Source organism: Pseudomonas mendocina, assembly GCF_003008615.1.
Taxonomy (GTDB): Bacteria; Pseudomonadota; Gammaproteobacteria; order Pseudomonadales; family Pseudomonadaceae; genus Aquipseudomonas; species Aquipseudomonas mendocina_C.
In genome coordinates this window covers 5,101,741-5,324,068 of record NZ_CP027657.1, presented here as the reverse complement: position 1 = coordinate 5,324,068, position 222,328 = coordinate 5,101,741, and the positions used below count along the sequence as shown (strand labels likewise).

The window sequence follows — 222,328 nt, the reverse complement described above, 5'->3', positions numbered from 1 at the left end:
CCCAGGTGTGCCAACAGGTCGCAGGGCCGGTAGCCATCGGCGGCAAGTCCATGGGCGGACGCATGGCCAGTCTGCTGGCTGACGAGTTGGATGCAGCAGCGCTGATATGTCTCGGTTATCCCTTCTATGCCGCGGGCAAGCCGGAGAAGCCGCGCGTCGCCCATCTGGCCGAGCTGCGAACGCCGACTCTGATCGTTCAGGGTGAGCGCGATGCCCTGGGTAACCGCGAAGCCGTGGCCGGTTACAACCTGTCAGCAGCTATCGAGCTGCACTGGCTGGAGGCAGGTGACCATGACCTCAAGCCATTGAAGGCTTCCGGTTTCAGTCATGAGCAGCATCTCGAGACTGCCACTCGGGTCATCACCGATTTTCTGGGCGTAAGCTGAAGCGGGGCTTTGCATGCTTACACCCTAGGAGCCCGCTCCTGAATTTCATTCGGCTACCTCTCATTCAGACACGTTTTTACGAGCGTGACGGCTGCAAAAGCGGTTGCGCTTGACCGGTCGGTCACGCAATGTGACAGGTACGTGTCCGAGTTCGCGACAGGGTAAGGGGCTACAGACTTTTTGCCTTCACCGCGAACTGCCCATGGCCAGTGGGATGTTGCTGTGCCACGCAATGGGGCGGCGCCACGTGACAGAAACATTGCGCAGCACCATTGTGGTGCGCTTTGTTTGGGTGTTGTTGGTATCTGTTTGAAATTAAAGGATTAATTGTGCTGGCTCGGGCCTTGCAGAGGATGCTGCAAGTCCGGGTGACAAGGAGTACGGCATGGCCCGCACCTTTTATGACGAGATGTACGACGCGAGCGGTGCAGTCCGCCCGCATTATCGGGAGTTCGCCCGCTGGTTGGCCGACACCCCCGACGATCTGCTGGCCCAGCGCCGCCGAGAGGCGGATCTCCTGTTCCACAGAGCTGGTATCACGTTCACCCTCTATGGTGACGATCAAGGCACCGAACGCCTGATTCCTTTCGACATCATTCCTCGCTCCATCCCCGCCAGCGAATGGCGCATCGTCGAACGCGGCTGCATCCAGCGCGTGCAGGCGCTCAACCTGTTCCTCGCCGACCTCTACCATGACCAGCGCATCATCAAGGCGGGGATCATCCCGGCCGAGCAGGTGCTGGCCAACGAGGGCTACCAGATGGCCATGCAGGGCCTCGACCTGCACCGTGACATCTACGCACACATCGCCGGGGTCGACCTGGTGCGTGACGGCGACGGCAGCTACTACGTGCTGGAAGACAACCTGCGCACGCCCAGCGGTGTGAGCTACATGCTCGAAGACCGCAAGATGATGATGCGTCTGTTCCCCGAGCTGTTCGCCGCGCAACGCGTGGCGCCGGTGGATCACTACCCGAATCTGCTGCTCGATGCGCTGAAGAGTTCCAGCCCGCTGGACAACCCCACCGTGGTGGTGCTGACCCCAGGGCGCTTCAACAGTGCCTACTTCGAGCACGCCTTCCTCGCCCGCGAGATGGGTGTGGAACTGGTCGAGGGCGCCGACCTGTTCGTGCGCGACGACAAGGTGTACATGCGCACCACGGCCGGCGCGCGCCAGGTGGATGTGATCTACCGCCGCCTCGATGACGCCTTCCTCGATCCACTGGCTTTCAACCCCGACTCGATGCTCGGTGTGCCCGGGCTGCTCTCGGCCTATCGCTCACGCAACGTGGTGCTGGCCAACGCCATTGGCACTGGCGTGGCCGACGACAAGTCGATCTACCCCTATGTCGGCGACATGATCCGCTTCTACCTGGACGAGGAGCCGATCCTCAAGAACGTACCGACCTGGCAGTGCCGCAAACCGGAAGAACTCTCCCACGTATTGGCCAACCTGCCCGAACTGGTGGTCAAGGAGACCCAGGGCTCCGGTGGCTACGGCATGCTGGTCGGCCCGGCGGCGACCAAGGCCGAGATCGAGAACTTCCGCGCGCGCCTGATCGCCAAGCCGGAGGCCTACATCGCCCAGCCGACGCTGAGCCTGTCGACCTGCCCGACCTTCGTCGAGCGCGGCATCGCACCGCGTCATATCGATCTGCGTCCGTTCGTTCTGACCGGCCGCGAAACCCGCCTGGTGCCCGGTGGACTGACGCGTGTGGCACTGCGCGAAGGCTCGCTGGTGGTCAACTCGTCGCAAGGCGGCGGTACCAAGGACACCTGGGTGGTGGAGGACTGAATATGCTTTCGAGAACTGCCTCCGATCTGTACTGGATGTCGCGCTACCTGGAGCGTGCGGAGAACCTGGCGCGCATGCTCGACGTCAGCTATTCGTTGTCACTGATGCCGCAGGACGGCCGTGGTGATGGCCTCGATGAACTGGCCATGCCGCTGTTGATCACCGGGACTCTGGACGACTACCTGGAGCGCCACGGCCCGCTACACGCCGAGCGTATGCTGCACTTCTTCGCCCTCGATGCGAGCAATCCGGGCAGCATCTACTGCTGCCTGCAGGCTGCGCGCAGCAACGCCCATGCGGTGCGTGGGCGGATCACCGCCGACATGTGGGAGAACATCAACGCCAGCTGGCTGGAGATGCGCGGCATTGCCGAGCAGGGATTGGGGCGCTACGGCATCAGCCGCTTCTGCGAGTGGGTCAAGGAACGTTCGCACCTGTTCCGCGGCGCCACTTTCGGCACCATCATGCGCGGTGAGGCCTACCGCTTCATCCGCCTGGGCACCTTCATCGAGCGTGCCGACAACACCCTGCGCCTGCTCGATGCACGCTACGAGATGCTCGGCGAGGAAATCGACGAGCTGGAAGAGCGTACCGCGCGCAGCTATTACCAATGGAGTGCACTGCTGCGGGCGCTGTCCTCGTTCGAGGCTTTCGCCGAGATCTACCGTGGCTCGCCGCGCACGCGCAAGGTTGCCGAGCTGTTGCTACTGCGCCCCGACGTGCCGCGCTCACTGCGTGCCTGCATGGAAGAACTCAACCTGATGCTCGCGGGTCTACCCGGAGAGAACGGTCGTCCGGCGCAGCGCCTGGCTGCCGAACTGGATGCGCGGTTGCGCTACACCAGCATCGACGAAGTGCTCGACGAAGGCCTGCATGCCTGGCTTACCGACTTCATCCTGCTGGTGCGCCAGCTGGGCAATACCATCCATACGTCCTATCTGGAGGTCGCATGAGACTCTCGATCAGCCATGACACCACCTACCGTTACGATGATCAGGTGCGCGCGAGCATCCAGTACCTGCGCCTGACTCCGCACGACAGCGAGCGCCAGCAGGTGCTCAGTTGGCAGCTCGATCTGCCGCGCCCGGTGCACGCTCAGCTCGACCCCTACGGCAACATCCTCCATGTGCTGACCCTCGACGAGCCGCATGAGTCCATCGTCATCGGCGCCCGCGGCCAGGTTGAGATCGACGAAACCTGCGAGGCCGAGCACGAGCGTCAATCGGCGTTGCCATTCCTGCGTTTCACCCGCTTGACCCAGGCCGACGACGCCATTCGCGAGTTCGCCGCGCAACACGGCAAGGCGCGTGGTGACCGTAATGGCCTGATCGACCTGATGCATGCGCTCAACGCGCATATCGCCTATCAACCTGGCATCACCGAGGTGGACACCAGCGCCGCCGAGGCCTTCGCCGGTCGCCGTGGGGTTTGCCAGGATCACACCCATGCCTTTCTCGCCTGTGCGCGCAGCCTGGGCGTGCCGGCGCGTTACGTCTCGGGCTATCTCTATACCGATGACTCCGAGCATCTGGCCAGTCATGCCTGGGCCGAAGCCTGGGTGGGCGACGCCTGGTACAGCTTCGATGTGACCAACTGCCTGGCACGACCGGAGCGTCACCTCAAGCTGGCAGTCGGCCTGGATTATCTGGATGCCTGCCCGGTACGCGGCATGCGCCGGGGCGGTGGTTGTGAGCAGATGCACGCACAGGTGCAGGTGTCTCCGTTGTTGCAGGTGCGTCAGCAGTGAGGCGCCAATAGGCACTGCGGGCCTTTTGTAGGGTGCGCCGTGCGCACCTGGGTACCCCGTCAAAATCCCGGTGCGCATGGCGCACCCTACCTGAATCTTTTGGCAGGTTACGGGGCACTCTTGTGCTGAGCCATGTGCCCCAGATAAGCGATCAATCGCTCCAGTTCGGTAGGCGGCAGGGTCTGTTCGTTGAAGCCAGGCATGCGCCCCTGCGGCCAGCGCCGCAGGCTCTGCGGGTCGCGGATGTATTGGCGCAGGAAGTCGCCTGTGAAGTATTCGGTTGGGTTGTGCGGGATATTCAGATCCGGGCCGAAGGCGGAGTCCCCCGCACCATTGAGGCGATGGCAGGCCATGCAGTTCTTCTGATAGAGGGCGAACCCTGCCTGCACGTCGCTACTGGCATCTGCTGCCGGTAGCAGGGCGGGGAAACGCTGTTCCACAGGCGCCAGCTGACGAATCCTGGCGACCTGAAACGGCCACTGTTCAGGACCGATCTGGCTGGCCGCAGGGTCTGTCCAGACCAAGTAGAACGGGCCCGCACTGGGCTTGCCTGAGGCCAGCGGCGGCCAGGGTCGCTGCGGGTCTTCGATGGCCAGCCAGGCCTTGGCCCCTTCGCTGGCCAGCAGAATGGCCGCTGGCAACTCGGCGGCAAAACCGTCCAGCGCCACGGCTTGCAGGTGATCGCCTGGCGTTACGCCGTCCAGTAATGCGCTGATCGGCACGGCGCGGTATTTCATGGGGCGCTTGTAGCTGACGTCGTCGGCAATCTCGATCTCACGAGCTTGCGGGTGATTCAGCAATTCGCTGCTACTCCAGACGTGCCGGGTATCGTTGAGTTGCACCTCGAACTCGGCGGCCTGTGCTGTGTAGCTCAGGACGATCAGGGAGAACAGCAGGGACTTCATTCTTTGCTCTCCAGCAGAGGCAGCAAATCGTCGTAGGCTCCGGCATTGATGACCTGACGATAACCGAGGTTCTCCAGGCTTTGCTGGGCCAGCGCCGAGCGCCGGCCGCTGCGGCAGTAGAGCACCAGCGGACGGTTCTTGTCGGGGCTGATGGTGTGGATCTGCGCGGCAATGTCCTCGTGGCCGATGCGCATCGCGCCGGGCAGTGCACCCTCTGCAAATTCTTCGGCGCTGCGTACGTCGATCAGCAGGCTGTCGTCGCGCTGCAAGGCCGTGAGGGCCGCCTGCTGGTCGATTTCGCCCGCGTGGGCATCGAGTAGGACGAGCAGGGCAGTGAGCAGGAGAATCAAACGCATGGTGCACTCCAGAGCGGCTCGATTGGCCGAGCATGATTGCCCGAGTCTTTCATGCAGTCTAGGATGCCTCGCTTGACCTGACGGGAGTAGTAGATGTTAGCCGAGTTGTTTGCCGTTCTGGCACCGGTACTGATAGCGGCAGGCATCGGCTACGGCTGGGTGCGCAGTGGTCAGCAATATCCCACGGATTTCATCGCGCGGCTGGTGCTCAACATTGGCACGCCCTGTCTGGTGCTCTCGACGCTCAGTCGGGCCGAACTGGAGATGAGCGCCTTTTCGCAAATGGCGCTGGCCTGCGTGCTGGTGACTTCGTCCATGGGGCTGGTCGGCTGGCTACTGAGCCGACTGTTCGGGCTGGACTGGAAGGTGCTGGTGCCGGCCTACCTGTTTCCCAACTCCGGCAACATGGGGTTGCCCATGGCGCTGTTCGCCTTCGGCGAGGCGGGCCTGGCATTGGCCGTGGCATTCTTCCTGGTGCTCTCGGTGGGCCATTTCAGCATCGGCATGTTGTTGTCTGGCGCCGAGGGTTCACTCAAGGGGCTGTTGCTCAATCCGATCATGATCAGCCTGGCATTGGTGCTGCCGGTGCTGTTTCTCGATCTGGAATTGCCGCGCTGGCTGGCCAATACCGTCGACCTGTTGGGCGGCATGACCATCCCGCTGATGTTGATCACCCTGGGCGTGTCCCTGGCCAGTATCCGTGTACAGCACCTGGGTAACGGGTTGTTGCTGGGCTTGCTGCGCATCCTCTGCGGCGCGGCGTTGGGCTGGCTCATCGGCTGGGCGATCGGCCTGCAACCACTGGCGCACGCCGTGTTGGTGTTGCAGTCGTCGATGCCGGTGGCGGTGTTCAACTATCTGTTTGCGGTGCGTGCCGGCCGTTCGCCCGAGCAAGTCGCCAGTCTGGTGCTGTGTTCGACGCTGCTGGCCTTTGCACTGATTCCGCTATTGCTCGCCTGGTGGATACCCGCTCTGCGCTGAGCGCGCTACGGCGTCTGCGCAGGTACGGGCACGGTGAGTGATCAACTGACCAGACGGGTCAGGTTGGGAAGGATCAGGATGACCGCTGTGGCGAAAAGGATGACGCCAGCCTGGCGGTATTTCGGCTGTTTGAACATGGCTGTATGCCTTTTGTTGTTATAGGTGTGGCGCCTGCCGCACTACCTGGCGGGTTGCCACGTCACGCCTGGGCGTGACGATGATTCACCGCCCCGGCATGACCCGGCGGCGGCTCCCTGCGCCGATTTCTCCACCGACGCATGAGTAACTCTAGGGTTGCAGTCACACTGTCCTTAGATGACTTGGTTTCTAGCCATAGGCTGTTAGAAGGTTCGAGCTATTTCCATTGGATCGAAAACAACGCAGGCCTTGAGGCAGAGGCCTTGCTTGCATGCTCGGCGATCAATCGAACAAACGACCGTTCGTCTGAGCTCAGTGGTCAATGGTGCTGAGCACTTAGGTCATTGAGTGCTGGCCGCTCGGCGTTAAGGTAGAAGCGCTCAAACAAGAACCAGCGCGGCGGCGCCATCGTCGTCGCAAGCGCTGCATCACCTTTCGAGGATGCCATGACCGAAGCATATATTTTCGACGCGGTGCGCACGCCCCGTGGCAAGGGCAAGAAGGACGGCGCGCTGTACAGCGTCAAACCCGTCCAGCTGGTTGCCGGCCTGCTGAGCGCCCTGCAAGCGCGCAATGACCTGGATACAAGCCAGGTGGACGACATCGTGCTCGGCTGCGTGACGCCGGTGGGTGATCAGGGCGCCGATATCGCCAAGACCGCGGCCATGGTCGCCGACTGGGACGTCAGTGTCGCAGGTGTGCAGCTCAACCGTTTCTGCGCCTCGGGCCTGGAGGCGGTGAACCTGGGCGCGATGAAGGTTCGCTCCGGCTTCGAGGATCTGGTGGTGGTCGGCGGCGTGGAGTCCATGTCGCGCATTCCCATGGGATCCGACGGCGGCGCCTGGGTGATGGATCCGGAAACCAATATCCACACCAACTTCGTACCGCAGGGCATCGGCGCCGATATGATCGCCACTCTCGAAGGATTCAGCCGCAGTGATGTCGATGCCTTCGCCCTGCGTTCGCAGCAGAAGGCCGCACGTGCCAGCGCCAATGGTTCGTTCACCAAATCGCTGATTCCGGTGACCGACCAGAACGGCATCGTGCTGCTCGACCACGACGAATTCATTCGCGGCGATTCGACCCTTGAAGGCCTCGGCAAGCTCAAGCCGAGCTTCGAGATGATGGGGCAGATGGGCTTCGACTCCACCGCGCTACGTGTATACAGCCACGTTGAGCGTATCGAGCACGTGCACACGCCGGGCAACAGCTCGGGCATCGTCGACGGCGCTGCGCTGATGCTCATTGGCTCGGAAGCGAAGGGCAAGGAGCTGGGCCTAAAGCCGCGTGCGCGCATCGTCGCCACGGCGGTGACCAGCACCGACCCGACCATCATGCTCACCGGCCCGGCACCGGCTACGCGCAAGGCGCTGGCCAAGGCTGGGCTATCCATCGACGACATCGACCTGTTCGAGGTCAACGAAGCATTCGCCTCGGTGGTGATGAAGTTCATGAAGGACATGGGCGTGAACGAGGACAAGGTCAACGTCAACGGCGGCTCCATCGCCATGGGCCACCCGCTGGGCGCCACCGGCTGCGCCATCCTCGGTACGCTGCTCGACGAGTTGGAAAAACGTCAGTTGCGCTACGGCCTAGCCACATTGTGCGTCGGCGGTGGCATGGGCATCGCCACTATCATCGAACGAGTCTGACCGGTAGGGCGGGTGAAACCCGCCCTACGCAGCTCTCGCAGCTTTGGGAAGAGAATACAAAAATGACTGACGCCATCCGTTACGAAAAGGGCCAGGACAATATCGTCGTCCTGACCATGGACATGCCCGGCCAGAGCGCCAACACCATGAACGCGGTCTACCGCGAAGCCATGGGCCAGATCGTCGATCGCCTGGAAGCGGAAAAGGATTCGATTGCTGGGGTGATCGTCACCTCGGCGAAAAAGACCTTCTTCGCCGGCGGTGACCTCAACGAGCTGATCAAGGTCACCCAGGCTGAGGCCCAGGGTTTCTACGAGATGATCCTGAAGATCAAGAGCCAGCTACGCCGCCTGGAAACCCTCGGCAAACCGGTGGTCGCTGCCATCAACGGTGCGGCGCTGGGCGGCGGTTGGGAAATCGCCCTGGCCTGTCACCACCGCATCGCCCTGAATGAAAGCCACGTGCAGCTCGGCCTGCCGGAAGTCACCCTCGGCCTGCTGCCGGGCGGTGGCGGGGTGGTGCGTATGGTGCGCATCCTTGGCCTGGAAAAAGCCCTGCCGTACCTGGCTGAAGGTAAGAAAGTGCGCCCGGATGCAGCGCTCAAGGCCGGCCTGATCCACGACCTGGCCAGCGACCGCGACGAGATGCTGGCCAAGGCCCGCGCCTGGATCGCCGCCAACCCGGCCGCGAAGCAGCCGTGGGACGTGCAGGGCTACAAGATCCCCGGTGGCACGCCCAGTTCGCCGAACGTGGCGCAGATGCTGGCCATCGCCCCGAGCGTGCTGCGCGACAAGACCAAGGGTTGCTTCCCGGCGCCGGAGAAGATCATGTGCGCCGCCGTCGAGGGCGCGCAGGTCGACTTCGACACCGCGCAGATCATCGAAGCGCGCTACTTCACCGAGTTGACCACCGGCCAGGTGGCGAAGAACATGATCGGCACCTTCTGGTTCCAGCTCAACGAGATCAATGGCGGCGGCTCGCGCCCGCAGGGCTATCCGAAGTCGGTGACGAAGAAGGTCGGCGTGCTCGGCGCCGGCATGATGGGCGCCGGCATCGCCTACGTCTCGGCGGCGGCCGGTATTGAAGTGGTGCTCAAGGACGTGTCTCTCGAAGCGGCCGAGAAGGGCAAGGCCTACTCGGCCAAGCTGCTCGACAAGAAAGTGAGCAAGGGCCATATGACGGCCGAGCAGCGCGAGGCTTTCCTGGCCTTGATCAAGGCGACCGACAGTGAGGCGGACTTCGCCGGCTGCGACCTGATCATCGAAGCCGTGTTCGAGGATCGTGCGCTCAAGGGCAAGGTCACCGCGGCAGCCGAAGCCGCAGCGCTGAGCGATGCGGTGATCGCTTCCAACACCTCGACGCTGCCGATCACCGGCCTGGCCACTGCCGTGGCCAAACCGGAGAAATTCATCGGTCTGCACTTCTTCAGCCCGGTCGACAAGATGCCGCTGGTGGAGATCATCCGTGGCGAGCAGACCAGCGACGAGACGCTGGCACGCGGCTTCGACTATGTCATGCAGATCAAGAAAACGCCCATCGTGGTCAACGACAGCCGCGGTTTCTTCACCTCGCGGGTGTTCGGCACCTTCACCAATGAAGGCCTGGCCATGCTGGGTGAAGGCGTGAATGCGGCGATGATCGAGAACGAGGCGCGCAAGGCTGGCATGCCGGTCGGCCCGCTGGCGATCAGCGATGAAGTGTCTATGAGCCTGATGAATCACATCCGCCAGCAGACCATCAAGGATCTGGCCGCCGAAGGCAAATCCATTCCAGAGCACCCGGCGTTCGCCGTGATCGACCTGATGCTGGGTGAGTACAAGCGGCCGGGCAAAGCGGCGGGCATGGGCTTCTACGACTATCCGGCCGGTGGCAAGAAGCACCTGTGGCCTGAGCTCAAGGCGCGCTTCGAGAAGGCCGATGCGCAGATCTCGCAGGAAGACGTGCGCGACCGCATCCTGTTCATCCAGGCCATCGAGACGGTGCGATGCGTGGAGGAGGGTGTGCTGAAGTCGGTGGCTGACGCCAACATCGGCTCGATCTTCGGTATCGGCTTCGCGGCCTGGACGGGGGGTGCGCTGCAGTTCATCAACCAGTACGGCGTGAAGGACTTCGTCGCGCGTGCGCAGTACCTGGCCGAGCAGTACGGCGAGCGCTTCCTGCCGCCAGCCCTGTTGCTGGAAAAGGCCGCCAAGGGCGAGACGTTCTGAAGCGCCCTTGTAGAGGGTGCGCCATGCGCACCGCTTAAGCGGAGTGTCTCTGGTGCGCACGGTGTTCAGCCGGGGGACATAGGTAACGGGTGTCGGGAGACATAGGTAACGCATTTAGGCTTACGGTGTTCATCGGATCGGGAGATCGAATGATGCCGTGGCTGGAGCGCAGCACTATGTCGATAAGGCGAGAGTTTGTTCTGCTGGCAGGGCAGCCCCAAAGTAATGTGCGGGAGCTCTGTCGGCGGTATGGCATCAGTCCCAGAACTGGCTACAAATGGCTGGATCGGTACCGTGAGCAAGGCGATGCAGGCTTACAGGATCGATCCCGCCGTCCCCTGAGCAGTCCAGGGCGCAGCGATCCGACGTTGGAACAAACGGTTGTGCAATTGCACCACCGCTATCCCTATTGGGGCGCTCGCAAACTGCGAAGCTTGTTGATGACTGCGGCTGTTGATCCGCCTCACCACAGCACTATCGACGCCATCCTCAAGCGCCACGATTGTCATGTCCTTTACCACAATGAGCAGGCGCAAGCGCCGGCTAACCATCGTTTCGAGCATCCCAATCCGAACGACCTCTGGCAGATCGACTTCAAGGGTAGCGTCCCCCTAAACGATCGCCGTTCGCCTCGTTGTCATCCCTTGACCCTGCTGGACGATCACTCACGCTTTTCGCTCTGCCTGCAAGCCTGTGAGGGGGAGCGGCTGGAGCTGGTCAAACCGCATCTGATCGAGGTTTTCCGTCAGTACGGTTTGCCGCTGCGTATCACCGCCGACAACGGGCCGCCTTGGGGTTCTAATATTGCCGGTGGACTATCAAAATTGGAGGTTTGGCTGATGCGGCTGGGGATCGAGGTCAGCCATAGTCGGCCTCATCATCCACAGACTCAGGGCAAGCTGGAGCGCTTCCACCAGACACTCAAACGCGAAGTGCTGCATCGCGCGTTCAGCGACTTGCAGCATTGTCAGCAAGTGATGAGCCGCTGGCGAGACGAGTACAACCATTACCGTCCGCACGAAGCACTTGATCAACGGCCCCCTATAGAGCGCTATAGGCCCAGTCCACGAAGCTACCCGGAGCAACTGCCAGCCATCGAATATGAACCGGGTGATCACGTGGTGAATGTACGTCAGACCGGGCAGGTGTATTTCAAAGGGCTCAACGTCTTCGTAAGTGGAGGTCTATATGGGGAGAAGGTCGCCATCCGACCAACTGCCGAAGAGGGTGTCTACGATGTGGTATTCATCCGCAAAACGCTGCGTCAGATAGACCTGAGGCAACGGGCAACATGATCATCAACCTGTTACCCATGTCTCCCGACAGGTGTTTACCATGTCCCCCGGCTGAACACACACGGCGCACCCTACGGATGCAGAAACGGCCCGGAGGGGCCGTTTCTCATTGGCTGGATGAGTCAATCGTCCAACTGGTCGCGAATCACTGCACCGCTCTTGCCGTCGATACGGAATTCGTGAAGACGGCCATCCTCTTTCAGGCCTTCGCCTTCCCAGTAACCGTCATTGTCGGCCTCGATCTTGTGCAGTTCGGTGTAGCCGGCTGCGCGGGCTTTGCTCAGGGCGTCCTCGATACTGATCCAGTCACTGCCGGGGCGATCGGCGAAAGCATGGCTGCTCAGCAGCAGGCTGCCAGCGAGCAGGGCGATCAGGTTGCGTGTCTGCGTGGTCTGGTTCCTCTTTCCGTTGAAGAAGGCGCCTGAAAGGCGCCTTGAGGAGTCTAGACCATCGCGATTTCACGCTGCCTGGCACCAGCCCTGCTGGATGCACACGGCTTCGTGGATCGCCAGTATCTCGCTGTGCCGGGTCGGCATGCGCAGGGTCAGCATGCTGCCGTCGTCGAGCTGCAGGGCGGCTTCGGTTTCGAATTGCAGGCCACCGTCTTGCAGATGAACATAGGTGACGCCGTAGGCGTCATGACTGAGTTGGCTGTGCATGGCTGCTCTCCTGCGTAGGCTGTCAGCTTTTACGGATGTCGCGGGCGGCTGGCGCTGCAGGAGCGGGACGAGCCGGAGCCGAGGTCTGGAAGGCGGAAGCAGCGGCGAAGCTGGCGAGTGCGGCATAGATGCTCATGGTGAATTTCCTTCTGTGTGCTGAGGGCGACTGCCCGATGTGGCGATATTCGCCGCGGGGCGGCAATCACAGAAGTGAATGAGGCGCATGGTAACTATCGAGGCGGCTGATAACGCGCCGAACGGCACTTCCGTATAAGGTGATTGTCAATTTTAATTGACGACTGTTTGGGGCCTTGCACAATGATGGCGAAAGGCGAATATGCTGGGAAATCAAGCCCGGCTATTTCTTTGTGCAGGTTCATGTGTTAAGAAAAACGCACAAATAATCCCCCTCCGTGTTCACCACAGGAAACCTCATGTCACTGCGTATCTGCATCCTGGAAACTGACATTCTGCGCCCCGAGCTGGTCGACCAGTACCAAGGGTACGGCCGCATGTTCGAGCAATTGTTCGCCAAGCAACCGCTGGCCGCAGAGTTCAGTGTCTACAACGTAGTGGAGGGTAACTACCCGCCCGATAGCGAGCATTTCGATGCCTATCTGGTGACGGGCAGCAAGGCTGACTCGTTCGGCAGCGACCCCTGGATCCAGACGCTCAAGGCCTATCTGCTCGATCGCTACAAGCGTGGCCACAAATTGCTCGGCATATGCTTCGGCCATCAGTTGCTGGCTCTGCTGCTGGGTGGCAAGACCGAGCGCGCCGAGCAGGGTTGGGGTGTTGGGGTGCACAACTACCGGATTGCCAGCCAGCCGCAGTGGATGGATCCGCCTTTGGATAACCTGCAGTTGCTGATCAGTCACCAGGATCAGGTCACCCGACTGCCAGAGAACGCCACGCTGCTGGCTACCAGTGATTTCTGCCCGAACGCGGCCTATCACATCGAAGATCAGGTGCTGTGCTTCCAGGGGCACCCGGAATTCATCCACGACTATTCGCGGGCGTTGCTCGAGCTGCGCCAGCAGCACCTGGGCGAGCAGGTTTACCAGAGCGGTGTCGAGAGCCTCCAGCATCCGCAGCAGGGCAATGCGGTCGCTGAGTGGATGATGCGTTTCGTCGCTCAGGGTAAAGAAGCCAAGGTGTGAAGCCTGACGCTTGCTGACATGAAAAAGCCCGGTTTTCCGGGCTTTTTCATGCGTGCTGAGTGAGCACGAAGTGGGCGGACAGCGATTCACGTCTGCCGGGCGGCGGACTGTTCAGTTGCCGCTTGAGGCTCTCGGCCAGGTCGAGGTGGTGGGCCAGCTTGTGCGTGCATTCGATATTACGTGCCACGGCGCCGGCCGAGCTCTTGCCGATACCGCAAAGTCCCAGCAGGGTGGTCAGTAGTGCCATGCCGGTCAGCATCAGTAGGCGGGTGCGTTGGGTTCTGATCATGACCGTCCCCTCAACCCCGCGAGGCTGCGCCGAGCAGGGCAGGCAAATGAGTGATCAGGTTCTGCAGCGGACCTGGCTGTTCGAAGGTCGGGGTGCTGGGCTGTAGGGTGGCGTAGCTCAGTACCAGCACGGTGGAGGTGCTGATCAGGTACAGGCCGATGGCGGCCAGGGCGCCATTGCGGGCGGCTTGAGAGAGGCGGGACATGTTCTGTGCTCCAGGTCGGGAGGTGGCGTGGGCACAGAATCGCTTAAGTCATTTCGATTGAATAATGGATGCTCTTCAGAGTAACTATCGATCAAGTTGATGGTTGATGCGGGCTGCGATTTCGTACCGGCAACCCGCATGCCCCCTTCAAGCCGTTGCCAGTTCTGCGTCCATACTGCTGATGCACTCGCTCATGACCTGCTGGCAGCGTTCCATCAGGGCGGGCATGTCGTCGAGGCTGAGGCCTTCGGTGGGTATCGCCGGGAGCGAGCGAATCATGATGCGGCCGCTGCTCCAGCGGTTGAGGCGCATGGACTTGGCGTAGTTGCTGACGCACACCGGGATGATCGGCACACCGGCAGTGATCGCCATCTGAAACGCGCCTTTCTTGAATGGCAGCAGGCCGCGACCGAGGTTGCGGGTGCCTTCGGGGAAGACCCAGATCGAGGTGTCGCGATTGCGCAGGGTTTCGGTGGTGGTCAGCATCGCGCGCTTGGCGGCCACGGCATTGCTGCGGTCGATCAGCACGTTGCCGGCCAGCCAGTATAACTGGCCGAAGAATGGCACCCATTTGAGGCTTTTCTTGCCGATGCTTACGGTGCGCTCCGGCACTACGCGACCGAGCACGTACAGATCGAAGTTGGATTGGTGGTTGGCGATGATCACGCAGGAACGTTGGTGCTCCAGCAGTGGGCGTACATCGGTCTTCAATTTCAGGCGTAGCAGGCACAGGGCGGGGAGCGAATAGAGGCGTGCGCAGAGGCGACTGTTGTCTGGGTTGAATGGGCGACACAGGCCGAGCAAGAGGCCGAGCAGACCGGCCACAACGAAGTGCACGCCCATCAGCAACATGCGCAAAACGAAAAGCATGGGGGAAAACCGTCAGAGGAGGGGCGCGCAGTGTACGGGCGTTCACTTTGTCGGGCAATTGCCCGGAACTGCTGCTTGAGGTGAGCGAACGTCCTGAATTGTCGCAGATCTTGTCTGATTCGAAACGCCAAAACAGAAAGGGCGCCTTGCGGCGCCCTTTGGTTCTTACTCGTTCTCGGCTTTGGCCGGTTTGCCCGGCAGTAGACCGTCCGCCCGGAACATTGCCTTGATGCCGCGCAGCGCCTGGCGGCTACGATCCTGGTTCTCGATCAGGGCGAAGCGCACGTGGTCGTCGCCGTAATCACCGAAACCCAGTCCGGGTGAGACGCAGACCTTGGCTTCTGCCAGCAGCTTCTTGGCGAACTCCAGCGAGCCCAGGTGAGCGTAAGCGTCGGGAATCTTGGCCCAGATGTACATCGAGGCCTTTGGTTTTTCCACCATCCAGCCGATTTCGTGCAGGCCCTTGACCAACAGGTTGCGGCGCTGGCGGTACTGCTCGGCGATATCGCGCACGCATTGCTGATCGCCTTCCAGTGCGGCGATGGCCGCGACCTGCAGCGGCGTGAAGGTGCCGTAGTCGTGATAGCTCTTGATCCGCGCCAAGGCGCTGACCAGTTCCGGGTTGCCGACCATGAAGCCGATACGCCAGCCGGCCATGTTGTAGCTCTTGGACAGGGTGAAGAACTCCACCGCGATGTCCTTGGCGCCCGGTACCTGCATGATCGATGGCGCTTTCCAGCCGTCGTAGACGATATCGGCGTAGGCCAGATCGTGAATCACCAGCACGTCGTACTGCTTGGCCAGGGTCACCACGCGTTCGAAGAAGTCCAGCTCCACGCACTGCGCGGTGGGGTTGGAGGGGAAGCCGAGAATCATCATTTTCGGCTTGGGGATCGATTCGCGAATGGCGCGTTCCAGTTCGGCGAAGAAGTCCACGCCAGGGATCAGCGGTACGGAGCGCACCTGGGCGCCGGCGATCACTGCGCCGTAGATGTGGATCGGGTAACTGGGGTTGGGCACCAGTACGGTGTCGCCATGATCCAGGGTGGCCAGCATCAGGTGCGCCAGGCCTTCCTTGGAGCCGATGGTGACGATGGCTTCGCTTTCCGGATCGATCTCCACGTCATAGCGGTCCTTGTACCAGCGCGAAATGGCGCGGCGCAGGCGGGGAATACCGCGGGAGGTGGAGTATCCGTGGGTGTCTTCACGTTGTGCGACCTGCACGAGTTTCTCGACGATATGCGGCGGAGTCGCACCGTCGGGGTTACCCATGGAGAAGTCGATGATGTCCTCGCCGCGACGGCGTGCAGCCATCTTGAGTTCGGCGGTGATGTTGAAGACATAGGGGGGGAGACGATCGATGCGCGCAAAGCGGCGCTTGGCGTTCTCAGCCATGATTTCCTCGGATACGTGAGCGCCCGGAACCGTCCGAGCGACGTTGGCCACTGCTGCAGCCTGCGGCGAAGATACGCGTGCCGCCGTCTCGCTGTCCAGTACAGTCAGCGAGCGGAGCAGCGCAACAGTCAACCGCCGAGCATGTCGTGCATGGCGATGATCTGCTCGGCCACCTGGATCAGCTTCTGCTGCCGGCTCATCGCCTGGCGGCGCATCAGGGTATAGGCCTCTTCTTCATCGCAACTTTTCATCTTCATCAACAGGCCCTTGGCCAGTTCTACACGCTTGCGTTCGGCCAGTTGCGCATCGCGTGCCTGCAGTTGTGCGCGTAGCGCCTGATCGCTCTCGAAGCGCGCCATGGCGACATCGAGGATGGGTTGCAGACGCTGGGCGTGAATGCCCTCGACGATGTAGGCGCTGACGCCGCTCTGGATTGCCTGGCGCATCACGCCGGGGTCGTGCTCGTCGGTGAACATGACGATGGGCCGTGGTTGGTCGCGGCTGACCAGTACCACCTGTTCCATCACATCGCGACCGGGTGACTCGGTATCGATCAGGATCACATCGGGTCGTACCGCCTCCACGCGTTCGGGCAGGTCGATGGTCAGACCGGACTCGTCGATCACCTCGAAACCTGCTTCGATCAGCGCGCATTTCAGGCGACCGACCTTCTTCGGGGTGTCATTGATCAAAAGGATACGCAGCATCGATGACTCTCCCGGCTGTTACAGGCTGTGAGTCAGGGCATGCAGGCGGAAACTGCGGGCATAGGCGGCGGGCTCGCTACCGTCCCAGCAGGTGCCATCCTGCAGGATGGAGCTGCGCATCTCGCCCGGCACCGACATACCCAGTGCCGATGCGGCCTCGCGGTACAGGGCCAGTTGTTGCACCTGGCGGGCCACGCCGAGGTAGTCGGGGTCGCTGCGCAGTAGACCCCAGCGGCGGAACTGGGTCATGAACCACATGGCGTCGGACAGGTAGGGCTGGTTGACCAGGCCGTCTGCGTGGAAGCGCAGCGGATGCTCATCCTGCCAGGCATTGCCGAGACCGTCCTGATAGTGGCCAAGAAAGCGCGGGGTGATGGCAGAAACCGGTGCATTGACGTAGTCGTTGCCGCTGAGTAGCAGGGCGGTACTGCGTTTGTTTTCCTCGCTCTCATCGATGAAGCGTGCAGCGTCGAGCACGGCCATGATCAGGGCGCGGGCGGTGTTGGGGTTCTGCTCAACGAAGGCACGGGTGCAGCCCAGTACTTTTTCCGGGTGATCAGGCCAGATCGCCTGAATGGTGGTGACGGTACAGCCGAGATGTTCATCGACTGCTTTGGCCGTCCAGGGTTCGCCGACGCAAAAGCCGTCGATGCGCTTGGCCTCCAGATGCTCGACCATTTGTGGTGGTGGTACCACCACGCTGTCGACGTCGTGCAGTGGGTGGATGCCCTGGCTGGCCAGCCAGTAGTAAAGCCACATGGCGTGAGTGCCGGTGGGGAAGGTCTGGGCGAAGGTCAGGCGTGCTTCATGCTGGTGCACGTATTGCCGCAGTGCTTCGCCGCTGGTCACGCCGGCGGCTTGCAGTGTGTGCGACAAGTTGATGCTCTGGCCGTTCTGGTTCAGCCCCATGAGCACGGCCATGTCCGTTGCCGCTGCACCACCGAGGCCCAGTTGCACACCATAGATCAGTCCGTACAGGCTGTGTGCGGCATCCAGCTCGCCGCTGAGTAGTCGGTCGCGCGAGCTCGCCCAGGACGTTTGGCGTTGCAGTCTGAGGCTCAGGCCATATTTCTCGGCAAAGCCCTGAGTGGCAGCGACTATCACCGAGGCCGAATCGCTCAACGCCATGAAGCCGATGTTCAGTACGCTCTTTTCCGGAGCGTCGCTGCCCCAAGCCCAAGTCAGGGCATCGTCTCGTGGGGTGTCGTGTTCGCTCATGCTGCTTCCTTACGTTCACGCAAAAGACTTTGACTCATGGACGCTGTCCATAAAAAAACGTCGTACCAGATCCAGGCGCGAAAGCTCCGGGATTCGATACGACGCCGTTGTCGATCAAGCCATTCCGCCATTGGAAAGGCTGCATGCGAAGTGACGAAGCAAGGCATATGCCAGAAGACCCACGTAATAGGTGGCCGGGAGTCATTTACTGCGTCTTGCAGTGACTGCCTGAAGGGGCGCTGGCAGTACGGCAGGCCATAAAAAAGCCCCGCACTGGGCGGGGCTCTTTTTACGACGCTAGGATCAGGCCTGAACGACCGGGATCTTGGCGTTAGCCGCAGCTTCACGGAAGTCGGCGATCTGGTCGAAGCTCAGGTAGCGGTAGATGTCGCCAGCCATGCTGTCGATGTTCTTCGCGTACTCCATGTACTCCTCGACGGTCGGCAGTTTGCCGATGATCGAAGCGACAGCGGCCAGTTCGGCCGATGCCAGGTACACGTTGGCACCATCGCCCAGACGGTTCGGGAAGTTACGCGTCGAGGTCGATACCACGGTGGAGTTCGCCGCTACACGTGCCTGGTTACCCATGCACAGCGAGCAACCCGGCATTTCCATGCGCGCGCCAGCCTTACCGTAGATGCCGTAGTAGCCTTCTTCGGTCAGCTGGTGAGCGTCCATCTTGGTCGGCGGCGACAGCCACAGACGGGTCGGGATGGAGCCTTTGACCTTGTCGAGCAGCTTGCCGGCAGCGCGGAAGTGACCGATGTTGGTCATGCACGAACCGATGAACACTTCGTCGATCTTCTCGCCCTGAACGGTCGACAGCAGACGCGCGTCGTCCGGGTCGTTCGGCGCGCAGAGCACAGGCTCCTTGACGTCGGCCAGGTCGATTTCGATGATTTCGGCGTACTCGGCATCGGCGTCGGCGGCCAGCAGTTGCGGGTTGGCCAGCCAGGCTTCCATGGCCTGAGCGCGACGCTCCATGGTGCGAGCATCGCCGTAGCCTTCGCTGATCATCCAGCGCAGCAGGGTGATATTCGACTTCAGGTACTCGGCGATGGCTTTTTCCGGCAGCTTGATGGTGCAGCCAGCAGCCGAACGCTCGGCAGAAGCGTCGGACAGTTCGAACGCTTGCTCGACGGTCAGTTCGTCGAGACCTTCGATTTCCAGGATGCGGCCGGAGAAGATGTTCTTCTTGCCCTTCTTCTCGACGGTCAGCAGGCCTTTCTGGATGGCGTAGTAAGGGATGGCATGTACCAGGTCACGCAGGGTGATGCCCGGTTGCAGCTTGCCCTTGAAACGCACCAGAACGGATTCCGGCATGTCCAGCGGCATGACGCCGGTGGCAGCGGCGAAGGCCACCAGGCCGGAACCGGCCGGGAAGGAGATGCCGATCGGGAAGCGGGTGTGCGAGTCACCACCGGTACCGACGGTGTCCGGCAGCAGCATGCGGTTCAGCCAGCTGTGGATGATGCCGTCGCCAGGACGCAGCGACACGCCGCCACGGGTGCGGATGAAATCCGGCAGGGTGTGGTGGGTGGTGACGTCGATCGGCTTCGGATAGGCCGCGGTGTGGCAGAAGGACTGCATGACCAGGTCAGCGGAGAAGCCCAGGCACGCCAGGTCTTTCAGCTCGTCGCGGGTCATCGGGCCAGTGGTGTCCTGGGAGCCGACGGTGGTCATCTTCGGTTCGCAGTAAGTGCCTGGGCGAACGCCTTTGCCTTCCGGCAGGCCGCAGGCCTTGCCGACCATCTTCTGTGCCAGGGTGTAGCCCTTGCCAGTGTCGACAGGTGCTTCAGGCAGCTTGAACAGGTTGGTTGGGCCCAGGCCCAGTTCGGCGCGGGCTTTTTCGGTCAGGCCACGACCGACGATCAGCGGGATGCGGCCGCCAGCGCGGACTTCGTCGAGCAGCACCGGAGTCTTCAGTTCGAAGGTGGTGATGACCTCGTCGGTGCCGTGTTTGCAGACTTTGCCAGCGTGCGGGTAGACGTCGATCACGTCGCCCATGTGGATGTTCGACACGTCGAATTCGATCGGCAGAGCGCCAGCGTCTTCCATGGTGTTGTAGAAGATCGGGGCGATCTTGCTGCCAAAGCAGAAGCCGCCAGCACGCTTGTTCGGAACGTAGGGGATGTCGTCGCCGAAGAACCACAGCACCGAGTTGGTGGCGGACTTACGCGAGGAACCGGTACCGACCACGTCACCGACGTAGGCGACCGGGAAGCCCTTGGCCTTGATCTCTTCGATCTGCTTGAGCGGGCCGATAGCGCCTTGCTGCTCCGGTACGATGCCGTCACGAGCCATTTTCAGCATGGCCAGGGCGTGGAGCGGGATGTCAGGGCGCGACCAGGCGTCCGGGGCAGGGGACAGGTCATCGGTGTTGGTTTCGCCAGGCACCTTGAATACAGCCAGGCTGTATTTCTCGGCAATGGCCGGCTTGTTGGTGAACCATTCGCCATCGGCCCAGGACTGCAGAACGGCTTTGGCGTTGGCATTGCCAGCCTTGGCTTTCTCGGCAACGTCGTGGAAGGCGTCGAACATCAGCAGGGTGTGCTTGAGTTGCTCGGCGGCAACGGCGCCCAGGGCGGCGTCGTCCAGTAGTTCGACCAGGGTGGCGATGTTGTAGCCGCCTTGCATGGTGCCCAGCAGTTCAACGGCGCGTTGTTTGCTGATCAGCGGGGAAGTGGCTTCGCCCTTGGCAACGGCAGAGAGGAAACCGGCCTTGACGTAGGCAGCTTCGTCCACGCCTGGCGGTACGCGGTTGGTGATCAGGTCTACGAGGAATTCTTCTTCGCCAGCCGGCGGGTTTTTCAGCAGCTCGACCAGGCCTGCGGTTTGTTCGGCGTTCAGCGGCTGGGGCACGATACCCTGAGCGGCACGCTCTGCTACGTGTTTGCGATAGGCTTCAAGCACAGTTATTACCCTCATCAGTGGTCCCAAAGGGTTGTCCGGGACGCGATCCAGATACCCATGAACCAGGCGCTTTTCGACTTTATGAGCCGATCAGCCGAGGTTTCACGAGTCTCTTGTAGAAGCTGCTTTCAAAGTTTTACGCCGGCAGGACGGTTTCTGATGAGGGCTGACGCAGACGCTCGGGGGGACTCCAAGTGGCTGCGCCGCCATCGTACCTGCAGGATCGACTGTGCTCGTGACGCTTTGAAAACAGCTTCCAACGGACATTGGCGCCGTAAAAGGCGGGCCGATTCTAATGGAAAGCGCGAATAAAGTTAAGCCGATGTCCCCGTATTGGCGGGGGTGATATGGATTAGACAAAGGGCTAAGATGCCAGACCGTTCAGTAGTCCGTATTGCTTTGTCATGTCCAATCAGCGCATCAAGACGCCTTGTGTGGGGCTCTGCTCGACCGTTTACGGCGATGTGGTATGCCGCGGTTGCAAACGTTTCCATCACGAGGTGATCAACTGGAACAGCTACAACGACGACGAGAAGCGCGCCGTCTGGACGCGCCTGGAAGTGTTGTTGGTACAGGTGATGGCTGCCAAGGTCGAGGTCTTCGACGAGCAGCGTCTACGTGGGCAGTTGGAGCAGCGGCAGATTCGTTTCGTGCCGCAACAGTCGCCCTATTGCTGGGCCTACCAGCTGATCGCGCGTGGCGCGCGGGTGATCAACCAGCTGGAAGCCTACGGCATGGTGCTGTTGCCCGAATTTCGCAACTGGGCGCTGCCTGAGTTGCGTGATGCCATCGACCGTGAATTCTTCCTGCTTTCGGAAGCGCATTACGAGCGCTACATCGCACCGAAGTTTCTGCGTGAAGGCCTGGAGATGCGGGTTTGACCCGGTCGGTCAACTAAAAATGCCGCTCGTTTTCGAGCGGCATTTTCGTTTCAGTCGGTGGCTCAGCGCTGCGCCACCAGTTCCTCGAGGTGGGCGATGATGTCGCTGGGCTTGAGCACCAGCACGTCGCTTTCCAGTGAGTCCAGTACCACTTCGGCGGTATTGCCGATCAACGCGCCGGAGATGCCGGTGCGAGCCACCGTGCCAATCACCGTGACGGCGGCCCCCAGTTGCTGGGCCATGTGCGGGATCACCACATCGGCAGGCCCTTCGACGACATGCAAGCGCTCGTCGCTGATGTCGTATTCGGCCTGGAAGCTGCGACACTGCTCGCGGTAGCGCGCTTCGATGGTCTCCTTGAGCTGGAAGGTCGGGTCGGCTGCTGACAGCATCGGCGTGGGGTGGGCGGTGACCACGTGCAACGTGCCCTTGGCCAGGCCGGCGATGTCGTAGCCATGGCTGACGATACCGGCATGCAGCGTGCGATGTTCTCCGTCGGAATTGCCGACGTCCACGGCCGCAAGGATATTGCCGCCTGTCCAGGAGGTGTCGGTCTTGACCATCAAGACTGGAGCCGGGCAGTAGCGCAGCAGTTTCCAGTCATCGGGCGTAAGGATGGCCTTTTTCAGCGGGTTGTCGGGGACGTGTTGCTTGATCACCAGGCCGCAGCCTTCGGCCTGTTGCACGGCGATGATGGTCTGGTGCGGATTGTCATGCCAGGCCTGCTGCGACGAAATGCTGTAGCCCTCTTCGCTGAGTGCCTTGCCAAGGTCGTTGAGCAAGGCGCTGTGATCGCTTTTACGGTCGCACACCAGCAGGTGCAAGTGGGATTGAGTGACGCCGGCTATCAGCTTGGCCCGCTTTAGTGCAAGGCCCTCCGGGTGTTGTGGTTCCACTACTACCAGAATGCTTCGAATCGCTTGCATGGTCGGCTCCCTGAAAATCAATGGCATTGATTCAACTATAGGCGTGCCATTCACCAAGTCTTGTTGACCTGTATCAACGGCGTGCTGGTCGTCCTGCTTGCCACTCGTATAATGGCCCGCCATTGGCAACCTGGCCAGCACCGAGAGCGTTTCAACTATGATGTCAACTGCCCAGCATATTCCGAGTAACGGCGAGGAACCTGTATCGATCCTGCAGGAAATTCTCGAGTTTCTCGGCGGCGTCTCGACCCCCGATGCCTGGCTGGATGAGGCCTTGCGCCAGCAGGAAATCCTCCTGCTCGACCACCGCAACCTGGAGTACAAGGCAGCGCAGACGGCCCTGAGCCTGATGGGGCGCTACCTGACCAAGACCGAATTGACCGCGAGAATGTCGCGTTTGGCCCGTGAGGAACTGGTGCACTTCGAGCAGGTGAGCAAGATCATCCGCGGGCGTGGCATCGAGGTTCGCCATGTTTCTGCCTCGCGCTACGCTGCTGGCCTGCGCGCACTATTGCGCGGCGGTGAAGTAGAGCGCCTGGTGGATGTGCTGGTGGTGGGCGCTTTCATCGAGGCACGTTCCTGCGAGCGCTTTGCCGCGCTGGTGCCGCGTCTGGATGCGGAGTTGGCCAAGTTCTACGCCGGGCTGCTGGAGAGCGAAGGGCGCCACTACCGGGGCTATCTCAAGCTCGCCTACCTGTATGGCGATGCGGCTGACGTGGATGCGCGTATTGAGGTGGTGCGTGCGGTGGAGCAGGAACTGATCACCACGCCGGACGAGCAGTTCCGTTTCCATAGCGGTGTGCCTGCAGAGAGCGGCCGCGAAGCGGCCATCTGATGACCCTCTCCCATTTATGGGAGACGACTGCATGGATGCAGGAGGTAGGGCGACGCAGGACGCCAAAGCCGAGGGTGCCCGCAGGGCGAGAGAGGGGGCTTCAGCCTACGCCGTTGCCCTCTCCCCCAGCCCCTCTCCCGCAAGCGGGAGAGGGGAGCAAAACCCAGCAGTCGTTGCCCGGATGAAATCCGGGGCGATCTTGAAGGTTGCTTCCCCGGATTTCATCCGGGCTACGGTCAGGCTGGCGTCAGCTCGAACGGCGCCTGGTTGAAACCTTCGTCATCGATCTGCAGCGCCCAGCCTTGGCGATCCCAATCGCCCAGCACGATGCGCCGAGCTGTCTGGCCATTGACCTCAAGCTCATGCACGGCCGGCCGATGGGTATGACCATGGATCAGCGTACGCACACCGTGCGCGGCCATCACCTTGAGCACCTCTTGCGGTGTGACATCGACGATCTCGCTGGCCTTCATCCGCGTCTGTGCGCGGCTTTCGTTACGCAGCTTACGCGCCAGCTTCTGCCGGGCACTCAGCGGCAGGTTGCGCAGAATCAGCAGCGAAAGCGGATTGCGCAGCCAGCGGCGCAGCTTCATATAGCCGACATCGAGGGTGCACAGGCTGTCGCCATGCATCAGCAGTACCGACTCGCCGCCCATCTGCACCTTGTGCGGGTCGCTCAGCAAGGTGCAGCCCGCCTCACGACAGAAGCGCTTGCCGAGCAGAAAGTCGCGATTGCCATGCATCAGGTAGATACGCGTGCCGCTATCGCTCAGCGTTCGCAGGGCTTGGGCGATCTCATGCTGGAAGGGCGTCATGCCGTCGTCGCCGATCCAGACCTCGAAGAAGTCACCGAGGATGTACAGGGCTTCGGCTTGAGGTGCGCGCGTGGCAAGAAAATGCAGAAACGCCCGGGTGATGTCCGGGCGTTTCTCTTCGAGGTGCAGATCGGAGATCAGCAGGATCATCGACTTACTCGGCTACGACTTCAGCCTTTTCGATGATCACGTCGTCGACCGGTACGTCCTGGTGGCCCGATTTCATGGTGGTGGCCACACCCTTGATCTTCTCGACCACGTCCATGCCTTCGACCACTTCACCGAATACGGCGTAGCCCCAGCCCTGAACGGTCGGCGCGCTGTGGTTGAGGAAAGCGTTGTCGGCGACGTTGATGAAGAACTGCGCGCTGGCCGAATGCGGCTCCATGGTGCGGGCCATGGCGATGGTGCCGACCTTGTTGGCGACGCCATTGTTAGCTTCGTTCTTGATCGGTGCGCGGGTCGGCTTCTGCTTCATGCCTGGCTCGAAACCACCACCCTGGATCATGAAGTTGCCGATTACGCGGTGGAAAATGGTGCCGTCGTAATGGCCTTCCTTCACGTATTGCTCGAAGTTGGCCACGGTTTCCGGGGCTTTGTCGGCGAACAGGTTCAGGGTGATGACGCCGTGGTTGGTGTGCAGTTTGATCATGATCGTATCCGTGATGAGGCAGGTTCGAGCCGCTGGCTCGGGGGTGAACAGCGCTTGTCAGGGTGGTATGCACCCTGTCAGGGGCTTGACAGGTTGGTTATGATACGGACTTTGCCCGAAGCGGCCTACCCTGTGCCGCGCCAGTATTGTTAAGGACACCATGAGCAAGCCTACCGTCGAAAAAGCTGCCAACTTCCTGCGCCCCATCGTCCAGGCTGATCTGGACAGCGGCAAGCACACCACTATCGTGACCCGCTTTCCGCCGGAGCCCAACGGCTACCTGCACATCGGCCATGCCAAGAGCATCTGTCTGAACTTCGGCCTGGCCGAGGAATTCGGTGGCCAGTGCAACCTGCGTTTCGACGACACCAACCCGGCCAAGGAAGACCAGGAATACATCGACGCGATCAAGGCCGACGTCGAGTGGCTGGGCTTCAAGTGGGCCGGCGAGGAGCGCTACGCCTCCAATTATTTCGACCAACTGCACGCCTGGGCCATCGAGCTGATCAAGGCGGGCAAGGCCTTCGTCTGCGACCTGAATGCCGAAGAGATGCGCGAGTACCGCGGCAACCTGACCGAACCGGGCAAGAACAGCCCGTTCCGTGAGCGCAGCGTCGAGGAGAACCTCGACCTGTTCGCCCGCATGAAGGCTGGCGAGTTCCCGGATGGTGCCCGTTCGCTGCGCGCCAAGATCGACATGGCCTCGCCGAACATCAACCTGCGCGACCCGATCCTCTATCGCATTCGCCACGCCCATCACCACCAGACCGGTGACAAGTGGTGCATCTACCCGAGCTATGACTTCACTCACGGTCAGTCGGACGCCATCGAGGGCATCACCCACTCCATCTGCACCCTGGAGTTCGAGGATCATCGCCCGCTATACGAATGGTTCCTGGCCAACCTGCCGGTGCCGGCGCAGCCGCGTCAGTATGAATTCGCACGTCTGAACCTGAACTACACCATCACCAGCAAGCGCAAGCTCAAGCAACTGGTGGACGAAGGTCACGTCAACGGTTGGGACGACCCGCGCATGTCGACCCTGTCCGGCTATCGTCGTCGCGGTTACACCCCGGCTTCGATCCGCACTTTCTGCGACATGATTGGCGTCAACCGCGCCGGCGGCCTGGTGGACATCGGCATGCTGGAATTCGCTATTCGTGACGACCTGGACGCCAACGCCTCGCGTGCCATGTGCGTGCTCAAGCCGCTCAAGGTGGTGATCACCAACTACCCGGAAGGCCAGGTCGAGAACCTGGAGTTGGCGCGCCACCCCAAGCAGGACATCGGTACCCGCGTGCTGCCGTTCTCCCGCGAGATCTACATTGACGCCAGCGACTTCGAGGAAACCCCGCCGGATGGCTTCAAGCGCCTGATCCCGGGCGGCGAAGTGCGCCTGCGTGGCAGCTATGTGATCCGCGCCGATGAAGCCATCAAGGACGCCGCCGGCAATATCGTCGAGCTGCGCTGCAGCTATGACGAGAACACCCTGGGCAAGAACCCGGAAGGGCGTAAGGTCAAGGGCGTGATCCACTGGGTACCGGCCGCCGAGAGCGTCGAGTGCGAAGTGCGTCTTTACGATCGCCTGTTCCGCTCGGCCAACCCGGAGAAGAGCGAAGAGGGCGGGAGCTTCCTCGACAACATCAATCCCGAGTCGCTGGTGGTGCTCACCGGTTGCCGCGCGGAGCCGTCGCTGGCCCAGGCCACTGCCGATGATCGCTTCCAGTTCGAGCGCGAAGGTTATTTCTGCCTGGACAAGGACTCGGCTGCCGGTGCGCTGGTGTTCAACCGCACCGTCACCCTGCGTGACTCCTGGGGGCAGTAAATGGCACTGAGCATTTACAACACCCTGAGCAAAACGAAGGACGCGTTCAAACCGCTGGAAGGCAACAGCGTGCGCATGTACGTGTGCGGCATGACCGTCTACGACTTCTGCCATATCGGTCACGCTCGGGTGATGGTCGCTTTCGACGTGATCACCCGCTGGCTGCGCGCGCGCGGCTATGACGTGACCTACGTGCGCAACATCACTGACATCGACGACAAGATCATCCGTCGTGCCAACGAGAACGGCGAGCCGTTCGAGGCGTTGGTCGAGCGCATGATTGCGGCCATGCATGAAGACGAAGCACGCCTGTCCGTGCTGCGCCCTGACATCGAACCGCGTGCCACCGGCCATATAGCCGGCATGCACCAGATGATTCAGACCCTGATCGACAAGGGCTATGCCTACGCGCCGGGCAATGGCGACGTGTACTACCGCGTCACCAAGTTCGAGACCTACGGCAAGCTGTCGCGGCGCAAGATCGATGAGCTGAAGATCGGCGCGCGCATCGAAGTGGATGAAATCAAGGAAGACCCGTTGGACTTCGTGCTGTGGAAAGGCGCCAAGCCGGGCGAACCGAGTTGGGAGTCGCCCTGGGGCAAGGGCCGTCCGGGCTGGCACATCGAGTGCTCGGTGATGTCCACCTGCTGCCTTGGCGAGACCTTCGACATCCACGGCGGAGGCCCGGATCTGGTGTTCCCGCACCACGAGAACGAGATCGCGCAGAGCGAGGCGGCCACTGGCAAGCAGTACGCCAACGCCTGGATGCACGCCGGTGCGGTGCGCGTGGATGGCGAGAAGATGTCCAAGAGCCTGGGCAACTTCTTCACCATTCGTGAGGTGCTGGAGAAGTACCACCCGGAAGTGGTGCGCTACCTGCTGGTATCCAGTCACTACCGCAGCCCGATCAACTATTCGGAAGAGAGCCTCAAGGAAGCCAAGGGCGCCCTGGAGCGTTTCTACAACGGCCTCAAGGGCCTGCCGGAAGCCGCGCCTGCCGGTGGCGAAGCCTTCGTCGAGCGTTTCGGCGCAGCGATGGACGACGATTTCAACTCGCCGGAAGCCTGCGCCGTGCTGTTCGAGATGATTCGCGAGGTCAACCGCCTGCGTGAGTCGGACGTGCAGGCCGCTGCCGGCCTGGCCGCCCAGCTCAAGCAACTGGCCAGCGTGCTCGGCGTGCTGCAACTGGAGCCGGAAGCCTTCCTTCAGGCCGGTGCTGCCGGCAAGGTCGATGCAGCGGAGGTCGATGCGCTGATCGCTGCGCGCCTGCAGGCCCGCGCCGACAAGAACTGGGCGGAAAGTGACCGTATCCGCGACCAGCTCACTGCCATGGGCGTGGTACTGGAGGACGGTAAGGGTGGCACCACCTGGCGCCTTGCCGAGTAATTGCTGCGCTGAACGACAAAGGCCGCTTTCCAGCGGCCTTTGTCATTTCCGGGATAAGTACTCGTGCGGTTTGCGAGCGTCGAAACGCTCAGCCCAGCGGTATTCGCGAAAACGCTCGACGATGAAATCGATGAATACCCGCGTCTTGGCCGGCAGCAGTTTCTGTGCGCTGAAGTACAGGCTTAGGCTGCCGGTATCGACGTACCAGTCGGGTAATACCCGCTGCAGACTGCCGCGTTGCAGATAGTGCAGCGCGTGGACGGTGCTGACCAGGGTGATGCCAAGGCCTTGCAGAGCGGCATGGCAAGCCGCCTCGGGATCGTTCATGGTCATGCGCTGCTTCAGTTCGAGGGTGGCTTGCTGGTCGTCACGGGTACGCAGTGGCCAAGTGCGTACGCGGCCAGTCTGCGGTGAACGGATGAGGATGCCGTCGTGCAGGGGCAGATCCTCCGGTCGTGTGATGGGCGCGTGCCTGGCGAGATAGGCCGGAGCCGCCAGCAGCACCCGGTGGGCAGGCGCCAACTGCCGGGCAATCGCGCCGGGAGGCAATTCGAAGCCGCCGCCGATAGCCGCGTCGAAGCCTTCACCGATGAGATCGACGGCGCGGTTGTCGAAGTGCCAGTCCGGGATGATCGCTGGGTAGCGTGCAAGGAAATCGGCCAGGTGCGGCAGGATGTAGTCGCGCCCGAAAGCCACGCCCATGCTCACCTTGAGAGTGCCTGCCGGCTGGCCCTGGCTGCTTGCCAGGTTGGCCACCGCGCCCTGGATACTCGCCAGCCCGCCCGACACTTCTGCAAGAAAACGCTCGCCGGCTTCGGTCAGGGTCAGGCGTCTGGTGCTACGTAGGAACAGGCGCACACCGAGGCTGGACTCCAGGCGTGCGACGTTCTTGCCAACGGCTGCCGGGGTCAGGCCCAGGCGCCGCGCGGCTTCGGCGAAGCTGCCTGCCTCGGCGGTGCGGACGAAGCACTCGATGCTGCTGAGGGTTTCCATGGCTACTCCATAAACCTTTGGTATCGACTGAATATCGTGATTGCCAGCTTATCGGTTTTGAATCTCGGGTGAATACTGAGGGCGTGTTCCATTCAACCCCTCAGTTTCAGGAGATTCCCCATGAGCACTCAGAAAACCCTCGAAAACAAGGTCGCCTTCATTCAGGGCGGCTCCCGCGGTATCGGTGCCGCCATTGCCCAGCGCCTGGCAAAGGAAGGTGCTGCCGTTGCACTGACCTATGTTTCCTCAGCGGCAGGTGCCCTCGATGTGATGCGTGCAATCGAAGCCGGCGGCGGCCGCGCTATCGCCATCCAGGCCGACAGCCGTGACGAGCAGGCCATTCGCGCCGCCATCCGCCACACGCAGGAGAGTTTCGGGCGCCTCGATATCCTGGTGAACAACGCCGGTGTGCTGGCTGTAGCACCCATCGATGAATTCAGCATCGAGGATCTGGATCGAACCCTGGACGTCAACGTGCGCAGCGTGGTGATCGCCAGCCAGGAGGCCGCTCGGTTGATGGGTGAGGGCGGTCGCATCATCACCATCGGCAGCACCAACGCCGAGCGCATGCCGTTCGCCGGTGGTTCGGTCTATGCGCTGAGCAAGGCGGCGGTGGCCGGTTTCACCAAGGGCCTGGCGCGTGATCTGGGGCCGCGTGGCATCACCGTCAACAATGTGCAGCCGGGCCCGGTGGATACCGACATGAACCCGGATCAGGGGGATTTCGCCGAGTCGCTGAAGCAGACCATGGCCCTGCCGCGCTACGGCAAGGCCGAGGAAATCGCCAGTTTCGTGGCCTATCTGGCAGGCCCGGAGGCGGCTTATATCACCGGTGCCAACCTGACCATCGACGGTGGCTTCTCGGCCTGACAAAGTTGGCAGTGTGGCCGGTAGGGTGCGCTGCGCACACCGATGCTGCCCGCGCTCACGCGCCCTGCGAGGATTAGGTCACGGCTCGATAGCATCGAGTAGTTGCAGTGCCAGGCGTACTCGTTCGGCATTGGGGTAATTGCGGTTGGCGAGTATCACCAGCCCGGTATCGCGCGCCGGTAGCAGCAGGATGTAGGCGCCGAAACCATTGGTCGAACCCGTCTTGTTCAGCAGCTGATCGCCTTCGGCTGGTTTGGGCACGCTGAAGCGTTCCACGGTCTGGGGTTGCAGCGCCATTTCCGCTGAGTTGCCGGCCTGCAGTTTCTCCAGGCTGATGGGGTAGGCGTAGCGCTCCCAGCCCAGTGCCTGGGTCATGTCACCGACCTGGTAATAGCCGCGATGGGTGGAGCTGATGGCTTGATGCAGCGCTGCGGGCAGTTTGTCCGGGCGCAGGTTGGCGTCGATGAAGCGCAGCATATCGGTGGCACTGGATTTCAGACCGTAGGCTTCGGCGTCCAGTGCGCCGGGGTTTACCCGCACAGGTCTGTCATCGCGATAACCCCAGGCATAACGCGCCATCTGCTCGGCGGGTATCTGCACGTAGCTTTCCTGCAGGTCCAGTTGTGGCAGCAGATCCTTCTCCATCAACTGTTGAAACGGCTCGGCCAGGCTGGCAGCTGCCAGGTAACCGAACAGGCCGATGCTGGGGTTGGAGTACAGACGCTGTGTCCCTGGCGGGTAGACCGCCTGCCAGTTGCGGTAGTAATCGAACATCTGCTGTTCATTGCTGACTGCGTCTGGAAACTGCAGCGGTAAGCCGCCCGCTGTGTAGGTGGCCAGATCCAGCAGGCTGATGTGATCGAAGGCGCTGCCACGCAGGGCTGGCAGGTACTGGCTGGCGTTGTCGCTGAGGTTCAGCGTGCCGCGGGCTTCGGCGTAGGCACCGAGGGTGGCAGTGAACAGTTTGCTGATCGAACCCAGCTCGAACAGGGTGTGGCGATCCACGGCCTTGCCGCTTTCGCGCGAGGCAACACCGTACTCGAAGAAATGCGACTGTCCCTTGTGGCTGATGGCAATGGCCATGCCGGGAATGGAGTAGGCCTGCATCATTGGTTTCACGGCAGCATCGACTGCCTGGTTCAGTTCGGCGAAGGCCGCCTGACTGCTGAGGCACAGACCGAGCGTGACAAGCAGGGGGCGAAGGGATGAGCGCATGATCGTTCCTTGTCAGTTCATCGGGGGCAGTCGGCGGGGAACCGAGGTCTTCTTGACGATGGCGGTATTGGTTTCGGCGTAGCCGTTGATGCGGTCGAGCACTTCGTCCAGCTGTTCCATGGAGCGTACGTGCAGGCGAGCGACGAAACAGTCCTCGCCAGTGACCTTGTCGCACTCGGTGAACTCCGGCGTGGCCTGAAGCAATCGCTCCACCTCGTGTAGTTTGCCGGGCAGCGGTCGCACGCGAACGATGGCCTGCAACTGATAGCCAAAATGACGTGGATCGATCTCCACCGTATAGCCCTTGAGCACGCCACGTTCCTCCAGGCGGCGCAAGCGTTCGGCCACGCTGGGGGAGGAAAGGCCACTGATCTGCGCCAGGGCTTTGAGCGAGCGTCGCGAATCTTCCATCAGTGCGGCGATCAGGGTCTGGTCGATTTCATCGGTCATTGCAGGCCTCGTTAGGCAAAAGCCGAAATCTGCCGTTGTAAAAAAGGCGATAGTCGGATTCTGCCTCAGATTCTCCATGGTGAGTGAAGTTGCACCTTCGGATAATTATTGCCTCTCTCGATGAGGCTCGACCCATGGATAACAACCTCAAACGCGGCTCGCTGGAAATGGTCGCCGCCATGTTGATTTCCGGCACTATCGGTTGGTTCGTGCTGGTATCCGGCCAGGCCGTGGTCGATGTAGTGTTCTGGCGCTGCCTGATCGGCGGCGTGCTGCTATTGGTCTGCGCCGCGTTGGGCCTGCTGCGCGCCGAGCTGCTGGGGCGACGAGTATTACTGCTGGCCGTGCTCAGCGGTGTGGCCATTGTCGGCAACTGGCTGCTGTTGTTCGCCTCCTATGCACAGGCCTCCATCGCCGTCAGTACCGTGGTGTACAACGTCCAGCCATTCATGCTGGTGGGCTTGGCGGCGCTGTTTCTTGGCGAGCGGATCACCTTGCACAAGCTTGGTTGGCTGGCACTGGCCTTCATCGGCATGTTGGCGATCGTCAGTGCACATGGTCAGGGCGTGGTGACCGGTGCCAACTACCTGTTGGGTATCGCCCTGGCGCTGGCTGCGGCGCTGCTCTATGCGGCTGCAGCACTGATCGTCAAACGTCTCAGCGGTACGCCGCCGCACCTGATTGCCTTGATCCAGTTGCTAACGGGGGGGCTGATGCTGGCGCCGTTGATGGAGTGGCAGCTACCGCAGGGTGATGTCGCCTGGGCCAGCCTGGCGACGCTGGGCATCGTGCACACCGGATTGATGTACATGCTGCTGTATGGCGCGATCCAGAAGCTGCCGACCGCGCTGACCGGTGCGCTGTCGTTCATCTACCCGGTCGCGGCGATCCTGGTCGACTGGCTGGCCTTCGACCATTGGTTGAGTGCACTGCAGTGGCTCGGTGTAGCGGCCATCCTGTTGGCGGCAGCGGGCATGCAACAGGGCTGGCGACTGGGAATCAGGGCGAGACGCCCTGTCAGGGTCTGACACCTTGTTCGCGCAAACGCTTGTACAGGGTATTGCGGCTTAGACCGAGGTGACGGGCGAGGTAGGAGATATTGCCGCCGCAAGCCTGGTACTGGCTGGCCAGATCATCGGACTCGAGATGCGCTGGCAGGGGCACCTCCGTTGGCAGGTCGAGGAAGAAGTCGTCCGGCAGGTGCTCGGCGCGGATGGGCTGGTCGTCGGCCATGGCCAGCGCCACGCGCAGCACGCTGCTGAGCTGGCGCAGGTTGCCGGGCCAAGGGTGGTGCTGGAACAGCTCCAGCACCTCGCGGCTGATGCCTGCGTGCTGGTGAGGCTCGCGGTGCTGCTCCCAAAGACGCTGGAACAGTGCCTGCCTGTCGCTGCGTTCGCGCAGTGGCGGCAGTTCCAGGTTCAGGCCGCTGATGCGGTAGTACAGGTCGGCGCGGAACTGGCCGCTATCGACGTCCTGGCGCAGCGGGCGATTGGTGGCGGATACCAGGCGTACATCGACCGGGTGCAACTCGCTGCTGCCCAGCGGTTGTACGCAGCGCTCCTGTAGCACACGCAGCAGCCGAGCCTGCACGCGCAGCGGCATGTCGCCGATCTCGTCGAGAAACAGGGTGCCTTTGTGCGCCTTGCGGATCAGTCCGACATGGCCTTTCTGGCTGGCGCCGGTAAAAGCACCTTTTTCGTAACCGAACAGCTCTGACTCCACCAGCTCTGCCGGGATGGCTGCGCAGTTGACCGCGATGAACGGCTGACCAGCGCGCGAGCTGGCCTGGTGCAGGGCTTTGACGAAGACCTCCTTGCCGGCGCCGGTTTCGCCCTGTACCAGGATGGGAATGTCCTTTTCCAGTAGGCGTTCGGCCTGGCGAATGGCCTTGTCCATGCGTGCATCGCCCAGGCTCAGCGCATGCAGTCGTGGCTCCTCAGGCGCGCTGTGCGTGGCGGGCGGGCGGAAATCGCGCGCCCGGATCGGCGCGGGCCGGGCAGGGCGCCGTACCTGTGCGTGAAAACGAAAGTGGCCGCTGGTGCGCAGGTTGAACGGCTGGCCGTCCGGCTGGTTGAGTAACTGCTGCAGCGGTACGTCGAACAGTTGCTCGATGGCGCCGTAGGTCAAAGGCTGGCCGAGCAGATTGTCGGCACGGCGGTTGGCCGACACCACGTGGCCCTGTTCGTCGAACACAACCAGACCGGCCCAGGGGCTGTCGAGGTTGTCCAGGCTGGTGTTGAAGCTGAGCAGGTGGTACTGGTCGGCGAACAGTTTGAGGATCAGCCGGTTTTCCACCGACTGGCTCATCATCTTGACCATGCCCAGGGTATGCGCCGGTGGCAGGTAGCTGTCGCTGGACACATCGAGCACGGCGATCATGCGCCGCTGTTCGTCGAAGATCGGCGAGGCCGAACCGGTCATGAAACGGTTGGCCTTGAGAAAGTGCTCGTCGTGCTGGATATGCACGGCCTGGCCGCAACTGAGTGCGGTGCCGATGGCGTTGGTGCCGGTGTAACGCTCCAGCCAGCTGGCGCCAGCGACGAAGCCGGCGGCCTGGCGTGGCTCGATGAAGCGCTGGTCGCCCCAGGATTGCAGCAGCCGGCCCTGATCGTCGGCAAGCATGATCAGGCAGTTGGAGTTGGAAAGGATGGTGCCGTAGTAGGGCAGCACTTCCTGGTGAGTGGTCTGCACCAGGGCCTGGCGGCTTTCCAGCAGGGCCGAGAGATCGCCGGGCGCCGGCGGGTCGAAGCGTGGCGCGCTCTGGTGAGTCAGGCCGTAGTCACGGCAACGCGACCAGGACTCCTGGATGATGGCGTCGTGCGCTGGGGCGCGGGCAGCGTCGGTCATGGGCGGTCTCTTCTTGTTGGTTCGCGATCTGCGCCGCGATCGATCCAGTTTCGTTCAAGCCTGTTCAAAGTCAACGAACGAATTGTTCAGTTGTTCACATTCAACTGTTCAAAAGTGTTCAGTGGCAAACTGGTCGTGAGCTGCTCGTTGACAGTTTTTTCGATTCTGATCAAAGAGATGTGCTGGTTTTTGGGGCGATGGCATGCTTGTCGCTATCGATGTTCGCAATCGAATGGCACGACAAGAAAAAGGACAGGCCATGTCGCTCACGCTCGAACACGTCACCCGTATCGTCGACGGCCAGGTGCATATCGACGATGCCTGCCTGAGTTTCGAACCGGGCTCCTTCAACGTTCTGCTCGGCCGTACCCTGGCTGGCAAGACCAGCCTGATGCGCCTGATGGCCGGGCTGGATCGGCCCAGCAGCGGCCGGGTGCTGATGAATGGCGCCGATGTCACCGGCGTGCCGGTGCGCCAGCGCAACGTGTCGATGGTCTATCAGCAGTTCATCAACTACCCGACCCTGACGGTGTTCGAGAACATCGCCTCGCCGCTGCGCCAGGCCGGTGTGGCCAAGGAGCAGATCGTCGAGAAGGTCGAGGCCACGGCGCGCATGCTGCGCATCGACAAACTGCTGTCGCGTTATCCGCTGGAACTCTCCGGCGGCCAGCAACAGCGCACGGCCATGGCCCGGGCACTGGTCAAGGATGCTTCGCTGATCCTCTTCGACGAACCACTGGTCAACCTCGACTACAAGCTGCGCGAAGAGCTGCGCCAGGAAATGCGCGAGCTATTCCAGGCGCGCCATACCATCGCCATCTACGCCACCACCGAGCCCAATGAGGCGTTGGCCCTGGGCGGCACCACCACCATCCTGCACGAGGGACGGGTGGTGCAGAGTGGCAAGACCGCCGAGGTCTACCATCGTCCACAACAGGTGCTGGCCGCCGAGCTGTTCTCGGAGCCTGCGATCAACCTGATGCCGGGGCGCATCAGCGGTTCCGAGGTGAGCTTCGCCGACTGCGTACACTTTCCGCTCAACCCGGATCTGCGCGGCATCGCCGAGGGTGACTACCGCTTCGGTGTGCGCCCCAGCCATATCGGCCTGGTGCCGTCCAATGACGATGATCTGGAGTTGGCGGTAACCGTCGAGCTGGCCGAGATCAGCGGCTCGGAAACCTTCCTGCATGTGCGCAACGAGCAGTTCGTGCTGGTGCTGCATTTGCCGGGTGTGCACGAGTACGCGGTGGATACACCGATCCTGATCTACATCCCGACCCACAAGCTGTTCGTCTTCGCTGCCGATGGGCAGTTGGTGCAGGCGCCCAGTCGTCGTCAGGGGAGGGCCGCCTGATGGCCGAGATCCGTTTGCACAACCTCGCGCACAGCTACAGCGGCACGCCGAAAGCGCCGGAAGACTATGCGATTCGCGAGATGAACCATATCTGGCAGCAGGGCGGCGCCTATGCGCTGCTGGGGCCGTCAGGCTGCGGAAAGTCGACCTTGCTCAACATCATCTCTGGGCTGCTCAGCCCGTCGCAGGGCGAGGTGCAGTTCGACGGTAAGGCGGTCAACACGCTGTCGCCGCAGCAGCGCAACATCGCTCAGGTTTTCCAGTTTCCGGTGGTCTACGACACCATGACGGTGTTCGACAACTTGGCCTTCCCGCTGCGTAACCAGGGCATGGACGAGGCGCGGGTGATGAGCAAGGTGCACGAGATCGCCGAGGTGCTGGAGCTGCATCCGCTGCTGCACAAGAAGGCGTGCAACCTCACTGCCGACGAGAAGCAGAAAGTCTCCATGGGCCGTGGCCTGGTGCGTGATGATGTCTCGGCGATCCTCTTCGACGAGCCGCTGACGGTGATCGACCCGCACCTGAAGTGGAAGCTGCGGCGCAAGCTCAAGCAGATCCACGAGCAGTTCAACATCACCATGGTCTACGTCACTCACGACCAGCTTGAGGCTTCCACCTTCGCCGACAAGATCGCGGTGATGTATGGCGGGCAGATCGTCCAGTTCGGCACGCCGCGCGAACTGTTCGAGCGCCCCGGGCACACCTTCGTCGGCTATTTCATCGGCAGCCCGGGGATGAATCTGATCGACGTGCAGCGCTGTGAGGGCGGAGTGCGCTTCGCCGGCACCCAGCTACCACTCTCCGACGCGCTCAATCGGCGTCTGGCCGAACTAGATGGCAAGCGCCTGCAGGTGGGCATCCGCCCCGAGTTCGTGCACATCTGGGATGGCGCCTACGAAGACGCGCTGTGCGGCCAGGTGCTGCATGTCGAGGATCTCGGTACCTACAAGATTCTCACCTTCAACCTCGATGGCCAGGTACTCAAAGCGCGTTTGCAGGAAGACCAGCCAGTGCCGCGCGAGCAGGTGTACCTGAGTTTTCCGGCGCAGTGGCTGATGCTCTATGCCGACGACTACCTGGTGGAGGTGGCGCCATGAAGGTGCAGAACAACAAGGCCTGGTGGCTGGTGCTGCCGGTATTCCTGTTGGTGGCGTTCAGCGCCATCGTGCCGATGATGACGGTGGTCAATTACTCGGTGCAGGACATCTTCGACCCGTCCACGCGCTACTTCGTCGGCGTCGACTGGTATCGCCAGGTGCTGCAGGATCCGCGCTTACATGACTCGCTACTGCGCCAGTTCATCTTCTCCGCGTGCGTGCTGCTGATCCAGATTCCGCTGGGCATCGCCATCGCCCTGTGCATGCCGACGCGCGGGCGCTGGGCCTCGCTGTGCCTGATCCTGATGGCCATTCCACTGCTGATTCCGTGGAACGTGGTCGGCACCATCTGGCAGATCTTCGGGCGCGCCGACATCGGTTTGATGGGCTGGGCGCTGAACAGCCTGGGCATCAGCTACAACTATGCCTCCAACACCATGGACGCCTGGGTGACGGTGCTGATCATGGATGTCTGGCACTGGACGTCTCTGGTGGCGCTGCTGTGCTACTCGGGGCTGCGCGCGATTCCCGATGTCTACTACCAGGCGGCGCGTATCGACCGCGCGTCGAACTGGGCGGTGTTCCGCCATATCCAGCTGCCCAAGCTCAAGAGCGTGCTGCTGATCGCGGTGATGCTGCGCTTCATGGACAGCTTCATGATCTACACCGAGCCCTTCGTGCTCACCGGTGGCGGGCCGGGCAATGCCACCACCTTCCTCAGCCAGACCCTGACGCAAATGGCCATCGGCCAGTTCGACCTGGGCCCGGCCGCGGCATTCTCGCTGGTGTACTTCCTGATCATCCTGCTGGTGTCCTGGCTGTTCTACACCGCCATGACCCACGACGACAAAACCCGCTGAGGCCGACCATGACGCTACGCAAACGCCTGGTGCTGCTGATCTATTTCCTGTTCCTGCTGGTGCCGATCTACTGGCTGCTGAACATGTCGTTCAAGAGCAACACCGAGATCCTCGGCGGCCTCAGCCTATGGCCGCAGAGTTTCACTCTCGATAATTACCGGGTGATCTTCACCGACCGCAGCTGGTACGAGGGCTACCTCAACTCGCTGTACTACGTCAGCCTCAACACCCTGATCTCCCTCAGTGTGGCGCTACCGGCAGCCTATGCCTTCTCGCGCTATCGCTTTCTCGGCGACAAGCACCTGTTCTTCTGGCTGCTGACCAACCGCATGGCGCCACCGGCGGTGTTCCTGCTGCCGTTCTTCCAGCTGTACTCGTCCATTGGCCTGTTCGACACTCATATCGCCGTGGCCCTGGCGCACTGCCTGTTCAACGTGCCGCTGGCGGTGTGGATTCTCGAAGGCTTCATGTCCAGCGTACCCAAGGAAATCGACGAGACGGCCTATATCGACGGTTACAGCTTTCCGAAATTCTTCGTGAAGATCTTCATTCCGTTGATCCGCTCCGGTATCGGCGTCACTGCCTTCTTCTGCTTCATGTTCTCCTGGGTCGAGCTGCTGCTGGCGCGCACCCTGACCTCGGTGGACGCCAAACCCATCGCGGCGGTGATGACCCGTACGGTGTCCGCGTCGGGGATCGACTGGGGCGTGCTGGCTGCTGCCGGGGTGTTGACCATCCTGCCGGGGATGCTGGTGATCTGGTTCGTTCGCAACCATGTGGCTAAGGGCTTCGCCCTCGGTCGCGTGTAAGGGAGGTTCGTCATGAGCTGGATGGCCTGGACTCTACCGACCGCGCTGTTCTTCACCGGCATCGCCGTGCTGCTGGCCGGCATGACGCTGGTCGAGCTGCGCTGGCCGTGCGTCGAACGCAAGGGATTTCTGCCGATCACCACCACCCGTGGGGATCGGCTGTTCATCGGTCTGCTCGGCAGCGCCTACCTGCACCTGCTGGTAATCGGCGTGACCGACTGGAGCGTGTGGATAGCTTCGCTGCTATCGCTGTTGTGGTTGTGCGCAGTAATGCGCTGGGGCTGAGCCGGGCTGCCGCCGGTATGCCTCTCCCCATATCCTGAGATGGAGGTCTCTATGTTCGACAATAACAACAAGACCCGACATAGCATGGCGTTGGCCGCCTTGCTGGCGTTGTCCGGTTTGAGCGGTGCGGCCTGGGCGGATGCCTATGAAGAAGCCGCGAAGAAATGGATCGCTGATGAGTTCAACCCCTCGACCCTGACGCCCGAGCAGCAGCTCGAAGAGCTGAAGTGGTTCATCAAGGCCGCTGAGCCGTTCCGTGGCATGAACATCAGTGTGGTGTCGGAAACCATCACCACTCATGAGTATGAGTCCAAGGTGCTGGCCAAGGCCTTCAGTGAGATCACCGGCATCAAGCTGCGCCACGACCTACTGCAGGAAGGCGATGTGGTCGAGAAGCTGCAGACGCAGATGCAGTCGGACAAGAACATCTACGATGGCTGGGTCAACGACTCCGATCTGATCGGCACTCATGCGCGCTACGGCAAGGCCATGGCCATCAGCGACATGATCGAAGGTGAGGCCAAGGATTTCACCTCTCCGACTCTGGATCTCAAGGATTTCATCGGCATTTCCTTTACCACCGGGCCAGATGGCAAGTTGTACCAACTGCCTGACCAGCAGTTCGCCAATCTCTACTGGTTCCGCGCTGACTGGTTCGAACGCCCGGAACTCAAGGCCAAGTTCAAGGAAATCTACGGCTACGAGTTGGGCGTGCCGGTCAACTGGTCGGCCTACGAGGACATTGCCGAGTTCTTCTCCAAGCACGTCAAGGAGATCGACGGTCAGCGTGTCTACGGCCACATGGACTACGGCAAGAAAGATCCGTCGCTGGGCTGGCGCTTCACCGATGCCTGGTTCTCCATGGCCGGCGGCGGCGACAAGGGTCTGCCCAACGGCCTGCCGGTGGACGAGTGGGGCATTCGCGTCGAGGGCTGCCGGCCAGTGGGCTCCAGTGTTGCCCGTGGCGGCGATACCAACGGCCCGGCGGCCGTATTCGCCACGCAGAAATACGTCGACTGGATGCGCCAGTACGCGCCGCCGGAAGCGCAGGGCATGACCTTCTCCGAGGCCGGTCCAGTGCCGGCGCAGGGCGCCATCGCCCAGCAGATCTTCTGGTACACCGCCTTTACTGCCGACATGACCAAGCCGGGGCTGCCCGTGGTCAACGCGGACGGCACACCGAAATGGCGCATGGCGCCGTCGCCCAAGGGGCCGTACTGGGAGGAGGGGATGAAGCTGGGTTATCAGGACACCGGTTCCTGGACCTTCCTCAAGTCCACCCCGGAGAAGCAGCGCCTGGCCGCTTGGCTCTACGCCCAGTTCGTCACTTCCAAGACCGTCTCGCTGAAGAAGACCCTGGTCGGTCTGACGCCGATCCGCGAGTCGGACATCAATTCGCAGGCGATGACTGACGTGGCGCCCAAGCTCGGTGGCCTGGTGGAGTTCTACCGCAGCCCGGCGCGCGTGCAGTGGACGCCGACCGGCACCAACGTGCCGGACTACCCTCGCCTGGCCCAGCTCTGGTGGCAGTTCATCGCCGAGGCCGCCAGCGGCGACAAGACCCCGCAGCAGGCGCTCGATGGCCTGGCCGCAGCGCAGGACACCATGCTCGGTCGCCTGGAGCGCTCCGGTGTGCTGGGCGAGTGCGGGCCGAAGCTGAACGAGCCGCGTGATCCGCAGTACTGGTTCGACCAGCCGGGTGCACCGAAACCCAAGCTGGCCAACGAGAAGCCCAAGGGCGAGACCATTGCCTACGACGAGTTGCTCAAATCCTGGGAGCAGGCACGCAACTGATCTGCAGGGCGGAAACGACAACGGCACCCTTGGGTGCCGTTGTTCGTTGTGCAGCGTTGCTTATTGGTGCAGGTGTTCGGCCGCGTGCAGGGTATTTTCCAGCAGGCCGGCGCGGGTCATGGGGCCGACGCCGCCCGGTACCGGGGTGATCCAGCCGGCGCGGGGCAGGGCGGTCTCGTACACCACGTCGCCGACCAGCTTGCCATCTTCCTGGCGGTTGATGCCAACATCGATGACGATGGCGCCTGGCTTGATCCACTCACCCTTGACCAGGCCCGGTTTGCCGGCTGCGACCACGACGATATCGGCCTGGCCGACATGGCCGGCCAGATCCTTGGTGAAGCGGTGGGTCACGGTGACAGTACAGCCGGCAAGCAACAGCTCCATGGCCATTGGGCGACCGACGATATTCGAGGCACCGACTACCACTGCATGCATGCCATAAAGGTCGGCGCCGGTGCTTTCCAGCAGGGTCATGATGCCCTTGGGAGTGCAGGGGCGCAGCAGCGGCATGCGCTGGGCCAGGCGGCCGATGTTGTAGGGGTGGAAACCGTCCACATCCTTATCTGGACGGATGCGTTCGAGCAGCAGGGAAGAATCCAGATTCTCCGGCAGCGGCAGCTGAACCAGAATGCCGTCGATGGCCGGATCCTCGTTGAGCTCGTCGATCAAGGCAAGCAGATCAGCCTGACTGGTCTCGGCCGGCAGATCATAGGCACGGGAAAGAAAGCCGACTTCTTCGCAATCCTTGCGTTTATGTGACACATAGACCTGGGAGGCAGGATCGGTGCCCACCAGGATCACAGCCAGGCCTGGCGTACGAAGGCCTTGCTGGCGGCGTTCGGCGACACGTTGGGCAATCTGCTGGCGGAGGCTGGCGGCGATCGCCTTGCCGTCGATCAGTTGTGCGGTCATTGCGCTGGTTAACCATTAATAAGGATGAAAAAAGGACGCGCATTCTCGCATGGGCGCTCACTTGGGCAAAGGCGCCCACCACTGTTTTCGCGTAACTCCTTTAAATCGCTGAATTTTTTTGAAAATTTCTGTTGACGAGGTTGGGAGGCGTCTATAACATTCGCCCCGCTTCTCAGGAACAGCCACTCGCTGGGTGAGGCGGCAAGAGCCAAGCCCTGGTGGTGAGGTTGGAGCCAAAAGCTTTAAGTCTGCGCTAGCGGATGGATAAGTGCCCGTAGCTCAGCTGGATAGAGCATCCGCCTTCTAAGCGGATGGTCGCAGGTTCGAGTCCTGCCGGGTGCGCCATTTGGCGGTCAGGCAAGCTGGGTAAGCAAATGCAATATGGTGGGCGTAGCTCAGTTGGTAGAGCACAGGATTGTGGCTCCTGGTGTCGTGGGTTCGATTCCCATCGTCCACCCCATATTCCAAAGCGCCAGGCCAAAAGCCTGGCGTTTTTGTTTTAAGCTGCAAAGCCACGCGGACGTGGTGGAATTGGTAGACACACCAGATTTAGGTTCTGGCGCCGCAAGGTGTGAGAGTTCGAGTCTCTCCGTCCGCACCATGTACAAGCCAGTATTTCCGGGGGTTGTAGCCGGATCGCTTCTCAGAAGGGAGCGTTTTGGGAACACTCTGGGAATGGTGGAACGAAAAAGGCAGCCTCTGCGGGCTGCCTTTCGTCGTTTCTGGGGCTCTGATTCAGAGCTTTAGGGCTTGCTCCAGCAAGGGGATCATGTCCGGGCCGTCCTTGCTGATGTACTTGCCGTAATGGCGTTCAAGCATGGCAATGGTGGTGTGGCCCATCTGGTCCTTGAGCCATTGCAGCGTCACAGCTCCGGTGGTCAGCAACTGGCTGGCGTAGGTGTGGCGGCAGTTGTTCGGCCCCCGGTACCGCACTTCGGCCGCTTCCAGGTGCGGGCGCCAGAATCCCTTGAGCAGCATGTCCGAGCTGCTGTGCGCTGCGTCGGTGCTGGTGCAGTGGAACACGAACCGCAGCGCCTGGCGCTTCCTGGTCTTGTTGTCACGGTCGAGCACCTCGACTTCCACCGGTTTGAGCTTCTGCGTGTGCATGGCCATCGCGTGCAGCGCCTGGAGCGCTGGCTTGAGCAAGCGCACCTCGCGGTTTGACCGCCTGTTCTTCGTAACCTTGTACACGCCACGCACTTGGCCACGGCGGAACCTCACCGTGCCGGCCTTCAGGTCGACGTCCTCCCAGGCCAGGGCGATGGCCTCCGACACCCTCGGCCCCGTCCACAGCATGAACTGAGCGAGATATAGCTCCTGGAGCTTGTCCGTGGGCGTGCTGAGGATGGCGTCGATTTCCTCACGGTCGAATGGGTCGACCTCGTCCGGGTCGGGCTGGCGGATGGTGATGCCCTCTGTCGGGTCGTGCGCCGAGCGGTTGCGCGCGCGGTACAGGGTGAATATCTGCTTCACCAGGCTGACGATCTCGCGCACGGTGCGGTTATGCAGGGACGGCATCAGCGTCTTGTGCACCCATTCCTGTAAGTGCAGGTGGTCGATGGCGTCGGCCTGTTCGTCGCCCCAGCGCGGGCGGATGTGCGTCTCGACCTTGCTCTTGTAGGTGCGGAAGCCGGATGGGGCCATCTCGTTGCGTTTGATCTCGAGCCACAGATCCATGTAGTGGCCCAGGGTGTTGGTTTTCACCCTGGGCGAGTCGGGGAAGTGGCGGGCATAGCTGAAGGTGCCCGCCTTGATTTCGTACTCGATCATGCCGACCAGGCGCTCAGCCTGGGCGACGTTTTCGGGCGTGGCGTCGCCGTTGAACGGCTCGCGGCACAGCTCGCCCTGATAACGGAAATACACGCGCACGCGGTTGCCGCGTACCTCTACACCCTTTGCCATTGCGTACCCACGCGAAACAACGAAAGGCCCAGTGTATGAGCCATTAAAAAACTCGGCCCATATGCGGGCCGAGAAGATGCAGTGCCCGATTCTTGCCAGGCGGCAGGGCGCGGGGCGGTATACTCGACCCACGCCCGCCGGCCGTGCATCGGGCAAGGATCACGGCCGTGTCGGGTGCTCCATCTATTCTTCTTGCCGCGCTGACTCTCATGGATGGGTGAAGACGACGCGGTCTTTCGGGTCGATCAGGTCGCGTTGTTTCTCCACCAAGCGGGCCGGATCGAGGCCGAGTTTTACGGCCATGGCTTCGGCGGCGTGGCGGGCGCTGATGGTGTTGCTGGCGGTGCGCTTCTCGCCTTTGACGGTGGCCACGTAGGTGCCGGTGGCGTAGCGGCAGCGGATTTCAACGGCCATAGCGGCGGCGCTCCTGTTTGGCGAGGCGTTTGGCGGCCAGTTCGGCCATGAAGGCCGACCACTCGGCCTGCTTGGTTTGCTGGCGGGTGCGGCTGCATTTGGCGTGCTTGCCGGTTGAGCGGGGCTTGCCGCAGATGTCGCAGATGCTGGGCAGGTCGAGTCGGTGACTGGCCAGGGTTGGGCGTGTGCGCCGCCCCGGTGTGGTAGCCTTATCGGCGCTGACTTCTTGGTTTTTCACTTGCATGGTGGTTCTCCTTGGGGTTGGTTGGCCCTGGTGAGTTGCCGCTCACCGGGGCCTTTCTTTATGCCGCCACGTAACCAGAGGCGGTCTTGCTCAGCAGGCCGGCTTCTGTGGCCTGCTGCATCAGTCGGGTGGTTCTTTCGCTGCCCATCCTCAATTCCTTCGCGACCTGCCTGACGGCCAGCTTGGTGCCGCTTTCCGTGCGGGCGATCAGTTGCAGCAGGTCAGCCGGGAACGCTTCATCTGTTGCGGCTTCTGGCTGCGTTTTCGCGTGTTCCTGGGGGCGTTCCTCGGGGCGTTTCTGGCGTTCCGGCGCAGTAGCGCGCGCGGTTTCGGTAACGGGTACGGGGCGCAGTGCGCTGAGGATCAGTGCTGGCACCACCTCCAGCGCCAGGGCGAAGCCGAGGCAGAGTAGGGTGGCCAGTTCCAGCGGCAGGCCTGCCGCCTTGGCCGGTTGGCTGCGCAGGGCGGTGAGTTCCTGCGATGCGGTGTCGCGGCGTACCTGGGCGGCGGTGCGTTGGGTGTCGATGCGAGTGAGGGCGGCGCTTTCCAGCTCCAGGGCGCGGCTGACCATGCCGCGCTCGCGCAGGGCGTTGGCCTGGTGATGCACGGCGGCCGCTTCGGCGTCGAGCTGCTCGATGCGGGCGGCGTCGGCCTGGCGCAGCTCCAGTAGGTCGGCCTGGCGTTGTTCGTGTTGCGCCTGGTGTTCGGCCTGGCTGGTGATGATCGAGGACATAAGCCGGTCGTAGGTGGCCCAGCCAGAAACGGTGCCCAAGGCCAGGGCACTGGCCATCATCAGCAGCGCGGCCAGGATGCGGCGGGCTGCCAGCAGCATCAGGGCGAGCGGCCACGCGGCGTACTTGAATAGATCCAGCACCACGGCGGCCGAGGCGAACAGGGTGGCCAACACGGTGTTGTCGATCAGCGCGGAAATGGCCATCGCCACCGACGTGGCCGTGACGCCGGCGAGGGCGGCGACCATGGCCAGCAGCGGCCAGCGGTGGTGGGGTTGTAGGTGCATGGTGGTTCTCCTTGGGGTAGCCCCGCCGAGTTGCCGCTCGACGGGGCTGGAGTGGGTCAGCTACTGAGTGGGTCGAAGGCGAACTCGCCAGATTCGGCGAAGGCCTGCAGGTGTGGCAGTAGTTGGCGCACCTGTTCCTGGCTGATGTGCATTCGGCTGCTGACTACGGCGCCCACTGGCAGCTTCACGGGCTGCCAGCCCTTGCCAGATTCCATGACCTGGATGGTGGGGCTGGTGACGCCGAACCAGCAGAACACTTGGTCGCCCATCAGGCTGCTGATCTGAAGTGAGCATCTTTCGCCGTACTCATCCTCGAAGAGGATGATCGGGAAACCACGGTCGGTGACTTTGCAGGCGAGGTCTTTGCTCATGATTGCGCTCCCTTGAACGCCTCGACAGCCGCTGCGTACTCGGAGGGGAGAATCTCGACCGCGCCCTCGATCCAGCCGGAGGTGGGTTTGCCGGCGGCGACTTTGGCCAGGTGGTCGGCCTCGTCGATCGAGAAACCCAGGAGGAAGTAAGCCGTGCCCTGGTGCTCGAACGTAACGCCACCACACAGGAGCAGGTTGCCGGTGTTGACGCCGAGGCGATCCCAGTAGCTGTGTACGTCGATGCGAGGCGGGTAGTTTTCGCGCCAGAGGGTGAGCAGGCGCTCATGCTCGACGCGTATATCGGCGCGCTCTTTCTTTTCGGTGCCCTTGGGGATGACGGGCTTGGTGCGCAGTTCGCGGTAGCCCCATTCGTCAGGGCGGCGCCAGTGCACATCGAGCGCCTTGTCTGCGCTGAGTTTCACGCCGCCGGCGTAGTTGCAGGTGATGGTGCCAAACAATGCGCCAAGCGCGGCGGATTTCGCGCGTAGCTCGGCCTTGGCCTGGTACAGCTCTTGAACGATGGCCACTGTGGCCGGTGCGGTGGATTTGTAGTGGTGCTGCATGGTGGTTCTCCTTCGGATGGTGCCCAGGCGTTGCCGCGCCTGTGCGGTTGGGTCAGTGAGCGACGGCCAGCAGGGCGTCAGGCGCTGCGCTGCACGCGGCGAACAGGACGAACATGGCCAGGCCGCTGAAAATCAGCGTCCAGACCGTGCTGGTGGGGGTGTCGTTGCTGGGTTGCATGGTGGTTCTCCTTCGGGGTTATGCCGGCGTTGCCGCGCCGGCTTTGGGGTGCTGCTGGAAGATCCAGCACTTCACGGTGGGGGACTTGAAGACGGTGAGGTTGTTGCGCTTGGCCTGGTGCTTGCGCACGGCGCTGGCCACTGCGACGTTGGCGTCGACGAACTTGCGGGAGCGGCTTTCCTTGAGCAGGTCGCGCAGCACGTTGATGTCCGGCAACTTCTGCTTGTGCTCCTGGGCGCGTTCGTAGAAGTCGTTGAGGTTGATGGCGATTTCGCCCTTTTCCGCGTTGTTGCTGTGGTTGACCACCGGGCCTTCGCCGTCCAGGCCTTCGAGGAAGTCGAACACTTCCCAAAATTCGGCCACGTGCTGGTGGTCGGCGCTGATCGATGCTTGGCGCTCCAGGGCCATGGTGATGATCTGCCGTTGCGTGGCGCTGACCTGGGCGTCGCTGATGGGCGCAACCTGGCGCAGGCAGTGCAGCAGGGCCAGCAGCATCGCGTGGTTCTTGCTGATGCGCTCGACGCGGATGTAGCCGCGCAGGGTGTTGCCGCAGTTCGGGCAGGCGTGGCTTTCGTTGGCGGTGGCGTAGGGCGTCTCGCACTGCCAGCAGTGGGTGTGCAGGCGGCGCAGGCGCGATTCATAGCCGGGGAAGTACTCGGCGAAGGCGTCCAGCACGCCGGCTTCTGCCTTGATGGCCAGCAGCAGGAAGTGGCTGAGCATGTCGCCGTCCAGGGCGTTGAGTTTGTCCGCCGCTGCACGGCTCTCCGGCGTTACCTGGGGGCGCACGAAATGCAGCTTGCAGATGCGCGTCATGATCGCTTCGTGTGCCACTACGGCCGCGTTCTGGCTGATGGCGATGGTGCCGCGAAAGGGCGGCTCGTAGGTTTCGTTGCCCGCTGTTTTCACGCCCTTGGTGGCCAGGGTGCCGCCGCCGAAGAAGTCTTTCAGCTCGTCCCATTCAAAGGTTTTGGCGTGGGGTTTGTCGTCGCTGTGGCGGTCGGCCTCCAGATACACCACGGGCATGCCGGCCACCTGACCCATGAGGCGCGAGCGACCTGCTTTGGTGGATTTCATCGGGTCGAAGCCCTCGTAACCGGGGCGGCCGAGCAACTTCCACAGCAGGTTGAGCAGGGTGGTTTTGCCGGCGCCGGCCTCTCCGGTCGCCTCCAGGAAGGGGAAGGACTGCCAGCGGGCGCGAATCTGTTCGCAGAACAGCGAGCCAAAGAACCACACCAGGGCCACCGCACCCTGGGCGCCGAAGCACGTCCAGAGCAGCTCGAACCATTCGCTGCTGTAGGCCTTCGCGTCGCGGCTGGGTCGGATGGTGACGCCTTTTTGCAGGGTCTTGATGCGCAGCTTGCCGAACTCGAAATAGTCCTCGGCGTTGGCCTCGTAGACCTGGCCGTCCTTGACGGCGATATCGCCATACACGTAGCAACCGTGGTCGCGGCTGTAGCCCACAAAGTCGATGGTTTCGACGGTTTTGATGCCGTAGGTCTGCAGCTTCATGATCTTTTCGAGCTGCTGGCCGGTACCGGTAAACATGGCGCCGGCGGCCATGCCAAGCAGGCGCTTTTTGAACTCGCTGGCGGCGGCGATGTGGGTGGCGGTGAAGGTGTTCTTGACGCTGGGCGCGCCGTGGGGGAAGTCGACGCGCAGGTAGTACCAGGATTCGTCGGTGATCTCGTTGCGCTGGAAGTACAGGGCTTCGAAGTAGCAGTTGGCGATTTCGTTGACGCTGCCGGACAGGCGCAAGGCGCGTTCACGGATTTGCGCGTTGCTCAGCTCGCGGTGTTCGCCCTTGTCGTCGCCCTCGATCGCCTGAACGGCCTTGTTGTATTTGTCCAGGTCGAGCGACCACCAATACAGGCGGTTGTCGAAGCCGAAGTGGAACTCGCGCCACTCGTTGCGCTGGTACATGAGCAGGCCTTTTTCCGAGGCGCTGTCGGCGATCAGCAGGGCGCCCTGGTAGCGGGCTTCGTCCAGATCGGCCGCTACGCGCTCTGCACGCTGTTCGGCGTCGTCTATGAAGGCCCAGCGCTGGTGCAGGTCGTTCCAGTCCACTTTTTTGCCGCGCTGGGGGATTAGCGCGGCCTCGCAGGTGAAACCGAGTGCACGGGCCTGGGCGACCCATTTGCGGGTGTAGCTGCGGGCTACGGGCTCGTTGTCCAGCGCCCAGACCAGGGTGGGCAGGCAACGGTCAGCGTCGATGCAGGCCTGTTTCAGCTCGCGGAGCGATTGCTCGGGGAAGGCGTTGCAGCTCATGGCCGAGACGGCCGGCACGTCGTGGTGCAGCAGGGCGATGGCGTCGAAGATGCCCTCGACGATATGCAGCTCGTCCAGCGTGGTGAGGTCGAGCGACGGCGGGCACCACCAGACACCCTTGTAGCTGGCACCGGGCGCGAAGCGGGCCTTCTGCTTGCCGAAGCGCTCGGGGCGGTCGATCAGGCGTTCCCAGTAGCCACCTTTGGCCAGCGGGAAGCGCACGGTGGCGCTGCCGAAGCCGAGCTCGCGTGACCAGAAGTTCTCTTGGGTGAACCAGCCTTCGATCAGCTCCATGCGGAAGCCGCGGGCGAATTCCAGGTAGGCGCGGGCGGTGGCGTTGGGTTGCTGGTCGGTGGCCGGTGCGCGCTCGCTCCAGTCGTTGAACAGGTCGTCGTAGAGGTCTTTGACGTGGTACTGCGCGCCGCATTTGCCTCGGCCGCAGATCAGCAGCCAGGGCGAGTCGGTGAATGTGTACAGCTCGGGCTTGCCGCAGGCCGGACACTTGCCCTTGCGCATGTACTGGGTGCCACGGATGGGCTTGAGGCCGGGGTAGTCGCGCTGGATACGGGTGACGATCTCGTCGCGCAGTTTGGTTTGCATCTGGCTCATGCTGCTGGGCCTTGTTGGGAGACGTTGAGCGCGGCTTGCAGCGCGCCGATGGTGCGTTTGTGGCCGGCTAGGGCCGGGTAGTCGGTGAGGATGCGTTGGCTACGAAGGCCTGCCGGCACCTCGCGGTAGCGGTCGGCGTACCAGTGCAACTGCATGCCCTGGCGCAGCTCTTCGCGCAGGCTGGTGAGCAGTGCCTGGGCCTCTGGCTTGGGCATGTGCAACTGGATGTCGACGGCGTCTGGCATGGCGCAAACCTCGAATGCTGGGTGCAGCTCCCCCTTACCCACGCAAGGCGGGCAGGGGCTGGGTGGTGCGTTTATGGGTGGAAAGCGGGCGGCGGTAGCTCACTGATGGCCAGGGCCACCAGGCGTGGGGCCATGAACAGTGGTACGTCCAGTTGATGCACCAGGTGGCTGGTGGTGCGCTCGATCAACTGGGCGTCATCGCCTAGGTGTTCGGCCTGGTGCTGTTGCAGGTAGCTGAGCGCCTGGGCCTGCATCTGGCTGCGGTAGTCGTGCGGCAGGGGCTGGACGGCATTCATGCGGTGGCCTCCATGGCATCGAGCAGGTCGAGCTGGTCGGTATTCGGCTGGCTGTCGCGCAGCGCCTGCATGCGTTGCACCGAGGGGGCGATGGGCAGGCTGATACGTGGCTTGTCCAACCCGCTGGGGCTGAGCGCGTAATCCCAGGTGAGCGAGCCGGTATAAGTGGCGCCACAGGCCAGGTTGCAGCACTGCGCGTACATGGTCTTGAAGGTGGGCGTTTGCGTTTCGCTGTTGCGGATGCGCATACGGCTGCCGCAGGCCGGGCAGAGGCATTTGTAACCGCCGCTGTTGGTGGTCATGGCTGGGGCTTCCTGTGCAGGGCGAGGATGGCGCCGACTTCAGCGTGGCGCGCGGCGATGTGCTGGCGGTGGGCGGTGATGATGCTGGCCAGCTCGGCTTCGTCGATTTGCCCGTCTTCCAGGGCTTTGAGGATCATCGCGTCGACCTTGCCGCGCTTGACCGCGGTGCCCATGGCGCGGGCCAGCAGGTCGATGTTGTCTGTGTCTGCCGGCTCGGGCATGGCGACGTACACACCGTTGTAGAGGCCGGTGAGGTAGTCGGGCAGATAGGTGGTGCCGGCGACCTTCTCCAGTTGCAGCACCTGTTCGTCCGTCAGCGGGCGGTGGCCGGGGTTCTCGTACAGCTTGTTATCGAACTGCTTGAGATCCAGCCCTAGGCAGGTGGCGGCGCATTCGCGGCCACCTGGGAAGGCGGCCACCACGGCCAGCACCGCACGACGACGGCTATCAAGAATCGGGCGCTTCATCTTCTCGTTTCCCCCATTGGCCAGGCCCACTACTGTGCGACCGTGCCTTCCTTGATGCCGAGCAGTACGGCAGCGCGGTGGGCTTTGCCGCGCAGGCACTTTTTCTGCCCGTTGAGCACGGCGTAGACGGTGGACTCGTCGAGCTGGTTTTTCTCGGCCCATTCCCGGATGGAAATACCGATAGCGGCAAGGCGGGCGCGGGCGGCCTGGCGTGCTTGCTCTGTGGGGTAGGCGTTCGGCATAGTTCTGTTTCGTGTGATTTCGTGTGATTAAGGCGGAGTATTTCCCATGAATGTGGGAATGTCAAATGCCGTTGGAGACATTTGTGGGAATAGGCGAGCGCCTGAAGGAAGAACGCGAGCGTATCGGGCTGAACCAAACGGAGTTCGCAGCTAAGGCCGGAGCTTCGAAAAACAGCCAGTACAACTACGAAAAGGGCGAGCGCAGCCCTGATGCTGCTTATCTGGCTGCCGCTGACGAAATGGGCGTTGACGTGCTCTATGTCGTGACCGGGCGGCGCACGCCTGAGGCCTCCAGTAGTTTCAATGGAGACGAGGTAGACCTCGTCGAGCACTACCGCCAGTTGCCCGAAGGCGACCGGCACCACACCCACAAAATGGTTACTGCCTTGGCCGAAATGGCCAGACGGTATGACGTGAAGAAGTAAGCACAAGTAGGGGAAAACACATGGATGCGTTGGTAATGCTGGTGGCGCTAGGTGCGCTTGTTGGGGTTTGGTTCTGGCTAGCCAGAACGATGCGCAACAAGGGCAGCGGGTGGTTCATCAGGCACTTGGCAGGGAGCTTTGCCGGCTCGTTTGCGTTCATGTTGCTGGTCATGGTTGCGGTAGGCACTGGGCTGATTACCGCTGAGCCGAAAGAGGAACTTGCGGCCACAGGCACTGACAAGACCTCGACCGTTAAGGCCGAGTCGCTCAAGCCGATGAAGTTTGCCTCGGTCACGCAGATGATCGATGACAAGGCCGATTTCTCTGAGGAGAACGGCACCTTCAAGGTGATAACCAGCGAGCCGCTGCACATCCAAATGGCCACTCAGGTTGTCGCGAACGATCTGGACGAAGTGAAGCTCGCGGAGGTGCGCCGTGTCGCGCTCTATGGCGTTTACCGCACGCTGATTCACACCGATGCGCCCAGCGTCCACGTCAGTGCGTTGCCGATGGAGGTGACGCTCAATCCGTACTCAGCTCGCTACCTTGACGCTCCTAAAGTCGAGATCACTGTGACTCGCGATGAGGCTTTACAAGCTGTCGCCGGGTTGATTGACGTTTCTTCGCTGGACGATCTGGTGACGCCGAACGCTGATCTGGGCATCCAGTTTGATAAGTGGTCGAAGCCTTTCGAGGCACTGTATTTCAAGCCGGAAGGGCAAAAAGCGCTCGTTGCTGCGCTGCAGAGTCAATAGCGAAATGCGGGAAAATAGTAGCAGTGAGGGCTGTAACCTGTGGCTGTAATTGGCTAAGGCAAAACTAAGGTTGATTTTTCTTAGATGAAAACATTTCTAATTGCAGTTCCGATAGCAGCCTTACTTGTCTCCTATTTTATTGCTGATGCTGATCTGACTTCGTTTCAATTAAAGTATTTATCAATTTTTGGCACCGTAGGGACCCTGCTGGGGTTGTGCTATACCATTGTTCAGGTTTCATTGGTTAAGAAAGAGTCGGTGATTATTGCTGGTGCCGCAGAAGAGACAAAAAAACAAGTATTGCTTCTGGCATGTGTGGCTGACTGGGCGAGGGGCGTGAAGGTCGCACAGGAAATTCAGATACATTGCAGGAATGGCAAGCGTGAGATAGCTATTCCGCGCCTTCAAGAGTTAAAGCAGATTTTATATGATATTGCTCATTCTTCAGACTCAAGCCTAAAAAGTCATGGTGACGACGCTGGGAGGCAGATTGTTCGTTTGAATCTGGTTATTAATGGCTTTGAAAAAGATCCCGCAACTGGGATGAGTAGTCACGAAATTGCGAATGTTAATGAAATTCTGGAAAAGACAATAGATCTACTTTCCCAGATTCAAAGTATCACGAAGAATAAAGGGTGATTTGTGGACGAAAAAATTAAACATCTCGTATTGAAGTTGACTGAAAAGACACTTTCTTCTCTTTTGAATTGGGATAAAACATCTAGAGATAAGGAGTTTATCTGTTCGGTGGGTGAGAACTCGTTGACTGTGGATAGATATTGGTCGCGAAATGAGTGGGGTGAGGAGAATGAGCTCGTTATCGACATATGTATTCTAAATAAGGATGGTCAGCAGGTTGATCGATATTACTGCACGGATGATGAAATTAATGAATTCCGCATTTTAGAGTCGCTCCACAGTGCCGCTCATAGAAGGTATTACAAGATTGATGAGATTATTGATGACCTTATTGTGAATTTGGATCGAATCGGGGAGTAGAAATATTGCTCTTCCTAGAGCCCCGTCGCATAGCTAGTGAGTGCTGTAGCGTTAAGCATTACAGCATTCTCCAATAATCGACTACGCTTCAGGTTGCCAGGACGGCACCACCCTCGAAAAGGAGTTCGACCATGCCCATTCTTCGCTATCTCGCAGTTGCCCTCGCATCCGCGCTGATGGCCGCTTATGCGGCCATCTGGTTTGTCGGCCCCGCCCCGCTGGAACGCACCACCATTCCCCCCTTGCGCATTGCCCTGGGCGACAGCCTTGTCGTTTGGGGCGGCTGGCATACCGTTGAGGGCTACGACCACGGCGTGGCCAATGGCGTGCAGATCATCTGCAACCGTGAGCGCCAAACCTGTCTGGAGGCCTATGCCTCGTTGCTGAACCATACGCAAGGACGGGATCTGGAGGCGCAGGCGTTCGACTATGAGGTGACCACCTGGGACGAACAGCGCCTGGTAGCCATCAACAAGGACGGCATGGGCGAATGCCTTGATCGCATTCTGCATGTTGACCTGGTGGGCGAGGGCGCCACGCTACAGTGGCGCCCAGGCGCTGATGACTGCCAAGTCGATACCGGCAAGGCCGTGTTGGTGGGCGACCCGCTATGAGTGACCTCCCATCGGTTGGCGTTGCTAGGTTGGGTACTCGATAATACTGTATAGCTATACAGTATTCTTGAGAGCCATCATGCCCTTGACGCTTCTCGGCCGCCTGGCGCTGCCCAGCCGGCCTTTGCCGTTGTTCCTGTGCCGGGTTTCTGCCGGCTTCCCTTCGCCTGCTGAAGACCATGTAGACGCCAACCTGAGCCTGGATGACCTGTGCGTGCAGCACCCCGCGGCCACGTTCTTTCTGCGCGTGCGGGGCGACAGCATGCGCGACCTCGGGGTATTCGACGGCGATATCGTGGTGGTGGATCGCTCGATCGCTCCGCGTGTCGGCATGGTGGTGGTGGCGCTGGTGAATGGCGCCTTTACCTGCAAGCAGTTGGGCGGCCAGGGCGGGCGCCCGGTGCTGCATGCGGCGAACCCGGCCTACCCGGATATTCACCTGAGCGAGGGTGAAGAGCTGGAGATATTCGGCGTGGTGACCAACTGCATCCATAAGCTGCCAGGTGTGTGATGCCGACCTTTGCCCTGGTGGACTGCAATAACTTTTACGTGAGTTGCGAGCGGCTGTTCCGGCCGGACTTGCGCAGCGTGCCGATGGTGGTGCTGAGCAACAACGATGGCTGCGTTGTGAGCCGCAGCAACGAGGCCAAGGCGCTGGGCATCGGCATGGGGGAACCGTACTTCAAGATACGCGACCTGGTGCGGGAGCACGGGGTGCAGGCATTCAGCAGCAACTACGCGCTGTATGGCGATATCTCGGCGCGCGTGCAAACGGTGCTGCGTGAGATGGCGCCGCGCATTGATGTTTACTCGATCGACGAATGCTTCCTTGACCTGGCCGGGCTCGGCCTACCGCTGGCCGCCTATGGCCGGCATGTGCGGGCCGAGGTGTTACGCCTGGCGGGTATGCCTGTCGGTGTGGGCATCAGCACCACGAAAACCTTGGCCAAGCTGGCCAACTGGGCGGCGAAGCGGCGTAGCCAGAGCGGGGTGGTGGTGGCGACTCGGCCTGAACAGCAGGCGGCGCTGTTGAAGGACGCACCCTTGGGCGAGGTGTGGGGGGTAGGCCGCAAGCTACAGGGCCACCTGGGGGCGATGGGCATAAACACGGCGTGGGATCTAGCGCAGCAGGACGCCAAGACGATGCGTAAGCAGTTCTCGGTGGTGCTGGAAAAGACGATTCGCGAGCTGCGCGGCGAGCCGTGCTTCGCCCTGGACGAGGGGCCGGAGCCGAAACAGATGATCACCTGCAGCCGCTCGTTTTCGAGCCGGGTGACGGCCTTGGCGCCGCTGCGCGAAGCGGTGGCCACCTACGCCTGCCGCGCCGGCGAGAAGCTGCGAGCGCAAGGCGATGTGTGCCAGTTGCTGCAGGTGTATATCCGCACCGGGGTGTTTAACCCGGACGAGCCGCGCTATGCGCGCACGGCAAGCGTGCCGCTGCATGCGCCGAGCAATGACTCGCGTGACCTGGTGCAGGCGGCGCTGGCCGGCCTGGAGAGCATTTACCGCGACGGCTACCGGTACCAGAAAGCCGGGGTGATGCTGATGAACCTGGCCAGCCCGGGGCAGGTACAGGCCGATCTGTTCGCGCCGGCGCCACGGCCGCGCAGCGCTGAGCTGATGGCGACGCTGGACAAGATCAACCACACCATGGGGCGCGGCACGGTGCGCCTGGCGCGTGTGCCGGCGTTGGGCGGGTGGTCGATGAAGCAGGAGCTGCGTTCGCCGCGCTATACAAGCCGCTGGGGGGATTTGCCCGAGGTGCGCTGAGAGCCCCGGTTTATGCGGGGTTGCATATTTCAGAAGGGCGGTAAGGTTTTCGGACAACTGCCAATGACGGAGTATGCAGATGAGTAGTGATGTTCGAGAGGCTGCGGCCGGTCAACCCGAGGATCAGGGTGTGCAGCCCTTGCAGGAGTGGGTAACGCCAGAGGAACGGCTATTGCTGCGGTTCTACCGCCAGCTCGACCAGGGCGAACAGGCGTTTATGCGTCGTGCGATCGAAGCGCTGGCGACGCGAGATTCGCCCAGGTGAAAGAAGAAGCCCCGCTGAGTGCGGGGCTTGCTACATTGTTACGGCTGAGAAACGACCGGCGCGCCGTAAGTAGTATTTAACTTGTCAGCGGTAGCCCATGTTTGAGTGCAAAGTACTCGATCGAAGATATAGCTCTTCTCCTTGTCAGGAATTGCAATGAGTGCTTTCCCATACTCCAGGTATGCGATTTTGGCGCCTTTTATATTCTCGACTCCGCAAGTCTTTGCTTGTATATGGAAACTCGCGCTGACCAGCTGTTCTCTAACTTTTTGATCTGCCCAGTTAGAGCTAAGTATAAAGCTGGCGATACTTAAAGGTGCGATTGCCAGCATTGAAAATCCAAGCGCTACTGCATAGCCGCTAGTAAAATCTGCAAGGTGATCTATTTTTGTGGGCGTGCTTAGAGGAGAGCAGGGGGAGCTTGTGCTGGCTTTACGGCTCCTGTTGGATGGTAGGAAAAGCGTAATAATGTAGAACACAAGCGACCAGATTGTGATTGCGAATACACAAGCTACCGGTGTCATGATTAGTGTGAGTCTTGTTAAAGCCGTTGGAAGCTCGCTTGCTCTGACACCCGTCAGGTCATTGATGATGCCCTCTGCAAAGCTAGTTGCCATTGAATAGTTTATTGCAGCCGAAATGCTAATGATGGCAGTGAAGAATAGTGCGTACTTCTTATAGATTTTTCTGATGGTTTCGGAGAAAAATATAAATATCACCGATATTGTTGGTAGTGCTGCTAAGGCTGATGTTGCAATGGCTTTTGCTATTGTGCTGTCGTTGTTGATATATTTTGCGTATGCGGCGGCGGGGGCGGAAAATAAAATGACTAGAACTAAAAGGCCAAAGTATCTGTTTTCAGTGCTGGCATACTTGAGTCGGTTGAAAAGAAATCCCAAAGGACTGAGATGGGCGAAGCCTTGCCTTTTTGCATAAAGGCTTATTGCGGCTAGTAGTAGTGGGAAATATACATAAAAAGTTAGAATGGAAAATCCTGCTTCCATGTGCATGCCTATCCGAAAAGTAGTGATGCTGATGCGCAATACTGTGTGACTGTGCTGTTCTGGTGCTGTCCGCTAGATAGCTGTCTAGCTGGACTTCTTGATGGCGCTCAATAGATCTACGATTCCTGGCATCGTAGGCCCAGATTCATTCACTAACAATCCTGTCTCGGCCCGGCTAAACAGGGACTGAAGAATGATCACGCGAGCATCATCTTCGAGAGATGTTTCTTTACTGAGCGAAAGATAAAGGTGGGTCAGCTGTAGTCTTTCTTCTGCGTCACGCTGCAGATGGAACTCACTAAATGCCACACGGGAGAGAACTCGGGATAGGAATGCCAGCGTAGAAATCATGGCGACGAATATTAACAGACCTTCGATATGGCTCAGTGAGACAGGTGTTCGCTCTCCTGCCAGCCAAATGGAAAAGAAAATTCCAAAGCCCACTATCGAAGAAATTAGCAGTGCGAATAGCAAGACGAAAAAAATAGTGCCGCGCACCCAGTGAGTCCGGGACTTTTCCTCCCAGTAGTTGGCAGGTCCTTTGAGCCGGAGATGCTCTTGATAGGTCGCCTCCAGATGGCTCAGGCTTTCTTTCCAAAGGGTGTTTTGTCTGTGAAGTTGGTTGTCTAGTTGGGTGCGCTGTTTTTCGGCTGATTTGAATATCCGTTCCTTGAGGCTGTTGACCTCGTCAATTGAATTACTCAGCTCTTGAATGTGCTCTCTTGTTAGGTTAAGGGTTGTTTCAATACTTTCAGGAAGGATTTTTCTTATTGTGAGCTCATTGGCTGCGAAGACACCTGGTGTAGATGATTTCTCTATGGATGTGTAGTAGAAGTCATCGCCATATGTTTGTTCTGTTTCATATAGTTTAAGCCATTTTCTGGCGAACTCAGAGCTGCTTAATAGCCAGCGCGATCTGATGCCCTCTTTTAGGTTCAAAAGCTCAGGGGTGTTTTCGTATGCTCTTTTGCCGGCCAGCTTTTGAAACAAAATCTCAATTTGCTTAGCGGACTGTAAAATTTCTGTGAGACTTTGTCCGCAATGTTTTCCGCCGTATCCTCGGTAGTCATTACGAGGGGGATATTTTTCCTGAATATCTTGCCAGAACTTAACTTCTTTTCGCGCGAACATCTTGAACGACTTCTGAGACGCAAATTTCTTCACTTCCCCTCGTGCGTCAATCAACTCAATGAACATAGATGTATCCCTACAGTCGTGGTGGCGTAACGCTACCTTTCGTGGGGCCGACTGTCTATGTGTCGTTCAACCGCGCTACCTCGCGCTTAACCGCCCGCTGGGCGCTGGCCTTGCTCTCGTAGAGGTGGGTGAGGCGGCGGGGGTTGGTCTGGTCGCCTTCGGTGAGCTGGTGTTGCTTGCCGGTTTTGGCGTCGCGGTACCAGGCGACGATGCCGGTATAGGTGTCGCTCTGCTCGGCGAGGCCGGCGATGTCTTCGCCGTGCGGCAATTGTGATTCCAGCTCCAAGGACGTGGTGTAGCTGTCGGGCGTGAAGCTGTGGCGGATGTTGCCGCCGAGCCAGATGATTTCGGCAATCTCGGTCTTGATGCCGGTGAGGCTGTAGGTCTGATCGGGGATGAGCTCCGGCCGGCCCTTGGCCAGGGTGTAGCTGAGCGTGGCGGTGCCGCGTTGCAAGCGGTTGAACTCGGCGCGGGCGGCCTGCAGGGCGCTGGCCTGGTCGGTGTAGCTGTGGCGCAGTTCCTTGAGGTTGTCACCGGCGCCGGCGATGGCCTCTTTCTTGTCCGCGCTGTTCACGTCGTAGTAGTAGGCCTTTACGCCGGTGTAGGCGTCGCGGTCGGCTTGTAGAAAGCGGTGTTGGTCGCCGTCTGCCCTGGTCAGGGTGACGTGTGGCAGGGCCAGGCCGCTGGCGGTGGTGGCCTTGCCGGTGGGCATGAACAGCAGCCGGCCGGCCTTTACGGTGGCGATGGCGTCATGCTCGCGGCCGAGGCGGCTGAGCAGGTTGGCGTCTGACTCGTTGGCCTGGTCGAGGTGGGCAATGTTGATGGCGGCCAGGCCGGCGCCAACCAGTGGGGTGAGGCCGTAGGCGGTGGCGATGGCGCTGATGATGAAGGCCAGCGGCGTGCCGTCCCATGAGCGTTCGCGTTTGACCTTGAGGCCGCCGCGCATGTCGGCGCTGCGGGCGCGAATGCTGAGGGTGTCCGGCGCGCCGCTGTGCTCGGTTTCGTCAACGGTGTAGGTGCCTTTGTCGACCAGGCCGGTATCACTCCAGCCAAGCCACAACTCAAGGGTGGCGCCGCGTGGCGGGATGGCGAGCAGGCCGTCGTGGTCGCTGAGGCTTATGTCGAGCTGGTCAGCCTCCAGCCCGCGATTGTCCGTCAGCTCGATGCTGATAAGGCGGGCCTCGATCGCGTTGGTTATGTCGGTGCCGTTGACCACCAGGCGGCAGATGGGGCGCGGGTAGGCCGTGAGGTCGCGGTAGCCGTTGGCGGCGCGCTCGAGCATCTGCTCGGCTTGGCTGAACAGGCTCACAGCAGCCCACCGAGTACGCCGCGCAGGGCGCCGCCGAGGATGCCGGTGAGGCTGCCGAGCATGTCGGTGCGGCCGTCGTCGATGCGCTTGAGGTTGATGGTGAATTCGTAGCGGCGTGGGGTGCCGTCTTCGAAGAATATTTGCTGCGTTTCGCTGATGCTGGTGATAACCCATGCGCCGTAGATGCGGCCGGTACCGCCGACCAGGGGCCAGGCTTTACCGGTGTCAGCCATCATGCGCAGGGTGTCGAGGCTGAGCGGCGAGCCGACTAGGCCGGGCAGCAGGGTGCCGGGCAGTGTGATGGTGTCCTCCCCCCTGCCCAGGTACTGGCTGGCGGGGTTGGTGCCGATGCGGCTGGTGGAGCCGTGGCGCCACTCGGTGGAGCGCTGCAGCTCCTGGTACGCAATGGTTGGCAGGCCAAAGGTGAACATGCCGAGGGCCATCATCATGGCGGGTGCTCCTGGTTAATCAATCCTGGTCTGACAGTGCGCTGCGGCTGCGGGCCTGTTGGGCGCGCTGGATCTTGGCCACTTCGGCGGCCACCTGGCGGGCGAGCTGCTGCTCGTCCATGCCTGGCGCTGCATGCACGTTGATGACGATGGGGGCTGCCTGTTGCACCTGGGCGCCACCGACCGGGCCGCCGGCGCCGAGCGGCGGGCGGTTGTCCATGGCGATGGCGCTGCCGGCCGCGCCGAAGGTGATGGCACCAGCGGCAGCCAGTTGCTTGCCCAGGCCGAGTACGGCGTCGAGCGGGCCGCCCTGGCCACCGACAAGGCCTTTTTCCAGCCCTTGCATGGTGAAGCCGCCCAGCTCGGCGAAGACGCGCGACGGGGAGTGGATGCCGAGCAAGCCCTTGAACTTGGTGACGACGCCCTCTGCCACGCCGCCAATGGCCGATGCGAGCTTGGGAAACATGCTGGTGAAGCCGTTGATCAGCCCCTGGATGATGTTGCCGCCGAGCTCGCTGAACTTGGTGGGCAGCTCTACGCCGAAGTAGCTCATGACTGTGGCGAAGGCGCGATAGAACAGGCCCAACGGGGAGAAGTTGAGAATGAGCGCGGTGATGCCGCTGAAGCCGCCGGCAAACCCGGCCTTGATCTCTGCCCACAGGTTGGCGATGCCCTCGGTGACGCGCGGCCACAGGCTTTGGAAAAAGGGGACGATTCGATCCCAGTTTTCGTAGATCAGCGCGGCGGCCGCCAGGGCGGTGATGGCCAGGCCGATGGGGTTGAGCATGAGGGCGCGGCCGAGCCACACCAGCACTCCACCGACCGCCTTGAGACCTGCCACAGCGCCAAGGCTTTTAATGCCGAGCAGCATCATGGCGTAGCGCACCATGGCGAAGGGGCCGAGGATCGAGGCGAGCATCAGCGTCAGGCCGCCCATGGTGGCCATGATCAGCCCCAGGCCGGCGACCATCTTGAGTATCTGTGCGGTGAGCTTGGGGTTTTCCTTCACCCAGACGCCAAGGCGGCCGACCATTTCGGTGAGGCCCTGGACGAACTCGCGCAGCGCGCCGTTTTGCTGGTCAAACAGCTCGATGCGTACCTCGTCGAGGCCGGAGAAGAGTTCGTCCAAGTCGCCGGTGAGGTTGTCGGCCATGATCTTGGCGGTTTTGGCGGCGGCCCCGGCGTTGTTCTCGACTACTTCCAGGTACTTGAGGATGCCACCGGCGCCGGCCTGGTGAATCAGTTCGGCCATACCGGCGGCGGGCTCTTCGCCGAAGATGGCCTTGAAGTATTCCAGCCGATCACCGTCTCCGAGTTTCTCGGTGGCCTTGGCGACTTCGCCCAGGACAGTGGTGATACCGCGGATATTGCCCTCGGAGTCCTTGGCGCTGATGCCGAGTTCCTTCATGGCTTTTTGGGCCGGGCCTACGGGGGCTGCCAGGCGCAGCAGCATGGCGCGCAAGGTGGTACCGGACTTGGTCGCCTGAATGCCGACGTTGCCGAGCAGGCCGGCCATGGCGGCGGCCTCTTCAAGGCTCATGCCTGCCGTGGCCGCTACAGGGCCGACGTATGACATGGTGTCGCCGAGCATCTCCAGGTTCATGTTGGAGGTGGTGAACGCCTTGGTGAGTACGTCCGCGACGCGGCCCATTTCGCTGGGGTCAATGCGGAATCCGCCGAGGATGTTGGAGGCAATGTCAGCGGTGCGGCCGAGCTCCATATCGCCGGCCTTGGCCATATCGAGCAGGCCGGGCATGGCGGCCATGATGTTCTTCGGCGTGAAGCCTGCCATGGCCAGGAACGCCTGGCCTTGCGCTGCGTCTGTGGCGCTGAACATGGTTTCGGCGCCCAGCTTGCGGGCCTGGGCGCGGATGGCTGCGAGCTGCTCGTCGGCTTTGTCTAGGCCTGTGAGGGCCTGCACCTTGCTCATGGTGGTGTCGAACTCAAGGCCCGGCGCCAGTACGGTACGCAGGCCGTAGAGGATGCCGCTACCGGACGCCAGGCCAGCCGCGCCGGAGCCGGCCATGCTGCCGGCGAGCTGCTGGGTTTTGTCGTACTGTGCGCGGGCCTGGGCCAGGCGTTTGGTCTGCTGGCTGAGCGCCTGCATGCGCTTGGTCTGGTCGGCAATGCTCTTGTTGGTGTGCTCGATGCGACCCCGGAGCTCGCGCTCGTGCGTGCTCAGGTTGCGGGTGCTGATGCCGGCGGCGTTAAGTTTGTTACGCAGGCCCTGGAGCTGGGTCTGTTGCTCCTGGTGCTCGCGCTTGAGCTTGGTAGCCTCGCGGATGGCGCCCTGCAGGTCGCGTTGCATCTGGCGCGTGGGCACGCCGTTGGCAGCCATCTGGCGGCCGAGTTCCTTGACTCGGTCGCGGGCTTGCTGGAGTGATTGCTCGGTTTGCCCGGCGGCGGTGCGCAGGGTGCGCCAACTGCTGATGTCGCGCTGTTGGGCCTGCATGGCCTTGAGCTGGTCGCGGGATTCCTTGAGTGCGCGACCCAGCCCAACGCTGCCCTGGGTGATGGCGCGAATGGGGCGGGTGGCACGGTCAATCGCCTGGAGGATGACCTCCATTTTCAAATCATTGGCCATGCTGCCGCTCCCAACGCTTTCTGGCTTCTTCGCGCCAGTCGATCAGTTCTGCCAGGCCGAATGCGTCCATGTCGGCCGGCGCCCAGTGAAAGACCATGGCGATGTCCGCCATGGCGTCGTCTACGCGTCGAGGACAGCTTCCCTCGCCGACTTCTTCAGCAAAAAAACCGCCACCTTGCCGGCGCAGTCGACGAGGTCGGCTGGGTCCATGTTGCCGATCTCGTAGTCGGTCAGGCTGGGGGTGGTGATGCGCGGCAGCACTTTACGCAGTGCGAGCACGTCCATTTGCAGCAGGTCGGTGAGGGCGACGCCGCGCAGCTCGCCGGATTTCGGCTTGCGCAGGACGATTTCGTTGATGGTCTGGTTGCCGCGCACGATGGGGGTGTCGAGCGTGACGGTGGCCTCGTTGGGGTTCTTGGCCGGGGCGGCCTCTGCGGCGGCCGAATCCTGCTTTTTCTCGTCGTTGTCCATGGGTGGGCTCCTTCGGGTGTAAGGGCCGGCGCACGCTGCGGGGCAGCGCTGCCGGCATCGGGGGTGGGTTATGCGGGTTACAGGCCGATGTTGCGACGGTGCGCTTCTAGCAGGTCGGTGCCGTCGACGATGAAGACGAAGTTGAGGAGGTCGATTTCGATGATGTCTTCGCCGTCTACGGTGAGCTTGTAGTAGCTGCAGGTGACGGTGATTTCGTGCTCGGTGTCTTCGCCGGGGGAGGCGTCGCCGAAGCTGATTTCCTCATGCCGGCCACGCACGACGACTTCGACGGCGCTGACTTCGCCGGTGTCGTCACGTTGAACGGAGCCCATGAAACGCAGCATGACGCCATCGGCGCGAACAGCGCCGTACTGCCGCAGGGTGATCAGTGCCCAGCCGCCAAGGGTGTAGCTGAGCTGGATGCCGTCATCGCCCATGCCGAGGTCGGCTTTTACCGGGCCGTCCATGCCGGCCCCGCGGAAGGCTTCCAGCTTGCGGGTGAGGTTGGGCAGGGTGACGGTCTTGGCCTCGCCTTGGTGACTATTGCCATCGTTGAAAATGTTCATGTGCTTGAGCTTTTTGGGCAGCGCCATGGTGGTGCTCTCCTACGGCGCGGCCGGGGCCGCGCGGGTGAATGGGTCAGGCCTTCACGCTGTCGGCGAAGTTGATGAGGTAGCGGTCGGTGATGCGCTGGCGGAGGGTGAGGTCTTCGAGCGGCGGCACGGGGGTGTAGTCGTAGTCGAGGAACAGCTTGCCGGCCTTGAGGGTGTCCTTGTCGTTGGCGTCTTCATCGAACCAGCACTGGCCGTCGATGATGTAGCCACCGGTTTTAAGCTCGCGGAACTTGGCGTTGATGCCGTCGATGATGTCTTTGACCAGGCTGCCGTGCATGGGCTTGTCCACGGCCCAGAAGTGGGCCTCGGCCATGGTGTCGGCCAGCACCTGGGCGGTGCGGGTGTAGTTCTCGAAGGCAAACAGCGGGTCGGCGCTGGTGGTGCGGTTGCCCCAGAAGCGGAAGCCGTCGCGGCGAATCAGGGTGGTGACTTCGCTGGCGTTGAGCAGGCCGGCATCGGTGGCGGGGTTCTGCAGGTCCCAGTAGATGTCGCGGGACAGGCCGGTAACGCCGTTGACGGCGACGTTGGACAGGGTTTTGTGCCAGCCGACCTGCTGGTCGATCTTGGCGCGCAGGCCGAGGGCGCGGGCTACGGCTGCGGCCGGGGCGTTGCTGCTGGTGGCGGTGTCCCAGTTGATGAAGTCGGGCCAGATGAGCATGAGCTCGCGCGAGCCGAAGCCCTCACGGTAGGCGATGGCCTCGGATACGTTGTCGGCGCCCCAGGCGCTGGCGTAGGCGAAGGCGCGCATTTGCTCGGCAATGGTGGCCAGCTCGGTGGTGACCGGCAAGTTGTCGAGCCCCGGCACGCCGAGGATGCGCGGGCGCACGCCGAGCTGTGCCTCGGCCGCCATGAGCGCCTTGAGGCCGGTGTACTGGCCGCCAGCGGTGACGCCGCCGATGATCTTGGTGGTTTGGTCGGCCTCTTTGGCGGCGGCGTCTTCGCCTTCGCCATCCGCTACGCGAACCACAACGGTGACGGGCTTGGTCTGGTCGGCGATGGCATCCAGGCTGCGGGCCAGGGTGCCGAGCTCGCCGGCCTTGCCGGAGGCGGTCAGGACGTTGGTGAGCAGTACGGGTTTGTTGAGCGGGAAGACCTCGGGGTCGGCATCGCTGGCAGTGCAGACCATGCCCACCACGGCGGTGGAGATCGTGCGGATGGGGCGAGTGCCTTCGTTGATTTCGAGGACGCGCACGCCATGGTGAAATTCGGTGGACATGGGCTAGCTCCTGGTGGCGTGGTGCCGTTGCAGTGAGCCTTGAGGTTGCCGCGCGCGCGCAAGTGGCGCGAGCGGCGCGGGCTGTAGCGGGGCGCGGTACAGGGCGCGCACAAAAAAGCCCCGCGCTGGGCGGGGCAACAGGTGCAGCAGGCGTGCGGGTCAGGCGTTGTTGCCGATGCCGGCGACGGCGGCTTCGATGGCGGCGATGGTCTGGTCGGTGAGCTGCTGGGCCTGTTCGACCTGGTTGGCGGCCATCAGTACGCGGATTTGCTCCTTGGCCGCCAGGCGGGTGGTGCGCAGCAGCTCCAGGGCGTTGGTGTAGGCCGCTGCCTCGGCGAGGATGCTGTCAGCAGCCTGCTGCGGCGTGCGGCCGTTGATGGCCCAGGCGGCAACCATCGTCGGCACTTCGCCCTGGTAGCCGGCGGCGGCGAACTGTTCAGCGGCGAGACGGGCGCGGTCGTATTCGACGGCGCGCAATGGGTCGCCGGCGACTGCGCGGCGGGCGGCGTCTGCGGCGGTGTCGATGCGGGCGCAGAGGGTTTCATCGGTGATTACGAGGGCTGGCGCTGGTACGAGGAATGGCAAGCCTGAGTCGTTGTGGGACCTAACCATTCCGGGTGCAGGGTTTGCTATGACGTCCTGGAAGGTTTTCTCGTCGATTTCAACGGCATCGCCGGGCACTGCCGAGCCGTGCACGGATGGTAGGTACGTGCAGCCTGTTGAAGCACTGTAGAGGCGCATGGGGATTCCTCAGTTGCCGATGGCAATCCAATAGTCGTTTTCGGTTAGCGGCGATGCGGCGTGTAGATAAGTGAAACCGTTCAGAGATACCGCCGGACTTGTGGCGACGGTAAGCGCGTTGGCTTGGCCGCCGTTTGTTACGCGTTGGGCAATGACCGCCCGCACGCTATTGGGGAACGCCAATGGAAATGTAACGGCCGCGCTAACGGACGCAGAAAGCGTAGCCAGGCCCCATTGAATAACCAGGCCGCCCAACCATGTCGGGAAAACCACGTAGCCGTTCTGGGCGATACTGATAGCGAATCCCAAGCGCAGCTTTTTAGGGGTGACCGCGACGTCATCCAGCGTTCCCGCATTCACCTCAGCCTGAGTACCCACGCGCAGCACGCCGCGCAGTGCTTCGGTGGCCGCTGCCGCCGCCGAACGCATGGCCTGAAACACGCGTAGCGGGGTCATACGTTTGACGTTGTTGAGGCCGGCTTCGGCTTCGGGCTGGGTGGCTACTTCGGTCTTGTACTGCGGGTGTGGGTCGGCGGCCGCCAGGTGGCCGGCCATGATCACGTCCACGTAGCTGCGGGTTGCCAGCACCACGGACGGGTCGATCTTGAGCTGAATATTGGCCGTGCCGTCGGTGATGATGTGCATGCGCACCACCTGGTTGCGGCCGTTGTTCTGTGCCAGCAGCGGCTTGTAGCTTGGGGCGCAGTTGGCCACGGCAGAGAAGACGCCGTCGACGTCCTCCAGGGCCAGCTCACGAATCCACCAACCGCCGACGTTGGGCGGCAACACCAATTCAGCGACCAGGACATTCGGGTCAGCTGGCGACACATACAGCTGGTTGAGCTGCGCCCGGTAGACCTGGTTGATCAGCTGTGTCTGGCCAGGGGCCGGCACGGGGTCTGCGCCGTTGGCGTCGCCAATCCGCATATGGGTGAGCTGCCATGGCTCGCCGAGCGCGTCGCAGTTGGTCTTTTTGGCCGCGCCCTGGGTGGTCAGGAAGCCGCCGAACTGTGTGTTTACGTCGACCATGGGTATACGTCCAATTCGTCATTGATGGTGGTGGTGACGCCAACGCGGGACTGCACGACAACGTCGATGTCTGGGGTCTGCCAGGGGTAAACGTCGAGTTCGTCACCGTCGACGACAGCAACGCCCATGTAGGCGGTGAGGTGGGTTTCGAGGCTGATGTCGAGGCCGCTGAGGTGGCGGCTGAGCGGCTTAGCGTCGTCGATCAGGAAGGTGAGCTCCTGATACATCTCTTCGGTGATGCCGGTGTCGAGTACGCCGATTTCAAGGGCAAAGGTGCCGGGGGTTCCCTCGGGTTGGGCCTGCCACCATTCCGTGACCTTGATCAGGTAACCCAGTGGCTCGACGACACGGCGCAACGCGCCGATGGTGCCTTTGTGGGCGTGGATGAAGTAGGCGGCGCGAATGGCGGCGCGCTTGGCGCTCTCGGGCCAGGCCGGCGACCAGCGATCAACCGAGAAGGCCCAGGCGAGGTATGGCAGCAGCTCGACGGGGCAGGTGTCCGGGTTCCACAGGTCGCGCAGGGGGACGGGTACGCGCTCGATCTGCGCCAGGGCCTGTGCGGCGTTGCGCTCCAGCTCGGTGGCGTTGCCAGGCAGCAGGCGGGCGGCCATTACTCGGCCACCGAGACGTTGAAGGCGGTGCAGTAGGGCGCCTGGGTGAGGGTGGCGACCACGTCTACCCAGCCCAGCAGATCCACACGGCGCACACCTTCGATGTGCAGGGCGGCGTCCAGCGCGGAGCGGTTGACCTCCATACCCAAGCGGCGACGACGGTTGACCAGGGCCAGGCCTCGGGTCAGGGCGGCGGCGCGGATCGGCTCGGCCTCGGGGCCGGCGCTGGTGAGGTGCAGCACGGCGTTGACCTGGTAGGGCAGTACCACGGCGCTTTGCACGGTGAGGCGGTCGGCGACCGGGCGGCGGTCTTCGTCCGACAGGTAAGTGTCGGTGATGGTGAGCAGCTCGGCGTCTGCTGTGCCGTCGCCCAGGGCGCTTTGCACGGTGACGACGACTTCGGCCGGCGCCGGGCTGATGGCTGTGGCGTCGGCTACGCGTCCGTCCGCGCTGCGGGCGTGAAAAATGTAGGCGTTGCGCGGGCCGGCGACGGACAGGCCTTCCATGGCCATCTGGATGCGTTCGCGCAGGCTGTCGTCTTCTTCCATGACCGCCGCCACGGGCGGTACCGCGCTGGGGTTGGCCGGGGTGATGACCAGGCGGGCAACGTTGAAGCGGGCGCCGATCTGCTCCAGGTCGGCACGCTTGGCGAAGGGCAGCAGTACGGCGAGCGCAGCTTCGTTGACGCGCTGCCGCAAGAGGGTTTCGCGGTAGGCGTTCTCCTGTAGCAGCTTGGTGAGCGGCTCGGACTCCAGGGCGAGGGTGGCGGCGACCTCTGCCTGTTGGTCGGCCGGCCAGAGGCTGATGGCGTATGCCTTGCGCTCGGCGAGGATGGCCTCGAAGTCGATGGGCTCGACGACGTTGGGCTCTGGCAGTTGGCTGAGGTCGATGGGGGTAAAGGTGATGGTCATGCGGTGGCCCCCAGGTTGATGGGCACGCGCAGGCTCATGGGCTCGTTGCTGTCGGTGACGGTGCCTTCCACGTCAAGCACGGCTTGGCCGGCAACGTCGCCAGGGGTGAGCAGTACGCGGCTGATGCGGATACGCGGCTCCCAGCGCATGAGGGCGGTGGCTACGGCGGCATACGCCTGCAGGCGGGTGGCGGCGTTGAGCGGCCAGTCCATGAGGTTGGCAAGGTGGCTGCCGTAATCGCGGCGCATGACACGGCTACCGATTGGGGTGCTGACGATGTCAGCGATGGATTGGGCCAGGTGTTGCTGGCTGGTGATTGTGCGGCCGGTGCGGGCGTTCATGCCGATCATGGTGTCGGCTCCTGGGAAACGCCGGGGCCTGGGGTAACGCCCTTGGTGCGGTGGTTGCGCAGGCTGATGTCAGCCGCGATCACGTCCTCGCTGACAGTGACCTTGCCGGTGACGTTCTGGTTGCCCTGCTGGGTGTAGTCGCCGGTGTGGTTGATCGGCCCGACGATGTTGATGCCGCCGGTGCTGGTCAGGTCGGTGATGCCGCCAGCGGGCAGGATGGCGCGCAGGTGGTGGGCGATGCTGTCGTACTCGATCACGGCGCCGTCGCGGTAAGTGCGGCGGTGCAGGCCTTCGCGGTCGCCGTTGGCCGGGTGCTGGTCGCTGCTCAGACCGGTGAGTGCCACGCCCTGTGCGAGGTTGCCGGAGGGGCTGAACAGGATGACTTGCTCGCCGACGGTGGGCGGGTCCCACTCGCGATCCTGCCCGGCGCGCAGGTTGAGCCAGGGGCGCCATGCGGTGGTGATGTGGCCGGTTTTCACACGCACGCGCGGCGGGTTGACCTGCACGGCTTCGACGGTGCCGAAGCGGATCAGGTTTTCGATTAGGCGGGCGAGTTCGGCGAGGCTGTTCATGCCGCAAATGCTGCGGCTCACGCGCACGGGGTGCACGTAACGCCCCGTGTAGCGGGGCGCGTTACAGGTAGCGGTGGGTTAAATGATGCTTCTATCGGTTAAACGCTTTTTGTTTATAAAAAACAGGCCCTGAGAGATGGCTGTCTGCTATTGCCTTTCTCACATAGCCGACAGCTGTGCCATTGGTATATACGGTGCCGCCATTTCTCCAGCCCAAGAACATCGGCCATGACTTCGGCTGAGGATGTACGGACTGAGTGTGAATAATTGATTCTTCATGTTTTTTTGCTGTTTCAGCATCTACAACCACAAAATGCTTATAGCCATCTACTACTTTATCCAAAACAGAGTGTGTTATTACGTGGCGGCATGGGATTCGTCGGCTGACAACATGCTTGAAGCCTGTCGCAATGCTTTCTAAGTTATCGGGTGACTTGATGAATATATTGGCGCGGCAATTTAAATACTGATGCTGGTTTAAGCTGTCGATGTCGCTATCGTTTTTGGTTGCAATCCAGCCCTTTTTCAATGACAAGCTATATACGTCAGCATCGTATGCAACGAAGTAGACCTCTGGGCTAAGTGGCAATAAAGCTAATGTTCCGGATCGCTCAAGCCCAAACGAGAGGCCAGCTCTCTGTGGGTTGAGGAAGTGCCATCGATTAGTGAGAATCGCAGGGTCGTCCGATGTTATGAGCGGTGTCTTACTCTTGTTGTGGATCAAGCAAACTTTGAGGTCGTGCACCTTATGCATTGCAGTTGCGAAGATCTTCATTGCAATTCGCACAGCCTCCTTAAGCTCTATTTTGTAGCCTAGGTGGGCTGCTTCTACGCTATCTATCATCGCGCTAGAAGAATCTAGCGAGCGCTTAGCTGCCGCCTCTGTGCGAAGGTACTGAAATAACCAGAACATCCTAAGAATGTCTTTCTGTTCGTCGGTAGGCTCTTGCCCGATATTGGCAAGGACTTCCTTGGATGTTGAGGCGTAGGCTCCCTCCAACGTTTGGATTGCTTGCTCCAGTTGGTCGTCCTGACCGTAAAAATAATCCCTGGAACATTGATTTTTTACAGGGGCGTTGGGGATGAATAGTTCTCTGTCTATGTTGAAGAGATTGATGGCAGTATTTTTGCCATCAACTGTAAATGGGCGCAGGTAGCACCGGGGCACGAAGTGCTGATTTTTATTAGTTGCCATTGAAGAAAGAAGTCCTTGTCACTTGACTGGGTGTTGCGCCATAGCATCTACCGCTCGGCGTATAAACTGCTGCTCAGATTGGCTGAGGCGGCGAAGGCTTTGCAATAGGGCTTGTTCTTCTGGGGTAAGGATCAGGCAGGCAATCAGGTGGCGGATGGTGTTCATGCTCACGCCCTCCGGCTCGGTTTCTGGTCGGTGCTGGCGAGCACCTGGTCGAGCTGTTCGCCGAGCAGCCAAAAGGCGCTGGCGAGGAGTTCCGGTTCCATGGGGCCTTGTTGCTCTGCTTCTGCAAAGAACTGGAGCAGGCGAAGGGTATGGCGGGTTTGGTAGAGGCGGAATTGGTCTTCTTCTGTCAGACCATAGGGGCGTGCGGACATGGGTGTAGCTCCTACGAAATGGTGCCTAAATCCGCTGCCCAAACGCCAATTTGGGTGAGCGGAACCGTGCGGGTTGGCGTACCGGTCGTAGGGCCGGCGTGCCCGAAGGCACCCACACACGGCCCGCCCATAACAGGCTTGCCATGCTGCGGACACAAAAAAACCGCGCTAAGGGCGGTTGTGTCCGCCTACGAAAACCGAGACGCCAATCTCGTGTCGCTGGACTTACAGCGACGGGGCAGAAGATAGCCCCGTCGTGCATTTCATTCAAGCCGTTTCTGATTCTGCTGGCTGCGCGGCAGGCGCCTGCTTGCGTTGGTCACGGATAAACATGGCCGTACCGTCGTAGCGCATGTTGATGTCGAACAACTCGGATGCGCGGATGAGGTCGCCCAGTTTCTGGTAACCGTAGTTGACCACTGAGAAGGAGCTGTTGTTGTGGATGTATTCCCCGACCTTGCTCAGGTGGGACCAGCCATCGTCGCCGGCCGTGCGATCTGCCGCGGTGCGGAGTAGTCGAACCATGGAGGTATCGCCGCGGAGTTCGTTGCGGGTTTTCTTCTTTGATTGCTGTTGTTCAACGGGCAGTTTTTCGTCAACCGGAATCAAATTCTCGACATAGATGAAGGAAGAGCAGGCATCGACGAAGGGCTGCGGCGTTTTCTTTTCACCGAAGCCATAAACAGGGAAGCCGCTTTCCTGCAGGCGTAGTACCAGGGGGGGTGAAGTCGCTGTCGCTGGTCATGAGAGCGAAGGCATCGACGTTCTTGCTGTAGAGCAGATCCATGGCGTCGATGATCATGGCGGAGTCGGTGGCGTTCTTGCCCTTGGTGTAGGCGAACTGCTGCATGGGGCGGATAGCACTGGGGTGGAGTTTTTCTACCCAGCCATTGAGGTGGTCGCTTTTCCAGTCCCCGTGGGCATGGCGGACGTTCACCATTCCATACTTGGCCAGCTCGTCCAGCACGCCAGAAATGGCGTTGTGGCTGACGTTGTCGCAGTCGATCAGTAGCGCGATACGTTTTTGTTGCATGGTCACTTCCTTGTACGGCAGGTAGGTACTTGCACCGTGCCACCATTGGTTGGGATTGCGCAAGGCTGTCAGCGGGCGAGGTGATCGAGTAGGCCGTCGCGGATCATTTCCAGATCGGCGCTGCTGAAACCGAGCAGCTCGCGCTTGGCGTACTGCACTTCGGCCTGGCCACGGGCTGGGCGGTCACGTAGGCCGCGCTGGTGAACCTTGGCGATGCGGGCGATGCGCCCGGTGAAGGCGATGGCGATGGAGTCCGCGGTGCTTTGCAGGCGCAGGTTTTTGGCCTGGCGTAGGCGGGTGAACATCTGGCGTTTGATGCGCCCTCGCTTGCCGCGCAATGCCTTGGCCTTGCGCGGGGCGTAGGGGGTGCCGTCCGGGTTGCGCTGGGTGGCGATGCGCTGCTGTTGGTTGCGGCGCAGGTCGCGGCCGATGCGAGTGGTGAGCTTGCGCCGCTCGGCAGGGCTGAGCTTGGCCAGCAGGACGCCGGCCCAGTCTTCCAGGGCTGCGAGGTTGTCGGTCATAGCCCGAAATCCGGCTCGGGCGGGTGGGTGACTTCGAGGCTATCGTCTGGCAGGCGTTTGACGATGACGCGCTCGGTCAGCGGCAGCGTGATGGAGAGGTCTACCAGGTCGTTAGCGAGGATGTCGGCCTCGAAGGCGATGGCGTCTTTGCCTCTCTCCAAGTTTTCGAGCAGGTCGGGCTGGTTGCGTCGTAGCCATGCCAGCAGCGGGATGGCGATGTTGTCGGGGTGGCCGGCGTAGTCGGTGATGATGATGTTGAGGGTGTAGCGATATTCGAACGAAAGCCCCGGCGCGGCGGTGGAGCGGATGTTGCCCTGGTCGATGAAGACGAGCAGCCGCTCGGGGTTCTGCGCAAGTTTTGGGTAAGCAGCGAGCAGGTGGTCGCGCAGGCTGTTGGGTTTGTTCACGGGTCAGCCCTCGGCTGCTGTTGCTGGTACTGGTAGACGGCGTCGACCTGGGCGGCGCATTCGGCCCAGGCGGCGGCCAGGTAGTCGTTGTCGTCGCTTAGGCCTTCGTTATTCTGTGGCGCCGCTGGCAGCAGGCTGCAGGGCGTTACGACGGGACAGCCAAGCACGGTAAGCGTCTGCTCCGGTAAGGGCGGGGCGCTCATGCAGCCGGCGAGCAGCATCAGGCAGAGGCTGCCGCCCCCAATCACTAAAACTCGGGTCATTGCGGCGTATCTCCTGTTTCTGGATCTGGCTGGCGGCATGCTGTTGGCGCACGTCGGCCTGTGCCGTTTGCATGCCTTGCTGGGCGATGCGCAGGGCGGCCAGCTCGCCGCCGAGGCGGACGATGCTGGCAGCCTGGCGGGCGCTGCGCTGCTTGAGTTGGTCGATAAGCTGGCCGTCGCGCTCTGCGCGTGCCGATGCGGCCTGGCTCTGCTGGTAGGTGCCCCAGAGCAGCAGGCCAAGGGCGCCGAGCAGGGCCAGGCCGTAGAGGGATTGGCGGAGGGTGGTCATGGCGACTCCAGCAGCATCTTGATGCTTGAGATGAACAGGAAAATAGCCACGGCAAGAGTGATTGAATCGTCAACGCACCTGCTTGTGTGCTTGCGTTGATAGCTACTTTGCACACGGAAAACGAGCCGGCCGATGGCCAGAGTGCTCAGAATAAGCAGGATGATAGGGATGGCGATCACGCCGCCACCTTCTGCCCACAACCGCAGTCAGCGTGCCGCTGGTAGGCGCGTTCGAGTTTCACGTCGTAGAGGTTGCGGGCGTAGGCCGGGCCGTTGTAGCGCTCGGCGAAGGCTGCCCATTTCTTGGCCTTGAGGGCTTTGTGCAGGATGGGGTCTTTCTCGATGAAGCGGACGAAGGCCTCGAACTGCTGGTTTTCGTCCTGGCTCATGAGGCGCACGAACTCGGCGACGCTGGCATAGCCGAGTCGCGTGGCGTGGTAGCCCATGATCTGGAAGGCGCCCCAGCTTGCCGACTCGTCAGCGCAGAGGGCGTCGAGCATGCGGGCCTGTGCGATGCGCTGGTGTTCGGCGGTTCCGCCGGCGTAGCCGCCCGGCTTGCGGCTGACGAGGTTGGGGTAGGTGAGGGCCAGTTGATCGGCATGGGCGACCAGGGCGGCTGCGTCGTCGCCTTTGTTGCGCACCAGGGACAGGCGAGCGTGCATGACGTGACGCTCGAACAGGGCCTTGGGCTTGCCGTTGGCCAGGAAGCCAGCGCCGGCGCTCTCGACTTCGTTGACGGCATAGACGGTGGCCAGCTCGACGCCGAGGCGCGCAGCGGCGGCCACTAGGGTGGCGTTGCTGAGCAGCTTGGTGCAGTCGGCGCCGGCCAGGGCGGCGAGGGTCTTCTCGCCGGCGCGGCCGTCGACTACAAGGCCTTTCTTGAGCTGGTAGGCGCGGACGGCTTTCTCGGTTATGTCGCCGAAGTCGCCGTCGACCAGCAGATCGGCACCGTTGGCGTTGAGGGCCTTTTGCAGGGCAATGACGACCTGGCCTTTGGAACCGTGTGCGAGGGTGGTGGGTTTGTTCATAGGGTGTCTACCTTGCGTGCTGCGAGTTTGTTGAGGCCGGCGCGCACGCCGTCGGCGCCGATGAGGCCGACCATGCCGCCGAAGAAGGGCGCGACTTCTGGGGGCATACCGAACAGCGGTAGGCCGTTGCTCAGCGCCAGGGTGATCAGGCCGCAGATAAAGCCCTCGCCGAGGGCGCGGCGAATGCTGCCGCCGTTGTAGATGAGGCGGGCCGCGCCGAGGGTGGCCGACAACATGGCGGCGTAGACCAGGGGGTGATGGTGTTCCAGCCAGGCGAGCAGTAGCGCCCAGGTTTCAGGACGGTCAGGCATGTTTGGCATCCGTGCATTCCTCGGCTAGCGAGTGGGCTAGCTGCACGAACGGCAGCCGGTTGATGCGGTGCACGGTTTCACCGAGCAGCACCGGGCTGTAGCGCTGGCCGATGCCGGTAAAGCCCAGGGCGACTGCGCAGAACTCGCTACAGAACATGCGGCGCTCGCTGTGCAGGCCGCTGCCCAGCAGTTGGCTCAGGAAGATGCCGGCCCAGTCGTAGCCTTTGCCTTCGTGATTCTCGAAGACCGCCTCAATCGTGCGGACGTTGGCCCAGGGCACCGGGAGCAGCTCCCAGTGTTCGGGCTTGTAGTCGATGCGCTTGGCGCGGACGCCGCCGTCCATGGCCGAGGCGGACAGCCAGCGGCCGTCGGGCATGACCAGTTCGCAGTGGCTGTAGATGGAGCCCGTCCATGCGCGGATAAGGGCGTTGAACAGTTGGCCCTTGCCCTTGTACAGGGCGAGGGTGACGATGCCGGGTTTCAGTTCCATAGGTTCACCACTTGCGGCTGTTCGGCTTGCGGGGCAGCTTCGGGCAGGTTCACGGCGGTGCCGTGGGGGATGATCGGGCCGAGGTCGGCCAGGCCTGGGTTGGCGTCGAGCACGGCTTCGGTAACGCCGGCCGTGCGGCCGTAGTAGTCCCAGCAGATGCTGTCGACGGTGTCGCCCTGGGCGGCGATGACGGTGGGCATCAGAGCACCTCCACGGTGCTCTGGCTCTCGCCGAGGATGTTGCGCAGTGCCCAGCGGGCGTCGCGGCGGAGCTGGTCGGGGCTGGTTTCTTCTTCGGTGACTTTCTGCGCGCCGCTGTTGGTGGCGTCGTAGCTGCGGTACCGCTCGATCAGTTCGGCCAGGGCGCGGCAATAGACGATGCGGCGATAGAGGTGCAGCACTTGGCTTTCGCCTTTGATCTTCTCGGCCGGTACGTCGGCCAGGGTGGCGTGGCCTTCGGCCTGGCGGGCGGTGCGGTAGTCGGCCAGTTCGCGGTTGGCCTCGATCATGGCGTTGACGGTGGCCACTTCTAGGCGGTCGTCGGTGACGCTGGAGTCGATACGCATGGCGGCGCGCAGCTTTTGGCCGTCGATGGCGGGCCAGAACTCGGCGTTGCTGATGGGGTACGGGGCGTTTGGGGTGCCGCCCGCTACGAACGCGCTCATGGTCGCCTCGGAATTAGTCGGCGGTGGTCGGGGCGTCACAGCTTGGGAATGAGTTACCAGCTGATCAGCCCCGAGCCGCCGGGTGCGTGGGACGCTCGGTTAGCCGTTGTCGGCGTGTTTCTTGAGGAGGCGGTCGACGCGCTCCATATCCTTTTTGGCGCCGCAGGCGCTGTACAGGCTGATGGCCTTGCTCAGGTATTCCTTGGCGTTGACGAGGTTGCCCAGGTCTTCGCCGCTGGCATCGTCCTTGACCTTGAGCGCGTACAGACGACCGATGGCCAGCATGAGCTTGGCGCGGGCGGCGTCTGGCATGTCGTGGCGGGCGGTGAGTTCGTTGGCCTGCAGGGTTATTTCAATGTCGAAGCCGTTGCCGGCCTTGAGGGCGCGGAGGGCGGCTTCGGCGATCTCTTCGGCAACCACACAACCGGTGGTGCGGTTGAAGCGCTCGGGCATTTTCAGCGCGTGCTGGAGCACATAGGCCGCAGCCTCCAGCCCGCCGATGAAGTCGCCAGCGTCGAAGCGCCAGAGCATGACGGTGACGAAGACTTCGTCTTGCGCGCCCTTGCCGCCGGCGAGCACGCCGGCAACGTAGTCGGCGTATTCGGGCAGCATCTCGGCCTTGAGTAGCGCTTTGTTCTGGTTGGACTGCACCTGTTTCAGGCGCAAGTTATCCTGTTGCAGCTTGGCGAGCATGAGCTCGTAGGTGGTGAGCCCGTCCATGAGCGCCGGTGGTGCGGTGCGTGCCGATTCCGCTTCGGCACGCTTGCGCAGTTGGGTGCGTTGGGCAAGGGATGCCATGGCTTAGACCTTCTCGATGTTCTCGACCAGGGCGACGGCGCCGAAGTCTTCGATGACATAGGCCTCGTTCGAGGATTGGTAGTCGGCGACCTGATCGAAGTCCGGCTCGTCACGGATGTGGCGACGGCGCTTGCCGCTCTGGACGTAGAGGGACAGGTTGCTCAGCGGGGTGATGAGTACGCCGCCGTCGATGAAGAACGGGGCGTCGTGCTCGATGGGCAGGCCGCCCAGGCGACCCTTGGTGACCACTTCGTCGGCGGCGTTTTCTTCGACGTTGGACGCGGCGCCTTTCTCGACTGCCCGCAGCTGCTTTTCGTGCAGTAGTTGCGGGTCAACGATCACGACCAGGTCTTTGCGTTTGCGGTGCCACGGGTCCAGCAACTGGATGGCGTCGAACACCAGGCCGTCGAGGGTTTGGTAGTCGTCGGTGCCAGTCGGATTGGCGGCGCTCTTTACATTCGGGCCGATGCGCACTTTGCCAGCCGTTGCGCCTTCGTTGATAACGCGGTCGGGAGCGCGCAGACGAATTTTTTCCAGCCAGCCGATGTTCACGTCTTCCAGCATCGGGTTGGCGTCGAGGTCGGTGTCATCCGCCACGCTGGTGCCGTTGAAGCCGATCATGATGCGATCCAGGCCCTGCTGCACAGCGATGGAGCTGGACAGCATGGTCTGGAACTCGGGGAACTTGGCCCAGGCGTCGAGCTTTGCGTAGGGGAAGGCGGTGTCGAAGTTGGTTTTCTTACAGGCGTAGGTGTCTTTGCTCAGGGCGCTGACATCGCGCGGCTGACGCTTCTTGCCGGTTGTCGGGTTGGTTTTGGTACGGCTGGCAGTCGGGCCGTTGACGCCGAGCAGGATGGCCTCACCTTCGGGTTCGTCGACCGGGATGATGTTGATTTTGGTCAGGAAACGGTTGGATTCCTGGATCGCTTTTTCCAGCTTCTGCGCCGGGGTCGGGGCGACGGTAAAGGTTTCCGTGGCCGATTCGACCTCGTTGATTTTCGCCTGGGTGGCAAGGTAGCCGTTGAAGGCGATGCGGGTGTTCTTCTGCATGGTGTTACTCCGAACTGGTGGCGTGGTGGCGGCTGTTGATCAGTACTCGGCGACGACTTGGGCGTTGCCGCCGGGGTTGACCGGCCGCTGGGGTTGCTGGCTGTGGTCTTCGGTTTCGCTGAGGCGCTTGACCAGGTCGGCGACCTCGGTAGCCAGCTTGTCGTGGGCTGCCTGGAGCTTGTCGTGGGCGGTCTGCACGCTGGCGAAGGCGTCGGCCTGCTTGGCGCCGTGCTCGGCCAAGCTTTCGATCATTTCGCCCAGTTCGGCGAAGTGAGCGGCGTCCTTGCCTTCCTTTTCCTTGCTCAGTTTCAGCAGTTCGCTGAGGCGGGTTTTCAGGCCGGCGAACATGCTGGGGGTGTCGTCGATTTCCTCGAACTCAAGGGCCGTTTCTTCGGCAGCGGAGAAGAGGTTGTCTTTGTCCTGTTTGCGGTTGGCCAGGGTGCCGTTCTTGGCACTGAACTGGAGCATCTCGGTGCCCAGGCTGGCGGGGCTGTCGGTGATGGCCAGGCCGACCAGGTATGCCTTGCCGGTGTCGGCGAACTTGGGGTTGACCTCAATGGAGGTGTAAACCTTCTGCCCCTTCTTGTTCAGCTCGATCAGGGTGTCGGTGGGCACCATCTGGGCGAACAGGGCCAGTTTCTTCTTGCCGTCAATGTCGACCTCTTCGGCCTTGAGGGCGACAACGTCGCCGTATGCGCCGAAGTCGCTACCCGGCCAGACGCCGCGCAGGTGCTCACAATTCAGGCGAGCGCCGTAGGTATTGGGGCTGTACTGCTGGGCCATCTCCTGAATCCATTGGCGCTCGATGTTGCGGCCATCGGTGGTGGCGCCTTCGACGGCAATGCGGGTCCATTTGGAGACGGTTTTCTTGGTGGCGGCCATGCGGGGTGATCCTCGGTGCGGGTTTCGCGTTGAGGGCATGGTCGGCAGGCTGGGCACAGGCGGCAACGCGCTGAGCCTGTAGCGGGGCGCGGTACAGGGCGTGCTGGTAGGGGCTCGCGCGCGTGAGCGTCAGCATCGGCGCCATGAATGCCATCGTTGATTTGCCCACCGATCACCGCCGCCACGCCAAGCACTTGTACTGGCAGGGCTATCGCGTGTGCGAAATCGCCGAGCTGATCGGCGAGAAAGAAAAGACCCTGCACAGCTGGAAAACCCGCGACGAGTGGGACAGGGCCACGCCGCTGGAGCGTATCCAGGCCGCCACCGAAGCGCGGTTGGTGCAGCTGATCCTGAAAGACCCGAAGTCGGGAGCCGACTACAAGGAAATCGACCTGCTGCACCGCCAGTTGGAGCGGCAGGCGCGGATTGATCGCTTCCAGAAGGGCGGCACCGAGGCCGAGCTAAACCCGGAACTGGACAAGCGCAATGCCGGGCCGAAGCGTAAGCCGAAGCGCAACGACATTACCGAGGAACAGACCGAGAAGCTGGTCGAGGCCTTCCTTGAAGGGTGCTTCGATTACCAGCTCGACTGGCACCGGGCGGGCAACCAGCGCACGCGGGTCATCCTGAAAAGTCGCCAGATCGGCGCCACGTTCTACTTCGCACGCGAGGCGCTGATCGATGCGCTGATCACTGGGCGTAACCAGATTTTCCTGTCTGCGTCGAAGGCGCAGGCGCATATCTTCAAGGCGTATATCCAGGCCTTCGCGCGGGATGTGGTGGGGGTGGATCTGGCTGGCGATCCGATCATCTTGCCGAACGGCGCCGAGCTGCATTTCCTGGGGACGAACGCGCGCACCGCCCAGGGCTACCACGGCAATTTCTACTTCGACGAGTTCTTCTGGACGTTCAAATTCCAGGAGCTGAACAAGGTCGCCAGCGGCATGGCGATGCAGAAGCGCTACCGCCGGACGTACTTCTCGACGCCGAGCAGCATGGCGCATGAGGCGTACACCTTCTGGACGGGCGAGCGGTTCAACAAGGGCAAGCCGTCGGCCGAGCATATCAACCTGGATGTGAGCCACGCGGAGCTACAGCAGGGTCGGCTGTGCGAGGACTCGATCTGGCGCCAGATCGTGACGATTCTGGATGCGGCCGAGGGCGGCTGCGACCTCTTCGACATCGACGAGTTGCGGCGCGAATACGACGCGGCGGCGTTCCAGAACCTGCTGATGTGCCAGTTCGTCGACGACGGGGCGAGCATCTTCCCGCTGAGCATGCTTCAGAGCGGCATGGTGGATAGCTGGGTCGATTGGGATGACTTCAAACCGCTGGAGATGCGCCCGTTTGGCTCGCGCCAAGTGTGGCTTGGCTATGACCCTGCGGAGAGCGGCGACTCGGCCGGCTTGGTGGTGGTGGCGCCGCCGGCGGTACCGGGCGGGAAATTCCGCATCCTGGAGCGCCACCAGTTTAAGGGCATGGACTTCGACAGCCAGGCCAGGACGATTCAGAAGGTTACCCAGCGCTATTGGGTGACCTATATCGGCATCGACACCACCGGTATCGGCAGCGCAGTGGCGCAGCTGGTGCGCCAGTTCTTCCCCGGCCTGACGACGTTCAGCTACAGCCCCGAGGTGAAAACGCGCCTGGTGATGAAGGCGTGGCATGTGATCAGCCAGGGCCGCCTTGAGTTCGACGCTGGCTGGACGGACATGGCGCAGTCGCTGATGGCGATTCGCAAGACGGTTACGCCGGGCGGGCGGCAGTTCACCTACACAGCCGGCCGCAACGACAACACAGGCCACGCCGACTTGGCGTGGGCGCTGTTCCACGCTTTGCACAACGAGCCCCTGGAAGGCCAGACAGCCGCCAACACGGGCGTTATGGAGTTCTATTGATGAGCAACGAGACAATCACTGAGCAGCCGGCCGCCAGCGTGCCCGGTGGCATGGCTTTTACCTTCGGTGAGCCTACTGCGGTGCTCGATGGTCGTGACTTCCTGGATTACCTGGAGTGCTACGCCAACGGACGCTGGTACGAGCCCCCCGTCTCTCTGGACAACCTGGCGAAGGCCTCGAAAGCGGGCATCTACTTGCCGTCTGGCCTGGTGTTCAAGCGCAACGCGCTGTCACGGACTTTCATTCCGCACAAGCTGTTGAGCCGGGCTGCGTTCGAGCAGATCGTCACGGACTGGGGGTGGTCGGGCAATCTGTACCTTGAGAAGCGCAACAACATGCTGCGGCAGGCGCTGGGGCTGTTGCCGTGCATGGCCAAGTACATGCGTCGCGGTGTGGATCTCGATACCTACTACCAGGTGCGGGGCTGGAAAGACGAACACGAGTTCAAGCGCGGCAGCGTGTGTCACCTTCGGGAAGCCGACATCAATCAGGAGATTTACGGGCTGCCGGAGTGGCTGCCGGCCCTGCAAAGCGCGCTGTTGAATGAGGCGGCCACGCTATTCCGGCGTAAGTATTTCGCCAACGGTTCGCATGCTGGGTTCATCCTGTACATGACCGACGCGGCCTTCGACGAAAACTACGTCAAGGACTTGCGCAAGGCGATGCGCGACAGCAAGGGGCCGGGCAACTTCCGCAACCTGTTCATGTACGCACCGAACGGCAAGAAAGACGGCATCCAACTGATCCCAATCAGTGAGGTGGCGGCCAAGGATGACTTCGGCGCAATCAAGAACATCAGCCGCGACGACCTGCTAGGCATGCTGCGCGTTTACCCGCAGTTGATGGGCATTGTTCCGCAGAACTCCGGCGGGTTCGGCTCGCTGCGGGAGGCGTCAGAGATGTGGGCCGTCAACGAACTGGAGCCGGTGCAAGCCAGGCTCGCGCAGATCAACGATTGGCTGGGTGAAGAGGTGGTGAAGTTCAAGCCCTACGAGCCTCCCAGCAGCGCCGCCAGCTAACTACAGCGCAGATGCACGAAAGCCGCCCATGAGGCGGCTTTTTTGTGCCTGCGGATCGGGGAGGGCAGCCAGCGCCCCGCCATGGTGGTCGGGAGCTGCTGCCCAGGTGTTGGCTGCGGGTACTGACCCCGGCGCGCGCCCTCGTCCCCACGCCACGCCTCCGGTCTAAATGTGGTGCTTTTTCTTCACCCCTGCGGACTACTCCAGACGGCCCAGGCCGGGGGCGACATACAGGATTCAGGCTGTGCCCGAACCCTGCGAATCCCTGCGGCGGCGGCCTCATGCAAGGGCGTTTAGGCGCCTTCCTGCTCAAGCTGGCTGAGACGGTATCTGGAATGGGTAATTTTGGTAATGAGGTGGTCTGGCAGCGCTGGAGGCCCCGAAAATACTGCGCTTGCGCGATTACCTTGGCGGGTAATTTGGGGTAATGGTTAAGGTAATTTTTATGCAAGTTGCTGATTTAAAAGGGTTTTAATTTTGAATTTTCTGACCAGTCCAAAGGGTAATCTCCTAACCTTTTGATTACTGATTTATTACCTTTCTGACTTACATATAACCCATTGAAAACACTGTGGTTCAGCTGCTTCAAGCCGTCGAAATTACCAAAATTACCTTTTTCCTTGGCCTCACCATAAAAATGTGTAGAATCCCGCCGCCTGCGGTGCTGAGCACCTGTGCTCGTTTTCATTGGGAACAAGCTGGGAACAGATTCACGCTCACACACGCGCAACCATTCACGTGAATCAAGGCCTCCAGGCTAGTCGCGGGGGTAGTGGTGAGTTCGAGTCTCTCCGTCCGCACCATCTTTATATAGCCCCTCCCGACTGCCGCCTGCTTCTAGGGTGACTTCTGCACATTGACCCTCTAGAATGCTTGGCCTTGATTCGGGGCCGGTTCGAGCCGGCTTATGTCTGTGCAACGAGGAATATCCATGCAAGTTTCTGTTGAAAGCACTTCTGCTCTTGAGCGCCGCATGACCGTCGGCGTACCCGTCGAGCGCATCGAGACCGAAGTCAACAAGCGTCTGCAGCAGACTGCCCGTCGTGCCAAGGTTCCTGGCTTCCGTCCTGGCAAGGTGCCGATGAGCGTGATTCGTCAGCGTTACGAAGACGCTGCCCGTCAGGAAGCACTGGGCGACCTGATCCAGGCTACTTTCTACGAGGCCGTGGTCGAGCAGAAGCTGAACCCGGCCGGCGCTCCGGCTGTAGAGCCTAAGTCCTTCGAGAAGGGCAAAGATCTGGAATACGTCGCTACCTTCGAAGTGTTCCCTGAGTTTCAGGTTTCTGGCTTCGACACCATCGCCATTGAGCGTCTCGACGCCGATGTAGCTGACAGCGACGTCGACAACATGCTCGACATCCTGCGCAAGCAGAACACCCGTTTCGAAACTGTTGAGCGTGCTGCCGAGAATGGCGATCAGCTGAACATCGACTTCGTTGGCAAGATCGACGGCGAGGCCTTCGCTGGCGGTAGCGCCAAGGGCACCCAGCTGGTGCTGGGCTCCGGTCGCATGATTCCGGGCTTCGAAGACGCCCTGGTCGGTGTCAAGGCTGGCGAAGAGCGCGTGATCAACCCGACCTTTCCAGAGGACTACCAGAACCTCGATCTGGCCGGCAAAACCGCCGAGTTCACTGTTACCGTGAACAGCGTCTCCGCTCCGCAACTGCCTGAGCTGAACGACGAGTTCTTCGCTCTGTTCGGTATCAAGGAAGGTGGTCTGGAAGGTTTCCGTGCCGAAGTTCGCAAGAACATGGAGCGCGAGCTGCGTCAGGCCATCAAATCCAAGGTCAAGAACCAGGTAATGGACGGCCTGCTGGCTGCCAATCCGGTCGAAGTGCCGAAAGCGCTGATTGGTAACGAAGTGAATCGTCTGCGCGTGCAGGCCGTTCAGCAATTCGGTGGCAACATCAAGCCTGATCAACTGCCGGCCGAACTGTTCGAAGAGCAAGCCAAGCGCCGTGTCGTGCTGGGCCTGATCGTCGCTGAAGTGGTCAAGCAGTTCGAGCTCAAGCCGGATGAAGCCCGTGTGCGCGAGCTGATCGAAGAGATGGCCTCTGCTTACCAAGAGCCGGAGCAGGTAGTTGCCTGGTACTACAAGAACGACCAGCAAATGAACGAAGTACGTTCGGTTGTACTGGAAGAGCAAGTTGTAGATACTGTTCTGCAGAAGGCCAACGTGACCGATAAAGCGGTTTCCTACGAGGACGCAGTCAAGCCGGCGGAAGCTCCTAAAGCCGACTGATCTCGTAACCCCGTTCGAGTACACCACCATAAGCCAGCCTCCGTGCTGGCTTATGCGTATTTGAGACATGACTATTAGGGAGTGAGCGCAAGACATGTCCCGCAATCCTTTTATGCAAAACATGCCTGAAATCCAGGCCGCTGGCGGCCTGGTGCCGATGGTCATCGAGCAATCCGCTCGTGGCGAGCGTGCCTATGACATCTATTCGCGCCTGCTCAAGGAGCGCGTGATCTTTCTGGTTGGCCAGGTCGAGGACTACATGGCCAACCTGATCTGCGCCCAGTTGCTGTTCCTGGAAGCAGAGAACCCTGACAAGGACATCCATCTGTACATCAACTCGCCGGGCGGTTCTGTGACTGCCGGCATGGCGATCTACGACACCATGCAGTTCATCAAGGCGGATGTCTCCACTACCTGCATCGGTCAGGCCTGCAGCATGGGCGCTTTCCTGCTGGCTGGTGGCGCCAAGGGCAAGCGTTTCTGCCTGCCTAACTCGCGCGTGATGATTCACCAGCCGTTGGGCGGCTTTCAGGGCCAGGCTTCGGATATCGATATCCATGCCCGTGAAATCCTGTTCATTCGCCAGCGTTTGAATGAGTTGTTGGCCCACCACACTGGCCAGGATCTGGAAACCATCGAGCGCGACACCAACCGTGACTACTTCATGAGCGCTCCGCGTGCCGTCGAGTACGGTCTCGTTGATGCCGTTCATGAAAAGCGGCAAATGCCGGTCTAGGTGAGGTTTTGCACGCGGGCATCGATCACGAGCGCGAGCCGCGCCCTTGAAAATGCCCGCATTTGCCTTCATCTTGTGTTTCAAGCCTACCGTATTGGATTGATCGAATGACTGATACCCGTAACGGCGAGGACAACGGCAAACTGCTTTATTGCTCCTTCTGCGGCAAAAGCCAGCATGAAGTGCGCAAATTGATCGCCGGTCCTTCCGTCTTCATCTGCGACGAGTGCGTCGACCTGTGCAATGACATCATCCGCGAGGAGGTGCAGGAAGCCCAGGCCGAGAGCAACGCGCACAAATTGCCAGCTCCCAAGGAGATCAGTGGCATCCTCGATCAGTACGTGATCGGCCAGGAGCGGGCGAAGAAGGTGCTTTCGGTTGCTGTATACAACCACTACAAGCGCCTGAACCAGCGTGATAAGAAAGATGATGTCGAGCTGGGCAAGAGCAACATCCTGCTCATCGGCCCGACTGGCTCGGGCAAGACGCTGCTGGCAGAAACCCTGGCGCGCCTGCTCAATGTGCCGTTCACCATCGCCGATGCCACCACCCTGACCGAAGCTGGTTATGTGGGTGAGGACGTCGAGAACATCATTCAGAAGCTGCTGCAGAAGTGCGATTACGATGTCGAGAAGGCCCAGATGGGTATCGTCTACATCGATGAGATCGACAAAATCTCGCGCAAATCCGACAACCCGTCGATCACCCGTGACGTGTCGGGTGAGGGCGTGCAGCAGGCGCTGCTCAAGCTGATCGAAGGCACCGTGGCTTCGGTTCCGCCGCAAGGCGGGCGCAAGCATCCACAGCAGGAGTTCCTGCAGGTGGATACGCGTAACATCCTGTTCATCTGCGGCGGTGCATTCGCCGGGCTGGAGAAAGTTATTCAGGCTCGCTCCACCAAGGGTGGCATCGGTTTCGGTGCAGAAGTGCGCAGCAAGCAAGAGGGCAAGAAGATCGGCGAGTCTCTACGTGAGGTCGAGCCGGACGATCTAGTTAAGTTCGGCCTGATTCCTGAGTTCGTTGGTCGCCTGCCGGTCATCGCAACGCTGGAAGAATTGGATGAGGCTGCTTTGGTGCAGATTCTCACCGAGCCGAAGAATGCGCTGACCAAGCAGTATGCCAAGCTGTTCGAGATGGAAGGCGTTGATCTGGAGTTCCGTCCAGATGCGCTGAAGTCCGTGGCGCAGAAGGCACTGGAGCGCAAGACCGGTGCTCGTGGTCTGCGTTCGATCCTTGAGGGCATTTTGCTCGACACCATGTACGAGATCCCGTCCCAGCAGGACGTGAGCAAGGTGGTGATCGACGAAAGCGTGATCGAAGGCACCTCCAAGCCGCTGTTGATCTACGAGAACAGCGAGCCGCCCGCAAAGGCCGCGCCAGACGCGTAGCCGAGCTGTTACATGACGCAAAGAAGGGGCCTGATGGGCCCCTTCGCTTTTATGGACTTTGCGCTTGTTTTTTACGGGAGCTACCCCCATCTTAAAAGCCAAGGGTAATCCCGCCTGTTTACGGCCTTATGGCCGCCGCTGAGCCGAAATCATGAAGACAACCATCGAATTGCCTCTCCTGCCATTGCGCGATGTAGTGGTCTATCCGCACATGGTCATCCCGCTTTTCGTCGGGCGTGAGAAATCCATCGAGGCCCTCGAGGCTGCGATGACGGGCGACAAACAGATTCTGCTGGTGGCCCAGAAGAATCCTGCGGTCGATGATCCGGATGATCAGGATCTTTATCGTGTCGGCACCGTTGCCACCGTCCTGCAGCTGCTCAAGCTGCCCGATGGCACCGTCAAGGTGCTGGTCGAGGGTGAGCAACGGGGCGCCATCGAGCGTTTCATCGAAATCGACGATCACTGCCGCGCTGAAGTGCAATTGATCGAAGAGGGTGAAACCGCAGAGCGCGAGTCAGAAGTATTTACTCGCAGCCTGCTCAGTCAGTTCGAGCAATACGTGCAGTTGGGCAAGAAGGTGCCAGCCGAAGTGCTGTCGTCGCTCAACAGCATCGATGAGCCTAGCCGTCTGGTTGACACCATGGCTGCACACATGGCGCTGAAGATCGAGCAGAAGCAGGAAATTCTCGAAATTACCTCGCTGTCCGCCCGCGTCGAGCACGTGCTGTCGCTACTGGATGCCGAAATCGATCTGCTGCAGGTCGAGAAGCGCATCCGTGGCCGAGTGAAGAAGCAGATGGAGCGCAGTCAGCGCGAGTACTACCTGAATGAGCAGATGAAGGCCATTCAGAAGGAGCTGGGCGACATCGATGAGGGCCATAACGAGCTCGATGAACTGCGCAAGCGCATCGACAACGCAGGTCTGTCGAAGGAGGCGCTGACCAAGGCCAATGCTGAGCTGAACAAGCTCAAGCAGATGTCGCCGATGTCCGCCGAAGCCACCGTGGTACGCTCCTACATCGACTGGCTGGTGAATGTGCCGTGGAAGGCAGAGAGCAAGGTGCGCCTGGATCTGGCGCGTGCCGAGAGCATTCTCGATGCCGATCATTACGGGCTTGAAGAGGTCAAGGAGCGCATCCTCGAGTATCTCGCCGTGCAGAAGCGGGTGAAGAAGCTCAAGGGCCCGGTGCTGTGTCTGGTTGGCCCGCCCGGCGTGGGCAAGACCTCGCTGGCCGAGTCCATCGCTACCGCGACCAACCGCAAGTTCGTGCGTATGGCGCTCGGTGGTGTGCGTGACGAAGCCGAGATTCGTGGTCACCGTCGTACCTACATCGGTTCGATGCCGGGTCGTCTGATTCAGAAGATGACCAAGGTTGGTGTGCGCAATCCGTTGTTCCTGCTCGACGAAATCGACAAGATGGGCCAGGACATGCGCGGCGATCCTGCCTCGGCGCTGCTCGAAGTTCTCGACCCCGAACAGAATCACAACTTCAACGATCACTACCTGGAGGTCGATTACGATCTGTCGGATGTGATGTTCCTCTGCACGGCCAACTCGATGAACATCCCTGGTCCGCTGCTGGATCGTATGGAAATCATCCGTCTGCCGGGCTACACCGAGGATGAGAAGGTCAACATTGCCATCAAGTACCTGGCGCCCAAGCAGATACAGGCCAATGGTCTGAAAAAGGGCGAGCTGGAGCTTGAGGAATCGGCGATTCGCGACATCATTCGTTACTACACGCGCGAAGCTGGCGTGCGCAGTCTGGAGCGGCAAATTGCCAAGGTATGCCGCAAAGTGGTCAAGGAGCACGTGCGCGAGAAGCGTTTCCAGGTCACGGTGACTGCTGATTCGCTGGAACACTTCCTGGGCGTGCGCAAGCACCGCTATGGCCTTGCCGAGCAGCAGGATCAGATCGGTCAGGTGACAGGATTGGCCTGGACGCAGGTGGGGGGCGAGCTGCTCACCATCGAGACCGCAGTGGTACCTGGCAAGGGCAATCTGATCAAGACCGGCTCGCTGGGTGATGTCATGGCAGAGTCGATGACGGCCGCCATGACAGTGGTGCGCAGTCGGGCGAAAAGCCTGGGGATCCCAGCAGACTTCAACGAGAAGCGCGACGTTCACATCCATATGCCCGAAGGTGCCACACCCAAGGATGGCCCGAGTGCAGGCATTGGTTTGTGCACGGCACTGGTTTCGGCGTTGACGCAGATTCCGGTTCGGGCCGACGTTGCCATGACCGGCGAGATCACCTTGCGAGGTCAGGTGCTGGCCATTGGCGGGCTCAAGGAAAAATTGTTAGCTGCGCACCGCGGTGGGATCAAGACGGTGATCATTCCGGAAGAAAATGTGCGTGATCTGAAAGAAATTCCGGAAAATATTAAGCAAGACCTGCAGATTAAACCGGTTAAATGGATTGACGAGGTCCTGCAAATTGCGCTGCAATACGCCCCGGAGCCCTTGCCCGATGCGGCTCCCGAGATGGTTGCAACGGATGACAAACGCGAGTCTGATTCCAAGGAGCGAATTAGCACGCATTAGCCGGGGGGCTTCCTTGACACAATTTTTGAGCCCTTGTTATAAAGCGGCTCTTATTGTGTCAGCAGGCCATCCAGCACCCGCTTTGCTTACACTAAAAATCAAGAAACAAACTCAACAGAAATAAGGGGACTTAGAGTGAACAAGTCGGAACTGATCGATGCCATCGCTGCATCTGCTGATATCCCGAAAGCTGTTGCTGGCCGCGCGCTGGATGCAGTGATTGAATCCGTCACTGGCGCTCTGAAGGCTGGTGATTCCGTTGTACTGGTTGGTTTCGGTACTTTCGCTGTCAAAGAGCGCGCTGCCCGCACCGGTCGCAACCCGCAGACTGGCAAGCCGATCAGCATCGCTGCTGCCAAGATCCCGGGCTTCAAAGCTGGCAAGGCTCTGAAAGACGCCGTTAACTAAGCGTCTTCCGGGTTTGCCTCGCCGTCAGGCTGGTTCTGGCGGTTGTTAGGAGGCAGGGCAGGTAGTCGCAGACTCCGCTGCACTGACCGCTTAACACGTTACGAGAAGGCGCATCCAAGGATGCGCCTTTCTTCTATCTGGACATTACCCACACTGCGCGGCTGGTGAGTCTGTACGGTCGTTCTGGGGGAAGCATGCTGCAAAACATCAGGGACAATTCACGCGGTTGGATTGCCAAAATCATTATTGGCCTCATCGTCATGCTGATGGCCTTTACCGGTTTCGAAGCCATCGTCACGGGTACCAGCAATCGCAACAATGCGGCGGACGTGAACGGTGACAACATTACTCTCGACGAGCTGAACCGGGCCGTCGAGATGCAGCGCCGTCAATTGCTGCAACAGCTGGGGCGTGATTTCGATGCCTCGCTGCTCGATGAGAAGCTGCTGCGCGAGGCTTCGCTCAAAGGGCTGATCGATCGCAAGTTGCTGCTGCAGGCAGCCGGCGATGCGGATTTCGCCTTTTCAGAAGGCGCTTTGGATCAGGTCATTTTGCAAACGCCTGAATTCCAGACCGATGGCCGATTCGATGCTGCGCGCTTCGATCAGGTGATCCGTCAGATGGGGTACAGCCGCCTGCAATTCCGTCAGATGCTGAAAGAGGAAATGCTGATTGGCCAACTGCGTGCCGGGCTCGGTGCCAGCAGTTTCGTGACTGAGCAAGAAGCGCGTGCTTTCGCCAATCTGGAGCGTCAGACCCGTGATTTTGCCAGCCGTACGATCAAGGCTGACCCTGCCTCTGTCGAGCTGACCGATAGCGATGTCAACGCTTATTACGACGAGCACGCCAGCGAGTTCATGAGCCCTGAGCAAGTGGTGCTGGAATACGTCGCACTGGAAAAGGACAGTTTCTTCGACCAGGTCGAGGTCACTGACGAAGAGCTGCAGCCGCTGTATCAGAATGAAATCGCCAACCTGGCCGAGCAACGCCAGGCTGCGCATATTCTGATCGAGGGCGATGACGAAGCGGCACAGAAGAAGATCGAAGAGATCAAGGCGCGTGTCGATGCCGGCGAGGATTTCGCTGCGTTGGCCAAGGAGTTCTCCCAGGATCCGGGTTCCGCTGCCGGTGGTGGCGATCTGGGCTACGCCGGGCGCGGTGTCTATGATCCGGCCTTCGAAGAGGCGTTGTACGCGCTGCAGAAAGACCAGGTTTCCGAGCCGGTGCAGAGCGAGTTCGGTTGGCACCTGATCAAGCTGCTCGGCGTCCAGGCTCCGGAAGTGCCAAGCTTCGACAGTCTCAAGGACAAGCTGGCGCGTGACTTCAAGACTCAGCAGGTCGAACTGCGTTTCGTCGAAGCGACCAAACAATTGGAAGATGCTGCGTTCGAGGCGTCCGATCTGGTGCAGCCAGCGCAGGAGCTTGGCTTGACCGTCAAGGTCACCGAACCATTCGGTCGTGAAGGTGGTGCCACCGGCATCACTGCCAACCGCCAGGTTCTGCAGGCGGCATTCAGCCCGGAAGTGCTGGAAGACGGCACCAACAGTTCTGCCATCGAGCTGGATCCAAGCACCGTGGTGGTTGTGCGGGTCAAGGAACACAACAAGCCCGAGCAGTTGCCGCTGGAGCAGGTGGCCGAGAGCATTCGTAACCACCTACTGCAGGAGCGCGCGAGTGCTGCTGCCAAGGCCGAGGGTGAGAAGCTGCTGGCAGCGGTTCAGGCTGGTGAAACCGAGGCCGAAGGCTGGCAGGTACAGGAAGCGGCTACGCGTAGCCAGGATGGCGTCGAGCCCAAGGTGTTGCAGGCGCTGTTCCGTATGCCCAAGCCTGCCAAGGCCGGTGAGCCGACCTTTGCTGGTGTGACTCTGAACAATGGCGACTATGTCGTGTTGCGTCTGGATGGCGTGAATGTGCCTGAAGAGGGGCTGGCCGATGAGGAGCTTGCCATGTACCGCAACTTCCTCGCATCGCGTGCTGGCCAGCAGGACTTCGCTGCTTTGCGCAAGCAGCTGGAAGCCAAGGCTGATATAGAGCGCTTCTAAGGCTCAGGGAGCGCCGCACTGCAGGCGCTCTTTCGAGGCAATAAAAAACCGCACAGTGTGCGGTTTTTTATTGCCTGCCATCCCTGGCGGCTGTCGCTAAACGACGCTAAAAGCGCTCCCGACAAGTTGCCTCGTCGGGAGGGCGATCATCAGTCTTCCATCGCGCCCATGGCGGTGGTGTTGAAGCCGCCGTCGACGTAGGTGATTTCGCCGCTGATGCCCGAGGCCAGGTCGGAGCAGAGGAAGGCGCCGACGTTGCCGACTTCCTCGATGGTCACGTTGCGGCGCAGCGGGGTCTGCTTCTCGTTGGCTGCCAGCATCTTGCGGAAGCTGGCGATGCCGCTGGCGGCCAGGGTGCGAATCGGGCCAGCGGAGATGGCGTTGACGCGAGTGCCTTCCGGGCCGAGGCTGCCAGCCAGGTAGCGTACGCCGGCTTCCAGGCTGGCCTTGGCCATGCCCATGACGTTGTAGTTGGGCATGGTGCGCTCGGCACCCAGGTAGGAGAGGGTGAGCAGGCTGCCGTTACGGCCTTTCATCATCTCGCGGCCAGCCTTGGCCAGGGCCACGAAGCTGTAAGCGCTGATGTCATGAGCGATCTTGAAACCTTCGCGGGTGGTGACGTCGGTGAAGTCGCCATTGAGTTGGTCGCCCGGAGCGAAGCCAACCGAGTGAACGATGCAGTCCAGGCCGTCCCATTTCTTGCTCAGCGCTTCGAATACGGCTGCGATTTCCTCATCGCTGGCGACGTCGCAAGGGAAGCACAGGTCGGCGCTGGAGCCCCAGCCGGCGGCGAAGTCTTCTACGCGGCCCTTGAGCTTCTCGTTCTGGTAGGTGAAAGCCAGCTCGGCACCTTCGCGATGCATGGCGGCAGCGATACCCGAGGCGATGGACAGTTTGCTGGCGACGCCAACGATGAGTACGCGCTTACCGGTTAGAAAACCCATGGTGCTATTCCTCTTCCTGTTTCAAGGATCAGTGAGCCGTTGCCGGGGCCATGAATGCGGCTTCCAGCAATTGCTGCGTATAAGGGTGTTGCGGTGAGTTGAAGATCGATTCGGCAGACCCCTGTTCGACCACCTGACCCTGTTTCACCACCATCAATTGATGGCTCAGCGCCCTGACTACCGCCAGGTCGTGGCTGATGAACAGGTAGGTCAGGTTGTACTTGGCCTGCAAGCCGCGCAGCAACTCCACCACCTGACGCTGCACCGTACGGTCGAGCGCCGAAGTGGGCTCGTCCAGCAGGATCAGCGCCGGTTTCAACACCAGTGCCCGGGCAATGGCAATCCGCTGCCGTTGCCCACCAGAAAACTCGTGGGGGTAGCGGTGCCGCGTCTGCGGATCCAGCCCTACCTCCAAAAGCGCATCGATGATCGCCTGTTCCTGCTCGGCCTCATTGCCCATGCCGTGAATGCGCAGGCCTTCTCCGACGATCTGACCCACCGACATGCGCGGGCTGAGACTGCCGAAAGGATCCTGAAACACCACCTGCATCTGTCGCCGCAGGGGACGAACCTCTTTCTGCGACAAGCCCTGCAACTGCTGGCCCTGGAAGCGGATGTCGCCGCGACTGGCGAGCAGTCGCAGGATGGCCATGCCCAGCGTGGACTTGCCGGAACCACTCTCGCCGACGATGCCCAGGGTCTGGCCCTGAAGCAGGCTGAAGTTGATGCCGTCCACCGCTTTGACATGATCCACGGTCTTGCGCAGCAGGCCCTTCTTGATCGGGAACCAGACACGCAGATCGTCCACTTCCAGCAACGGCTGGCCTACGGGGTTGGCCGCAGGTTCGCCGCTGGGTTCGGCACCGAGCAACTCCTTGGTGTAGGGATGCTCTGGTGCCTGGAACAGTTTTTCACACGATGCCTGTTCGACGATGCGACCGCGCTGCATGACACATACGCGATGTGCAATTCTGCGGACGAGGTTGAGATCATGGCTGATCAGTAGCAGTGACATGCCCAGGCGTGCCTGCAGATCCTTGAGCAACTCGAGGATTTTCAGCTGCACGGTGACGTCCAGCGCAGTGGTTGGTTCGTCGGCAATCAGCAGTTGTGGCTCATTGGCCAGCGCCATGGCGATCATCACCCGCTGCCGTTGGCCGCCGGAAAGCTCGTGCGGGTAGGCCTTGAGGCGTTTCTTCGGTTCGGGGATGCCGACCAGTTCGAGCAACTCCAGCGTGCGTGCACTGGCGGCCTTGCCACGCAGGCCCTTGTGCAGGGCGAGCACCTCGTTGATCTGCTTCTCGATGCTGTGCAGTGGATTAAGCGAGGTCATGGGCTCCTGGAAGACCATGGCGATACGGTTGCCGCGGATGCCGCGCAATCGGCCTTCGCTGAGTTTGAGCAGGTCTTCACCGGCGTACTCGATGCTGCCGTGAGGGTGGCGAGCGAGCGGGTAGGGCAGCAGGCGCAAAATGGAGTGGGCAGTGACCGACTTGCCAGAACCACTCTCACCGACCAGAGCCAGGGTTTCGCCTTGGCGGATGTCGAAGCTGACACCTTCGACCACGCACTGGCGCTGCTCGCCGCTGACGAACTCCACGGCCAGGTCGCGAACTTGCAACAGGGTTTCGTGCTGGCTCATGTCATTTCCTCGGGTCGAAGGCATCGCGGGCGGCTTCGCCGATGAACACCAGCAGGCTCAGCATGATCGCCAGTACGGCGAAGGCACTGATGCCCAGCCAGGGCGCCTGCAGGTTGCTCTTGCCCTGTGCGACCAGTTCACCCAGCGAGGGTGCGCCAGGCGGTAGGCCGAAGCCGAGGAAGTCCAGGGCGGTAAGCGTGCCGATCGCGCCGGTGAGAATGAACGGCATGAAAGTCATGGTGGAGACCATCGCATTGGGCAGGATGTGGCGAAACATGATCGCGCCGTTATCCATACCCAGCGCGCGGGCAGCGCGCACGTACTCTAGATTGCGCCCGCGCAGGAACTCGGCGCGTACCACGTCCACCAGGCTCATCCATGAGAACAGCAGCATGATGCCCAGCAGCCACCAGAAATTGGGCTGGACGAAACTGGCCAGGATGATCAGCAGGTAGAGCACTGGCAGGCCTGACCAGATTTCCAGAAAGCGCTGGCCGAGCAGGTCGACCCAGCCACCGTAAAAGCCCTGCAAGGCGCCGGCAACAACGCCGATCACCGAGCTGGCCAGGGTCAGGATCAGGGCGAACAGCACCGAGATGCGGAAGCCGTAGATCACTCGTGCCAGCACGTCGCGGCCCTGATCATCGGTGCCAAGCCAGTTCTGTGCCGAGGGCGGTGCGGGCGCCGGCACTTCCAGGTCGTAGTTGATGCTCGAATAGCTGAACGGGATTGGCGGCCAGATCATCCGTCCATCTTTCTCTGCGATCAGTTCCTGGATGTAGGGGCTCTTGTAGTTGGCCTGCAGCGGGAATTCACCGCCGAACACGGTTTCCGGGTAGCGCTTGAGCACCGGGAAATACCACTCGCCGTCGTAGCGCACCGCCAGTGGCTTGTCGTTGGCGATCATTTCTGCGCCGAGGCTGAGGCCGAAGAGGATGAGGAACAGCCATAGCGACCACCAGCCGCGCTTGTGGGCCTTGAAGCGTTCGAAGCGGCGTTGATTGAGAGGGGAGAGTTTCATCGATCAACCCTCCCTGCTTTCGAAGTCGATACGCGGATCGACCAGGGTGTAGGTGATGTCACCGATCAGTTTCACGATCAGCCCCAGTAAGGTGAAGATGAACAGGGTGCCGAACACCACCGGGTAGTCGCGGTTGATCGCCGCCTCGAAACTCATCAGGCCCAGGCCGTCGAGTGAGAAGATCACCTCGATCAGCAGGGAGCCAGTGAAGAAGATGCCGATGAAGGCGGCCGGGAAGCCGGCGATGATCAGCAGCATGGCGTTGCGGAAGACATGGCCGTAGAGCACGCGGTTATTGCTCAGACCCTTGGCGCGAGCCGTAGTCACGTACTGTTTGCCGATCTCGTCGAGGAAGCTGTTCTTGGTCAGCAGGGTCAGGGTGGCGAAGTTGCCAATGACCAGAGCGGTGACCGGCAGCACCAGGTGCCAGAGGTAGTCGAGAATCTTGCCGCCGAGACTCAGTTCTTCGAAGTTGTTCGAGGTTAGCCCGCGCAGCGGGAACCAGTCCCAATAGCTGCCGCCGGCGAACAGCACGATCAGCAGGATGGCGAAGAGAAACGCGGGAATGGCGTAACCGATGATGATCGCCGAACTGGTCCAGACGTCGAAGGCGCTGCCGTGGCGCGTGGCTTTTGCAATTCCCAGGGGGATGGAGACCAGATACATGATCAGGGTGCTCCATAAACCAAGGGAGATCGATACCGGCATCTTCTCGATGATCAGGTCGATGACCTGAGCGTCGCGGAAGAAGCTGGAGCCGAAGTCGAGCTGTGCGTAGTTCTTCAACATGATCCAGAAGCGCTCCGGCGCCGACTTGTCGAAGCCGTACATCTTCTCGATTTCAGCGATCAGTTGCGGGTCGAGGCCCTGTGCGCCGCGATAGTTGGAGCCGGCCACCGAAACTTCGGCGCCGCCACCAGCGATGCGGCTGGTGGCGCCATCGAAGCCTTCGAGTTTGGCGATCATCTGTTCCACGGGGCCGCCGGGAGCGGCCTGGATGATGATGAAGTTGATGACCAGAATGCCGAACAGGGTAGGGATGATCAGCAGCAGGCGACGAAAGATATAGGCCAGCATGTTATTGCCCCGCCTCTTCGGTCGCTTGTTGCTGCGCGTCGCTCGGCTGCTCCAGGCCAGGGCGCACCCACCAGGTATGCAGGCCGATATCGTAGAGCGGTGTGACTTTCGGGTGTTCGAAACGGTTCCAGTACGCCACTCGCCAGGTTCTGATGTGCCAGTTGGGGATTACGTAGTAGCCCCACAGCAGCACGCGATCCAGGGCGCGGGTGTGGGCGATCAGGTTTTGCCGTGAGTCGGCATTGATCAGTCCCTCGACGAGCTGGTCGATGGCTGGATCCTTGAGACCAATGAAGTTGCGACTACCGGGGTTGTCGGCGCTGGAGGAGTGCCAGTATTCGCGTTGCTCGTTGCCGGGCGAGTTGGACTGGCCAAAGCCGCCGACGATCATGTCGAAGTCGCGCGAACGCAGGCGATTGAGGTACTGCGAGACATCGACGCGGCGGATCACCAGATCCATGCCGAGATCTGCCAGGTTGCGTTTGAACGGCAGCAGAATGCGTTCGAACTCGGTCTGTGCGAGGAGGAATTCGAAGCTCACGGGCTGACCGTTGGCATCGAGCATGCGGTCACCCTCGATACGCCAGCCAGCCTGCTGCAGCAGCTGATAGGCGCGCCGCTGTTGCTCACGAATGATGCCGCTGCCGTCGGTGACCGGTACACGGAACTCGTCGCTGAATACTTCGGCCGGGATCTTGCCGCGCAGCGGTTCGAGAATGGCCAGCTCGTCTTCGCCCGGTAGGCCCTGCGAGGCTAGCTCGGAGTTGTCGAAGTAGCTGCGAGTACGGAAATAGGCGCCATTGAACAAGCGCTTGTTGGCCCATTCGAAATCGAACAGCAGGCCGAGGGCTTCGCGTACGCGGCGATCCTGAAACTGCGGGCGGCGCGTGTTGAAAATGAAGCCTTGCATGCCCGTTGGGTTGCGGTTCTGGATTTCTTCCTTGAGCAATTGGCCGTTGGCGACCGCTGGCGTGTTGTAGGCCGTGGCCCAGTTTTTCGCGCTGACTTCCAGCCAGTAATCGAATTGGCCGGCCTTGAGCGCTTCAAGCGCCACGGTGTTGTCGCGGTAGTAATCGACCTGCATCTGGTCGAAGTTGTAGAAACCTCGGCTGACCGGTAGATCCTTGGCCCACCAGTCCTCGACCCGGTCGTAGCGGATGCTGCGCCCAGCCTGCACACGGCCGACCTTGTAGGGGCCGCTGCCAAGCGGACGCTCCAGATTGCCGCGAGCGAAGTCGCGCTTGGCCGGCAACAATGGCAACTGGCGCAGGGTTTCGAGCAGAGCGTCATCGGCAGGCTTGCGCAGGCTCAGACGCAGGCTGCGCTGATCCTCTTCGGTGATGTTGTCGATCTGCTTGAGCGGTACCAGAGCCTGGTCTTCGGCGCGACTGGCGGCTTGCAAGTTGAGTTGCAGCACCTCCAGGCTGAGCGCCTGATTGCCGTCCAGACGCGGGTCTTCCTGCAGGCGTACGAGGATCGAACGGCCGTCCGGGTCGGCCTCGATTGCTTCGCTGATGCGCTCGTCACCCAGCACGGGCTGCTGCGCCTTCTTGCTGTCGTCCAGCTCGTTCCACCAGTGCTTGGGCAGTACCGGCAACTGGCCGACGATAAGGGGGAGTTCACGATTACCGGCGTGCTTGAAGATGAAGCGCACGCTGTGTGGCGATTCCACTTCGACCCGCTCGACGTCGGCATAGTAGCCGCGGTACATAGGTGCACCTTTTTTCATCAGGGTCTCGAAGGTGAATTGGACGTCTTCGGCGGTTACCGGCGTGCCATCGTGGAAGCGCGCCTCCTTGCGAAGCAGGAATCGTACCCAGGCGTTGTCCGGCGCCTTTTCGATCTTCTCGGCGATCAATCCATAGCTGCTGAACGGCTCGTCCATGCTTTGCACGGTCAGGGTGTCGTAGATCAGGCTGATATCGTCGGCCGACACGCCCTTGCTGATGAACGGGTTGAGACTGTCGAAACCGCCAAAGCCGGCCTGACGGAAGATGCCGCCTTTCGGTGCATCGGGGTTGACGTAGTCGAAGTGCTTGAAGTTCGCCGGATACTTGGGCGGTTCGTCATAGAGCGTGGTGGCGTGTTGCGGAGCGGCAACGGCGAGGCCGGCAAGACCGAGCAGAATGATGCTGCTACCGTGGAGCAGGAAACTGCGCAGCGGGTGGGTCATCGAGCGTTCTCCGTGGGCTTCAGCCACCAGGTGCGCAGGCCCAGTGTATAGGGCGGCGTGGTGACGAAGGCGAACCGATTGCGGTAAGCCAGGCGGTGATAATTGATGTACCAGTTGGGGATGCTGTAGTGCTGCCAGAGCAGGACGCGATCCAGCGCGCGAGTGGCCGCGACCTGTTCGTCACGGGTCTGCGCCGAGAGCAGCTTGTCGATCATCTCGTCGACCACCGGATCGGCCACACCCGCGTAGTTGCGTCCGCCCCTGATGCCCACCTGGCTGGAATGGAAATACATCGATTGTTCCAGTCCGGGGCTGAGGGTTTGCGGCAGGGTGAGCAGAATCATGTCGTAGTCGAATTGGTCGAGGCGTTGCTTGTACTGGGCGCGATCCACGGTGCGCAGGTTGGCGCGAATGCCGATGCTGGCCAAGCTGGCGGTATAGGGTTGGAGGATGCGTTCGAGGCTGGGGTTGACCAGCATGACCTCGAACTCGAAGCGCTCACCACGGGCGTTGCGCAGTTGCTGGCCGGTGGGTTTCCAGCCGGCGTCGGCCAATAGACCGAGGGCGCGGCGCATGGTTTCCCGTGGCACACCGCGGCCGTCGGTTACCGGTTGTGTCGGCGGCTCGCTGAACAGGCGTTTCGGCAGTTTGTCACGGTGTGGCGAAAGCAGCAGCCATTCGGCGCCTTCGGGTTTGCCGGTGGCGGAGAATTCGCTGTTGGGGTAGTAACTGGCGGCGCGCACATAGGCATTGTTGAACAGCGTGCGATTGGTCCACTCGAAGTCGAACATCAGGCCAAGCGCTTCGCGTACCCTGCGGTCGCTGAACAGCGTGCGACGGGTGTTCATGAACAGCGCCTGGGTCTGGGTCGGTATCTGGTGGGGGATTTCCGCGCGGATCACCTCGCCACGGGTGACGGCCGGAAAGCGATAACCGTTGGCCCAGTTCTTCGCCTGGTTCTCTATATACAGATCGAATTCACCCGCCTTGAATGCTTCGAAGGCGACGTGGTTGTCTCGGTAGAACTCCACCTCGACGCGATCGAAGTTGTACTTGCCACGGTTGACCGGCAGATCCTTGCCCCACCAGTCCTTCACGCGCTCGAAAACCAGGCGCCGGCCCGGTACGACCTGCACGATGCGGTAAGGGCCGCTGCCCAGCGGCGCTTCGAACGTTGTGGCCTTGAAGTCGCGATCTTTCCAGTAGTGCTGAGGCAGCACCGGCAGTTCGCCCAGACGCAGGATCAGCAATGGGTTGCCTGCGCGCTTGAGAACGAAGCGAATGCGGTGACGATTGAGGATGTCGACGCGCTTCACTTCCTGCAGGTTGGTGCGGTACTGCGGATGGCCTTCGTTGCGCAGCAGGCGGTAGGAGAAAGCCACGTCATACGCGGTAATCGGTTTGCCGTCGTGAAAGCGGGCTTCAGGACGCAGGTTGAACACGACCCAACTGCGATCCTCGCTGTATTCCACACTGCGGGCGATCAGGCCATAGCTGGAGGCCGGTTCGTCACCCGAGGGATCGTAGGCTCCCGTGCCAACCATCAGCGGTTCGTTCAGCTCATTGACGCCATATTGCAGGAAGTGCGCCGTGGAGATCGGGCTACTGCCCTTGAAGGTATAAGGGTTGAGCGTATCGAACGTACCGGCGGCCATGATCCGCAGCGTGCCGCTTTTGGGCGCGTCAGGGTTGACCCAGTCGAAGTGACTGAAGCTGGCGGGGTACTTGAGTGTCCCGAACTGGGCGTAGCCGTGGCTCTCGCTAATGGTCGCAGAGGCGGGAAAGCTCAAGGCCAGGCTGAGGAACAGCAGGAGGAGGGGACGCATCGGGCGTGAGATCCGATCCATGGCGGCTTTTGGGCTTCTGGGTCGGTACAGTAACAGCTTGTATCGGCAGGAAAAAGAGCGCGACAGCAGGTGCCTGGTAACGGCGACTTGATAGGTATCTGCCCGGCATGCTTCGAGGACACGCCAATACGGCGATCTCGTTCTGAAAACGTCGCCAGGGCGAGGTTTTTCAGGACGTGTCGGGCGTGGCTGGTCAGGGCAGATAAAGGGTCAACATCTGCCCAGGCCGCAGGGTGCTGCTGCGCGGGTTCCAGGCCTGCAGGTTCTTGAGGTCGATCTTGAAGCGTTTGGCGATGACGTAGAAGGAGTCGCCCTGCTGCACGCGATAGTAAGTGGCTTTATCGCGAGAGTCGGTCTTGCTGCGGGCAGTGCTGGTGACCCGGGCGCCGCTATCGGCGGCCGCCAGATTGAGAACCTGGCCGACTTTCAACTGATTACCTTGCAGCTTGTTCCAGCGCTGTAGGTCATGCACGGCGACCTGGTGGGCGCGGGCGATCTGCCACAGATTGTCGCCGTTCTTCACCTGGTAGGTGCGGCTGGCTGCCACTTGTGCGGTGCTGTGCTGCTGATACAGCGGCTCGCTGGGCGACACGCCAGGTTTGGTGGGAATGGTCAGCACCTGGCCAATGCTCAGGTTGTTGCCACTCAGGCGATTGACGTCCTTGAGCATGTTGACCGACAGGTGGTGACGGTTGGCGATGGCATGCAGGCTGTCGCCGGAGCGTACGGTATAGCTTTGCCAGTCGACCATTTCCTGCGGCTTCATCAGGGCCAGGCTGGCACTGAGCATCTCGGCTTTTTCGGTCGGTACCAGCAGATGCTGCGGCCCGTCGAGGGTTATGCCGCGCTTGTAGGCAGGGTTGAGCTGTCGCAGCTCTTCTTCATCGAGGTCGGCCAGTTGGGCGACCCGGGACAGATCCATGTGCTGCTTGATGGCGATCTGCTCGAAGTAGGGTTCGTTGGCAATCGGCGACAGCGTCACGCCATAGGCTTCGGGCGTCAGGATCACCTGAGACAGGGCGAGCAGCTTGGGTACGTAGTCCTCGGTTTCCTTGGGCAGCGACAGGTTCCAGTAGTCGCTGGGCAGGCCGAGCTTCTCGTTGCGTTCGATGGCGCGGCTGATACGGCCTTCGCCGGCATTGTAGGCCGCCAGGGCGAGCAGCCAGTCACCGTTGAACATTTCATGCAGGCGGCTGAGGTAGTTGAGCGCGGCTTGAGTCGATGCGGTGACGTCGCGGCGGCCGTCGTACCAATTGGTCTGGCGCAGGTTGTAGTGGCGTCCGGTCGAGGGGATGAACTGCCAGAGGCCAACGGCATGGGCGGAAGAATAGGCCTGCGGGTCGTAGGCGCTTTCGATCACCGGCAGCAGTGCCAGCTCCATTGGCATGTCACGCTCGGCCAGGCGCTCGACGATGTAGTGGATATAAGGTGCACTGCGCTCGCTGACGGTATCGACGTGTTTTGGATTGCTGGCGTACCAGAGGCGTACACGTTCGATGCGCGGGTTGATGCCGATTTCATCCTGCAGCTTGAAACCGTCGCGCAGGCGTTCCCAGATATCGTTGTATTCGCGTGGTTTGACGTCGCTGCTCAGCCACTCTGGCTCACGTTCCAGGCCGACGGCGCGGGAGGTGTCGGTCGCTCGATCCGGAGTATCGCTGGGCAGGCTCTGGCAGCCGGCCAGGGTCACGCAACACATCACCGCGAGCGCTCGAGCGCTGCGTGCCAATGCCTTGATATTCAATGGCTTGCGTGATGATAAAGGCATTGGGTGAGGTGTATGTCCCGGCGAAAAGGTCGGGCGATTCTAGGAATCGGGTCAAGGCTGGTCAAGTTTTCACCAGCCTTTTGCGAGCCTGTCGACCTTTTAATCGACGACTAAAATGTGTCCTTCCATGAACGCAAGCTAGCGAATACGGCGCTCGGTTCGCTTGACTGCCGGTCGTCGCGTCGTTTGGTCGCAGCGATGATCGTCGGCTCGGCGGCACGTAGAAACGGATTGGTGGCCAGTTCCAGTTCGATGTTCGATGGCAGGCTGATACGGCCTTCGTCGCGCCAGCGGCTCACTTCGGCCAGACGCTCGTTCAGGCGCACGTTTTCCGGCTCCACGGCGTGGGCAAAGCGCAGATTGCTCAGTGTGTACTCGTGGGTGCAGTACACCAGCGTTTCACCTGGCAGAGCGGCCAGGCGGCTCAGGGATTGATGCATTTGTTGCGGTGTGCCTTCGAACAGGCGACCACAGCCGCCCGCGAACAAGGTGTCGCCACAGAACAGCAGGCTCTGTTCGGCATGGTAGTAGGCGATATGACCAAGGGTGTGGCCGGGTACGGCCATGACCTTGAAGCGCAGGCCGAGCACGTCGATCTCGTCGTTGTCGTTCAGGTCGATATCGCGCGCCGGGATCTTTTCCGCAGCTGGACCGGCGACGCGTGCATGGGTGGCGTTCTTCAGCTTCTCGACGCCGCCGACATGATCGAAGTGATGATGGGTGATCAGGATGTCGCTGAGCTGCCAATCAGGATGGGCCTCCAGCCAGGCCATGACCGGTGCGGCATCGCCGGGGTCGACTACAGCGCAGCGTTTGCTGCGCGGCTCTTGCAGCAGCCAGATATAGTTGTCATTGAAGGCGGGCAGCGCGTCGATCTGAATCATTGCGGGTCGCTAAGCTGGTCATAAAGGTGCATCTTAGACACGACATGCAGAAACTGTCATGCGGAGGCAGCGATGACTGATCAGGCATTCGCCCAGGCCGACCCTGAGTGGCTCAAACTCATTGGCGAGGCGCGCGACTGGCTTGCCGGCCCCCTCGGCCAGCTGTTGCTGGAAGAGGAACGACGCCTGCTGGAAGAGGAGCTGGCGCGTTTTTTCGGGGGTTATCTGGTGAGCTACGGGCCTAGTGCCGAGGGGCCGCCCAAGGCGGGTCAAGTCCAGCATAACGTGCGTCTCGGCGCGCCCATGCCAGGCGTGCAGATCGTCTGCGAGGAACAATCCTGGCCGTTGGGTGAGCATGCGGCGGATCTGGTGGTGTTGCAGCACGGCCTGGACTTCAGCCTGTCGCCCCACGGACTGCTGCGTGAAGCTGCTCGCAGCGTCAGACCTGGTGGGCATCTGCTGATTCTGGGTATCCATCCGTGGAGCGCCTGGGGGGCACGCAGCTTGTTCGCCCGGGATGGCCTTGCCAAGGCTCGTTGTATTGCCCCCAGCCGGGTCGGTGACTGGTTGACGCTGCTGGGCTTTGCGTTGGAGAAACGCCGGTTCGGGTGCTATCGTCCGCCGCTCGCTTCGCTGGCCTGGCAAATGCGCCTGCGACGAATGGAAAGTTGGGGCGATGCCTGGCAGTTGCCGGGAGCTGGTTTCTACCTGTTGGTGGCACGCAAGCTGGTGGTTGGTCTGCGCCCGCTGCGGCAGTCGCGCCGCGAGCCAATGGGCAAGCTGCTGCCGATGCCGGTGGCGAAGATCAGCCGGCGCGATCTCGACAACTGAAGGCCATGCCCCGGCCAATCAATTCTGTACTGAGTTTATGAATGTCTGAAACCGATGATGTCGTGATCTACACCGATGGCGCCTGCAAGGGCAATCCTGGCCCCGGCGGCTGGGGGGCGTTGCTGGTGTACAAAGGGGTGGAAAAGGAGCTGTGGGGCGGTGACCCGAATACCACCAATAACCGCATGGAGTTGATGGCGGCGATTGCCGGCCTGATCGCCCTGACCAGGCCTTGTACGGTCAAGTTGGTGACCGACTCGCAGTACGTGATGAAGGGCATCCAGGAATGGTTGCCGAACTGGAAGAAGCGCGGCTGGAAGACAGCTTCGAAAGAACCGGTGAAAAATGCCGACCTCTGGCAGAAGCTGGACGAGGAAGTGAATCGTCACCAGGTGAGTTGGCAATGGGTGCGTGGTCACACTGGCCACCCCGGCAACGAACGAGCCGACCAGTTGGCCAATCGCGGCGTCGACGAGGTGCGCTTGGCGCGCTGAACGCTGACCAACACCTGAGTTAAGATGCCGCACTGAACGTGCGACAACGTAGATATGAGAGAGGCAAGGCGTGACAACCGATAACACCGTCAAGCGCTACGTGGTGCTGGATACCGAAACCACCGGCATGCCGGTCACCGACGGGCACCGTATCATCGAGATCGGTTGTGTCGAATTGTTGGGGCGCCGGCTGACCGGGCGTCATTTCCATGTCTACCTCAACCCCGATCGCGAGATCGATGAGGGCGCCATCGCGGTTCACGGCATCACCAACGAGTACGTGGCCGACAAGCCACGATTCAAGGAAGTCGCCGATGAGTTCTACGAATTCATCAAGGGTGCCCAGCTGATCATCCACAACGCGGCGTTCGACGTTGGCTTCATCAACAACGAGTTCGCCTTGCTGGGGCAGAGCGAACGCTCCGATGTCAGTGACTACTGCTCGGTGCTCGATACCCTGATGATGGCGCGTGAGCGCCATCCGGGGCAGCGCAACAGCCTGGATGCGCTGTGCAAGCGCTATGGCGTCGACAACTCCAACCGCGAACTGCACGGCGCCTTGCTCGACTCGGAGATTCTCGCCGACGTCTACCTGGCGATGACCGGTGGGCAGACCAACCTATCCCTGGCTGGTGAAGGCTCCGATGGCGATGGCAGCGGGCGCCAGCAGGCCACGCCGATCCGCCGTCTGGATGCTTCGCGCCCTCGCACGCGCGTCATTCGCGCCAGCGAGGATGAGCTCGTAGCGCACATGGCGCGCCTGGCCGTGATCGAGAAGTCCGCTGGCGGGCCGTCGCTGTGGGCGCAGTTGGAAAAAGCGCCGGAATAACCGAACAGCGCAATTGCGACCTTTTGTTATAGCGTGATGCACAGGGGGTTTCGCCGCTGAAGGGGAGCCTCTAACCTGAGGCGATGGGCAGGCCAAGCCTGCCAGCCTTCAGGACGTCACAATGTACAAAGACCTCAAGTTTCCCGTCCTAATCGTGCACCGCGACATCAAGGCCGATACCGTGGCCGGTGATCGCGTGCGCGCCATCGCGCAAGAACTCACCCAGGACGGTTTCAGCATCCTGCCCACCGCCAGTGCGGCAGAGGGGCGTATCGTCGCGTCCACCCACCATGGTCTGGCCTGCATTCTGGTCGCCGCCGAAGGCGCGGGGGAGAACAGTCGTCTGCTGCAGGACATGGTCGAACTGATCCGCGTGGCGCGGGTGCGGGCGCCACAACTGCCGATCTTCGCCCTCGGCGAGCAGGTGACCATCGAGAACGCGCCGGCCGAGGCCATGGCCGATCTCAACCAGTTGCGCGGCATCCTTTATCTTTACGAGGACACCGTGTCCTTCCTGGCCCGGCAGGTGGCGCGCGCGGCGCATAACTATCTGGAAGGCCTGCTACCGCCATTCTTCAAGGCGCTGGTGCAGCACACTGCGCAATCCAACTATTCCTGGCACACACCTGGCCACGGCGGTGGCGTGGCCTACCGCAAGAGCCCGGTAGGCCAGGCCTTTCACCAGTTCTTTGGCGAAAACACCCTGCGTTCCGATCTGTCGGTGTCGGTGCCGGAGCTGGGCTCGCTGCTCGACCACACCGGGCCATTGGCCGAGGCCGAGGCGCGTGCGGCGCGCAACTTCGGCGCCGACCACACCTTCTTCGTGATCAACGGCACCTCGACCGCGAACAAGATCGTCTGGCATTCCATGGTCGGTCGCGATGATCTGGTGCTAGTGGATCGCAACTGCCACAAATCGATCCTGCATTCGATCATCATGACCGGCGCGATTCCCCTGTACCTGTGCCCCGAGCGCAACGAACTGGGCATCATCGGGCCGATTCCGCTGAGTGAATTCAGCAGGGAGTCGATCCAGGCCAAGATCGATGCCAGCCCGCTGGCACGCGGTCGCGCGCCGAAGGTCAAGCTGGCGGTGGTGACCAACTCCACCTATGACGGGCTGTGCTACAACGCCGAGATGGTCAAGCAGGCGCTGGGCGATTCGGTCGAAGTGCTGCACTTCGACGAGGCCTGGTACGCCTACGCCGCGTTCCACGAGTTCTATGCCGGCCGCTATGGCATGGGCACCCAGTGTGAGGCGCATTCGCCGCTGGTGTTCACCACCCATTCCACGCACAAGCTGCTGGCGGCTTTCAGCCAGGCCTCGATGATTCACGTGCAGGATGGCGGGCAACGTCAGCTGGATCGTGACCGTTTCAATGAAGCCTTCATGATGCACATTTCCACCTCGCCTCAGTACGGCATCATCGCCTCGCTGGATGTGGCCTCGGCGATGATGGAAGGGCCGGCAGGGCGTTCGCTGATTCAGGAAACCTTCGACGAGGCGCTGAGCTTTCGCCGCGCGCTGGCCAACGTGCGGCGCAACCTGAATGCCGAGGATTGGTGGTTCAGCATCTGGCAGCCGGGCGCAGCCGATGGCGCCGACAGTTTGTCGACCGCTGACTGGGTGTTGCAGCCGGATGCCGACTGGCATGGTTTCGGCGAGGTGGCCAACGATTACGTGCTGCTCGATCCGATCAAGGTCACCCTGGTGATGCCGGGCCTCAATGCGGCCGGCAAGCTGGAGCAGCAGGGCATTCCCGCTGCGGTGGTCAGCAAGTTCCTCTGGGAACGCGGCCTGGTGGTGGAGAAGACCGGCCTGTATTCCTTCCTGGTGCTGTTCTCCATGGGGATCACCAAGGGCAAGTGGAGCACGCTGCTGACCGAGCTGCTGGAGTTCAAGCGCAGCTACGACGCCAACTTGCCGCTGATCGATGTGCTGCCTTCCATCGCCCAAGCCGGCGCGGGGCGCTATCACGGCATGGGGCTGCGCGATCTGTGCGATGCACTGCATGGCTGCTATCGCGAGAACGCCACGGCCAAGGCGCTGAAGAGCATGTACACGGCGTTGCCCGAGCTGGCGATCAAACCTGCCGATGCCTATGACCGCCTGGTGCGTGGCGAGGTGGAGGCCGTGCCCATCGATCAATTGCAGGGGCGTATCGCTGCGGTGATGCTGGTGCCTTACCCACCGGGCATTCCGCTTATCATGCCGGGCGAGCGCTTCACGGCGGCGACGCGCTCGATTCTCGACTACCTGGCGTTCGCGCGTACCTTCGATCAGGCTTTCCCAGGTTTCGATATCGACGTGCACGGCCTGCAAACCGAAGCAGGCGAGTACTGCGTGGATTGCCTGGTGGAGTGAATGAGCAGCAGATCTGTCGAGGAGCAAGATCCTCGGCAGATCAATCTCTTATCTCTGACATTCAAAGCAATTGATAACGTCCGGGGCGTGCCCTGCGTCACAGTGGCAAGCATCGACTTTTATGGCGTGCTTGTTATAGTTGCTCGGTTATTAATCACAAAATAATTATCGTGCTGCCAAGCCGCTGCTGAGGATGCCTGCCATGTCCGACTACAAAGCCTTCCGCGTCGAGCTGGCGGACAAGATCGCCCACGTGCAGATCAATCGTCCGGAAAAGATCAACGCCATGAACGCCGACTTCTGGCGCGAGATCATCGAGATCTTCCAGTGGGTCGATGACAATGACGCAGTACGCGTCGTGGTGCTCTCTGGTGCAGGCAAACACTTCTCCTCGGGTATCGACCTGATGCTGCTGGCCTCGGTCGGCGCCCAGCTGGGCAAGGACGTCGGCCGCAATGCCACGGCGCTGCGCCGCAAGATTCTCGAGCTGCAAGCCTCCTTCAACGCCGTCGACAATTGCCGCAAGCCGGTGCTGGCTGCGATTCAGGGCTATTGCATCGGCGGTGCCATCGACCTGATCAGCGCTTGCGACATGCGCTATTCCACGGGCGATGCGCAGTTCTCGATCAAGGAAATCGACATGGGCATGGCCGCCGATGTCGGAACCCTGCAGCGCCTGCCGCGCATCATCGGTGACGGCATGATGCGTGAGCTGGCCTTCACCGGGCGCAACATCGACGGCAATGAAGCCGCCCGCATCGGCCTGGTCAACCGCACCTACGAAAGCCATGAAACGTTGCTTGCCGGGGTGATGGAGATTGCCGCACAAATCGCTGCCAAATCGCCGATTGCCGTGCGCGGCACCAAAGAAATGATTCGCTACATGCGCGATCACCGGGTCGACGATGGCCTCGAATACATCGCCACCTGGAACGCTGCCATGCTGCAGTCGGAAGACCTGCGCCTGGCCATGGCAGCGCACATGACCAAGCAAAAACCGGAGTTTGCCGACTGATGCCGTTTTCGCTGATGTTCGCTGCGAGGTCTAGAGCATGGTAAGTGGAGCCACATCCCTGAACCTGGTGCGCGACGAGCTGTTCGTCACCATGGAGGAGGCCGAGCAGAGCCTGGAGCAGTTCATCGCCGAGCGGCACAACGGCAGCCTGCTGCAGCAGGCGGTGGAAAGCCTGCACCAGGTGCGCGGTACGCTCAACCTGATCGAACTGGCCGGCGCCGAGCTGTTGGCTCAGGAAGTCCTGGATCAGGCCACTGACATTCCCGCTGGTGCCGGCGAGGAGCGTGATGTGCAATTGGCAGCGCTCAGTAACGCGTTGCATGTGTTGCGCCGCTACCTGGAAAACGTCGACGCTCACCGCCAGGAGATGCCCGAGCTGCTGCTGCCGGCGATCAACGACCTGCGTCAGGCAGGTGCTCAGCAAGCACTCCCGGAGAGCTTCTTCTTCAGTGTGCGTCTCGATCATGCACGTCCGCATACGGCTAGCCAGCCGCTCGATGGCGCTGCCAAACTGACCGAAGGCAAGCGCCTGCGGCATATGTATCAGATTGGGCTGCTGGGCTTCATTCGTGAGCAGAATCCGCAAGCCAGCCTCAAGCTGATGGTGCGCGCGATGGCGCGGCTGGACAGCCTGTTCGCCAACGAACCGCGTGGGCGCATGTGCTGGATAGGCGCCGCGGCCATCGAAGCGCAGTGCGACGGCCAACTGCTGCCGCGCAAGCCGCGCAAGCAGCTGTTCTCGCGACTGGATCGCGAGCTCAAGCTGATGCTCGGCAACCCGCAATACGAAGCGCCGCGCAGCTTGCTCAAGGAACTGCTGTATCTGGTCGCGCTCGCCGACAGCCATGGCCCGCACGCCACTGCCATGCGTGAAGTGTTCGGCCTCGCGCCGCTGCCGTTCACGGATCACCTGCTGGAAGAGGAATATCAACGTCTTGCTGGGCCGGGCAAGGCGGTGATGCGTTCGCTGTCTACCGCGATTCGTGAAGAACTGGCCAGCGTCAAGGACATGCTCGACCTGCTCGAGCGCGGCACCTTGCAGGGGGAAACCCTGGGGACTTTGCATGCGCTGCTGGGCAAGCTGGCCAAGACCCTCGGCATGGTCGGCCTGAACTCCGCCGGCAATTCACTCAGTGCGCAGCTGCCGCAGGTCGCGGCATGGAGCGAAGATACGCCACCGCAGGCGGAGCAACTGCACAAACTGGCCGATGCCGTTCTCTATGTCGAAGGCATGGTGGCCAGCCTGGAGCGGGGCGAAGGGCGCGATAGCCGGCCGACTGCAGTCGAGCCGGGTAACGAAGCGGACTCCTTTGCCATTCATCAGCTCAACGAAGCACGCATCGTCGTGGTCGACGAGGCCCAGGCGGGGTTGGCTCTGGCCAAGCGGGCGATTACCGCGTATCTGGAATCAGCCGGCGACAAGATGCACCTGGCCAACGTACCGTTCAGTCTGCAGGCCGTGCGTGGCGGCCTCTGGTTCCTCGAGCAGCGTCGCGCCGCGATGCTGGTCGGGGCCTGCGCCGACTACATCCAGACGCGCATGCTCGACACCGGACAGATGCCGTCCGAGCAGATGCTGGAAACCCTCGCTGATGCACTCAGCAGCCTGGAGTATTACCTGGAAGCTGGCGCCGTCATGCGCCCTGAAACCCGCCCGAGTGTGCTCGATCTTGCCGAAGAGAGCGTCAAGGCGCTGGGCATGCCGGTGGCTGCCTGATGGTCTGGCGCAATACGTTCCTCGATCCCGCCCAGCCGGGTGGCTGGGCGCTGCTCTACAGCCAGCAGCACTTTCTTGCCGACAGCAACGGCGTGCTGTTCCCGCGGGACTGGATCAAGCGCCAGGATCTGCCAATTATCGGTGAGCAGGGTATCGGTCATTTCGGTGAGGATGCTGTTTATCTGCTGCAACTCAAGCCTTCGGCCACCCTGGAGGGCTGCACCTGGCAGAGCCTGCGTCAGTTCATGTTGCAGGGCGAGGCGGAAACCTTCCGCATGCTCGCCTACGCCGCGCAGATCGGTACTTGGTACGCCGAGCACCGTTTCTGCGGCAGTTGCGGTGCGCCGACTCGCCAGCTTCCTGGCGAGCGTGCGATGCGCTGTGACAGCTGCGAATCGCAGCATTATCCGCGCCTGGCACCGAGCATGATCGTGCTGGTGACGCGTGGCGATGAAGTCCTGCTGGCGCGCTCGCCGCGCTTTGTGACAGGGGTCTACAGCACCCTGGCGGGCTTCGTCGAACCAGGCGAGTCGGTGGAGCATTGCGTGGCGCGCGAGGTGCGCGAGGAGGTTGGCCTGGAGGTGAAGAACCTGCAGTACATCGGCAGCCAGGGCTGGCCGTTTCCGCATTCGCTGATGCTCGGTTTTCACGCCGAATACGCCGGTGGCGAGATCGTCATGCAGGAAGATGAAATCGAGGACGCGCGCTGGTTCCGTGTCGACGCGCTGCCGCCGCTGCCGGCTTCGCGCTCCATCGCCCGCCACCTGATCGACCTCTACGTCGCGCGCCGCCTCGGTTTGCCCGAGCCGACGCCGCCGACTTAGAACTCCTCATGTAGGAGCGGCTTCAGCCGCGAATTTCACCGACCATTTCGCGGCTGAAGCCGCTCCTACACGATGCTATGTCCTGGCGGAGTTAACCGATCCAGTGTTGCCAGACCAGGCGCGCGGTCAGTGCCAGCACCACGGTGATGAATACCGGGCGGATGAATTTCGAGCCGCCCTTGATCGCCGTGCGTGCACCGAGAAAGGCGCCGACCATCAGCGCCGCGCCCATGCTCAGGCCAAGCACCCAGGCCACCTGACCGAATGCGATAAACACCGCTAACGCCGCGGCATTGCTGACGAAGTTCATGGTGCGTGCCACGCCGCTGGCCCGTACCAGATCGAGTGGGTACATCAGCAAGCTGCTGACCGTCCAGAATGCCCCGGTGCCTGGGCCCGCTACTCCGTCATAGAGGCCCAGGCCCAGCCCTTGTGGCCATTGTCGGCCACGGGCGATCGGCAGGTCATGTTCGGCCGGTGCCTCGGGCATGCGGCCGAACAGCAGGTACAGGCCGCAGGCGAAGACGATCACCGGCAGCATCTGGTTGAGCCAGGCGGCTGGCATCCAGTGGGCGATGACGGCACCAAGCAGGGCGCCGACCAGCGTCGCCAACAGCGCGTTGCGCCATTGCTTGGGGTCGAAGAGCTTGCGCCGGTAGAAGGTCAGTGCAGCGGTACCCGAGCCGAACGTGGCGCACAACTTGTTGGTGCCGAGCACCAGGTGCGGTGGCAAGCCCGCGGTGAGCAGGGCGGGGATGGTCAGCAGGCCGCCGCCACCGGCGATGGCGTCGATGAAGCCAGCGATGAAGGCGACCAGGGCGAGAATGGCCAGTGTGCTGGGGTCGATGGCGAGCTCGAGAGCGAAGGGCATATTAAAGTGTCGACTTGTGGGCGAATGCGCAGCCTGCTGGCTGTTCGTCGTGAGGAGAGCTGCGCATAATGCCGGGATTTCGCCAGAGAAGGAACGCAATCGATGCAATACGACGGGTTGGCCTGGGCCGTGGCGCTATTGGCCGTATTGGCGCTGCTGGTGGCACTGCGCATCCTGCTCAATACAGGCTGGTTCCTCGGCTGGTTGCGTGGCACCTGTGGTCTGGCATTTCTCGCGTTGGCCGGGCTGGTGGGCCTGGTAGCGTACGACCTGTATGCCTACGAACCGTTGCAGCCGGGTAAGCCGTTGGTGACGCTGAGCTTCAAGGCCGATGGCCTGCAACGTTATCAGGTGACGCTGCTCGAAGGTGGGCGCGAGCGCACGGTTACTCTGGAAGGCGACATGTGGCAGCTCGATGGCCGACTGATTCGCTGGAAAGGCCTGGCCGAGTTGATCGGTCTGGAGCCTGGCTACCGACTGGAGCGTTTGTCCGGGCGTTTTCTGGCCATCGAGCAGCAAGCATTGGCGCAGCATGGTCGCGTACAGCTGGCCGAAAGCCCCTATGGCGTCGATCTGTGGCGCTGGCTGCGCATGAATCAGCGTGATTTGCTGCTGTTCGACCCACAGGCGTTGCGTGTGACTTATCTGCCGATTGCCGCCGACGCGGTCTATAGCGTCAGTCTGACTCCGACCGGCCTGCTGGCTGAGCCGATGAATCCTGCAGCCGAAGCCGCGCTGAAGGATTGGTAAGCGGTAACAGGGTGTGGCGGAAGTAGGGTGTGCCGTGCGCTCCGATAGACCGAATCCATCTGCGGTGCGCACGGCGCACCCTACAAAAAAGGCACCTGCAAGGTGCCTTTGTCGTTGATGCCGTCGACCTCAGGAGAGGAAGCCGCCGTCGACATTCAGCGCCACACCGGTGGTGTAGCTGGAGGCTTCACTGGCCAGGTACAGCACCGCACCGGCCATCTCGCTCGGATCAGCCACGCGCTTGAGCGGGATGCGCTGCAGGGCGTGCTTGAGGATGGCGTCGTTCTTGGTCAGCGCCGAGGCGAACTTGGTGTCGGTCAGGCCTGGCAGCAGGGCGTTGCAGCGAATGCCGAACTGCGCGCATTCCTTGGCGAATACCTTGGTCATGCTGATTACCGCAGCCTTGGTCACCGAGTAGATGCCCTGGAATTCGCCCGGCGAGACGCCATTGATCGAGGCGACGTTGATGATCGAGCCACCGCCGTTGCCCTTCATCAACTTGCCGCCTTCGATGGACATGAAGTAGTAGCCGCGAATGTTCACGTCCACGGTCTTCTGGAAGGCGGAGAGGTCGGTGTCCAGCACATTGCAGAACTGCGGGTTGGTCGCGGCGTTGTTGACCAGGATGTCGAGACGGCCGAACTGTTCCTTGATCTGCGCGAAGACGTTGGTGATCTGCTCCATCTCGCCGATGTGGCAGGCGATGGCAGTGGCCTTGCCACCCTCGGCGGTGATGGCGTCAGCCACGGCCTGGCAGCCGTCGATCTTGCGGCTGGAGACGATCACATGGGCGCCTTGCTGGGCCAGCAACTTGGCGATGGCCTCGCCGATGCCGCGGCTGGCGCCGGAGACGAAGGCGATCTTGCCGTCGAGGTCGAACAGTTGGGTCTTGGACATTGTGATTACCCCGGGGTTAGAGAGTGGATTTGCCGATGACCTGCAGGCACATCTGCTCCAGCAGCTTGTTCATGTGAATGAACTGGGCGAAGCGCTTGTCCTGGGTCTGGCCGTGGTAGAAGCGGTAGTAGATCTGCTGGACGATACCGGCCAGGCGAAACAGGCCATAGGTGTAGTAGAAATCGAAGCTGTTGATCTCGATGCCAGCTTTTTCGGCGTAGTAGTCGACGAACTGCTGGCGGGTGAGCATGCCTGGCGCGTTGCTCGGTTGGCGCCGCATCAGTTGCACCGGCGCCGGGTCGCCGGCTTCGATCCAGTAGGCCAGGGTATTGCCCAGATCCATCAGTGGGTCGCCGATGGTGGTCATCTCCCAGTCGAGCACACCGATGATCTGCATCGGGTTGTTCGGGTCGAGGATCACGTTGTCGAAGCGGTAGTCGTTATGCACGATGCCGGGCTTGTGGTGATCGGCCGGCATCTTGTCGTTGAGCCAGGCCTTGACCGGTTCCCAGGTTGGTGCATCCGGGGTCAGGGCCTTCTGGTAACGGTCGCTCCAGCCCTTGATCTGGCGCTCGACATAACCCTCGGGCTTGCCCAGGTCGCCCAGGCCGCAGGCCTTGTAGTCGACGTTGTGCAGCTCCACCAGCTTGTCGATGAAGCTCTTGCACAGCGCGGTGGTCTGCTTGGCGCTGAAATTCAGCTCGGCCGGCATCTCCGAGCGCAGGATGATGCCCTTGACCCGCTCCATGACGTAGAACTCGGCGCCGATCACCGACTCGTCGGTGCAGTGCACGTAGGCCTTGGGGCAGTAGGGGAAGCCGGCGTTGAGCTGATTTAGGATGCGGTACTCGCGGCCCATGTCATGGGCCGACTTGGCCTTGTGGCCGAAGGGCGGGCGGCGCAGGACGAACTCCTGCTGCGGGTACTCGATCAGGTAGGTCAGGTTCGAAGCGCCGCCGGGGAACTGGCTGATCTTGGCTTCACCGCTCAGGCCTGGAATATTGGCTTTCAGATAGGTGTCGATGACTGCAGCATCAAGTTCTTCGCCAGTACGGATACGGGTGGATTGGTCAGTGAGCGCCATGCTTATCCCTTCTACTTATGATGGGTGCCCCAGATAATTGGCTAATCTAATGCTGCACCCTGGCTGTCACAAGCAATACGCGCCGTTATAGGCGGGCGTGTTGCACCTCGATCAAACTGCCTGATCAGTCATTTTCGACCTGAGCTTTCGCTTGTGCGCAGGCAATAAAAAACCGGAGTGCCAGGACTCCGGTTTTCGTGTTTTGCGCTCAGCTCGCCGATCAGACCGGGAACAGTTCGCCCAGCTTCATCGCCAGCATCATGTCGCCTTCGGCGCGCAGCTTGCCAGCCATGAAGGCCTGCATGCCGTCGGTTTCGCCGCTGACGATGCCCTTGAGGGTTTCGCTGTCCATGATCAGGGTCACGTTGGCGTTCGGGTTGTCGCCTTGTTCGAGGGCGCAGGTGCCGTCTTTTACGATCAGCGCGTAGTTTTCGCCATCTTCGATGTTGAATTGGAATACCAGATCCAGGCCTGCAGCGGCGCTGGCGTTGAACTTGGACTGCATGGTTTGGGCGATGTCAGCAACACTCATGGTCTTATCCTTTTTAGGTTGTTTCGCGCAGCCTCGCGGCCGCAGTGGGCTGGAACTCATCGATAGGTGATGAGCTCCGGCGCCTTCAGCAGCTGTAAATGCACATGGCTGTTGAAGGAAGCCAGACTCACCTCGCTGCCACGGAATTTCAGCTGGCTGAGCGAGGTATTGACGATTTGCCAATTCAGTTCGAAGGCCTTTGCCGCCGGTACGCCGGTAATCAGGCGGAGCAGGGCGGTGATGGTGCCACCGGAGGTGAACACGGCGATGTTCTGTTTGCTGTTGGCCTGTTCGAGGATGCGCCGCAGGCCGCTTTCAACCTGTTCGACATAGGCCTGCCAGCTTTGCAGGCCGGGTTTGTCATGTTCGCCGGAAATCCAGCGCTGGATCAGTTTGGCGAACAGGCGCTGGAACTCGGCGCGGTTCTGCGCACCGTTGCGCAGGATATGCAGGGCTTCGGGCTCTTCCGGCAGCAGATCCGGCAGCAGCGTGCGAATCACTGCATCGGCATCGAATTCGTTGAAGGCGTCGTCGATATCCAGCGCCGGTGCGTTGCTCATACGTTGCAGCGCCGCGCTGGCGGTGTGTTGCTGGCGGCGCAGGCTGCCGCTGACGCAGCGATCGAGGCTGATGCCGAGTTGCTCGAGGTGTTCACCCAGCACTTCGGCCTGGCGTACGCCGACGGGAGACAGGACATCGTAGTCGTCTGCACCGAATGAAGCCTGGCCATGTCGAATCAGATAGATGCTGCCCACGTCCGTACTGGTCTCGGCACGTTGAATGTTTCGCGAGGGTATGAGGAAGCTCAGGGGCTGTCAACGAAAAAACATACGCTTGTTTGAATTGCTTGTATGGCAATCGCAGCAGCGCTGCCGAGGTTGGCCGGCAGGCCGCTGCGCCGGTATGCTTGGGCCTTTGTGCGCCCAGGCGCCGCCGCAATGTCCGAGGGGGATCCGTGGAGTTTCTTAGCGAGTACGCCAGCTTTCTGGCGAAAACCCTGACCCTGGTGGTCGCCATCGTCGTGGTACTCGTGACGATCGCCGCCACGCGCGGCAAAGGGCGGCGCGGCAGTGGTCAGCTGCAGGTGCAGAAGCTCAATGACTTCTACAAGGATCTGCGCGAGCGCATGGAGCAGAGCGTGTTGTCCAAGGATCAGCTCAAGGCCACGCGCAAGGCGGAAGCCAAAGCTGCCAAACAGGAGAAGAAAGCGCCGCCCAGCAAGCCGCGGGTGTTCGTGCTGGATTTCGATGGCGATATCAAGGCATCGGCCACCGACAACCTGCGCCATGAAGTGACGGCGTTGTTGTCCATGGCCAAGGCCGAGGACGAAGTGGTGCTACGCCTGGAAAGCGGTGGCGGCATGGTGCACAGCTACGGTCTGGCCTCTTCACAGCTGGTGCGCATCCGCGACGCTGGCATTCCGCTGACCGTGTGCGTTGACAAGGTAGCCGCCAGCGGCGGCTACATGATGGCCTGCATCGGCCAGAAGATTCTCAGTGCGCCTTTCGCCATTCTCGGCTCCATCGGCGTGGTGGCGCAGTTGCCCAATGTGCATCGCTTGCTGAAAAAGCACGAAATCGATTTCGAAGTGCTGACCGCCGGTGAATACAAGCGCACGCTGACCGTCTTTGGCGAAAACACCGAGAAAGGTCGGGAGAAATTCCAGGAAGACCTGGAAACCACCCACGAACTGTTCAAGGGTTTCGTCGCCCGTTACCGCCCGCAACTGGACATCGACGCCATCGCCACCGGCGAAGTCTGGCTGGGCATGGCCGCGCAGGAGCGCCTGCTGGTGGATGAGCTCAAGACCAGCGACCAGTATCTGGCCGAGCGCGCCGCCGAGGCTGAACTGTTCCATCTACATTTCGCTCAGAAAAAGAGCCTGCAGGAGCGTGTCGGGCTGGCTGCCAGCATGGCACTGGATCGCTTCGTCCTGACCTGGTTGAGCCGGCTCAATCAACAACGCTTCTGATAACGCTTCGTTCATGATGGGCTGCACGGCCGACTCGCGTCGCGCAGCAGCAAACCACGACAAGAGGAGAGGGTGATGACCGAGTTCAAGGCCTTGCTGGTCAGCGAAGGCGCCGATGGCGGTTTCCAGCGTGAAGTAGTCCAGCGCAACGTCGAGCAGCTGCCGCAGGGCGAGTTGTTGATCCGCGTGCGCTATTCCTCGCTCAACTACAAGGATGCCCTGTCCGCCAGCGGCAATCGTGGCGTGACCAAGGCCTACCCGCATACGCCTGGTATCGACGCGGCGGGTGTGGTCGAGGCTTCCAGCGTTGCCGAGTTCGCCGTGGGTGACGAGGTGATCGTCACCGGCTACGACCTGGGCATGAATACCGCCGGTGGTTTCGGCCAGTACATCCGCGTGCCGGCGGCCTGGGCGATCAAGCGCCCGCAGGGGCTGCCGCTGCGCGAGGCGATGATCCTCGGCACTGCCGGCCTGACCGCTGCACTGTGCGTGGACAAGCTGGAGCAGGCTGGCGTCACCCCAGAGTCCGGCACCGTGCTGGTCACGGGCGCTACGGGCGGCGTCGGCAGCATCGCGGTCGTGCTGCTCAAACAGCTCGGTTATCGTGTTGCCGCCGCCACCGGCAAGGCCGAACAGGCTGATTTTCTGCGTAACCTGGGTGCTGACGAGATCGTCAGCCGCGAAGAGCTGCAGCAGGGTAGCGAACGTCCGATGCTCAAGGAGCGCTGGGCGGGAGCGGTGGATACGGTGGGTGGTGACATCCTGTTCAATGTGGTCAAGTCGCTGCGCCACAGCGGTAGCGTGGCCTGCTGCGGTCTGACCGCTGGCGTTGGCTTCCAGGCTTCGGTACTGCCGTTCATCCTGCGCGGCGTCAACCTGCTGGGGGTGGACTCGGTAGAGCTGCCGCTGGTGGTCAAGGCGTCGATGTGGGACAAGCTGTCGCTGCAGTGGAAGCTCGATCTTTCCGCGTTGTGCCAGGAAATTGGCCTGACGGAGTTGCCGGGGGCCATCGAACGGATACTGGCCGGCGGCATGGTCGGCCGTATCCTGGTGCGGCTCGACTGAGTACTGAACGAGGCCCGTCGATGACGGGCCTCTGCATTTTCAGGCCTGGCTGACGTACATGGTGATTTCCGCGCGGAACACCGGCTTGTCGCCGACGTAGGCCATCACCGGCACCTTGATGTCGCCGGTCTGGCTCCAATCCACCTGGCTGCCGTCGGCCACCGTACGGATATCGCCATCGGCCTTCGCCAGGTATTCCACCGTCATGCCCTTGGGAATCCAGCGGCAACCGGCAGGAATGGAGGCGTCGGTCATGCTGCCGGCGGCAAGCTCGGCAGCATTGCACAAGGCAATGGCGTGCACCGTACCAATATGGTTGAGCACTTCGCGGCGCTTGGCGAAGCTGACTTCGGCATAGCCGGGACGCAACTCGACCATCTGCGGAGCGATACTGGCGAAGTAGGGGGCGACTTGACCGATCATCGCGCTGAACTGGGCAGCGCCGGCCTGCTGGAACATCTGCAACATCTGACTCATGACTCTCTCCTGCGTGTTTGCGATTGAAGATGAGCGCGCGCCGAGGCAGTATACGAGTGTTAGAAAATTATTCTAGAAAAATATTCTAGTCATAAGGAGCGACATGGCTCGTCCATCGCGTAAAGACGAGATCCTGCAGGCTGCGTTGGCCTGCTTCACCGAGCACGGCGTCGATGTCACCACCATCGAGATGATTCGCGATCGTTCTGGTGCGAGCATCGGCAGTCTGTATCACCACTTCGGCAACAAGGAGCGGATCATTGCCGCGCTCTATCTGGCCGGCACTGCGCAATACGCAGACTTGTTGCAGCGCGGGTTTGCCAAGGCAGTCAGCGCCGAGGCCTGCGTTAAGCTGCTGGTGACCAGTTACATCGACTGGGTGGTGGCCAATCCGGATTGGGCGCGCTTCATCCTGCACAGCCGCAGTCGGGTCGAGGCGGGGGAAATGGGTGGTGCCCTGCGCGAAGCCAATCGCCAGCATTTCGCGCAGATTCTCACGGCGCTCGCCGAATACCGCCTACAGGGACTGTTCAAGGCGCTACCAGATGACTGCTTCGCCTCGGTGGTAATCGGCCCGACGCACGATCTGGCGCGCAACTGGCTGGCCGGCCGCACCCAGAGTGAGCTGGGCGAGTGCCGTGATCTGTTGGCGCAGATCGCCTGGGACAGCGTGAAAAGCAGCGGCTAGTCGAAGCGATAGATATCCATACCCAGCGCGCCATAGGTGAACCCAGTGTGCGCGACGCTGAAGGTGCCGCCGGCGCCGCGGGCGAAGAACAGCGGCAGTAGGTGCTCGTCACTCGGATGGTTGCGCACGGCGTTTGGCGCCAGGTGGCGGTAATCGTGCAGCGCCTGTTCGTCATCGGCTGCGAGTTTTTCCACCATCCAGTCGCGAAATGCCTGGGCCCAGGGCGTGATGACTTTCGGACCTGCGCGCCAGTTCAGCTCGCCCAGATTGTGGGTGATGCTACCGGAGCCGATAAGCAAGATGTCTTGCTCACGCAGGCCGCTCAGTGCGCGGCCCACACGGGTCTGCAGCTCGGGGCCGAGGCGGCTGGGTAGTGAAATCTGCAGTACGGGAATGTCGGCTTGCGGATACATCAGCGACAACGGAACCCAGGCGCCATGATCGAATGGGCGCTGGGCCTCGAGCTCTGTCGGCAGGCCCGCGTCATTCAATTGCTCTGCGATCTCCTTGGCCAGCGCTGGTGCGCCGGGAGCGGGATACTGCACGGCATACAATGGGGCTGGGAAACCGCCGAAGTCGTGCCAGGTCTGCGGTTGCTCGCCTGCCGTCACTAGCAAATGCTGGTTTTCCCAGTGCGCCGACACCACCACGATAGCCTTGGGCCTGGGCAGTTCGGCGGCCAGTTTGGCCAGGGCTGGGCCGCTGGCGCCCGGCTCCAGAGCCAGCATGGGTGAACCGTGGGATATGAACAGTGAGGGCAGCATGGCGATCAGCTCCTGAAGTAGGATGACACCATCTTCGTCGCTGGATCTATCGACTTCCAGTATAAATAGTTGAGCATTCCTATCGAATTTGTGGAGAGTTATCCATGCATGAAGCGTTCTGGCAGGAGCGTTGGGCGCGTAGCCAAATCGGTTTTCATCAGGAGAAGGTCAATGGCTATCTGCGCCGTCATTGGTCAGCGCTCGGGCTACCCAACGATGCCGCGGTGCTGGTGCCGCTGTGTGGCAAGAGCCTCGACCTGGCGTGGCTGGCGGAGCAGGGGCATGCCGTGATCGGGGTGGAGTTGGCCGAGCGGGCGGTACAGGATTTCTTCGCCGAGCGTGATGTGCAGCCGCATGTATCGCAGCAAGGCGCCTTCAAGGTCTATCAGGCAGGCGCGCTGTGGATTCTCTGCGGCGACTTTTTCGCGCTGAGCCGTGAGGACGTTGCCGGTTGCCAGGCCTTTTATGACCGAGCCGCGTTGATCGCGCTGCCGCCGGAAATGCGTGAGCGCTACGCCGCCCACCTGCAGGCGATATTGCCTGAGACCTGCCAGGGGCTGCTGGTGACGCTGGTGTACGACCAGCAACGCATGGATGGCCCGCCGTTCTCGGTAGAGGATGCCGAAGTCGAGCAGCGCTTCACTCCAGGCTGGATGCTGCGGGAAGTGGAGCGTAAGGATGTGCTGAGCGGCAACCCACGCTTTATCGAGAATCAGCTCGAGGCGGTGGAAGAGGTGGTGTTTCACCTGGCGCGCCGTTAAAGCGGCGAGGCAATGAAAAAGGCGACCCTGAGGTCGCCTTTTCTTTTGCGGTTTCGATCAGCCCCGACGGCGCAGCGCCTCGATGCGATCTTCCAGCGGCGGGTGGCTCATCAGCAGGCCAGCCAGGCCGTTCTTCAGGCCGCCGTTGATGCCGAAGGCGGTCAGGCTGTCGGGCATCTGCACCGGCACGCCCTGTTCGGCGCGCAGGCGCTGCAGCGCGGCGATCATCGCGCCGGTACCGGCCAGGCGGGCGCCGGCTTCATCGGCCTTGTATTCACGTTTGCGCGAGAACCACATGACGATGATGCTGGCCAGAATGCCCAGCACAAGCTCGGCGAAGATGGTTGCGACGAAGTAGCCGATACCATGGCCGTCTTCGTTCTTCAGGATCGCCTTGTCGACGAAGTTACCGAAGATGCGTGCGAAGAACATCACGAAGGTGTTCACCACGCCCTGAATCAGTGCCAGGGTGACCATGTCGCCGTTGGCCACGTGGCCGATCTCGTGGGCCAGCACCGCGCGCACTTCATCGGGCGAGAAGCGTTCGAGCAGGCCCTGGCTGACGGCGACCAGCGCGTCGTTCTTGTTCCAGCCGGTGGCGAAGGCGTTGGACTCGTAGGCCGGGAAGATACCGACTTCCGGCATTTTGATGCCGGCTTCACGGGACAGCTCCTCGACGGTCTGCAGCAGCCACTGTTCGTGACGGGTGCGCGGCTGGGTGATGATCTGCGTGCCGGTGCTCATCTTCGCCATCCACTTGGACAGGAACAGCGAGACCAGCGAGCCGGCGAAACCGAACACGGCGCAGAAAATCAGCAGGCTGCCATGGTTCTGGCCGGTGAAGCGGTCGACCCCCAGCAGTTTGAGGGTGATGCTGGCGATAACCAGAACCGCCAGGTTGGTGGCCAGGAACAACATAATGCGCATCATGGTGTGAACGGACTCCTCACGAGGAAAGACGTACGAGTAATGCCGGCTATATAAGGGCGCCCCCATGGGGCTTTCAACCAGCGACTATTTCAAACTATGTCTCTTGGCCGTGTAGCGTGCTCTCGAACAGCAGGCGAGTGAGGCGGGCGGTGCGCTCGCCGTGCTGCTGGGCTAGGGCTTCGCGCAGCTGAAAGGCCAGTGTGGCATGGACGCGGCGCACGCTCGGCGGCAACACTTCACCTTCGCGCAGAGCATGGGGAATCGTGCGCGACAGGCGCAGAAAACCCTTCTCGGTCAGCACCGCCTGATCCAGTGCGTCGTAAGCGATGGTCGACTCGAAACGCAGATAGCCTTCCTCGGCCAGCCATAGCAGCGCACCCAGGCAGGCCTGGTGGCGCTTGCTCGGCAGGCCGAACTCATCCGGCTCCTCACGCCCGATCAGGTCTTCCACGTACAACGCCATCTTGCGCGGGAAGGCCTGATAGAGCATTAGCAGGCCGCTGGCGGCGTCCTTGTAGAAGTCGTCTATCTGCAGATCCATGCCGGCTTACTGGCTGTAGCCTTTGAGGAAGTTGCCGATGCGCCCGATAGCCTGCTCCAGGTCGTCGACGCGGGGCAGGGTGACCACGCGGAAGTGATCCGGCCACGGCCAGTTGAAGGCGGTGCCCTGGACGATCAGCAGTTTTTCCGAGAGCAGCAGGTCAAGGACGAATTTCTCGTCGTTGTGGATCGGGCAAACCTTCGGGTCGATCTTCGGGAAGGCATACAGCGCGCCCATGGGCTTGACGCAGCTGACGCCAGGAATGTCGTTGAGCAGCTCCCAGGTGCGGTTACGCTGCTCCAGCAGACGGCCGTTGGGCAGCACCAGGTCGTTGATGCTCTGGTAGCCGCCGAGCGCGGTCTGGATCGCATGCTGACTTGGCACGTTGGCACACAGGCGCATGTTGGCCAGGATATCCAGGCCTTCGATATAGCTCTGCGCCTTGTGCTTGGGCCCGGAGATGGCGACCCAGCCGGAACGGAAGCCCGCCACGCGGTAGCTCTTGGACAGACCGTTGAAGGTCAGGCAGAGCACGTCCGGTGCCAGCGAGGCAGTGCTGATGTGCACGGCTTCGTCGTAGAGGATCTTGTCGTAGATCTCGTCGGAGAAGATCACCAGGTTATGCTGGCGCGCCAGCTCGACGATGTCCTGCAGCACTTCGCGCGAGTACACCGCGCCGGTGGGGTTGTTAGGGTTGATCAGTACCAGCGCCTTGGTATTCGGGGTGATCTTGGCGCGCATGTCGGCGATGTCGGGGAACCAGCCGGCCTGCTCGTCACACAGGTAGTGCACCGGCTTGCCACCGGAAAGCGCCACCGCGGCGGTCCACAGCGGGTAGTCGGGGGCGGGAATCAGCACCTCGTCACCGTTGTTGAGCAGCGCCTGCATGGCCATCACGATCAGCTCGGACACGCCGTTACCGAGGTAGATGTCCTCGATGCCGACGCCTTCGACCTGCTTCTGCTGGTAGTACTGCATCACGGCTTTACGGGCGCTGAACAGGCCCTTGGAGTCGCTGTAGCCCTGCGCGGTCGGCAGGTTGCGGATGACGTCCTGGAGAATTTCTTCCGGTGCCTCGAAACCGAACGGCGCCGGGTTGCCGATGTTCAGCTTGAGGATGCGATGGCCTTCCTCTTCCAGACGCTTGGCGTGCTTGAGCACTGGCCCGCGAATGTCATAGCAGACGTTGGCGAGCTTGTTCGATTTGCTGACCTGCATGTGAGAAATCCCGATCGATGGAGAACCCGCCAATGTGGCTTGCCAGTATCTCCGGGTGGAGAAACTGGCAGCCTGAAACGCGGGTGACAGACTGGGGTCGAATCATACGTTGCAGCCTGTGTGCGGCAAAGGTGCTGCCCTGGCTTTTTTGTGGTTTGCCGCGCAGAGTGGGTCACCCATTGGGCAGCGCCCTGAGGGCTGGGCGTTAGATTGTTTTGTCAATGCGCACTTGGCCGACGATCACTGCGCTGTGGTTCGTGGCAGAATTCCCGCCAGTGCAATCTCCGGCTGCTTAATCGAGGAGGAAACCGTTCGTGGACAAGCTCGACAAACCCCTGGATGCATGGCGTGACGAATTATCCCAGGAGCAATTCCATGTCTGCCGGCTGGGCGGTACTGAACGCCCGTTCAGCGGCCAGTATCACGATGACAAGACGCCCGGCATTTACCATTGCGCCTGTTGTGGCGAAGCATTGTTCGACTCCGATGCGAAATACGATTCCGGCAGCGGCTGGCCGAGCTATTTTCAGCCGGTGGGTGAGGCGGTCATCCGTGAGCTGGACGACTTCAGCCATGGCATGCACCGCATCGAGGTCAAATGCGCCAAGTGCGACGCGCACCTGGGCCATGTGTTCCCTGATGGGCCGCGTCCCACCGGTTTACGTTACTGCATCAACTCGGTATCACTGAAGCTGATTCCGCGCGAGTGATCGCAGCCTGTCATCCTGCGGCGGGCTCAGCTCTGGCGAGCCTGCTCACGGCTTTCTTCCAACGCATCGCAGGCCTGCTGGATCATGTCTTCGGTGATCGGCACTTCGCGGCCCTGACCATCGATGATAAAACCGCCCACTGGCTCCTGCGTTTGATTGCGGGTGGTGCATTGGGCTGCGGTGTCTTGCATGCTCATGGCCTGTCTCCTCATCGTTAATGCGCGCCACTCTAGAGTGCCCAGATGAAGGCGCGGTGACAGTTCAAAGTCTGCTCCGGGTCGGCATCCGCTCGCGGCTAAGCCCGGTTCTGGTTCGCGATACTTTGAACAGATTTCAAGACGGCGGAACTCCGTCACAAAATACAGTGCGAAAGTCGTATAGCAGGCTGCATGCCAGCCTGCGTGGAACGAGGAACTCATGTCGCGTTTTCATATCGGTCTGATCATCAATCCACTGGCTGGGCTGGGCGGCCCGGCAGGGTTCAAGGGCAGCGACGGCATGGCCGAGCAGGCGCTGGCTCTGGGTTTCGAGCCAAAAGCCGCGCAACGTACACGTACGGCGCTTGAACAGTTGTTGACCCTGCGTGAGCGCATAGAGTTCGTCAGCTATTCGGGCGTCATGGGTGGCGATCTTTTGGCGCAGATGGGCTTCGAGCATCGCCTGCTGGGGCAGGTCGCCCCAGCGCTAACCACAGCAGAAGACACCCGCCGGGCCGTGCAGCAACTGCAGGGCGCAGGCGTGGCGTTGATTCTGTTTGCAGGCGGCGATGGCACAGCTCGCGATGTCTGCGCGGCTGTCAGGGAGGGGCAGCCGGTACTGGGCATTCCGGCCGGGGTAAAAATTCAGTCTGGCGTCTACGCCATCAGCCCACGCGCAGCAGGCGAGCTGACTGCACGACTGGTCGAAGGTGGCCTGGTTCGTCTGGCCAGCGGTGAAGTACGCGATATCGATGAGAATGCCTTGCGTGAGGGGCGCGTGACTGCACGCTGGTATGGCGAGCTGTGCGTGCCGCAGGAAGGTGGTTACGTACAGGCGGTCAAGCAGGGCGGTATGGAGTCCGAAGAACTGGTGCTGGCGGATCTTGCCGCCTGGCTGGAGGCAGAGTGGGAGCCTGGCGCGCGTTACGTGTTGGGCCCCGGTTCGACCTTGCACGGCCTGGCACAGAACCTGGGGCTGGAAACCACGTTGCTGGGCGTCGATGTGATCGAGGATGGTCAGGTCATCGCTCGTGACGTCAACGAAGCCGAGCTGTTCGGCCTGGTCGAGGGCCGTCCGACTTACCTGCTGGTGACCGCCATTGGTGGCCAGGGCCATATCATCGGCCGCGGCAATCAGCAGATCAGCCCGCGCGTGTTGCGTGCCATTGGCCTGGAGCGCCTGCGCGTGGTGGCGACCAAGCGCAAGCTGGCGACCCTGGAAGGAAGGCCGCTGCTGGTCGATAGTGGCGACGTGACGCTGGACGATGCCTTTCCAGATGCGGTGCGGGTCTGGGCTGGCTATAAGGAAGAACTGCTGTATCCCCTGAGTCGATAGGAGATCGATATGCGAATGGTGATCGCGCTGCTGGTCTGGTCGCTGGCTTTTGCCGCGCAGGCCATCGAGGCGGACAAGCTGGTACTCGATGCGCGCAAACAGGTTGGCGTGACCCTGAGCTATGACCCGGCCTACCGGAAACTGAGCTATCCAGGCGGCGACGTGCCCATGGCCACCGGGGTCTGCACCGATGTGGTGATCCGTGCGCTGCGCCAACAGGGGTTGGATCTGCAGGAGTCGGTACATCGCGATATGCGTGGCAACTTCTCGGTCTACCCGAAACACTGGGGGTTGAGCCGCCCCGACAGCAATATCGACCACCGCCGCGTGCCCAACCTGATGACCTGGTTCAAGCGCCAGGGCTGGTCACTGCCGGTCAAACAGGATGCCTCGGCCTACCGGGCCGGCGATATCGTCACCTGGGATCTGGGCCGCGGCCTCACCCACATCGGCATCGTCAGCGACCGTCAGGCTGCAACCGGCACACCGCTGGTGCTGCACAACATTGGCCGGGGTACGCAGGAGGAGGACATTCTGTTCGCCTACCGCATTACTGGCCATTACCGGCCGCTGGCGCAGCAGGCGAGGGCTGGCCAATGACGCAGCAGTCGTTGCCGCCGAATCTTGCTGCAGGCGAGCGTGTCGTTCTGTTCGATGGCGTCTGCAAACTCTGCAACGGCTGGGCGAGATTCCTCATTCGCCATGACCGGCAGCGACAGTTTCGCCTGGCTTCGGTGCAGTCGGCACAGGGCCAGGCATTGCTGGCCTGGTACGGCCTGCCGACCGACCGCTTCGACACGATGGCGCTGATCGACGAGGCCGGGTTGCATGTACGTTCCTCGGCGTTGCTGCGCATCCTCGCCCGCTTGCCCCAGCCCTGGCGTAGCCTCAGCTGGCTGCGTCTGATCCCGCGCTCACTACGCGATTGGAGTTACGACCGCATTGCGCTGAATCGCTACCACCTGTTCGGCCGGCATGAGGTCTGCCTGCTGCCCAGCGCCGACCATGCCGAGCGCTTCCTGCATGACTGAGGTGCGCCTGGCGCAGATTGCCTGGCTCGCTCGATTGGCCCTGGCGCTGGTGTTCATCTGGCATGGGCTGGCACCGAAGATTCTCTGGCTCAGCCCTGACGAGGTGGCGATGATCGGGGCTCACGGCCTGCCTGATTACCCGCTGTTCGCCCCGGAGGTGATCGCCCGTATCGCTGGCGTCGCCGAAATACTTCTGGGCATCGTGCTGCTGACGGTGCGTCGCCAGCGCTGGCCCTTGCTGGTCGCTGGCGCAGTATTGCTGGCGCTGTTGCTTGATGTTGCGTTGTTCAGTCCCCATCTGTTGATCCAGGCGTTCAATCCGCTTTCGACCAACCTGGCCACGCTGGCTTTGTGCGCAGTGGCCTGGCTGGCCGAAGCGCCCTCGGCTGCTGACTCCTGAGACCTGTCATGACATCGATGCTTTCCTCCCGCCAGCGTGGCGCCATACGCCTGGCCTGGCGCTTCATCGCGCCTTATCGCAGCCGAGTAGTGGGCGCGCTGCTGGCGCTGATGTTCACGGCGGCGATCACCCTGTCCATGGGCCAGGGCATCAAGCTGCTGGTGGATCAGGGCCTGGCCACGCAATCGCCGGCAGCGTTGCGGCAGTCGCTGCTGCTGTTCTTCGTGCTGGTACTGGCGCTGGCCTTCGGCACCTATACACGTTTCTATCTGGTGTCGTGGATCGGCGAGCGGGTGGTCGCGGATATCCGCCGGCGTGTCTTCGATCATCTGATCGAACTGCACCCAGGCTTCTACGAGAGCAATCGCAGTTCGGAGATCCAGTCACGGCTGACTGCCGATACCACGCTACTGCAATCGGTGATCGGCTCGTCGCTGTCGATGGCGCTGCGCAACCTGATCATGCTGGTTGGCGGCAGTGTGCTGCTGGTGGTCACCAATCCCAAGCTCAGCGGCATTGTCCTGCTGGCCTTACCGCTGGTGGTGGCGCCAATCCTGCTGTTTGGCCGCCGCGTGCGCGCACTGTCGCGGCAAAGCCAGGATCGCGTGGCGGATGTCGGCAGCTACGTGGGCGAGGCGCTGGGGCAGATCAAGACGGTGCAGGCCTACAACCACCAGGACGAGGACAAGCGTCGTTTCGGTGAGTCCGCCGAGGCGGCGTTCGATGTGGCGCGCAAGCGTATCGCCCAGCGTTCATGGTTGATCACCGTGGTCATCGTGCTGGTGCTCGGTGCGGTGGGGGTGATGCTCTGGGTCGGTGGCATGGATGTGATCGCCGGGCGCATTTCTGGCGGCGAACTGGCCGCTTTCGTGTTCTACAGCCTGATCGTCGGCTCGTCGTTCGGCACCTTGAGCGAGGTGATCGGCGAGTTGCAGCGTGCGGCCGGCGCCGCCGAGCGTATTGGCGAGCTGCTGCGTGCCAGTAACGCCATCGTGGCGCCGCCGCAGCCGCAGCACCTGTCACAGCCGGTGCAGGGGCGTATCGAACTGCAGGGCGTGCGCTTTGCCTATCCGTCACGCTCGGACAGCTATGCCATCGATGGCATCGACCTGCAGGTGGCAGCGGGGGAGACCTTGGCTCTGGTTGGCCCTTCCGGGGCAGGCAAGTCGACGCTGTTTGACCTGCTGCTGCGCTTCTTCGATCCGCAGGCCGGGCGCATCCTCATCGATGGCGTGCCGATCGATCAGCTTGATCCGCGTGAGTTACGTGCCAGTTTCGCCCTGGTTTCGCAGAATCCTGCGCTGTTTTTCGGCTCGGTCGAGGACAACATTCGCTACGGTCGCCTGGATGCCAGCCAGGCCGAGGTGGAAGCTGCTGCACGGGCGGCGCACGCTCATGAGTTCATCCAGCGCCTGCCACAGGGTTATCAGACTCATCTCGGTGAGGCTGGGCTCGGACTTTCCGGTGGCCAGCGTCAGCGTCTGGCGATTGCCCGTGCCTTGCTTGCCGATGCGCGGATCCTGCTGCTGGACGAGGCGACCAGCGCACTGGATGCCGAGAGTGAACATCTGATCCAGCAGGCGCTGCCATCGCTGATGGCCGGACGCACGACGCTGGTGATCGCCCATCGTCTGGCCACGGTGAAACAGGCGGATCGCATCGCGGTGATCGAGCAGGGGCGTCTGGCCGCGATTGGCCGGCATGCCGAGCTGATCGAGAGCAGCCCTTTGTATGCGCGGTTGGCTGAGCTGCAGTTCGGCAGCTAGCTCTTGGGTCTGATGGTGGCAGCGGCGCCGGCCGAGGCGATGATGATCGCGCCGACGGCCAGCCACTGCCCCCAGAGCAGTTTCTCACCGAGAAAGATCAGGCCGCACAGCGCGGCGACAGCCGGCTCCAGGCTCATCAGGACACTGAAGGTGCGTGCCGGCAGGCGCGTCAGGGCGACCATCTCCAGGCTGTAGGGCAGGGCGGAAGACAACAGCGCGACGCCCAGTGCGATTGGCAGCAAATCGACGCTCAGCAGATCGCTACCGGCATGCCAGACCCCGATGGGTAGAACCAGTAGCGCGGCGACCCAGGTACCCAGCGCAACGGTGTGGCGCCCATGCTGGGCGCCGGCTTTCTGGCCGAAGATGATGTACAGCGACCAGCAAACGCCCGCACCGAGCGCCAGGGCGGCGCCAAGCGGGTCGATGGCGCTCTGCGTGGCACCGGTGGGTAGCAGCATCCACAGTCCAGCGATGGCCAGAATGACCCAGACGAAATCCAGCAGACGGCGTGAAGAAAACAGCGCCAGGGCCAGTGGGCCGGTGAATTCCAGGGCCACGGCGATGCCCAGTGGAATGCTCTGCAGCGACATGTAGAAGAGCAGGTTCATGCCGCCCAGGGACAGGCCGTAGGCGACGAGGGCCTGGCACTTGCGCAGATCCAGCCTGGCCCGCCAGGGCTGCATCACCAGCGACAGAATGATCGCACCGAGCACCAGGCGCAGCGCCGTGGTGCCCTCGGCACCGACCAGGGGGAACAGGTTCTTGGCCAGCGATGCACCGCTCTGGATCGAGACCATGGCCACCACGAGCAGGGCGATGGGGGCAAAAAGTGCGGTGCGCGACATGGGGCTGTGTCCTGGTGCTGATCATCAAAGAAAAAACCGGCCGCTGGGGCCGGTTCTTCGTGGCGCCTTGTGGCTTAGCGGTATTCGCAGAGGTAGGCGGTATCCACAGCCACCTTCAGCTGGAACTTGCTGTTGGCTTCGACGGTGAACTTGCTGCCGGCTTCAAAGGTGTTCCAGCTGTCGCTACCCGGCAGTTTGACGGTCAGGGCGCCGGCGACGACATGCATGACTTCCAGTTGGCTGGTGCCGAATTCGTATTCGCCCGGGGCCATCACGCCAATGGTGGCAGGGCCTTCAGCCATGGTGAAGCCGATGGATTTGACGGTGCCGTCGAAGTACTCGTTGACCTTGAACATCTGCGATTCCTCGGAAGGGGTTGGAAAAATTGCTGGGAGCCAGTTTTAACGTCGCCTGGCGACGACCCGAAGGGTGACCGCCATGAATGGCAGGCCATAAAAGGGCGCCAGTATGCCCAAGCGCTTTTTTTTCGTCATCACCCTTTAACGGGGAGAACCAGCGGCAGCAGGCGTGCGGTATTGCGCGCGTCCTCCAGGGCACGGTGCTGTTGCCCCTGAAACTGCATACCGGCCAGTTGCAGGGCGCTGTGAAGGCCGACGGGGCGTGGCAACTGACGCGCCTTGGCGAAGGCTTGTTTGAGGTTCAGGTGCGGAACATCGGCCAACAGGCTATGCAGCTGATGCTGGCGCCATTCCTGTTCCAGTTGGCGGCGGTCGTAGTCCCCCCAACTGCTCCAGCCAGCCAGACGCGGCGCATGTTGTCCCAGCCAGCGTTCGAACTGGGCCCACACCTGAGGCAAGGCGGCGGCGCTATCGATCTCGGCCTGGGTGATGTGGGTGAGTTCGCGGCAGAAGTCGGTCAGGCAGGGCCGGCGTTGCGGTTTGATGATGCGCTGAAAATGGTCGCGCTCATGACCATCTGCTCCGACCAGGCTGGCACCGATCTCGATGATTTCCATTTCTTCCATCGCCCAGCCGCCTTCGTCGGTGGTGGCTTCCAGGTCGATGACTAGCCAATGCCCCATGGGCGCTCCTTAGAACCTGTCTGCGATCTTTTGCACTTCGGCCCTGCTGCATTGAAAAGGTTCCTGGCATCAGATCAGGCTCAAGCCCTCGCTCTGAACGAAACCGCTGGCAGTATGGAAGGCCTTTTCGAGCAGGGCAAACGCCGTGTTAGGCTCTGCCGCCTGTATCTGGAGGAGGTTGGTATGGCAAAGGTCGCGTTTCTCGGTTTGGGCGTCATGGGCTATCCAATGGCCGGGCATCTGGCGCGCAAAGGGCATCAGGTGACGGTCTACAACCGCTCGCCGGGCAAGGCCGAGCAATGGATGGGCGAATACGCCGGCAGCAGTGCGCCTACACCGCGTGAGGCCGTGCAGGGTGCTGAGCTGGTGATGTGCTGCGTGGGTAACGATGATGACCTGCGCAGCGTGGTTCTGGGTGAGCAGGGCGCTTTCGCGGGTATGGCGCCGGGCGCCATCCTGGTCGATCACACCACGGCCTCGGCCGATGTCGCGCGGGAGCTGGCAGCTATCGCCGCTGAGCGCGGCCTGGGTTTTCTCGATGCACCGGTGTCCGGTGGTCAGGCGGGCGCCGTCAACGGCGTGCTGACGGTGATGGTTGGCGGCGAACCGCAAGCCTATGCCGCCGCCGAAGCCGCTATCCAGAGCTATGCGCGAATGATTCGACTGATGGGGCCGGCCGGTAGCGGGCAGTTGACCAAGATGGTCAACCAGATCTGCATCGCCGGCCTGGTTCAGGGGTTGGCCGAGGCGCTGAACTTCGCTCAATGCGCCGGTCTCGATGGCCACGCGGTGGTCGATGTGATCAGCAAGGGCGCTGCGCAATCCTGGCAGATGGAAAATCGCTACAAGACCATGCTGGCCGGTGAGTTCGACTTCGGTTTCGCCGTCGACTGGATGCGCAAGGATCTGTCGATCCTGCTCGAAGAGTCGCGTCGCAATGGCGCGCAACTGCCGGTCACGGCGCTGGTCGACCAGTTCTACGCCGACGTGCAGGGCATGGGCGGTGGCCGCTGGGATACCTCCAGCCTGTTGGCGCGCCTGCAGCGTAACCACTGATCATGAAAGGCCTCGACTGGCGGCGCGCGCCTCATTAGGATCGCCGCCGTTCGTTTCGCGTCGTCGAGGTCTTCTCATGGAATGTCGTGCCGGTTGTGGTGCCTGCTGCATCGCGCCCTCCATCAGTTCGCCGATTCCAGGCATGCCCGAAGGCAAGCCAGCCGGCGTGCGTTGTCTCCATCTTTCCGTTGACTATCTCTGCGCCCTGTTCGGGCGGGCGGAGCGTCCGGCTGTGTGCGCTGCATTCAAGGCTGACGAGCTTGTCTGTGGCGACAGCCGTGAGAGTGCCATTCGAATGCTGGGTTGGCTCGAGCAGGCGACTGCTTGATGATCTGAACCCGCTATGATCATCAGCGGTCGAAACGCAAACAATCCCCAGGGAGCTGGTCTGAAGATGATCCGTATTTCCGCATTGGCCATGATGTTGTGTGCGAGCGCTGCCCATGCCGCCGAGAGGCCGTGGCAGCTGGAACGGGAGGAGGACGGCATTCGTGTCTACCTGGCCGAGGTGCCGGGGTCGAAGTACAAGGCCTACCGTGGCGTGGTCACGGTAAAAAGCGATTTGCCGCATTTGCTGGCCTTGCAGGAGGACGTTTCAGGCTCCTGCGCTTGGATCTTCAGCTGTCAGCAGCAGCGGCTGCTGGAGACCAAGGACGATGTCAGCGAAATCTATACTCGCTTCGAGATGCCCTGGCCGGTGAAGTCGCGTGATTCGGTGATTCAAGTCACCACTCGAACCGAGCCTGACGGCAGCGTCACGCGTCTGCTCAAGGCCGTGCCTGAGCGCCTGCCGGAAGAAAAGGACTTCGTGCGGGTCAGTCGGGTCGATGGTCAGTGGCATATGAAGCCGCTGAGCGATGGTGAGGTGGAAGTGACTTACGAGGTGCATACCGAACCGGGTGGTAGCGTACCGTCCTGGCTGGCCAACAGCTTTGTGGTCGATGCGCCGCTGGAAACGCTGAAAGGGCTGCGTGCGCAGGCCGAGGGACGTTGAGACGCGCTGGATAGCTGGATAAATGAAAAAAGGCTGCCAAGTGGCAGCCTTTTTCGTGATGCAGCGCTATCAGTCGCGGTTGGCAGGCAGGTCGCGCTGCTCGTAGCCGGTGTACAGCTGACGCGGGCGGCCGATCTTGTACGGGCCGGAGAGCATTTCCTTCCAGTGCGAGATCCAGCCGACGGTGCGTGCCAGGGCGAAGATCACGGTGAACATGCTGGTCGGAATGCCGATCGCCTTGAGGATGATCCCCGAATAGAAGTCGACGTTCGGGTACAGGTTGCGTTCCTTGAAGTACGGATCGGTCAGGGCGATCTCTTCCAGGCGCATGGCCAGTTCCAGCTGCGGATCGTTGGTGATGCCCAGCTCGCCGAGGACTTCGTCGCAGGTCTGCTTCATCACGGTAGCGCGCGGGTCGCGGTTCTTGTAGACGCGATGGCCGAAACCCATGAGCTTGAACGGATCGTTCTTGTCCTTGGCCTTGGCGATGAACTTGTCGATGTTCGATACGTCACCGATCTCGTCCAGCATGGCCAGTACGGCTTCGTTGGCGCCACCGTGTGCCGGGCCCCACAGTGCTGCGATGCCGGCTGCGATACAGGCGAACGGGTTGGCGCCTGAGGAGCCTGCCAGGCGCACGGTGGAGGTGGAGGCGTTCTGCTCGTGATCGGCATGGAGGATGAAGATCTTGTCCATGGCCTTGGCCAGCACCGGGCTGATCGGTTTGATCTCGGCCGGGGTGTTGAACATCATGTGCAGGAAGTTTTCCGCGTAGTTCAGGTCGTTACGCGGGTACATCATGGGTTGGCCCATGGAGTACTTGTAGGTCATGGCCGCGATGGTCGGCATCTTGGCGACCAGGCGCATGGCCGAAATCTCGCGATGGCGCGGATTATTGATGTCCAGCGAGTCATGATAGAAGGCAGAGAGGGCGCCCACTACGCCGCACATGATGGCCATTGGGTGGGCATCGCGGCGGAAGCCGTTGAAGAAGGTCTTCAACTGCTCGTGAACCATGGTGTGGTTCTTGATGGTGCTGACGAACTGGGCCTTCTCTTCCTTGCTCGGCAGTTCGCCATTGAGCAGCAGGTAACAGGTTTCCAGGTAGTCGGAGTCTTCGGCGAGTTGCTCGATCGGATAGCCGCGGTGCAGCAGGATGCCCTTGTCACCATCGATATAGGTGATCTTCGACTCGCAAGAGGCGGTCGACATGAAGCCGGGATCAAAAGTGAAGCGACCCGTGGCGGTCAGGCCCCGCACGTCGATTACATCAGGACCAACGGTGCCGGTCAGAACAGGCAGTTCGACGGGGGCTGCGCCCTCGATGATCAACTGCGCTTTTTTGTCAGCCATGTTTGGCCTCCTAATTATGCTTGGAATCATCAACCAGCCCCCCACGCAGGGCCCGCACCACTATAGTGGGATAAATCCGAAAGTCAATTTGCGAAAACCCAGCTGGCAGAAGGGTTTCGGCGTGGTTTTCAACGAAAAAAGGCCGCTATTTACGTCATTTTTTTGCAGTCTGCAATGCGCTTTTTAGGGGGGGAGGTCGCATTGTCATTAGTCTGCTAACTGTCTATACTCTGCGGCCGACCGCCACAGGCTTTAGGGCCGTGTCATGGCGGTTGTCACTCATTGGGTGATGGGTACCTTGCCAGTGCACTTCCCAACAACTTTGCCCTGATAGTTAGGGGCTCTCAGTGTGATAAAAAAGCCGTGAATAGCCAACGACCTGTAAACCTAGACCTTCGGACTATCAAGCTTCCGATCACCGCTTACACGTCCATTCTTCACCGTATCTCCGGTGTCATCCTCTTTGTCGGTATCGCCATCCTGCTGTTCGGCCTCGACAAGTCGCTGACCTCCGAAGAGGGCTTCGCCCAAGTGAAAGAATGCCTGACCAGCCCGCTGGCCAAGTTCGTGATCTGGGGTCTTCTGTCCGCTCTGCTGTACCACCTGGTGGCCGGTGTGCGCCATCTGATCATGGATGTCGGCGTCGGTGAGACGCTTGAAGGCGGCAAGCTGGGCTCGAAAATCGTGCTTGTCATCTCGGTCATCGTGATCGTGCTGCTGGGGGTATGGATATGGTAACCAACGTTACGAACTTCTCGCGTTCGGGCCTCTATGACTGGATGGCGCAACGCGTTTCTGCGGTCGTTCTCGCGGCTTACACGCTGTTTCTGCTGAGCTATGTGATCTGTAATCCAGGAATGGGCTACGCCGAATGGCACGGTCTGTTCTCTCACACTGCGATGCGCATCTTCAGCCTTCTGGCGCTGGTTGCGCTGATCGTGCACGCCTGGGTAGGTATGTGGACCATCACTACCGACTACCTGACGCCCATGGCCATTGGCCGCTGGGCTACCGGCGTGCGTTTCCTGGTCCAGGCGGCATGTGGCGTTCTCCAGTTCGTCCTGTTCGTCTGGGGCGTGCAGATTCTGTGGGGTTTCTGATTCATGGCTAGCATCCGTACTCTTTCCTATGACGCCATCATCGTAGGTGGCGGTGGCGCTGGTATGCGCGCAGCGCTGCAGCTGGCTCAGGGCGGTCACAAGACTGCCGTGGTCACCAAGGTGTTCCCGACTCGCTCGCACACCGTATCTGCTCAAGGTGGCATCACCTGCGCCATCGCTTCGGCCGACCCGAACGATGATTGGCGCTGGCACATGTACGATACCGTCAAAGGTTCCGACTACATCGGTGACCAGGACGCTATCGAATACATGTGTTCCGTCGGCCCGGAGGCCGTGTTCGAACTCGAGCACATGGGCCTGCCGTTCTCCCGTACCGAGCAAGGCCGCATCTATCAGCGTCCGTTCGGCGGTCAGTCCAAGGGACCTGATAATCCGACTCAGGCTGCCCGTACCTGCGCCGCTGCCGACCGTACCGGTCACGCACTGCTGCACACCCTGTATCAGGCCAACCTGAAAGCCGGCACCTCGTTCCTCAACGAGTGGTATGCAGTCGATCTGGTGAAGAACCAGGACGGCGCCATCGTCGGCATCATCGCCATCTGCATCGAGACTGGCGAAACCGTCTACATCCGCTCCAAGGCCGTGGTTCTGGCCACTGGCGGTGCTGGTCGTATCTACGCCTCCACCACCAACGCCCTGATCAACACTGGCGACGGCGTGGGCATGGCTCTGCGTGCTGGTGTACCGGTGCAGGACATCGAGATGTGGCAGTTCCACCCGACCGGTATCGCCGGCGCCGGTGTACTGGTTACCGAAGGCTGCCGTGGTGAGGGTGGTTACCTGATCAACGCCCATGGCGAGCGCTTCATGGAGCGTTACGCTCCGAACGCCAAAGACCTGGCTGGCCGCGATGTCGTTGCCCGCTCCATGGTCAAGGAAGTGATTGCCGGCAACGGCTGTGGCCCGGACAAGGATCACGTGCTGCTCAAACTCGATCACCTGGGCGAAGAAGTACTGCACAGCCGCCTGCCAGGCATTTGCGAACTGTCGAAGACCTTCGCGCATGTCGACCCGGTTGTCGCGCCGGTTCCGGTCATTCCGACCTGCCACTACATGATGGGCGGCGTTGCCACCAACATTCATGGCCAGGCAATGACTCAGGACGCCAACGGCAACGACAAGATCATCGAAGGCCTGTTCGCCGTAGGTGAAGTGGCGTGCGTATCGGTACATGGCGCCAACCGTCTGGGCGGCAACTCGCTGCTCGACCTGGTCGTGTTCGGCCGTGCTGCCGGCCTGCACCTGGAAAAAGCGCTGAAAGAAGGCGTGGAAGTCCGTGGTGCCAGCGAAACCGACATCGAGCAGTCGCTGTCGCGTCTGGCTGGCGTCAACGAGCGCAGCACTGGCGAAGATGTCGCGCCGCTGCGTAAAGAGCTGCAACAGTGCATGCAGAACTACTTCGGTGTATTCCGTACTGGCGAATACATGCAGAAGGGCATCCAACAACTGGCCGACCTGCGTGAGCGCATCGCGAAAGTCAAAATCGCGGACAAGAGCCAGGCGTTCAACACTGCGCGTATCGAAGCGCTGGAACTGCAAAACCTGCTCGAAGTCGCCGAAGCGACCGCGGTCGCAGCCGAGGCTCGTAAAGAGTCCCGTGGCGCCCACGCTCGTGAAGACTTTGAGGAGCGCGATGACCAGAACTGGCTGTGCCACTCCCTGTACTTCCCAGGCGAGAAGCGCGTTGCCAAGCGTGCCGTCAACTTCGCGCCGAAGACCGTTCCGGCATTTGAACCCAAGGTTCGGACTTATTAAGGGTGACTGATATGTTGCAAGTCAGTGTTTATCGCTACAACCCGGAGAAAGACGCTGCTCCGTTTATGCAGGACTTCCAGGTCGATACCGGCGGCAAGGACATCATGGTTCTTGACGTGCTGGCGCTGATCAAGGAACAGGACGAAGGCTTCTCCTACCGTCGCTCCTGCCGTGAAGGTGTATGTGGCTCCGACGGCATGAACATCAATGGCAAGAACGGCCTCGCCTGCATCACGCCGATCTCCGCTGCCGGCCTCAAGGGCGGCAAGCTGGTGATTCGTCCGCTGCCAGGTCTGCCGGTCATTCGTGACTTGGTCGTCGACATGAGCATCTTCTACAAGCAGTACGAGAAGGTGCAGCCGTTCCTGCAGAACGATACGCCGGCTCCGGCCATCGAGCGCCTGCAGTCGCCGGAAGAGCGCGAGAAGCTCGACGGGCTATACGAGTGCATTCTGTGCGCTTGCTGCTCGACCAGCTGCCCGTCGTTCTGGTGGAACCCGGACAAGTTCCTCGGTCCCGCTGCACTGCTGCAGGCCTACCGCTTCCTGGCCGACAGCCGTGACACCAAGACCAGCGAGCGTCTGGCGTCCCTGGACGACCCGTTCAGCGTGTTCCGCTGCCGCGGCATCATGAACTGCGTGAACGTGTGCCCGAAAGGGCTGAACCCGACCAAGGCCATTGGTCACGTTCGCAACATGTTGCTGCAAAGCGGTACCTGATTCGAAAGTTGCTGTACCTGTAACACCTGCAAGTCCGGCTTCGGCCGGCCTTGCAGTAAAAGCCAGAACCGCAGCCCACAAAGCCGCGGTTCATATTCGAAAAATTATGACGACCAGCAGGGGCATCCGGGCTGGTACCCGGACTATCTGCGGGAACCCAAGTGGCTTTATCCGAGTCGCAGCACCATGACTTTGATTTGGGCCATACGGTATTCGCGCCGATGGTGTCCCCTTACCGAGGGTGACCAAGCATGCAAGAAAGCGTGATGCAGCGCATGTGGGACAGTGCCCACCTATCCGGTGGCAACGCTGCCTACGTGGAAGAGCTCTACGAGCTCTACCTGCACGATCCCAACGCTGTGCCAGAAGAGTGGCGCACTTACTTCCAGAAGCTGCCGACCGACGGCAGCGCTGCAGCGGATGTGTCGCACTCGACCATTCGCGATCATTTCGTTCTGCTCGCCAAGAATTCGCGTCGTGCCCAGCCGGTTTCCGCCGGGGCCGTCAGCAGCGAGCACGAGAAGAAGCAGGTAGAAGTGCTGCGTCTGATCCAGGCCTACCGCGTGCGTGGCCACCAAGCCGCTCAGCTCGATCCGCTGGGGCTGTGGGTGCGTACCGCGCCGTCCGATCTGTCGATCAATCACTACGGCCTGACCGACGCTGACCTGGATACCACTTTCCGTACCGGCGAGCTGTACATCGGTAAGGAAGAGGCGACCCTACGTGAAATCCTCGGTGCGTTGCAGCAGACATATTGTCGCACCATCGGTGCCGAGTTCATGCACATCGTCGATTCCGGCCAGCGTCACTGGTTCGCCCAGCGTCTGGAAAGCGTGCGTGGTCGTCCGCAATTTTCCGCTGAAGTGCAGGCGCACGTGCTCGAGCGCGTTACCGCTGCCGAAGGCCTGGAGAAGTACCTGGGCACCAAATACCCAGGCACCAAGCGCTTCGGTCTGGAGGGCGGTGAGAGCCTGATCCCGATGCTGGACGAGATCATCCAGCGTTCCGGCTCCTACGGCACCAAGGAAATCGTCATCGGCATGGCCCACCGCGGCCGTCTGAACGTACTGGTCAACACCTTCGGCAAGAACCCGCGCGATCTGTTCGACGAGTTCGAAGGCAAGAAGACCGAAGGTCTCTCGTCCGGTGACGTGAAGTACCACCAGGGCTTCTCGTCCAACGTCATGACCGCTGGTGGTGAAGTTCACCTGGCGCTGGCGTTCAACCCCTCGCACCTGGAGATCGTTTCTCCGGTGGTCGAAGGTTCGGTACGTGCCCGCCAGGATCGTCGTAATGACGCCAGTGGCGACAAGGTACTGCCGATTTCCCTCCACGGTGATGCGGCGTTCGCCGGTCAGGGCGTGGTGATGGAAACCTTCCAGATGTCGCAGACCCGTGGTTACAAGACGGGCGGCACCATTCACATCGTGATCAACAACCAGGTTGGTTTCACCACCAGCCGCCCGGAAGACTCGCGCTCGACCGAATACGCCACTGACGTGGCGAAGATGATCCAGGCGCCGATCTTCCACGTGAACGGTGATGATCCGGAAGCCGTGCTGTTCGTGACCCAGCTGGCTGTCGATTACCGCATGCAGTACAAGCGTGACGTGGTCATCGACCTGGTCTGCTACCGTCGTCGCGGCCACAACGAGGCCGACGAACCGAACGGTACTCAGCCGCTGATGTACCAGCAGATCGCCAAGCAGCGCACCACCCGTGAGCTGTATGCCGATGCACTGATCGCTGCCGGTGTGCAGACCAGCGAAGACGTACAGGCCAAGATCGACGAGTACCGTACCGCACTGGACAACGGCCAGCACGTGGTCAAGAGCCTGGTCAAGGAACCCAACAAGGAACTGTTCGTCGATTGGCGTCCGTACCTGGGCCACACCTGGACCGCGCGTCACGACACTCGCTTCGACCTGAAGACCCTGCAGGATCTGTCGGCCAAACTGCTGGAGATTCCGGACGGCTTCCTGGTTCAGCGCCAGGTTTCCAAGATCCTCGAAGATCGCCAGAAGATGGGCGCCGGCGGCTTGCCGATCAACTGGGGCTACGCCGAGACCATGGCTTACGCGACCCTGTTGTTCGAAGGCCACCCGATCCGCATGACCGGTCAGGACATCGGCCGTGGCACCTTCTCGCACCGTCACGCGGTGTTGCACAACCAGAAGGACGCCAGCACCTACGTTGCCCTGAAGAACCTGTACGAAGGTCAGCCCAAGTTCGAACTGTACGACTCCTTCCTTTCCGAAGAAGCGGTACTGGCCTTCGAATACGGCTACTCGACCACCGTGCCGAATGCGCTGGTGATCTGGGAAGCTCAGTTCGGCGACTTCGCCAACGGCGCCCAGGTGGTGTTCGACCAGTTCATCTCCAGTGGCGAGCACAAGTGGGGCCGTCTGTGCGGTCTGACCATGCTGCTGCCGCACGGCTATGAAGGGCAGGGGCCTGAGCACAGCTCGGCGCGTCTGGAGCGTTACCTGCAACTGTGCGCCGAGCACAACATGCAGGTCTGCGTGCCGACCACCCCGGCTCAGGTCTACCACATGCTGCGTCGTCAGGTGATCCGTCCGCTGCGCAAGCCGCTGGTGGTGCTGACGCCGAAATCGCTGCTGCGTCACAAGCTGGCAATCTCGACCCTGGAAGATCTGGCCGAAGGCTCGTTCCAGACCGTCATCCCGGAAATCGATGCGATCGATCCGAAGAAGGTCGAGCGCCTGGTGCTGTGCAGCGGCAAGGTCTACTACGACCTGCTGGAAAAACGCCGCGCCGAAGGCCGTGAAGATATCGCCATCGTGCGTATCGAGCAGCTCTATCCGTTCCCGGAAGACGACCTGGCCGAGGTTCTGGCTCCGTACAAGAACCTCAAGCACATCGTCTGGTGTCAGGAAGAGCCGATGAACCAAGGGGCCTGGTACTGCAGCCAGCACCACATGCGTCGCGTCGCCACTGCGCACAAGAAGGCACTGTTCCTCGAGTACGCCGGTCGCGATGCCTCGGCTGCACCAGCTTGCGGTTACGCCTCGATGCACGCCGAGCAGCAGGAAAAACTGCTGCAGGACGCCTTTACTGTTTAACGCCTTCATCCGGCAGGTGGCATTCGCCGCCTGCCGGTACAAAACGAATTTAAGGAACACATACAATGGCTATCGAGATCAAAGCCCCAACCTTCCCGGAATCGGTTGCCGACGGCACCGTCGCCACCTGGCACAAGAAGCCGGGCGAAGCGGTCAAGCGCGATGAGCTGATCGTCGACATCGAAACCGACAAGGTCGTGATCGAAGTCCTGGCCGAGGCCGACGGCGTCCTGGCTGAAATCATCAAGAACGAAGGCGATACCGTTCTCTCCAATGAACTGCTGGGCAAGCTGACCGAAGGTGGCGCTGCCGCCGCCGCACCGGCCGCCGCTGCTGCTGCACCTGCTCAGGCTGCTGCTCCGGCCGCCGCCGCTGGTGACGACGCCATCCTTTCGCCGGCTGCTCGCAAGCTGGCCGAAGAGAACGGCATCGACCCGAACAGCATCGCTGGCACCGGCAAAGGTGGTCGCGTGACCAAGGAAGACGTGGTCGCTGCTGTCGAAGCCAAGAAGAACGCTCCGGCTGCTCCTGCTGCCAAGCCGGCTGCCGCTGCTGCCGCTCCGGTTGTGACCGCCGCTGGCGACCGCACCGAGAAGCGCGTGCCGATGACCCGCCTGCGCGCCAAGATCGCCGAGCGTCTGGTCGAGGCTCAGTCGACCATGGCCATGCTGACCACTTTCAACGAAGTGGACATGACCGAAGTCATGGCCCTGCGTTCGAAGTACAAGGATCTGTTCGAGAAGTCCCACAACGGCGTGCGCCTGGGCTTCATGTCCTTCTTCGTCAAGGCCGCTACTGAAGCGCTGAAGCGTTTCCCGGCAGTCAATGCCTCGATCGACGGCAACGACATCGTTTACCACGGCTACTCCGACATCGGTGTTGCAGTTTCCAGCGACCGCGGCCTGGTGGTTCCGGTACTGCGTAACGCCGAGCTGATGAGCCTGGCCGAGATCGAAAGCGGTATCGCCACCTTCGGCAAGAAAGCCAAAGACGGCAAACTGTCGATCGAGGAAATGACCGGCGGCACCTTCACCATCACCAACGGTGGTACTTTCGGTTCGATGATGTCGACCCCGATCGTCAACCCGCCGCAGGCCGCGATCCTGGGTATGCACAACATCGTTCAACGTCCGATGGCCATTAACGGTCAGGTCGTTATCCGCCCGATGATGTACCTGGCGCTGTCCTACGATCACCGCCTGATCGATGGCAAGGAAGCCGTTAGCTTCCTGGTGACCATCAAGAACCTGCTGGAAGACCCGGCTCGCCTGCTGCTGGAAATCTAAGCCAGTCTTTTCCAAGGCGGCCTCGGTATGAGGCCGCCCGGTTTTTTCGAGAAGGAATCAGTTATGACTCAGAAATTCGACGTGGTAGTCATCGGTGCCGGCCCTGGTGGCTACGTTGCCGCCATCAAAGCAGCGCAACTCGGCCTGAAGACCGCCTGCATCGAGAAGTATCAGGACAAGGAGGGTAAAGTCGCCCTCGGCGGTACTTGCCTGAACGTCGGCTGCATCCCCTCCAAGGCTCTGCTGGACAGCTCCTGGAAATACCACGAAGCCAAAGACGGCTTCGCCGTGCACGGCATTGAGGCCAAAGGCGTCACCATCGACGTTCCGGCCATGGTCGCGCGCAAGAACACCATCATCAAGAACCTCACCGGTGGCGTTGCCGGCCTGTTCAAGGCCAACGGCGTGACCCTGCTGGAAGGTCACGGCAAGCTGTTGGCTGGCAAGCAGGTCGAAGTGACCGACAAGGATGGCAAGACCTCCATCGTCGAAGCCGAGAACGTGATCCTGGCTTCCGGTTCGCGTCCGGTTGATATCCCGCCGGCTCCGGTCGATCAGGACGTCATCGTCGACTCCACCGGCGCTCTGGAATTCCAGAGCGTGCCGAAGAAGCTGGGCGTGATCGGCGCTGGCGTGATCGGCCTGGAGCTGGGTTCGGTCTGGTCGCGCCTGGGCGCGGAAGTCACCGTTCTCGAAGCCCTGGACAAGTTCCTGCCGGCTGCTGACGAGCAGATTGCCAAGGAAGCGATGAAGACCCTGACCAAACAGGGCCTGAGCATCCGCCTGGGCGCTCGCGTGACCGGTTCGGAAGTGAAGAAGAAGCAGGTTACCGTGAGCTTCACCGACGCCGAAGGCGAGCAGAAAATGGTGTTCGACAAGCTGATCGTGGCCGTTGGCCGCCGTCCTGTCACCACCGACCTGCTGGCTGCTGACAGCGGCGTGACCCTCGACGAGCGCGGCTATATCTTCGTCGACGATCATTGCGCGACCAGCGTACCGGGCGTTTACGCCATCGGTGACGTGGTGCGTGGCGCCATGCTGGCCCACAAGGCCTCGGAAGAGGGCGTGATGGTTGCCGAGCGCATCGCTGGCCACAAGGCTCAGATGAACTACGACCTGATCCCGTCGGTTATCTACACCCACCCGGAAATCGCATGGGTCGGCAAGACCGAGCAGCAACTGAAGGCTGAAGGCGTTGCCGTCAACGTCGGTACCTTCCCGTTCGCTGCCAGCGGCCGTGCCATGGCTGCCAACGATACCGGTGGTCTGGTCAAGGTCATCGCCGATGCCAACACCGACCGCGTACTGGGCGTTCACGTGATTGGCCCGAGCGCCGCCGAGCTGGTTCAGCAAGGTGCGATCGGCATGGAATTCGGCACCAGCGCCGAAGATCTGGGCATGATGGTCTTCTCGCACCCGACTCTGTCCGAGGCGCTGCACGAAGCCGCCCTGGCCGTGAACGGTGGCGCGATCCACATCGCCAACCGCAAGAAGCGCTAAGCGTTAGTGGCCGACTCGTTCGGCCATTCGAGTTGTTGTAAGCCGCTGTGGTAGATGGGGCGTCACGTAATCGCCTTGTCGCTATGGCGGTGTTTGCAAGCAGAACCACGTCGGGAGCACCCGCGTCACGTTGCAGAACGTGTCGCGCAAGGCCCGGCGGACTGCTCAGGCAGTCACAGGTGGCGCGGTATCAAAAGTGCAGCGCCGAATGCGCAATACCTAAACGAAGACGGTAGACAAGCATGAATCTTCACGAGTATCAGGGTAAGCAGCTGTTCGCTGAATACGGCCTGCCCGTATCCAAGGGCTTCGCGGTAGACACCCCGGAAGAGGCCGCAGCGGCCTGCGAAAAAATCGGTGGTACCGAGTGGGTCGTCAAGGCTCAGGTACACGCTGGTGGCCGCGGTAAAGCGGGCGGTGTGAAACTGGTCAAGAGCAAGGAAGACGCCAAAGCCTTCGCAGCCAACTGGCTGGGCAAGCGTCTGGTGACCTATCAGACTGATGCCAATGGCCAGCCTGTCACCAAGATCCTGGTCGAGTCCTGCACCGACATCGCCAAAGAGCTGTACCTGGGTGCCGTTGTAGACCGTTCCAGCCGTCGCATCGTGTTCATGGCTTCCACCGAAGGTGGCGTGGACATCGAGAAGATCGCTCACGAAACCCCTGAGAAAATCCTCAAGGCCACCATTGATCCGCTGGTCGGCGCACAGCCGTACCAAGGTCGTGAGCTGGCGTTCCAGCTGGGGCTGGAAGGCAAGCAAGTCGCTCAGTTCGCCAAGATCTTCGTAGGTCTGGCCAAGCTGTTCAAGGATCACGACCTGGCTCTGCTGGAAGTCAACCCGCTGGTCATCAAGGCCGACGGTGACCTGCACTGCCTGGACGCGAAGATCAACATCGACGCCAACGCCATGTACCGTCAGCCGAAGCTGAAGACCTTCCACGATCCGTCGCAAGACGATGCCCGTGAAGCCCACGCTGCCCAGTTCGAACTGAACTACGTAGCACTGGAAGGCAACATCGGCTGCATGGTCAACGGTGCCGGTCTGGCCATGGGTACCATGGACATCGTCAACCTGCACGGCGGCAAGCCAGCCAACTTCCTGGACGTTGGCGGCGGCGCGACCAAAGAGCGCGTGACCGAAGCATTCAAGATCATCCTGTCCGACAGCAACGTCGCTGCCGTTCTGGTGAACATCTTCGGCGGTATCGTTCGTTGCGACATGATTGCCGAAGGCATCATCGGCGCAGTGAAAGAAGTTGGCGTGAAGGTTCCGGTTGTCGTCCGTCTGGAAGGCAACAACGCTGAACTGGGTGCCAAGGTACTGGCCGACAGCGGCCTGAACATCATCGCGGCAACCAGCCTGACCGACGCTGCTCAGCAAGTCGTCAAAGCTGCGGAGGGCAAGTAATGAGCGTCCTGATCAATAAAGACACCAAGGTTATCTGCCAGGGTTTCACTGGTTCGCAAGGTACCTTCCACTCCGAACAAGCCATCGCCTACGGCACCAAGATGGTTGGCGGCGTGACCCCGGGCAAGGGCGGCACCACTCACCTGGGCCTGCCGGTTTTCAACACCGTGAAAGAAGCCGTCGAAGCCACTGGCGCTGACGCTTCGGTCATCTACGTTCCGGCTCCGTTCTGCAAAGACTCGATCCTGGAAGCTGCCAACGGCGGCATCAAGCTGATCGTCTGCATCACCGAAGGTATCCCGACCCTCGACATGCTCGACGCCAAGGTCAAGTGTGACGAGCTGGGCGTGCGCCTGATCGGCCCGAACTGCCCGGGCGTGATCACTCCCGGCGAGTGCAAGATCGGCATCATGCCGGGTCACATCCACCTGCCAGGCAAGGTAGGCATCGTGTCGCGTTCCGGCACCCTGACCTATGAAGCCGTCAAGCAGACCACTGACGCCGGTTTTGGCCAGTCCACCTGCGTGGGCATCGGTGGTGACCCCATCCCGGGCTCCAACTTCATCGACATCCTGAAGCTGTTCCAGGAAGACCCGAAGACCGAAGCGATCGTCATGATCGGCGAGATCGGCGGTTCGGCTGAAGAAGAAGCGGCTGCCTACATCAAGGCCAACGTCACCAAGCCTGTAGTTTCCTACATCGCTGGTGTGACCGCTCCTCCCGGCAAGCGCATGGGCCATGCCGGCGCCATCATTTCCGGCGGCAAAGGCACTGCAGACGAGAAATTCGCTGCACTGCAGGACGCGGGTGTGAAAACCGTGCGTTCCCTGGCTGACATCGGCAAGGCCCTGGCCGAGCTGACCGGTTGGGAAGCCAAGAACGCCTAAGCGTTTTTGACGGAACGAGAGAGGCCACCTTCGGGTGGCCTTTTTCGTTTGCACTGTGCAAAAGCAAGCATTCGTTAGCACTGCAAGTTTCGTCAGCGCGACGCGGAGTTACAGGCTTTCGACACCCAGAACGGCAACTGTCCTGCTCGGGGGAGGTTTTGGGTAGTATCGCCGCCATCGAGCGTCCCGGGTGCCACAAGCCTCCAGGCGACGCCCAAGTGCCCCGGATCACCCGTTCCAGGCGACGTTTCCCAGACCTGAAGGAAACTTTCACGTTCTGATTCTCTGCCAGTGGTATTTCCCTCTATGACTCGTTTGAAAGGCCTGGATCTCCTCGCCCTTGGTTTCATGACGTTTGCCCTTTTCCTCGGCGCAGGCAACATCATCTTCCCGCCCAGTGCCGGCATGTCTGCTGGTGAGAACATGGGTGCCGCAGCTTTCGGCTTCCTGCTTACCGGCGTGGGCCTGCCACTGCTCACCGTGGTGGCTCTGGCCCGAGTTGGTGGTGGCCTGCCGACTCTTACCGCGCCGCTTGGCCGCTTTGCTGGCGTATTGCTGGCGGTTGCCGTGTACCTGGCGATCGGCCCGTTGTTCGCCACCCCGCGCACGGCGGTCGCCTCGTTCGAAATCGGCATGCAGCCTTTTGTCGGTAACAGCCCGTTGGCGTTGTTCGTTTATACCCTGGTGTACTTCGCGGCAGTTCTGTTTCTCTCGCTCAATCCGGGCCGTCTGGTCGACCGTGTCGGCAAGGTCATCACGCCGGTGCTGATCTCGGCGCTGATCGTGCTGGGCGGTGCGGCGCTGTTCGCACCTGCTGGCGTCGTCGGGCAATCCAGTGGCGCCTACAGCAGCGAGCCGCTGGTACAGGGCTTCCTGCAGGGTTACCTGACCATGGATGCGCTGGGTGCGCTGGTATTCGGCATCGTCATCGCCACGGCCATCCGTGATCGTGGCGTCACCGATGCCGGTCTGGTGACCCGCTATTCGGTAATCGCCGGCATCATTGCCGCGGTTGCGCTTTCGCTGGTTTATCTTTCGCTGTTCTATCTTGGCGCGACCAGTCATGAGCTGGCCGCCGGCGCCGAGAATGGCGGGCAGATTCTCACGGCCTATGTTTCGCATACCTTCGGCAGTGGCGGCTCGTTGCTGCTGGCGGTGGTGATCATCCTGGCCTGCCTGACCACCGGTGTTGGTCTGCTGACTGCCTGTGGCGAGTTTTTCAGCGACCTGTTGAAGCTGCCTTATCGTGTTGTGGTCGTGGCGTTGGCGGTGTTCAGTCTGGCGGTTTCCAACCAGGGGCTGACCCAGTTGATCAGCGTGTCCATTCCGGTGCTGGTGGGGCTCTATCCGCTGGCCATCGTGCTGGTCGCACTGAGTCTGGCCAATCGTCTGTGGCGTTCGCAGTCGCTGGTGTTCGTGCCGGTGATGGCCGTGACCCTGGTATTTGGCGTGGTCGATGGCCTGACCGTCGCCGGCAAGGGGGAGTGGGTACCGGGCTTCTTCGCACGTCTACCACTGGCTGAGCAGAGCTTGGGCTGGTTGGTGCCGGTGCTGGTGATGCTGGCGCTGGTCGCCGTGCTCGACCGCATCATTGGTGCGCCGAAGGCCGCGACGGCCTGAGCCCCGGTTACGAATCGAAAGGCCGCTTTACAGCGGCCTTTTTGTTGAACAAGAGAGGAGGCGGGCTGGCTATAATCCGCGGCAGTCATACAAGGAGTTGGCATGCCCATCAGTGATCAGTACCTGCCTCATCTCTTAGCCGTGCTCTGGTTCGTCATTTGCTGGGCCGGCTACACCCGTTACGCGCAGCTCAAGGGCCGTGATACACCTTGCCTGGCCAGCGTTCTGCACCTGTATCGCGAAGACTGGATGCGCCGCATGCTGCTGCGCGACAACCGTATAGCCGATGCCAATGTGATCGGTAACCTCGAGCGCAACGCCTCGTTCTTCGCCTCCAGTACGCTGATCATCCTTGCCGGCATCCTCACGGTACTGGGCGCTTCCGATCGGGCTCTGTCGTTGCTGGCTGATCTGCCGTTCGTGCAATCGGCCAGTCGTGGCCTGTCCGAAGTGAAGCTATTGTGTCTGGGCATCGTGTTCGTCTACGCCTTCTTCACCTTCAGTTGGTGCATGCGTCAGTACAACTTCGCTGCCGTTCTGGTAGGTTCTGCCCCCATGATCGGTGAGCGCCATGTCACCGAGCAGGAGCGCAAGGCCTTCGCCGAGCGCACGGCGCGTGTCATCTCGATGGCCGCCAACCAGTTCAACTTTGGTTTGCGCGCCTATTATTTCGGTATGGCAACGTTGGCGTGGTTCATCAACCCCTGGTTCTTCATGCTGGTGACCGCCGGTGTGGTGGTGGTGCTGTATCGCCGTGAGTTCCATTCGGATGTGCTGGAAGTGATGGTCTATACCCCAACGCCGGCCGCTGAAGTGGCCAAGGAGAAGAGTGAATGAGCATACCGTTCTGGTGCGTGTTCATCAGTGCCTTACTGATCTTCATCGCCAAGGCGCCGGTTGCCAAGGCAATGGCCGCGGAAGGCGGTGGTCGTTACGACAATCATCACCCGCGTGCTCAGCAGGCGCGTCTGACCGGCTTCGGTGCGCGTGCCCTGGCCGCGCACCTGAACAGCATCGAAGCGTTCCCGCTGTTTGCCGTCGGCGTGTTGATGGCCCACGTGACGCAGACCTACGGCTACCTCATCGACATTCTGGCCATCACCTTCGTCATCAGTCGCGTGCTGTATCTGCTGTTCTACTGGTGGGATATGCACTGGCAGCGCAGCCTGGTGTGGATCATCGGCCTGCTGTGTAGCCTGTTGTTGATGCTCAGTCCGGCGCTGTAAGGCGAGTATTGCGCCCATAAAAAATCCCCGCCGAAGGCGGGGATTTTCGTTTGCACGCAGCGATCAGGCGCGGCGTCGGAACAGCGGCTGCGGTTCGTCGGCGGAAGCCTGGTAGGCCTCGCTGTAGTCCTCGAAGGCCTTCAGCGCGTCAAACGGATCCTTGTCGGCGCGTACGGCGAAGGCGTCGAAACCGACGCGCTTGAGGGCGAACAGCTGATCACGCAGCACATCACCGATGGCGCGTACTTCACCTTTGTAGCCGTAACGGGTACGCAGTAGGTAGGCAGTGGAAGAGTGACGGCCATCGGTAAAGGCCGGGAACTCCAGCGCGATCACCTGGAAGTGCGCCAGGTCATCGGCGATTTCTTCGATCTCATCACCCGCTTCCAGCCAAACGCCCAGGCCACCATCGCGAGCCTTGAGCGCGTGGGCGTGTTCGCGCCACAGTGCCAGCGGCACGATGATGTCGTCGCAGTTGGGGATGGCGTCCAGGGTCACATCTTTGGCCAGCAGGTGCCAGGTTTCGTCGACCACCTGGCCGTTCTTAATGATTCGCTGCATAGACGCGCTCCTTGAACGGGTCGATACCGATACGGCGGTAGGTATCGAGGAAGCTTTCTTCTTCGGTACGTTGCTCGACATAGACGTTGATGATCTTCTCGATCACGTCCGGCATGTCGTCCTGGGCGAAGGATGGGCCGAGGATCTGCGCAAGGCTGGCTTCGCGACCGGCGCTGCCGCCGAGGGAAACCTGGTAGAACTCCTGGCCTTTCTTGTCCACGCCAAGTACGCCGATATGGCCGACATGGTGATGCCCGCAGGCATTCATGCAGCCTGAGATGTTCAGATCCAGGTTACCGATATCGAACAGGTAGTCCAGGTTGTCGAAGCGGCGTTGAATGGCTTCTGCCACGGGGATCGACTTGGCGTTGGCCAGCGAGCAGAAATCACCGCCTGGGCAGCAGATGATGTCGGTCAGCAGGCCAACGTTCGGTGTGGCGAAGCCTTGTTCACGCAGCTCACCCCACAGGGTCAGCAACTGACGTTGTTCGACGTCGGCGAGGATGATGTTCTGGTTATGGCTATTGCGCACCTCACCGAAGCTGTAGCGATCAGCCAGGTCGGCGATGGCATCCAGCTGCTTGTCGGTGACATCGCCAGGCGCCACGCCGGTTGGCTTGAGCGACAGGGTCACGGCAACGTAGCCGGACTTCTTGTGGGCGAAGGTGTTGCGCTCGCGCCAGCGGGCGAAGCCAGGGTGTTCGGCGCTCTGTTGGGCGAGCAGGGCGTCTTCGTCCTGCAGTGCCTGATAGGCCGGATCGACGAAGTGAGCGGCAACGCGCGCGACTTCTGCTTCGGTCAGGGTAGTTGGGCCATCTTTCAGGTGCGCCCACTCGGCATTCACACGCTCGGCGAATACCTCGGGAGTCAGCGCCTTGACCAGAATCTTGATACGCGCCTTGTATTTGTTGTCACGACGGCCATAGCGGTTGTACACGCGCAGGATGGCGTCGAGGTAGCTGATCAGGTGTTGCCACGGCAGGAATTCGTTGATGAAGCTGCCGACGATCGGGGTGCGGCCCAGGCCGCCGCCGACGGAAACGCGGAAGCCCAGTTCGCCAGCCGCGTTCTTCACCGCTTCCAGGCCGATGTCGTGGACTTCGATGGCGGCGCGGTCGCTCACGGCGCCGTTGACGGCGATCTTGAACTTGCGCGGCAGGTGGCTGAATTCGGGGTGGAATGTCGACCACTGGCGGATGATCTCGCACCAGGGGCGCGGGTCGATAATCTCGTCCTTGGCCACGCCAGCGAACTGATCGGTGGTGGTGTTGCGGATGCAGTTACCGCTGGTCTGAATGGCGTGCATCTGCACGCTGGCCAGCTCGGCGAGAATCTCCGGTACGTCTTCCAGCTCCGGCCAGTTGAACTGCACGTTTTGCCGGGTGCTGATGTGGGCGTAGCCCTTGTCGTAGTCGCGGGCGATCTTGGCCATCATGCGCACCTGCGCCGAGGACATCAGGCCGTAGGGCACGGCGACCCGCAGCATCGGCGCGAAACGCTGAATATAAAGGCCATTTTGCAGGCGCAGAGGGCGGAATTCCTCGCCGCTCAGTTCCCCGGCGAGATAGCGACGGGTTTGATCGCGGAACTGCTTGACGCGATCCTCGACGATCTTCTGATCGTACTGGTCATATACGTACATGAAGGGTCCTGTTATCAGGCTACTGCCAATCCGCGCGCACGGCCGCGCACTCCGTCTGGACACGGAGCGTGGGCACCATACCAGTTCAGCTTTATGCGTAAAAGTGAAGTTTGAGTATATAAGATGTGATTTTGGTAATAAGTAAGCGTGCAGCACCGTTCGTTCGCTTGAGGACTCCGGTTGGCTGGTCTTAACTGCCTGGTGTCACCTACAAAACAAGAACGAGGGGGGAAGCATGAGCGATCATGGCGATACTGATAATCGTGACAGCGTCGTCGATGCCTGGGCGATTCTGTTTCTGATCCTGATTGCCGTGGGCACTGCGGTTTTCTGGGTCAGTGGTCGTTGAACGTGGTCTGAGCTGCAATTACCGGCCCTGAGAATCGGGGCCGGTCTCCACCCACGTATACCCGTATACTGCGCCGACGATCAGAGGAGATTTGCGTCGGTGATCAAGTGGATACTGGGTTTGTTGGTCGTACTGGGGGCTTCGCCTGCGCTGGCTCAGACGCGGCCAGTTTCAGTCGTCTTTCTCAATCCGGGCTTCAGTGACGAGCAGTTCTGGGTCGACTACATCCGTTACATGCACAACGCGGCCGACGATCTCGGCATGCAGCTGCGTGTCTTCCATGGTGAGCGCGATAGTGCGCGCCTGCTCACCTATGCTCGCCAGGTGCTGGAGAGCGAGACTCGCCCCGACTACCTCGTCTTCACCAACGAACAGTACATCGGGCCGGAAATCCTGCGCTTATACGCCGGAACCGAGGTCAGGTTGTTCGCCTTGCACAGCACGCTGAATCAGGAGCAGCAGAAACTCATCGGTGGCAGTCGTGAGCGCCACGAAAACTGGATTGGCAGCCTGGTACCGAACGACGAAGAGGCGGGATACCTCATGGGGCGGGCGCTTGCCGAGCTGGCTCAGGGCGAGCCTGCCGAGTTGCTGGCATTCAGCGGCATCAAGCAGACACCCTCGGCGACGCTGCGTCTGGACGGCTTGCAGCGTGCACTCGAGGAGACGCCTAACGTACGCCTGGTGCAGGCCTTGTATGGTGAGTGGCTGCAACAACGGGCCTACGAGCAGGCCATGGGTTTGTTACCGCGCTACCCCGATATCCGCCTGATCTGGTCGGCCAATGATGAAATGGCCTTTGGTGTCATGCAGGCTGCCGAAGAGATGGGGCGCTCTTTCAAGTACGCGGCACTGAACAATTCGCAACGCGTATTGAATGCACGGGCGGACGGGAGCATCGATGTGCTCGCCAGTGGTCATTTCCTGCTGGGCGGCTGCGCCATGGTGATGCTTTACGACCATGCCATGGGCCAGGACTTCGCCGAACGCGGCGGCAAGGATCAGATCGCCGGCCTGCTGCGCCTGCTGGATGCTGAACAGGCACGACGTCTGGCCAGGCACTTCGAGCAGGCGCAGCAGGATATGGACTTCACCCGTTTCAGCGCCGTGAACAATCCTGGAATGACTCGTTACAGCTGTGGCATCGATCCGCTGCTGAACTGATCAGCCAGTGGCCAGGTGCAGGATCAGCTTCACCGCGCCGAGCAGAATAACCACGAACAGCGCGGTGAACAGCACGCCAAGCAGGATGAAATGACTGGGTTTGCCGCGGCTGAAGTCACGGCTGCGGTTTTTCCCGCTTTGCACACCGAGCGCGGCAGCGAGCACGCTCTGCAGCATTTCCCGTAGTGTCAGTGGAGCTTGTTGCGGGTCTTTGTTCTGATCAGTCATGGTCGGCAGCCTCTCCGTCAGTGTTGCAAGCATAGCCTCCCGTCGCAGAGTCGGCACGATGAGGCCAGGTGTTGAGGGGCTAGGCTGAGTTTGACGATTCAGGCAATCTGCCAGGGCGCCGATAACCGATACTGATCATGCCTGACGACCTATTCCCCGACGATGCCGCGCAGACCGAGCGCACCCGCGAAATCATCCTGCGCTATCACCTGAGCTGGAAACACCGTGATCTCGAGGCGGTGATGGCGCTGTATCACCCGGATATCGAATACAACGACTTCTTTCAACAGCGCTGCATGCGCCTGGACGAGTTGCGCGAGTATGTCGAGCACAACCTGCCGCGCCGCCCAGGCGAACTGCTGGAGCACGTCGACCGTATTCGTATCGACGGTCACACTGCGTTCATCCAGTACTGCACCAGCCTGCAGGGCGGGGAAGGGCTGGTGTCGTTTCGCACTGGTGAAGCTCTCACGGTGCGGGGGGGGCTGATCTGGCGCATCAATGAATACGCCACCCTGGTTCGTGAAGCGCGGGGGACTGGTGAGGATGTCGGCTCGCGACCGGCCATCAGCCGCCTGGGGCTGTCGACGCGTCAGCTCGGTCAACTGGCGCAGGATCTGCAGGATTATTTTCAGCGCAGCCAGCCGTTTCTCGATCCCGAGCTGGATCTGCAACAGGTGGCGGCCGCTACCGGCTATAGCCGTAACCAGATCTCCCATCTGCTCAATCAGGTGCTTGGCGAGAGCTTTTACCGTTACGTCAACCGCGCACGCCTGCAGTATCTTCTGGACGGCCTGCAGGTCGGCAGCGACCTCAAGCGTGTCGACGAGCTGGCCTTTGCGGCTGGCTTCAATTCGTTGTCGGCCTTCTACAACTGCTTCAAGCGTCACACCGGGCTGTCGCCGAAGGCCTATCTTAGAACTCGCCTAGAATCTAGCGAGCTAGCGCCATGCAATACCGATGGCGGCCCCGCAAAAACAGACTAGGAGCGGTCGGAGTCGCGCTCGACTTTACGGGGCGTAAATGAGCAGTACTCGCTTCGCTCGCCCTTCGGGCCGCGCTGAAGTGCGTCAGCCGCAAGCGGCGTGCCGAGCACGTTTTTAACGCAGCAGAACCGACGCGCAGCAGATTCTAGGCGGGTTCTCAAAGAGATTTCCTCGCGGGCACGCAAGCAAGACAGCGGCCGATAGCTACTACTAGCCTTGTGTCATCGATTGATGACGGAGGCGTGGATGAATCCCTGGCGCAACATCAGTCTGTGGATGGATCAGCTCGACGATCCGCTGCAGGCGCGACCCAGTCTGCAATCCGAGCTGCATGCGGATGTGGCGATCATCGGCGCCGGCTATACCGGCCTGTGGACGGCCTATTACCTCAAACGCCAGGCGCCGTACCTGCGTGTGGTGATCGTGGAGGCCGAGACTGCCGGTTTCGGTGCCTCCGGGCGCAATGGCGGCTGGCTGATGGGCAATCTGCTGGGTGAGGATCGCCTGTTGGCCGGCCTGCCCCCCGCCGAGCGCAAGGCCACCTTCGATCTGCTGCACGGCATTCCCGATGAAGTGGCCGAGGTCGTCGCCCGTGAAGGTATCGACTGCGACCTGCGCAAGGGTGGTGTGCTGTATTGCGCTGCCCGTTACCCGGAGCAGGAGACACGCCTGCGTGACTACCTCAAGGAACTGCGTGCGCTGGGTCTGAGTGAAGAAGACTACCGCTGGCTGGCGCCAAGTGAGCTGGCCGAGCAACTGCGTATGGCCAATGCTTACGGCGCGCTGTACAGCCCGCATTGCGCGACCATTCAGCCAGCCAAACTGGTACGGGGCCTGGCACGTTGCGTCGAAGGGATGGGCGTGGAGCTTTATGAGCGTAGCCCGGTGATCGATTGGCAGCCTGGCCTGATTCGCACTGAGCAGGGACGTGTCACGGCTGACTGGGTGGTGCCAGCCATCGAGGGCTACGCCGCGAGTTTGCCGCCACTGGGCAATCATCAACTACCGGTGCAGAGCCTGATCGTCGCTACCGAGCCGCTGCCAGCGGATGTCTGGGCCGGTATCGGCCTGGATCGCGGCCAGGCCTTCAGCGAATTCAGCCGCCAGGTCACCTACGGCCAGCGCAGCCTCGATGACCGGCTGATCTTCGGTGCGCGCGGGGGGTATCGCTTTGGCGGGCGCCTGCGCAGCGACTTCAACCTTACCGAAGACGAACTGGGTTTGCGCCGCTACCTGATGGGAGAAATCTTCCCGCAGCTGCGCAACGTACGCTTCACCCATTCCTGGGGCGGCAATCTGGGCATGGCGCGGCGCTTCCAGCCGCACATGCTGCGCGATAGTCGCAGTCGCATCGCATTGTCCGGCGGTTACGGTGGTGAAGGTGTCGGCGCCACCAACCTCGGTGGGCGTACCTTGGCCGATCTCATTCTCGGACGTGACAGCGAACTGCTGCGCCAGCCTTGGGTAGTGAGTGATAGCCCGATTTCCAGCCTGAGGCGCTGGGAACCCGAGCCCTGCCGCTGGCTTGGTTACAACGCGATCATCCGCAGTTTCGTCCATGAGGACGAAGTCCTCGCCAACCCGCGCAGTCCGGCCTGGCGTCGACGCCTGGCGCAAGCCGTGGCGGCACGCATGGAAAGCCTGATGGGCTGAGCAGGCAGCAGTGCTCGCCGATCTTTCACCTGGAGTCCACATGAACATCACCCATTTCCGTAACACCCCCAATGCCGCTCTGGAAGAGTCAAATCCGGTCGCCGTACCCCTGAGTGAGCCGGTGGCGGTCACCTCGACCACCAGCGTCGAGCGCAGTGACGGCGTAGAGACCGGCGTCTGGGAATGCACACCGGGGCGCTGGCGCCGGCAGATCGTGCAGCAGGAGTTCTGCCACTTCGTTGCCGGGCGTTGCACCTTCACCCCGGACGACGGCGAGCCCATCGAGATCCGAGCTGGCGACGCGCTGATGATGCCTGCCAATACCGTCGGCATCTGGGACATACAAGAAACGGTTCGCAAGACCTATGTGCTGATCTTCTGATCGAGCACTTTTCAGTGACTGCCTAAAACAACAAGACCATCGACGAGGTATTCCATGCTGAAGAAACTCCTGCCGTGCCTGATCCTGGCCGGCACCGCCCATGCCGCCGACAGCGTGCGCATCTACAACTGGACCGACTACATCGCCCCCGACACGCTCAAGCAGTTCGAGAAGAGCAGCGGCCTGGGTACCCATTACGACGTCTATGACAGTAACGAGACGCTGGACGCCAAACTGATGGCCGGTCGCTCCGGCTACGACGTGGTGTTCCCCTCCAACCACTTCATGGCCCGGCAGATCCAGGGCGGTGCGCTGAAGAAACTCGACCGCAGCAAGTTGCCGAACTGGAACAATCTCAACCCAGTATTGATGAAGGCGCTGGAGGTGAACGACCCAGGCAACGAACATGGCTTCCCTTATCTATGGGGTAGCACTGGCATCGGCTACAACGTCGACAAGGTGCGTGCGGTGCTGGGCGATGACGTGAAGATGGACAGTTGGGACATGCTGTTCGACCCCGCCAAGTTGGCCAAGCTCAATGAGTGCGGCGTCGCGATTCTCGACAACGGCCCGGAAATGCTGCCGATCGCCCTGCATCACCTGGGCCTGCCGCATCACAGCAAGAACCCCGAGGACTACAAGCGCGCCGAGGCGCTGCTGATGGAAATGCGCAAGAACGTGCGCTACTTCCATTCCTCCAAGTACGTCGGCGATCTGGCCAATGGCGAAATCTGCATTGCGGTCGGTTTCTCCGGCGACATCATGCAGGCTGGAGCGCGTGCCGCCGAGGCCGGCAACGGGGTGAAGATCCAGTACGAGATTCCCAAGGAAGGTGCGCCGATCTGGTTCGACATGGTGGCCATGCCGGTCGACGCCAGTAACGAAGGGGGTGGTTATGCCTACATGAACTACCTGCTGCAGCCCGAGGTGATGGCGGCCATCAGCAACCACGTGAAGTACGCCAACGGCAATGCCAAGGCCGATGCCTTGGTCGACCCGGCGCTGAAGGCCGACCCCACCGTGTATCCGCCGGAGTCGGTGATGGACAAGCTGTACACCCTGGAAGCCATGCCGCTGAAGATCGACCGGGTGCGCACGCGTATCTGGAGCAAGGTCAAGAGCGGCGTCTGATCGCCTGCTCGATGAAAAAAGCCCCGGCATGCCGGGGCTTTTCTTGTGCGTCATTCAAACGCTCATCGGTCAGACCTTGAAGCGTCCGAGCAGGCGATCCTGCTGGCCGACCTGTTCCACCATCGAGTTGCATTGACGCACCTGCTGTTCAGCTCCGCCGGCCAGCTCGTGGCTGATGTCGCGGATGTTGGTGGTATTGCGGTTGATCTCCTCGGTGGTGGCGCTCTGCTCCTCGGCCGCGGTGGCGATCTGCAGGTTCATGTCGTTGATGCGGGTGATCGCCTCACGGATGCGCCCAAGCATGTCGTTGGCCGCGCCGGCGTCCTCGGCGGTTTTGCTGGCGGTATCACGGCTTTGCTGCATACGGCTTTCGGCCTGGCGCACGCCGCCTTGCAACTGGTCGATCATCTGGCGGATTTCCTGAGTCGCCTGCTGCGTGCGTGACGCCAGCGAGCGCACTTCGTCGGCCACCACGGCGAAGCCACGACCGGATTCGCCGGCTCGCGCGGCTTCGATGGCAGCGTTCAGTGCCAGCAGGTTGGTCTGTTCGGCGATGCTGGTGATCACCTGCAGAATCGACTCGATGTTGTGGCTGAGCTTGGCCAACTCGTTGATCGCATGGCTGGTGCCATCCATCTCGTCGGCCAGATTGCGGATCGCCGCACTCGATTGCGACACCACGCGCACGCCATTCTCGGTTTCCTGGTTGGCCGCCACCGCGGCCTGTGCTGCGGCCTGGGCATTGCGAGCGACTTCCTCGGCGGTGGACGCCATCTCCTGCATGGCGGTAGCCAGTTGATCGAGTTCCTGCAACTGCTCCTGCAGGCGGCGGGCAGCCTGTTCGGATTCGTGCGAGGTGAGGGCGGTGCTTTCACGCACCTGGTGCGAGCTGCCCATGACGTCGCCGATCAGCGTCTGCAGGGTTTGCAGGAAACGGTTGAATTCCTGCGACAGTTCGCCGATCTCGTCGTTGCTGGTGATCGCCAGGCGACGGGTCAGGTCACCTTCGCCACTGTTGATTTCGCGCAGCGAGGTATTGAGCAGCCCCAGCGGCTTGAGCAGGTTGTTCATCAGCACGCCGAGTACCACGAGGCTGATGGCCACGCCGATCACCGTTCCGATCACTGCCAGCCAGGTCAGGCGATTGGCTTCGGCCATGACCACGCTCTCATCGAGCACCACGCCGATGTACCAGTCCATGCCGCGCAGGTTCGGTAGCGGGGTGAAGGACACCAGCAGGTTTTTGCCATCGGCATCGACCTCGTTCAGCTCCTTGACCAATGCCGGGCTCTGGCCGTTGAACAGCGCGCTGTAGGCCTTGCCGTTGTAGTCGGCATTGGGGTGGGAAATGATGTTGCCCGAGCGGCTGAGGAGGAAGGCGTAGCCGGCACCATTGAAGTCCAGGGTGTTGACGGCATCGGCCACCGACTGCAGGCGAATGTCGCCGCCGAATACGCCGAGGAACTTGCCGGCGTCGCTGATTTTCGCGACGGCCGAAATCAGGATCTCGCCCGTTGTGGAGTCGACGTAGGGTTCGGTCAGGACTGCCCGGTCAGCCCCCTTGCCAAGGGCATACCAGGGGCGCTTGCGGCCGTCATAGTCTGCGGCGGGTTTCCAGTCTGCGCTGTTCTTGAGGGTTTGACCGGTTGCCTCCAGCGCACCGAAGACCAGGATGAATTCATCCTTGAGCAGGGGGAGGTCGAAAGCGCGTTGGGTTTCTTCCGGGCCGTAATGGCTGTCGATGCTCTGTGACAGCGTGTCCATGAGCCGCAGCTTGGCGTTCAGCCAGTTCTCGATCTGCCGTGCCAGGGCATTGCTCGACTCGGAAAGGCTGGATTCGATCTGGTTACGCAGGGTGTCGCGTACCTGGCTGACCTGAGACAGCGACAGCAGGCTGGTGGTGAGAAACAGCACGGTCGCGGCGGCGATGCCGACCTTGTGGGCGATTTTCATGGAAGCTCCTACGGCAAGATACACGCGTCCCTGCTGGGTGGGTCGATCAGACGGGGGCATCTGTCGGCAGTTATGCGTCCGCACCAGGGATATCGGCGCGTATACGCCGGACTTGAGGGCAGCAGGGCCTGTTCAGGGCAGCCCGAGTGAGGTGAAAAAGTCATCGACCCGGGTGGTGTAGCTGGCATCCGTGCCCAGGTCAGCGTTGATTTCGCCGTGCGAGCGCTGCTCGCGCAGCACGTGCACCGTTACCGCCAGTTGCCGGGCTCTGGCCGCGTAGGCATCGGCCTGCGGGCAGGCGTCGCGGCGGTGTGTCGAGCACACGGCGAGCAGCGGTGGTACGCCGCTGCGCAGCACGTGCAGCGGCGATGCGCGCGTCCAGTAACGGCTGTCCTGGCCGAAGGCACGGTCGTAGAGCGGCAGATGGCGCTGCTGCATGATGGCTGAGACATCGAAGGCTGCGCTGTCCAGGGCGACAGTGCCGAGCCAGGGGTGGGACACCGCCGAGGCCAGGTTCGGTTCACTGTTGAGCAGCGTCACCAGGTGCGCGCCGGCCGAATGGCCCATCAGCACAAGGCGCGCCGGATCGCCGCCCCAGCGCTGCGCCTGACGCTGTACGGCGGCCACGGCTTGTGCCACGTCGCCGGCCTGGGTTAGCGGATCGGCGTCCGGCAACAGGCGGTAGTTAGCCGATACCAGGATGTAGCCCTTTTTCAGCCAGTGTCTGGCCTTGTTCTCGACCACGGCATCGCGGGCCTTGTCGCCGGTGTACCAGCCACCGCCGTGCACCATGAACAGGATCGGCGCGTCCTGCGCAGCCGAGGGCAGGTAGACGTCGAAACGTTGCCTGGGATGTGGGCCGTAGGCCTGATCCCGGAGGACGCGACTGCCGTCAGGGAGTGCGTCCAGCAGGCGCTGTTCACTGCGGGCTTCACGGCGCTCCTGGAGTTTCTCGCGCAGTGTTTCGGCCTGTCCGGCAAGAGGCAGGCACAGCAAGACGGCAATCAGCAGCGGTAGAGAGCGGAGCATGAGGCAATCCTCGGAAAGCACCCGGCATCATGCTGGTGCAGGCAGCGTTCAGCGTCCCAGGTTGCGCACTTTGATCAGGTCGGTCGCGCGAGCGCGCAACTGCCCGCAACCGCCATCGACATCCTGGCCGGCGGAATTGCGCACCTTGGTCAGCACGCCTCGGCTGTGCAAGTAGCGCACCATTTCGACGATGCGTTCGCCGTCCGGACGTTGATAGTCGTCGGCTTCCAGGCTGTTGTAGGGAATCAGGTTGAGCACGGCGAACTTGCCTTTGAACAGGCGCAGGATGTTGTCCATCTCTTGCTGGCTGTCGTTGATGCCCTTGAGTAGCGTCCACTGGTACTGGATCGGGTAGTCGGTGGCGCGGGCATAGGCCTCGCCCAGTGCCACCAGCTCTTCCGGATCGATGCGCGGCGCCTTGGGCAGCAGGCGTTGGCGCAGTTCGGCGTCGGTGGTGTGCAGCGAGAGCGCCAGGGCAGGGCGCACACGCTGCTTGGGCAGCCGCTCGAACACGCGCGGGTCGCCGACGGTGGAGAACACCAGGTTGCGATGGCCGATGCCGCCCTCGGTGCCGAGCAGGTCGATGGCCTCCAGCACGTTGTCGAGGTTGTGCGCCGGCTCGCCCATGCCCATGAACACCACTTTCTTCACTGGGCGAAACCGCCGGCCCAGGGCGACCTGGGCGACCATTTCGGCGCTACTGAGCTGGCGCAGCAGGCCGCTCTTGCCGGTCATGCAGAATACGCAGCCCACGGCGCAACCGACCTGACTGGAGATGCACAGGCCATCGCGCGGCAGCAGCACGCTCTCGACCATCTGCTTGTCGGCCAGTTCCACCAGCAGGCGCGCCGAACCATCGGCACCGGGATGCTCGGAGCGCAGCCGGGCCAGACCGTCCAGCTCACTGGCGATGGACGGCAACGCCTCACGCACCGTCAGCGGCAGGAAGTTCTCGGTCTTCTGGTGCTTGGTGCCGGTATCCAGTGCCTTGCCTTGCAGCCAGGCACGGGTGATGCGCCCGATATGCTGGGGTTTGGCGCCGAGGTTGGCGAGGCGTTGGTTGAGTTCGGTGAGCTGCATGGGGCGCGCATGCTACCACCGCCGCGCGCCCATGCGTAGGGCGTCTCAGCGTGCTTCGAGAAACTGGCCGAAACCGAGTTGCTGGCCCAGCTCCGGGGCGATGCGCTCTTCGTCCACGGCCAGTCGCCCATTGATCAGCACGTGGCTGACGCAGCCCGGATTGCGGCAGACCATGCGCTGGATGCCGAAGCCCTGCATCTCGTCCCAGTTCTCCTGTTCCAGGTTCTGCTGCAGGCCGGCGGGGTCGAGCAGCACCAGGTCGGCGCGATCGCCCGGGCGGATGTAACCGGCGTCGATGCCGAGCCAGTCGGCCTGCTCGCCAGTCAGCCGATGCACGGCCTGCTCCAGGCTCATCACCGGCTGGCCTTCGCTGTGGCTGTCCTTGACCAGCTTGAGGAAGCGCAAGGGCAGGTTGTAGAAGGCCATGTTGCGAATGTGTGCGCCGGCGTCGGAGAAGGTGATCAGCGTATGTGGGCTGCGCACCATCTGCCGCAGCGTGTCCAGGCGGTGGTTGCCGATCACGGTGAACCAGCGCAGCTGGCGGCCGTATTGCACCACCATGTCGAGAAATAGGTCGACTACATGCACGCCACGTTCACGCGCCACCTCGGCGAAGTTGCGCCCGACCAGCGCGGCGTCCGGGCAGCCGAGGATCACCGCATCGCCGAAGTCGCGTTGCCAGACGCGGGGCGACAGCTTGTCGGCGTAGTACTTGCGGAAGGTACGGCGGTACTGCTCGTTCTGCAGCAGCATGTTGCGTTCGAGTTGATCTTTTACGTCGAGGGCCATTTCGCCCGCGCCGAATTCCTCGAACAGCACGATATCCATGCCGTCGGCATAGATGGCGAACGGTGTCGGCAGCAACTGCCAGCGGAAGTCGCCGCCGAGGCGATTGGTCAGCCAGGCGGAGAGGCGGGCGAGCAGCGCCAGGCTGCGATTGCCCTTGAGGTCGAGCAGGGAGATCAGGGTGGTCTTCAGCGGCTTGCGCAGCAGGCCGACGGCCTCGCTGATGTACTGGGTGATCTGCAGCGGATTGGCGGCATTGGGTGCGCCCTGGTGCACGCGCCCACGCCGGCGCAGCAGGCGGTTGAGGCGGCGCACCTCGCGCCAGCGCGCGTAGGTGCTGGGCAGGCTCTTCGACCATTCGCGGTCGCCGTCGATCTTGTCCCACTTCAGGCACATGGTGGACAGACCCAGAAAGCCGCAATCCAGGGCCTCCTCGAGCAGGGCCTCCATGCGCTGCAGCTCGGCCTCGCTGGGCACGACCTGGCGGTCGGTGGCGCGGTGCAGGCCCATCACCGCCACACGCAGGTCGCTATGGCCGAGAAAGCTGACCAGGTTTGGTCCCAGCGGATGCTGGTCGACGAAGTCGCGCCACTGCCGAGGACCGTTCCAGCGCTTGCGCTCGCGCAGGATGGGCAGCACCTTCTCGCGCGGCACGGTTTCCACCCGGGTGAAGATGTCCGAGGCATCCTCGGCCTCGCTGCACACCATGCTCAGCGAACAACTGCCTACCAGCACCGTGGTCACGCCATGGCGCACCGACTCGCTGAGGCTGGGGGCGACCATCAGCTCGGCATCGTAGTGGGTATGGGTGTCGAGAAAGCCGGGCGTGATCCACTTGCCCTGGGCATCGATGACCCGCTCGGCCAGGCCGGCATCGAGGGGCTCGGCGCTGACCAGGGCGATGCGTCCGTCCTTGATCGCCAGGCTGCGGATGGCGGAGGGCGCAGGGCTGCCGTCGAAATAGCGGCCACTCTGGATGATCAGGTCGTATTGGGGCATGGCGGTGGCCTCGGCTCTTGTTGTTGTGAGGCCAGAGTAGGAGCGCCTGGCGGGCAACACTTGTCATGACGCGACAGGCTTGGCATCTTTTGTTCACTTTGCCAGGAGGCCGGCGATGTCCATCCGCTATGAAGTGCGCAGCGCGGCCCTGACCGGCCTGGCCGCAGAAGTGGAACGCCTGGACGGTGACCTGCACGGGCTGCTGGCGCGTGCGGAAATGCCCTGTATGGCCCTGGACGACGGCGATGGGCTGATCCAGATCGAGCAGCTGATACGCTTGTTGAATCTGGCCAGCGTGCAGCTGCAATGCCCGGATCTCGGCCTGCGCGTGGCCAGCCACCAGGGGCTGGACATGCTCGGTCTGCTGGGCCGCCTGCTGGTGCGCGAGCCCGACCTGCATGCCGCTTTCACTGCGGCGCAACGCTATCTGGCACTGCACAACAAGGCCGAGCACTGGCAGCTGTTGCCGCTGGAAGGGCGTATTCAGGTGCGGCGCATCGAGCATTTCTTCGCCGTCGAGGGCGCGCAGCAGTACCGCGAGATGGCCATCGCGGCCTACGCACGGCTGGTGCGGGCCATCGGAGGCGACGATCTGCGTCCGCTGCGCGTGGCGTTCAGCCATAGCCCGGTGGCGCCGCGCCCGCGCTACCGCCAGCACCTGGGCTGCGAAGTCTTGTTCGATCAGGAATACGACTGCCTGGTGTACGACGCCCGCGTGCTGCAGCGGCCGGTGCTGGCGATGGCTAGAGATGATGCACAACGCCTCGACGAACAGCTGCGCGAGCGCCTGGAGAGCCTGCAGGACAGCCTGGAACTGCAGGTGCGCAGCCTGATCGTGCAGACCTTGGGCATGCGCCAGCATTCACTGGGGCATATCGCCGAGCTCCTGGGCCAGCACCCGCGCAGCTTGCAGCGACGGTTGCGGAGCGAGGGGCTCAATTTCAAGCAGCTGGTGCATCAGGTGAAGATGGACAGCGCCGGCTGGCAGGTGCAGGCGTCGAGCATGCCGCTGACCCTGCTGGCCGATGTGCTCGGCTATGCCGATCAGGCCGCGTTCTGCAAAGCCTTTCGCAATCACTATGGCCAGTCGCCCTCGCGCTGGCGCAAGGCGCACCGCTAGAAGGGCGGCGCGCTCGCTTCGGGTGCAGATGGCGCGCTGGAGACGACCTCGAAGCGCAGCATGCCGATCATCTGACCGGCCTCGGTGCGTACCTGTACCTGCCAGTCACCAAGCGGATCCTGTGGAAAGCGCAGTTTGTGTGTCCAGGCGCGATAGCCTTCCTTGCGCCCGCCATGGATGTCCAGAGCGATGCGGTCGACTTCGCGGCCATCATGCAGCCATACGTGATAGATACGCTCGTTGAGGCCGCGCGGCGCGTTGATCGAGGTATAGGCATAGAGCCCATCGTCGCGCAGCTGATCCAGCGTGATCAGCTCCAGGCTGTCTCCTGGTGTGCGCTGAGCGCCATCGAAGCGGTCGCTGATCGCCACCTCGGTCAGCCACAGCGTCGCCGGCGGCACCCAGACGCGTGCCATCCAGCCAGCACCGGCCATTGCCAGTGGCAAGATCGCCAGCAGCAGAATGCGTCGCCAACCCGCGAAGCCGATCAGCCCTGGCAGGCTCGGCAGGGCCAGCACCGTGGCGGTGGCCAGGGCGATGCGGTAGCTCTGCGGTGTGGTCAGGTGGAAGATGATCGGCAGCGCAGTGAGCATCACCGCGAACAGCGCCAGGCTATGGAAGATCAGCAGCAACCAGCGCCTGGGTGCCAGCCAGCGGTAGTAGATCGGGTCGGTGATCGAGGCCAGCGCCGCCGCCGCCAGCAGCCCGCTGAACAGCAGCTGTCCGCTGTTCCAGGTGGTGGTGATGAAAAAGAACGGCAGGACGAAGAACAGGCTTTCCTGGTGGATCATTTGCGTGCCGTAGCGCAGTAGCGGCAACGGCAATTCGAAACCGAAGCGCTGGGCAATGCGCTCGCGCAACAGGTTTTCCAGGATCAGCCAGACCCAACTGACCAGCAGCACCACGCCGAGCACCTTGGCCAGGTAGGCCTGCCGGTCGACCAGCAGAAAGCTGGCCACGCCCGAGCAGAAGCCGAACAGGGCAACCAGGCCGGGATAACGGCGCAGCAGGGCGATCAGGGTGGGAATACGATCGAGCAGGGCTTTCATGACAACGACGCGGCACGGTGATGGGCGCGCATCCTAGGCAGCGCAGGGCTGGGGCGCAAGCGAGTCGTCAGCCGCGCTGGCGATGCCGGGCCGCTTGCGGCACTATTGCGCCCCCGTTTCACCACCGAGTCCGAAAACGATGAAATTCATCCATCAACGCGAGCATCTGGAAGAGGGCGATCTGGTGGTCATCCAGTGTTCGCAGCCCTGCAACATCCGCTTGATGAACGATGCCAACTTCCGCGCGTTCAGAAACCGTGGCCGCCACAGTTACCACGGCGGCGCGTTCATCAAGTTCCCGGCGAAGATCCGCGTGCCGTCCAGTGGTTTCTGGAACATCACCCTGGATACCGTGACCCGCCGTGCGGTCAGCGTGACGCGCAAGCCCCAGATGGAATACAGCATCAAGATCGTGCGGCGCCCAGGAGCCTGACGGCGAGGCGAATGCCATGTCAGGCGCGGCGCTGAAGAAAAAGACTAAACGCAGTCATGCCGGCCGGAGTCAGAACTGATGAACCCAGAAAAAGGAGAGTCAGTATGCTGAAGTTTCTCGGAGGCACCGTCGGTATCATTTTCATCGTTGGCCTGATCGTCGTGATTGGTTTGCTGTCACTGATCTTCTAGGCATCAAAGCCCCGCTGCCGGCAGCGGGGCTGGGCGTGCACTAAAGCCGGCGCTGGTTTTCCTCGTGCTGGGCGCAGCTCATGAAGCCTTTGCTGTCGACCCGGCCGTTGACGTCGAAGTCCACGTAGTAGGGTTGTTCCAGCCCGTCGACATTGAGCACGTAGTTGTTGCAGGTACCCCCGGTAACCCGGTTGCGCACTTCCGAAGAGGCCGGCCCGCCAAGGGTTCGCACCTGATCCTGGGTCATGCCATGTTCGACCTGCTTGACCAGGGGTTCGTTGCGGAAGGTCACGTAATCGGTCGGGTTCTCGAAAGTCGAGCAACCGGTCATCACGGCCGCTACGGCCAGTACTGCAAGGCTGTGCTTGTGCATGTCATCGCTCCGTCGAACGAGCCGAAGTGGCTCGGTAAATCTTGGAGCAGCGATCCGCTATGGGAGTTCGTGTTTTTCGACAATCGGCGCGAGTCGCCTCGCGTTCGTCACGGTATGAATGAAAAGAGCCCGCGATTGCGGGCTCTTTTGCATCAGTCGTCGTAACCGAGGTTGGGCATCAGCCAGCGCTCGCTGACCGCGATGTCCTGGCCCTTGCGCTTGCTGTACCGCTCGATCTGATCCTTGTCGACCTTGCCCACGGCGAAGTACTGCGCCTCGGGGTGAGCGAAGTACCAGCCGCTGACCGCTGCTGCCGGGAACATGGCGTAGTGCTCGGTGAGGAACACGCCGCTGCGGCCAGCCTGGTTGTAATCCGCCTCGGGGTCGAGCAACTTGAACAGCGTGCCTTTCTCGGTGTGATCCGGGCAGGCCGGGTAGCCGGGGGCAGGGCGGATGCCCTTGTACTGCTCGCGGATCAACGCTTCGTTATCCAGTTGCTCGTCCCTGGCGTAACCCCAGTACTCCTTGCGCACACGTTCGTGCAGCCACTCGGCGCAGGCCTCGGCCAGGCGGTCGGCCAGGGCCTTGACCATGATCGCGTTGTAGTCATCGCCCTTGGCCTCATAGGCCTTGGCCACTTCCTCGGCACCGATGCCAGCGGTGGTGATGAAGCCACCCACATAGTCGGTGACGCCACTCTCCTTCGGCGCGACGAAGTCGGCCAGCGACAGGTTCGGCTTGCCGTCGGGCTTGATGGTCTGCTGGCGCAGGTGGTGCAGGGTGGCCAGGTGCTTGCCGTCGTCACCGTAAACTTCGATGTCGTCATGGGCGACCTGGTTGGCTGGCCAGAAACCGAATACGGCGCGGGCCCTGATCAGTTTTTCGTCGATCAGCTTCTTCAGCATCGCCTGAGCATCGCTGAACAGGCTGGTGGCCGCTTCGCCGACGATCTCGTCGGTGAGGATGCGCGGGTACTTGCCGGCCAGATCCCAGGAGATGAAGAAGGGCGTCCAGTCGATGTACTCGGCCAGGGTCGCCAGGTCGATGTCATCCAGCACCTGGGCGCCGGTAAAGCTCGGTTTGGGTGCGACGTAGCCCTTCCAGTCGAAGGCCGGCTTGTTGGCGATGGCGTCGGCATAGCCCAGGCGTTCGGTGCGCGAGGCGCGCGCCGAGGTGCGTTCGCGTACCACCACGTATTCGTCGCGGGTCTTCTGCACGAAATCGGCTTTCAGCTCCTTGGACAGCAGCTGAGTGGCCACGCCCACGGCGCGCGAGGCGTCGGTGACGTAGACCACGGCGTCGTTGCTGTATTGCGGATCGATCTTCACCGCGGTGTGCGCCTTGGAAGTGGTCGCGCCGCCGATCATCAACGGCAGCTTGAAGCCCTGGCGCTGCATTTCCTTGGCCACGTGCACCATTTCGTCCAGCGACGGGGTGATCAGGCCGGACAAACCGATGATGTCGCACTTCTCGGCGATGGCGGTCTGCAGGATCTTTTCCGCCGGCACCATCACACCCAGGTCGACGATGTCGTAGCCGTTACAGCCGAGCACCACGCCGACGATGTTCTTGCCGATGTCATGCACGTCGCCTTTCACGGTGGCCATGAGGATCTTGCCCTTGGCTTCCGGCTTGTCGCCTTTCTCGGCTTCGATGAAGGGGATCAGGTGGGCCACGGCCTGTTTCATCACCCGGGCGGATTTCACCACCTGGGGCAGGAACATCTTGCCCGAACCGAACAGGTCGCCGACCACGTTCATGCCGCTCATCAGCGGGCCTTCGATCACCTCGATGGGGCGCGCGCACTGCTGGCGGCACTCCTCGGTGTCTTCGACGATAAAGGCGGTAATACCCTTGACCAGCGCGTGCTCCAGGCGTTTGTCGACCGGCAGCGAGCGCCACTCTTCGTTTTCGACTTCCTTGGCGGCGCCATCACCCTTGAACTTGTCGGCGATGGCGAGCAGGGCGTCGGTGCCGCCCGGCGTGCGGTTGAGCACTACATCCTCGACGCGATCACGCAGCTCCTTGGGAATCTCGTCGTAGATCTCCAGCTGGCCGGCGTTGACGATGCCCATGGTCAGACCGTTCTGGATCGCGTAGTAGAGAAACACCGAGTGAATCGCTTCGCGCACCGGGTTGTTGCCACGGAACGAGAAGGACACGTTGGATACGCCGCCCGAACTCAGCGCATACGGAAGCTGGTCACGGATGTAGGCGCAGGCCTCGATGAAGTCCACGGCGTAGTTGTTGTGCTCCTCGATGCCGGTGGCCACGGCGAAGATGTTCGGGTCGAAGATGATGTCTTCCGGCGGGAAGCCCACTTCGTTGACCAGGATGTCGTAGCTGCGCTGGCAGATTTCCTTCTTGCGCGCGGCGGTGTCGGCCTGACCGACCTCGTCGAAGGCCATCACCACCACGGCGGCGCCGTAGCGTTTGCACAGCTTGGCGTGGTGCTTGAACTGCTCGACGCCTTCCTTCATGGATATGGAGTTGACGATGCCCTTGCCCTGGATGCATTTCAGGCCGGCTTCGATCACTTCCCACTTGGAGGAGTCGATCATGATCGGCACGCGGGAAATGTCCGGCTCGCCGGCGATCAGGTTGAGGAACCTGACCATGGCCGCCTTGGAGTCGAGCATGCCCTCGTCCATGTTGATGTCGATCACCTGGGCGCCGGCCTCCACCTGCTGCAGGGCGACTTCCAGTGCCTCGGTGTAATTCTCTTCACGGATCAGCCGGGCGAACTTGGCCGAACCGGTGATGTTGGTGCGCTCGCCGACGTTCACGAACAGCGACTTGCGGTCGATGGTGAACGGCTCCAGGCCGGACAGGCGGCAGGCCTTGGGGATGTCCGGGATCGGGCGAGGCTGGTATTTGCCGACCGCTTCGGCGATGGCTTTGATGTGCGCCGGCGTAGTGCCGCAGCAGCCGCCAATGATGTTCAGGAAACCGCTGGCGGCGAACTCTTCGACCACCGCTGCCATTTCGGCAGGGGTTTCGTCATATTCACCGAAGGCGTTGGGCAGGCCTGCGTTGGGGTGCGCGGATACGTGGGTGCCGGCCTTGTTCGACAGCTCTTCCAGATAGGGGCGCAGGTCGGCGGCGCCGAGGGCGCAGTTCAGGCCGACGGAAATCGGCTTGGCATGGGCCACCGAGTTCCAGAACGCTTCGGTGGTCTGGCCCGAGAGGGTGCGGCCGGAGGCGTCGGTGATGGTGCCGGAGATCATGATCGGCAGTTCGACACCGTCTTCTTCGAACACCTGCTGCACGGCGAAGATCGCCGCCTTGGCATTGAGGGTGTCGAAGATGGTTTCGATGAGGATCAGGTCGGCGCCGCCCTCGATCAGGCCGCGGGTCGCTTCGGTGTAGTTCTCCACCAGCTCGTCGAAAGTGACATTGCGGTAGCCGGGGTCGTTGACGTCCGGGGATATCGAGCAGGTGCGGCTGGTCGGGCCGAGCACGCCTGCGACGAAACGCGGGCGATCCGGGGTTTCCAGAGTCTTGGCGTCGGCCACTTCACGGGCCACGCGGGCGCCAGCGACGTTCAGTTCGTAGACGATCGACTCCATGTCGTAGTCGGCCTGGGACACCTGAGTGGCGTTGAAGGTGTTGGTTTCCAGGATATCGGCGCCAGCGTCCAGATAGGCCTTCTCGATGGCGGCGATGATCTGCGGCTGAGTCAGCAGCAGCAGGTCGTTGTTGCCCTTCACGTCGCTCGGCCAGTCAGCGAAGCGCTCGCCGCGGTAGTCGGCCTCTTCGAGCTTGTAGCTCTGGATCATGGTGCCCATGCCGCCATCGAGGATCAGAATGCGCTCCTTCAGGGCTTGCTGGAGGGCTTGGAGGCGGGCGCTGCGATCGGACATGAGTACTACCTGAGCAAAGCGGAAACAAAGGTGCGCGATGATAGCAAAGCTGCAGGGTTCTGGAGCGTCTCAGGGATTTTCATGAATTTCATTCATGTTGCTAGGGGCGCCGTCTCGCTAGAATTGCCAGCATCGAAATCAAGGACGTGGTCATGCTCAAGCCTGCTGCTCTGTTTCTTCTTTCTTTCGCAGCTGGCCTGGCCCGTGCGGAAGCGATTTCCTATGTCGATGACGTACAACCGATCCTCACCCACAAGTGTGTGGCCTGCCACACCTGCTACGACGCCCCGTGCCAGCTCAATCTTGGCAGTGGTGAGGGGATTTTGCGCGGTGCCAGCAAGCAGCTGGTGTATGACGGCACGCGCAGCAAGGCGCAAGCGACCACGCGCCTGTATCTGGATGAGCAAGGCGAGGCGGCCTGGCGTAAACGCGATTTTCATTCGGTACTCGATGGTGAGAACGGACAGGCAGCACTGATCAAGCGCATGCTGGAGTTGGGACGCAGCCAGCCGCTCGAACCCAATGCCAAGCTTCCGGACAACCTCGATATCGCCATCACTCGCAGCAACAGCTGCCCATTGCCGGGTGAGTTCGCCGCCTATGCGCAGAAGAACCCTCATGGCGGCATGCCGTTCGCCGTGACTGGCCTGGACGATGACGAATACGCCACACTGGAACAATGGCTGGCACAAGGCGCACCAGTGGCCGAGCAGGCGCTCAAACCCAGCGCGGTCGAGTTGCGTCAGGTCGAGCAGTGGGAGAACTTTCTCAACGCCCCGGGGGCGCGGCAGGATCTGGTTTCACGCTGGCTGTACGAGCACCTGTTCCTTGCCCACCTGCATTTCGAGGCCGGTGAACCGGGGCACTTTTTCCAGATGGTGCGTTCGCGCACCCCCAGCGGCAAACCCATCGACCCGATCGCCACGCGCCGCCCGAACGATGACCCAGGCACCGAATTCTATTACCGTCTGTGGCCGATCCAGGGCGTGATCGTGCACAAGACGCACATCACCTACCCATTGGGCGAGGACAAGCTGGCGCGGGTCAAGGAGCTGTTCTTCGGCGAAGACTGGACGCTGGACGCCGTGCCGGGCTATGGCGCACAACGTCGCGCCAACCCCTTCGAGACCTTTGCCGCGATTCCGGCGCGGGCGCGCTACCAGTTCATGTTGGATAACGCCGAGTACTTCGTGCGTACCTTCATCCGTGGTCCGGTGTGTCGCGGGCAGATCGCCACCGACGTGATTCGGGATAACTTCTGGGCCGTGTTCCAGGCGCCCGAGCACGATCTCTACATCACCGATGCCGAGTACCAGCGCGAGGCCACGCCACTGTTGGCCATGCCCGGCCAGTTCGACGATATCGGCGATCTGCTGGGCTTGTGGCGCAACTATCGCGACAAGCGCAACGACTACGAGAACCTGCGTAAGGACGCCTACGCTGACGCGCCTGCCGCGGACTGGACGCATATCTGGAGCGGCAATGACAACGCGCTGCTGTCGATCTTCCGCCAGCACGACAGCGCTTCAGTGCGCAAAGGCCTGCTCGGCGAGATTCCGCAGACCCTGTGGTGGTTGGACTATCCGCTGCTGGAACGCACCTACTATCAGTTGGTGGTCAATTTCGACGTGTTCGGTAATGTCTCGCACCAGGCGCAGACGCGCCTGTACTTCGACCTGATCCGCAATGGCGCCGAGGTCAACTTCCTCCGCCTGTTGCCGGCGCGATCACGCGAGGCTTACCTGGATGACTGGTATCAGAACAGTGGCAAGTTGAAGATGCTGCTGGACTACACCTCGGTCGATCATCGTTCACCGAGTGCCATTGGCCTGACGGGCAACGATCCGAAGAAGCAGTTTGCCGAGCAGTTGCTGCAGCGTTACGCCGAACTCAATGCGCGTCCGGATCCGATCAACCGCTGCACAGGCGCACGCTGCTATCGCGATGGTCTGCCCAAGGAGCTGCAGCATGCCGAGCAGGCGCTGGCGCGTCTTGCCAGTCGCCCGGCCGGTGGCTTGCGAGTGATCGATCAACTGCCGGAAGCGACGATGCTGCGCGTGGAACTGAGCGATGGTTCGCGCGAGATCTACAGCCTGCTGCGCAACCGTGCTCACAGCAACGTGGCGTTCATGCTGGGTGAGGAACTGCGCTATCAACCGCGGCTGGATACCCTGACCATCTATCCGGAAGTCCTGAGCAGCTACCCGAACTTCCTGTTTTCGGTGAAAGCCGGCGAGGTGGATGCCTTCGTCAAGCAAATGGAAGGTGTCAGCGACGCTAAGTCCTTCGAGCGTATCGTCGAGCATTGGGGGATACGGCGTAGCCATCCCGAGTTCTGGCGCTACTTCCATGATATGGCCGAGCATATCCGCGAAACCCAGCCGCTGGAGGCGGGCGTGCTGGACATGAACCGCTACGAGAACCTCTGAGCGTCGCTTTCGGAGCGCACATAGGTGCGCTTCGAAAACGCCCAGAGAGGCTTCGCTATTGCTGCGATCAATTCCTACTAATTTACTTGGGCTTTAACCGGGCGACGCTCTGGCGTACACTGCGTCCATGTTCGCGAGGAGTTGCCATGAGCGCCATCACCATTACCCAAGCTGCCGAAGAATACCTGGCCGAGCTGCTGAGCAAGCAGGACACTCCGGGTATCGGCATCCGAGTTTTCATTACCCAGCCGGGTACGCCCTATGCAGAAACTTGCATCGCCTACTGCAAGCCAGGTGAGCAGAAGCCTGAAGATACTGCTGTTGGCCTGGCCAGCTTCACTGCCTGGATTGACGGTATCAGCGAGCCGTTCCTAGAAGACGCAGTCGTCGACTACGCCACTGATCGTATGGGCGGCCAGCTGACCATCAAGGCGCCGAACGCCAAGGTACCGATGGTCAACGAAGACAGCCCGCTCAACGAGCGTATCAACTACTACCTGCAGACCGAGATCAACCCCGGCCTGGCCAGCCATGGCGGTCAGGTGACGCTGATCGACGTGGTCGAAGAGGGCATCGCCGTACTGCAGTTCGGTGGCGGTTGCCAAGGTTGTGGCCAAGCCGACTACACCCTCAAAGAAGGCATCGAGAAAACCCTGCTCGAGCGCATTCCTGAACTCAAGGGCGTACGTGACGTGACCGACCACAGCAATCGCGAGAACGCTTACTACTGAGTAAGCGCTCGTTACATGAAAAAGGGGCGACCATGGTCGCCCCTTTTTCATTTCAGGCTTTATGAACGCGGGTAATGGAGGCGGGGAAGCGTTCGAGCTTTGCGGCTGGTCGAATCGGGCGTCTTACCAGTTCGCCACCGCAGTTAGGGCAGCGCAGCGCCAGGACGGATTCGGCACAGGGGCGACAGAAAGTGCATTCGAAAGAGCAAATCAGCGCATCGACACTGGCTGCTGGCAGGTCGCAGTCGCAGTTTTCGCAGTTTGGGCGCAGCTCAAGCATGGTGAGTGACTCCGCAGGATTGAGTCACTGAGTCTGCAGATGCTCTGCAACGCAGGCAAGAGGCGGAACTATCTGGGGGCGCCTGATGGCGCCCCGGAAGGTGACTTACTCTGGCATGCTCCACGGCGCCAGATCGAAACCTTGGCTACGCAGTTCTTCGCGGGAGCGGGTCAGGGCGTCAGCCAGTTGCGCCGGGTCGGTGTAGGTGTCGCTGGACAGTTGGGTGCGGCCGAGCAGGCGGGTGCTGGTGCGGTCGATAACGCTGATGCTGATCACACCGGTACCGTCTTGCGGGGACCAGGCAACGCACTGGAAGGGGCGGAATGCGCGATCGGCAATCAGCAGGGCTTCGTTAAAACGCAGTGGTGTGTTCATGGGTTCGGTCTCTCCGAGTTAATCCCAGTAATTAGTGTGCCCATCGTTTATGAGTGGGCCTTTCATTACTGTTGATGAACGCAGTCGACCTATAAGTCACACACCACTGAAAAAAGTTTTAATTTCTTCACAAAGTGCCCTTCAAGAACCTACCGGCGTGTCGCCGGTTACAGTTTTTTATTCTGAAAGTTCCACGGGCGCTTCTGCTTCTTGCTCCTGCACGCCTGAATTGACGGGGGCTGCAACCTCAGGCGCGGCATTACGCTGATGGCGATAGGCACTGACCGCTTCGTATACCGACTTGCGCAAACGGTTAATACCGCCGATTGGGCGATGCTCCGGGAGTGCATGCCAGGGATTGAAGGACATATTGTCGCAGAACAGATTTTGTTCGCGACTATCGAAGTCCTGAGCTTTTACGGTAATACGCGCCACGCTTTGGAATGGGGAAATTCTTTCGCTCCATTCGACACTGGGGTCTTCAATGGGCATGTAGTACTGGGCGTTTTGTTTTTGCACTTGCAGTTCAAAACAGGCTGGTGCGCGATCCAGTGATAGCTGCTGGTAAAGCGCGTTGCGCAAGAAGTTTGGCAAGCCGTCGTTCTGCTCCGGCAGTTCATAGGGTGGGCAGTTCTGCGGGGCTGGCACGACGCGGTACTTGATGTTGAGGTCGCCGAGCTTGAATGGAGCGATAGAGTTATAGGTAGTCGCCACCGGGCTTTCCGGTGCAGGTGCCAGGGTCTTGAGCGCAATGATCAGGTGGCGAACTTCCCAGGTACGTGGATCCAGGCTGGGGAAGAAGGCTTGCACCTTCTTGCCGTCTGCCTGGGCCGCGAAGTTGGTGCGATATTCGGCCACGTCGCTGACGAAGAACGCAGGATGGTTGAACATCACGAAGTCCTGCTCGCCGGCATGGGCCGGGCTTTTCATCAGCTTTTCACCGGGGACGTCGAGTAGTTTGATGGCCATGCCGCGCGCATCGCGGGCGCGGTCGAACTGCGGGTAGGCGTTGCCGTTGGACAGGCGCATCCAGGCTTGCCAGGTATGTCCGGGCTCGCTGAATACGCCATGGCGCAGCGACTCGTCCAGGTCATCCAGCACATGTACCTCGGCTTTGACGCAGCCATGGGCCTTGGCGTGTGCATCGCGCAGTACGCGTGTGTTGTCACGGTGCTGCTCGACGATGCGCACGGCGTCCTCGATGATCACGCGCGTCAGCGCTGCTTCATCCGGCGGAATCTGCTCTTCGCTGGAAACCGGGCCGGAGAATTTCCAGGCGTAGTAAGCCTCGCCGAGGCCCCAGCCAATCAGGCCAACGACACCTAGTGTGAGCAGAAGCTTGCCGAGCAGGCGACCGAGCCAAAGCCAGAAACGTTTCAACATTATTGGAATCCTTGTTCTAGAACGTGCTGGTGGAGTCAGCCTTCGCAGCTCGGGCCGGGTGTCCAGGGTTTGACGGGTACTTCGCTGAGCTGGGTTTCCAGCTCGTGATTGCCGAGTACCTTGAGGTATTCGATCAGGGCCAGGCGCTCATCCGGCGACAGCGCTCGGCCGATTACGCCCTCCTGGCGACAGCCATCGCGGAACTCATGGCCGCCGTTGTCGTTGCCGGTGATTCGGGTATCGAACAGGAAGCCGCCTGGGAAGCTTTCGCTGCGATAGCCGACGCGGCTCGGATCGAACTCGAAATTCCCCACCCAGAACTGGGCTTGCCGTTCATAAACCGGGGAGAGCAATTCGAACAGGTTCGGCACTGAACCGTTGTGCAGGAAGGGCGGGGTAGCCCAGATACCGTCCAGAGGGCGTGCCTTGTAGCCACGCTTCTCCTGCACGCCGATGGACAGGCCATAGCCATCCATGTTCCAGCGTTGGCGTGGGCCGATACCGGCATCCTGATAGGCGCGGTTTTCCACGTAGGCAGTGATGTAGGCCAGGCCTTTGGCGCTGGAGATGCTCTTGAAGTCGACGTTATCCAGGCTGGCGCCGTACAGTTTGACGTCCAGCTTGCTGAGCTCGGCCTTTGTCCAGCCCAGGCGGCTGATATCGAAGCGATGATCGGCGATGTTATCGGCGGTGGTGGGGTCGGTGCCGACGATGTCGGTCGGTACGATGCGCATCTTCCATTCAGGATCGCGCGAAGGTGCCACACGCTTGTCACGTGGTTGTGGATTGGGCGCGTGGCAATAGGCACAGTTTTCGCTGTAGAGCGCCTTGCCGCGACTGGCCAGGGGCAGATCAACCTTGCCTAGAATCGCCTCTGGCCATTTCGGTGGCTGCAGCGTTTTCAGCGTTTCTTCGAGCGTGTAGAGATCATGCAGGCGTACGCTGGAGGCATAGCGATCGGCCTCGGCAACGGCCTGGCCGTTCTCGCCGAACAAGTGCAGGCTCGCGCCAACGCCCAGCGCCTCGCCGATATTGCGAGCCATTGGCTGCATGGCCGAACCGTTCCACTGCACCCAATCGAATTTCCAGATATCCCAGAGATGTGGATAGCTCACCGGGGCGTCGGCGACGCGGTAGTTGGCTTCGTCGAGGGCATCACCAAACACGGTATTGGCGATACGGCCGAAGGCATCGGTACGACCAAAGCCTTCCTCGGTCGGGTACAGGCCGCGGTGCCAGTCATTGAAAGCCGTGGCCAGCAGGTGGTCGAGCACCTGCTTGAAGTCCTCGCGCAGGCGATCACGGCCCTGGGGATACTGGTCGCCCAGCACTGCCTGAGCGAAACGGCGGAATTTCAGCGGGTTGTAGTAGGTGAAGGCCATGCTCATGCCCAGCGCCTGGCCAAAACCGCCACCGCGCAAGGTCGGTACGGTGGAGGCGAGAGAGTGCAGGGCCGCACCACCATCGATGCGTATTGCTTGGCCTTTGTAACGCAGTTCACCGGTGTGGCAGGCGGCGCAGCTGATATCGAGAAAGTGCTCGCCGCTTTCGTTGTCCTGATGACGGGTAAAACCAACTGGCAGGTTACCGGGGTTGAGCGCAGTGGCTTGCTGCTTGGGATCGGTCAGAAAGCCGAAGCGGGCAAGGTAATCGAGGCGGGCGAACTTTTCGCTGCCAAAGGGCATTTCCAGGGCGACGAACCAGTCGTAGCGTAGGCCCTTAACAGTCGTGCCCTGGGGGGTGTAGTAGTAAGTCTGGCGCTGTTCGTCGTTCCATTGTTCCAGGTAGTGAAGCTCATCTGGCTGCTCGAAACTCGGCAGATTGGGATTGGCGACGTAATAGAGCACCACTGCCAGGCCGACGAGCACCAGCAACAGAACGAGTTTCAGGGTACGACGGATCAGGCGACGCATCGGAGACATCCTTGTAGCGTTCTTATTAATTGGTCTGTTATGCCAATACTGTAGGCAGTTGGCAAGATGCCATCGTTGTCTGATGACAAGTTTGCAATAACCAGCGGGAACAACCGATATAGAGAAATGATCCAAGCGGCGTCAAAGTTCTTGCTAGCGTTACACTCATGTGCGCCAAATCATTGTTTTTATTGGGGATACAAAATAATGGCGCCAAGGATGGAGTATGTTGGAGGCTGTTTCCGTCGCATCCCGACAATTATTCGTAGTCGAGCCCGCAGCTGACTGCGAATCGCTGTTTTCTCTGCTACAAGCCGCCGGATGGACGCTTCATCGCTGCCCTCTGGAACGGCTTACGGCTCAGGCCGGCGATGTGGTGCTGATGCGCTTGCCGGATCAGCCCAGCGCGCCACTGCTGAATATCCTGGAGCAGAGCCAGGCCTGCTGGGTGGCGCTGCTCGATGGACAGCCCCAGCCGACCATGAAAGCGCTGCTGAGTGAGCGATTCTTTGCAGCACATAGCTTGCCGCTCAATGCCGTCAGCTTGCTCGATACCCTGCAACAGACACAGGTGTTCGCCCGGCTACGTAAACAGCAGGGGGAGCGACAGACACGGCATTTTCTGGGCAGCAGCAGCCAGGCACGCAGCCTGCGCCAACAACTGGATCGTCTCGGTAGCTGGCAGGGGCCGATATTGATCAGGGGCGAGCACGGCAGTGGCAAGAAGCTGCTGGCACGCCTGCTCCACGAGGCATCACCGCGCAAAGGCCAGGTGTTGATGCATGTCGATTGTGTACGCGAAAGCAACGTCTTGTTCGACGAGCAGGGGCCTCTGGCCGCTGCAACCAGGACAACGGTCGTGCTGGATGGCGTGGCGAGTCTGTCAGCACCGGATCAACAACGGCTGTTGCAGTACCTGCAGGCCAAACCCGAGATGGCGTTGCTGATTCTCAGTCGGGGGGAGCTGGAGCAGGCACTGCTCCAGGGCGTTTTCCGCGAGGATCTGTATCGCCTGCTGGCGAGGCAGCAGTTGCAGACCATCAAGCTACGCGAGCAGCACGGCGACATGCTGTTGCTAGCCGAACACATCGCCAGGTTGCATGGCTCGCCGGCCAGTCGGCGGCAGCGCTGTTTCAGCGATGAAGCCATCGATGCAATGACCGCGCATGCCTGGCCCGGTAATGTACGAGAACTGTGCGGCCGCGTGGTTCGGGGTTTGGCCCAGGCTCAGGGGCGACAGATCAGTGCGCGAGATCTTGGTCTGGAGGCGGTGCGAAGGTGTGACGCTGAAGTTGTCACGCTGGAGGACTATATCCTTCGCGCGGAGCGTCAGGCGCTGGACGACGTACTGGCACGCCACACCAACAACATGAGCCAGGCGGCGCGTAGTCTGGGAATATCGCGTCCTACCTTCTATCGCCTGTTGCACAAGCATCGTCTGCGCTGAGCAGCGCTTGTACCTGGCTCAGGGCTGCAAGACGGCGTTGTGACCAATCTCCCGAGAGCGCACAGACCGGTTGGTTATTGTCATCGAGCCACTGCTGGCAGGCGCGATGGAATACCACTCGTTCGTCCAGTTGCGGCTGGCAGCGCTGGCCATCGGCGACCCAGGAAACACCGCGCGGGTCGAGCAGCAGATGCAGGTCATAGTGGCGGGCAAGGAGTTCTTCCTCAAGCCACGCGGGGCAATCACCGAACAGGCAGCGACTCCAGAGGATGTTGCTCAGCAGGTGGGTGTCGAGAATCAACAGGGCCGGACTCTGACTGCGGGCAGCATCTTCCCAGGCCAACTGGCCACGGGCGATGACCGGTATATCGGCATAGCAGGTGTCGCGCTGTTCGTGTTCGATGAAGTGGCGCACGTACTCGCCCACCACGATACCGCCGAAACGGGCCTGGATCTGTGCAGACAACCAACTCTTGCCGCTGGATTCCGGGCCAGTGAGTACCAGCACTTTCATCAATGACCCCAGATGGCAGGATCGCGCTGCCAGCTTCGCCAGCCACTGATGGCCAACAGGGTAAAAACGGCGTAGAGACCGGCCGTCAGGTACAGGCCGCTGTGCAGGAAGAAGGCGACATAGCACAGATCAACCACGATCCACAGCGCCCAGCATTGCAGGCGCTTCTGCGCCATCCACAGTTGTGCAACCAGACTGAAAGACGTGAGTGCGGCATCCAGCCAGGGCGCACTGGCGTCGGTATGGTTGGCCATCAGGTAGCCGAGTAGCAGCGCGCCGAGGGCGCCTAGCAGAAGTCCTGCGATTATGCTGAATAACCCGAGTCGGCTGACCTGGCGCCCATCATGGCGTTCGCCGCCACGCGTCCATTGCCACCATCCGTAGAGCTGCAGGCCAGCGAACAGCACTTGCAGCAGCAGATTGGAATACAGTCGCCAATCATAGAACAGCCAGGCATAGAGCAGCACCATGAGCAGGCCAATGGGCCAGCACCAGGGGTTCTGACGCACCGTCAGCCATACGGCAATGATACCGAGCCCGGCGGCAATCAGTTCGAGCCAGGACATCTGGCATCCTCGTGAAGAGAAAGGGGGGCGATTGTACTGATGCCCGGCGTTCAGCACACCAGGCTGTCGGCCTGCCGATAGAGTGCCAGGAGTTTACGGGTGATGGTCTGCTGAATATCGTCGCGCTCGAAACTCGACAGCCGTTCCAGGCGGGCGAGTTGTAGGCGATGCAAATGGATGTAGGGCATCTGTTGGTCGAATTCGCGCAAGTCACCTTTCATCAGCACCGGCAGAAAAACGTCGCCGATTTTCTTCTGATTGCTGATGATCTGCGCCAGTGCGGGCTTGAAGGCCATGGTCTTCGGTGCTGGGCCATGATCCTTGAGCTGCGTGCTGAGCAACAGTCCGGGTTTGCCCAGCACCTTGCCAGGCAACACGCATAGGCCCGTCTTGCGAATGGCCTGAGCATCGATACCGTGCAGCGTGTCATGGAACGCATAGGGGTTGGGCAGCACCACCATCTTGCGGCCGAGGTCGGTGGGGAAGTGCAGGCTGTAGTTGGTGTACAGCTGCCCCACCGATTCGGAATAGACGCACAGGCGGTTCTCGAACAGTTTGATGAAGCGCTCGGCCAGCTCACGGCGGGCCATGCTATCCAGATCCCAGATCAGATCCTGGTTCTGCGGCCGAGTGAAGTCGACCTCCTGGTGCTCCATGTCGCTCATGCTGGTCTCATACGCGGAACTGCCCCAGCAGACGATTCAGTTGATCGGCCAGTTGCTTCAGGTGCTGGCTGGCGGCGTTCGACTGCTCGGCGGCCTCGGCGGTGTTGTGGGCCAGGGCTGCCGTCTGGGTGACGTTCTGGTTGATGTCTTCCACCACGTGCGATTGTTGCAAGGTGGCGCTGGCGATCGACGCGTTGAGCCCGGTCAGATTGCGTAGCGATTGTGCGATCAGCGCCAGGCTTTGACCAGCCTGGCTGGCTTGTTCCACCGTCAATTGCGAGGCCCGGCTGCTGTCATGAATGACCTTGACCGCAGCCTCGGAGTTGCCTTGCAGGCGCTCGATCATGCCCTGAATTTCAGCCGTGGACTGTTGCGTGCGCTGCGCTAGCAGGCGAACTTCATCGGCTACCACGGCAAAGCCTCGGCCTTGTTCGCCGGCACGGGCCGCTTCGATGGCGGCGTTGAGGGCGAGCAGGTTGGTTTGCTCGGCAATCGAGCGAATCACCTCCAACACGCTGCCAATCTGCGTACTCTCACTGGCCAGTGACTGGATGACTTCAACTGCCTTGTCGATGGTGCCCGAGAGCTGACCGATCTGACGCAGACTGGCTTCGATGTTCTGCTGTCCCTGGCTGGCCTGTTCTTCTGCCGTGTGCATTTCGCTGGAGGCGTGTTCGGCGTTCTTCGCCACGTCCTGCACGCCGTAGGTCACTTGGTTCACTGCCGTAGCCACCAGTTCCATCTGCTGAGCTTGCTGTTGGCTGTGCTGCTGGGCCTCGTTGGAAATATCGCCGAGCGAACGTGCCGCCTGATCCAGTGAACCGGCAGAGTCGAGCATTTGGCGAATGACCTGGCGCAGCTTATCGGTGAAGGCATTGAAGTGCCCGGCCAGAGCAGTCAGTTCGTCACGACCATGGGTATCGAGGTTGCGGGTGAGATCACCTTCGCCACTGGCGATACTGGCCATGGCGTCCACTGCAGCTTCCAGCGGTTGGGCGATGCTCCGGGTAATCAACACCACCAGAGCAGCCAGCAGCAGGGCGATGAGCAAGCCGATGCCCATCGCGCTGAGTGCCTGGGTCTTGAATTCGGCCTGCACGTCATCGACGTAGACGCCGGAGCCGATGATCCAGCCCCAGGGCTGGAACAGTTCGACATAGGAAATTTTCGGCACCGGCTCACTGGCGCCCGGCTTGGGCCAGCGGTAGTCGACCTGGCCTGCGCCTTTGCTGCGGCTGATGGCGACCATCTCATTGAACAGCTCTTTGCCGTCCGGATCCTTGAAACCCGAGAGGTTCTGGCCTTCGAGCTTGGCATTGATCGGATGCATGAGCATGACTGGTGTCTGGTCATTGATCCAGAAGTACTCCTGTCCGGCATAGCGCAGACCACGGATGACATCCATCGCCTGTTTCTGCGCCTCTTCACGGCTCAGACTGCCGGCGGTTTCGAGGCTATGGAAATGCTTGAGGATGCCAGCTGCGCTCTGCACCACGTGCTCGGTCTTCTGTGCCTTGCCGGCATAAAGGTCGAGGTTGATCTGGCGCAGCATGTAGGTACCTTGCAGAACCAGCGTCAGGAGGGCCAACCCGAGGATCAGCCATAAGCGGCGACTGATGGGGATACTGCGTAAGCTGTTCATGGGCGAGTTCCTGATTATTGTTTTTGTTAGGGATGACTACCACGCGGTGCAGAGCGAACTGCCAGTCATGGCGAGGCATCCTTTACTCTAGTTGTCTGATAGCATTTCGGCAGCGCGGCAAAGAACCTGAATGGTCGCCGAGTTAGACCGTTGCAAGGAACCTCTACAGCACGTCTATGTCCCAGGGCCGGGCAATGTTTCAATTTGTTTTTCAAGCGGCACTTGTCGCGATTTTTGTTGGGGGAGTCAATGGATATCTGGGCGGCCTTTCAGGCGTTGATCCTGGGCATAGTGGAAGGCTTGACGGAGTTTCTGCCGATTTCCAGTACGGGGCATCTGATCGTGGCGGGCGATCTGCTGGATTTCAATGGGGAAACCGCTACAGCATTCAAGATCATCATCCAGCTGGGCGCCATCCTGGCGGTGATGTGGGAGTTTCGCGACAGAATCTTCAGTGTGGTGCGCGGCCTGCCGAGCGAGCGCAAGGCACAGCGTTTCACCGGAAATCTGCTGATCGCCTTCATTCCGGCACTGATCATCGGCCCATTGTTCGCCAACCTGATCGAACACTGGCTGTTCAACCCCATCACCGTGGCCTCCGCGTTGATCGTGGGCGGCATCATCATGATCTGGGCGGAAAAGCGCGAACATGCCATCAAGGCCGAGTCGGTCGATGATATGACCTGGGGCCTGGCCCTGAAGGTCGGCTTGGCACAATGCCTGGCCATGATCCCCGGCACTTCCCGTTCTGGCGCGACCATCATCGGCGGTCTGGTGTTCGGGTTGTCGCGCAAGGCGGCTACCGAGTTTTCCTTCTTTCTGGCCATGCCGACCATGGTTGCGGCGACTGCATACTCGCTGTTCAAGTACCGTGACATCCTGCAGTTGAGCGATCTGCCGATCTTCATCATCGGTTTCGTTACCACCTTCATCGTGGCGATACTGACTGTGCGCGCGCTGCTGAAATTCATCGCCAACCACAGCTACGTGGTGTTCGCCTGGTACCGCATCGCTTTCGGTCTGCTCATTCTCGCTACCTGGCAGTTGCATTTGATCGACTGGAGCACCGCGCAACCGTGATTGGCAATGAGCGTAGAGGTCGACTGAAAAGCTGGAACGATGACAAGGGCTTTGGCTTCATCGCGCCGGAGTCGGGTGGTGTCGATGTATTCGCGCATATCTCGGCCATGCGCGGTGAGCGTCGGCCAGTGCCAGGTGACCAGGTGCTGTATGTGGAAGGTCGGGACGAGAAGGGCCGGTCGCGTGCCGAGCACCTGCGTCTGGCCGGTGAGATAAGCCTGGATCGTCCAGCCATCCGGCGTAAGCCCAAACCCGTTGCAACACCACAGCCACGCAAGGCACCGAGCAAGGCGTCCAGAACATCCGCAGGCAATACCGAGCCATCCGGGCCTATTCGCAACTTCGGCGGCAAGATCCTGCTGTTGATCGCGCTGTGCATGCTGCCCCTGCTGGGCGCGCAGAAACTGCTGGTCGCGGGTGTCGTTTGGGTGTTGCCGCTATACATGTTCGCCAGCATGGCGAGCTTCCTGCAGTACTGGTTGGACAAACGCAGCGCTCAGGATGGCGGCCGGCGCATATCGGAAAATACCCTGCACCTGGTCGAGTTGGCTGGCGGCTGGCCGGGGGCGTTGATCGCCCAGCAGACCTTTCGTCACAAGACGCGCAAGGCGTCCTATCAGGCACTGTTCTGGGTGATCATCGCGGCGCACCAGTTGTTCTGGGTCGACCTGTTGCTGCTCGATGGCGCCTATATCGCCCGGCACATTCCGTTATTCGTCCAGTAGCAGCCCGGGTTGCAGGCGCTTGGGTAACCGGCGTACCACCAACTGATGCGAACGGGTGAGCAACTGGCGCAGTTCGTCGTTGCCGAGCGGTAACCTGCGTGCGCTCATGCTTACCCAGCGGGCACGCGCCAGGTACGGCGCAGGGCGAATGCCAGGGCGGTCGACATGGCCGAGAAACAGATCGTCATCGACCTTGAACGCCAGATCCTCACCGAGAAAATCGAGGATGGCGAACATCTTGTTGCCCGCTACCGAAAACACCCGGTTGCTGCCCCATTTGAGATCTTCGCGGGCACCCGGCAGGGCGAGGCAAAAGGCAGCGATCTGATCCGGTGTCATGAGTGTCTCCACAAGGGGTTGAAGGCCGGCTAACTCGTGCGTAGCCGTTCGATCTGCAGGCGGGCGTAGCCGATGAAGCCTGCCAGTGCCCGTGGGCGCTGGGCCAGATCATCCTCGACCGTGCCCAGGTAGATGTCCCGCGCAGCTTGCAGCACAGGTCGATGCTCTGCGGGCAGGCGCTCCAGTAGCCAATCGGCCGCCACATCCTTGGCGGCGATCTCGCCAGTGCTCAGCGTCAGCCAGATGCGGGCCAGGGCCAGTACCACGGTGCACTCATCATCTAGCCAATCGTCCGGTTGATTCCATTGTGCGACGGTATCGTACAGTGCACGGAGCAGATCGGCTTCGGGCACCGGTTCGAACAACTCTGTTGCCGGTGGGCCGAACAGACAGATGCTGTGCTGGCGGGCCTTGCTTATGAGAATCGCCAGGTCGTGGTCTGTCATGGCCGGTTCGATGCGGCCTGCGTTCAGATCGTCGCGCAACCACTCGCCAAACTGCATCTCGCGCTCCGCGGGGTAGCGCCAGGGCAGTACGGCGTCTCGGTTCAGTACCGTAACCTCCAGCGGCCGCAAGTGCTCGGTGGCTGGCCAGGCGGAAATGTTCAGCAATGCCCGCATCAGGCTGCGGCGCACGGCCTCGCTCAGCGGCGTACTGACCATTACCAGCAGGTCAAGATCACTGCCAGGCTTCAGGCCACCGGCCACGGCCGAGCCGTAGAGGTGTACGGCCAGCAAGTCATCGCCCAGGTGCTGCTGCAAAAGAGCGAGGGCAGCGCTGATCTGTGCATTCATGACGGGGTTACCAGCGAACGTTCATAGGCCCGGGTCATGACCTGCCAGGTGAGTGGGTCGGCCGGGATCAAGTGTTCGATGCGTAGCGAGGCCACGGTGATGTCGAGAGGCATGCCGAAGGTGGTGAAGGTGGAGAGAAAACTCAGTTCCCCTTCAGGCGAGTCGATGCGCGTCATCACCAGTGGCGGGAATTCGTTGCTCAGCGACGCTGGTCCGGATGGTGTCGGAAGGCTGGCCAGCAGCGTGGCCAACTCCGGATTTTCCAGCGCTTCGCGGGAGGCGCGTTGCCAGGCGACGGTACGGATTTCTTCGGCATTGAGCAGATGGTCGCCGAGGCCTCCCGGCTGTAACAGAGTGACCAGCAGATTCAGCTCATCGGCGGCGTCCGTAGGCAGCCCCAGCAGCCCGAATAGTGCGGCAGTGCTGGCGTTGGCAGCCAGTACCTGCCACTGGCTGCCTAGCACGATCGCCGGGGCCGGATTGTTGGCTTGCAGGACATGGCCGATGGCGCCACGAATCGCCTCCAGCGAAGGGGAGGCGAGCGGCGACGCAGCATAGCGCGGTGCATACCCGGCAGCCAGGAACACGCTGTTGCATTGTTCCAGCGGCGCCTCCAGTGCCATCAACAGGGCATGCAGGGTAGCGGGGCTTGGTTTGGCGCGGCCGGTTTCGATGCAACTGAGGTGACGCTGGGAAACACCGGTGAGCAATGCCAGGTCGAGCTGGCTGAGGCTGGCCAGGCGGCGTAGCTGAAGCAGTTGCAGTCCGGCCGTGACAGGGGTGGTGGTTCGAGGCGACAGGCGGGCATTCATGCGCAAACTCTGATCGTGCGGGGGATGTGGTGTCTATGACCTGACAGGTCATTGAGCCAGCGGCGACGATAGCACTAACTTGCGCGGGCCATCGATCAGGAGCCGCGCATGAACAAGCCTTACCTCGCACTTATCACCTTGCTGGCATTCGCTGCCTATACGGCCTGGAGCATGGCAGTTGCCAAGCAGTCACTGATAGCCTTCGGCCTGGAACTGCTGTCGCGCCCCGATACGGCGCAAGTGGTCATCGACCTTTATCTGCTCGGCAGCATGGCTTGCATCTGGATGTACCGGGATGCCCGCGCGAAGGGGCGTTCGCTGTTCTCGATCCTGCCGTACCTGCTGCTTACCGCCATCTTCGTCTCGATTGGCCCGCTGTTGTATCTCGTGGTTGAAGGTTTCTGCCGCGAGCGACTGAGCGAGACACGGGCGTGAGCGATCTCTTACAGCTGTATAGCCTGTGCGTGCTGGCGCTTTTTCTGAAGATGCTGGCGATCTCCTGCTACCAGGGGTATTTCCGCCTCAGGTATCGGGCGTTCGCCAACCTCGAGGATGCTGCCTTCTTCGGCCGCGAGGTGCACGCGCAGGACATGCCACAGGTACAGCGGGCAGCCAAGGCCTGGACGAACGATCTGGAGAACATTCCCTTGTTTTTCATGCTCGGCGCTCTTGCCGTGGTATTGCAGGCGCCGATTGAAACGACCAGCGCGGTGTTCGTCACTTTCACCGGCGCACGCATCGCACATACGCTGATGTACCTGGGCGGCTGGCAACCCTGGCGTACTCTTGCCTATTTCGTGGCGCTGGCCTCTCTCCTCGTCCTGGCCGCGCTGATTGGCATCGCCTTGCTGTGATTTTGCCGCTGCCAGAGCTTGTCTTGTAGACTCTGGCTCCCCGTGATCACGCGCGAGCCGGGGCTCCTCCGAGCCCCAGTCGATACCTGTCAATGAATGCCCATTACCGTCTTCGGCTCTCTTCCTGGCTTTTGCTGGGCCTGTTGCTGCTTTCATTGCCGACATGGGCCGATAGTCGCCAACTCGATATCGCACAACCGAGTCAGCAACCCCTGTCGTTGACGACCCATGTTGGAATACTGGAAGACACCTCGCGGACGTTGACACAGGAAGATGTCCGTTCCGCCGAAATGGCCGGGCAATTTCGTTATGAACAGTCCAGCAGCGCGTCTTTCGCCCTCGGCTTTACCCGTTCGGCCTATTGGTTTCGCCTGGAACTCGGCAATTCCAGTGCTGATGCCGTGACCCGTTTGCTGGTAGTGGAAAACCCGCGAATCTCCATCGTCGATGCGCATATCCCGGACGAGCAGGGCGGTTATCGGGCTTGGTTCACCGGTGCGGATCGGCCACAGACGGCCAAGGCCTATGACAACCGCAACTTCGTCTTTCCGTTGAGTCTGCCGGCACATTCACAACAGGTCGTGTACCTGCGGGTCGAGTCGAGCATCGGCCTGCTGGTGCCGCTACAACTCTGGTCGGTCGATGCCTTCCATGCCTATGAGCGCGAGGATTACATGGCGCGCGCCGGCTACATGGGCATCGCCATCGCGATGATGCTGTTCAACCTGATGCTGTTCATTGCCCTGCGCGAGCGGATCTATCTGCTCTATGTGACCTTCGTGCTATGCGCCGTCTGTGCCTTGACGATCAAGAACGGCATGGCGCCGGACTGGACGCTGGCTGGCCTGCCGCTCAACTCCAACGTGGCCTACTACTCGGGAGCCTCGCTAGCTTTGAGTGGCATGTTGCTGTTCATGCGCGCCATGTTGCAGACCGCGCGCCTGTTGCCGCGGGTCGACCGTGCTTTGCTGGCGCTGGTGGCCCTGTACCTGGTTTCCCCGCTGATTTATGCCACCGCGCTGCCGCAGGTTTCACGAGTGGCCATCATGGTCTATCTGCTGACCGCCTTTGTGATGATGGGCATGGGCCTGGCTTGCGCCCTCAAGCGACAACGCAGTGCCTACTTCTTCCTGGCCGCCTTCGGCCTGCTGATTCTCGGTGGCGCCACCACCACCTTGCGTGCGCTGGGTATCTTGCCGACCAACGCGTTCACGGAAGACGGCCTGCAGATCGGCTCGTCGCTGGAGATGCTGTTGCTGGCCTTCGCCCTGGCCGACCGCATCAACGTCATGCGCCAGGAAAAGCTCCAGGCGCAGGCCAGGTTGTTGCAGACCCAGGAGCAACTGGTGCAAAGCCTTCAACGCTCCGAGCGCGAGTTGGAGGAGCGGGTGGCCGAAAGAACCGAAGAGTTGCAGGTGCTCAACAGTCGACTGGAAACACTGAGCCTGACCGATGCTCTCACCGGTATAGCCAACCGTCGTCATTTCGACGAGGTACTGGCCAAGGAGTGGAAACGTGCCCAGCGAATGGGCGAGCCGCTGGCCCTGGCAGTGGTGGATGTCGACTGGTTCAAGGCCTACAACGACCATTACGGACACCTGGCAGGTGACAGCTGTCTGCAACAGGTCGCGCATACGCTGGCTGCGACCATCAGTCGTTCCAGCGATCTGGTGGCGCGCTATGGCGGCGAGGAATTCGTCTTTCTGGCACCAGCCACCAGCCTGTCCAGTGCGCAGGGCATGGCGGAGAAGCTGGTGCAGTCAGTGGCGGCGCTGGCCTTGCCACACCTTCGCTCGCCCCTTGGCCACGTCAGTATCAGCGTCGGTGTAACAGCCATGCAGGCCGATGCCGAGCTTCCCCTGCAGACGTTGTTGCAGCGGGCCGATGCTGCGCTTTATCGCGCCAAGGCACTGGGGCGTAATCGCGTCGAGGTCGGCTAGCCAGGTGCAGGGGCCGTTCGCGAACTAGCGGTCTACGTGCCAGCTACAGGGGTCATACGCCCTTGCCAATTGATGTGCTCGGCTAGCAGATGGCGCTGCATCGGCTCGATCTGCATCAGACGCTTAACACTCCCACGTTTCTGGCATGAACCCTCTTGCTTGAGCGGTCGCGACGCGTTTCTCGGATGTTTTGCGCTGCTCGGGCTGTCTCAGTTGCTTAACAAAACGCACGCGTGTGGTTTAAGTCCTTTCTATAAGTGATTGATCCCCAAGCATAAATAACTGTTGGCCCAAGCCGTGCTTTGTCCTCCTGGGCGGTGTGCTCGTTGAGCGACACCCTTGAGAGGATGCCAAGCATGAAGCTGGATTGCCGCATATTGGTCATGGTCACCGCGCTGCTGGTTGGCCTGGCTCAGGCAGGCGAGGGCGATGTGGTCATCAGCCGCGACGTGCAGACGCGCGTCGCCACGGTCAATCCGATAGTCCCGGATCCACATCCGCGCGTGGTCAATCCCGGCAGTATCGCCAGCGGACTCACTGGCGAACTCGGTGACAGCGACTTCGCCGGCGTTTCCAGCGGCCTGGCACTTCCACAACGATTGCTCCAGGGAGGCTTCGGCACACCGATTCCTGCTGCTACGCATCAAGGCATTCCCGTTCTCGGTTCGGGCCATTCAGGAGGTGCACGCAGCAGCGGCATTGCCGATCAGGTCAATCGCAGCGTGCAACAGGGTTTGCGCCCCTTGCAGAGCATAGGAGGGCGCTGACATGCGTGAGCATTTGCTGTTTTCCATTGTGCTGCTGCTCAGCCTGTCGGTGCAGGCCGACAGCATGAGCGCCAGCATCGACGCCAGCGGCCAGGCCTATCAGGGCAACCTGAGTGTCAGTCAGGCTGCTGGCCTTCTGCAGCAGCAGGTAAACGCTCGTGCCCTCGCGGTGGGCGTCGATGGCGTGTCGACGAACACGATCGTGCAACGGCAGGAAAAGCTGCCCCAGCATGCGGCGCCGCTTGATGCCCAGGCCTCCATCACGGGCGACTCCTTCCGCAATGGCAGTGGAATGGTCGGCGTCAACCAGGCCGCTGGTATGGCCAACCAGCAGATCAATTCTGCGAGCGTGGCGTTGATTGCCGCGCCGGAGAGTCTGGATGACAGCGTGCTCGCTCAGAGCGTAACGCGCCCCAACGATTCAGTTTCAACCGTACCCATCCCGGCTGGAGAACGTCGCGTTGACATGAGCAACGAGGCCTTCGCCGGCAGCCGTGGCGTGGTGCAGTTGAACCAGAGTGCTGGTATTGGCAACCGTTCTGCCAATCACCTCAGCATCAGGGTTGTGGATTGAGCCCTGCCGCAACAAAGGTCAACTCCCAAAACCGCAAGGAGAACACCATGAAACACTCAGTACTGCTAAGCCCTCTGGCTTTTGCTCTGGCCGCGATGTTGGCAACCACTGTCCAGGCCGAAGGCTTCGGAGGTGGCTACGGTAACCCCAATGGCGCCAATGCGAGCGTCGACGATACGCAGATCAACCATAGCAACGACGTGATTAACAACGAGACCAAGAACACGGCCAGCATTGATGGATCGCTGGATGGTGCAGCGGGTAACGTCGGTGTCAACGTGGCCGCCGGTGACAACAACCAGCAGGCCAATGCCGCAGCCATTGCGACCGCCGATGCCGCGTTCGTGTTCGGAGGTCTCGCCTCCAGCAGTGCCAGTGCCAGCATTGGGGTGGATCAGCAGGCTTATAACAACACCCTGACCAATTACGGCAACCCCAACAATGCCAGTGTGCTGGGTAGCGCCAACGATGCGACCGGCAACGTTGCGATCAACGTTGCGGCCGGCAACTACAACCAACAGAAAAACGACATGTCGATCGCAGCATCGGAGAACGCCCTGGTCGCTACTGCGGCGTCGACTATTACCCAGACCTCCAGCGGCAACGAGACGGAGAACAAGCTTGGCGACGTGTTCGAGGTCGATGCAGCCCTGCCCACTGTAGCCAGTGGCTTCGGATTCGGCGGTGGCGGCTATAACCCGCGCACTCCACAGACTCCGGTGGTCAATAACGCCAGCCTGAGCGATTCGCTGGCCAATGCCTCGGGCAACGTGGGCGTCAACATTGCCGCCGGTGGTGGTAATCAGCAAAGCAACAGCCTGGCTATCGCCGCCGGCTGCAACGCCTGTGTAGCTCAGTAGGGAAATGGCGGCGCTGCCGTTCTGTATCGATAGCGCCGCCTCCTTCTGCTGGAGGCACCATGTTCGGCTCCAGATCTCGATTTTTTACCTGCTGCCTTTGCCTGGCTCTCTGTTCGCTGGCCGGTGCTGCAGAGCTACGCCTTGCCGTGCTGCCCAATGGTGGTTTGGCCCATATACAGGTGGAGAGCATCCGTGAGCGGCGTTTTTCCAATCTGGTCGAGCAACGAACCGATTTCAGCTGCGGTGCCGCGGCCATGGCGACGATTCTCAACCAGGCTTACGGCTTGGCGTTGCGCGAAGAGGATGTGATCAGGGGCATGCTGGCCAGTGCGGATGCCGATCAGGTACGCACTCAGGGGTTTTCCATGCTCGACATGAAGAATTACGCCGCCACGCTGGGACTGCGGGCGCGTGGCTATCGCATCGCTGCCGAACAACTGGACAGCATCAAGATTCCCGCCATCGTCCTGCTTGATGTTCGCGGATATAAGCACTTCGTCGTGTTGCAGCGTACATACCGGGGCTACGTCTATATCGGCGATCCGGTGCTGGGGCACAAGAAGATGGGGCTCAGCGAGTTCAGCAAGGGATGGAACGGTATCGTCTTCGCGCTGATCGGCCCTGGCTACGACCGCGAGAATGCGCTGCTGACACCACCGGAACCGCTGACGACCAAGCACCGCATCGATCACTTCAGCCCCGTCAGGGACGCCGAACTGATGGAGTTCGGTTTCATCCAGAGTGACTTCTTTTAACCAACTAGGGCTCATTGCTCAGGAGGTTGGCCATGCATACCAAATTATGGCTAGCGGCGAGCATTCTCGTTGCCAGTCTGCCGGTTGGCGCCAGCGCGTTGTTCCAGCCCGTCGAGGTCAGTGATCAGGAACTGGCGCAACTGCGGGGGCGCTATGTGTTGCCGGATCGCATCATCAGTTTCGGTGTGGTGATGACTTCGACCTGGCAGAACGGTGCAGGCCAGGTCATCGGCGCAGAGGTGGCGCTGAACGTGGCCAGCGGTCAGCTCCAGCCATCGCTCCATGTACGCCAGATCAGCTCGGCCGGAGATGGTAACGGCAGCGTCAGCGGGGGCAGTGGCACCATCACCGGTGGTGCTGGCCTGGATAACGTGCAGGGCATCGTGCAAAGCGTGCGCACGGCCGGTGATCTCAATACCGGCCTGAATGATCTGCGGCTACGCATCACGACTGGCAATGGCGATACTCCTGTCGATCCCGATGCGCAGCCCTGGAGCGGCAGCCAGGATTTCAGCAATGCAGCGGGCCTGGTTCACATCAGCACTCGCGCCGGCGGTATTAGCATCGCCTTGAATGCCAGCCAGGGGCAGGGTTCCAGTAGCCAGCAAATCGGTGGAGGCGTGGCGCAACACGCCAATATCTCCGGCACCCTGAACGATGTCCGGAACCTGGCAGCGCTGAACGTCGCGCTGCGTGACAACCCACGAAATCTCAACCTCGATAACTGCATCGAGCAAATTCGGGCCTTGCGCCCTCATGGCTACTGACAGGTGTCCACGTGGCACAAGGATCCGGTATATGCGCTCAGCATATGGCGTCTTCGTCACATTCAGTATGAGCTTCTGTTGCAGTCTGGTGGCTCTTGCGGCCGACGATGCTCAGGTCGAGGCCCTGCAGAAGGAATTGCAAGCGCTGCGGGCCAGTTACCAAACGCAGCAGAATGCATTGATGGTACTTGAGCAGCGGCTGCGCCAGATCGAGGGCAGGGCGGCGCCAGGCAGCGGCTCTGCGCCGCTGTCACGCAGTACCCAAATGGCCAGTGCAGAAGCCTCGGCCGGGTACGGAACTGCTTTGAAAGACAATGCCGAACCTCCAGCAAGCGTGGAAAACCTCTATCAGGAGGCGAGCGGCTTCTTCGGCGGCGGTACCTTCAGCATCGAGCCGGGAATCACCTATAGCCACTACGATTCACGCCAGCTGTTCCTCAACGGTTTTCTGGCCCTGGATGCAATCTTCCTCGGTAACATCGGCGTGGATCAGATCAATGCCGACACCTTCACGTTCGATCTGACCGGCCGTTACAACTGGGCACAACGTTGGCAGCTGGATATCAACACGCCGTGGATCTATCGGGAAAGCACCTACCAGTCGGCAGGCGCTGGCGGCTCCAGCACCTCGGTCAGTGAGGCAACCGTGACAGGTGATGCCCGCCTCGGAGACGTCAACATGGGCATCGCGTACAAGTTGCTGGATGAAGACGAAGGCCGGCCGGACGTCGTCTTGAGTTTGAGGGCCAAGGCGCCGACCGGGGTCGAACCCTACGGGATAAAACTCGACCGCGTGGCTGGGAACGACAACCTGAGCATCCCGGAAGATCTGCCAACAGGCAATGGTGTATGGTCCATCACGCCAGGTATCACGCTGGTCAAGACCCTCGATCCCACCGTGGTGTTTGGCAACTTTTCGTACACCTACAACCTTGAGGAAAGCTATGACGACATCAGCCCGCAGCGCGGCGTCAAAGTACCGGGCAAGGTGGATCTGGGTAATTGGTTTCAGTTCGGCCTGGGGGTCGCGTTCGCACTCAACGAACGTGCAAGCATGTCGATGTCGTTCAGTGAGCTGATCAGCCAACGCAGCAGGATCAAACCTGAAGGGCAGGGCTGGCAGACCATCACAGGCAGCGATGCCAACGCCGCGTATTTCAACATAGGCATGACCTTCGCGGCGAGCGACAAGCTGACCATCGTGCCCAACCTGTCGATCGGACTGACACCCGATGCGCCGGATTTTTCGTTCAGCATCAAGTTCCCCTACTACTTCTGACACGCTCGTGTCAGCGCAGTTGGTGCTTGTGCAGCAACCGGTAGAAGGTCGGCCGCGACACGCCCAGTGAGCGCGCGGCGTTACTCATGTTGGTCGAGTAATGCGTCAGGGCATCTTCGAGCGCCTGGCGTTCGGCAGTCAGCAGGTAGTCTTCCAGCGGGCGACAGGGCGTGGATGCCGTTACGGCCAGGCCGATATCGTGCGCTTCTATCTGACGGCCCTCGGCAAGAACCTGGGCACGCCTGACACGGTTGGCCAGCTCCCGCACGTTTCCAGGCCAGTCATAGCTCAACAGCGCCGTCATTGCGCCTTCGCTGAACTTCCGCGGACGACGGCCTGCTTCGGTGGCGTACTGGCGGGAGAAATGTTCGACGAACAAGGCAATGTCGTCCTTGCGCAAGCGCAGGGGGATTGTCTGGATCTGCAGCACATTCAGGCGGTAATAGAGATCCTCGCGAAACCGCCCCGCACTGATGGCCGCCTCGAGGTCGATGTGGGTCGCAGCCAGTACACGTACGTTGGCCGTCATGTTCTTGCTGGAACCAACTCTCTCGTAGGTCATTTCCTGGAGGAAACGCAGCAGGCTTGCCTGCATCTCCAGCGGCAGGTCACCTATCTCGTCGAGAAACAGAGTCCCGCCTTCCGCCGATTCGATGCGGCCCATCTTGCGTTGATTGGCGCCAGTGAAGGCTCCCTTTTCATGACCGAACAACTCGGAGTGGATCAAGTGCTCGGAGATGGCGCCACAGTTGACCGCCACGAAAGGGCCAGTGGCCCGCCGAGATTGGTTGTGCAGGCGACGCGCAACCAGCTCTTTGCCGGTGCCGCTTTCACCCGTGATGAGGACTGAGGCATCACTTGGAGAAATCTTGTCGACCAATCGACGCAGCGCCTGAGTCGACTGACTTTGCCCGATCAACAAGTCCCCAACGGTTATTGGGGGCTTGGTTATACGACGATACAGGCGAGCCATGCCTGAAGCGCGGCCTAATGTGCAATGCAGACGGGATGAGTCGAAAGGAAGCGTATGAAAGTCGAAGAACCATTCATATATGAAATTTGCCAGCTCAGTATTACGCCGCAGGCTGTCACTCATTACCGCTATCCACTCGGTCTGGCTGTCACGAATCTGTTGTTTTATCCGTTCCAGATAATCGAGGTGATGTGCTTGTAGGCAAATGACGCACACATCATAAACCGGCTCGATCTTGCTAGTCAGGTCGGCGTGGTCGACCAACCACTTATTAGTTTGCAGCTCGGGAATGAGTCGTTCGCAATCGCTTACAGCTTCCACGATCAACAGACGTCTGGGATGGTCAAGCGAACCCAGCATACGAACTCCTTTGCCCTTGAGAGGCAGGTACAGCGCTCGCAGGTTGTTTCTTGGCTTTTGCAGTCTACCTACCGGAAGCACCTAATGTGCACGGTTTTATTCGGTACGACCGTGCAAGAATTCATGCATTTAAAACACCTGTGAGTGATAAGAAAGGCATTTTAATGTTTGTTGGCTAGGTAAGTTTCCATAGGACTGAAAAGTTATAGCTGATGCCATCTGCAAGGCAAGTTAAATCCCTGCAATCCGATGTATGGCTTATGCAATGAACGATTAATTATTTGTAGGCATGCAGGAAGATTTCCATGCCGCAACATTGATAAATACTGAGTGACTGGACAGGAATGCCAGCCAAGAAATGTTTCGAAGAGCTGAAATATGACAATTTCATGAATGCCCCTTCGATTGCAAGTAACTGCCAATCGAAGGGGGGAAAGGCTCAGGCCTGCGGTTGCCAGCCGCCACCCAGCGCCTTGTAGATGGCGACGATGCCGCTGTACAGCTCCACCTCGGCCGAGGCCTGGGCATCCTCGGCAGAAAGGCGCTCGCGTTCGGCATCCAGTAACACAAGGAAATCCACCGTACCCTCGCGATAACGAATCGCCGCCTGGTCGGCTGCTGCACGGCTGGCTTCGGCCTGGCGCACCAGAGCAACCAGACGTTGTTGGCGTTTGGCGTAATCGCTGAAGGCGTTCTCCGACTCCTCCAGCGCCAGCAGTACCTGCTGCTCGTACTGCGAGAGTGCGCCATCGGCCTCGGCTTCGGCACCGCGCAGGCGCGCTCGCACGCTGCCCAGGTCGAATGCCGCCCAGCTGATGCTGGGTGCGACGCCCCAGGCACGAGCCGCCGATGCGCCCAACTGCGAGCCGCGGCCGGCGGTGAAGCCCAGGAAACCGGACAGGCTGACGCGGGGGAACAGATCCGCGGTAGCGACACCGACTTCAGCGGTGGCCGCCGCTAGCTGACGCTCGGCCGCCTGGATATCAGGACGACGGCGCAGCAATTCGGCCGGGTTGCCAATCGGCAGCGCCTTGGCGATCACCGGTAACGGCTTGGGCGTCAGGTCGACCTGCAACTGCTCCGGGCGCTGGCCGAGCAGGGTGGCGATGCGGTTCTGCGCACGCACCTGCTGTGCCTGTAACTGCGGCAGGCTGGCTTCGGTGGCCGCCAGGCGTGCATCAGCGCGTAGTACGTCCAGTTCGTTGCCGACGCCGGCGTCACGCAGTTGCTCGGTGATGGTGCGCGAGTCCTGCTGATTCTTCAGGTTCTCGCGAGCGATGCTTTCGCGCAGTTGCGCGCCACGCAGCGTGCCGTAGGCGTCGACCAGTTCGGCGATCAGGCTGACCTGCAACTGGTAGTAGTCGGCCTCGGCAAGCTCGATTCGGGCTTCGCTGGCTTCCAGCTGGCGCTGGATACGGCCGAACAGATCCACTTCCCAGGCCATGTCCAGGCCCAGGTCGTAGCGTTCCTGGCGGATGCGTTCATCGCTGGTTGGCGGTTGTTGGGCCTTGCCGAATTCACCACTGGCGCGGCTGGTAACGGTGGGGAAACGGTCATTGGCCACGTCATCACGGATTGCCCGCGCTGCACGCAGACGGTTGAAGGCCACGTGCAGTTCGCGGTTGTCCTGCAGCGAACGCTGTACCAGCTGGTTCAGCGTCGGGTCGTCGAACTGCTGCCACCAGGTGGCTTCGAAACGGCTGCGGTCGTAATCGGCTGCTTCCAGCGCGGCAATGCGCGCTGGTTCGGTGCTGGGCGCTCGATAGTCCGGGCCGACGGCGCAAGCCGACAGTGCCAGGGTCAGGAGGGCGGGGGCAAAGGCTTTCATGCATGCGACTCCTGCAGACGGGCGGCTTTGCGCGCTTCGCGTTTCTCGACGAAGGCACGGATCAGTACATAGAACACCGGGGTCAGCAGCAGGCCGAAGAAGGTCACGCCGATCATCCCGCTGAACACCGCCACGCCCATGGCATGGCGCATCTCGGCACCGGCACCGGTGGAAAGCACCAGCGGCACCACACCCATGATGAAGGCGATCGAAGTCATCAGAATCGGGCGCAGACGCAGGCGGCAGGCTTCCAGCACGGCGGCGACGCGATCCATGCCTTCCTCCTGTTTGTCCTTGGCGAACTCCACCAGCAGGATGGCGTTCTTGCACGCCAGGCCCACCAGTACGATCAAGCCGATCTGGGTAAAGATGTTGTTGTCGATGCCGGACAGGATCACCCCAGTGATGGCGGCGAGCAGAACGGTCGGCACGATCAGGATCACCGCCAGAGGCAGGCTCCAGCTTTCGTACTGGGCAGCCAGCACCAGGAAGGCCAGCAGCACGCAGAGCGGGAAGATGAAGATCGCGGTATTGCCGGCCAGGATCTGCTGATAGGTCAGATCGGTCCACTCGAAGGTCATGCCGATTGGCAGTTCCTCTTCCAGCAGTTTGGCGATGGCGGCCTCGGCCTGGCCGGAGCTGTAGCCCGGGGCGGCGGCACCGTTGATCTCAGCGGTGAGGAAACCGTTGTAGTGCATCACCCGATCCGGGCCTGCGCTGTCATCGACCTTGACGAAGGTCGACAGCGGCACCATTTCCCCACGGTTGTTACGCACCTTGAGCTGGCCAATCTGTTCCGGCTCCAGGCGGAACTGCTGGTCGGCCTGGACGTTGACTTGGTAGGTACGGCCGAAGCGGTTGAAGTCGTTGGCATACAGCGAGCCCAGGTACACCTGCAGGGTGTCGAAGATGTCGCTGATGGCCACGCCGTGGGTCTTGGCCTTTTCCCGGTCGATGGCAGCATCGACCTGCGGCACGTTGACCTGGTAACTGGTGAACACCGACATCGGGTTCAGTTCCGGCAACTGGCGGGCCTTGTTGAGGATGTTCTGAGTCTGCACGTACAGCTCGTCATAACCCAGGTTGCCACGATCCTGAATCTGCAGGCGGAAGCCACCAATGGTGCCCAGGCCCTGTACCGGCGGGGGCGGGAAGATGGCGATGTAGGCATCCTGGATATCGGCAAACTGCGCGTTGAGCTCGGCGGCGATGGCATTGGCGCCCATCGACGGATCGGTGCGCTCGTCGAACGGTTTCAGCGGAGTGAAGACGATGCCGCTGTTCGGGCTGTTGGTGAAACCGTTGATCGACAGGCCGGGGAAGGACACGGTGTTTTCCACGCCCGGGTGCTTGCCGGCGATTTCGCTCATGCGCTTGATCACTGCTTCGGTGCGATCCAGCGTCGCCGCGTCTGGCAGTTGGGCGAAGGCCACCAGGTATTGCTTGTCCTGTTGCGGCACGAAACCGGTCGGAGTGCTGGCGAACCCCAGGTAACCGAGCACCAGCAGGCCACCATAGACCAGCATGGCGATGCTGCTGCCGCGCAGTACACGGCGTACGGTGCCGACATAACCATTACTGGCACGCTCGAACATGCGGTTGAACGGGCCGAACAACCAGCCGCCGAACAGCTTGTCGAGCACGCGCGAGAAGCGGTCTTTCGGCGCGTGGTGATCCTTGAGCAGGATGGCCGACAGCGCAGGCGACAGGGTCAGCGAGTTGAGGGCCGAGATCACCGTGGAGATGGCGATGGTCAGCGCGAACTGCTGGTAGAACTGCCCGGTGAGGCCGGAGATGAAAGCGGTCGGGATGAACACGGCGCACAGCACCAGGGCGGTGGCGACGATGGGGCCGGTCACTTCCTTCATGGCCTGACGCGTGGCGTCGAGCGGCGACTTGCCCAGGGCTATGTTGCGCTCGACGTTTTCCACCACGACGATGGCGTCGTCCACCACGATCCCGATGGCCAGTACCAGGCCGAACAACGACAGGGCGTTGAGCGAGAAACCGAGCAGGTGCATGACCGCGAAGGTGCCGATCAGCGAGACCGGTACGGCCACCAGCGGGATGATCGAGGCACGCCAGGTCTGCAGGAACAGGATCACCACCAACACCACCAGCACGATGGCTTCGAGCAGGGTGTGCACCACTGCCTCGATGGAGCCGCGTACGAAGATGGTCGGGTCATAGACGATCTCGTAGTCCATGCCCTGAGGGAAGCTTTGCTTCAACTCGGCCATGCGCTCGCGCACCGAGTCGGAGATTTCGATGGCGTTGGAGCCTGGGCGCTGGAATACCGGGATGGCCACGGCCGGCTGGTTGTTCAGCAGCGAGCGCAGGGCGTACTGGTTGGAACCCAGCTCGACGCGGGCGATATCACGCAGGCGGGTGATCTCGCCGTTGTCGCCGACACGGATGATGATGTTCTCGAACTCTTCCTCGGAGACCAGGCGGCCCTGGGTGTTGATCGACAGCTGGAAGCTGTTGCCCGCATCCGAAGGTGGCGCACCGAGGGCACCGGCGGCGACCTGGCGGTTCTGCTCGCGAATGGCATTGACCACGTCGGTAGCGGTCAGCCCGCGCGAGGCCACCTTGTTCGGGTCGAGCCAGACACGCAGCGAGTAGTTGCCCATGCCGAACAGCTGTACGTCGCCGACACCATCCAGGCGCGCCAGCTCGTCCTTGACGTTGAGCGCGGCGTAGTTGGACAGGTAGAGCATGTCGTAGCGCTGATCCGGCGAGGTCAGGTGCACCACCATGGTCAGGTCGGGGGAGGCCTTGTCCACGGTCACGCCGAGGCGCTGCACTTCGGTGGGCAGGGTCGGCATGGTGCGGGTGACGCGGTTCTGCACCTGCACCTGGGCGTTGTCCAGATCGGTGCCGAGGGCAAAGGTCACGGTCAGGGTCAGGCGGCCGTCGATGGTCGACTGCGACGACATGTAGAGCATGCCTTCGACGCCGACGATCGCCTGCTCCAGCGGTGAGGCGACGGTTTCACCGATCACCTTGGGGTTGGCACCGGGGAAATCGGCACGTACCACCACGGTCGGCGGCACTACTTCCGGGTATTCGCTGATGGGCAGCTGGAACAGCGAGATGGCGCCGCCGATCAGGATCAGCAGCGACAACACCGCGGCGAAGATCGGCCGCAGGATGAAGAATTGCGAGAAATTCATGGGTCTTTCCTCAAGTCGCGCAGGCGTGATCAGCCGCGCGGCGCGCGAGCGTCGATGTGGTCGGCGGCGATACGCGGTGCCTGACTACCGTCGACGGCCTGGCGCATGCGAGCCAGTTGTTCGAGGGTGTTGTCATCGGCCATGGAAACCGGCTGCGGGTCGACGGTAGAGCCGGGCATGGCGCGTTGCAGGCCATTGACGACGATCTTCTCGCCCTTGCTCAGGCCGCTGCGGACGATGCGCAGACCTTCCAGCTTCGGCCCCAGCTCGATGGAGCGGTAGGCCACTGCGTTGTCGTCACCCAGTACCAGCACGTATTTCTTGCCTAGGTCGGTGCCGACCGCCTCATCCTTGATCAGGGTGGCCGAGTAGGACTTGCTGCCCACCAGCTTCAGACGGGCATACAGGCCAGGGGTGAAGCGGCCGTCCTGATTGTCGAACACGGCGCGACCACGGATGGTGCCGGTGCGTGGGTTGACCTGGTTGTCGAGGAAGTCCAGCTTGCCCTGGTGCGGATGATCGCTTTCATCGGACAGGCCGAGATACACCGGGCTGGCGCCCCGAGCGTCGGCGCCGGACTGGCGAGCCAGCTCGATGTACTTGAGGAAGGCGCGTTCATCGGCATCGAAGTAGGCGTAGACCTTGTCGGTGGACACCACCGAGGTCAGCAGGCTTTCGCCAGCACCAACCAGGTTGCCTTCGGTGATCTCGGCGCGGCTGACGCGACCCTCGATGGGCGCGGTAATGCGGGTGAAGCCAAGGTTGAGGCGGGCGTTTTCCAGCTCGGCGGCAATCGCCGCGACCTGCGCCTGTGCTTCGGTGGCGGCGCTGGCACGGGCATCGGCCAGCTCAGCGGAAATGGCGTTGCTCTGGCGCAGACGCTCGCCGCGGCGAGCTTCGTTGGCAGCCCGAGCCTGGCCGGCACGGGCCTGTTGCAGCTGGGCTTCGAGACGTTTGACTTCAGCCTGGAAAGGGCGCGGATCAATCTGGAACAGCAGATCGCCTTTTTTCACCAGGGTGCCTTCGTCGAAGGCGACCTTGTCGATGTAACCGGAAACGCGTGGACGGATTTCGACGGATTGCGGCGCTTCGAGACGACCGGTGAACTCGTCCCATTCATTGATCGGTTGTTCGATGACTTCAGCGACGCTGACCTTGGGCGCAGGCATTTGTGCCTGGGTCTGCGCAGCCTGCTCGCAGCCGCTGAGGGCAAGGGCGCCAGCGAGGGCCAGGGGGAATATCCAGATGTTCTTGTGCTGCTGTTCCATGGGTGACTCCGCCAGTCGGATTTGTGGATGGGCGGAGTCTGCGGCGAGTCTTGGAGGGCTACGAATCGAACGCCATGAATTTGAATATCATCGGGAATGATAAAAGACGGACTTATATCAATTTCGAACTATGAAGGTGCGCTAAGGTTCCTAGCGGCTCCTGGATGGTGCGTTTCTACATGTTTATCAGAGGCTGTCCGGGTCGCCGCAGAACATCTGGATGCGCGAACGTAGCCAACGTTCGGCCGGGTCGTTGTCCTGGGCGCCGCGCCAGGCCATATGCAGCTCGAACGACTGCGTCTCCAGCGGCAGATCCTCTGCACGCAGGCCGCCGGCCGCGGTCAAGGCTGCGGCCGTGTAGTCCGGCACGCTGGCGACGATATCGGTTTCCGCCAACAGGCTGGCCAAGCCGTTGAACTGCGGCACTGCCAGTACCACGTGACGCTGACGGCCGAACTTGGCCAGTTCATCGTCGATGAAACCGGTGAGGTCGCCGGCAAAGGACACCAGCGCATGCGGGCGGGCGCAGTAATCGTCGAGGCTCAATGCACCCGGAACAGTGTCAGCGCGCAGCAGCTTGGCCTTGCTGCGACGCAGTACCTTGCGCTTGGCATTGGCCGGCAGTTCATCGGTGTAGGCCACACCCACGGAGATTTCGCCGGAGGCCAACAGCCCCGGCATCAGCAGGTAATTGGTGCGGCGAATCACCAGCACCACGCCAGGTGCTTCGGCGCGCAGACGACGGAGCAGGGCGGGCAGCAAGGCGAACTCGACATCGTCGGACAGGCCGATGCGAAACACCGCCTTGCTGGTGGCTGGATCGAAATCGGCGGCACGGCTGACGGCGGTGGAAATCGAATCCAGCGCTGGCGAGAGCAGGGCGAAGATCTCCTGCGCCCGCGGTGTCGGCTCCATGCTGCGACCGGTGCGTACGAACAGGGGGTCGTCGAACAACGTGCGCAAGCGGGCGAGTGCGGCACTGATGGCCGGCTGGCCGAGGAACAGTTTCTCCGCTGCCCGGGTAACACTGCGTTCATGCATCAACGTCTCGAAGACGATCAGCAGGTTCAAATCGAGGCGACGCAGGTCGTTACGGTTCATCCAGGTACCATCCGAGGAAAACGGGCCTTGTCAGCACGGCGTTGCAAATGAGAGCCTTCGTCCGGGCAATAGTACGGGCAGTGCGCGGCGGATTGAAAGGCGCCGAATCACTGACAGGCATGACGACTATCGATAGAGTCTGATAGTGCCGCCGGCCCACAGCGGATAGAGTCCACAGTCATTGAAGTGTTAATCCGCGATCAAGCTCGAGGTAAGCGATGTCCCGCATGATCCGTTTTCATAAGTTTGGCGATGCCGATGTGCTCCAGTACGAAGAGGTTCCGACGCCTGTGCCCGGCCCTGGTGAGGTGCTGGTGCGTGTTCAGGCCGTAGGCCTGGGCTGGAAGGACGTGCTGTGGCGGCAGAACCTGGCGGCCGAGCAGGCCAAGCTTCCGGCCGGTACAGGTTTCGAACTGGCCGGTACCGTGGCTGCATTGGGTGATGGTGTGAGCGACTTCGAAGTCGGCACCGCCGTTGCTGGTTTCCCGGCCAGCACACCGAACCGTTACCCGACCTGGGGTGATCTGGTGCTGATGCCTAGTCATGCCCTGACCCGCTATCCCGACGTGCTCAGCCCGGTCGATGCCAGCGTGCATTACACCAGCCTGCTGTTTGGCTACCTGGCGCTGATCGATCTCGCGCACCTGAAGCCCGGCCAGCACGTGCTGATCACCGAGGCCAGTCATTGCATGGCGCCGCAGACCGTGCAGTTGGCCAAGGCGCTGGGTGCCAAGGTTATCGTCTCCACTGGCTCATCGGATGATCGTGAGTTCCTGCGTGGCCTGGGTGCCGACAAGGTAATCGTGACCGAGGAGCAGGATCTGGTACTGGAGGTCGAGCGCTATACCGAAGGCAAAGGTGTCGAGGTGATTCTCGACCAGTGCGCCGGCCCGCAGATGAAACTGCTGGGCGACATCGCCGCGCCACGCGGCAAGCTGATCCTGTACGGGATCAACGGCGGCAACGACACGGCGTTTCCAGCCTGCGCAGCGTTCAAGAAGCACCTGCAGTTCTTCCGTCACTGCGTACTCGACTTTACCGGTTGCCCGGAGCTGGGCATCGAGCCGAACAACGAGGCCGTGCAACGTGCGCTTACGCACATCAATCAGATGACGGCCGACCGTCTGCTGACGCCGGTCATCGACAGGGTGTTCGACTTCGAAGACTTCGTCGAGGCCCACCGCTATATGGAAACCTGCCCGAACCGTGGGCGTGTGGCCCTGAAACTGGCCGCGGATTAAAGTCCGCGGCCAGATGGTCGCTATACCCGGTAGGCTTATCGTTCTTTCAAGGAAAGTTGCATGAGTATGGTGATTGGCGACGCGCTATCGCTGTTGTTGTTTCGTTTGCATAGCGGCCGTCTGCTGGGGATCAACCTGCTCAAGGTCAATGAGATCATCTCTTGCCCGCCGTTGACCAAACTGCCCAATCGCCACCCGAACGTACGGGGTATCGCGACGCTGCGTGGTTCTGCGCTGACCGTCATCGATCTGGCGCGTGCCATCGGGGAACGGGGCGCGGCCGGTGAAGACGACGGGTGTCTGATCGTGACCGAGTTGAGTCGCTCGCGTCAGGGACTGCATGTGAAGAGCGTGGAGCGTATCGTGCAGTGCTCCACCCGCGACGTACGTCCACCGCCCGCCGGCTCTGGCACGCGTGCATTCATTACTGGTGTGACCCAGATCGATGGCGCCATCGTGCAGATTCTCGATATCGAGAAGGTACTGCATGACATTGCCCCGGCACTCGAAGAGGCGCCAGTCGGGCAACTGCTCGAAGGCCAGGATGCTCGCCTGCTGCAAGGTCGCCGGGTATTGCTGGTCGACGATTCGCAGGTCGCGCTGCAGCAGACGCTCAACGTACTGCGTCAGCTGGGACTCGATTGCACGGCCGTGCGTAGTGCTCAGGCCGCTCTGCAACAACTGCACGAGTTTCAACAGGCGGGTATGCCGTTCGAACTGCTGGTATCGGATATCGAGATGCCCGAACTCGACGGCTACAGCCTGGTTCAGGAAATTCGTCGCAGCCACGATATTGCCGAGACCTACGTGCTGCTGCACACCTCGCTCGATAGCACCATGAATACCGAGAAGGCTCGTTCGGTGGGTGCCAATGCGGTGCTGACCAAATTTTCTTCGGTCGACCTCACTCAGGCGCTGCTCAATGCCTTCCGGCAGATGGCCGGGCAGCACTGAGCTGCCTGAGCCATTGCCGTCATCTTGCCGCCCAGCGGCAAGATCTTGCCTCTTCATGTAATTTCTAAGAAATAAGTGCCCTTTTAAATTCAATAGGTTAAGTGAGATTCCTCGACTGGCATGCACTTTGAATCAGTGCGCCTGGCAATTGCAACTCAGTCAAGGAGCAACCATGAGCACGATTGGAGGTATTGGCAGTTACGGCGGCATATCGCTAACGGGGTTTCGCAGCAAGCAAAGCGAGGAGCGGGGCGAGTTGGCCCAGATGGCTCGCAGTGACGAGAAGACCACACGTACGGTAAATGCCGAGTCCGAGCGCGCGTTTCGTGCTCAGCAGGCCACTGAAGAAGGCTTCGCCCGTTTGCGTATTGCCCTGCAGAACGCATCCGAAGGTAAGGTGGAAACAGGCGTCAGCTCCGGGCGCCTGGAAAAGTCGCAGGGTGATGAGGAGGGTAACGCTGCACTGGAGGCATTCAAGGCCTACATGGCGATGACCCCGGCGGAAAAGATTCGTCACGGCATCCTCAACGAAATGGGCCTGACCGAGGAAGACATCGAGGCCATGTCGCCTGAGCAACAGCAGGCCGTCGAGGAGGAGATCGCCCAGCGTATGAAGGAGCGTGCCGAGATGCAGGCCAAGTCCGAGGACGATAGCCACTCCTACGGCCTGGTCTGAGCTGGCCGCCGGGCACTGAGTGATGCCGCGTGTCAGGCACGCGATGACTGTTCGAGTGCCCGTGCTGCCCTCCACAGGGCGTTGGCGATATGGCGGTAGTTGAGCCAGTACCCATCGCCCTCTTGTGCTCGGCCCTGCGCTGGCATCGCGAAGCACGGCTACTTCGAAGCCCTGCTCAAGCAACTCGTGCAGCTGGGATTGCACACAAAGGTTGCAGCCATTCCGGCGAGGATGACCTGTTAAACACCATGCTTGCGCATCTGCGGATCGATGACCACGAATGCTGTCCGGGACAGGTCGACCTGCATCCCAGGGGAGGGCAGCGCGGGTGCTCCCGGGGCGGCGTACAGGGATGTGAATTCAGTCATGGCGGTTTTCCAATCAGCTTGTTAAAAGTGCTGGTTTTTCGCGTTGGCAGGCATGAGAGAGACTGTCTACCATCGAGGATGGCTTCACCTTAGGGCTGCACTTGGTTCGACTTTTTCCCATACGCACAGAATTTTTATCAGGTCGTCCCCAAATGGATATTCTTTCCGAGTTCTTCGAGCGCACGAGCCTGCAAGGGCGACTGTTCTTCGCTGGCCCGGTTGAGGGCACTCTCGTTCTAGATAAACCACCAGGCATGGCCTTCCTTCATGTGATCGAGCGTGGTGGGATCGATATGGTGCAGCCCAATTTGCCCCGTATCGCGATCAACCAACCCAGTGTCCTGTTCTGCCCCAGCAGTTGCTGTTATCAGCTGCGAGCACAGGAGGAGGGTGGTGCCGATCTGATCTGCGCGTCTTTCCAATTTGGCCGGTCTGGGCAGCAACCTTTTCCGCTGGGGTTGATGGAGACCCTGGTCTTTCCCTTGAGCGCCCTGGAGCAACTCGGCCCGGTAATTGGTTCGCTGGTCAGTGAATTTCGCACGCCAGCGCCTGGCCGCAGCAAGGCACTGAACCTGCTGTTCGAGTATGTATTCGTGCTGCTGGTACGCCGCGCTGTGGGCGAGGGACGGATTTCCAGCGGTTTGCTCTATGCCTTGCAGGACGGGCGCCTGGGGCCGGCGCTGATCTGCATCCACCAGGAGCCCCAAATGCAATGGAGCGTCGAGCGTCTGGCCGAGTTGGCGAAGATGTCGCGTTCGAAATTCGCGGCCTTGTTCACTGAGGTGATGGACATGTCGCCGATGGCTTACGTCACGGCATGGCGGATGAAAGTGGCGCAGGACATGCTGCGCGAAGGCGTAGCGATCAAGACCATTGCCGATGCGGTTGGCTACAGCTCGCAGGCATCCTTCTCGCGTACCTTCGTGCAGCAGATCGGCCAGCCGCCAGGTGAATGGCTGCGCCAGGCCGGCCGGGAGCCACCGCCCAAACTCAAGGCCAGGATTTATCGCGACTGGCCTTGATGCCGCCCTGAGCCGTTTGGCTCAGGGTTCTTGCTTGAGGATCAGGCCACGACCGGGATCAGCGGGTCGGCAGCGGCCAGTGCGGCTTCGCGATTGGCTTCTGGTGGGTAGATCCACTTGGTGTTGATCTCGCTCTTGAGCGCCTTGCCTTCCTGGCCGGTCAGCACCACCTTGCGCTCCCAGCCCTCGGTAAACACCGCGCCCCAACCACCCAGATCGAGACAAGTGACGTACTTGGGCTGGCTGTAGGGCGTCGGCGCGACACCCAGCAAATCCGCTGCGGCATTATTGCCCGCCGAACGGCCCAGGGCGATGGCATGTTGGCAAGTCATCAAGGCATGGTTGCCCCGATCATCCACCGCGGCATAGGCCGTATCGCCGGTGGCGTAGATGGTTTCCTGACCGAGCACCTTGAGGTTGCGGTCAACGTGCAGACGGCCGAACGCATCGCGCTCGCCATCGATCTGCTGGGTCAGCGGCGAGGCTTTCACACCAACGGTCCAGACCACCGTGCTGGCCTCGATGCGCTCGCCGTTATCGAGCACCACGCCATGTTCGTCGACCATCGAGACCGGGCTGCCGAGTCTCCAGGTCACGCCCAGTGTCTCGCTGGCTTCGGCGATCACATTGGCGATCTGCTCGCCCATGGCGCTGCCGACCCGCTTGCCCATATCGACGACGATGACGCGAATGTCGGCCTTGTCTCCCAGGATGGCGCGCAGGCGTGCCGGCATTTCCGTGGCGGTTTCGATTCCGGTAAAGCCGCCGCCCACCACGACCACGGTATTGCGTGCCAGGCTGTTCGGCCGCTCACTCAGGCTTTGTAGATGAGCCTCGAGACGCTGTGCCGCTTCCAGGCTGTCGACATCGAAGGCGAAACGGTCGATACCCGCCAAAGGCGGGCGAGCGACCTGGCTGCCGCTGGCCAGGATCAGTCGGTCGAAGTGCAGTTCGGCCTGTGCACCATCGGCGTTGCGATAGATGACTCGCTTGCCTGCTGCATCGATACGGGTGGCGCTGCCCTGGATGAACTGCACACCAACCGCTTCGAACAACGGGCCGAGCGGCGCTACGGTGGTAGTCAGGTCGGTCTCGTAGAAGCGCGGGCGAACACGCAGTTCGGCTTGCGGGGCGAGGAGGGTGACGGCGACATCGAGACGTTGTTGTTTGTCGAGCAGGCGAGTGGCGCTCAGTGCACTCCACATACCGCCGAAACCGGCACCAATGATCAGGATCTGCTGTTTCATATCGTGAATTCCCGTAGTGAAGAGTATGGGGATGGCTAACTGCGGGATGGATTGTGTGGTTGTCTTGGATCAGAGTATTGATCCATTATCGGTGAAAATAGCTAATCCACTTTTGGAGCCCTCATGCCAGCCGACAAAGCCCCGCCACACGTGGTATTCCTCCCGCTGGGCGCTCCGGAAGCCGGGGTTAGCCTGCAGAGTTGGCTGTATGAGTCGCTGCGGCGTGCGATCCTCGGCGGTCGTCTGCCGGCAGGCAGTAAATTGCCCAGCACCCGCGCCATGGCCGATCACTACAGCCTGGCCCGTGGCACGGTGCAGGCGGCCTACCAGCAGTTGCTCTCCGAGGGGTACCTGCAGGCACGAACCGGCAGCGGTACTCGGGTCAGCGAAGTATTGCCGGATCCCACCCTCAACGCGGGTTACGTTCGACGCAAAGTGGTGCCGGCACAGGAGGAGAAACGCACTGCTCCTGAGACCCCCTGGCTGAAGCGGCTGGACGCGATCGAGCCGATTTTCTCCCGGCGTACGATGCCTTCAGGGCTGCGGCCGTTCTTCCCCCACCGTGGTGACATCAACGCCTTCCCCATCGATCTGTGGCGCAAGCTGCATACTCAGCAGCTGCGCAGTTCACGTCTGTCCATGCTGCTCGATTCCGATCCGGCGGGGTTGCCCGAGTTGCGCGAAGCCATCGCCAGCTATTTGGCCATTGCCCGCGGCGTGCAGGTATCACCCGAGCGCATCCTGGTACTCAGCAGCGTGCAGCAAGGGCTCGATATCTGCCTGCGGCTGCTTGCCCCAGGTGACTCGCAGGTGTGGATGGAAGACCCAGGCTACCCAGGCGCACGGCAATTGATGGATATCTCAGGTGTACGTCGTGTGGACGTGCCAGTGGATCGCTTCGGTATCCAGGTGGAGGAAGGCATGCGCCAGGCGCCTGGTGCCAGGCTGGCCTATGTCACGCCGTCACGGCAGGCGCCGCTGGGTGGGGAGCTGTCGCCGGCCAGGCGTCTGGCCTTGCTGAAATGGGCAGCGGAGCAGGGCAGCTACATCTTCGAAGACGACTACGACAGCGAGTACCGCTTCATCGCCAAACCGATACCCGCATTGCGCTCGATGCCGGCCGCAGAGCATTCGGTGATTCTTGCCGGTACCTTCAGCAAGCTGCTGTTTCCCAGTGTGCGTCTGGCTTACTTGGTGCTGCCGGAGCATCTGCTCGAGAGTTTCACGCGCGCGTCGGCATTGATGTCACGGCATGCCAACAGCCTGGCCCAGGCCGTACTGGCGGACTTCATTCACGAGGGCCATTTCGACCGTCATGTGCGACGCATGCGCAAGATCTATGCGTCACGTGCCGAGGCCTTCGCCGAGGCGGCGCACAGGCATTGGCAAGGTCTGATCGAGGTGCCTGAAATTCGCGCGGGGATGGACATTGCCTGCCAGCTACAGGTCGAGAGCGAGCAGGACGCCTTCATCCGTCTGCAGGCTGCCGGTATCGATACGATTCCGCTGTCACGCTACTGCGTGGGCACTCGTACAGCGGGGCTGGTAATGGGGTTTGCGCCCTATGAAGAACGCGCCATCGAGGATGCTGCCAAGGCTGTTGCCCTGGCCTTGCGCGGTTGAGAAGTGCCCCGGCCGAGGCCGGGGCAGTGACCATCAGAGGATGCTCAGCGGGTACTCGACGAAGGCGCGAATCTCGTTGAGATCCGGCCCTACGTCGGTGCTGGAGCGATAGATGGAGTTGCGCAGGCGCAGATGCAGATCCTTGGCCGCGCCACTCTGGATGGTGTAGCCGATCTGGTTGAAGATCTCGCGCTCGGTACCGTTGTTGTCGTTGCCGGTATCGATGTTGTCGCCGCGTACGTAGGCGAACTTGTAACGCAGGCCTGGCACGCCGTACTCGGCGAAGTCCAGCTCATAGCTGGCCTGCCAGGAACGCTCATCCTTCAGGTTGAAGTCCGAGTAGTAGGAGTTGGCCAGGTAGATGCTGGCACCACCATCGCCATAGTCATAGGCGAAGCCGGCGTCCCCCGTGTTGCGCTGGTGAGCGACGATGAAGGCATGGGCGCCGATGCTGTACTTGGCTGCCAGGCTCCAGATGGTATTGCGATCGCCTTCGCCATCGCCGCCGTAATCCAGCGCCGCATCGGAACCGGTGTCGTACTTGGTGCGGTAGATGTTGAAGTCGAAGTTGAGCGCCTGGTCGGCCGCCAGGGCCAGGTTGTAATTGACGTTGGCGTAGTAGCGCTTGTACACGTCCTCGATGTCGGAGTGGTACAGCGCCACGCTCAGGTCATCACTGACGGCATAGCTGCCACCGAGCACATCGATGCTCTTCAGGCGGTTGGGGTCGCGCGCCGGGTCGCCCATCGGGCTGTCAGCGGTGAAGCGTCCAGCATTCAGCTCCAGGCCTTCGATTTCGTTGCTGGTGACCAGCGTGCCGGTGAAGGATTGCGGCAGCAGGCGGCTGTCGTCATGAGCCAGAACCGGCAGGGAAGGGAACTGGTTGCCGTACTTGATCACGGTATTGGAGAAGCGCAGCTTCACCGCACCGCCAGCCTGGGACAGATCGTCCACTGGGCGACCCTGGCTGTCGGTGTCGAAGAAGGCGGCATAGTTGCGACCGCGGCCGCTGTCGAGTTTGACACCGAGCAGGCCGAAGGCATCGACGCCGACGCCGACGGTACCCTGGGTGAAACCCGATTCGAAGGTGGCGATGAAACCCTGACCCCAGGTCTTGGCATCGTTGGTGTTGTCTTTGTAGTCACGGTTGAAATAGGCGTTGCGCAGCAACAGGTTGAGACTGGCGTCCTCGACGAACCCATTGGCTTCGGATTGGCTGCTGGCATGAGCCAACGACCCACCCAGCGCGAGGCTGCAAGCCAGCGCGAGACAGTGCTTCTTGTGCATGTGTGCTCCCGATGTCGTGTGCTTTCTAAACGAACCTCACAGCGAGGCAAGGCCCGGCCCAGAGGGCGCGCTTAGAGTTATCACCACGTAACGAGAGGCACTATTCAAGCGGATCGATGATCACTATCAACGACTTCGATGGGGTGTTCTCGGCGAAGGACGATAGGCTTCACCCCGATGAAGATTCCCGAGCGGTGGTTTCTACTCCTCCCCCAGACAGCATCGCTCTGGCTCCACTTCATCTCCTTTGGTTAAGACGACTTATGGCCGCGCCTGCACTCCAGCGCGGCTTTTTTTTGCCTTCAGCTGTCGCTGCCCAGCGAGGTATAGCTGGGCCATTGTCGCAGCAGGGTCTCGACGAACTGCTCGGCCGCAGGCGACAGGGAGGACGCCCGGCGCCGCACCAACCCCAATGTTCGACTGATGACCGGGTCGACCAGAGGGCGTCTGACCAGGATCGGATGATCTTCGGCAGGCATTGCCAGGCTCGGTAGCGCAGCAATCCCCAGGCCGGCTTCGACCATGCCCAATGAGGTGGACAGGTGTTGCACCTCGTAGAACCAGCTCGGGCGCCAGTCAAGATTGGCCAGGCCGTGGTCGAGCAGCACACGGTTGCCGCTCAGGCGACCGACGCCGATCAGCCTGTAGTCACTCAGCTCACGCCACGCGACCTCAGGCTGATTGGCCAGTGGATGGTCGCGGCGGCAAGCCAGGACGAAGGGTTCGTTGACCAGCGGGGTGAAGTCGATCTCTGCACTCTGACCACTCTGCATGTTGATGCCGAAGTCCGCTTCGCCACGGATCACCGCCTCCAGGCCTTCGTGAGCGCTCAGGTCGAGAATGCGGATGCGAATCTTCGGATATTGCAGGTTGAAGGCACGGATCACCGTAGGCAGGAAGTAGAAGGCGGCGGTCGGGATACAGGCCAGTGTCACCTGACCCGACTGGCGCTCGGCAAGCTCTCGGATGCCCAGTATCGAGCGTTCGAAGTCATCCAGCAGGCGTCGGGCCTTGGGTAGAAAATCCCGGCCCACGGCCGTCAGGCTTACCCGTCGAGTGGTGCGATCCAGTAACTGAATGCCGAGACCTTCTTCGAGCTTCTGCATGCGTCGGGTCAACGCCGGCTGGGAGAGGTGGATCGCGTTGGCGGCCTCGTGGAAATTACCGAATTCGGCAATTTTCACGAAAGCCCGGATGTCTTGGAGTTCGTAATTCATGCGTTTTAATTATTAGTCCCTGATATTTTTGTCTTCATTGCACCAGTCAACCCTAGTCGCTGAGGCAGAGCCTGGCAAGACACGGCGTGCGCACATGCATTAATGCGTGTATCACAATAAATATACAAATATATGCATTTTACAGAATAAAAACGTGCTCTTCATAATTACTCCAAGGCAACAATCGATAGATTTAATGCGTTGGAGGCATCATGCGGACGGTACCTTGTGTACTCATGCGAGGCGGTACTTCGAAAGGGCCAGTATTTCTGGCCAACCATCTGCCCAGCGATCCACAGCAGCGCGATGAGGTATTGCTCAGCCTGATGGGCTCTGGCCACGAGCTGGAGATCGACGGCATTGGCGGCGGCAGCCCGCAAACCAGCAAGGTGGCGATCGTCAGCCGTTCACCACACCCGGATGCCGACGTCGACTACCTGTTCGTGCAGGTCATGGTGACCCAGCGTCGCGTCGACACCGCTCCGAACTGCGGCAACATGCTTTGTGCCATCGGCCCCTTCGCCATCGAGCACGGCCTGGTCAATGCCAGTTCGCCGATGACGCGGGTGCGTATCCGCAATCTCAACACCAACACCTTCGTCGACTCCGACGTGATGACCCCGGGCGGCCGCGTGCGTTATGACGGGGATACCGCCATCGATGGTGTGCCGGGTACCGCCGCGCCGATCAAACTGACCTTCCTCAATGCCGCAGGCGCCAAGACCGGCAAGTTGCTGCCGACTGGCCGCGTGCGTGACCAGTTCGACGGTGTCGAGGTCACCTGCATCGACATGGCTATGCCGATGGTGCTGATGCATGCCGAAGCGCTGGGCAAGACCGGTTACGAGTCGCCAGCCGAGCTGGATGCCGACACGGCGTTTCTGCAGCGCCTGGAGCGCATTCGTCTGCAGGCCGGTCTGGCCATGGGCCTCGGCGATGTCTCGCAGATGGTCATTCCCAAACCGGTGTTGCTGGCGCCTGCACGAAATGGCGGCACCCTCAGCGTTCGCTACTTCATGCCGCACAACTGCCACCGCTCGGTTGCCGCCACCGGGGCCATCGGCCTGGCGACGGCTTGCGCCGTTGCCGGCAGCGTCGCTCAGGACATAGCGCCTATCGCTGGCGAAGCACTCGTGCGTCTGGAGCACCCAGGCGGGCAGATCGAGGTTTCCCTGCAGCCTGCCGGCGACGGTCAACCTGAAAACCTGCGTGCCTCGCTGGTACGCACCGCGCGCCGCCTGTTCTCGGGCGAGGTTTATGTCCCCAACCTGCGCCGAACAGGAAGCTGATTTCGTTTCACCACAACCACACCCGTAGGGTTCATGATAATGACAAGAAAGAAATCCCTGAGCTGCTCCGTCCTGGGCATGTCCGTCCTTGCACTGCCTGGTGCTGGCGCCACTGCTGCAGGCTTTATCGAAGACAGCAAGGCCAGCCTGGAGCTGCGCAACTTCTACCTCAACCGCGACTTTCGGGAGAATGCCGGGCAGAACAAGCGAGAGGAGTGGGCCCAGGGCTTCATCCTCAACCTTGAATCCGGTTTTACCCAGGGTACGGTCGGTTTTGGTGTCGATGCCATCGGCATGCTGGGCATCAAACTCGATTCCTCGCCCGATCGTAGCGGCACCGATCTGCTGCCACGCGATAGCCGCAATCGCGCCGAGGATGACTACAGCAAGCTTGGCGTGACCGGCAAGGTGCGCTTTGCCGAGAGCCAACTGCGCGTCGGCACCTTGCTGCCGAAGATGCCTTACCTGCAATACAGCAACGCACGCCTGCTGCCTCAGGTGTTCGAGGGCTGGCAACTGCAGAGCAAGGATCTCGAGCGCGCCACGTTCACTCTGGGTGAGATCAACCGCGTCGTGCATCGCGATGTTTCCGGTTCGGAAAAGCTCGCGCTGAACAACAAGAACGGCCGTTTCGGCGGTAGCCCGGAAAGCGACGAGCTGCGCTTCGGCGGCGTGGACTACGCGATCACTCCGCAATGGCTGGCCAGTTATCACTACGCCGAGCTGGACGACGTGTACCGCCAGCATTTCCTCGGCATGCAGCACACCCTGGCACTGGGGCCGGGCAAGCTGAAGAGCGACCTGCGCTACTTCAACAACGCCGAGACCGGGCAGGAGCGTGCCGGCAAGATCGACAATCAGGTCATCAATGCGATGTTCACCTACAGCCTCGCTGGTCATGCGCTGGGCCTGGCTTACCAGAAAATGCATGGTGACGACGCATTCACCTATGTCGATGGCGCCACGCCGTACTTGACCAACTTCCTGCAGATCAATGATTTCGCCGGGCCTGACGAACGCTCCTGGCAACTGCGTTATGACTTCGACTTCGCCACTGTCGGGGTACCCGGCCTTAAGTTCATGACCCGCTACGTGCGTGGCGATCAGGTCGACCTGGCATCCGGTGAAGGCCGCGAGTGGGAGCGCAACACCGATATTGCCTACACCTTCGGCGATGGCGCCCTGAAGAACCTCACGGTCACCTGGCGCAACGCGACCTACCGTTCGAGCTTCGTCCGCGATCTGGATGAGAACCGTCTGATCCTCAGTTACATCGTACCGATCTGGTAACGCCTTTCCTGACAACTCCAATAAAAGGAACAAGCATGTCCACTCTTACCCTCCGCAAGATTCTGCCGTTAACCCTGGCCTTGCTCATCGGCAGCACCTCTGCTGTCGCTGGTGAGCCGCATCGTCCTGAATGCATCGCCCCGAGCAAGCCTGGTGGTGGTTTCGACCTGACCTGCAAGCTGGCGCAGGTCGGTTTCAAGGACGAGAACCTGATCAATTCGCCGATTCGCGTGACCTACATGCCGGGCGGCATCGGTGCCATTGCCTATAACTCCATCGCTGCCAACCGCCGCGCCGAACCGGGCACCCTGGTGGCGTTTTCCGGCGCCTCGCTGCTGAACCTGGCACTCGGCAAATACGGCCGCTTCGATGAAAACGCCGTGCAATGGCTGGCCACCGTCGGCACCGACTACGGCACCCTGGCCGTGCGTGGCGACTCGCCTTACAAGACACTCGACGATGTCGTGCAAGCCCTGAAGAAAGACCCCAAGAGCATCACCGTCGGCGGTGGCGGCAGCATCGGTGGTCAGGGTTGGATGAAGATCGCCCTGTTGGCGCGTGCGGCTGGCCTTGATCCGCGTGACCTGCGTTATGCCGCCTTCGAAGGGGGCTCCGAGCACTACATGGCGCTGATGGGCGGGCATGTGGATCTGGTGACCGGCAGTGCCAGCGAGATTCGCGCGCAGCAAGGCAACAACATTCATACGCTGGCGGTATTCAGCGAAGAGCGCCTGACTGGCGAGCTGTCTTCGATCCCCACTGCACGTGAACAAGGCTATGAAATTCTCTGGCCGTTGATCCGTGGCTACTTCGTCGGGCCTGAAGTGAAGGCTGAAGACGTCGCCTGGTGGCGTGAGCGTTTCGCCAAGCTCAGTGCCTCAGAAGAGTTCCAGAGCTATCTGGCTGATCGCGATGTGCTGCCGTTCCATGTCGATGGCAAGGAGCTCGATGATCTGGTGAAAGTCCAGGTAGAAGAGTACCGGCAGCTGGGACGCGAGTTCGGCCTGGTTGAATGATGCCTATGGCGCCGCCCCCGGGCGGCGCTTTCTCGCGGAGCCCACTATGCAAGATCGTATTTTCGCAGGTGTCACCCTGCTGCTTTGCTGTGTCCTGGCGATAGCTGCCTGGGGATACAGCGCTCCCTTTTCCTATGAACCAGTCGGCCCCAAGGCGTTTCCGTTGCTGCTGCTTCTGCTGATCGCGGCAGGTGCCGTACAGCTGCTGTTCAAGCCTGCTACCGAGCCGCACGGCGAAGAGCCGCCGATGACCCGCGATGTGCTGGTCAAGGTCACCATCTGCCTGGTGATGATGGGGCTCTATGCTGCTTTGTTCGAAACCCTCGGTTTCATTCTCTCCAGCGTGATGTTCGGTATCGGGATGGGGCGCCTTTATGGCGGCCGCTGGCCACAAAGCCTGATCAGCGGCACGGTTCTGGCCATCGGCCTGTACCTGCTGTTCGACAAGGCGCTCGACGTTCCTCTGCCGCTCGGCATCCTCTCGTCCCTGGAGAACTGATTCATGGATACTCTCGGTTATCTCAGTCAGGGCTTCGGTGTCGCCCTGACGCCCTACAACCTGGTCACAGCCCTGTGCGGCACCCTGATCGGCACCGTGGTTGGCCTGCTGCCAGGCCTGGGCCCGATCAACGGCGTGGCCTTGCTCATTCCGGTCGCGTTCGCCCTCGGGTTACCGCCGGAAAGCGCCCTGATTCTTCTTGCTGCCGTTTACCTGGGTTGCGAATACGGCGGCCGTATTTCCTCGATTCTGCTGAACATCCCGGGCGAAGCCTCGGCGGTGATGACCACCCTCGACGGCTATCCGCTGGCACGTAGCGGCCAGGCGGGCGTTGCGCTGTCGTTGTCTGCCTGGAGCTCGTTCATCGGCGGCCTGATTTCCACCATCGGTGTCGTGCTGTTCGCACCCTTGTTGGCGAAATGGGCAGTGGCCTTCGGTCCGGCCGAGTATTTCGTGCTCATGGTGTTCGCCATCACCTGCCTGGCCGGCATGGCGGGCAACAAGCCGCTGAAGACCGCCGTTGCGGCGCTGATCGGCCTGTTGCTGTCTTGCGTCGGCATCGACTCCAACAGCGGCGTGTATCGCTTCACCTTCGGTAGCCTCGGCCTGGCCGATGGCATCCAGTTCGTGGTGCTGGTGCTCGGTCTGTTCTCGATCAGCGAAATCCTGGTCTTGCTGGAGCGAACCCATCAGGGTCAGAAGGCCATCAAGGCCAGCGGCCGCATGCTGTTCAACCTCAAGGAAGGCGCCTTCGTTCTGGGTACCAACCTGCGCAGCGGTCTGCTCGGTTTCGTCCTCGGCATCCTGCCAGGCGCCGGGGCGACGCTGGCCAGTGCCGTGGCCTACATGTCCGAGAAACGCATGGCGGTGAAGGACAACACCTTCGGTAAAGGCGATCTGCGTGGCCTGGCTGCGCCGGAAACCGCCAACAGTGCCTCGGCCTGTGGCTCCATGGTGCCGATGCTGACCCTCGGTGTGCCGGGCTCCGGTACCACTGCGGTGATGCTTGGTGCGCTGACGCTGTACAACATCACACCCGGTCCGCTGCTGTTCCAGAACCAGCCGGACATCGTCTGGGGCCTGATCGCCTCGCTGTTCGTCGCCAACCTGATGTTGATCGTGATGAACGTGCCGATGATCAAGATCTTCACCAAGATCCTCTCCGTGCCGTACTGGGCGCTGGTGCCCGCGGTCGCGATCATCACGGCCATTGGTGTCTACGCGGTACACGCGACCACCTTCGACCTGTTCCTGATGATCGTCATCGGCATCTTCGGTTACGTGCTGCGCAAGATGGATTTCCCGCTCTCGGCCATCCTGCTGGGCTTCATCCTTGGCGGGCTGATGGAGCAGAATTTGCGCCGTGCCCTGTCGCTGTCCAACGGCGAAATCGGGATACTGTTCGCCAGCCCGATCACCTGGGGTGTGTGGGCCTTGGTTGGCGTGATGATCGCGTTGCCGTTCTGGCGCGCCTGGCGTGCACGTCGCCAGCAGGCCCGTGCATCCAGCATGGCCTGATCCATTGCAAAGGAGCGTTCCTAGATGCGTGTCGTGATACCGGAAGACTACCAACGGGTCGTACAGTCACTGGAGTGTTTCCAGTTGCTCGAAGGCTTCGATGTGCAGGTGTATCACGACCACGTCAGCGATCCGGAGGTGCTCGCCGAACGCTTTGCCGATGCCGATGCGCTGGTGCTGACGCGCGAGCGCACGCGCATCGACGCCGCGCTGTTGCAGCGTTTACCCAAGCTTAAGCTGCTCAGCCAGACCGGACGGGCAGGGCCGCATATCGATCTGCAGGCCTGCCGCGAGCGTGGCGTGACGGTTGCCGAAGGCACCGGTTCGCCCATCGCGGCAGCGGAGCTGACCTGGGCGCTGATCCTCAATGCCAGGCGCCAGTTGCGTGAGGCCATGAACGGGCTGTATGCCGGACAGTGGCAGGTCAACCTCGGGCAGCGCCTGTATGGCCAGACCCTGGGCATCTGGGGCTATGGCAAGATCGGCCAGCGTCTGGCGCGTTATGCGAGGGCCTTCGATATGCACGTACTGGTCTGGGGCAGCGAGACATCCCGTCAGGCTGCCGTGGCCGATGGACATGAAGCCGCTGCATCGCGTGAAGCGTTCTTCGAGCAGGCCGACGTACTGACCCTGCACCTGCGTCTGGTGCCGGCAACGCAGCATTGCGTAACGGCCGCGGATCTGGCGCGAATGAAACCCGATGCCTTGCTGGTCAACAGCAGCCGCGCCGAGCTGATCGCCCCCGGCGCGTTGCTCGCGGCCCTGGATCGTGGCCGGCCAGGCCAGGCAGCGCTGGATGTATTCGAGCAGGAGCCGATTCTGCACGCAAACCATCCGCTGCTCACGCACCCGCGCGTGCTCTGCACGCCGCACCTGGGTTACGTCGAGCGGCACAGCTATGAAGCCTACTTTGGCGAAGCCTTCGCCAATGTGCGGGCGTTCTTTTCGGGTAGCCAGCACAACGACTGACTGGCCAGCCCAAGCAGCGGTTGCAAGTGCCTTAGTCAGTACAACTGCGCTTTCACCAGGGGGCGCAACAGGTAGTTCATCACGCTGCGTTTGCCGGACAGGATGTCCACCTCGGCGACCATTCCAGGAATGATGGGTAGCGCCTCGCCGCCGCGCATCAGCTGGCTGCCATCGGTCTTGATGAGTACCGCGTAATAGAACTCCTTGCCCTGCAGCGTATCCTCGGAAATGGTGTCGGCGCTGATCTGTTCCAGAGTGCCGTTGAGGTAGCCGTAGATGCTGTAGTCGTAGGCCGTGATCTTGACCTTGGCTGGCATCCCTGGCACCAGGAAGGCGACGTCCCGTGGCTTGATCTTGGCCTCGATCAGCAAGCGATCCTCCACCGGGATTACCTCCATGATCGGCTCTCCAGGCTGGATCACGCCGCCACGGGTATTGATCAGCACGGTATTCACCCGGCCATTGACCGGCGAGAGGATCTCGGTGCGCTGTAACTGATCCTCGCGCTGCAGGATGATCGGCTCCAGAGCGCTGAGCTCGGCCTGTTTGTTGGCTCGCTCGGTATAGGCGTCCTGAAAATAGGCGGTTTTCACTTCGGTGAGCTTGCCACGTAGCCCGGCGATTTCCTGGCCGAGCTTGAGTGCCTCCATCTGGCTCACCGCGCGCTTGGCTACCAGTGGCTCGACCAGGTTCAACTGGCGCTGGGCCAGGCCAATCTGCTGATTGAGCGAACGCACGCTGTCTTCGAGCTTGGCGCGGCGTGAGCGAAAAAGCTCCTGTTCCGAGCGGGCGAGGGCGCTGTCTGCCGCGATGCCGGCCGGGAAGCCGATGCTGTCATGGTCAAGAACTTCGGCATCCAGGCGAGCGATGGTCGCGCGTAGGGCCTGGGCCTGGTTGACCGTCTCCTGGTAGGAGGTGCGAAAACGCGTTTCGTCCAGGCGCACCACCGGCTGACCGGCGCGCACCATATCGCCTTCGCCGACCAGCAGACGGTCGAGGATGCCGCCTTCCAGGCTCTGAATCTTCTGGATACGGCTGAATGGCACCACGCGGCCATCGCCACGGGTGACCTCGTCCAGTTCGGCCCAGATGGCCCAGGCGATGAAGGCACCGACGGTGAACAGGATCGTCCACATCAGCGGACGGAACACTGGATGGGTGGCGCTGAGCAACGGGTCTTCCAGTGCGCGGCGCAGGCGCTCGTCAGATGCCATGGATGGCCTCCCTGGCGTCTGCGACATCCTGTGGCGGCTGCACGCGATTGTCCTGCACCACCTGATCCAGCGAACCGTCCATGATCACCCGACCGTGGCGCATGACGATGGCTCGCTCGACCAGCTCGAGCATGCTCTTCTTGTGGGTCACCAGCACCAGGGTTCTGCCGTGCAGCCAGTCGCGCAGGTATTCGAGCACGTGTTTCTCACTGGTCTGGTCGAAGGCCGCGGTGGGTTCGTCGAGCAGCACGACCGGTGGATCCTGCAGCAGCACGCGGGCCAGACCGATTGCCTGGCGCTGCCCACCGGAGGGGCTGGCATTGCCCTGGACCGGCATGTCCAGCCCCAGCGAATGGTTACGCACCCATTCACCGAGGCCTACGCCGTCGAGCGCCTCGAACAGGTCGTCATCGCTCAGGTCGGCATTCTCCAGGTTGAGGTTCTCACGCAGGGTGCCATAGAGCAGCGCAACGTCTTGCGGCAGATAGCCGATGTTCTGTCGGCGGTCGCTGGGGTCGATCTGCTCGATACCCACATCGTCGAGCAGCAGTCGACCGGAACTCGAGTCGGCAAGACCGGCGAAAAGACGCAACAAACTGGATTTCCCTGCACCGTTACCGCCGAGCAGGGCAACACGCTCACCCGCACGTATGTGCAATGCCTGAATATCGACGACCGTCGGGCCTTCACCGTGCGCCAGGGTCAGTGCCTGAGCCTTGTAATCGCCTGCCAGCCGGGGTTTGCGGACATAACTGCGGCCAGCCGTGCGCTCGACCGGCCCACTCATCATCTGATCGAGCCCTTCCAGAGCGACTTTGGTGTGCTGCCAGCGACCGAGCAGCGAGGCGCTCTGCGACAATGGCGCGATGGCGCGAGAAGAGAGGATCGAGCAGGCAATCAGGGCACCTATGGTGAGCAGGCCGTCACTGATGCGATAGACACCGAACACCACCACGCCGACATAGCACATCTGCTGTACCAGGCTGACGCCATAGCTCAGGGCCGAGGTCAGGTTGTGGGTCTTTACCGAGCTGCCCGCCAGTTGGGCCGTGAGGTTTTCCCAGAGTTTCAGGCAGCGACCCTCGGCGCGCGCGGCCTTGACGGTTTCCAGGTGTTCGATGGATTCCAGCAGGATGCCGTTCTTCACTGCGCCCTCGCGCAGGTTCTGCCGCGACAGCTGAGCGAGGTGGCCTTGGGCGAACAGGGCAGGGAGGAGCATCAGCAGCACGGCGATGACGGGCACCCAGACCAGATGGCCACCAATTACCGCGATGATCAGCAGGAAGATCACCACGAACGGCAGGTCGCTGATTACCGCTGCGCTGGAAGCAGTGAAGAACTCGCGCACCGACTCGAATTCGCGAATCTGCGAGCTGAATGCGCCAACCGATGCCGGCTTGGCAGCCAGGCGGGTCTGCAGGGCACGCTCGAACAGCAAGGTCGACAGGCGCAGGTCGATGCGCTTGCCCATGCTGGTGAGCAGATGGCCGCGCAGTACGCGCAGCACGCTTTCCAGAAGGATGGCCAGTGCCACGCCGGTGGCCAATATCCACAGAGTGTCGAAGGCTGAGTTGGGCACCACGCGGTCATAGACCTGCATGGCGAACAGGGCCGAAGCGATGGCCAGAAGATTGGCGACCATGGCAGCGATGGCCACCTCCAGGTAGGAGCGGCGCATCTGCTTGATTGCGCCGAAGAACCAGTGTTCCTGCTGCCCCTGAGCCAGGTCGCCAGCCCTGCCGTCATCACGATAGCGAGGTTTGGCGAATACCACGACACCGCTGAACATGGGTTCCAGCACGTCCAGCGCGATGCGTTCGTGGCCACCACCACTTTGCGGCAGGAGCAGGTCGGCTTGCTCGTCCTGCACACCCACCAGCAAGGCGCTGCGGCCATCGTTGAGCAGTAGCAAGGCTGGAAGCAGGTAACCTTTCAGATCGCGCAGCAACTGGCCGGTTTCGACGCGGGCATTGATGTCCGCGCGGCGTAGGGCGCGGGGTGCCAGGCGCAGAGGAAGGCGTCCCTGTTCCATGGGCAGGCCATCGATAAGCTCGTTCTCGCTGAGCGGATGGCCGAGTTCCCGACAAAGCAGTACCAGGCCATCGCGCAAATGATCTCTGCTCTGCCTGGGCGAACGAGCGTCAGACGTCATTGAGGCGGTTCTCCAGCAGTGCGCCCAGCAGGCCGATCTGGGCTGCTGCACGGTATTCAATACGCAGGCGCTCGATGCGCAGGGTTTCCAGCTGGCGCACGGCTTCGAAACGTTCGCGCTGGACGTTGAGCAGGTCGATGATGTCGCGCCGGCCTACCTCGAACTGCTCGCGGTAGAGGGCGCTAACTTGATCCGACTCACCAACCTGTTGGCGCAGCGACTCCTCACGCCAGCGCAGGGTTTCCTCGGTGTCGAACAGGTTGCGCAGCTTGCGACTGATATCGCGCTGCATGGAGTCCTGGCTCCACTGCGCCGACTCCAGGCGCTGCTGGGCGGCGGTCGGGCGCTGGAAATTGGACAGGCCCTGCAGCGTATCCATGCGCAGGCGCAGGGCTATCATGGAGTCGTTCTCCAGCTGGCCACCGATTTCCCGGCGCAAGGCGGTAGCCTCTAGATTCAGCTGTGGGAGGAGGGCGGCCCTGGTTTCCCGCAGCTCGGCTTCGGCTTGCGCGGTGTCCTGCACGCTGCGCTGATAGAGCGGGGACTGGGTGATGATGCGCGACAGGTCGCTGGCTGCCAGGTAGCGTGCCATCGACATCGGTCTTGGTTCGCTGAGTTCCTGCGGGTCGGTGCCGACCAGCACGCGGTACTGGTTGCGGGCTTCCTGCAAGCTGCCTTTTTCCATTGCCAGTTGCTCGCGCGCCCGGGTCATCTCGAGATGCGCACGATCCACCTCGCTGCGATCGGAGTAACCGTCCTGGCCCCGGGCTTCGGTCATGCGCAGGATGTCGTCGAGATCGTTCAGGTGCAGGCGAACTGCCTCCAGGCGACGCTCTGCAAGCAGGGCATCGAAGTAAGTCTCGATGATGTCCAGCGCGGCATCGTCACGGGTCACCAGCAGACTTTCCGACAACTGCTGGTGCGCGGCCGAGGCACGGTCGACCTTGCTTCTGACCCGTCCCCAGTCATAGAGCATCTGCGACACCGTGGCGTCGTATACCACGTCGCCGAAATTGAACTCCTGGGGGCCAGCCGAGAGGCTCAGGGCGGGGTGGTAACCGCTCCTGGCCATCTCCACTTCGGTGCTGGCCCGCTCCCTATCCGCCATGACGGCGCGTACTTCGGGGTGAATGGCCAAACCAGCCCGCACCGCATCAGCCAACTCCTGAGCGAAAACCTGCCCGGAATGCATTCCCAACATCATGACGAGCGCCGTGCTTCGCAAGGCAGGCGCTATGCCAAAGGCGAAAGCGGTTTTCGACTTCATACGATGACCTGGACGGTATTCTCCTCGATCTGCAGTGTGGTGTTGCCGAACTGGTAAACCTGATAGCGGATGCCGTCGATAATCTGGCTGTTCTGAAAGACCGCACCGCTGACCTGCACGATGTCGTTGGCTTCACCCGTGATCTGCAGGGTGTTGCCGCCGTCGGTCAGTGCATCCACCTGGGCGGCGGTGAGCGTGATGGTACTGCCGGCATCGCCAACGCCCAGATCGATACGCTCGATGTTGGTGATGGCTCCGAGCGCAAAGCTGTTGAAGTTGATGTCGATGCCACCGGTGAACAGCAGGGTGTCGAAACCGCTGCCTCCATCGATACTGGTGAAGTTGGTGGCGGTGATCTGGATGGTGTCGTTACCGGAGCCGGCCTCCACCCGGTCGCCGGAACCGACATTGAGGATCAGGTCGTTGCCTGCTCCGGCGATGATCCGCTCGGCGCTGGTAGCCGTGCCAGAGAGGATGTCATCCAGTGCAGATCCGGTGACGGTAATCGCCCCGATGGTCAAGCCGAGCAGGCCAAGCGGATCGAGGTCGACCAGATAGCTCGCACTTTGCTTGCCTTGCGATGTGGAGGTGATCCGCAACTGCAGATCCGGCCCCAGATTGAGCAGCCCGGTAATGCTCAGCCCTAGCTGGCTCAATACGCTGGGGCTGAGCAGGTTGAGCGAGAACTGGCCGCTGGCATTGGCGATGATCGG

General features: G+C 61.4%; 223 protein-coding genes and 3 tRNA genes (2 of these 226 running past the window's edge). 105 read left to right on the top strand and 121 right to left on the bottom strand.

Going from position 1 to position 222,328, the window contains the following annotated elements:
* The 4 genes from C7A17_RS24680 to C7A17_RS24665 all read left to right on the top strand — a co-directional run.
* Positions 1-386 carry the 3' portion of an alpha/beta fold hydrolase gene (locus C7A17_RS24680; RefSeq protein ID WP_199796371.1) on the top strand. It extends 289 nt beyond the left edge of the window, so 386 of the gene's 675 nt are visible here — the last part of the coding sequence; its start codon lies beyond the left edge, outside the window; its stop codon occupies positions 384-386.
* Positions 387-771: 385 nt separating this feature from the next.
* Positions 772-2,181 carry a circularly permuted type 2 ATP-grasp protein gene (locus tag C7A17_RS24675; RefSeq protein ID WP_106741726.1) on the top strand — a complete coding sequence of 470 codons (1,410 nt, stop codon included), beginning with the start codon at positions 772-774 and terminating at the stop codon, positions 2,179-2,181.
* Positions 2,182-2,183: 2 nt separating this feature from the next.
* Positions 2,184-3,134, top strand: coding sequence for an alpha-E domain-containing protein (locus C7A17_RS24670; protein ID WP_106741723.1), 951 nt, complete (start codon positions 2,184-2,186; stop codon positions 3,132-3,134).
* Complete coding sequence (locus tag C7A17_RS24665) at positions 3,131-3,928, top strand: transglutaminase family protein (RefSeq protein WP_106741720.1); 798 nt, start codon at positions 3,131-3,133, stop codon at positions 3,926-3,928. Before C7A17_RS24670 ends, C7A17_RS24665 begins: the two co-directional genes overlap by 4 nt.
* Positions 3,929-4,035: 107 nt before the next feature.
* Here the strand turns inward: C7A17_RS24665 and C7A17_RS24660 are convergent, their stop codons facing one another.
* Entirely contained in the window at positions 4,036-4,833 is a 798-nt protein-coding gene (locus C7A17_RS24660) for a c-type cytochrome (protein ID WP_106741717.1), read from the bottom strand.
* Positions 4,830-5,189, bottom strand: a complete 360-nt coding sequence (locus C7A17_RS24655; protein ID WP_106741715.1) for a rhodanese-like domain-containing protein — start codon at positions 5,187-5,189, stop codon at positions 4,830-4,832. Before C7A17_RS24655 ends, C7A17_RS24660 begins: the two co-directional genes overlap by 4 nt.
* Positions 5,190-5,282: 93 nt before the next feature.
* Between C7A17_RS24655 and C7A17_RS24650 the strand changes: the two genes are divergently transcribed.
* The 4 genes from C7A17_RS24650 (at position 5,283) to C7A17_RS24635 (ending at position 11,462) form a co-directional block, all read left to right on the top strand.
* Positions 5,283-6,170, top strand: coding sequence for an AEC family transporter (locus C7A17_RS24650; protein WP_106741712.1), 888 nt, complete (start codon positions 5,283-5,285; stop codon positions 6,168-6,170).
* Positions 6,171-6,754: 584 nt separating this feature from the next.
* Positions 6,755-7,960 carry an acetyl-CoA C-acetyltransferase gene (locus C7A17_RS24645; protein ID WP_106741709.1) on the top strand — a complete coding sequence of 402 codons (1,206 nt, stop codon included), beginning with the start codon at positions 6,755-6,757 and terminating at the stop codon, positions 7,958-7,960.
* Between the two features lie 62 nt (positions 7,961-8,022).
* The gene (locus C7A17_RS24640; protein ID WP_106741706.1) at positions 8,023-10,167 is read left to right on the top strand and encodes a 3-hydroxyacyl-CoA dehydrogenase NAD-binding domain-containing protein; all 2,145 of its coding nucleotides are present in this window, start codon (positions 8,023-8,025) and stop codon (positions 10,165-10,167) included.
* A 152-nt stretch (positions 10,168-10,319) separates the two neighbouring features.
* Positions 10,320-11,462: an IS481 family transposase gene (locus C7A17_RS24635; RefSeq protein WP_106742723.1), complete on the top strand. Its 1,143-nt coding sequence runs from the start codon at positions 10,320-10,322 to the stop codon at positions 11,460-11,462.
* Between the two features lie 122 nt (positions 11,463-11,584).
* On the opposite strand, the gene C7A17_RS24630 is transcribed toward C7A17_RS24635, so the two are convergent.
* The 3 genes from C7A17_RS24630 to C7A17_RS27290 all read right to left on the bottom strand — a co-directional run bounded on the left by C7A17_RS24630 (position 11,585) and on the right by C7A17_RS27290 (position 12,257).
* Positions 11,585-11,836: a PepSY domain-containing protein gene (locus C7A17_RS24630; RefSeq protein ID WP_106743162.1), complete on the bottom strand. Its 252-nt coding sequence runs from the start codon at positions 11,834-11,836 to the stop codon at positions 11,585-11,587.
* A gap of 84 nt (positions 11,837-11,920) precedes the next feature.
* The gene (gene ptrC / locus C7A17_RS24625; RefSeq protein ID WP_106741704.1) at positions 11,921-12,121 is read right to left on the bottom strand and encodes a type III secretion system co-regulatory protein PtrC; all 201 of its coding nucleotides are present in this window, start codon (positions 12,119-12,121) and stop codon (positions 11,921-11,923) included.
* A 22-nt stretch (positions 12,122-12,143) separates the two neighbouring features.
* Entirely contained in the window at positions 12,144-12,257 is a 114-nt protein-coding gene (locus C7A17_RS27290; RefSeq protein ID WP_283956761.1) for a PA2485 family small membrane protein, read from the bottom strand.
* A 298-nt stretch (positions 12,258-12,555) separates the two neighbouring features.
* On the opposite strand from C7A17_RS27290, the gene C7A17_RS24620 reads away from it, so the two are divergent.
* Positions 12,556-13,281, top strand: a complete 726-nt coding sequence (locus tag C7A17_RS24620; protein WP_106741702.1) for an amidotransferase — start codon at positions 12,556-12,558, stop codon at positions 13,279-13,281.
* 46 nt (positions 13,282-13,327) lie between these two features.
* On the opposite strand, the gene C7A17_RS24615 is transcribed toward C7A17_RS24620, so the two are convergent.
* From C7A17_RS24615 to acnB, 7 genes are all read right to left on the bottom strand, one after another.
* Positions 13,328-13,570: a hypothetical protein gene (locus C7A17_RS24615; RefSeq protein ID WP_106741699.1), complete on the bottom strand. Its 243-nt coding sequence runs from the start codon at positions 13,568-13,570 to the stop codon at positions 13,328-13,330.
* A gap of 10 nt (positions 13,571-13,580) precedes the next feature.
* Positions 13,581-13,775, bottom strand: a complete 195-nt coding sequence (locus C7A17_RS24610; protein ID WP_106741697.1) for a hypothetical protein — start codon at positions 13,773-13,775, stop codon at positions 13,581-13,583.
* 147 nt (positions 13,776-13,922) lie between these two features.
* Positions 13,923-14,645 carry a lysophospholipid acyltransferase family protein gene (locus C7A17_RS24605; RefSeq protein ID WP_106741694.1) on the bottom strand — a complete coding sequence of 241 codons (723 nt, stop codon included), beginning with the start codon at positions 14,643-14,645 and terminating at the stop codon, positions 13,923-13,925.
* Positions 14,646-14,810: 165 nt separating this feature from the next.
* On the bottom strand, positions 14,811-16,040 hold the full coding sequence (alaC, locus tag C7A17_RS24600) for an alanine transaminase (RefSeq protein ID WP_106741692.1): 1,230 nt from the start codon (positions 16,038-16,040) through the stop codon (positions 14,811-14,813).
* Between the two features lie 128 nt (positions 16,041-16,168).
* Positions 16,169-16,747 (bottom strand): ANTAR domain-containing response regulator, encoded by a 579-nt coding sequence (locus C7A17_RS24595; RefSeq protein ID WP_061239133.1) that lies wholly within the window; start codon positions 16,745-16,747, stop codon positions 16,169-16,171.
* Positions 16,748-16,765: 18 nt separating this feature from the next.
* Entirely contained in the window at positions 16,766-17,965 is a 1,200-nt protein-coding gene (locus tag C7A17_RS24590) for a CmpA/NrtA family ABC transporter substrate-binding protein (protein ID WP_106741689.1), read from the bottom strand.
* A gap of 303 nt (positions 17,966-18,268) precedes the next feature.
* Entirely contained in the window at positions 18,269-20,878 is a 2,610-nt protein-coding gene (acnB, locus tag C7A17_RS24585; RefSeq protein WP_106741686.1) for a bifunctional aconitate hydratase 2/2-methylisocitrate dehydratase, read from the bottom strand.
* A 404-nt stretch (positions 20,879-21,282) separates the two neighbouring features.
* On the opposite strand from acnB, the gene C7A17_RS24580 reads away from it, so the two are divergent.
* Positions 21,283-21,759 carry a DUF1289 domain-containing protein gene (locus C7A17_RS24580; protein ID WP_106741683.1) on the top strand — a complete coding sequence of 159 codons (477 nt, stop codon included), beginning with the start codon at positions 21,283-21,285 and terminating at the stop codon, positions 21,757-21,759.
* Between the two features lie 62 nt (positions 21,760-21,821).
* Here C7A17_RS24580 and C7A17_RS24575 read toward each other — a convergent pair whose 3' ends face one another.
* The gene (locus C7A17_RS24575; protein WP_106741680.1) at positions 21,822-22,685 is read right to left on the bottom strand and encodes a universal stress protein; all 864 of its coding nucleotides are present in this window, start codon (positions 22,683-22,685) and stop codon (positions 21,822-21,824) included.
* Between the two features lie 157 nt (positions 22,686-22,842).
* Here C7A17_RS24575 and C7A17_RS24570 point away from each other — a divergent pair, with 157 nt between their 5' ends.
* On the top strand, positions 22,843-23,520 hold the full coding sequence (locus C7A17_RS24570; RefSeq protein WP_106741678.1) for a MiaE family protein: 678 nt from the start codon (positions 22,843-22,845) through the stop codon (positions 23,518-23,520).
* Positions 23,521-23,756: 236 nt separating this feature from the next.
* Here the strand turns inward: C7A17_RS24570 and C7A17_RS24560 are convergent, their stop codons facing one another.
* Entirely contained in the window at positions 23,757-24,485 is a 729-nt protein-coding gene (locus tag C7A17_RS24560; protein WP_106741675.1) for a UDP-2,3-diacylglucosamine diphosphatase, read from the bottom strand.
* Between the two features lie 4 nt (positions 24,486-24,489).
* Complete coding sequence (locus C7A17_RS24555) at positions 24,490-24,987, bottom strand: peptidylprolyl isomerase (protein ID WP_072424163.1); 498 nt, start codon at positions 24,985-24,987, stop codon at positions 24,490-24,492.
* Positions 24,988-25,147: 160 nt separating this feature from the next.
* Here C7A17_RS24555 and C7A17_RS24550 point away from each other — a divergent pair, with 160 nt between their 5' ends.
* Both C7A17_RS24550 and cysS read left to right on the top strand, forming a co-directional pair.
* Complete coding sequence (locus tag C7A17_RS24550) at positions 25,148-26,812, top strand: glutamine--tRNA ligase/YqeY domain fusion protein (RefSeq protein ID WP_106741673.1); 1,665 nt, start codon at positions 25,148-25,150, stop codon at positions 26,810-26,812.
* Positions 26,813-28,198 (top strand): cysteine--tRNA ligase, encoded by a 1,386-nt coding sequence (cysS, locus tag C7A17_RS24545; RefSeq protein WP_106741670.1) that lies wholly within the window; start codon positions 26,813-26,815, stop codon positions 28,196-28,198.
* 42 nt (positions 28,199-28,240) lie between these two features.
* Here cysS and C7A17_RS24540 read toward each other — a convergent pair whose 3' ends face one another.
* On the bottom strand, positions 28,241-29,191 hold the full coding sequence (locus C7A17_RS24540) for a LysR family transcriptional regulator (protein WP_106741668.1): 951 nt from the start codon (positions 29,189-29,191) through the stop codon (positions 28,241-28,243).
* A 120-nt stretch (positions 29,192-29,311) separates the two neighbouring features.
* Between C7A17_RS24540 and C7A17_RS24535 the strand changes: the two genes are divergently transcribed.
* Positions 29,312-30,061, top strand: a complete 750-nt coding sequence (locus C7A17_RS24535; protein WP_106741664.1) for a 3-oxoacyl-ACP reductase family protein — start codon at positions 29,312-29,314, stop codon at positions 30,059-30,061.
* Between the two features lie 78 nt (positions 30,062-30,139).
* Here C7A17_RS24535 and ampC read toward each other — a convergent pair whose 3' ends face one another.
* Together ampC and C7A17_RS24525 are read right to left on the bottom strand one after the other, a co-directional pair.
* Complete coding sequence (gene ampC, locus C7A17_RS24530; RefSeq protein ID WP_106741662.1) at positions 30,140-31,276, bottom strand: class C beta-lactamase; 1,137 nt, start codon at positions 31,274-31,276, stop codon at positions 30,140-30,142.
* A gap of 12 nt (positions 31,277-31,288) precedes the next feature.
* Complete coding sequence (locus C7A17_RS24525; protein ID WP_106741659.1) at positions 31,289-31,726, bottom strand: Lrp/AsnC family transcriptional regulator; 438 nt, start codon at positions 31,724-31,726, stop codon at positions 31,289-31,291.
* Positions 31,727-31,860: 134 nt separating this feature from the next.
* On the opposite strand from C7A17_RS24525, the gene C7A17_RS24520 reads away from it, so the two are divergent.
* The gene (locus C7A17_RS24520) at positions 31,861-32,754 is read left to right on the top strand and encodes a DMT family transporter (protein WP_106741657.1); all 894 of its coding nucleotides are present in this window, start codon (positions 31,861-31,863) and stop codon (positions 32,752-32,754) included.
* On the opposite strand, the gene C7A17_RS24515 is transcribed toward C7A17_RS24520, so the two are convergent.
* Positions 32,744-34,573, bottom strand: a complete 1,830-nt coding sequence (locus C7A17_RS24515; RefSeq protein WP_106741654.1) for a sigma-54-dependent Fis family transcriptional regulator — start codon at positions 34,571-34,573, stop codon at positions 32,744-32,746. The genes C7A17_RS24520 and C7A17_RS24515 overlap by 11 nt on opposite strands.
* 259 nt (positions 34,574-34,832) lie before the next feature.
* Here C7A17_RS24515 and C7A17_RS24510 point away from each other — a divergent pair, with 259 nt between their 5' ends.
* The 6 genes from C7A17_RS24510 to C7A17_RS24485 are packed head-to-tail and all read left to right on the top strand — an operon-like array spanning position 34,833 to position 40,772.
* The gene (locus C7A17_RS24510) at positions 34,833-35,927 is read left to right on the top strand and encodes an ABC transporter ATP-binding protein (protein ID WP_106741652.1); all 1,095 of its coding nucleotides are present in this window, start codon (positions 34,833-34,835) and stop codon (positions 35,925-35,927) included.
* A complete protein-coding gene (locus C7A17_RS24505; protein WP_106741649.1) occupies positions 35,927-37,024 on the top strand; it encodes an ABC transporter ATP-binding protein in 1,098 nt (365 codons plus the stop codon). Before C7A17_RS24510 ends, C7A17_RS24505 begins: the two co-directional genes overlap by 1 nt.
* The gene (locus tag C7A17_RS24500) at positions 37,021-37,884 is read left to right on the top strand and encodes a carbohydrate ABC transporter permease (RefSeq protein WP_106741646.1); all 864 of its coding nucleotides are present in this window, start codon (positions 37,021-37,023) and stop codon (positions 37,882-37,884) included. The genes C7A17_RS24505 and C7A17_RS24500 overlap by 4 nt, the downstream gene beginning before the upstream one ends.
* Positions 37,885-37,892: 8 nt before the next feature.
* Positions 37,893-38,693, top strand: a complete 801-nt coding sequence (locus tag C7A17_RS24495) for a carbohydrate ABC transporter permease (protein WP_017676715.1) — start codon at positions 37,893-37,895, stop codon at positions 38,691-38,693.
* 12 nt (positions 38,694-38,705) lie between these two features.
* Positions 38,706-38,978 carry a DUF2160 domain-containing protein gene (locus C7A17_RS24490; RefSeq protein ID WP_106741644.1) on the top strand — a complete coding sequence of 91 codons (273 nt, stop codon included), beginning with the start codon at positions 38,706-38,708 and terminating at the stop codon, positions 38,976-38,978.
* A 51-nt stretch (positions 38,979-39,029) separates the two neighbouring features.
* Positions 39,030-40,772 carry an ABC transporter substrate-binding protein gene (locus tag C7A17_RS24485; RefSeq protein WP_106741641.1) on the top strand — a complete coding sequence of 581 codons (1,743 nt, stop codon included), beginning with the start codon at positions 39,030-39,032 and terminating at the stop codon, positions 40,770-40,772.
* A 60-nt stretch (positions 40,773-40,832) separates the two neighbouring features.
* On the opposite strand, the gene folD is transcribed toward C7A17_RS24485, so the two are convergent.
* Entirely contained in the window at positions 40,833-41,687 is an 855-nt protein-coding gene (gene folD, locus C7A17_RS24480) for a bifunctional methylenetetrahydrofolate dehydrogenase/methenyltetrahydrofolate cyclohydrolase FolD (RefSeq protein WP_106741639.1), read from the bottom strand.
* A 268-nt stretch (positions 41,688-41,955) separates the two neighbouring features.
* On the opposite strand from folD, the gene C7A17_RS24475 reads away from it, so the two are divergent.
* The 3 genes from C7A17_RS24475 to C7A17_RS24465 all read left to right on the top strand — a co-directional run bounded on the left by C7A17_RS24475 (position 41,956) and on the right by C7A17_RS24465 (position 42,288).
* Positions 41,956-42,032: transfer RNA gene (locus C7A17_RS24475), tRNA-Arg, on the top strand.
* A 39-nt stretch (positions 42,033-42,071) separates the two neighbouring features.
* A tRNA-His gene (locus C7A17_RS24470) sits at positions 42,072-42,147 on the top strand.
* Between the two features lie 56 nt (positions 42,148-42,203).
* Positions 42,204-42,288, top strand: a tRNA-Leu gene (locus C7A17_RS24465).
* A 134-nt stretch (positions 42,289-42,422) separates the two neighbouring features.
* Here the strand turns inward: C7A17_RS24465 and C7A17_RS24460 are convergent.
* The 13 genes from C7A17_RS24460 to C7A17_RS24405 form a co-directional block, all read right to left on the bottom strand.
* A complete protein-coding gene (locus tag C7A17_RS24460) occupies positions 42,423-43,589 on the bottom strand; it encodes an Arm DNA-binding domain-containing protein (protein ID WP_106741636.1) in 1,167 nt (388 codons plus the stop codon).
* A 207-nt stretch (positions 43,590-43,796) separates the two neighbouring features.
* Positions 43,797-44,003, bottom strand: coding sequence for a hypothetical protein (locus C7A17_RS24455; RefSeq protein WP_106741633.1), 207 nt, complete (start codon positions 44,001-44,003; stop codon positions 43,797-43,799).
* The gene (locus C7A17_RS24450) at positions 43,993-44,247 is read right to left on the bottom strand and encodes a hypothetical protein (protein ID WP_106741631.1); all 255 of its coding nucleotides are present in this window, start codon (positions 44,245-44,247) and stop codon (positions 43,993-43,995) included. Before C7A17_RS24450 ends, C7A17_RS24455 begins: the two co-directional genes overlap by 11 nt.
* 58 nt (positions 44,248-44,305) lie before the next feature.
* A complete protein-coding gene (locus tag C7A17_RS24445; protein ID WP_106741628.1) occupies positions 44,306-45,265 on the bottom strand; it encodes a hypothetical protein in 960 nt (319 codons plus the stop codon).
* Between the two features lie 56 nt (positions 45,266-45,321).
* Entirely contained in the window at positions 45,322-45,636 is a 315-nt protein-coding gene (locus tag C7A17_RS24440) for a hypothetical protein (protein ID WP_106741626.1), read from the bottom strand.
* Complete coding sequence (locus tag C7A17_RS24435) at positions 45,633-46,199, bottom strand: hypothetical protein (RefSeq protein WP_106741623.1); 567 nt, start codon at positions 46,197-46,199, stop codon at positions 45,633-45,635. Before C7A17_RS24435 ends, C7A17_RS24440 begins: the two co-directional genes overlap by 4 nt.
* Positions 46,200-46,251: 52 nt before the next feature.
* Positions 46,252-46,377 (bottom strand): hypothetical protein, encoded by a 126-nt coding sequence (locus tag C7A17_RS27220; protein WP_267895732.1) that lies wholly within the window; start codon positions 46,375-46,377, stop codon positions 46,252-46,254.
* Positions 46,378-46,395: 18 nt separating this feature from the next.
* Positions 46,396-49,242 (bottom strand): toprim domain-containing protein, encoded by a 2,847-nt coding sequence (locus C7A17_RS24430; protein ID WP_106743159.1) that lies wholly within the window; start codon positions 49,240-49,242, stop codon positions 46,396-46,398.
* A 5-nt stretch (positions 49,243-49,247) separates the two neighbouring features.
* The gene (locus tag C7A17_RS24425; RefSeq protein WP_106741620.1) at positions 49,248-49,496 is read right to left on the bottom strand and encodes a hypothetical protein; all 249 of its coding nucleotides are present in this window, start codon (positions 49,494-49,496) and stop codon (positions 49,248-49,250) included.
* Between the two features lie 71 nt (positions 49,497-49,567).
* The gene (locus C7A17_RS24420; protein ID WP_106741618.1) at positions 49,568-49,792 is read right to left on the bottom strand and encodes a hypothetical protein; all 225 of its coding nucleotides are present in this window, start codon (positions 49,790-49,792) and stop codon (positions 49,568-49,570) included.
* Positions 49,789-50,094 carry an ogr/Delta-like zinc finger family protein gene (locus C7A17_RS24415; protein ID WP_106741615.1) on the bottom strand — a complete coding sequence of 102 codons (306 nt, stop codon included), beginning with the start codon at positions 50,092-50,094 and terminating at the stop codon, positions 49,789-49,791. The genes C7A17_RS24420 and C7A17_RS24415 overlap by 4 nt, the downstream gene beginning before the upstream one ends.
* Entirely contained in the window at positions 50,091-50,561 is a 471-nt protein-coding gene (locus tag C7A17_RS24410; RefSeq protein ID WP_106743157.1) for a YmfL family putative regulatory protein, read from the bottom strand. The genes C7A17_RS24415 and C7A17_RS24410 overlap by 4 nt, the downstream gene beginning before the upstream one ends.
* Before the next feature lie 29 nt (positions 50,562-50,590).
* Positions 50,591-50,803 (bottom strand): helix-turn-helix domain-containing protein, encoded by a 213-nt coding sequence (locus tag C7A17_RS24405; protein ID WP_106741612.1) that lies wholly within the window; start codon positions 50,801-50,803, stop codon positions 50,591-50,593.
* Between the two features lie 83 nt (positions 50,804-50,886).
* On the opposite strand from C7A17_RS24405, the gene C7A17_RS24400 reads away from it, so the two are divergent.
* The 7 genes from C7A17_RS24400 (at position 50,887) to C7A17_RS24365 (ending at position 55,631) form a co-directional block, all read left to right on the top strand.
* Positions 50,887-51,228, top strand: coding sequence for a helix-turn-helix domain-containing protein (locus C7A17_RS24400; protein ID WP_199796463.1), 342 nt, complete (start codon positions 50,887-50,889; stop codon positions 51,226-51,228).
* 20 nt (positions 51,229-51,248) lie between these two features.
* Positions 51,249-51,983, top strand: a complete 735-nt coding sequence (locus C7A17_RS24395; protein ID WP_158704705.1) for a hypothetical protein — start codon at positions 51,249-51,251, stop codon at positions 51,981-51,983.
* Between the two features lie 84 nt (positions 51,984-52,067).
* Positions 52,068-52,622, top strand: coding sequence for a hypothetical protein (locus C7A17_RS24390; RefSeq protein ID WP_106741604.1), 555 nt, complete (start codon positions 52,068-52,070; stop codon positions 52,620-52,622).
* Between the two features lie 491 nt (positions 52,623-53,113).
* Positions 53,114-53,596 carry a hypothetical protein gene (locus C7A17_RS24380; protein WP_106741599.1) on the top strand — a complete coding sequence of 161 codons (483 nt, stop codon included), beginning with the start codon at positions 53,114-53,116 and terminating at the stop codon, positions 53,594-53,596.
* A gap of 79 nt (positions 53,597-53,675) precedes the next feature.
* Entirely contained in the window at positions 53,676-54,107 is a 432-nt protein-coding gene (locus C7A17_RS24375; protein WP_106741596.1) for a LexA family protein, read from the top strand.
* Positions 54,107-55,366: a translesion error-prone DNA polymerase V subunit UmuC gene (gene umuC / locus C7A17_RS24370; protein ID WP_106741593.1), complete on the top strand. Its 1,260-nt coding sequence runs from the start codon at positions 54,107-54,109 to the stop codon at positions 55,364-55,366. Before C7A17_RS24375 ends, umuC begins: the two co-directional genes overlap by 1 nt.
* A 79-nt stretch (positions 55,367-55,445) precedes the next feature.
* Positions 55,446-55,631: a hypothetical protein gene (locus C7A17_RS24365; RefSeq protein ID WP_106741591.1), complete on the top strand. Its 186-nt coding sequence runs from the start codon at positions 55,446-55,448 to the stop codon at positions 55,629-55,631.
* A gap of 38 nt (positions 55,632-55,669) precedes the next feature.
* Here the strand turns inward: C7A17_RS24365 and C7A17_RS26855 are convergent, their stop codons facing one another.
* From C7A17_RS26855 to C7A17_RS24215, 32 genes are all read right to left on the bottom strand, one after another.
* Positions 55,670-56,635 (bottom strand): hypothetical protein, encoded by a 966-nt coding sequence (locus tag C7A17_RS26855; protein ID WP_158704704.1) that lies wholly within the window; start codon positions 56,633-56,635, stop codon positions 55,670-55,672.
* An 84-nt stretch (positions 56,636-56,719) separates the two neighbouring features.
* Positions 56,720-57,832: a DUF6161 domain-containing protein gene (locus C7A17_RS24355; protein ID WP_106741586.1), complete on the bottom strand. Its 1,113-nt coding sequence runs from the start codon at positions 57,830-57,832 to the stop codon at positions 56,720-56,722.
* A gap of 55 nt (positions 57,833-57,887) precedes the next feature.
* Complete coding sequence (locus tag C7A17_RS24350; protein ID WP_106743154.1) at positions 57,888-59,114, bottom strand: phage late control D family protein; 1,227 nt, start codon at positions 59,112-59,114, stop codon at positions 57,888-57,890.
* Between the two features lie 23 nt (positions 59,115-59,137).
* A complete protein-coding gene (locus C7A17_RS24345; RefSeq protein ID WP_106741583.1) occupies positions 59,138-59,590 on the bottom strand; it encodes a phage tail protein in 453 nt (150 codons plus the stop codon).
* A gap of 19 nt (positions 59,591-59,609) precedes the next feature.
* The gene (locus tag C7A17_RS24340) at positions 59,610-62,174 is read right to left on the bottom strand and encodes a phage tail tape measure protein (RefSeq protein ID WP_106741581.1); all 2,565 of its coding nucleotides are present in this window, start codon (positions 62,172-62,174) and stop codon (positions 59,610-59,612) included.
* A complete protein-coding gene (locus C7A17_RS24335) occupies positions 62,164-62,286 on the bottom strand; it encodes a GpE family phage tail protein (protein WP_106741578.1) in 123 nt (40 codons plus the stop codon). The genes C7A17_RS24340 and C7A17_RS24335 overlap by 11 nt, the downstream gene beginning before the upstream one ends.
* An 8-nt stretch (positions 62,287-62,294) precedes the next feature.
* Positions 62,295-62,645 carry a phage tail assembly protein gene (locus C7A17_RS24330; RefSeq protein ID WP_106741576.1) on the bottom strand — a complete coding sequence of 117 codons (351 nt, stop codon included), beginning with the start codon at positions 62,643-62,645 and terminating at the stop codon, positions 62,295-62,297.
* 77 nt (positions 62,646-62,722) lie between these two features.
* Positions 62,723-63,238 (bottom strand): phage major tail tube protein, encoded by a 516-nt coding sequence (locus tag C7A17_RS24325; RefSeq protein ID WP_106741573.1) that lies wholly within the window; start codon positions 63,236-63,238, stop codon positions 62,723-62,725.
* A gap of 46 nt (positions 63,239-63,284) precedes the next feature.
* Positions 63,285-64,475 carry a phage tail sheath protein gene (locus C7A17_RS24320; RefSeq protein WP_106741570.1) on the bottom strand — a complete coding sequence of 397 codons (1,191 nt, stop codon included), beginning with the start codon at positions 64,473-64,475 and terminating at the stop codon, positions 63,285-63,287.
* Positions 64,476-64,634: 159 nt separating this feature from the next.
* Positions 64,635-65,060 carry a phage tail protein gene (locus C7A17_RS24315; RefSeq protein WP_106741567.1) on the bottom strand — a complete coding sequence of 142 codons (426 nt, stop codon included), beginning with the start codon at positions 65,058-65,060 and terminating at the stop codon, positions 64,635-64,637.
* Between the two features lie 165 nt (positions 65,061-65,225).
* The gene (locus C7A17_RS27165; RefSeq protein ID WP_234035853.1) at positions 65,226-66,245 is read right to left on the bottom strand and encodes a phage tail protein; all 1,020 of its coding nucleotides are present in this window, start codon (positions 66,243-66,245) and stop codon (positions 65,226-65,228) included.
* Positions 66,233-66,856 (bottom strand): phage tail protein I, encoded by a 624-nt coding sequence (locus C7A17_RS24305; protein WP_106741565.1) that lies wholly within the window; start codon positions 66,854-66,856, stop codon positions 66,233-66,235. The genes C7A17_RS27165 and C7A17_RS24305 overlap by 13 nt, the downstream gene beginning before the upstream one ends.
* Positions 66,856-67,767 (bottom strand): baseplate J/gp47 family protein, encoded by a 912-nt coding sequence (locus C7A17_RS24300; RefSeq protein ID WP_106741563.1) that lies wholly within the window; start codon positions 67,765-67,767, stop codon positions 66,856-66,858. Before C7A17_RS24300 ends, C7A17_RS24305 begins: the two co-directional genes overlap by 1 nt.
* Positions 67,764-68,117: a GPW/gp25 family protein gene (locus C7A17_RS24295; protein ID WP_106741560.1), complete on the bottom strand. Its 354-nt coding sequence runs from the start codon at positions 68,115-68,117 to the stop codon at positions 67,764-67,766. The genes C7A17_RS24300 and C7A17_RS24295 overlap by 4 nt, the downstream gene beginning before the upstream one ends.
* A complete protein-coding gene (locus C7A17_RS24290; protein ID WP_106741558.1) occupies positions 68,114-68,689 on the bottom strand; it encodes a phage baseplate assembly protein V in 576 nt (191 codons plus the stop codon). Before C7A17_RS24290 ends, C7A17_RS24295 begins: the two co-directional genes overlap by 4 nt.
* A gap of 91 nt (positions 68,690-68,780) precedes the next feature.
* Positions 68,781-69,884: a DUF4238 domain-containing protein gene (locus tag C7A17_RS24285; RefSeq protein WP_106741555.1), complete on the bottom strand. Its 1,104-nt coding sequence runs from the start codon at positions 69,882-69,884 to the stop codon at positions 68,781-68,783.
* An 18-nt stretch (positions 69,885-69,902) separates the two neighbouring features.
* Positions 69,903-70,049, bottom strand: a complete 147-nt coding sequence (locus C7A17_RS26985) for a hypothetical protein (protein WP_199796370.1) — start codon at positions 70,047-70,049, stop codon at positions 69,903-69,905.
* A gap of 2 nt (positions 70,050-70,051) precedes the next feature.
* Positions 70,052-70,261: a hypothetical protein gene (locus C7A17_RS24280; RefSeq protein ID WP_106741552.1), complete on the bottom strand. Its 210-nt coding sequence runs from the start codon at positions 70,259-70,261 to the stop codon at positions 70,052-70,054.
* A 267-nt stretch (positions 70,262-70,528) separates the two neighbouring features.
* Complete coding sequence (locus tag C7A17_RS27160) at positions 70,529-70,786, bottom strand: OST-HTH/LOTUS domain-containing protein (RefSeq protein WP_234035852.1); 258 nt, start codon at positions 70,784-70,786, stop codon at positions 70,529-70,531.
* 142 nt (positions 70,787-70,928) lie between these two features.
* Positions 70,929-71,294, bottom strand: a complete 366-nt coding sequence (locus tag C7A17_RS27155) for an NYN domain-containing protein (protein WP_234035851.1) — start codon at positions 71,292-71,294, stop codon at positions 70,929-70,931.
* A 68-nt stretch (positions 71,295-71,362) separates the two neighbouring features.
* Positions 71,363-71,815, bottom strand: a complete 453-nt coding sequence (locus C7A17_RS24270; protein WP_106741550.1) for a phage virion morphogenesis protein — start codon at positions 71,813-71,815, stop codon at positions 71,363-71,365.
* The gene (locus C7A17_RS24265; RefSeq protein WP_106741547.1) at positions 71,812-72,222 is read right to left on the bottom strand and encodes a phage tail protein; all 411 of its coding nucleotides are present in this window, start codon (positions 72,220-72,222) and stop codon (positions 71,812-71,814) included. Before C7A17_RS24265 ends, C7A17_RS24270 begins: the two co-directional genes overlap by 4 nt.
* A complete protein-coding gene (gene lysC, locus C7A17_RS27150; protein ID WP_394337055.1) occupies positions 72,219-72,425 on the bottom strand; it encodes an Rz1-like lysis system protein LysC in 207 nt (68 codons plus the stop codon). The genes C7A17_RS24265 and lysC overlap by 4 nt, the downstream gene beginning before the upstream one ends.
* The gene (locus C7A17_RS27360) at positions 72,331-72,774 is read right to left on the bottom strand and encodes a DUF2570 domain-containing protein (RefSeq protein ID WP_106741544.1); all 444 of its coding nucleotides are present in this window, start codon (positions 72,772-72,774) and stop codon (positions 72,331-72,333) included. Before C7A17_RS27360 ends, lysC begins: the two co-directional genes overlap by 95 nt.
* A gap of 175 nt (positions 72,775-72,949) precedes the next feature.
* Positions 72,950-73,801, bottom strand: coding sequence for an N-acetylmuramidase domain-containing protein (locus tag C7A17_RS24250; protein ID WP_106741540.1), 852 nt, complete (start codon positions 73,799-73,801; stop codon positions 72,950-72,952).
* Positions 73,798-74,112 carry a phage holin, lambda family gene (locus C7A17_RS24245; RefSeq protein ID WP_106741537.1) on the bottom strand — a complete coding sequence of 105 codons (315 nt, stop codon included), beginning with the start codon at positions 74,110-74,112 and terminating at the stop codon, positions 73,798-73,800. The genes C7A17_RS24250 and C7A17_RS24245 overlap by 4 nt, the downstream gene beginning before the upstream one ends.
* Positions 74,105-74,602, bottom strand: coding sequence for a hypothetical protein (locus C7A17_RS24240; RefSeq protein WP_106741535.1), 498 nt, complete (start codon positions 74,600-74,602; stop codon positions 74,105-74,107). Before C7A17_RS24240 ends, C7A17_RS24245 begins: the two co-directional genes overlap by 8 nt.
* A complete protein-coding gene (locus C7A17_RS24235; protein WP_106741532.1) occupies positions 74,593-74,802 on the bottom strand; it encodes a tail protein X in 210 nt (69 codons plus the stop codon). Before C7A17_RS24235 ends, C7A17_RS24240 begins: the two co-directional genes overlap by 10 nt.
* Complete coding sequence (locus C7A17_RS24230) at positions 74,802-75,266, bottom strand: head completion/stabilization protein (RefSeq protein WP_106741529.1); 465 nt, start codon at positions 75,264-75,266, stop codon at positions 74,802-74,804. The genes C7A17_RS24235 and C7A17_RS24230 overlap by 1 nt, the downstream gene beginning before the upstream one ends.
* Positions 75,267-75,365: 99 nt before the next feature.
* Complete coding sequence (gene gpM / locus C7A17_RS24225) at positions 75,366-76,064, bottom strand: phage terminase small subunit (protein ID WP_106741527.1); 699 nt, start codon at positions 76,062-76,064, stop codon at positions 75,366-75,368.
* A gap of 3 nt (positions 76,065-76,067) precedes the next feature.
* Positions 76,068-77,114: a phage major capsid protein, P2 family gene (locus C7A17_RS24220; RefSeq protein ID WP_106741525.1), complete on the bottom strand. Its 1,047-nt coding sequence runs from the start codon at positions 77,112-77,114 to the stop codon at positions 76,068-76,070.
* Between the two features lie 39 nt (positions 77,115-77,153).
* Positions 77,154-77,996 (bottom strand): GPO family capsid scaffolding protein, encoded by an 843-nt coding sequence (locus C7A17_RS24215; protein ID WP_106741522.1) that lies wholly within the window; start codon positions 77,994-77,996, stop codon positions 77,154-77,156.
* Positions 77,997-78,139: 143 nt separating this feature from the next.
* Here C7A17_RS24215 and C7A17_RS24210 point away from each other — a divergent pair, with 143 nt between their 5' ends.
* The 8 genes from C7A17_RS24210 (at position 78,140) to C7A17_RS24175 (ending at position 90,277) form a co-directional block, all read left to right on the top strand.
* Positions 78,140-79,894, top strand: coding sequence for a terminase ATPase subunit family protein (locus C7A17_RS24210; protein WP_106743151.1), 1,755 nt, complete (start codon positions 78,140-78,142; stop codon positions 79,892-79,894).
* Positions 79,894-80,913, top strand: a complete 1,020-nt coding sequence (locus C7A17_RS24205; RefSeq protein ID WP_106741520.1) for a phage portal protein — start codon at positions 79,894-79,896, stop codon at positions 80,911-80,913. The genes C7A17_RS24210 and C7A17_RS24205 overlap by 1 nt, the downstream gene beginning before the upstream one ends.
* A 931-nt stretch (positions 80,914-81,844) precedes the next feature.
* Positions 81,845-83,155: a trigger factor gene (gene tig / locus C7A17_RS24200; protein WP_106741518.1), complete on the top strand. Its 1,311-nt coding sequence runs from the start codon at positions 81,845-81,847 to the stop codon at positions 83,153-83,155.
* Between the two features lie 94 nt (positions 83,156-83,249).
* Complete coding sequence (gene clpP / locus C7A17_RS24195) at positions 83,250-83,891, top strand: ATP-dependent Clp endopeptidase proteolytic subunit ClpP (RefSeq protein WP_106741516.1); 642 nt, start codon at positions 83,250-83,252, stop codon at positions 83,889-83,891.
* 107 nt (positions 83,892-83,998) lie between these two features.
* Positions 83,999-85,279, top strand: a complete 1,281-nt coding sequence (gene clpX, locus C7A17_RS24190) for an ATP-dependent Clp protease ATP-binding subunit ClpX (protein WP_106741513.1) — start codon at positions 83,999-84,001, stop codon at positions 85,277-85,279.
* 151 nt (positions 85,280-85,430) lie between these two features.
* The gene (lon, locus tag C7A17_RS24185; protein WP_106741510.1) at positions 85,431-87,827 is read left to right on the top strand and encodes an endopeptidase La; all 2,397 of its coding nucleotides are present in this window, start codon (positions 85,431-85,433) and stop codon (positions 87,825-87,827) included.
* A gap of 135 nt (positions 87,828-87,962) precedes the next feature.
* Positions 87,963-88,235, top strand: coding sequence for a nucleoid-associated protein HU-beta (hupB, locus tag C7A17_RS24180; protein WP_003239952.1), 273 nt, complete (start codon positions 87,963-87,965; stop codon positions 88,233-88,235).
* Positions 88,236-88,429: 194 nt separating this feature from the next.
* Positions 88,430-90,277: a SurA N-terminal domain-containing protein gene (locus C7A17_RS24175; RefSeq protein ID WP_106741507.1), complete on the top strand. Its 1,848-nt coding sequence runs from the start codon at positions 88,430-88,432 to the stop codon at positions 90,275-90,277.
* Between the two features lie 149 nt (positions 90,278-90,426).
* On the opposite strand, the gene fabI is transcribed toward C7A17_RS24175, so the two are convergent.
* From fabI to gloB, 8 genes are all read right to left on the bottom strand, one after another.
* Positions 90,427-91,221 (bottom strand): enoyl-ACP reductase FabI, encoded by a 795-nt coding sequence (gene fabI / locus C7A17_RS24170; protein WP_106741505.1) that lies wholly within the window; start codon positions 91,219-91,221, stop codon positions 90,427-90,429.
* Between the two features lie 28 nt (positions 91,222-91,249).
* Entirely contained in the window at positions 91,250-92,863 is a 1,614-nt protein-coding gene (locus tag C7A17_RS24165; protein WP_106741502.1) for an ABC transporter ATP-binding protein, read from the bottom strand.
* A 1-nt stretch (position 92,864) separates the two neighbouring features.
* On the bottom strand, positions 92,865-93,884 hold the full coding sequence (locus tag C7A17_RS24160) for an ABC transporter permease (RefSeq protein WP_075747984.1): 1,020 nt from the start codon (positions 93,882-93,884) through the stop codon (positions 92,865-92,867).
* A 3-nt stretch (positions 93,885-93,887) separates the two neighbouring features.
* On the bottom strand, positions 93,888-94,961 hold the full coding sequence (locus C7A17_RS24155) for a microcin C ABC transporter permease YejB (RefSeq protein ID WP_106741499.1): 1,074 nt from the start codon (positions 94,959-94,961) through the stop codon (positions 93,888-93,890).
* 1 nt (position 94,962) lies between these two features.
* Positions 94,963-97,134: an extracellular solute-binding protein gene (locus C7A17_RS24150; RefSeq protein ID WP_106741496.1), complete on the bottom strand. Its 2,172-nt coding sequence runs from the start codon at positions 97,132-97,134 to the stop codon at positions 94,963-94,965.
* Positions 97,131-98,960, bottom strand: coding sequence for an extracellular solute-binding protein (locus C7A17_RS24145; protein ID WP_106741493.1), 1,830 nt, complete (start codon positions 98,958-98,960; stop codon positions 97,131-97,133). Before C7A17_RS24145 ends, C7A17_RS24150 begins: the two co-directional genes overlap by 4 nt.
* A 214-nt stretch (positions 98,961-99,174) precedes the next feature.
* A complete protein-coding gene (locus C7A17_RS24140; protein WP_106741490.1) occupies positions 99,175-100,749 on the bottom strand; it encodes a LysM peptidoglycan-binding domain-containing protein in 1,575 nt (524 codons plus the stop codon).
* Positions 100,750-100,859: 110 nt separating this feature from the next.
* Positions 100,860-101,633 (bottom strand): hydroxyacylglutathione hydrolase, encoded by a 774-nt coding sequence (gloB, locus tag C7A17_RS24135; RefSeq protein WP_106741487.1) that lies wholly within the window; start codon positions 101,631-101,633, stop codon positions 100,860-100,862.
* A gap of 72 nt (positions 101,634-101,705) precedes the next feature.
* Here gloB and C7A17_RS24130 point away from each other — a divergent pair, with 72 nt between their 5' ends.
* The 7 genes from C7A17_RS24130 (at position 101,706) to nudC (ending at position 109,708) form a co-directional block, all read left to right on the top strand.
* Positions 101,706-102,464: a class I SAM-dependent methyltransferase gene (locus tag C7A17_RS24130; protein WP_106741485.1), complete on the top strand. Its 759-nt coding sequence runs from the start codon at positions 101,706-101,708 to the stop codon at positions 102,462-102,464.
* Positions 102,465-102,505: 41 nt separating this feature from the next.
* Positions 102,506-102,958, top strand: a complete 453-nt coding sequence (gene rnhA, locus C7A17_RS24125; protein WP_106741482.1) for a ribonuclease HI — start codon at positions 102,506-102,508, stop codon at positions 102,956-102,958.
* A 70-nt stretch (positions 102,959-103,028) separates the two neighbouring features.
* A complete protein-coding gene (gene dnaQ / locus C7A17_RS24120; protein WP_106741480.1) occupies positions 103,029-103,787 on the top strand; it encodes a DNA polymerase III subunit epsilon in 759 nt (252 codons plus the stop codon).
* A 121-nt stretch (positions 103,788-103,908) separates the two neighbouring features.
* A complete protein-coding gene (locus C7A17_RS24115; RefSeq protein ID WP_106741477.1) occupies positions 103,909-106,152 on the top strand; it encodes an Orn/Lys/Arg family decarboxylase in 2,244 nt (747 codons plus the stop codon).
* Between the two features lie 202 nt (positions 106,153-106,354).
* A complete protein-coding gene (locus C7A17_RS24110) occupies positions 106,355-107,167 on the top strand; it encodes a crotonase/enoyl-CoA hydratase family protein (RefSeq protein ID WP_106741475.1) in 813 nt (270 codons plus the stop codon).
* 37 nt (positions 107,168-107,204) lie between these two features.
* Positions 107,205-108,884: a ferrous iron transporter B gene (locus C7A17_RS24105; RefSeq protein ID WP_106741473.1), complete on the top strand. Its 1,680-nt coding sequence runs from the start codon at positions 107,205-107,207 to the stop codon at positions 108,882-108,884.
* Positions 108,884-109,708 carry an NAD(+) diphosphatase gene (gene nudC / locus C7A17_RS24100; RefSeq protein WP_106741471.1) on the top strand — a complete coding sequence of 275 codons (825 nt, stop codon included), beginning with the start codon at positions 108,884-108,886 and terminating at the stop codon, positions 109,706-109,708. Before C7A17_RS24105 ends, nudC begins: the two co-directional genes overlap by 1 nt.
* A gap of 91 nt (positions 109,709-109,799) precedes the next feature.
* Here nudC and C7A17_RS24095 read toward each other — a convergent pair whose 3' ends face one another.
* On the bottom strand, positions 109,800-110,579 hold the full coding sequence (locus C7A17_RS24095; RefSeq protein WP_106741468.1) for a TSUP family transporter: 780 nt from the start codon (positions 110,577-110,579) through the stop codon (positions 109,800-109,802).
* A 102-nt stretch (positions 110,580-110,681) separates the two neighbouring features.
* Here C7A17_RS24095 and C7A17_RS24090 point away from each other — a divergent pair, with 102 nt between their 5' ends.
* The gene (locus tag C7A17_RS24090; RefSeq protein WP_106741466.1) at positions 110,682-111,329 is read left to right on the top strand and encodes a hypothetical protein; all 648 of its coding nucleotides are present in this window, start codon (positions 110,682-110,684) and stop codon (positions 111,327-111,329) included.
* 129 nt (positions 111,330-111,458) lie between these two features.
* On the opposite strand, the gene C7A17_RS24085 is transcribed toward C7A17_RS24090, so the two are convergent.
* The 4 genes from C7A17_RS24085 to C7A17_RS24070 all read right to left on the bottom strand — a co-directional run bounded on the left by C7A17_RS24085 (position 111,459) and on the right by C7A17_RS24070 (position 114,597).
* Positions 111,459-112,226, bottom strand: coding sequence for an SDR family oxidoreductase (locus tag C7A17_RS24085; RefSeq protein WP_106741463.1), 768 nt, complete (start codon positions 112,224-112,226; stop codon positions 111,459-111,461).
* A gap of 16 nt (positions 112,227-112,242) precedes the next feature.
* The gene (locus C7A17_RS24080) at positions 112,243-113,310 is read right to left on the bottom strand and encodes a phosphotransferase family protein (RefSeq protein WP_106741461.1); all 1,068 of its coding nucleotides are present in this window, start codon (positions 113,308-113,310) and stop codon (positions 112,243-112,245) included.
* 220 nt (positions 113,311-113,530) lie between these two features.
* Positions 113,531-113,842, bottom strand: coding sequence for an SCP2 sterol-binding domain-containing protein (locus C7A17_RS24075; RefSeq protein WP_003459932.1), 312 nt, complete (start codon positions 113,840-113,842; stop codon positions 113,531-113,533).
* Positions 113,843-113,898: 56 nt separating this feature from the next.
* Positions 113,899-114,597, bottom strand: a complete 699-nt coding sequence (locus C7A17_RS24070; protein WP_106741458.1) for a histidine phosphatase family protein — start codon at positions 114,595-114,597, stop codon at positions 113,899-113,901.
* A 200-nt stretch (positions 114,598-114,797) separates the two neighbouring features.
* Between C7A17_RS24070 and sohB the strand changes: the two genes are divergently transcribed.
* Together sohB and C7A17_RS24060 are read left to right on the top strand one after the other, a co-directional pair.
* Positions 114,798-115,814 carry a protease SohB gene (gene sohB, locus C7A17_RS24065; protein WP_106741456.1) on the top strand — a complete coding sequence of 339 codons (1,017 nt, stop codon included), beginning with the start codon at positions 114,798-114,800 and terminating at the stop codon, positions 115,812-115,814.
* A 75-nt stretch (positions 115,815-115,889) separates the two neighbouring features.
* Entirely contained in the window at positions 115,890-116,879 is a 990-nt protein-coding gene (locus C7A17_RS24060; protein ID WP_106741454.1) for a YhdH/YhfP family quinone oxidoreductase, read from the top strand.
* A gap of 39 nt (positions 116,880-116,918) precedes the next feature.
* Here the strand turns inward: C7A17_RS24060 and C7A17_RS24055 are convergent, their stop codons facing one another.
* On the bottom strand, positions 116,919-117,356 hold the full coding sequence (locus C7A17_RS24055; protein WP_106741452.1) for a hotdog fold domain-containing protein: 438 nt from the start codon (positions 117,354-117,356) through the stop codon (positions 116,919-116,921).
* 103 nt (positions 117,357-117,459) lie between these two features.
* Between C7A17_RS24055 and C7A17_RS24050 the strand changes: the two genes are divergently transcribed.
* Positions 117,460-118,044, top strand: a complete 585-nt coding sequence (locus tag C7A17_RS24050; protein ID WP_106741450.1) for a TetR/AcrR family transcriptional regulator — start codon at positions 117,460-117,462, stop codon at positions 118,042-118,044.
* Here C7A17_RS24050 and C7A17_RS24045 read toward each other — a convergent pair.
* Positions 118,041-118,808 carry a DODA-type extradiol aromatic ring-opening family dioxygenase gene (locus C7A17_RS24045; RefSeq protein WP_106741448.1) on the bottom strand — a complete coding sequence of 256 codons (768 nt, stop codon included), beginning with the start codon at positions 118,806-118,808 and terminating at the stop codon, positions 118,041-118,043. The two genes, C7A17_RS24050 and C7A17_RS24045, sit on opposite strands and share 4 nt — an antisense overlap.
* Before the next feature lie 104 nt (positions 118,809-118,912).
* Between C7A17_RS24045 and C7A17_RS24040 the strand changes: the two genes are divergently transcribed.
* Positions 118,913-119,569, top strand: coding sequence for a thiopurine S-methyltransferase (locus C7A17_RS24040; protein ID WP_106741446.1), 657 nt, complete (start codon positions 118,913-118,915; stop codon positions 119,567-119,569).
* Between the two features lie 57 nt (positions 119,570-119,626).
* On the opposite strand, the gene htpX is transcribed toward C7A17_RS24040, so the two are convergent.
* The 3 genes from htpX to C7A17_RS24025 form a co-directional block, all read right to left on the bottom strand.
* The gene (gene htpX, locus C7A17_RS24035) at positions 119,627-120,499 is read right to left on the bottom strand and encodes a protease HtpX (RefSeq protein ID WP_099524396.1); all 873 of its coding nucleotides are present in this window, start codon (positions 120,497-120,499) and stop codon (positions 119,627-119,629) included.
* Positions 120,500-120,593: 94 nt separating this feature from the next.
* Positions 120,594-121,040, bottom strand: a complete 447-nt coding sequence (locus C7A17_RS24030) for a hypothetical protein (RefSeq protein ID WP_106741443.1) — start codon at positions 121,038-121,040, stop codon at positions 120,594-120,596.
* Between the two features lie 6 nt (positions 121,041-121,046).
* The gene (locus C7A17_RS24025; protein ID WP_106741440.1) at positions 121,047-122,258 is read right to left on the bottom strand and encodes a pyridoxal phosphate-dependent aminotransferase; all 1,212 of its coding nucleotides are present in this window, start codon (positions 122,256-122,258) and stop codon (positions 121,047-121,049) included.
* 314 nt (positions 122,259-122,572) lie between these two features.
* On the opposite strand from C7A17_RS24025, the gene msrB reads away from it, so the two are divergent.
* Positions 122,573-122,968, top strand: coding sequence for a peptide-methionine (R)-S-oxide reductase MsrB (gene msrB / locus C7A17_RS24020; RefSeq protein ID WP_106741437.1), 396 nt, complete (start codon positions 122,573-122,575; stop codon positions 122,966-122,968).
* Positions 122,969-122,994: 26 nt separating this feature from the next.
* Here msrB and C7A17_RS26980 read toward each other — a convergent pair whose 3' ends face one another.
* A complete protein-coding gene (locus C7A17_RS26980) occupies positions 122,995-123,165 on the bottom strand; it encodes a PA1571 family protein (RefSeq protein ID WP_199796368.1) in 171 nt (56 codons plus the stop codon).
* Positions 123,166-123,385: 220 nt separating this feature from the next.
* On the opposite strand from C7A17_RS26980, the gene C7A17_RS24015 reads away from it, so the two are divergent.
* From C7A17_RS24015 to C7A17_RS23995, 5 genes are read left to right on the top strand one after another with little or no spacing between them, the layout of a single operon-like run.
* Complete coding sequence (locus tag C7A17_RS24015; RefSeq protein ID WP_106741435.1) at positions 123,386-124,501, top strand: ATP-NAD kinase family protein; 1,116 nt, start codon at positions 123,386-123,388, stop codon at positions 124,499-124,501.
* A 9-nt stretch (positions 124,502-124,510) separates the two neighbouring features.
* The gene (locus C7A17_RS24010) at positions 124,511-125,101 is read left to right on the top strand and encodes a DUF1287 domain-containing protein (protein WP_106741432.1); all 591 of its coding nucleotides are present in this window, start codon (positions 124,511-124,513) and stop codon (positions 125,099-125,101) included.
* Positions 125,098-125,532 (top strand): thiol-disulfide oxidoreductase DCC family protein, encoded by a 435-nt coding sequence (locus C7A17_RS24005; protein WP_106741429.1) that lies wholly within the window; start codon positions 125,098-125,100, stop codon positions 125,530-125,532. Before C7A17_RS24010 ends, C7A17_RS24005 begins: the two co-directional genes overlap by 4 nt.
* Positions 125,525-125,932, top strand: coding sequence for a DoxX-like family protein (locus C7A17_RS24000; RefSeq protein WP_106741426.1), 408 nt, complete (start codon positions 125,525-125,527; stop codon positions 125,930-125,932). The genes C7A17_RS24005 and C7A17_RS24000 overlap by 8 nt, the downstream gene beginning before the upstream one ends.
* A gap of 8 nt (positions 125,933-125,940) precedes the next feature.
* A complete protein-coding gene (locus C7A17_RS23995; protein ID WP_106741423.1) occupies positions 125,941-127,698 on the top strand; it encodes an ABC transporter transmembrane domain-containing protein in 1,758 nt (585 codons plus the stop codon).
* Here the strand turns inward: C7A17_RS23995 and rhtA are convergent.
* The 3 genes from rhtA to C7A17_RS23980 form a co-directional block, all read right to left on the bottom strand.
* Positions 127,695-128,546: a threonine/homoserine exporter RhtA gene (gene rhtA, locus C7A17_RS23990; RefSeq protein ID WP_106741421.1), complete on the bottom strand. Its 852-nt coding sequence runs from the start codon at positions 128,544-128,546 to the stop codon at positions 127,695-127,697. The genes C7A17_RS23995 and rhtA overlap by 4 nt on opposite strands.
* A gap of 74 nt (positions 128,547-128,620) precedes the next feature.
* Positions 128,621-128,902 (bottom strand): pyrimidine/purine nucleoside phosphorylase, encoded by a 282-nt coding sequence (gene ppnP, locus C7A17_RS23985; protein WP_003459961.1) that lies wholly within the window; start codon positions 128,900-128,902, stop codon positions 128,621-128,623.
* A 137-nt stretch (positions 128,903-129,039) separates the two neighbouring features.
* Positions 129,040-129,588, bottom strand: coding sequence for a 3'-5' exonuclease (locus C7A17_RS23980; RefSeq protein ID WP_106741419.1), 549 nt, complete (start codon positions 129,586-129,588; stop codon positions 129,040-129,042).
* Positions 129,589-129,771: 183 nt separating this feature from the next.
* Between C7A17_RS23980 and C7A17_RS23975 the strand changes: the two genes are divergently transcribed.
* From C7A17_RS23975 to C7A17_RS23965, 3 genes are all read left to right on the top strand, one after another.
* The gene (locus C7A17_RS23975; RefSeq protein WP_106743149.1) at positions 129,772-130,644 is read left to right on the top strand and encodes an NAD(P)-dependent oxidoreductase; all 873 of its coding nucleotides are present in this window, start codon (positions 129,772-129,774) and stop codon (positions 130,642-130,644) included.
* A 76-nt stretch (positions 130,645-130,720) separates the two neighbouring features.
* Positions 130,721-130,972: a YkgJ family cysteine cluster protein gene (locus tag C7A17_RS27140; protein ID WP_106741416.1), complete on the top strand. Its 252-nt coding sequence runs from the start codon at positions 130,721-130,723 to the stop codon at positions 130,970-130,972.
* Positions 130,973-131,038: 66 nt separating this feature from the next.
* Complete coding sequence (locus C7A17_RS23965; RefSeq protein ID WP_106741414.1) at positions 131,039-131,638, top strand: START domain-containing protein; 600 nt, start codon at positions 131,039-131,041, stop codon at positions 131,636-131,638.
* Positions 131,639-131,707: 69 nt separating this feature from the next.
* Here the strand turns inward: C7A17_RS23965 and gltA are convergent, their stop codons facing one another.
* Entirely contained in the window at positions 131,708-132,991 is a 1,284-nt protein-coding gene (gene gltA, locus C7A17_RS23960; protein ID WP_106741412.1) for a citrate synthase, read from the bottom strand.
* Between the two features lie 363 nt (positions 132,992-133,354).
* Between gltA and sdhC the strand changes: the two genes are divergently transcribed.
* The 12 genes from sdhC (at position 133,355) to C7A17_RS23900 (ending at position 147,597) form a co-directional block, all read left to right on the top strand.
* A complete protein-coding gene (gene sdhC, locus C7A17_RS23955; protein ID WP_106741410.1) occupies positions 133,355-133,729 on the top strand; it encodes a succinate dehydrogenase, cytochrome b556 subunit in 375 nt (124 codons plus the stop codon).
* Positions 133,723-134,091, top strand: coding sequence for a succinate dehydrogenase, hydrophobic membrane anchor protein (sdhD, locus tag C7A17_RS23950; protein WP_106741407.1), 369 nt, complete (start codon positions 133,723-133,725; stop codon positions 134,089-134,091). Before sdhC ends, sdhD begins: the two co-directional genes overlap by 7 nt.
* Positions 134,092-134,094: 3 nt before the next feature.
* On the top strand, positions 134,095-135,867 hold the full coding sequence (gene sdhA / locus C7A17_RS23945; RefSeq protein WP_106741405.1) for a succinate dehydrogenase flavoprotein subunit: 1,773 nt from the start codon (positions 134,095-134,097) through the stop codon (positions 135,865-135,867).
* 11 nt (positions 135,868-135,878) lie between these two features.
* Positions 135,879-136,586: a succinate dehydrogenase iron-sulfur subunit gene (locus C7A17_RS23940; protein ID WP_106741402.1), complete on the top strand. Its 708-nt coding sequence runs from the start codon at positions 135,879-135,881 to the stop codon at positions 136,584-136,586.
* A gap of 251 nt (positions 136,587-136,837) precedes the next feature.
* Entirely contained in the window at positions 136,838-139,669 is a 2,832-nt protein-coding gene (locus tag C7A17_RS23935; protein WP_106741400.1) for a 2-oxoglutarate dehydrogenase E1 component, read from the top strand.
* A gap of 65 nt (positions 139,670-139,734) precedes the next feature.
* The gene (gene odhB / locus C7A17_RS23930) at positions 139,735-140,955 is read left to right on the top strand and encodes a 2-oxoglutarate dehydrogenase complex dihydrolipoyllysine-residue succinyltransferase (RefSeq protein ID WP_106741397.1); all 1,221 of its coding nucleotides are present in this window, start codon (positions 139,735-139,737) and stop codon (positions 140,953-140,955) included.
* Between the two features lie 63 nt (positions 140,956-141,018).
* Entirely contained in the window at positions 141,019-142,455 is a 1,437-nt protein-coding gene (gene lpdA, locus C7A17_RS23925; RefSeq protein ID WP_106741395.1) for a dihydrolipoyl dehydrogenase, read from the top strand.
* A 242-nt stretch (positions 142,456-142,697) separates the two neighbouring features.
* The gene (gene sucC, locus C7A17_RS23920) at positions 142,698-143,864 is read left to right on the top strand and encodes an ADP-forming succinate--CoA ligase subunit beta (protein ID WP_106741392.1); all 1,167 of its coding nucleotides are present in this window, start codon (positions 142,698-142,700) and stop codon (positions 143,862-143,864) included.
* Complete coding sequence (gene sucD, locus C7A17_RS23915; RefSeq protein WP_106741389.1) at positions 143,864-144,751, top strand: succinate--CoA ligase subunit alpha; 888 nt, start codon at positions 143,864-143,866, stop codon at positions 144,749-144,751. The genes sucC and sucD overlap by 1 nt, the downstream gene beginning before the upstream one ends.
* A 306-nt stretch (positions 144,752-145,057) precedes the next feature.
* Positions 145,058-146,371 (top strand): branched-chain amino acid transport system II carrier protein, encoded by a 1,314-nt coding sequence (gene brnQ / locus C7A17_RS23910; RefSeq protein ID WP_106741386.1) that lies wholly within the window; start codon positions 145,058-145,060, stop codon positions 146,369-146,371.
* A 102-nt stretch (positions 146,372-146,473) separates the two neighbouring features.
* Entirely contained in the window at positions 146,474-147,208 is a 735-nt protein-coding gene (locus tag C7A17_RS23905; protein WP_106741384.1) for a DUF599 domain-containing protein, read from the top strand.
* On the top strand, positions 147,205-147,597 hold the full coding sequence (locus C7A17_RS23900; RefSeq protein ID WP_106741381.1) for an MAPEG family protein: 393 nt from the start codon (positions 147,205-147,207) through the stop codon (positions 147,595-147,597). Before C7A17_RS23905 ends, C7A17_RS23900 begins: the two co-directional genes overlap by 4 nt.
* Positions 147,598-147,660: 63 nt before the next feature.
* On the opposite strand, the gene C7A17_RS23895 is transcribed toward C7A17_RS23900, so the two are convergent.
* Positions 147,661-148,158, bottom strand: a complete 498-nt coding sequence (locus tag C7A17_RS23895; RefSeq protein ID WP_106741378.1) for a DUF934 domain-containing protein — start codon at positions 148,156-148,158, stop codon at positions 147,661-147,663.
* Entirely contained in the window at positions 148,142-149,800 is a 1,659-nt protein-coding gene (locus tag C7A17_RS23890) for a nitrite/sulfite reductase (RefSeq protein ID WP_106741376.1), read from the bottom strand. The genes C7A17_RS23895 and C7A17_RS23890 overlap by 17 nt, the downstream gene beginning before the upstream one ends.
* Before the next feature lie 448 nt (positions 149,801-150,248).
* Between C7A17_RS23890 and C7A17_RS23885 the strand changes: the two genes are divergently transcribed.
* Entirely contained in the window at positions 150,249-151,313 is a 1,065-nt protein-coding gene (locus C7A17_RS23885; protein WP_234035848.1) for an ABC transporter substrate-binding protein, read from the top strand.
* On the opposite strand, the gene C7A17_RS23880 is transcribed toward C7A17_RS23885, so the two are convergent.
* A complete protein-coding gene (locus C7A17_RS23880) occupies positions 151,314-151,541 on the bottom strand; it encodes a DUF2970 domain-containing protein (RefSeq protein WP_106741374.1) in 228 nt (75 codons plus the stop codon). It abuts the gene before it with no gap.
* 137 nt (positions 151,542-151,678) lie between these two features.
* Between C7A17_RS23880 and C7A17_RS23875 the strand changes: the two genes are divergently transcribed.
* From C7A17_RS23875 to C7A17_RS23860, 4 genes are all read left to right on the top strand, one after another.
* On the top strand, positions 151,679-152,527 hold the full coding sequence (locus C7A17_RS23875) for an AraC family transcriptional regulator (protein ID WP_234035847.1): 849 nt from the start codon (positions 151,679-151,681) through the stop codon (positions 152,525-152,527).
* A gap of 246 nt (positions 152,528-152,773) precedes the next feature.
* Entirely contained in the window at positions 152,774-154,180 is a 1,407-nt protein-coding gene (locus tag C7A17_RS23870; RefSeq protein WP_106741371.1) for an NAD(P)/FAD-dependent oxidoreductase, read from the top strand.
* Between the two features lie 40 nt (positions 154,181-154,220).
* Positions 154,221-154,562: a cupin domain-containing protein gene (locus tag C7A17_RS23865; RefSeq protein ID WP_106741368.1), complete on the top strand. Its 342-nt coding sequence runs from the start codon at positions 154,221-154,223 to the stop codon at positions 154,560-154,562.
* Positions 154,563-154,616: 54 nt separating this feature from the next.
* On the top strand, positions 154,617-155,693 hold the full coding sequence (locus tag C7A17_RS23860; protein ID WP_106741366.1) for a polyamine ABC transporter substrate-binding protein: 1,077 nt from the start codon (positions 154,617-154,619) through the stop codon (positions 155,691-155,693).
* Between the two features lie 69 nt (positions 155,694-155,762).
* Here the strand turns inward: C7A17_RS23860 and C7A17_RS23855 are convergent, their stop codons facing one another.
* From C7A17_RS23855 to C7A17_RS23840, 4 genes are all read right to left on the bottom strand, one after another.
* The gene (locus C7A17_RS23855; RefSeq protein WP_106741363.1) at positions 155,763-157,646 is read right to left on the bottom strand and encodes a methyl-accepting chemotaxis protein; all 1,884 of its coding nucleotides are present in this window, start codon (positions 157,644-157,646) and stop codon (positions 155,763-155,765) included.
* Positions 157,647-157,778: 132 nt separating this feature from the next.
* A complete protein-coding gene (locus C7A17_RS23850; RefSeq protein WP_106741360.1) occupies positions 157,779-158,675 on the bottom strand; it encodes an alpha/beta hydrolase in 897 nt (298 codons plus the stop codon).
* Between the two features lie 48 nt (positions 158,676-158,723).
* Positions 158,724-159,755, bottom strand: a complete 1,032-nt coding sequence (locus C7A17_RS23845) for an RNA methyltransferase (RefSeq protein WP_106741358.1) — start codon at positions 159,753-159,755, stop codon at positions 158,724-158,726.
* Positions 159,756-159,800: 45 nt separating this feature from the next.
* Positions 159,801-161,540 carry an N-acyl-D-amino-acid deacylase family protein gene (locus C7A17_RS23840; RefSeq protein WP_106741355.1) on the bottom strand — a complete coding sequence of 580 codons (1,740 nt, stop codon included), beginning with the start codon at positions 161,538-161,540 and terminating at the stop codon, positions 159,801-159,803.
* Positions 161,541-161,655: 115 nt separating this feature from the next.
* On the opposite strand from C7A17_RS23840, the gene C7A17_RS23835 reads away from it, so the two are divergent.
* Complete coding sequence (locus tag C7A17_RS23835; RefSeq protein ID WP_106741353.1) at positions 161,656-162,660, top strand: AraC family transcriptional regulator; 1,005 nt, start codon at positions 161,656-161,658, stop codon at positions 162,658-162,660.
* On the opposite strand, the gene C7A17_RS23830 is transcribed toward C7A17_RS23835, so the two are convergent.
* Positions 162,657-163,709: a DUF5924 family protein gene (locus tag C7A17_RS23830; protein ID WP_106741350.1), complete on the bottom strand. Its 1,053-nt coding sequence runs from the start codon at positions 163,707-163,709 to the stop codon at positions 162,657-162,659. The genes C7A17_RS23835 and C7A17_RS23830 overlap by 4 nt on opposite strands.
* Before the next feature lie 139 nt (positions 163,710-163,848).
* Between C7A17_RS23830 and C7A17_RS23825 the strand changes: the two genes are divergently transcribed.
* A complete protein-coding gene (locus C7A17_RS23825; RefSeq protein ID WP_106741347.1) occupies positions 163,849-164,142 on the top strand; it encodes a DUF1883 domain-containing protein in 294 nt (97 codons plus the stop codon).
* 56 nt (positions 164,143-164,198) lie between these two features.
* Positions 164,199-164,333, top strand: coding sequence for a small membrane protein YohP (locus C7A17_RS27390; protein ID WP_463604507.1), 135 nt, complete (start codon positions 164,199-164,201; stop codon positions 164,331-164,333).
* A gap of 40 nt (positions 164,334-164,373) precedes the next feature.
* Here the strand turns inward: C7A17_RS27390 and osmE are convergent, their stop codons facing one another.
* Together osmE and metH are read right to left on the bottom strand one after the other, a co-directional pair.
* A complete protein-coding gene (gene osmE, locus C7A17_RS23815; RefSeq protein WP_106741342.1) occupies positions 164,374-164,706 on the bottom strand; it encodes an osmotically-inducible lipoprotein OsmE in 333 nt (110 codons plus the stop codon).
* A 152-nt stretch (positions 164,707-164,858) separates the two neighbouring features.
* Positions 164,859-168,569, bottom strand: coding sequence for a methionine synthase (metH, locus tag C7A17_RS23810; protein WP_106741340.1), 3,711 nt, complete (start codon positions 168,567-168,569; stop codon positions 164,859-164,861).
* A 152-nt stretch (positions 168,570-168,721) separates the two neighbouring features.
* Between metH and C7A17_RS23805 the strand changes: the two genes are divergently transcribed.
* On the top strand, positions 168,722-170,998 hold the full coding sequence (locus C7A17_RS23805; protein ID WP_106741337.1) for a fatty acid cis/trans isomerase: 2,277 nt from the start codon (positions 168,722-168,724) through the stop codon (positions 170,996-170,998).
* 146 nt (positions 170,999-171,144) lie between these two features.
* Complete coding sequence (gene nfuA, locus C7A17_RS23800) at positions 171,145-171,729, top strand: Fe-S biogenesis protein NfuA (RefSeq protein WP_106741335.1); 585 nt, start codon at positions 171,145-171,147, stop codon at positions 171,727-171,729.
* A gap of 52 nt (positions 171,730-171,781) precedes the next feature.
* Here the strand turns inward: nfuA and C7A17_RS23795 are convergent, their stop codons facing one another.
* From C7A17_RS23795 to C7A17_RS23780, 4 genes are all read right to left on the bottom strand, one after another.
* Positions 171,782-172,009 carry a DUF1272 domain-containing protein gene (locus C7A17_RS23795; RefSeq protein ID WP_106741332.1) on the bottom strand — a complete coding sequence of 76 codons (228 nt, stop codon included), beginning with the start codon at positions 172,007-172,009 and terminating at the stop codon, positions 171,782-171,784.
* 105 nt (positions 172,010-172,114) lie between these two features.
* Entirely contained in the window at positions 172,115-172,384 is a 270-nt protein-coding gene (locus C7A17_RS23790) for a hypothetical protein (RefSeq protein WP_106741329.1), read from the bottom strand.
* 177 nt (positions 172,385-172,561) lie between these two features.
* Positions 172,562-173,767 carry a catalase family protein gene (locus tag C7A17_RS23785; RefSeq protein ID WP_234035846.1) on the bottom strand — a complete coding sequence of 402 codons (1,206 nt, stop codon included), beginning with the start codon at positions 173,765-173,767 and terminating at the stop codon, positions 172,562-172,564.
* 35 nt (positions 173,768-173,802) lie between these two features.
* Complete coding sequence (locus tag C7A17_RS23780) at positions 173,803-175,680, bottom strand: di-heme-cytochrome C peroxidase (RefSeq protein ID WP_106741326.1); 1,878 nt, start codon at positions 175,678-175,680, stop codon at positions 173,803-173,805.
* 382 nt (positions 175,681-176,062) lie between these two features.
* On the opposite strand from C7A17_RS23780, the gene C7A17_RS23775 reads away from it, so the two are divergent.
* Positions 176,063-177,127 (top strand): sigma-54-dependent transcriptional regulator, encoded by a 1,065-nt coding sequence (locus C7A17_RS23775; RefSeq protein ID WP_234035845.1) that lies wholly within the window; start codon positions 176,063-176,065, stop codon positions 177,125-177,127.
* On the opposite strand, the gene C7A17_RS23770 is transcribed toward C7A17_RS23775, so the two are convergent.
* Genes C7A17_RS23770 through C7A17_RS23755 form a run of 4 tightly spaced genes read right to left on the bottom strand, consistent with a single transcriptional unit; the run spans position 177,087 to position 180,514 of the window.
* Positions 177,087-177,641 carry an AAA family ATPase gene (locus C7A17_RS23770; RefSeq protein WP_106741323.1) on the bottom strand — a complete coding sequence of 185 codons (555 nt, stop codon included), beginning with the start codon at positions 177,639-177,641 and terminating at the stop codon, positions 177,087-177,089. The genes C7A17_RS23775 and C7A17_RS23770 overlap by 41 nt on opposite strands.
* Entirely contained in the window at positions 177,641-178,207 is a 567-nt protein-coding gene (gene pnuC, locus C7A17_RS23765) for a nicotinamide riboside transporter PnuC (RefSeq protein WP_106741320.1), read from the bottom strand. The genes C7A17_RS23770 and pnuC overlap by 1 nt, the downstream gene beginning before the upstream one ends.
* Before the next feature lie 50 nt (positions 178,208-178,257).
* A complete protein-coding gene (locus C7A17_RS23760; protein ID WP_106741317.1) occupies positions 178,258-178,872 on the bottom strand; it encodes a hypothetical protein in 615 nt (204 codons plus the stop codon).
* A gap of 7 nt (positions 178,873-178,879) precedes the next feature.
* Positions 178,880-180,514 (bottom strand): methyl-accepting chemotaxis protein, encoded by a 1,635-nt coding sequence (locus tag C7A17_RS23755; RefSeq protein WP_106741315.1) that lies wholly within the window; start codon positions 180,512-180,514, stop codon positions 178,880-178,882.
* 249 nt (positions 180,515-180,763) lie between these two features.
* Between C7A17_RS23755 and C7A17_RS23750 the strand changes: the two genes are divergently transcribed.
* Both C7A17_RS23750 and C7A17_RS23745 read left to right on the top strand, forming a co-directional pair.
* Positions 180,764-181,594: an undecaprenyl-diphosphate phosphatase gene (locus C7A17_RS23750; RefSeq protein WP_106741312.1), complete on the top strand. Its 831-nt coding sequence runs from the start codon at positions 180,764-180,766 to the stop codon at positions 181,592-181,594.
* Positions 181,591-182,319 (top strand): DUF1294 domain-containing protein, encoded by a 729-nt coding sequence (locus tag C7A17_RS23745; protein WP_106741310.1) that lies wholly within the window; start codon positions 181,591-181,593, stop codon positions 182,317-182,319. Before C7A17_RS23750 ends, C7A17_RS23745 begins: the two co-directional genes overlap by 4 nt.
* On the opposite strand, the gene C7A17_RS23740 is transcribed toward C7A17_RS23745, so the two are convergent.
* The 3 genes from C7A17_RS23740 to C7A17_RS23730 are packed head-to-tail and all read right to left on the bottom strand — an operon-like array spanning position 182,305 to position 184,264.
* Positions 182,305-182,658 (bottom strand): MmcQ/YjbR family DNA-binding protein, encoded by a 354-nt coding sequence (locus tag C7A17_RS23740; RefSeq protein WP_106741307.1) that lies wholly within the window; start codon positions 182,656-182,658, stop codon positions 182,305-182,307. The two genes, C7A17_RS23745 and C7A17_RS23740, sit on opposite strands and share 15 nt — an antisense overlap.
* 29 nt (positions 182,659-182,687) lie before the next feature.
* A complete protein-coding gene (locus C7A17_RS23735) occupies positions 182,688-183,452 on the bottom strand; it encodes an AadA family aminoglycoside 3''-O-nucleotidyltransferase (protein WP_106741305.1) in 765 nt (254 codons plus the stop codon).
* On the bottom strand, positions 183,449-184,264 hold the full coding sequence (locus C7A17_RS23730) for an MmyB family transcriptional regulator (protein WP_106741302.1): 816 nt from the start codon (positions 184,262-184,264) through the stop codon (positions 183,449-183,451). The genes C7A17_RS23735 and C7A17_RS23730 overlap by 4 nt, the downstream gene beginning before the upstream one ends.
* 108 nt (positions 184,265-184,372) lie before the next feature.
* On the opposite strand from C7A17_RS23730, the gene C7A17_RS23725 reads away from it, so the two are divergent.
* The 9 genes from C7A17_RS23725 (at position 184,373) to C7A17_RS23685 (ending at position 192,060) form a co-directional block, all read left to right on the top strand.
* Positions 184,373-184,699: a DUF2834 domain-containing protein gene (locus C7A17_RS23725; RefSeq protein ID WP_106741299.1), complete on the top strand. Its 327-nt coding sequence runs from the start codon at positions 184,373-184,375 to the stop codon at positions 184,697-184,699.
* A complete protein-coding gene (locus tag C7A17_RS23720) occupies positions 184,696-185,118 on the top strand; it encodes an MAPEG family protein (protein ID WP_106741296.1) in 423 nt (140 codons plus the stop codon). The genes C7A17_RS23725 and C7A17_RS23720 overlap by 4 nt, the downstream gene beginning before the upstream one ends.
* Before the next feature lie 92 nt (positions 185,119-185,210).
* Positions 185,211-187,058, top strand: coding sequence for a sensor domain-containing diguanylate cyclase (locus C7A17_RS23715; protein WP_106741294.1), 1,848 nt, complete (start codon positions 185,211-185,213; stop codon positions 187,056-187,058).
* Positions 187,059-187,414: 356 nt separating this feature from the next.
* Complete coding sequence (locus C7A17_RS23710; protein WP_234035844.1) at positions 187,415-187,825, top strand: hypothetical protein; 411 nt, start codon at positions 187,415-187,417, stop codon at positions 187,823-187,825.
* A 1-nt stretch (position 187,826) separates the two neighbouring features.
* Entirely contained in the window at positions 187,827-188,399 is a 573-nt protein-coding gene (locus tag C7A17_RS23705) for an adhesin (protein WP_106741291.1), read from the top strand.
* A 47-nt stretch (positions 188,400-188,446) separates the two neighbouring features.
* The gene (locus C7A17_RS23700; RefSeq protein ID WP_106741288.1) at positions 188,447-189,259 is read left to right on the top strand and encodes a hypothetical protein; all 813 of its coding nucleotides are present in this window, start codon (positions 188,447-188,449) and stop codon (positions 189,257-189,259) included.
* A gap of 59 nt (positions 189,260-189,318) precedes the next feature.
* Positions 189,319-190,014 carry a C39 family peptidase gene (locus tag C7A17_RS23695; RefSeq protein WP_106741285.1) on the top strand — a complete coding sequence of 232 codons (696 nt, stop codon included), beginning with the start codon at positions 189,319-189,321 and terminating at the stop codon, positions 190,012-190,014.
* A gap of 32 nt (positions 190,015-190,046) precedes the next feature.
* Positions 190,047-190,781, top strand: coding sequence for a hypothetical protein (locus C7A17_RS23690; RefSeq protein WP_106741281.1), 735 nt, complete (start codon positions 190,047-190,049; stop codon positions 190,779-190,781).
* 31 nt (positions 190,782-190,812) lie between these two features.
* Positions 190,813-192,060: a hypothetical protein gene (locus tag C7A17_RS23685; RefSeq protein WP_394337053.1), complete on the top strand. Its 1,248-nt coding sequence runs from the start codon at positions 190,813-190,815 to the stop codon at positions 192,058-192,060.
* A gap of 10 nt (positions 192,061-192,070) precedes the next feature.
* On the opposite strand, the gene C7A17_RS23680 is transcribed toward C7A17_RS23685, so the two are convergent.
* From C7A17_RS23680 to C7A17_RS23660, 5 genes are all read right to left on the bottom strand, one after another.
* Positions 192,071-193,393, bottom strand: a complete 1,323-nt coding sequence (locus C7A17_RS23680) for a sigma-54 dependent transcriptional regulator (RefSeq protein ID WP_106741279.1) — start codon at positions 193,391-193,393, stop codon at positions 192,071-192,073.
* A 439-nt stretch (positions 193,394-193,832) separates the two neighbouring features.
* Positions 193,833-195,221, bottom strand: coding sequence for an efflux transporter outer membrane subunit (locus C7A17_RS23675; RefSeq protein WP_106741276.1), 1,389 nt, complete (start codon positions 195,219-195,221; stop codon positions 193,833-193,835).
* Positions 195,218-198,397 (bottom strand): efflux RND transporter permease subunit, encoded by a 3,180-nt coding sequence (locus C7A17_RS23670; RefSeq protein WP_106741273.1) that lies wholly within the window; start codon positions 198,395-198,397, stop codon positions 195,218-195,220. Before C7A17_RS23670 ends, C7A17_RS23675 begins: the two co-directional genes overlap by 4 nt.
* Before the next feature lie 29 nt (positions 198,398-198,426).
* Positions 198,427-199,665, bottom strand: coding sequence for a multidrug efflux RND transporter periplasmic adaptor subunit MexE (gene mexE / locus C7A17_RS23665; RefSeq protein ID WP_106741270.1), 1,239 nt, complete (start codon positions 199,663-199,665; stop codon positions 198,427-198,429).
* Between the two features lie 186 nt (positions 199,666-199,851).
* Entirely contained in the window at positions 199,852-200,766 is a 915-nt protein-coding gene (locus C7A17_RS23660) for a LysR family transcriptional regulator (protein WP_106741267.1), read from the bottom strand.
* Positions 200,767-200,984: 218 nt separating this feature from the next.
* Here C7A17_RS23660 and C7A17_RS23655 point away from each other — a divergent pair, with 218 nt between their 5' ends.
* From C7A17_RS23655 to C7A17_RS23635, 4 genes are all read left to right on the top strand, one after another.
* Positions 200,985-202,007 carry a zinc-dependent alcohol dehydrogenase family protein gene (locus C7A17_RS23655; protein WP_106741265.1) on the top strand — a complete coding sequence of 341 codons (1,023 nt, stop codon included), beginning with the start codon at positions 200,985-200,987 and terminating at the stop codon, positions 202,005-202,007.
* Between the two features lie 60 nt (positions 202,008-202,067).
* Positions 202,068-202,961, top strand: a complete 894-nt coding sequence (locus C7A17_RS23650) for a chemotaxis protein CheV (protein WP_106741263.1) — start codon at positions 202,068-202,070, stop codon at positions 202,959-202,961.
* A gap of 172 nt (positions 202,962-203,133) precedes the next feature.
* Positions 203,134-203,637 (top strand): hypothetical protein, encoded by a 504-nt coding sequence (locus C7A17_RS23645; protein ID WP_106741260.1) that lies wholly within the window; start codon positions 203,134-203,136, stop codon positions 203,635-203,637.
* Between the two features lie 520 nt (positions 203,638-204,157).
* Positions 204,158-205,027 (top strand): helix-turn-helix transcriptional regulator, encoded by an 870-nt coding sequence (locus tag C7A17_RS23635; RefSeq protein WP_106741258.1) that lies wholly within the window; start codon positions 204,158-204,160, stop codon positions 205,025-205,027.
* A 41-nt stretch (positions 205,028-205,068) separates the two neighbouring features.
* Here C7A17_RS23635 and C7A17_RS23630 read toward each other — a convergent pair whose 3' ends face one another.
* Entirely contained in the window at positions 205,069-206,274 is a 1,206-nt protein-coding gene (locus tag C7A17_RS23630) for an NAD(P)/FAD-dependent oxidoreductase (RefSeq protein ID WP_106741255.1), read from the bottom strand.
* 123 nt (positions 206,275-206,397) lie between these two features.
* On the opposite strand from C7A17_RS23630, the gene pdxR reads away from it, so the two are divergent.
* Positions 206,398-207,897, top strand: a complete 1,500-nt coding sequence (gene pdxR, locus C7A17_RS23625) for a MocR-like pyridoxine biosynthesis transcription factor PdxR (RefSeq protein WP_106741253.1) — start codon at positions 206,398-206,400, stop codon at positions 207,895-207,897.
* Between the two features lie 33 nt (positions 207,898-207,930).
* On the opposite strand, the gene C7A17_RS23620 is transcribed toward pdxR, so the two are convergent.
* Positions 207,931-209,184: an OprD family porin gene (locus tag C7A17_RS23620; RefSeq protein ID WP_106741250.1), complete on the bottom strand. Its 1,254-nt coding sequence runs from the start codon at positions 209,182-209,184 to the stop codon at positions 207,931-207,933.
* A 302-nt stretch (positions 209,185-209,486) separates the two neighbouring features.
* Positions 209,487-210,401, bottom strand: a complete 915-nt coding sequence (locus C7A17_RS23615; protein WP_106741247.1) for a LysR family transcriptional regulator — start codon at positions 210,399-210,401, stop codon at positions 209,487-209,489.
* A 212-nt stretch (positions 210,402-210,613) separates the two neighbouring features.
* Between C7A17_RS23615 and C7A17_RS23610 the strand changes: the two genes are divergently transcribed.
* From C7A17_RS23610 to C7A17_RS23585, 6 genes are read left to right on the top strand one after another with little or no spacing between them, the layout of a single operon-like run.
* Positions 210,614-211,690 carry a 4-oxalomesaconate tautomerase gene (locus C7A17_RS23610; protein WP_106741244.1) on the top strand — a complete coding sequence of 359 codons (1,077 nt, stop codon included), beginning with the start codon at positions 210,614-210,616 and terminating at the stop codon, positions 211,688-211,690.
* A 39-nt stretch (positions 211,691-211,729) separates the two neighbouring features.
* Positions 211,730-212,980, top strand: a complete 1,251-nt coding sequence (locus C7A17_RS23605) for an OprD family porin (RefSeq protein ID WP_106741241.1) — start codon at positions 211,730-211,732, stop codon at positions 212,978-212,980.
* Between the two features lie 35 nt (positions 212,981-213,015).
* The gene (locus C7A17_RS23600; RefSeq protein ID WP_106741239.1) at positions 213,016-213,996 is read left to right on the top strand and encodes a Bug family tripartite tricarboxylate transporter substrate binding protein; all 981 of its coding nucleotides are present in this window, start codon (positions 213,016-213,018) and stop codon (positions 213,994-213,996) included.
* A 46-nt stretch (positions 213,997-214,042) separates the two neighbouring features.
* Complete coding sequence (locus tag C7A17_RS23595) at positions 214,043-214,495, top strand: tripartite tricarboxylate transporter TctB family protein (protein WP_106741237.1); 453 nt, start codon at positions 214,043-214,045, stop codon at positions 214,493-214,495.
* A 3-nt stretch (positions 214,496-214,498) separates the two neighbouring features.
* The gene (locus tag C7A17_RS23590) at positions 214,499-216,013 is read left to right on the top strand and encodes a tripartite tricarboxylate transporter permease (RefSeq protein WP_106741235.1); all 1,515 of its coding nucleotides are present in this window, start codon (positions 214,499-214,501) and stop codon (positions 216,011-216,013) included.
* Between the two features lie 24 nt (positions 216,014-216,037).
* The gene (locus C7A17_RS23585; protein ID WP_106741233.1) at positions 216,038-216,982 is read left to right on the top strand and encodes a D-2-hydroxyacid dehydrogenase family protein; all 945 of its coding nucleotides are present in this window, start codon (positions 216,038-216,040) and stop codon (positions 216,980-216,982) included.
* Positions 216,983-217,017: 35 nt separating this feature from the next.
* Here C7A17_RS23585 and C7A17_RS23580 read toward each other — a convergent pair whose 3' ends face one another.
* The 4 genes in view from C7A17_RS23580 to C7A17_RS23565 are tightly spaced (at most 59 nt apart) and all read right to left on the bottom strand, a layout consistent with a single transcriptional unit that may run on beyond the window.
* The gene (locus C7A17_RS23580) at positions 217,018-218,196 is read right to left on the bottom strand and encodes an HlyD family efflux transporter periplasmic adaptor subunit (RefSeq protein ID WP_106741231.1); all 1,179 of its coding nucleotides are present in this window, start codon (positions 218,194-218,196) and stop codon (positions 217,018-217,020) included.
* Entirely contained in the window at positions 218,186-220,348 is a 2,163-nt protein-coding gene (locus tag C7A17_RS23575; RefSeq protein ID WP_106741229.1) for a type I secretion system permease/ATPase, read from the bottom strand. The genes C7A17_RS23580 and C7A17_RS23575 overlap by 11 nt, the downstream gene beginning before the upstream one ends.
* Positions 220,338-221,552 (bottom strand): TolC family protein, encoded by a 1,215-nt coding sequence (locus tag C7A17_RS23570; protein ID WP_106743136.1) that lies wholly within the window; start codon positions 221,550-221,552, stop codon positions 220,338-220,340. The genes C7A17_RS23575 and C7A17_RS23570 overlap by 11 nt, the downstream gene beginning before the upstream one ends.
* A gap of 59 nt (positions 221,553-221,611) precedes the next feature.
* Positions 221,612-222,328: the 3' end of an Ig-like domain-containing protein gene (locus tag C7A17_RS23565; RefSeq protein WP_106743133.1), read on the bottom strand. 7,395 nt of this gene lie beyond the right edge of the window; the window shows 717 of its 8,112 coding nt (coding positions 7,396-8,112); its start codon lies off the right edge, out of view; it ends in the stop codon at positions 221,612-221,614.

Coding starts and splice junctions, on each gene's coding strand:
- C7A17_RS23715 (WP_106741294.1), top strand. CDS start 185,211: ATGAATGCCCATTACCGTCTTCGGCTCTCTTCCTGGCTTTTGCTGGGC.
- C7A17_RS23935 (WP_106741400.1), top strand. CDS start 136,838: ATGCAAGAAAGCGTGATGCAGCGCATGTGGGACAGTGCCCACCTATCC.
- C7A17_RS24010 (WP_106741432.1), top strand. CDS start 124,511: ATGCGAATGGTGATCGCGCTGCTGGTCTGGTCGCTGGCTTTTGCCGCG.
- C7A17_RS27140 (WP_106741416.1), top strand. CDS start 130,721: ATGGAATGTCGTGCCGGTTGTGGTGCCTGCTGCATCGCGCCCTCCATC.
- C7A17_RS24305 (WP_106741565.1), bottom strand. CDS start 66,856: ATGGCCGCCCGCCTGCTGCCTGGCAACGCCACCGAGCTGGAGCGCAAC.
- C7A17_RS24130 (WP_106741485.1), top strand. CDS start 101,706: ATGACTGATCAGGCATTCGCCCAGGCCGACCCTGAGTGGCTCAAACTC.
- C7A17_RS23635 (WP_106741258.1), top strand. CDS start 204,158: ATGGATATTCTTTCCGAGTTCTTCGAGCGCACGAGCCTGCAAGGGCGA.
- mexE (WP_106741270.1), bottom strand. CDS start 199,665: ATGGAACAGCAGCACAAGAACATCTGGATATTCCCCCTGGCCCTCGCT.
- C7A17_RS24515 (WP_106741654.1), bottom strand. CDS start 34,573: ATGACCGACGCTGCCCGCGCCCCAGCGCACGACGCCATCATCCAGGAG.
- C7A17_RS24550 (WP_106741673.1), top strand. CDS start 25,148: ATGAGCAAGCCTACCGTCGAAAAAGCTGCCAACTTCCTGCGCCCCATC.
- C7A17_RS23825 (WP_106741347.1), top strand. CDS start 163,849: ATGAAATTCATCCATCAACGCGAGCATCTGGAAGAGGGCGATCTGGTG.
- C7A17_RS23630 (WP_106741255.1), bottom strand. CDS start 206,274: ATGAAACAGCAGATCCTGATCATTGGTGCCGGTTTCGGCGGTATGTGG.
- C7A17_RS24615 (WP_106741699.1), bottom strand. CDS start 13,570: ATGATCAGAACCCAACGCACCCGCCTACTGATGCTGACCGGCATGGCA.
- sucD (WP_106741389.1), top strand. CDS start 143,864: ATGAGCGTCCTGATCAATAAAGACACCAAGGTTATCTGCCAGGGTTTC.
- C7A17_RS23590 (WP_106741235.1), top strand. CDS start 214,499: ATGGATACTCTCGGTTATCTCAGTCAGGGCTTCGGTGTCGCCCTGACG.
- C7A17_RS24110 (WP_106741475.1), top strand. CDS start 106,355: ATGTCCGACTACAAAGCCTTCCGCGTCGAGCTGGCGGACAAGATCGCC.
- C7A17_RS27155 (WP_234035851.1), bottom strand. CDS start 71,294: ATGCAACAAAAACGTATCGCGCTACTGATCGACTGCGACAACGTCAGC.
- C7A17_RS23680 (WP_106741279.1), bottom strand. CDS start 193,393: ATGCTGGGTTCGCTTGACCATCCCAGACGTCTGTTGATCGTGGAAGCT.
- C7A17_RS24245 (WP_106741537.1), bottom strand. CDS start 74,112: ATGCCTGACCGTCCTGAAACCTGGGCGCTACTGCTCGCCTGGCTGGAA.
- C7A17_RS24095 (WP_106741468.1), bottom strand. CDS start 110,579: ATGCCCTTCGCTCTCGAGCTCGCCATCGACCCCAGCACACTGGCCATT.
- C7A17_RS24660 (WP_106741717.1), bottom strand. CDS start 4,833: ATGAAGTCCCTGCTGTTCTCCCTGATCGTCCTGAGCTACACAGCACAG.
- C7A17_RS24085 (WP_106741463.1), bottom strand. CDS start 112,226: ATGTCCAAGACCCAACTGTTCGACCTCGACGGCAAGATCGCCTTCGTC.
- C7A17_RS23670 (WP_106741273.1), bottom strand. CDS start 198,397: ATGAATTTCTCGCAATTCTTCATCCTGCGGCCGATCTTCGCCGCGGTG.
- C7A17_RS24560 (WP_106741675.1), bottom strand. CDS start 24,485: ATGATCCTGCTGATCTCCGATCTGCACCTCGAAGAGAAACGCCCGGAC.
- C7A17_RS24440 (WP_106741626.1), bottom strand. CDS start 45,636: ATGAGCAAAGACCTCGCCTGCAAAGTCACCGACCGTGGTTTCCCGATC.
- C7A17_RS24055 (WP_106741452.1), bottom strand. CDS start 117,356: ATGAGTCAGATGTTGCAGATGTTCCAGCAGGCCGGCGCTGCCCAGTTC.
- C7A17_RS24645 (WP_106741709.1), top strand. CDS start 6,755: ATGACCGAAGCATATATTTTCGACGCGGTGCGCACGCCCCGTGGCAAG.
- C7A17_RS24215 (WP_106741522.1), bottom strand. CDS start 77,996: ATGGCCGCCACCAAGAAAACCGTCTCCAAATGGACCCGCATTGCCGTC.
- C7A17_RS24670 (WP_106741723.1), top strand. CDS start 2,184: ATGCTTTCGAGAACTGCCTCCGATCTGTACTGGATGTCGCGCTACCTG.
- C7A17_RS24320 (WP_106741570.1), bottom strand. CDS start 64,475: ATGTCCACCGAATTTCACCATGGCGTGCGCGTCCTCGAAATCAACGAA.
- C7A17_RS23570 (WP_106743136.1), bottom strand. CDS start 221,552: ATGATGTTGGGAATGCATTCCGGGCAGGTTTTCGCTCAGGAGTTGGCT.
- C7A17_RS24090 (WP_106741466.1), top strand. CDS start 110,682: ATGCAATACGACGGGTTGGCCTGGGCCGTGGCGCTATTGGCCGTATTG.
- C7A17_RS23725 (WP_106741299.1), top strand. CDS start 184,373: ATGAACAAGCCTTACCTCGCACTTATCACCTTGCTGGCATTCGCTGCC.
- C7A17_RS23585 (WP_106741233.1), top strand. CDS start 216,038: ATGCGTGTCGTGATACCGGAAGACTACCAACGGGTCGTACAGTCACTG.
- C7A17_RS27360 (WP_106741544.1), bottom strand. CDS start 72,774: ATGACCACCCTCCGCCAATCCCTCTACGGCCTGGCCCTGCTCGGCGCC.
- C7A17_RS24060 (WP_106741454.1), top strand. CDS start 115,890: ATGACCGAGTTCAAGGCCTTGCTGGTCAGCGAAGGCGCCGATGGCGGT.
- C7A17_RS24210 (WP_106743151.1), top strand. CDS start 78,140: ATGAATGCCATCGTTGATTTGCCCACCGATCACCGCCGCCACGCCAAG.
- C7A17_RS23620 (WP_106741250.1), bottom strand. CDS start 209,184: ATGCACAAGAAGCACTGTCTCGCGCTGGCTTGCAGCCTCGCGCTGGGT.
- gltA (WP_106741412.1), bottom strand. CDS start 132,991: ATGGCTGACAAAAAAGCGCAGTTGATCATCGAGGGCGCAGCCCCCGTC.
- C7A17_RS24635 (WP_106742723.1), top strand. CDS start 10,320: ATGCCGTGGCTGGAGCGCAGCACTATGTCGATAAGGCGAGAGTTTGTT.
- C7A17_RS23875 (WP_234035847.1), top strand. CDS start 151,679: ATGCCTGACGACCTATTCCCCGACGATGCCGCGCAGACCGAGCGCACC.
- C7A17_RS24235 (WP_106741532.1), bottom strand. CDS start 74,802: ATGCCCACCGTCATCGCCGCCCAGGGCGACACCGTCGACAGCATCTGC.
- C7A17_RS24570 (WP_106741678.1), top strand. CDS start 22,843: ATGATGTCAACTGCCCAGCATATTCCGAGTAACGGCGAGGAACCTGTA.
- C7A17_RS27220 (WP_267895732.1), bottom strand. CDS start 46,377: ATGCAACCCAGCAACGACACCCCCACCAGCACGGTCTGGACGCTGATT.
- C7A17_RS24435 (WP_106741623.1), bottom strand. CDS start 46,199: ATGCAGCACCACTACAAATCCACCGCACCGGCCACAGTGGCCATCGTT.
- C7A17_RS24445 (WP_106741628.1), bottom strand. CDS start 45,265: ATGCACCTACAACCCCACCACCGCTGGCCGCTGCTGGCCATGGTCGCC.
- C7A17_RS24605 (WP_106741694.1), bottom strand. CDS start 14,645: ATGCTTTTCGTTTTGCGCATGTTGCTGATGGGCGTGCACTTCGTTGTG.
- C7A17_RS23650 (WP_106741263.1), top strand. CDS start 202,068: ATGAGTATGGTGATTGGCGACGCGCTATCGCTGTTGTTGTTTCGTTTG.
- ppnP (WP_003459961.1), bottom strand. CDS start 128,902: ATGTTCAAGGTCAACGAGTACTTCGACGGCACCGTCAAATCCATCGGC.
- folD (WP_106741639.1), bottom strand. CDS start 41,687: ATGACCGCACAACTGATCGACGGCAAGGCGATCGCCGCCAGCCTCCGC.
- C7A17_RS24365 (WP_106741591.1), top strand. CDS start 55,446: ATGAGTAGTGATGTTCGAGAGGCTGCGGCCGGTCAACCCGAGGATCAG.
- tig (WP_106741518.1), top strand. CDS start 81,845: ATGCAAGTTTCTGTTGAAAGCACTTCTGCTCTTGAGCGCCGCATGACC.
- C7A17_RS23755 (WP_106741315.1), bottom strand. CDS start 180,514: ATGAACAGCTTACGCAGTATCCCCATCAGTCGCCGCTTATGGCTGATC.
- C7A17_RS24420 (WP_106741618.1), bottom strand. CDS start 49,792: ATGAATGCCGTCCAGCCCCTGCCGCACGACTACCGCAGCCAGATGCAG.
- C7A17_RS24390 (WP_106741604.1), top strand. CDS start 52,068: ATGAAAACATTTCTAATTGCAGTTCCGATAGCAGCCTTACTTGTCTCC.
- rhtA (WP_106741421.1), bottom strand. CDS start 128,546: ATGTCGCGCACCGCACTTTTTGCCCCCATCGCCCTGCTCGTGGTGGCC.
- C7A17_RS24665 (WP_106741720.1), top strand. CDS start 3,131: ATGAGACTCTCGATCAGCCATGACACCACCTACCGTTACGATGATCAG.
- C7A17_RS23835 (WP_106741353.1), top strand. CDS start 161,656: ATGTCCATCCGCTATGAAGTGCGCAGCGCGGCCCTGACCGGCCTGGCC.
- C7A17_RS24380 (WP_106741599.1), top strand. CDS start 53,114: ATGCCCATTCTTCGCTATCTCGCAGTTGCCCTCGCATCCGCGCTGATG.
- C7A17_RS23900 (WP_106741381.1), top strand. CDS start 147,205: ATGAGCATACCGTTCTGGTGCGTGTTCATCAGTGCCTTACTGATCTTC.
- nudC (WP_106741471.1), top strand. CDS start 108,884: ATGGTCTGGCGCAATACGTTCCTCGATCCCGCCCAGCCGGGTGGCTGG.
- C7A17_RS24340 (WP_106741581.1), bottom strand. CDS start 62,174: ATGGCCAATGATTTGAAAATGGAGGTCATCCTCCAGGCGATTGACCGT.
- C7A17_RS23865 (WP_106741368.1), top strand. CDS start 154,221: ATGAACATCACCCATTTCCGTAACACCCCCAATGCCGCTCTGGAAGAG.
- C7A17_RS23785 (WP_234035846.1), bottom strand. CDS start 173,767: ATGTTGAAACGTTTCTGGCTTTGGCTCGGTCGCCTGCTCGGCAAGCTT.
- C7A17_RS24655 (WP_106741715.1), bottom strand. CDS start 5,189: ATGCGTTTGATTCTCCTGCTCACTGCCCTGCTCGTCCTACTCGATGCC.
- C7A17_RS24415 (WP_106741615.1), bottom strand. CDS start 50,094: ATGACCACCAACAGCGGCGGTTACAAATGCCTCTGCCCGGCCTGCGGC.
- C7A17_RS24015 (WP_106741435.1), top strand. CDS start 123,386: ATGTCGCGTTTTCATATCGGTCTGATCATCAATCCACTGGCTGGGCTG.
- C7A17_RS24620 (WP_106741702.1), top strand. CDS start 12,556: ATGTCACTGCGTATCTGCATCCTGGAAACTGACATTCTGCGCCCCGAG.
- C7A17_RS24650 (WP_106741712.1), top strand. CDS start 5,283: ATGTTAGCCGAGTTGTTTGCCGTTCTGGCACCGGTACTGATAGCGGCA.
- C7A17_RS24150 (WP_106741496.1), bottom strand. CDS start 97,134: ATGACCCACCCGCTGCGCAGTTTCCTGCTCCACGGTAGCAGCATCATT.
- C7A17_RS24220 (WP_106741525.1), bottom strand. CDS start 77,114: ATGCAGAAGAACACCCGCATCGCCTTCAACGGCTACCTTGCCACCCAG.
- C7A17_RS23845 (WP_106741358.1), bottom strand. CDS start 159,755: ATGCAGCTCACCGAACTCAACCAACGCCTCGCCAACCTCGGCGCCAAA.
- C7A17_RS23600 (WP_106741239.1), top strand. CDS start 213,016: ATGTCCACTCTTACCCTCCGCAAGATTCTGCCGTTAACCCTGGCCTTG.
- C7A17_RS24005 (WP_106741429.1), top strand. CDS start 125,098: ATGACGCAGCAGTCGTTGCCGCCGAATCTTGCTGCAGGCGAGCGTGTC.
- C7A17_RS23790 (WP_106741329.1), bottom strand. CDS start 172,384: ATGAACACACCACTGCGTTTTAACGAAGCCCTGCTGATTGCCGATCGC.
- C7A17_RS24500 (WP_106741646.1), top strand. CDS start 37,021: ATGAAGGTGCAGAACAACAAGGCCTGGTGGCTGGTGCTGCCGGTATTC.
- C7A17_RS23735 (WP_106741305.1), bottom strand. CDS start 183,452: ATGAATGCACAGATCAGCGCTGCCCTCGCTCTTTTGCAGCAGCACCTG.
- C7A17_RS24640 (WP_106741706.1), top strand. CDS start 8,023: ATGACTGACGCCATCCGTTACGAAAAGGGCCAGGACAATATCGTCGTC.
- C7A17_RS23860 (WP_106741366.1), top strand. CDS start 154,617: ATGCTGAAGAAACTCCTGCCGTGCCTGATCCTGGCCGGCACCGCCCAT.
- C7A17_RS23780 (WP_106741326.1), bottom strand. CDS start 175,680: ATGCGTCGCCTGATCCGTCGTACCCTGAAACTCGTTCTGTTGCTGGTG.
- C7A17_RS24140 (WP_106741490.1), bottom strand. CDS start 100,749: ATGCCTTTATCATCACGCAAGCCATTGAATATCAAGGCATTGGCACGC.
- C7A17_RS23975 (WP_106743149.1), top strand. CDS start 129,772: ATGGCAAAGGTCGCGTTTCTCGGTTTGGGCGTCATGGGCTATCCAATG.
- metH (WP_106741340.1), bottom strand. CDS start 168,569: ATGTCCGATCGCAGCGCCCGCCTCCAAGCCCTCCAGCAAGCCCTGAAG.
- htpX (WP_099524396.1), bottom strand. CDS start 120,499: ATGATGCGCATTATGTTGTTCCTGGCCACCAACCTGGCGGTTCTGGTT.
- C7A17_RS24395 (WP_158704705.1), top strand. CDS start 51,249: ATGGATGCGTTGGTAATGCTGGTGGCGCTAGGTGCGCTTGTTGGGGTT.
- C7A17_RS23805 (WP_106741337.1), top strand. CDS start 168,722: ATGCTCAAGCCTGCTGCTCTGTTTCTTCTTTCTTTCGCAGCTGGCCTG.
- C7A17_RS24145 (WP_106741493.1), bottom strand. CDS start 98,960: ATGCGTCCCCTCCTCCTGCTGTTCCTCAGCCTGGCCTTGAGCTTTCCC.
- C7A17_RS24610 (WP_106741697.1), bottom strand. CDS start 13,775: ATGTCCCGCCTCTCTCAAGCCGCCCGCAATGGCGCCCTGGCCGCCATC.
- C7A17_RS24430 (WP_106743159.1), bottom strand. CDS start 49,242: ATGCAAACCAAACTGCGCGACGAGATCGTCACCCGTATCCAGCGCGAC.
- C7A17_RS27290 (WP_283956761.1), bottom strand. CDS start 12,257: ATGAGCATCTATGCCGCACTCGCCAGCTTCGCCGCTGCTTCCGCCTTC.
- C7A17_RS24230 (WP_106741529.1), bottom strand. CDS start 75,266: ATGAGCGCGTTCGTAGCGGGCGGCACCCCAAACGCCCCGTACCCCATC.
- C7A17_RS27165 (WP_234035853.1), bottom strand. CDS start 66,245: ATGGTCGACGTAAACACACAGTTCGGCGGCTTCCTGACCACCCAGGGC.
- C7A17_RS23830 (WP_106741350.1), bottom strand. CDS start 163,709: ATGAAAGCCCTGCTCGATCGTATTCCCACCCTGATCGCCCTGCTGCGC.
- C7A17_RS23795 (WP_106741332.1), bottom strand. CDS start 172,009: ATGCTTGAGCTGCGCCCAAACTGCGAAAACTGCGACTGCGACCTGCCA.
- C7A17_RS23890 (WP_106741376.1), bottom strand. CDS start 149,800: ATGTACGTATATGACCAGTACGATCAGAAGATCGTCGAGGATCGCGTC.
- odhB (WP_106741397.1), top strand. CDS start 139,735: ATGGCTATCGAGATCAAAGCCCCAACCTTCCCGGAATCGGTTGCCGAC.
- C7A17_RS24205 (WP_106741520.1), top strand. CDS start 79,894: ATGAGCAACGAGACAATCACTGAGCAGCCGGCCGCCAGCGTGCCCGGT.
- sdhD (WP_106741407.1), top strand. CDS start 133,723: ATGGTAACCAACGTTACGAACTTCTCGCGTTCGGGCCTCTATGACTGG.
- nfuA (WP_106741335.1), top strand. CDS start 171,145: ATGAGCGCCATCACCATTACCCAAGCTGCCGAAGAATACCTGGCCGAG.
- gpM (WP_106741527.1), bottom strand. CDS start 76,064: ATGGCATCCCTTGCCCAACGCACCCAACTGCGCAAGCGTGCCGAAGCG.
- C7A17_RS24280 (WP_106741552.1), bottom strand. CDS start 70,261: ATGTCCGCACGCCCCTATGGTCTGACAGAAGAAGACCAATTCCGCCTC.
- C7A17_RS26980 (WP_199796368.1), bottom strand. CDS start 123,165: ATGAGCATGCAAGACACCGCAGCCCAATGCACCACCCGCAATCAAACG.
- C7A17_RS24045 (WP_106741448.1), bottom strand. CDS start 118,808: ATGCTGCCCTCACTGTTCATATCCCACGGTTCACCCATGCTGGCTCTG.
- C7A17_RS24285 (WP_106741555.1), bottom strand. CDS start 69,884: ATGGCAACTAATAAAAATCAGCACTTCGTGCCCCGGTGCTACCTGCGC.
- fabI (WP_106741505.1), bottom strand. CDS start 91,221: ATGGGTTTTCTAACCGGTAAGCGCGTACTCATCGTTGGCGTCGCCAGC.
- C7A17_RS24580 (WP_106741683.1), top strand. CDS start 21,283: ATGTCCAATCAGCGCATCAAGACGCCTTGTGTGGGGCTCTGCTCGACC.
- C7A17_RS24080 (WP_106741461.1), bottom strand. CDS start 113,310: ATGGCGCTCACTGACCAATCCACCCGTATCCGTACTGGCGAAGAACTT.
- C7A17_RS24375 (WP_106741596.1), top strand. CDS start 53,676: ATGCCCTTGACGCTTCTCGGCCGCCTGGCGCTGCCCAGCCGGCCTTTG.
- C7A17_RS23995 (WP_106741423.1), top strand. CDS start 125,941: ATGACATCGATGCTTTCCTCCCGCCAGCGTGGCGCCATACGCCTGGCC.
- C7A17_RS24050 (WP_106741450.1), top strand. CDS start 117,460: ATGGCTCGTCCATCGCGTAAAGACGAGATCCTGCAGGCTGCGTTGGCC.
- C7A17_RS23840 (WP_106741355.1), bottom strand. CDS start 161,540: ATGCCCCAATACGACCTGATCATCCAGAGTGGCCGCTATTTCGACGGC.
- C7A17_RS23675 (WP_106741276.1), bottom strand. CDS start 195,221: ATGAAAGCCTTTGCCCCCGCCCTCCTGACCCTGGCACTGTCGGCTTGC.
- C7A17_RS23730 (WP_106741302.1), bottom strand. CDS start 184,264: ATGAATGCCCGCCTGTCGCCTCGAACCACCACCCCTGTCACGGCCGGA.
- C7A17_RS23965 (WP_106741414.1), top strand. CDS start 131,039: ATGATCCGTATTTCCGCATTGGCCATGATGTTGTGTGCGAGCGCTGCC.
- C7A17_RS23645 (WP_106741260.1), top strand. CDS start 203,134: ATGAGCACGATTGGAGGTATTGGCAGTTACGGCGGCATATCGCTAACG.
- ptrC (WP_106741704.1), bottom strand. CDS start 12,121: ATGCACAGCCAACTCAGTCATGACGCCTACGGCGTCACCTATGTTCAT.
- C7A17_RS24595 (WP_061239133.1), bottom strand. CDS start 16,747: ATGCTGCGTATCCTTTTGATCAATGACACCCCGAAGAAGGTCGGTCGC.
- C7A17_RS24295 (WP_106741560.1), bottom strand. CDS start 68,117: ATGATCGGCATGAACGCCCGCACCGGCCGCACAATCACCAGCCAGCAA.
- C7A17_RS23610 (WP_106741244.1), top strand. CDS start 210,614: ATGCGGACGGTACCTTGTGTACTCATGCGAGGCGGTACTTCGAAAGGG.
- osmE (WP_106741342.1), bottom strand. CDS start 164,706: ATGCACAAGCACAGCCTTGCAGTACTGGCCGTAGCGGCCGTGATGACC.
- clpP (WP_106741516.1), top strand. CDS start 83,250: ATGTCCCGCAATCCTTTTATGCAAAACATGCCTGAAATCCAGGCCGCT.
- sdhA (WP_106741405.1), top strand. CDS start 134,095: ATGGCTAGCATCCGTACTCTTTCCTATGACGCCATCATCGTAGGTGGC.
- C7A17_RS24325 (WP_106741573.1), bottom strand. CDS start 63,238: ATGGCGCTGCCCAAAAAGCTCAAGCACATGAACATTTTCAACGATGGC.
- C7A17_RS23615 (WP_106741247.1), bottom strand. CDS start 210,401: ATGAATTACGAACTCCAAGACATCCGGGCTTTCGTGAAAATTGCCGAA.
- C7A17_RS23655 (WP_106741265.1), top strand. CDS start 200,985: ATGTCCCGCATGATCCGTTTTCATAAGTTTGGCGATGCCGATGTGCTC.
- C7A17_RS24300 (WP_106741563.1), bottom strand. CDS start 67,767: ATGACCATCACCTTTACCCCCATCGACCTCAGCCAACTGCCAGAGCCC.
- C7A17_RS23690 (WP_106741281.1), top strand. CDS start 190,047: ATGCATACCAAATTATGGCTAGCGGCGAGCATTCTCGTTGCCAGTCTG.
- umuC (WP_106741593.1), top strand. CDS start 54,107: ATGCCGACCTTTGCCCTGGTGGACTGCAATAACTTTTACGTGAGTTGC.
- C7A17_RS23880 (WP_106741374.1), bottom strand. CDS start 151,541: ATGACTGATCAGAACAAAGACCCGCAACAAGCTCCACTGACACTACGG.
- C7A17_RS23770 (WP_106741323.1), bottom strand. CDS start 177,641: ATGAAAGTGCTGGTACTCACTGGCCCGGAATCCAGCGGCAAGAGTTGG.
- C7A17_RS24540 (WP_106741668.1), bottom strand. CDS start 29,191: ATGGAAACCCTCAGCAGCATCGAGTGCTTCGTCCGCACCGCCGAGGCA.
- cysS (WP_106741670.1), top strand. CDS start 26,813: ATGGCACTGAGCATTTACAACACCCTGAGCAAAACGAAGGACGCGTTC.
- C7A17_RS24165 (WP_106741502.1), bottom strand. CDS start 92,863: ATGAGCCAGCACGAAACCCTGTTGCAAGTTCGCGACCTGGCCGTGGAG.
- C7A17_RS24250 (WP_106741540.1), bottom strand. CDS start 73,801: ATGAACAAACCCACCACCCTCGCACACGGTTCCAAAGGCCAGGTCGTC.
- C7A17_RS24410 (WP_106743157.1), bottom strand. CDS start 50,561: ATGAAGCGCCCGATTCTTGATAGCCGTCGTCGTGCGGTGCTGGCCGTG.
- C7A17_RS23905 (WP_106741384.1), top strand. CDS start 146,474: ATGCCCATCAGTGATCAGTACCTGCCTCATCTCTTAGCCGTGCTCTGG.
- C7A17_RS24450 (WP_106741631.1), bottom strand. CDS start 44,247: ATGCAAGTGAAAAACCAAGAAGTCAGCGCCGATAAGGCTACCACACCG.
- C7A17_RS24675 (WP_106741726.1), top strand. CDS start 772: ATGGCCCGCACCTTTTATGACGAGATGTACGACGCGAGCGGTGCAGTC.
- C7A17_RS24490 (WP_106741644.1), top strand. CDS start 38,706: ATGAGCTGGATGGCCTGGACTCTACCGACCGCGCTGTTCTTCACCGGC.
- C7A17_RS23850 (WP_106741360.1), bottom strand. CDS start 158,675: ATGCTCCGCTCTCTACCGCTGCTGATTGCCGTCTTGCTGTGCCTGCCT.
- C7A17_RS24345 (WP_106741583.1), bottom strand. CDS start 59,590: ATGATGATGGCCCTCGGCATGTTCACCTTTGGCCTGCCAACCATTGCG.
- lon (WP_106741510.1), top strand. CDS start 85,431: ATGAAGACAACCATCGAATTGCCTCTCCTGCCATTGCGCGATGTAGTG.
- C7A17_RS23980 (WP_106741419.1), bottom strand. CDS start 129,588: ATGGGGCATTGGCTAGTCATCGACCTGGAAGCCACCACCGACGAAGGC.
- C7A17_RS24330 (WP_106741576.1), bottom strand. CDS start 62,645: ATGGACAACGACGAGAAAAAGCAGGATTCGGCCGCCGCAGAGGCCGCC.
- C7A17_RS24000 (WP_106741426.1), top strand. CDS start 125,525: ATGACTGAGGTGCGCCTGGCGCAGATTGCCTGGCTCGCTCGATTGGCC.
- alaC (WP_106741692.1), bottom strand. CDS start 16,040: ATGGCTGAGAACGCCAAGCGCCGCTTTGCGCGCATCGATCGTCTCCCC.
- C7A17_RS24590 (WP_106741689.1), bottom strand. CDS start 17,965: ATGAGCGAACACGACACCCCACGAGACGATGCCCTGACTTGGGCTTGG.
- C7A17_RS23695 (WP_106741285.1), top strand. CDS start 189,319: ATGTTCGGCTCCAGATCTCGATTTTTTACCTGCTGCCTTTGCCTGGCT.
- C7A17_RS24075 (WP_003459932.1), bottom strand. CDS start 113,842: ATGAGTGTTGCTGACATCGCCCAAACCATGCAGTCCAAGTTCAACGCC.
- C7A17_RS24335 (WP_106741578.1), bottom strand. CDS start 62,286: ATGGCGGACATCGCCATGGTCTTTCACTGGGCGCCGGCCGACATGGAC.
- C7A17_RS24505 (WP_106741649.1), top strand. CDS start 35,927: ATGGCCGAGATCCGTTTGCACAACCTCGCGCACAGCTACAGCGGCACG.
- C7A17_RS23660 (WP_106741267.1), bottom strand. CDS start 200,766: ATGAACCGTAACGACCTGCGTCGCCTCGATTTGAACCTGCTGATCGTC.
- C7A17_RS24575 (WP_106741680.1), bottom strand. CDS start 22,685: ATGCAAGCGATTCGAAGCATTCTGGTAGTAGTGGAACCACAACACCCG.
- C7A17_RS24270 (WP_106741550.1), bottom strand. CDS start 71,815: ATGACCGACAACCTCGCAGCCCTGGAAGACTGGGCCGGCGTCCTGCTG.
- lpdA (WP_106741395.1), top strand. CDS start 141,019: ATGACTCAGAAATTCGACGTGGTAGTCATCGGTGCCGGCCCTGGTGGC.
- C7A17_RS26855 (WP_158704704.1), bottom strand. CDS start 56,635: ATGGAAGCAGGATTTTCCATTCTAACTTTTTATGTATATTTCCCACTA.
- C7A17_RS24040 (WP_106741446.1), top strand. CDS start 118,913: ATGCATGAAGCGTTCTGGCAGGAGCGTTGGGCGCGTAGCCAAATCGGT.
- C7A17_RS24350 (WP_106743154.1), bottom strand. CDS start 59,114: ATGCTCGAGCGCGCCGCCAACGGCTACCGCGACCTCACGGCCTACCCG.
- C7A17_RS23575 (WP_106741229.1), bottom strand. CDS start 220,348: ATGACGTCTGACGCTCGTTCGCCCAGGCAGAGCAGAGATCATTTGCGC.
- C7A17_RS24160 (WP_075747984.1), bottom strand. CDS start 93,884: ATGAAACTCTCCCCTCTCAATCAACGCCGCTTCGAACGCTTCAAGGCC.
- C7A17_RS24290 (WP_106741558.1), bottom strand. CDS start 68,689: ATGAACAGCCTCGCCGAACTCGCCCGCCTAATCGAAAACCTGATCCGC.
- C7A17_RS23580 (WP_106741231.1), bottom strand. CDS start 218,196: ATGGCATCTGACGAGCGCCTGCGCCGCGCACTGGAAGACCCGTTGCTC.
- C7A17_RS24240 (WP_106741535.1), bottom strand. CDS start 74,602: ATGGAACTGAAACCCGGCATCGTCACCCTCGCCCTGTACAAGGGCAAG.
- C7A17_RS24105 (WP_106741473.1), top strand. CDS start 107,205: ATGGTAAGTGGAGCCACATCCCTGAACCTGGTGCGCGACGAGCTGTTC.
- C7A17_RS23895 (WP_106741378.1), bottom strand. CDS start 148,158: ATGCAGCGAATCATTAAGAACGGCCAGGTGGTCGACGAAACCTGGCAC.
- rnhA (WP_106741482.1), top strand. CDS start 102,506: ATGTCTGAAACCGATGATGTCGTGATCTACACCGATGGCGCCTGCAAG.
- gloB (WP_106741487.1), bottom strand. CDS start 101,633: ATGATTCAGATCGACGCGCTGCCCGCCTTCAATGACAACTATATCTGG.
- C7A17_RS24525 (WP_106741659.1), bottom strand. CDS start 31,726: ATGACCGATGAAATCGACCAGACCCTGATCGCCGCACTGATGGAAGAT.
- C7A17_RS23760 (WP_106741317.1), bottom strand. CDS start 178,872: ATGAGCGACATGGAGCACCAGGAGGTCGACTTCACTCGGCCGCAGAAC.
- C7A17_RS23710 (WP_234035844.1), top strand. CDS start 187,415: ATGAAGCTGGATTGCCGCATATTGGTCATGGTCACCGCGCTGCTGGTT.
- C7A17_RS23855 (WP_106741363.1), bottom strand. CDS start 157,646: ATGAAAATCGCCCACAAGGTCGGCATCGCCGCCGCGACCGTGCTGTTT.
- C7A17_RS26985 (WP_199796370.1), bottom strand. CDS start 70,049: ATGAACACCATCCGCCACCTGATTGCCTGCCTGATCCTTACCCCAGAA.
- C7A17_RS24175 (WP_106741507.1), top strand. CDS start 88,430: ATGCTGCAAAACATCAGGGACAATTCACGCGGTTGGATTGCCAAAATC.
- C7A17_RS24115 (WP_106741477.1), top strand. CDS start 103,909: ATGTACAAAGACCTCAAGTTTCCCGTCCTAATCGTGCACCGCGACATC.
- C7A17_RS24025 (WP_106741440.1), bottom strand. CDS start 122,258: ATGCAGGTCAGCAAATCGAACAAGCTCGCCAACGTCTGCTATGACATT.
- C7A17_RS24535 (WP_106741664.1), top strand. CDS start 29,312: ATGAGCACTCAGAAAACCCTCGAAAACAAGGTCGCCTTCATTCAGGGC.
- pdxR (WP_106741253.1), top strand. CDS start 206,398: ATGCCAGCCGACAAAGCCCCGCCACACGTGGTATTCCTCCCGCTGGGC.
- C7A17_RS24355 (WP_106741586.1), bottom strand. CDS start 57,832: ATGTTCATTGAGTTGATTGACGCACGAGGGGAAGTGAAGAAATTTGCG.
- ampC (WP_106741662.1), bottom strand. CDS start 31,276: ATGCGCTCATCCCTTCGCCCCCTGCTTGTCACGCTCGGTCTGTGCCTC.
- C7A17_RS23605 (WP_106741241.1), top strand. CDS start 211,730: ATGACAAGAAAGAAATCCCTGAGCTGCTCCGTCCTGGGCATGTCCGTC.
- C7A17_RS24460 (WP_106741636.1), bottom strand. CDS start 43,589: ATGGCAAAGGGTGTAGAGGTACGCGGCAACCGCGTGCGCGTGTATTTC.
- C7A17_RS24425 (WP_106741620.1), bottom strand. CDS start 49,496: ATGCCAGACGCCGTCGACATCCAGTTGCACATGCCCAAGCCAGAGGCC.
- lysC (WP_394337055.1), bottom strand. CDS start 72,425: ATGAGCGCCCCGCCCTTACCGGAGCAGACGCTTACCGTGCTTGGCTGT.
- C7A17_RS24555 (WP_072424163.1), bottom strand. CDS start 24,987: ATGATCAAACTGCACACCAACCACGGCGTCATCACCCTGAACCTGTTC.
- C7A17_RS27390 (WP_463604507.1), top strand. CDS start 164,199: ATGCCGGCCGGAGTCAGAACTGATGAACCCAGAAAAAGGAGAGTCAGT.
- pnuC (WP_106741320.1), bottom strand. CDS start 178,207: ATGTCCTGGCTCGAACTGATTGCCGCCGGGCTCGGTATCATTGCCGTA.
- C7A17_RS24455 (WP_106741633.1), bottom strand. CDS start 44,003: ATGGCCGTTGAAATCCGCTGCCGCTACGCCACCGGCACCTACGTGGCC.
- C7A17_RS24510 (WP_106741652.1), top strand. CDS start 34,833: ATGTCGCTCACGCTCGAACACGTCACCCGTATCGTCGACGGCCAGGTG.
- C7A17_RS23750 (WP_106741312.1), top strand. CDS start 180,764: ATGGATATCTGGGCGGCCTTTCAGGCGTTGATCCTGGGCATAGTGGAA.
- clpX (WP_106741513.1), top strand. CDS start 83,999: ATGACTGATACCCGTAACGGCGAGGACAACGGCAAACTGCTTTATTGC.
- C7A17_RS23685 (WP_394337053.1), top strand. CDS start 190,813: ATGCGCTCAGCATATGGCGTCTTCGTCACATTCAGTATGAGCTTCTGT.
- brnQ (WP_106741386.1), top strand. CDS start 145,058: ATGACTCGTTTGAAAGGCCTGGATCTCCTCGCCCTTGGTTTCATGACG.
- C7A17_RS23595 (WP_106741237.1), top strand. CDS start 214,043: ATGCAAGATCGTATTTTCGCAGGTGTCACCCTGCTGCTTTGCTGTGTC.
- C7A17_RS24155 (WP_106741499.1), bottom strand. CDS start 94,961: ATGCTGGCCTATATCTTTCGTCGCCTGCTGCTGATCATCCCTACCCTG.
- C7A17_RS23700 (WP_106741288.1), top strand. CDS start 188,447: ATGAAACACTCAGTACTGCTAAGCCCTCTGGCTTTTGCTCTGGCCGCG.
- sucC (WP_106741392.1), top strand. CDS start 142,698: ATGAATCTTCACGAGTATCAGGGTAAGCAGCTGTTCGCTGAATACGGC.
- C7A17_RS24495 (WP_017676715.1), top strand. CDS start 37,893: ATGACGCTACGCAAACGCCTGGTGCTGCTGATCTATTTCCTGTTCCTG.
- C7A17_RS23940 (WP_106741402.1), top strand. CDS start 135,879: ATGTTGCAAGTCAGTGTTTATCGCTACAACCCGGAGAAAGACGCTGCT.
- C7A17_RS23740 (WP_106741307.1), bottom strand. CDS start 182,658: ATGACACCGGATCAGATCGCTGCCTTTTGCCTCGCCCTGCCGGGTGCC.
- C7A17_RS24485 (WP_106741641.1), top strand. CDS start 39,030: ATGTTCGACAATAACAACAAGACCCGACATAGCATGGCGTTGGCCGCC.
- C7A17_RS24405 (WP_106741612.1), bottom strand. CDS start 50,803: ATGCCGAACGCCTACCCCACAGAGCAAGCACGCCAGGCCGCCCGCGCC.
- C7A17_RS23870 (WP_106741371.1), top strand. CDS start 152,774: ATGAATCCCTGGCGCAACATCAGTCTGTGGATGGATCAGCTCGACGAT.
- C7A17_RS23775 (WP_234035845.1), top strand. CDS start 176,063: ATGCGCTTGCCGGATCAGCCCAGCGCGCCACTGCTGAATATCCTGGAG.
- C7A17_RS24030 (WP_106741443.1), bottom strand. CDS start 121,040: ATGGATCTGCAGATAGACGACTTCTACAAGGACGCCGCCAGCGGCCTG.
- C7A17_RS27160 (WP_234035852.1), bottom strand. CDS start 70,786: ATGGTTCGACTACTCCGCACCGCGGCAGATCGCACGGCCGGCGACGAT.
- C7A17_RS24520 (WP_106741657.1), top strand. CDS start 31,861: ATGGATAACAACCTCAAACGCGGCTCGCTGGAAATGGTCGCCGCCATG.
- C7A17_RS23705 (WP_106741291.1), top strand. CDS start 187,827: ATGCGTGAGCATTTGCTGTTTTCCATTGTGCTGCTGCTCAGCCTGTCG.